General features: G+C 66.3%; 211 protein-coding genes, 1 tRNA gene and 1 pseudogene (2 of these 213 cut by a window edge). 106 read left to right on the forward strand and 107 right to left on the reverse strand.

Annotated features, from left to right (window positions below; translation table 11 throughout):
* The 6 genes from LH19_RS18045 to LH19_RS18070 all read left to right on the forward strand — a co-directional run.
* A protein-coding gene (locus LH19_RS18045) for a thermonuclease family protein (RefSeq protein ID WP_054731040.1) crosses the window boundary here: on the forward strand, window positions 1-365 show its 3' portion. Its footprint begins 223 nt before the window's first position; the window shows 365 of its 588 coding nt (coding positions 224-588); the start codon falls outside the window, past its left edge; its stop codon occupies window positions 363-365.
* Window positions 366-456: 91 nt separating this feature from the next.
* Window positions 457-837, forward strand: coding sequence for a fluoride efflux transporter CrcB (gene crcB, locus LH19_RS18050; protein WP_054731042.1), 381 nt, complete (start codon window positions 457-459; stop codon window positions 835-837).
* Window positions 834-2,042, forward strand: a complete 1,209-nt coding sequence (locus LH19_RS18055) for an RluA family pseudouridine synthase (protein WP_054731043.1) — start codon at window positions 834-836, stop codon at window positions 2,040-2,042. Before crcB ends, LH19_RS18055 begins: the two co-directional genes overlap by 4 nt.
* Window positions 2,042-2,662, forward strand: a complete 621-nt coding sequence (locus LH19_RS18060; protein WP_054731045.1) for an FMN-binding negative transcriptional regulator — start codon at window positions 2,042-2,044, stop codon at window positions 2,660-2,662. The genes LH19_RS18055 and LH19_RS18060 overlap by 1 nt, the downstream gene beginning before the upstream one ends.
* Window positions 2,659-2,895 (forward strand): hypothetical protein, encoded by a 237-nt coding sequence (locus LH19_RS18065; protein ID WP_054731046.1) that lies wholly within the window; start codon window positions 2,659-2,661, stop codon window positions 2,893-2,895. Before LH19_RS18060 ends, LH19_RS18065 begins: the two co-directional genes overlap by 4 nt.
* On the forward strand, window positions 2,892-3,581 hold the full coding sequence (locus LH19_RS18070) for an ATP12 family chaperone protein (RefSeq protein WP_054731048.1): 690 nt from the start codon (window positions 2,892-2,894) through the stop codon (window positions 3,579-3,581). The genes LH19_RS18065 and LH19_RS18070 overlap by 4 nt, the downstream gene beginning before the upstream one ends.
* Before the next feature lie 93 nt (window positions 3,582-3,674).
* Here LH19_RS18070 and LH19_RS18075 read toward each other — a convergent pair whose 3' ends face one another.
* The 4 genes from LH19_RS18075 to LH19_RS29505 all read right to left on the reverse strand — a co-directional run bounded on the left by LH19_RS18075 (window position 3,675) and on the right by LH19_RS29505 (window position 7,419).
* Entirely contained in the window at window positions 3,675-4,478 is an 804-nt protein-coding gene (locus LH19_RS18075) for a crotonase/enoyl-CoA hydratase family protein (protein WP_054731050.1), read from the reverse strand.
* Between the two features lie 13 nt (window positions 4,479-4,491).
* On the reverse strand, window positions 4,492-5,100 hold the full coding sequence (locus LH19_RS18080; RefSeq protein WP_054731052.1) for a 2-hydroxychromene-2-carboxylate isomerase: 609 nt from the start codon (window positions 5,098-5,100) through the stop codon (window positions 4,492-4,494).
* 4 nt (window positions 5,101-5,104) lie between these two features.
* Window positions 5,105-6,637: an acyl-CoA synthetase gene (locus tag LH19_RS18085; protein ID WP_054731054.1), complete on the reverse strand. Its 1,533-nt coding sequence runs from the start codon at window positions 6,635-6,637 to the stop codon at window positions 5,105-5,107.
* Window positions 6,638-6,744: 107 nt separating this feature from the next.
* Window positions 6,745-7,419, reverse strand: a complete 675-nt coding sequence (locus tag LH19_RS29505) for a response regulator transcription factor (protein WP_054731056.1) — start codon at window positions 7,417-7,419, stop codon at window positions 6,745-6,747.
* Between the two features lie 126 nt (window positions 7,420-7,545).
* On the opposite strand from LH19_RS29505, the gene LH19_RS18095 reads away from it, so the two are divergent.
* A complete protein-coding gene (locus tag LH19_RS18095) occupies window positions 7,546-9,090 on the forward strand; it encodes a class I adenylate-forming enzyme family protein (RefSeq protein WP_054731057.1) in 1,545 nt (514 codons plus the stop codon).
* Here the strand turns inward: LH19_RS18095 and LH19_RS18100 are convergent.
* From LH19_RS18100 to crtY, 6 genes are read right to left on the reverse strand one after another with little or no spacing between them, the layout of a single operon-like run.
* Window positions 9,066-10,037, reverse strand: coding sequence for an AAA family ATPase (locus LH19_RS18100; protein WP_054731059.1), 972 nt, complete (start codon window positions 10,035-10,037; stop codon window positions 9,066-9,068). The two genes, LH19_RS18095 and LH19_RS18100, sit on opposite strands and share 25 nt — an antisense overlap.
* Entirely contained in the window at window positions 10,034-10,603 is a 570-nt protein-coding gene (gene pnuC / locus LH19_RS18105) for a nicotinamide riboside transporter PnuC (RefSeq protein ID WP_054733810.1), read from the reverse strand. Before pnuC ends, LH19_RS18100 begins: the two co-directional genes overlap by 4 nt.
* Window positions 10,600-11,559: a phytoene/squalene synthase family protein gene (locus LH19_RS18110; RefSeq protein ID WP_054731061.1), complete on the reverse strand. Its 960-nt coding sequence runs from the start codon at window positions 11,557-11,559 to the stop codon at window positions 10,600-10,602. The genes pnuC and LH19_RS18110 overlap by 4 nt, the downstream gene beginning before the upstream one ends.
* Complete coding sequence (locus LH19_RS18115; protein WP_054731063.1) at window positions 11,559-12,140, reverse strand: LOG family protein; 582 nt, start codon at window positions 12,138-12,140, stop codon at window positions 11,559-11,561. The genes LH19_RS18110 and LH19_RS18115 overlap by 1 nt, the downstream gene beginning before the upstream one ends.
* Complete coding sequence (locus tag LH19_RS18120) at window positions 12,137-13,615, reverse strand: phytoene desaturase (protein WP_054731065.1); 1,479 nt, start codon at window positions 13,613-13,615, stop codon at window positions 12,137-12,139. The genes LH19_RS18115 and LH19_RS18120 overlap by 4 nt, the downstream gene beginning before the upstream one ends.
* A complete protein-coding gene (gene crtY / locus LH19_RS18125; protein ID WP_054731067.1) occupies window positions 13,612-14,769 on the reverse strand; it encodes a lycopene beta-cyclase CrtY in 1,158 nt (385 codons plus the stop codon). Before crtY ends, LH19_RS18120 begins: the two co-directional genes overlap by 4 nt.
* 110 nt (window positions 14,770-14,879) lie before the next feature.
* On the opposite strand from crtY, the gene LH19_RS18130 reads away from it, so the two are divergent.
* Together LH19_RS18130 and LH19_RS18135 are read left to right on the forward strand one after the other, a co-directional pair.
* Window positions 14,880-15,614, forward strand: coding sequence for a sterol desaturase family protein (locus tag LH19_RS18130; RefSeq protein ID WP_054733813.1), 735 nt, complete (start codon window positions 14,880-14,882; stop codon window positions 15,612-15,614).
* Entirely contained in the window at window positions 15,571-15,969 is a 399-nt protein-coding gene (locus tag LH19_RS18135; protein WP_054731069.1) for a DUF2141 domain-containing protein, read from the forward strand. The genes LH19_RS18130 and LH19_RS18135 overlap by 44 nt, the downstream gene beginning before the upstream one ends.
* A 41-nt stretch (window positions 15,970-16,010) precedes the next feature.
* Here the strand turns inward: LH19_RS18135 and LH19_RS18140 are convergent, their stop codons facing one another.
* Entirely contained in the window at window positions 16,011-17,324 is a 1,314-nt protein-coding gene (locus LH19_RS18140; RefSeq protein WP_082395882.1) for a spinster family MFS transporter, read from the reverse strand.
* Window positions 17,325-17,682: 358 nt separating this feature from the next.
* Between LH19_RS18140 and LH19_RS18145 the strand changes: the two genes are divergently transcribed.
* Complete coding sequence (locus tag LH19_RS18145; RefSeq protein WP_054731071.1) at window positions 17,683-19,503, forward strand: gamma-glutamyltransferase; 1,821 nt, start codon at window positions 17,683-17,685, stop codon at window positions 19,501-19,503.
* A gap of 121 nt (window positions 19,504-19,624) precedes the next feature.
* Window positions 19,625-21,889, forward strand: a complete 2,265-nt coding sequence (locus LH19_RS18150) for a TonB-dependent receptor (RefSeq protein WP_054731073.1) — start codon at window positions 19,625-19,627, stop codon at window positions 21,887-21,889.
* A gap of 68 nt (window positions 21,890-21,957) precedes the next feature.
* Here LH19_RS18150 and LH19_RS18155 read toward each other — a convergent pair whose 3' ends face one another.
* Complete coding sequence (locus tag LH19_RS18155) at window positions 21,958-23,223, reverse strand: DUF3422 family protein (protein WP_054731076.1); 1,266 nt, start codon at window positions 23,221-23,223, stop codon at window positions 21,958-21,960.
* A gap of 383 nt (window positions 23,224-23,606) precedes the next feature.
* Here LH19_RS18155 and LH19_RS18165 point away from each other — a divergent pair, with 383 nt between their 5' ends.
* On the forward strand, window positions 23,607-24,224 hold the full coding sequence (locus LH19_RS18165) for a TetR/AcrR family transcriptional regulator (protein WP_054731080.1): 618 nt from the start codon (window positions 23,607-23,609) through the stop codon (window positions 24,222-24,224).
* Between the two features lie 176 nt (window positions 24,225-24,400).
* Here LH19_RS18165 and LH19_RS18170 read toward each other — a convergent pair whose 3' ends face one another.
* Both LH19_RS18170 and LH19_RS18175 read right to left on the reverse strand, forming a co-directional pair.
* Entirely contained in the window at window positions 24,401-25,810 is a 1,410-nt protein-coding gene (locus LH19_RS18170) for a M20/M25/M40 family metallo-hydrolase (protein WP_054731082.1), read from the reverse strand.
* Between the two features lie 37 nt (window positions 25,811-25,847).
* Window positions 25,848-27,443, reverse strand: coding sequence for an ABC-F family ATP-binding cassette domain-containing protein (locus tag LH19_RS18175; RefSeq protein ID WP_234715961.1), 1,596 nt, complete (start codon window positions 27,441-27,443; stop codon window positions 25,848-25,850).
* 159 nt (window positions 27,444-27,602) lie between these two features.
* Between LH19_RS18175 and LH19_RS18180 the strand changes: the two genes are divergently transcribed.
* Together LH19_RS18180 and LH19_RS18185 are read left to right on the forward strand one after the other, a co-directional pair.
* Window positions 27,603-28,028, forward strand: a complete 426-nt coding sequence (locus LH19_RS18180; RefSeq protein ID WP_054731088.1) for a GFA family protein — start codon at window positions 27,603-27,605, stop codon at window positions 28,026-28,028.
* Between the two features lie 8 nt (window positions 28,029-28,036).
* On the forward strand, window positions 28,037-28,591 hold the full coding sequence (locus tag LH19_RS18185; protein WP_054731090.1) for a septal ring lytic transglycosylase RlpA family protein: 555 nt from the start codon (window positions 28,037-28,039) through the stop codon (window positions 28,589-28,591).
* On the opposite strand, the gene LH19_RS18190 is transcribed toward LH19_RS18185, so the two are convergent.
* The 5 genes from LH19_RS18190 to LH19_RS18210 all read right to left on the reverse strand — a co-directional run bounded on the left by LH19_RS18190 (window position 28,588) and on the right by LH19_RS18210 (window position 36,475).
* A complete protein-coding gene (locus LH19_RS18190; RefSeq protein WP_054731092.1) occupies window positions 28,588-29,559 on the reverse strand; it encodes a magnesium and cobalt transport protein CorA in 972 nt (323 codons plus the stop codon). The genes LH19_RS18185 and LH19_RS18190 overlap by 4 nt on opposite strands.
* 66 nt (window positions 29,560-29,625) lie before the next feature.
* On the reverse strand, window positions 29,626-33,162 hold the full coding sequence (locus LH19_RS18195) for a CHAT domain-containing tetratricopeptide repeat protein (protein WP_158514452.1): 3,537 nt from the start codon (window positions 33,160-33,162) through the stop codon (window positions 29,626-29,628).
* 159 nt (window positions 33,163-33,321) lie between these two features.
* The gene (locus LH19_RS18200) at window positions 33,322-34,911 is read right to left on the reverse strand and encodes an MDR family MFS transporter (protein ID WP_054731096.1); all 1,590 of its coding nucleotides are present in this window, start codon (window positions 34,909-34,911) and stop codon (window positions 33,322-33,324) included.
* Between the two features lie 2 nt (window positions 34,912-34,913).
* Window positions 34,914-36,026: an HlyD family secretion protein gene (locus LH19_RS18205; protein ID WP_082395888.1), complete on the reverse strand. Its 1,113-nt coding sequence runs from the start codon at window positions 36,024-36,026 to the stop codon at window positions 34,914-34,916.
* On the reverse strand, window positions 36,026-36,475 hold the full coding sequence (locus tag LH19_RS18210) for a MarR family winged helix-turn-helix transcriptional regulator (RefSeq protein ID WP_054731098.1): 450 nt from the start codon (window positions 36,473-36,475) through the stop codon (window positions 36,026-36,028). The genes LH19_RS18205 and LH19_RS18210 overlap by 1 nt, the downstream gene beginning before the upstream one ends.
* Before the next feature lie 127 nt (window positions 36,476-36,602).
* On the opposite strand from LH19_RS18210, the gene LH19_RS18215 reads away from it, so the two are divergent.
* The 4 genes from LH19_RS18215 (at window position 36,603) to LH19_RS18230 (ending at window position 40,385) form a co-directional block, all read left to right on the forward strand.
* Window positions 36,603-37,250, forward strand: a complete 648-nt coding sequence (locus LH19_RS18215) for a 2-hydroxychromene-2-carboxylate isomerase (RefSeq protein ID WP_054733824.1) — start codon at window positions 36,603-36,605, stop codon at window positions 37,248-37,250.
* Window positions 37,247-37,690: a GFA family protein gene (locus tag LH19_RS18220; RefSeq protein ID WP_054731100.1), complete on the forward strand. Its 444-nt coding sequence runs from the start codon at window positions 37,247-37,249 to the stop codon at window positions 37,688-37,690. Before LH19_RS18215 ends, LH19_RS18220 begins: the two co-directional genes overlap by 4 nt.
* On the forward strand, window positions 37,687-38,463 hold the full coding sequence (locus LH19_RS18225; protein ID WP_054731101.1) for an alpha/beta fold hydrolase: 777 nt from the start codon (window positions 37,687-37,689) through the stop codon (window positions 38,461-38,463). Before LH19_RS18220 ends, LH19_RS18225 begins: the two co-directional genes overlap by 4 nt.
* A 74-nt stretch (window positions 38,464-38,537) precedes the next feature.
* Window positions 38,538-40,385 (forward strand): M2 family metallopeptidase, encoded by a 1,848-nt coding sequence (locus LH19_RS18230; protein ID WP_054586653.1) that lies wholly within the window; start codon window positions 38,538-38,540, stop codon window positions 40,383-40,385.
* A 51-nt stretch (window positions 40,386-40,436) separates the two neighbouring features.
* Here LH19_RS18230 and LH19_RS18235 read toward each other — a convergent pair whose 3' ends face one another.
* Window positions 40,437-40,763, reverse strand: a complete 327-nt coding sequence (locus tag LH19_RS18235) for an ArsR/SmtB family transcription factor (protein WP_054731103.1) — start codon at window positions 40,761-40,763, stop codon at window positions 40,437-40,439.
* Between the two features lie 49 nt (window positions 40,764-40,812).
* Here LH19_RS18235 and LH19_RS18240 point away from each other — a divergent pair, with 49 nt between their 5' ends.
* The 3 genes from LH19_RS18240 to LH19_RS18250 all read left to right on the forward strand — a co-directional run bounded on the left by LH19_RS18240 (window position 40,813) and on the right by LH19_RS18250 (window position 42,994).
* Window positions 40,813-41,295, forward strand: coding sequence for an SRPBCC family protein (locus LH19_RS18240; RefSeq protein WP_054731105.1), 483 nt, complete (start codon window positions 40,813-40,815; stop codon window positions 41,293-41,295).
* Window positions 41,296-41,409: 114 nt separating this feature from the next.
* The gene (locus LH19_RS18245; protein WP_054731107.1) at window positions 41,410-42,024 is read left to right on the forward strand and encodes a TetR/AcrR family transcriptional regulator; all 615 of its coding nucleotides are present in this window, start codon (window positions 41,410-41,412) and stop codon (window positions 42,022-42,024) included.
* Window positions 42,025-42,100: 76 nt separating this feature from the next.
* The gene (locus LH19_RS18250) at window positions 42,101-42,994 is read left to right on the forward strand and encodes an SDR family NAD(P)-dependent oxidoreductase (protein ID WP_054731108.1); all 894 of its coding nucleotides are present in this window, start codon (window positions 42,101-42,103) and stop codon (window positions 42,992-42,994) included.
* 57 nt (window positions 42,995-43,051) lie between these two features.
* Here the strand turns inward: LH19_RS18250 and LH19_RS18255 are convergent, their stop codons facing one another.
* The 4 genes from LH19_RS18255 to LH19_RS18270 form a co-directional block, all read right to left on the reverse strand.
* On the reverse strand, window positions 43,052-43,978 hold the full coding sequence (locus tag LH19_RS18255; protein ID WP_054731111.1) for an OmpA family protein: 927 nt from the start codon (window positions 43,976-43,978) through the stop codon (window positions 43,052-43,054).
* A gap of 197 nt (window positions 43,979-44,175) precedes the next feature.
* Window positions 44,176-44,949 (reverse strand): SDR family NAD(P)-dependent oxidoreductase, encoded by a 774-nt coding sequence (locus LH19_RS18260; RefSeq protein ID WP_054731113.1) that lies wholly within the window; start codon window positions 44,947-44,949, stop codon window positions 44,176-44,178.
* On the reverse strand, window positions 44,946-46,430 hold the full coding sequence (locus LH19_RS18265) for an AMP nucleosidase (protein ID WP_054731115.1): 1,485 nt from the start codon (window positions 46,428-46,430) through the stop codon (window positions 44,946-44,948). The genes LH19_RS18260 and LH19_RS18265 overlap by 4 nt, the downstream gene beginning before the upstream one ends.
* Window positions 46,431-46,541: 111 nt before the next feature.
* A complete protein-coding gene (locus LH19_RS18270) occupies window positions 46,542-47,024 on the reverse strand; it encodes a peroxiredoxin (RefSeq protein WP_054731116.1) in 483 nt (160 codons plus the stop codon).
* Between the two features lie 162 nt (window positions 47,025-47,186).
* On the opposite strand from LH19_RS18270, the gene LH19_RS18275 reads away from it, so the two are divergent.
* Window positions 47,187-47,753, forward strand: a complete 567-nt coding sequence (locus LH19_RS18275) for a YqgE/AlgH family protein (protein WP_054731118.1) — start codon at window positions 47,187-47,189, stop codon at window positions 47,751-47,753.
* Here LH19_RS18275 and LH19_RS18280 read toward each other — a convergent pair.
* Window positions 47,750-48,148, reverse strand: a complete 399-nt coding sequence (locus LH19_RS18280; RefSeq protein WP_054731120.1) for a hypothetical protein — start codon at window positions 48,146-48,148, stop codon at window positions 47,750-47,752. The two genes, LH19_RS18275 and LH19_RS18280, sit on opposite strands and share 4 nt — an antisense overlap.
* Window positions 48,149-48,551: 403 nt before the next feature.
* On the opposite strand from LH19_RS18280, the gene ahcY reads away from it, so the two are divergent.
* From ahcY to trxA, 8 genes are all read left to right on the forward strand, one after another.
* The gene (gene ahcY, locus LH19_RS18285) at window positions 48,552-49,967 is read left to right on the forward strand and encodes an adenosylhomocysteinase (RefSeq protein ID WP_054731122.1); all 1,416 of its coding nucleotides are present in this window, start codon (window positions 48,552-48,554) and stop codon (window positions 49,965-49,967) included.
* Between the two features lie 305 nt (window positions 49,968-50,272).
* Window positions 50,273-52,636 carry a PAS domain-containing sensor histidine kinase gene (locus LH19_RS18290; RefSeq protein WP_054731124.1) on the forward strand — a complete coding sequence of 788 codons (2,364 nt, stop codon included), beginning with the start codon at window positions 50,273-50,275 and terminating at the stop codon, window positions 52,634-52,636.
* Window positions 52,633-53,085 carry a tRNA (adenosine(37)-N6)-threonylcarbamoyltransferase complex ATPase subunit type 1 TsaE gene (tsaE, locus tag LH19_RS18295; protein WP_054731127.1) on the forward strand — a complete coding sequence of 151 codons (453 nt, stop codon included), beginning with the start codon at window positions 52,633-52,635 and terminating at the stop codon, window positions 53,083-53,085. Before LH19_RS18290 ends, tsaE begins: the two co-directional genes overlap by 4 nt.
* Window positions 53,082-54,053: an aminoglycoside phosphotransferase family protein gene (locus LH19_RS18300; RefSeq protein WP_054733827.1), complete on the forward strand. Its 972-nt coding sequence runs from the start codon at window positions 53,082-53,084 to the stop codon at window positions 54,051-54,053. Before tsaE ends, LH19_RS18300 begins: the two co-directional genes overlap by 4 nt.
* Window positions 54,050-54,769, forward strand: coding sequence for a nucleotidyltransferase family protein (locus LH19_RS18305; protein WP_234715962.1), 720 nt, complete (start codon window positions 54,050-54,052; stop codon window positions 54,767-54,769). Before LH19_RS18300 ends, LH19_RS18305 begins: the two co-directional genes overlap by 4 nt.
* Window positions 54,762-57,731, forward strand: coding sequence for a double-strand break repair protein AddB (gene addB, locus LH19_RS18310; protein ID WP_054731131.1), 2,970 nt, complete (start codon window positions 54,762-54,764; stop codon window positions 57,729-57,731). The genes LH19_RS18305 and addB overlap by 8 nt, the downstream gene beginning before the upstream one ends.
* Complete coding sequence (addA, locus tag LH19_RS18315) at window positions 57,731-61,198, forward strand: double-strand break repair helicase AddA (protein WP_054733831.1); 3,468 nt, start codon at window positions 57,731-57,733, stop codon at window positions 61,196-61,198. Before addB ends, addA begins: the two co-directional genes overlap by 1 nt.
* A 34-nt stretch (window positions 61,199-61,232) precedes the next feature.
* Window positions 61,233-61,553 carry a thioredoxin TrxA gene (gene trxA, locus LH19_RS18320; RefSeq protein ID WP_054589003.1) on the forward strand — a complete coding sequence of 107 codons (321 nt, stop codon included), beginning with the start codon at window positions 61,233-61,235 and terminating at the stop codon, window positions 61,551-61,553.
* A gap of 101 nt (window positions 61,554-61,654) precedes the next feature.
* Here trxA and argJ read toward each other — a convergent pair whose 3' ends face one another.
* The 4 genes from argJ to LH19_RS18340 form a co-directional block, all read right to left on the reverse strand.
* Window positions 61,655-62,881, reverse strand: a complete 1,227-nt coding sequence (gene argJ, locus LH19_RS18325) for a bifunctional glutamate N-acetyltransferase/amino-acid acetyltransferase ArgJ (protein WP_054731133.1) — start codon at window positions 62,879-62,881, stop codon at window positions 61,655-61,657.
* Window positions 62,882-63,076: 195 nt separating this feature from the next.
* Complete coding sequence (locus tag LH19_RS18330) at window positions 63,077-64,516, reverse strand: aldehyde dehydrogenase family protein (protein WP_054731134.1); 1,440 nt, start codon at window positions 64,514-64,516, stop codon at window positions 63,077-63,079.
* Window positions 64,517-64,607: 91 nt separating this feature from the next.
* On the reverse strand, window positions 64,608-65,915 hold the full coding sequence (locus LH19_RS18335; protein WP_407696668.1) for a M20/M25/M40 family metallo-hydrolase: 1,308 nt from the start codon (window positions 65,913-65,915) through the stop codon (window positions 64,608-64,610).
* 58 nt (window positions 65,916-65,973) lie between these two features.
* On the reverse strand, window positions 65,974-66,585 hold the full coding sequence (locus LH19_RS18340) for a flavodoxin family protein (RefSeq protein ID WP_054731138.1): 612 nt from the start codon (window positions 66,583-66,585) through the stop codon (window positions 65,974-65,976).
* 144 nt (window positions 66,586-66,729) lie between these two features.
* Between LH19_RS18340 and LH19_RS18345 the strand changes: the two genes are divergently transcribed.
* On the forward strand, window positions 66,730-66,936 hold the full coding sequence (locus tag LH19_RS18345; protein WP_054731140.1) for a helix-turn-helix transcriptional regulator: 207 nt from the start codon (window positions 66,730-66,732) through the stop codon (window positions 66,934-66,936).
* Window position 66,937: 1 nt separating this feature from the next.
* Entirely contained in the window at window positions 66,938-67,591 is a 654-nt protein-coding gene (locus LH19_RS18350) for a hypothetical protein (RefSeq protein WP_054731142.1), read from the forward strand.
* 60 nt (window positions 67,592-67,651) lie between these two features.
* On the opposite strand, the gene glnA is transcribed toward LH19_RS18350, so the two are convergent.
* The 13 genes from glnA to LH19_RS18415 all read right to left on the reverse strand — a co-directional run bounded on the left by glnA (window position 67,652) and on the right by LH19_RS18415 (window position 81,631).
* Window positions 67,652-69,064 carry a type I glutamate--ammonia ligase gene (gene glnA, locus LH19_RS18355; protein WP_054731144.1) on the reverse strand — a complete coding sequence of 471 codons (1,413 nt, stop codon included), beginning with the start codon at window positions 69,062-69,064 and terminating at the stop codon, window positions 67,652-67,654.
* Between the two features lie 71 nt (window positions 69,065-69,135).
* Entirely contained in the window at window positions 69,136-69,474 is a 339-nt protein-coding gene (locus tag LH19_RS18360) for a P-II family nitrogen regulator (protein ID WP_037518110.1), read from the reverse strand.
* Window positions 69,475-69,702: 228 nt separating this feature from the next.
* Window positions 69,703-71,889, reverse strand: a complete 2,187-nt coding sequence (locus LH19_RS18365) for a PQQ-dependent dehydrogenase, methanol/ethanol family (protein ID WP_054731146.1) — start codon at window positions 71,887-71,889, stop codon at window positions 69,703-69,705.
* Window positions 71,890-72,097: 208 nt separating this feature from the next.
* The gene (gene map / locus LH19_RS18370) at window positions 72,098-72,937 is read right to left on the reverse strand and encodes a type I methionyl aminopeptidase (RefSeq protein ID WP_054731148.1); all 840 of its coding nucleotides are present in this window, start codon (window positions 72,935-72,937) and stop codon (window positions 72,098-72,100) included.
* 175 nt (window positions 72,938-73,112) lie between these two features.
* Window positions 73,113-75,449, reverse strand: a complete 2,337-nt coding sequence (clpA, locus tag LH19_RS18375) for an ATP-dependent Clp protease ATP-binding subunit ClpA (protein ID WP_054731150.1) — start codon at window positions 75,447-75,449, stop codon at window positions 73,113-73,115.
* A gap of 279 nt (window positions 75,450-75,728) precedes the next feature.
* Complete coding sequence (locus LH19_RS18380) at window positions 75,729-76,346, reverse strand: hypothetical protein (RefSeq protein WP_145923515.1); 618 nt, start codon at window positions 76,344-76,346, stop codon at window positions 75,729-75,731.
* A 2-nt stretch (window positions 76,347-76,348) separates the two neighbouring features.
* Window positions 76,349-76,966 (reverse strand): DUF2238 domain-containing protein, encoded by a 618-nt coding sequence (locus tag LH19_RS18385; protein ID WP_234715963.1) that lies wholly within the window; start codon window positions 76,964-76,966, stop codon window positions 76,349-76,351.
* The gene (locus LH19_RS18390; protein WP_054731156.1) at window positions 76,963-77,742 is read right to left on the reverse strand and encodes an arginine deiminase family protein; all 780 of its coding nucleotides are present in this window, start codon (window positions 77,740-77,742) and stop codon (window positions 76,963-76,965) included. Before LH19_RS18390 ends, LH19_RS18385 begins: the two co-directional genes overlap by 4 nt.
* A gap of 59 nt (window positions 77,743-77,801) precedes the next feature.
* Entirely contained in the window at window positions 77,802-78,827 is a 1,026-nt protein-coding gene (locus tag LH19_RS18395) for an aspartate-semialdehyde dehydrogenase (RefSeq protein ID WP_054731158.1), read from the reverse strand.
* A gap of 47 nt (window positions 78,828-78,874) precedes the next feature.
* Window positions 78,875-79,498: a DUF1287 domain-containing protein gene (locus LH19_RS18400; RefSeq protein ID WP_201258377.1), complete on the reverse strand. Its 624-nt coding sequence runs from the start codon at window positions 79,496-79,498 to the stop codon at window positions 78,875-78,877.
* A 95-nt stretch (window positions 79,499-79,593) separates the two neighbouring features.
* Entirely contained in the window at window positions 79,594-79,971 is a 378-nt protein-coding gene (rplS, locus tag LH19_RS18405; protein ID WP_054589016.1) for a 50S ribosomal protein L19, read from the reverse strand.
* Between the two features lie 5 nt (window positions 79,972-79,976).
* Window positions 79,977-80,714 carry a tRNA (guanosine(37)-N1)-methyltransferase TrmD gene (gene trmD, locus LH19_RS18410; RefSeq protein ID WP_054733839.1) on the reverse strand — a complete coding sequence of 246 codons (738 nt, stop codon included), beginning with the start codon at window positions 80,712-80,714 and terminating at the stop codon, window positions 79,977-79,979.
* On the reverse strand, window positions 80,711-81,631 hold the full coding sequence (locus tag LH19_RS18415) for a LysR substrate-binding domain-containing protein (protein WP_054731160.1): 921 nt from the start codon (window positions 81,629-81,631) through the stop codon (window positions 80,711-80,713). Before LH19_RS18415 ends, trmD begins: the two co-directional genes overlap by 4 nt.
* A gap of 104 nt (window positions 81,632-81,735) precedes the next feature.
* On the opposite strand from LH19_RS18415, the gene LH19_RS18420 reads away from it, so the two are divergent.
* On the forward strand, window positions 81,736-81,888 hold the full coding sequence (locus tag LH19_RS18420; RefSeq protein ID WP_156344050.1) for a hypothetical protein: 153 nt from the start codon (window positions 81,736-81,738) through the stop codon (window positions 81,886-81,888).
* A 93-nt stretch (window positions 81,889-81,981) separates the two neighbouring features.
* On the forward strand, window positions 81,982-83,232 hold the full coding sequence (locus LH19_RS18425) for a sensor domain-containing diguanylate cyclase (RefSeq protein ID WP_082395890.1): 1,251 nt from the start codon (window positions 81,982-81,984) through the stop codon (window positions 83,230-83,232).
* A gap of 8 nt (window positions 83,233-83,240) precedes the next feature.
* Here LH19_RS18425 and LH19_RS18430 read toward each other — a convergent pair whose 3' ends face one another.
* From LH19_RS18430 to ffh, 4 genes and pseudogenes are all read right to left on the reverse strand, one after another.
* Entirely contained in the window at window positions 83,241-84,758 is a 1,518-nt protein-coding gene (locus LH19_RS18430; RefSeq protein ID WP_054733842.1) for a serine hydrolase domain-containing protein, read from the reverse strand.
* Window positions 84,759-84,816: 58 nt separating this feature from the next.
* Entirely contained in the window at window positions 84,817-85,326 is a 510-nt protein-coding gene (rimM, locus tag LH19_RS18435; protein WP_054731166.1) for a ribosome maturation factor RimM, read from the reverse strand.
* Window positions 85,327-85,554: 228 nt separating this feature from the next.
* A pseudogene (rpsP, locus tag LH19_RS18440) lies at window positions 85,555-86,031 on the reverse strand (30S ribosomal protein S16); the annotation flags it as partial.
* Between the two features lie 47 nt (window positions 86,032-86,078).
* Complete coding sequence (ffh, locus tag LH19_RS18445; RefSeq protein WP_054731168.1) at window positions 86,079-87,536, reverse strand: signal recognition particle protein; 1,458 nt, start codon at window positions 87,534-87,536, stop codon at window positions 86,079-86,081.
* Between the two features lie 251 nt (window positions 87,537-87,787).
* Here ffh and LH19_RS18450 point away from each other — a divergent pair, with 251 nt between their 5' ends.
* The 6 genes from LH19_RS18450 (at window position 87,788) to LH19_RS18475 (ending at window position 93,781) form a co-directional block, all read left to right on the forward strand.
* Window positions 87,788-89,416: a putative bifunctional diguanylate cyclase/phosphodiesterase gene (locus tag LH19_RS18450; protein ID WP_054731170.1), complete on the forward strand. Its 1,629-nt coding sequence runs from the start codon at window positions 87,788-87,790 to the stop codon at window positions 89,414-89,416.
* An 80-nt stretch (window positions 89,417-89,496) separates the two neighbouring features.
* A complete protein-coding gene (gene dapF, locus LH19_RS18455) occupies window positions 89,497-90,303 on the forward strand; it encodes a diaminopimelate epimerase (RefSeq protein WP_054731172.1) in 807 nt (268 codons plus the stop codon).
* Entirely contained in the window at window positions 90,300-91,535 is a 1,236-nt protein-coding gene (locus tag LH19_RS18460; protein ID WP_145923516.1) for a MiaB/RimO family radical SAM methylthiotransferase, read from the forward strand. The genes dapF and LH19_RS18460 overlap by 4 nt, the downstream gene beginning before the upstream one ends.
* A complete protein-coding gene (ftsY, locus tag LH19_RS18465) occupies window positions 91,532-92,458 on the forward strand; it encodes a signal recognition particle-docking protein FtsY (protein WP_054589027.1) in 927 nt (308 codons plus the stop codon). Before LH19_RS18460 ends, ftsY begins: the two co-directional genes overlap by 4 nt.
* Complete coding sequence (locus tag LH19_RS18470; protein WP_054731173.1) at window positions 92,455-93,129, forward strand: inner membrane-spanning protein YciB; 675 nt, start codon at window positions 92,455-92,457, stop codon at window positions 93,127-93,129. The genes ftsY and LH19_RS18470 overlap by 4 nt, the downstream gene beginning before the upstream one ends.
* Window positions 93,130-93,208: 79 nt before the next feature.
* A complete protein-coding gene (locus LH19_RS18475; protein WP_054731175.1) occupies window positions 93,209-93,781 on the forward strand; it encodes a urate hydroxylase PuuD in 573 nt (190 codons plus the stop codon).
* 64 nt (window positions 93,782-93,845) lie between these two features.
* On the opposite strand, the gene LH19_RS18480 is transcribed toward LH19_RS18475, so the two are convergent.
* Genes LH19_RS18480 through LH19_RS18495 form a run of 4 tightly spaced genes read right to left on the reverse strand, consistent with a single transcriptional unit; the run spans window position 93,846 to window position 99,258 of the window.
* Window positions 93,846-94,400, reverse strand: a complete 555-nt coding sequence (locus LH19_RS18480) for a gamma carbonic anhydrase family protein (protein WP_054731178.1) — start codon at window positions 94,398-94,400, stop codon at window positions 93,846-93,848.
* Window positions 94,397-96,658, reverse strand: a complete 2,262-nt coding sequence (locus LH19_RS18485; protein WP_054731180.1) for a fused MFS/spermidine synthase — start codon at window positions 96,656-96,658, stop codon at window positions 94,397-94,399. The genes LH19_RS18480 and LH19_RS18485 overlap by 4 nt, the downstream gene beginning before the upstream one ends.
* Window positions 96,655-97,653 (reverse strand): porphobilinogen synthase, encoded by a 999-nt coding sequence (hemB, locus tag LH19_RS18490; protein ID WP_054731182.1) that lies wholly within the window; start codon window positions 97,651-97,653, stop codon window positions 96,655-96,657. Before hemB ends, LH19_RS18485 begins: the two co-directional genes overlap by 4 nt.
* A gap of 60 nt (window positions 97,654-97,713) precedes the next feature.
* On the reverse strand, window positions 97,714-99,258 hold the full coding sequence (locus LH19_RS18495; RefSeq protein WP_054731184.1) for a M23 family metallopeptidase: 1,545 nt from the start codon (window positions 99,256-99,258) through the stop codon (window positions 97,714-97,716).
* Between the two features lie 280 nt (window positions 99,259-99,538).
* Here LH19_RS18495 and LH19_RS18500 point away from each other — a divergent pair, with 280 nt between their 5' ends.
* From LH19_RS18500 to LH19_RS18530, 7 genes are all read left to right on the forward strand, one after another.
* A complete protein-coding gene (locus LH19_RS18500; protein WP_054733849.1) occupies window positions 99,539-102,313 on the forward strand; it encodes a helicase-related protein in 2,775 nt (924 codons plus the stop codon).
* A 265-nt stretch (window positions 102,314-102,578) separates the two neighbouring features.
* On the forward strand, window positions 102,579-102,938 hold the full coding sequence (locus LH19_RS18505; RefSeq protein WP_054731187.1) for an RNA-binding S4 domain-containing protein: 360 nt from the start codon (window positions 102,579-102,581) through the stop codon (window positions 102,936-102,938).
* Window positions 102,939-103,049: 111 nt separating this feature from the next.
* Entirely contained in the window at window positions 103,050-103,388 is a 339-nt protein-coding gene (fdxA, locus tag LH19_RS18510) for a ferredoxin FdxA (RefSeq protein ID WP_054589035.1), read from the forward strand.
* Window positions 103,389-103,535: 147 nt separating this feature from the next.
* Window positions 103,536-104,186, forward strand: coding sequence for an ATP-dependent Clp protease proteolytic subunit (locus LH19_RS18515; protein ID WP_054731189.1), 651 nt, complete (start codon window positions 103,536-103,538; stop codon window positions 104,184-104,186).
* Window positions 104,187-104,446: 260 nt separating this feature from the next.
* The gene (gene clpX / locus LH19_RS18520) at window positions 104,447-105,715 is read left to right on the forward strand and encodes an ATP-dependent Clp protease ATP-binding subunit ClpX (RefSeq protein WP_054589037.1); all 1,269 of its coding nucleotides are present in this window, start codon (window positions 104,447-104,449) and stop codon (window positions 105,713-105,715) included.
* Entirely contained in the window at window positions 105,715-106,296 is a 582-nt protein-coding gene (locus LH19_RS18525) for a hypothetical protein (RefSeq protein WP_054731190.1), read from the forward strand. Before clpX ends, LH19_RS18525 begins: the two co-directional genes overlap by 1 nt.
* A 276-nt stretch (window positions 106,297-106,572) precedes the next feature.
* Window positions 106,573-110,001, forward strand: coding sequence for a TonB-dependent receptor (locus LH19_RS18530; protein ID WP_054731192.1), 3,429 nt, complete (start codon window positions 106,573-106,575; stop codon window positions 109,999-110,001).
* A gap of 74 nt (window positions 110,002-110,075) precedes the next feature.
* On the opposite strand, the gene LH19_RS18535 is transcribed toward LH19_RS18530, so the two are convergent.
* From LH19_RS18535 to LH19_RS29665, 10 genes are all read right to left on the reverse strand, one after another.
* Entirely contained in the window at window positions 110,076-110,486 is a 411-nt protein-coding gene (locus LH19_RS18535; protein WP_054731194.1) for a SufE family protein, read from the reverse strand.
* A 93-nt stretch (window positions 110,487-110,579) separates the two neighbouring features.
* Window positions 110,580-110,837 (reverse strand): hypothetical protein, encoded by a 258-nt coding sequence (locus tag LH19_RS18540; RefSeq protein ID WP_054589041.1) that lies wholly within the window; start codon window positions 110,835-110,837, stop codon window positions 110,580-110,582.
* Window positions 110,838-110,863: 26 nt separating this feature from the next.
* A complete protein-coding gene (locus LH19_RS18545; RefSeq protein WP_054589042.1) occupies window positions 110,864-111,133 on the reverse strand; it encodes a hypothetical protein in 270 nt (89 codons plus the stop codon).
* Between the two features lie 39 nt (window positions 111,134-111,172).
* The gene (locus LH19_RS18550) at window positions 111,173-111,421 is read right to left on the reverse strand and encodes a hypothetical protein (RefSeq protein WP_054589043.1); all 249 of its coding nucleotides are present in this window, start codon (window positions 111,419-111,421) and stop codon (window positions 111,173-111,175) included.
* A 14-nt stretch (window positions 111,422-111,435) separates the two neighbouring features.
* Window positions 111,436-111,753, reverse strand: coding sequence for a hypothetical protein (locus tag LH19_RS18555; RefSeq protein ID WP_054731196.1), 318 nt, complete (start codon window positions 111,751-111,753; stop codon window positions 111,436-111,438).
* A 12-nt stretch (window positions 111,754-111,765) separates the two neighbouring features.
* Window positions 111,766-112,065 (reverse strand): hypothetical protein, encoded by a 300-nt coding sequence (locus LH19_RS18560; RefSeq protein ID WP_054589045.1) that lies wholly within the window; start codon window positions 112,063-112,065, stop codon window positions 111,766-111,768.
* Between the two features lie 50 nt (window positions 112,066-112,115).
* Entirely contained in the window at window positions 112,116-112,496 is a 381-nt protein-coding gene (gene pspC / locus LH19_RS18565) for an envelope stress response membrane protein PspC (protein ID WP_054731198.1), read from the reverse strand.
* Between the two features lies 1 nt (window position 112,497).
* The gene (pspB, locus tag LH19_RS18570) at window positions 112,498-112,773 is read right to left on the reverse strand and encodes an envelope stress response membrane protein PspB (protein WP_054589047.1); all 276 of its coding nucleotides are present in this window, start codon (window positions 112,771-112,773) and stop codon (window positions 112,498-112,500) included.
* 12 nt (window positions 112,774-112,785) lie between these two features.
* Window positions 112,786-113,448: a phage shock protein PspA gene (pspA, locus tag LH19_RS18575; RefSeq protein WP_054731200.1), complete on the reverse strand. Its 663-nt coding sequence runs from the start codon at window positions 113,446-113,448 to the stop codon at window positions 112,786-112,788.
* A gap of 105 nt (window positions 113,449-113,553) precedes the next feature.
* A complete protein-coding gene (locus LH19_RS29665; protein ID WP_257720436.1) occupies window positions 113,554-113,685 on the reverse strand; it encodes a hypothetical protein in 132 nt (43 codons plus the stop codon).
* 177 nt (window positions 113,686-113,862) lie between these two features.
* Here LH19_RS29665 and pspF point away from each other — a divergent pair, with 177 nt between their 5' ends.
* Window positions 113,863-114,888 (forward strand): phage shock protein operon transcriptional activator, encoded by a 1,026-nt coding sequence (gene pspF, locus LH19_RS18580; protein ID WP_054731202.1) that lies wholly within the window; start codon window positions 113,863-113,865, stop codon window positions 114,886-114,888.
* A gap of 114 nt (window positions 114,889-115,002) precedes the next feature.
* On the opposite strand, the gene LH19_RS18585 is transcribed toward pspF, so the two are convergent.
* The gene (locus LH19_RS18585) at window positions 115,003-115,524 is read right to left on the reverse strand and encodes a hypothetical protein (protein ID WP_054731204.1); all 522 of its coding nucleotides are present in this window, start codon (window positions 115,522-115,524) and stop codon (window positions 115,003-115,005) included.
* Between the two features lie 227 nt (window positions 115,525-115,751).
* Here LH19_RS18585 and rplU point away from each other — a divergent pair, with 227 nt between their 5' ends.
* The 3 genes from rplU (at window position 115,752) to LH19_RS18600 (ending at window position 117,388) form a co-directional block, all read left to right on the forward strand.
* A complete protein-coding gene (gene rplU, locus LH19_RS18590; RefSeq protein ID WP_054731206.1) occupies window positions 115,752-116,237 on the forward strand; it encodes a 50S ribosomal protein L21 in 486 nt (161 codons plus the stop codon).
* A gap of 46 nt (window positions 116,238-116,283) precedes the next feature.
* Window positions 116,284-116,553 carry a 50S ribosomal protein L27 gene (gene rpmA / locus LH19_RS18595; protein WP_054589052.1) on the forward strand — a complete coding sequence of 90 codons (270 nt, stop codon included), beginning with the start codon at window positions 116,284-116,286 and terminating at the stop codon, window positions 116,551-116,553.
* Window positions 116,554-116,791: 238 nt separating this feature from the next.
* The gene (locus LH19_RS18600; RefSeq protein ID WP_054731208.1) at window positions 116,792-117,388 is read left to right on the forward strand and encodes a GNAT family N-acetyltransferase; all 597 of its coding nucleotides are present in this window, start codon (window positions 116,792-116,794) and stop codon (window positions 117,386-117,388) included.
* A gap of 32 nt (window positions 117,389-117,420) precedes the next feature.
* Here LH19_RS18600 and LH19_RS18605 read toward each other — a convergent pair whose 3' ends face one another.
* Entirely contained in the window at window positions 117,421-118,011 is a 591-nt protein-coding gene (locus LH19_RS18605; RefSeq protein ID WP_054731210.1) for a DUF937 domain-containing protein, read from the reverse strand.
* 177 nt (window positions 118,012-118,188) lie between these two features.
* On the opposite strand from LH19_RS18605, the gene LH19_RS18610 reads away from it, so the two are divergent.
* The 3 genes from LH19_RS18610 to LH19_RS18620 all read left to right on the forward strand — a co-directional run bounded on the left by LH19_RS18610 (window position 118,189) and on the right by LH19_RS18620 (window position 121,501).
* Entirely contained in the window at window positions 118,189-118,608 is a 420-nt protein-coding gene (locus LH19_RS18610; RefSeq protein WP_054731212.1) for a DUF3597 domain-containing protein, read from the forward strand.
* A gap of 203 nt (window positions 118,609-118,811) precedes the next feature.
* Complete coding sequence (locus tag LH19_RS18615) at window positions 118,812-120,587, forward strand: DUF885 domain-containing protein (protein WP_407696743.1); 1,776 nt, start codon at window positions 118,812-118,814, stop codon at window positions 120,585-120,587.
* A complete protein-coding gene (locus LH19_RS18620) occupies window positions 120,584-121,501 on the forward strand; it encodes a DUF2268 domain-containing putative Zn-dependent protease (protein WP_082395895.1) in 918 nt (305 codons plus the stop codon). Before LH19_RS18615 ends, LH19_RS18620 begins: the two co-directional genes overlap by 4 nt.
* On the opposite strand, the gene LH19_RS18625 is transcribed toward LH19_RS18620, so the two are convergent.
* Together LH19_RS18625 and LH19_RS18630 are read right to left on the reverse strand one after the other, a co-directional pair.
* On the reverse strand, window positions 121,498-121,947 hold the full coding sequence (locus LH19_RS18625; RefSeq protein ID WP_054731214.1) for a hypothetical protein: 450 nt from the start codon (window positions 121,945-121,947) through the stop codon (window positions 121,498-121,500). The genes LH19_RS18620 and LH19_RS18625 overlap by 4 nt on opposite strands.
* 49 nt (window positions 121,948-121,996) lie before the next feature.
* On the reverse strand, window positions 121,997-123,598 hold the full coding sequence (locus LH19_RS18630) for a phosphoenolpyruvate carboxykinase (RefSeq protein WP_054731216.1): 1,602 nt from the start codon (window positions 123,596-123,598) through the stop codon (window positions 121,997-121,999).
* Window positions 123,599-123,865: 267 nt separating this feature from the next.
* Between LH19_RS18630 and LH19_RS18635 the strand changes: the two genes are divergently transcribed.
* The 8 genes from LH19_RS18635 to LH19_RS18670 are packed head-to-tail and all read left to right on the forward strand — an operon-like array spanning window position 123,866 to window position 129,894.
* Window positions 123,866-124,576: a response regulator transcription factor gene (locus tag LH19_RS18635; protein WP_054589059.1), complete on the forward strand. Its 711-nt coding sequence runs from the start codon at window positions 123,866-123,868 to the stop codon at window positions 124,574-124,576.
* Entirely contained in the window at window positions 124,566-126,152 is a 1,587-nt protein-coding gene (locus LH19_RS18640; RefSeq protein WP_054731217.1) for a sensor histidine kinase, read from the forward strand. Before LH19_RS18635 ends, LH19_RS18640 begins: the two co-directional genes overlap by 11 nt.
* A gap of 53 nt (window positions 126,153-126,205) precedes the next feature.
* Window positions 126,206-126,649, forward strand: a complete 444-nt coding sequence (locus LH19_RS18645) for an HPr kinase/phosphorylase (protein ID WP_054731219.1) — start codon at window positions 126,206-126,208, stop codon at window positions 126,647-126,649.
* Window positions 126,646-127,587, forward strand: coding sequence for an RNase adapter RapZ (rapZ, locus tag LH19_RS18650; protein WP_054731221.1), 942 nt, complete (start codon window positions 126,646-126,648; stop codon window positions 127,585-127,587). The genes LH19_RS18645 and rapZ overlap by 4 nt, the downstream gene beginning before the upstream one ends.
* A 38-nt stretch (window positions 127,588-127,625) precedes the next feature.
* Entirely contained in the window at window positions 127,626-128,027 is a 402-nt protein-coding gene (locus LH19_RS18655; protein WP_054590355.1) for a PTS sugar transporter subunit IIA, read from the forward strand.
* Window positions 128,027-128,305, forward strand: a complete 279-nt coding sequence (locus LH19_RS18660; RefSeq protein WP_054731222.1) for an HPr family phosphocarrier protein — start codon at window positions 128,027-128,029, stop codon at window positions 128,303-128,305. Before LH19_RS18655 ends, LH19_RS18660 begins: the two co-directional genes overlap by 1 nt.
* Window positions 128,306-128,309: 4 nt before the next feature.
* Window positions 128,310-129,131 (forward strand): TrmH family RNA methyltransferase, encoded by an 822-nt coding sequence (locus LH19_RS18665; protein WP_054731224.1) that lies wholly within the window; start codon window positions 128,310-128,312, stop codon window positions 129,129-129,131.
* A gap of 52 nt (window positions 129,132-129,183) precedes the next feature.
* Window positions 129,184-129,894, forward strand: a complete 711-nt coding sequence (locus LH19_RS18670) for an META domain-containing protein (RefSeq protein WP_054731226.1) — start codon at window positions 129,184-129,186, stop codon at window positions 129,892-129,894.
* On the opposite strand, the gene LH19_RS18675 is transcribed toward LH19_RS18670, so the two are convergent.
* The 3 genes from LH19_RS18675 to LH19_RS18685 all read right to left on the reverse strand — a co-directional run bounded on the left by LH19_RS18675 (window position 129,891) and on the right by LH19_RS18685 (window position 132,454).
* Window positions 129,891-131,234, reverse strand: a complete 1,344-nt coding sequence (locus LH19_RS18675) for a DNA recombination protein RmuC (RefSeq protein WP_054731227.1) — start codon at window positions 131,232-131,234, stop codon at window positions 129,891-129,893. The genes LH19_RS18670 and LH19_RS18675 overlap by 4 nt on opposite strands.
* A 44-nt stretch (window positions 131,235-131,278) precedes the next feature.
* A complete protein-coding gene (locus tag LH19_RS18680) occupies window positions 131,279-131,761 on the reverse strand; it encodes a hypothetical protein (RefSeq protein WP_054731230.1) in 483 nt (160 codons plus the stop codon).
* 129 nt (window positions 131,762-131,890) lie between these two features.
* Entirely contained in the window at window positions 131,891-132,454 is a 564-nt protein-coding gene (locus LH19_RS18685) for a copper chaperone PCu(A)C (protein ID WP_054731231.1), read from the reverse strand.
* A 156-nt stretch (window positions 132,455-132,610) separates the two neighbouring features.
* Between LH19_RS18685 and dnaK the strand changes: the two genes are divergently transcribed.
* Both dnaK and dnaJ read left to right on the forward strand, forming a co-directional pair.
* Window positions 132,611-134,515, forward strand: coding sequence for a molecular chaperone DnaK (gene dnaK / locus LH19_RS18690; protein WP_054731232.1), 1,905 nt, complete (start codon window positions 132,611-132,613; stop codon window positions 134,513-134,515).
* Between the two features lie 56 nt (window positions 134,516-134,571).
* Entirely contained in the window at window positions 134,572-135,702 is a 1,131-nt protein-coding gene (gene dnaJ, locus LH19_RS18695; RefSeq protein ID WP_054731234.1) for a molecular chaperone DnaJ, read from the forward strand.
* 119 nt (window positions 135,703-135,821) lie between these two features.
* Here the strand turns inward: dnaJ and LH19_RS18700 are convergent, their stop codons facing one another.
* A complete protein-coding gene (locus LH19_RS18700; protein WP_054731236.1) occupies window positions 135,822-138,134 on the reverse strand; it encodes a patatin-like protein in 2,313 nt (770 codons plus the stop codon).
* Window positions 138,135-138,265: 131 nt separating this feature from the next.
* Between LH19_RS18700 and LH19_RS18705 the strand changes: the two genes are divergently transcribed.
* The 5 genes from LH19_RS18705 to LH19_RS18725 all read left to right on the forward strand — a co-directional run bounded on the left by LH19_RS18705 (window position 138,266) and on the right by LH19_RS18725 (window position 147,265).
* Complete coding sequence (locus LH19_RS18705) at window positions 138,266-140,485, forward strand: TonB-dependent receptor (protein WP_054731238.1); 2,220 nt, start codon at window positions 138,266-138,268, stop codon at window positions 140,483-140,485.
* Window positions 140,486-140,619: 134 nt separating this feature from the next.
* Window positions 140,620-141,705 (forward strand): PepSY-associated TM helix domain-containing protein, encoded by a 1,086-nt coding sequence (locus LH19_RS18710; protein WP_054731240.1) that lies wholly within the window; start codon window positions 140,620-140,622, stop codon window positions 141,703-141,705.
* A 142-nt stretch (window positions 141,706-141,847) separates the two neighbouring features.
* Window positions 141,848-144,016 carry a primosomal protein N' gene (locus LH19_RS18715; protein WP_054731242.1) on the forward strand — a complete coding sequence of 723 codons (2,169 nt, stop codon included), beginning with the start codon at window positions 141,848-141,850 and terminating at the stop codon, window positions 144,014-144,016.
* Window positions 144,017-144,103: 87 nt separating this feature from the next.
* On the forward strand, window positions 144,104-145,690 hold the full coding sequence (locus LH19_RS18720) for a tetratricopeptide repeat protein (RefSeq protein WP_145923518.1): 1,587 nt from the start codon (window positions 144,104-144,106) through the stop codon (window positions 145,688-145,690).
* Between the two features lie 33 nt (window positions 145,691-145,723).
* A complete protein-coding gene (locus LH19_RS18725; RefSeq protein ID WP_054731246.1) occupies window positions 145,724-147,265 on the forward strand; it encodes a tetratricopeptide repeat protein in 1,542 nt (513 codons plus the stop codon).
* Window positions 147,266-147,278: 13 nt separating this feature from the next.
* Here LH19_RS18725 and LH19_RS18730 read toward each other — a convergent pair whose 3' ends face one another.
* Genes LH19_RS18730 through LH19_RS18740 form a run of 3 tightly spaced genes read right to left on the reverse strand, consistent with a single transcriptional unit; the run spans window position 147,279 to window position 149,541 of the window.
* Entirely contained in the window at window positions 147,279-148,037 is a 759-nt protein-coding gene (locus tag LH19_RS18730) for an isocitrate lyase/PEP mutase family protein (RefSeq protein WP_054731248.1), read from the reverse strand.
* Window positions 148,034-149,074, reverse strand: a complete 1,041-nt coding sequence (gene ada, locus LH19_RS18735; RefSeq protein ID WP_054731250.1) for a bifunctional DNA-binding transcriptional regulator/O6-methylguanine-DNA methyltransferase Ada — start codon at window positions 149,072-149,074, stop codon at window positions 148,034-148,036. The genes LH19_RS18730 and ada overlap by 4 nt, the downstream gene beginning before the upstream one ends.
* Window positions 149,071-149,541 carry a DUF1203 domain-containing protein gene (locus LH19_RS18740; RefSeq protein WP_054731251.1) on the reverse strand — a complete coding sequence of 157 codons (471 nt, stop codon included), beginning with the start codon at window positions 149,539-149,541 and terminating at the stop codon, window positions 149,071-149,073. The genes ada and LH19_RS18740 overlap by 4 nt, the downstream gene beginning before the upstream one ends.
* 163 nt (window positions 149,542-149,704) lie before the next feature.
* Here LH19_RS18740 and LH19_RS18745 point away from each other — a divergent pair, with 163 nt between their 5' ends.
* Window positions 149,705-150,526: a DUF2306 domain-containing protein gene (locus tag LH19_RS18745; RefSeq protein ID WP_054731253.1), complete on the forward strand. Its 822-nt coding sequence runs from the start codon at window positions 149,705-149,707 to the stop codon at window positions 150,524-150,526.
* Between the two features lie 41 nt (window positions 150,527-150,567).
* Window positions 150,568-152,133 carry a S1C family serine protease gene (locus LH19_RS18750; protein ID WP_054731255.1) on the forward strand — a complete coding sequence of 522 codons (1,566 nt, stop codon included), beginning with the start codon at window positions 150,568-150,570 and terminating at the stop codon, window positions 152,131-152,133.
* A gap of 10 nt (window positions 152,134-152,143) precedes the next feature.
* On the opposite strand, the gene LH19_RS18755 is transcribed toward LH19_RS18750, so the two are convergent.
* Window positions 152,144-152,821, reverse strand: a complete 678-nt coding sequence (locus LH19_RS18755) for a dienelactone hydrolase family protein (RefSeq protein WP_054733859.1) — start codon at window positions 152,819-152,821, stop codon at window positions 152,144-152,146.
* A 52-nt stretch (window positions 152,822-152,873) separates the two neighbouring features.
* On the opposite strand from LH19_RS18755, the gene LH19_RS18760 reads away from it, so the two are divergent.
* From LH19_RS18760 to trmB, 10 genes are all read left to right on the forward strand, one after another.
* The gene (locus LH19_RS18760) at window positions 152,874-153,377 is read left to right on the forward strand and encodes a hypothetical protein (protein ID WP_054731257.1); all 504 of its coding nucleotides are present in this window, start codon (window positions 152,874-152,876) and stop codon (window positions 153,375-153,377) included.
* A 135-nt stretch (window positions 153,378-153,512) separates the two neighbouring features.
* Window positions 153,513-154,079: a F0F1 ATP synthase subunit delta gene (locus LH19_RS18765; protein ID WP_054731259.1), complete on the forward strand. Its 567-nt coding sequence runs from the start codon at window positions 153,513-153,515 to the stop codon at window positions 154,077-154,079.
* A gap of 40 nt (window positions 154,080-154,119) precedes the next feature.
* Complete coding sequence (gene atpA, locus LH19_RS18770; protein ID WP_054731261.1) at window positions 154,120-155,649, forward strand: F0F1 ATP synthase subunit alpha; 1,530 nt, start codon at window positions 154,120-154,122, stop codon at window positions 155,647-155,649.
* Window positions 155,650-155,705: 56 nt separating this feature from the next.
* Window positions 155,706-156,581: a F0F1 ATP synthase subunit gamma gene (locus LH19_RS18775; RefSeq protein WP_054731264.1), complete on the forward strand. Its 876-nt coding sequence runs from the start codon at window positions 155,706-155,708 to the stop codon at window positions 156,579-156,581.
* Between the two features lie 24 nt (window positions 156,582-156,605).
* Window positions 156,606-158,147 carry a F0F1 ATP synthase subunit beta gene (gene atpD, locus LH19_RS18780; RefSeq protein WP_082395896.1) on the forward strand — a complete coding sequence of 514 codons (1,542 nt, stop codon included), beginning with the start codon at window positions 156,606-156,608 and terminating at the stop codon, window positions 158,145-158,147.
* 48 nt (window positions 158,148-158,195) lie between these two features.
* Complete coding sequence (locus LH19_RS18785) at window positions 158,196-158,453, forward strand: ATP synthase F1 subunit epsilon (protein ID WP_054589084.1); 258 nt, start codon at window positions 158,196-158,198, stop codon at window positions 158,451-158,453.
* A 151-nt stretch (window positions 158,454-158,604) separates the two neighbouring features.
* A complete protein-coding gene (lnt, locus tag LH19_RS18790; RefSeq protein ID WP_082395897.1) occupies window positions 158,605-160,194 on the forward strand; it encodes an apolipoprotein N-acyltransferase in 1,590 nt (529 codons plus the stop codon).
* Between the two features lie 50 nt (window positions 160,195-160,244).
* A complete protein-coding gene (gene metK, locus LH19_RS18795; protein WP_054731266.1) occupies window positions 160,245-161,465 on the forward strand; it encodes a methionine adenosyltransferase in 1,221 nt (406 codons plus the stop codon).
* A gap of 61 nt (window positions 161,466-161,526) precedes the next feature.
* The gene (locus LH19_RS18800) at window positions 161,527-162,510 is read left to right on the forward strand and encodes a hypothetical protein (protein ID WP_145923519.1); all 984 of its coding nucleotides are present in this window, start codon (window positions 161,527-161,529) and stop codon (window positions 162,508-162,510) included.
* Window positions 162,511-162,572: 62 nt separating this feature from the next.
* Window positions 162,573-163,298: a tRNA (guanine(46)-N(7))-methyltransferase TrmB gene (trmB, locus tag LH19_RS18805; protein WP_054731270.1), complete on the forward strand. Its 726-nt coding sequence runs from the start codon at window positions 162,573-162,575 to the stop codon at window positions 163,296-163,298.
* A gap of 16 nt (window positions 163,299-163,314) precedes the next feature.
* Here trmB and LH19_RS18810 read toward each other — a convergent pair whose 3' ends face one another.
* Complete coding sequence (locus LH19_RS18810) at window positions 163,315-165,129, reverse strand: DUF885 domain-containing protein (protein ID WP_054731272.1); 1,815 nt, start codon at window positions 165,127-165,129, stop codon at window positions 163,315-163,317.
* Window positions 165,130-165,329: 200 nt separating this feature from the next.
* On the opposite strand from LH19_RS18810, the gene LH19_RS18815 reads away from it, so the two are divergent.
* Together LH19_RS18815 and LH19_RS18820 are read left to right on the forward strand one after the other, a co-directional pair.
* Window positions 165,330-166,577 (forward strand): metal-dependent hydrolase family protein, encoded by a 1,248-nt coding sequence (locus tag LH19_RS18815; RefSeq protein ID WP_054733866.1) that lies wholly within the window; start codon window positions 165,330-165,332, stop codon window positions 166,575-166,577.
* Window positions 166,578-166,812: 235 nt separating this feature from the next.
* Complete coding sequence (locus LH19_RS18820) at window positions 166,813-167,607, forward strand: ABC transporter ATP-binding protein (RefSeq protein WP_054731274.1); 795 nt, start codon at window positions 166,813-166,815, stop codon at window positions 167,605-167,607.
* Window positions 167,608-167,634: 27 nt separating this feature from the next.
* On the opposite strand, the gene LH19_RS18825 is transcribed toward LH19_RS18820, so the two are convergent.
* Entirely contained in the window at window positions 167,635-168,138 is a 504-nt protein-coding gene (locus tag LH19_RS18825) for a hypothetical protein (RefSeq protein ID WP_054731276.1), read from the reverse strand.
* 190 nt (window positions 168,139-168,328) lie between these two features.
* Between LH19_RS18825 and LH19_RS18830 the strand changes: the two genes are divergently transcribed.
* The 4 genes from LH19_RS18830 to LH19_RS18845 all read left to right on the forward strand — a co-directional run bounded on the left by LH19_RS18830 (window position 168,329) and on the right by LH19_RS18845 (window position 171,587).
* Complete coding sequence (locus LH19_RS18830) at window positions 168,329-169,318, forward strand: DUF4189 domain-containing protein (protein ID WP_054731278.1); 990 nt, start codon at window positions 168,329-168,331, stop codon at window positions 169,316-169,318.
* Between the two features lie 23 nt (window positions 169,319-169,341).
* Entirely contained in the window at window positions 169,342-169,803 is a 462-nt protein-coding gene (locus tag LH19_RS18835; protein WP_145923520.1) for a hypothetical protein, read from the forward strand.
* Between the two features lie 137 nt (window positions 169,804-169,940).
* Window positions 169,941-171,152, forward strand: a complete 1,212-nt coding sequence (locus tag LH19_RS18840) for a cell wall hydrolase (protein WP_234715964.1) — start codon at window positions 169,941-169,943, stop codon at window positions 171,150-171,152.
* Window positions 171,153-171,200: 48 nt separating this feature from the next.
* Window positions 171,201-171,587, forward strand: a complete 387-nt coding sequence (locus tag LH19_RS18845) for a VOC family protein (RefSeq protein ID WP_054731282.1) — start codon at window positions 171,201-171,203, stop codon at window positions 171,585-171,587.
* Between the two features lie 49 nt (window positions 171,588-171,636).
* Here LH19_RS18845 and LH19_RS18850 read toward each other — a convergent pair whose 3' ends face one another.
* From LH19_RS18850 to LH19_RS18870, 5 genes are all read right to left on the reverse strand, one after another.
* Window positions 171,637-173,358: an ATP-binding protein gene (locus LH19_RS18850; RefSeq protein ID WP_145923521.1), complete on the reverse strand. Its 1,722-nt coding sequence runs from the start codon at window positions 173,356-173,358 to the stop codon at window positions 171,637-171,639.
* 93 nt (window positions 173,359-173,451) lie between these two features.
* A complete protein-coding gene (locus LH19_RS18855; RefSeq protein WP_054731284.1) occupies window positions 173,452-174,228 on the reverse strand; it encodes a TIGR02186 family protein in 777 nt (258 codons plus the stop codon).
* A complete protein-coding gene (locus LH19_RS18860; RefSeq protein ID WP_054589090.1) occupies window positions 174,225-175,133 on the reverse strand; it encodes a sulfite exporter TauE/SafE family protein in 909 nt (302 codons plus the stop codon). The genes LH19_RS18855 and LH19_RS18860 overlap by 4 nt, the downstream gene beginning before the upstream one ends.
* A gap of 106 nt (window positions 175,134-175,239) precedes the next feature.
* The gene (locus tag LH19_RS18865) at window positions 175,240-175,989 is read right to left on the reverse strand and encodes a hypothetical protein (RefSeq protein ID WP_054731286.1); all 750 of its coding nucleotides are present in this window, start codon (window positions 175,987-175,989) and stop codon (window positions 175,240-175,242) included.
* Window positions 175,990-176,405: 416 nt separating this feature from the next.
* Window positions 176,406-177,812, reverse strand: coding sequence for a glycosyl transferase family protein (locus LH19_RS18870; protein ID WP_054731288.1), 1,407 nt, complete (start codon window positions 177,810-177,812; stop codon window positions 176,406-176,408).
* A gap of 149 nt (window positions 177,813-177,961) precedes the next feature.
* On the opposite strand from LH19_RS18870, the gene nhaA reads away from it, so the two are divergent.
* The gene (nhaA, locus tag LH19_RS18875; RefSeq protein WP_054731290.1) at window positions 177,962-179,248 is read left to right on the forward strand and encodes a Na+/H+ antiporter NhaA; all 1,287 of its coding nucleotides are present in this window, start codon (window positions 177,962-177,964) and stop codon (window positions 179,246-179,248) included.
* On the forward strand, window positions 179,245-180,852 hold the full coding sequence (locus LH19_RS18880) for a hypothetical protein (protein ID WP_234715966.1): 1,608 nt from the start codon (window positions 179,245-179,247) through the stop codon (window positions 180,850-180,852). The genes nhaA and LH19_RS18880 overlap by 4 nt, the downstream gene beginning before the upstream one ends.
* Before the next feature lie 13 nt (window positions 180,853-180,865).
* On the opposite strand, the gene LH19_RS18885 is transcribed toward LH19_RS18880, so the two are convergent.
* Window positions 180,866-182,605 carry an N-acyl-D-amino-acid deacylase family protein gene (locus LH19_RS18885; RefSeq protein ID WP_054731292.1) on the reverse strand — a complete coding sequence of 580 codons (1,740 nt, stop codon included), beginning with the start codon at window positions 182,603-182,605 and terminating at the stop codon, window positions 180,866-180,868.
* 126 nt (window positions 182,606-182,731) lie between these two features.
* On the opposite strand from LH19_RS18885, the gene LH19_RS18890 reads away from it, so the two are divergent.
* The 3 genes from LH19_RS18890 to LH19_RS18900 are packed head-to-tail and all read left to right on the forward strand — an operon-like array spanning window position 182,732 to window position 184,134.
* Complete coding sequence (locus LH19_RS18890) at window positions 182,732-183,478, forward strand: class I SAM-dependent methyltransferase (protein WP_054731294.1); 747 nt, start codon at window positions 182,732-182,734, stop codon at window positions 183,476-183,478.
* Between the two features lie 2 nt (window positions 183,479-183,480).
* Window positions 183,481-183,792, forward strand: a complete 312-nt coding sequence (locus LH19_RS18895; RefSeq protein WP_054731296.1) for an alkylphosphonate utilization protein — start codon at window positions 183,481-183,483, stop codon at window positions 183,790-183,792.
* Window positions 183,793-183,804: 12 nt separating this feature from the next.
* On the forward strand, window positions 183,805-184,134 hold the full coding sequence (locus LH19_RS18900) for a DMT family transporter (RefSeq protein ID WP_054731298.1): 330 nt from the start codon (window positions 183,805-183,807) through the stop codon (window positions 184,132-184,134).
* A 19-nt stretch (window positions 184,135-184,153) separates the two neighbouring features.
* Here the strand turns inward: LH19_RS18900 and LH19_RS18905 are convergent, their stop codons facing one another.
* The 17 genes from LH19_RS18905 to LH19_RS18990 form a co-directional block, all read right to left on the reverse strand.
* Window positions 184,154-185,443, reverse strand: coding sequence for an acyl-CoA dehydrogenase family protein (locus LH19_RS18905; protein ID WP_054731300.1), 1,290 nt, complete (start codon window positions 185,441-185,443; stop codon window positions 184,154-184,156).
* A gap of 18 nt (window positions 185,444-185,461) precedes the next feature.
* Window positions 185,462-186,811 carry a phosphotransferase family protein gene (locus LH19_RS18910; RefSeq protein ID WP_054731302.1) on the reverse strand — a complete coding sequence of 450 codons (1,350 nt, stop codon included), beginning with the start codon at window positions 186,809-186,811 and terminating at the stop codon, window positions 185,462-185,464.
* A gap of 71 nt (window positions 186,812-186,882) precedes the next feature.
* Complete coding sequence (locus LH19_RS18915; protein WP_054731304.1) at window positions 186,883-187,665, reverse strand: enoyl-CoA hydratase; 783 nt, start codon at window positions 187,663-187,665, stop codon at window positions 186,883-186,885.
* Window positions 187,666-187,741: 76 nt separating this feature from the next.
* On the reverse strand, window positions 187,742-188,887 hold the full coding sequence (locus tag LH19_RS18920; protein WP_201258378.1) for a slipin family protein: 1,146 nt from the start codon (window positions 188,885-188,887) through the stop codon (window positions 187,742-187,744).
* 424 nt (window positions 188,888-189,311) lie between these two features.
* Window positions 189,312-189,387: transfer RNA gene (locus LH19_RS18930), tRNA-Cys, on the reverse strand.
* 192 nt (window positions 189,388-189,579) lie between these two features.
* Entirely contained in the window at window positions 189,580-190,569 is a 990-nt protein-coding gene (locus LH19_RS18935) for a cupin-like domain-containing protein (RefSeq protein ID WP_054731305.1), read from the reverse strand.
* A gap of 55 nt (window positions 190,570-190,624) precedes the next feature.
* Window positions 190,625-191,905, reverse strand: coding sequence for a serine hydrolase domain-containing protein (locus tag LH19_RS18940; RefSeq protein WP_054731307.1), 1,281 nt, complete (start codon window positions 191,903-191,905; stop codon window positions 190,625-190,627).
* A 94-nt stretch (window positions 191,906-191,999) separates the two neighbouring features.
* Complete coding sequence (locus tag LH19_RS18945; protein WP_054731309.1) at window positions 192,000-193,337, reverse strand: DUF389 domain-containing protein; 1,338 nt, start codon at window positions 193,335-193,337, stop codon at window positions 192,000-192,002.
* A 10-nt stretch (window positions 193,338-193,347) separates the two neighbouring features.
* On the reverse strand, window positions 193,348-194,277 hold the full coding sequence (locus LH19_RS18950) for an electron transfer flavoprotein subunit alpha/FixB family protein (protein WP_054731311.1): 930 nt from the start codon (window positions 194,275-194,277) through the stop codon (window positions 193,348-193,350).
* A complete protein-coding gene (locus LH19_RS18955) occupies window positions 194,274-195,023 on the reverse strand; it encodes an electron transfer flavoprotein subunit beta/FixA family protein (RefSeq protein ID WP_054731312.1) in 750 nt (249 codons plus the stop codon). The genes LH19_RS18950 and LH19_RS18955 overlap by 4 nt, the downstream gene beginning before the upstream one ends.
* Before the next feature lie 111 nt (window positions 195,024-195,134).
* Window positions 195,135-196,343, reverse strand: a complete 1,209-nt coding sequence (sucC, locus tag LH19_RS18960) for an ADP-forming succinate--CoA ligase subunit beta (protein WP_054731314.1) — start codon at window positions 196,341-196,343, stop codon at window positions 195,135-195,137.
* 104 nt (window positions 196,344-196,447) lie between these two features.
* On the reverse strand, window positions 196,448-196,762 hold the full coding sequence (locus LH19_RS18965; protein WP_054731315.1) for a hypothetical protein: 315 nt from the start codon (window positions 196,760-196,762) through the stop codon (window positions 196,448-196,450).
* 76 nt (window positions 196,763-196,838) lie between these two features.
* Complete coding sequence (locus LH19_RS18970; protein WP_054731317.1) at window positions 196,839-198,002, reverse strand: serine hydrolase; 1,164 nt, start codon at window positions 198,000-198,002, stop codon at window positions 196,839-196,841.
* A 148-nt stretch (window positions 198,003-198,150) separates the two neighbouring features.
* Window positions 198,151-198,840 (reverse strand): peptide-methionine (S)-S-oxide reductase MsrA, encoded by a 690-nt coding sequence (msrA, locus tag LH19_RS18975; protein WP_054731319.1) that lies wholly within the window; start codon window positions 198,838-198,840, stop codon window positions 198,151-198,153.
* A gap of 329 nt (window positions 198,841-199,169) precedes the next feature.
* Window positions 199,170-201,119, reverse strand: coding sequence for a CocE/NonD family hydrolase (locus LH19_RS18980; protein ID WP_234715967.1), 1,950 nt, complete (start codon window positions 201,117-201,119; stop codon window positions 199,170-199,172).
* Between the two features lie 58 nt (window positions 201,120-201,177).
* Window positions 201,178-203,481, reverse strand: coding sequence for a TonB-dependent receptor (locus tag LH19_RS18985; RefSeq protein WP_054731322.1), 2,304 nt, complete (start codon window positions 203,479-203,481; stop codon window positions 201,178-201,180).
* 220 nt (window positions 203,482-203,701) lie between these two features.
* Complete coding sequence (locus LH19_RS18990; protein WP_054731325.1) at window positions 203,702-204,913, reverse strand: pyridoxal phosphate-dependent aminotransferase; 1,212 nt, start codon at window positions 204,911-204,913, stop codon at window positions 203,702-203,704.
* Window positions 204,914-205,106: 193 nt separating this feature from the next.
* On the opposite strand from LH19_RS18990, the gene LH19_RS18995 reads away from it, so the two are divergent.
* Window positions 205,107-205,298 carry a hypothetical protein gene (locus LH19_RS18995; protein ID WP_145923522.1) on the forward strand — a complete coding sequence of 64 codons (192 nt, stop codon included), beginning with the start codon at window positions 205,107-205,109 and terminating at the stop codon, window positions 205,296-205,298.
* Here LH19_RS18995 and pabB read toward each other — a convergent pair.
* Together pabB and LH19_RS19005 are read right to left on the reverse strand one after the other, a co-directional pair.
* Complete coding sequence (gene pabB / locus LH19_RS19000) at window positions 205,295-207,115, reverse strand: aminodeoxychorismate synthase component I (protein ID WP_201258379.1); 1,821 nt, start codon at window positions 207,113-207,115, stop codon at window positions 205,295-205,297. The genes LH19_RS18995 and pabB overlap by 4 nt on opposite strands.
* Window positions 207,116-207,147: 32 nt before the next feature.
* Entirely contained in the window at window positions 207,148-207,696 is a 549-nt protein-coding gene (locus LH19_RS19005) for a hypothetical protein (RefSeq protein WP_145923523.1), read from the reverse strand.
* 126 nt (window positions 207,697-207,822) lie between these two features.
* Here LH19_RS19005 and LH19_RS19010 point away from each other — a divergent pair, with 126 nt between their 5' ends.
* Window positions 207,823-209,490 (forward strand): long-chain-fatty-acid--CoA ligase, encoded by a 1,668-nt coding sequence (locus LH19_RS19010; protein WP_054731331.1) that lies wholly within the window; start codon window positions 207,823-207,825, stop codon window positions 209,488-209,490.
* A 2-nt stretch (window positions 209,491-209,492) separates the two neighbouring features.
* Here LH19_RS19010 and LH19_RS19015 read toward each other — a convergent pair whose 3' ends face one another.
* On the reverse strand, window positions 209,493-210,026 hold the full coding sequence (locus tag LH19_RS19015) for a hypothetical protein (RefSeq protein WP_054731334.1): 534 nt from the start codon (window positions 210,024-210,026) through the stop codon (window positions 209,493-209,495).
* 150 nt (window positions 210,027-210,176) lie between these two features.
* Here LH19_RS19015 and LH19_RS19020 point away from each other — a divergent pair, with 150 nt between their 5' ends.
* The 9 genes from LH19_RS19020 to LH19_RS19060 all read left to right on the forward strand — a co-directional run bounded on the left by LH19_RS19020 (window position 210,177) and on the right by LH19_RS19060 (window position 218,496).
* The gene (locus LH19_RS19020; RefSeq protein WP_082395905.1) at window positions 210,177-210,611 is read left to right on the forward strand and encodes a MerC domain-containing protein; all 435 of its coding nucleotides are present in this window, start codon (window positions 210,177-210,179) and stop codon (window positions 210,609-210,611) included.
* Window positions 210,612-210,739: 128 nt separating this feature from the next.
* Entirely contained in the window at window positions 210,740-211,204 is a 465-nt protein-coding gene (locus LH19_RS19025) for a Fur family transcriptional regulator (RefSeq protein WP_054731335.1), read from the forward strand.
* A gap of 34 nt (window positions 211,205-211,238) precedes the next feature.
* Window positions 211,239-212,102, forward strand: coding sequence for a hypothetical protein (locus tag LH19_RS19030; protein WP_201258380.1), 864 nt, complete (start codon window positions 211,239-211,241; stop codon window positions 212,100-212,102).
* A 72-nt stretch (window positions 212,103-212,174) separates the two neighbouring features.
* On the forward strand, window positions 212,175-213,698 hold the full coding sequence (locus LH19_RS19035) for a fumarate hydratase (protein WP_054731337.1): 1,524 nt from the start codon (window positions 212,175-212,177) through the stop codon (window positions 213,696-213,698).
* A 3-nt stretch (window positions 213,699-213,701) separates the two neighbouring features.
* The gene (locus LH19_RS19040) at window positions 213,702-214,178 is read left to right on the forward strand and encodes a hypothetical protein (protein ID WP_145923524.1); all 477 of its coding nucleotides are present in this window, start codon (window positions 213,702-213,704) and stop codon (window positions 214,176-214,178) included.
* A 111-nt stretch (window positions 214,179-214,289) separates the two neighbouring features.
* Window positions 214,290-215,825, forward strand: coding sequence for a M20/M25/M40 family metallo-hydrolase (locus LH19_RS19045; RefSeq protein ID WP_054731340.1), 1,536 nt, complete (start codon window positions 214,290-214,292; stop codon window positions 215,823-215,825).
* Window positions 215,826-215,909: 84 nt separating this feature from the next.
* Complete coding sequence (locus LH19_RS19050; RefSeq protein ID WP_054731342.1) at window positions 215,910-216,395, forward strand: hypothetical protein; 486 nt, start codon at window positions 215,910-215,912, stop codon at window positions 216,393-216,395.
* Between the two features lie 93 nt (window positions 216,396-216,488).
* On the forward strand, window positions 216,489-218,027 hold the full coding sequence (locus LH19_RS19055; protein WP_054731344.1) for a M20/M25/M40 family metallo-hydrolase: 1,539 nt from the start codon (window positions 216,489-216,491) through the stop codon (window positions 218,025-218,027).
* A 10-nt stretch (window positions 218,028-218,037) separates the two neighbouring features.
* Window positions 218,038-218,496 (forward strand): VOC family protein, encoded by a 459-nt coding sequence (locus LH19_RS19060; RefSeq protein ID WP_054731346.1) that lies wholly within the window; start codon window positions 218,038-218,040, stop codon window positions 218,494-218,496.
* On the opposite strand, the gene LH19_RS19065 is transcribed toward LH19_RS19060, so the two are convergent.
* Window positions 218,493-219,677, reverse strand: a complete 1,185-nt coding sequence (locus LH19_RS19065; protein ID WP_234715968.1) for a DUF481 domain-containing protein — start codon at window positions 219,675-219,677, stop codon at window positions 218,493-218,495. The genes LH19_RS19060 and LH19_RS19065 overlap by 4 nt on opposite strands.
* A 126-nt stretch (window positions 219,678-219,803) precedes the next feature.
* On the opposite strand from LH19_RS19065, the gene LH19_RS19070 reads away from it, so the two are divergent.
* Entirely contained in the window at window positions 219,804-220,079 is a 276-nt protein-coding gene (locus tag LH19_RS19070) for a hypothetical protein (protein WP_054731348.1), read from the forward strand.
* On the opposite strand, the gene LH19_RS19075 is transcribed toward LH19_RS19070, so the two are convergent.
* From LH19_RS19075 to LH19_RS19085, 3 genes are read right to left on the reverse strand one after another with little or no spacing between them, the layout of a single operon-like run.
* Window positions 220,051-221,025, reverse strand: a complete 975-nt coding sequence (locus LH19_RS19075; protein WP_234715969.1) for a TraB/GumN family protein — start codon at window positions 221,023-221,025, stop codon at window positions 220,051-220,053. The genes LH19_RS19070 and LH19_RS19075 overlap by 29 nt on opposite strands.
* Window positions 221,022-222,161, reverse strand: a complete 1,140-nt coding sequence (locus tag LH19_RS19080) for an MBL fold metallo-hydrolase (protein WP_054731350.1) — start codon at window positions 222,159-222,161, stop codon at window positions 221,022-221,024. Before LH19_RS19080 ends, LH19_RS19075 begins: the two co-directional genes overlap by 4 nt.
* 3 nt (window positions 222,162-222,164) lie before the next feature.
* Window positions 222,165-222,824 carry a DUF1013 domain-containing protein gene (locus tag LH19_RS19085; protein ID WP_234715612.1) on the reverse strand — a complete coding sequence of 220 codons (660 nt, stop codon included), beginning with the start codon at window positions 222,822-222,824 and terminating at the stop codon, window positions 222,165-222,167.
* Between the two features lie 212 nt (window positions 222,825-223,036).
* Between LH19_RS19085 and LH19_RS19090 the strand changes: the two genes are divergently transcribed.
* Window positions 223,037-224,170 (forward strand): dipeptidase, encoded by a 1,134-nt coding sequence (locus LH19_RS19090; protein ID WP_054731352.1) that lies wholly within the window; start codon window positions 223,037-223,039, stop codon window positions 224,168-224,170.
* Window positions 224,171-224,177: 7 nt separating this feature from the next.
* Here LH19_RS19090 and LH19_RS19095 read toward each other — a convergent pair whose 3' ends face one another.
* Complete coding sequence (locus LH19_RS19095; RefSeq protein ID WP_082395907.1) at window positions 224,178-225,176, reverse strand: NAD(P)H-quinone oxidoreductase; 999 nt, start codon at window positions 225,174-225,176, stop codon at window positions 224,178-224,180.
* Window positions 225,177-225,315: 139 nt separating this feature from the next.
* On the opposite strand from LH19_RS19095, the gene LH19_RS19100 reads away from it, so the two are divergent.
* A complete protein-coding gene (locus LH19_RS19100; protein WP_054731356.1) occupies window positions 225,316-225,513 on the forward strand; it encodes a DUF1192 domain-containing protein in 198 nt (65 codons plus the stop codon).
* A gap of 177 nt (window positions 225,514-225,690) precedes the next feature.
* Here LH19_RS19100 and LH19_RS19105 read toward each other — a convergent pair whose 3' ends face one another.
* Both LH19_RS19105 and LH19_RS19110 read right to left on the reverse strand, forming a co-directional pair.
* Window positions 225,691-228,585 carry a M16 family metallopeptidase gene (locus LH19_RS19105; RefSeq protein WP_054731359.1) on the reverse strand — a complete coding sequence of 965 codons (2,895 nt, stop codon included), beginning with the start codon at window positions 228,583-228,585 and terminating at the stop codon, window positions 225,691-225,693.
* 41 nt (window positions 228,586-228,626) lie between these two features.
* On the reverse strand, window positions 228,627-228,893 hold the final stretch of the coding sequence (locus LH19_RS19110) for a GGDEF domain-containing protein (protein WP_234715970.1). 879 nt of this gene lie beyond the right edge of the window; 267 of the gene's 1,146 nt are visible here — the last part of the coding sequence; its start codon lies off the right edge, out of view; the stop codon is at window positions 228,627-228,629.

Here is a 228,893-nt window from a genome sequence, read left to right on the forward strand (position 1 = left end):
AATACCGGCAGGACTGCCCACGCGCCGACGGCAGCCGCTGGGCCTGCGGCCGCGATGCCCGCACCGCGCTCGAAAGGCTGGCGGGGCCGGGACCGCTGCATTGCGACCTCGCCGCCAGGGATGTCTATCGCCGCACGCTCGCCACATGCCGCACCCTCCCCTTTCCCGACGGCATCGACCTTGGCGCCGAAATGGTCCGGCAGGGCTGGGCGGTCGCGACGGACGACGCCTATCCGGTCGAGGAAGCCGAAGCGCAGGCGAAGCGACGTGGGATATGGCAGGGCGATTTCGTCCGGCCCGCCGACTGGCGCGCGATGCACGAGCGACCGGCCACAGCGCTCTCCGCCCCGCACCCCGACGAATGAGGCCACCCTGCGCCGCCGCAATTCGCGGGGCTTAGCCCTGCCGCATTTTGCGGCGCTATGCCTTGCCGCATTTTGCGGCTAGGGCGAGCGCATGAACGGCCTGTTTCCAGTCATGATCGGCGGCGCGATCGGCGCCGGCTGCCGCCACTTGGTCGGGCAGGTCATGCTCGCGCGGCTCGGCCCCGGCTTTCCGTGGTGGACGCTCTCGATCAATATCGCCGGCAGCCTGTTGATGGGCCTGCTGATCGGCTGGCTGGCGCGGAGCAGCGACGGCGGCGAGACCGCGCGGCTGTTCGTCGGCGTCGGCGTGCTTGGTGGCTTCACCACCTTCTCGTCCTTCAGCCTCGAGTTCTGGCTGCTGTTCGAACGCGGTCAGACCGGGCAGGCGGCTGCTTATGTCCTCGCGTCGGTGATCGGCGCGGTCCTCGCCTGCGGCATCGGCCTGTTCATCGTGCGGCAGGTGCCGGCATGAGCGAGCCCAAGACAAAACTCGACGGCGCGACGATCGCCGAAGAAGATGACGGCATCCGCCTCGACCGCTGGTTCAAACGGCACCGGCCGGGAACGCCGCACGCGCTGCTCGCGCGCTGGGCGCGTTCGGGGCAGTTGACGCTCGACGGCAAGAAGGCCGATGTGTCGGACCGCATCGAGACGGGACAGAAGCTCGTCATGCCGACCCCGCCGGTGGAGGCCGAGGCACGCCCGGCACGCAAGGGCCGCCCGCTGACCGATGCCGACATCGAGCTGGCGACCGGCATGGTGATTCACCGCGACGCGAGCGCGATCGTGCTCAACAAGCTGCCGGGGCTCGCCACCCAGGGAGGCACCAAGACCGAACAGCATGTCGACGGGCTCCTCGACGCGCTCAAGTTCGATGCGCCCGTGCGGCCGAAGCTCGTCCACCGGCTCGACAAGGATACGTCGGGCGCGCTGCTGGTCGCACGCACCCCGCGCGCCGCGGCCTATTTCGCCAAGAGCTTTTCGAACCGCAGCGCGCGAAAGACCTATTGGGCGATCATCGTCGGCGTCCCCGACATCGCGCAGGGCGAAATCGACCTGCCGCTCGCCAAGCAGCCCGGCTCGGGCGGCGAAAAGATGCATGTCCACGACAGCGGCCTCGCCTCGAAAACGCGCTACCGCGTCATCGAGCGCGCCGGCAACAGCGCGGCGTGGGTCGAACTGCAACCGCTCACCGGCCGCACGCACCAGCTTCGCGTTCATATGGCGGCGATCGGCCACCCGATCGTCGGCGACGGCAAATATGGCGGCAAGGGCGCCTTCCTGACCGGCTCGATCAGCCGGAAGATGCACCTGCACAGCCGCCGCCTGCGCATCGACCATCCCGACGGGGGCGCAATCGATATCAGCGCGGAAGTACCCGAGCATTTCGCCGCGAGCCTCGACGCGCTCGGTTTCGACCTGCTGCTCGGCGAGGTCGGGATCGACGATATCGTCAAGGGCCCGCCCTCCAAAGCGGCCGAAAAGGCTGCGGCGAAGGCGCACAGCAAGCAGATTCGCAAGGCACGGCGCGGCGAAAGGCGCGGGCGCACCTCGACGAGCAAACCGACCGACCATGTCGGCAAGCCCAAACCCAAGCCCAAGGCAAAAACCGGCAAGCCGGCGGGCAGGAAACCGGCCGCCAAAAAGCCTTCGCCGCGTCCGGCACGGCCACGCTGATGCATCCCAACAGCGCCTTTCGTCCGAAACAGGACGATCTCGCCGAACTGCTCGTCCGCGAGATCGGCTTTGCCGCCATCTTCGCGGGCACCCCCGACGGGCCGCGCGTCGCGCATACGCCGGTGGTGCTGAGCGACGACCGGGCGACGCTGCGATTCCACCTCGCGCGCGGCAACGCGCTGACCCGCCACCTCGACGGGACAACGGCGCTCGCGGTGGTGCAGGGCCCCGACGCCTATGTCAGCGCAAGCTGGTATGCCGAGGCCGATCAGGTACCGACCTGGAATTATGTCGCGATCGAGATGGAAGGCGCCGTGCGCCGGATCGACGACAACGCGCTGGTCGCGCTGCTCGACACGCTGTCGGCCGACCATGAAGCGCGTGCCGGCGCCAATCCGCCGTGGACGCGCGCCAAGATGAACCCGGCGCTGTTCGGCAGGATGACCGGCGCGATCACCGGCTTCGAGATGCGCATCGCCGCATGGCGGCCGACGATCAAGCTGTCGCAGAACAAGCCCGCCGACGAACGCGAAAGGGTCGCCGCGGGCGTCGAGGCGACCGGTCACGGCGCGCTCGCACAGTTGATGCGTCACCTCGGCGGCGATAGGGGGAATGCATGACTCCTGCCGACGACGCCCTCGCCAAAAAGCGCTTCTTTGCCATCGCCGCGATGCGCGTCATGGGCGCGATCTTCGTGCTCGCGGGCTTCGTGCTGATCCGCGGCGGGTTCGAGCTGACGGGACAGCCCACCGACCGCTGGATCGGGGTCGCCGTCGTCCTGCTCGGCGCCTTCGATTTCGCGGTGATGCCGATGCTGCTCGCGCGGCGCTGGCGCTCGCCCAAAGAGCTGTGAAGCGGTTCTGGAAAGAGGCCGCCGCCGTTCGCGAGGATGGCGGCTGGGGCATCGCGCTCGACGGCCGGCGGGTGCGGACGCCGCAGCGCGCACCGCTGGTGGTCGCGAGCGCCACGCTTGCCGAAGCAATCGCGGCCGAATGGCAGGCGGTCGGCGAAACGATCGATCCCGCCGCAATGCCGATGACCGGCCTCGCCAACGCCTCGATCGACCTTGCATCACCCGATCCCGCTGCCTTTGCCGAAACTGTTGCCGCCTACGCCGCGACCGACCTTTTCTGCTACCGCGACGACCGCGACACGGCCTTGCAGGCCGAACAGGCGGCGGCGTGGAACCCGCTGCTCGCCTGGGCCGAGGAACGGCTGTGCGTCGAGTTCGCGTTGACGCAAGGTATATTGCCGGTCGACCAACCGGCGGAAACGGTCGCCGCGCTGCGCACGGCGGTGTTCGCGCTCGATCCATGGCGGATGACGGCGCTGACCCCCCTGGTGACGATCGGCGGATCACTCGTCGCGGGGCTAGCGCTTGCCGAAGCCGCGTTCGATCCCGACCTGCTGTGGCAGGCGGTCAGCCTCGACGAACTCTATCAGGAACGCCACTGGGGCGCCGACAGCGAAGCGCAGGCACAACGCGCGGCGCACAAGCGCGACTGGGACAATGCCGTGCGATTTCTGGGCCTCCTGTAAACTTCTTACCTTCGTCATTGCGAGCGAAGCGAAGCAATCCAGAGTCGCGTAAACCGCCCTGGATTGCTTCGCTTCGCTCGCAATGACGATAATCTAGTCGGTAAAATTCGGCCGGCGCTTTTCCATCCCGGCCATCACCGCCTCGATCTGGTTCGGGGTCCGGATGACCTTCACCTGCTCGTCGCTCTCGGCCTGCAGGATTTCGGCGTCGCTCGCATCGCCCAGCATGTTGCACAGCCGCTTGGCGCCGCGGATCGCGTGCGGGTTCTTGTCGGCGATCACCGCCGCCAGCTCCATCGCCCGCGCCAGCGGATCGTCGGAAACATGCGTCGCAAAGCCCAGCAGCTTCGCTTCCGATCCGTTGAATTTGCGGTTGGTATAGATGAGCTCGCGCAGCACATCGTCGGCGACCTGCGTCCGCCACAGCGCCATGCCGGCAACGTCGGGGACCAACCCCCAGCGCATTTCCATGATCGCGATGCGCGTGTCGGGATGGACGATACGGATGTCGGCGGCCGCCATGATCTGGCTGCCCGCGCCGAACGCGACGCCGTGCACTGCCGCGATCACCGGCACCGGCAGCTCGCGCCAGCCCCATGCCGCATATTGCGCATTGTTCGAAATGCCCTTGGTGCGATCGGCCAGCGTGCCGCCCGCGCTGCTCGCTCCCGGGTCGCGCTCGTTGCTGAGGCTCGACAGATCGAGTCCGGCGCAGAAAGCGCGCCCCTCACCCGACAGCACGACGACGCGCAGCCCCGCCTGGGCTTTCAGCGTGTCGATCGCTTCGACAAGCGCTGCCCACATCGCGGGGTCGAGCGCATTCATCTTGTCGCTGCGGATCAGCCGGACGTCGGCGATGCCGCCATCAAGCATGGTGATCGAAATACGGTCTTTCACGCGGGAGTCCCTTTCAGCGTTTCAACGCGGCTTCGACGAGCGGAAGCTGGTCGTTGCCGAAATACATGTCGGTCCGGTCGACGAAGATCGTCGGCGAGCCATAGCCGCCGCGCGCGACGACCTCTTCGGTGTTGGCGCGCAGCCGTGCCTTGACCGCGTCGCTCCCGGCCGCTCCGGCAAGCGCCGTTCCGTCGAGCCCTTCGGCATCGGCGACCGCGGCGAGCACCGCCGGGTCGTCGAGATTTTCCTGCCGGCCGAAATAGCTCGCAAACGCCCCGCGCGCAAAACGGACGAGCGCCGCCTGATCGTCTTCGAGCGCCGCGGCGAAACGCATCGCATGGACGCTCTTCGCCGGATGCCATTGTGACGGAAAGTTCATCGGCACGCCCGCAAGCCTGGCCCAGTCCTGCAGCACCTTCCAGCTATGCTGGAGCCGCCGGTTGTCGGCCTGTTCGCGCGCCGCATAGACGGCGGGGTTCACGGCATTGAACACCCCGCCGACTAGGATCGGCCGATAGATCGCCGCGGCCCCCGTCCGTTCGAGCACGCCCGGCAGGTTATGAAAGGCGAGGCAGGTCCACGGGCTCGACAGGTCGAAGAAGAATTCGACGCGCGCGGTCATGGCCTCAAGCTTCCGTCTTTGTCTTGGCCCAATATTGGTCGCGCAGCAGGCGCTTGTAGAGCTTGCCCGTATCGTGGCGCGGCAGCGCTTCCATGAAATCGATGCGGCGCGGGATCTTCACGCCCGACAATTTCTCGCGCGCATAGGCGCAGAGTTCGTCGCGGAAGGCGTCGGTCGCATCGGCCATATCGGCGGGCTGGACGACCGCGATCACCTCCTCGCCCATTTCGTCGTGCGGCCCGCCGACCACCGCGACGTCGGCCACCTTCGGATGGGTGACGAGATGATTTTCAATCTCCTGCGGGTAGATATTCACCCCGCCCGAGATGATCATGAAGCTTTTGCGATCGGTAAGATAGAGGAAGCCCTCCGCGTCGAGCTTGCCGACATCGCCCAGCGTCGACCAGCCCTTGCTGTTCCGGCTCGAGGCGGTTTTTTCGCTGTCGCCGTGATATTCGAAGACATTGTCGCTTTCGAAAAAGACGCAGCCTTCCTCGCCCGTGCCGAGCTCGGTTTCATTGTCCTCGCCGACGATGTGCACCGCGCCGAGGATCGGCCGGCCGACCGATCCCTTGTGGGTCAGCCAGTCCTGGCTCGAGATGAAGGTCATGCCATTGCCTTCGGACCCGGCATAATATTCGAACAGGACCGGCCCCCACCAGTCGATCATTGCCTGCTTGACCGGCACCGGGCACGGCGCCGCGGCATGGATCGCGACCTTCAGCGTGCTGTGGTCGTAACGCGCGCGCACCGCCTCGGGCAGCTTGAGCATGCGGACGAAATGCGTCGGCACCCACTGGCTCGCGTTGACGCGATATGTCTCGATATGGGCAAGCGCGGCCTCCTCGTCGAATTTCTTCATCAGCACGACGGTGCCGCCGAGACGATGGATCGTCATCGACCAGCGCAGCGGCGCGGCGTGATACAGCGGCGCCGGCGACAGATAGATGCTGTTTTCGTCGATCTGGAACACTGCGGAGGCGAGCATGACGAGGCTGTTCGTCGCCTCAATCGCCGGATCTTCGGGCAGCGGCACGCGGACGCCCTTCGGCCGGCCGGTAGTTCCCGACGAATAGAGCATGTCGACCCCGGCGCGCTCGTCCGCAACCGGAGTGGCGGGCATGGCGGCGACGGCATCTTCCCAGCTTTCATAGCCGGCTATCGTGCCGCCCATGGCAAAGCGCTTGATCCCCGTCGTCAATTGCTGTGCGGCGGCGGCAAGGCTCGCCGATACGACCAGAATCTGCGCCCCCGAATTTTCGAGAATATAATCGGTTTCGTCCTGCGTCAGCCGCGACGAGATGCAGACATAGCGCAGCCCCGAACGCTGCGCCCCCCACGTCAGCCCGTAATAATGCGGCGTGTTGTCGAGCATGAAGGCGACGACATCCTCATGTCCCAGCCCGTGCGCGCGGAACAATTGCGCGGCGCGATTCGATGCGGCGTCGAGCTCGCCATAGCTGATCGCCTCGCCCGTCTCGGCGACGATGATCGCGGGCTTGTCGGGGTTGTTTCGGGCATGGACGAAAGGGTGCATCTGGCCATCATCTCCGGAATCGCTGGTTTCTTTATGTCGGAGATCAGTAGCAACCTGAAACTTTCGGTCAAGCAAGCTGGCAGCGCCGACCGGCCAGTTTCTTTCGTCTATTCGGGCCGCGAACGCAGCGCATAGCCCATGCCCTTCACGGTATGCAGCATCGGCCAGTCGAATCCGCGATCGACCTTGGCGCGAAGCCGCGACATATGCACCTCGACCCGGTTGGTGCCGGGATCGAAATCGATGCGCCAGACCGCGCGCAAAAGCGCGTCGCGCGATACCGGATGGTCGGGCACGCGCGCGAGATTGGTCAGCAGGTCATATTCGCGCAGCGGCAGGCGAATGAGCCGCCCCGCGCGCTCGACGCGCCGGTCGATCAGATCGATACGCAGTTCGCCCTCCCCGAGCTGTCCCGCCGCGATCCGGCTGCGGCGCAGCAGGCCGGCGACCCGCGCCACCACTTCGGGCAGATTGTCGGTCCAGCCGACCGCGTCGGCGGCACCGGCGTCGAGCGCCACCATCCGCTCGTCGAGCGAATCGCGATCCGAGACGACGATCAGCGGCCGCCGCCCGACGATCGACACCGCCAGTCGGACGAAATCGAACGGCTCCTGCCAGTCGAGGAACGGGTTGATCAGCAACAGGTCGAAACAACTGTCGATCCACGGACGGAGGTCGTTCGTGTGCGGCGGCAAGAGCTGCGCTGCCATGCCCGCGGCCTCGACCGCGTCGCCGAGCGCCGCCGCCCGCTTTGCCTGCGGATGATAGATGGCGACAAGCAACTTTCTGTCGCACCTATCCACAATATCCGATGATGCCATCCGCATCCCCCGTCGTCGACGCAACAATTTGTTGCCCCGCCGCCCCACCGGCATTGCACCGCCTTTCGGCTGTGCTACCCCATAGTCATGACCAGTATCGAAATGCTTGACGGCGACTTCGCCACCCTGCCCGACCTCGTCCGTGCCCATGCCGCGGAACGTCCCGATGCCGTAGCGGCTGCCGACCCGTCGCGGCGGCTGAGCTGGTCCGAACTGGATCAATTGACCGACCGAGTCGCCGCGCGGCTGCAGCAGGACGGCTTTGCGAAGGGCGACCGCACCGCGATCGCCGGGCTCAACAGCGTCGAACAGATGGCGGTGATCCTCGGCACGCTCCGCGCCGGCGGCGTCGCGGGGCTCGTCACCAACAGCGCGACGGGCGAGCAGATGGCGGCGATGATCGCCGACACCGGCGCGCGCCATCTGTTCCTCGACAGCGCGGCGGCGGCCAGCCTCGAAGGGCAGGTCGTGACCGCGAGCGACCGCATCGCGATGGACGGCAGCGATGCGGGCACACCGCTCGACGCCTGGCTGGCGCTCGCCGGCGCAAAGCCGGTGCACGTCGAAATACTGCCCGAAGACGGCTTCAACATCATCTATTCGTCGGGCACCACCGGCACCCCCAAAGGCATTGTGCACAGCCACGCGATGCGCTGGCAGCATATCGTCCGCGGCGCTCCGGCCTATGGCCCGCACGCGGTGACGATCCTCTCGACCCCGCTCTATTCGAACACGACGATGGCGAGTTTCATGCCGACGGTCGGCTCGGGCGGGCAGGTCGTGCTGATGAAGAAATTCGACGCGCGCGGGTTCCTCGAACTCGCCGAGCGTGAGCGCGCAACCAATACGATGCTGGTGCCGGTGCAGTACCGCCGCATCATGGCGCTCGAGGATTTCGGCCGCTTCGACCTCACCAGCTTCATCATGAAATATTGCACCTCGGCACCGTTTCCGGCGTCGCTCAAAGCCGACGTGCTGAAGCGCTGGCCGGGCGGTCTCGTCGAAATCTATGGCATGACCGAGGGCGGCGCGGCGTTCATCCTCGAGGCGCACCAGTTCCCCGACAAGCTCCACACCGTCGGCCGCCCGGCGCCGGGCCATGTCGCGAAGGTGATCGACGAGGAGGGCAACGAGCTGCCGCAAGGATCGGTCGGCGAAGTCGTCGGCCGCTCGCCCGCGATGATGACCGGCTACAACAACCGCCCCGACGCCACCAAGGCGATGCACTGGCACGATGCCGACGGTAACCTCTTCTATCGCCACGGCGACATCGGCCGCATCGACGAAGAGGGCTTCCTGACGCTGATGGACCGCGCCAAGGACATGATCATCTCCGGCGGTTTCAACATCTTCCCGAGCGACCTCGAAGGCATTTTGCTCGCCGACGACCGCGTCGTCGAAGCGGCGGTGGTCGGAATGCCGAGCGAAGAGTGGGGCGAAACGCCGGTCGCCTTCGTCGTGCTCAAGGAAGGCGCCGAGGCCGAGGCGGTGCGCGCCGACTGCAACGCGAAGGTCGGCAAGACCCAGCGGCTGAGCGGCATTACCGTGCTCGAAGAATTGCCGCGCAGCCCGATCGGCAAGGTCCTGAAGCGCGAACTCCGCGACGCTTATTCGGTCAGCCCGGCCGTCTGAATCGCCGCGAGCGCGCTGTCGAGCCGCGCATCGCCTTCGCCCTCGACCCGCGCCCAGCGAAGCCGGCGCCGTTCGAGCTCGCCGATCGCGACATCCATGAACTGCCGCCGCGCGACATCGTTGCCGAACAGCCGCGTGCCGTCATCCTTCCACGGCAGGTCGAGTGCGGGGACGAGGTAAAGGTCGGCGACATCGGCCCATGCGTCGATTTCGGGCAGGCGCGCGCCGAGCAGCATGATCGCCCACGCCTGCGTCATCAGCGGGTCGGTGTCGGCAATCATCAGCGGGCCGGCGTGGCGGCGCAGCGCGGCGTCCATCGCGATATGGCCGGCAAAGATACGGCGGAGGTCGTCGGCGTCGAGCGCGGTTCCGAACGCCTCGCAATAGGTGCGGCCATATTCGGGCATCAGCACGGTGTCGAAATGGCGCGCGAGCCGGCTACCGAGGCTCGACTTGCCGACGCTTTCGGGGCCGTGGAGGACGATACGGCGGCGATAATGGGCGCGCACGGGCTCGGCGAGCCAGCGCCACCCGGTGGCGGGATCGCCCCGCACCGCCGTGCCCGACACAGGGATCGCGGTACGGTCGATGTCGACCGGCACGAAGCGTGCGCCGACCTGCGCAGCGAGTTCCTCGCCATAGGGTTCGGAAGCGAAGACCAGATCGATCGGGTCGGGATGCGCGGCGCGGACGATATCGGCCCAGATCACCCAGAAATCGGGATGCTCGGCGGGCTCCTGCGGCACGATGGCGCTATGGCCGACGACATCGCAGTCTGGATAAAGGTCGCGCACCCATTGCAGCCGCAGGTTGCCGGCAACGGGATCGTCGGGCAGCGAGCAGACGAGGATCGTCAGCCGGTCGACCATCGGGCGCGCGGTCTCGATGAGCAACTGGTGCCCCGCGTGAAGCGGCAGGAATTTGCCGAGGAGGAAGCCCGTGGTCATATTGCCACACGCTCGTCAGCCGCCGCCCGGCGCCACTGGATCAGGCCGACGATCGACATCAGCAGGAACAGGCCATAGAGCCCGGCAGTGAGCGTCAGCCCGCGCGAGGCGAAGAGCGGGATGGCGAGCAGGTCGACCCCGATCCACAGCCACCAATTTTCGACCATCCGCCGCGCCATCAGGATTTGCGCCGCGACACTCATCATCGCGATGGCGCCGTCGACCCACGGCGCGGCGGCGTCGGTGAAGCGCGCCATACCCGCGCTCCACACCAGCCATGCCGCGGCGATCCCCGCGGCCCATACCAGCCGGCTTTTGGGCGCCATCCAGCGCACCGGTACCTGCGCCGCGGCGCTCGCCGCGCGCCAAGCGATCCAACCGTAAATCTGCACGACGAAGAAAAAGAGCTGGAGCAGCGCATCGCTGTAAAGCTTGGTTTCATAGAAGATCAGTGCGTAGAGGCAGACCATCGCGAGCCCGAAGGGATAGTTCCAGACGTTGCGCGCGGCGACAAGCGCGACGTTGAAAAGCCCGAACACGACCGCCAGCCATTCGAGTTCGCTCATGCCGCCACGCCGCGCCGCGGCCGCGTCCACAGCCCGTCGCGACTGATCCGCCGCTGCGGCGGACGGCGGAGCACCGACCAGCCGGCGCGCGCGACCCAGCCGAGCTTGGCAAACAGCGAACTGGCGGCGCGATGGTCCCACGCATGGTCGCCCCGCGCGCGCACCTCGCGCGCGATGTCGCCATAGATGCCCGCCGCGGCGAGCACCGCCCAGCGGCTGCGCGGCGGCAGCTTGCGCGCACCCCAGCGCGCCGATGCCTCATATTCCTCGGCCATTTCGGCGAGCCATTTCGCCATCACCGACAGCCGCGGACGAAAGGCCGGGTGCATATGCTGGCCGGGCGGGATGTCGAGTTCGACCATCCACTCGACGGGCAGGTAGCAGCGGTCGGCCGCGGCATCCTCGGCGACGTCGCGCGCGATATTCGCAAGCTGGAACGCGATACCGAGGTCGGACGCCCGGTCGAGCGTCGTTTCGTCGCCGGGCCCCACCCCCATCACCAGCGCCATCGCGACCCCGACCGCGCCCGCGACATGATAGCTGTAGCGGAGCAGGTCGCTCTCGCTGCGCGGACGCCAGTCCTTCGCATCGAGTTCGAAGCCGGCGATAATATCGTGGATCACCGCGCGCGGGATATCGACTTCGGTCAGCAACAGGCCGAGCGCATCGAAGGCGGCTTCGCCCGTCGGCTCGCCGGCAAAGGCCCGGTCGGTCTGCGCGCGGATATGCGCGACCGCCGCCGCCGGATCGTGGTTCGGCTTCATTGCGCCGCCGTGATCCTGCCCGTCGGTCAGGTCGTCGGCGGCGCGGCACCAGGCATAGAGCAGCCACACCCGCTCGCGCGTTTCGCGGTCGAAGAGCTGGCTGGCGAGCGCGAAACTTTTCGATCCGCGCGCGATGCTGTCGTGCGCGAAACCGTGGAGGGCGTGCGCGTCATAGGCCCCCGCTTCAGCCATTAAAGATCGTCGGCCTTCATCGCAAAGATCGGCGCATGCGGTTCATAAGCCGCCATCTTGGCGAGCAGCTCGTCGAGCCCCGCATCGACGATCATGATCCCGGCGTGCGCCGCGCGGACGAAGCCGACATCGATCATCTTGCGGTTGAAGGCGATGAGGTCGTTATAGAAACCTGCGGTGTTGAGCAGCCCGACCGGCTTGTTGTGATAACCGAGCTGCGCCCAGCTGATCGCTTCCCACAATTCGTCCATCGTCCCGACCCCGCCGGGAATGGTCAGGAAACCGTCGCTGAGGTCGGTGAACATCCGCTTGCGCTCGTGCATCCCCGAAACGACATGCAGTTCGGTGCAGCCGCGATGCGCGACCTCGGCACCGACGAGCGCGTCGGGGATGATGCCGATCACCTCGCCGCCTGCCTCCAGGGCACTATCGGCGACCGCGCCCATCAGGCCTAGCCGGCCGCCGCCATAGACGACGCCGATCCCCCGCTCGGCAAGCGTCCGGCCGACGTGGCGCGCGGTCTGGAGATAGACGGGATCCTCGGGGCTCGCGGATCCGCAATAAACGGCAAGGCGTTTCATGATTCTTCCAACATCAATTGGGCGGTCGCCTTGGCGCTGCCGACGACCCCCGGGATACCCGCGCCCGGATGCGTCCCCGCGCCGACGAAGTAAAGGTTCGAAATATCGTCGTCGCGGTTGTGGGCGCGAAACCAGGCGCTCTGCCACAGCAGCGGTTCGAGGCTGAACGCGCTCCCCAGATGCGCCGACAGGTCGCGGCCGAAATCGGCGGGGGTGTAGTGGAAGCGGGTGACGAGATTGGCGCGTAGTCCCGGCAACACGCGCCGCTCGACCTCCGCGAGGATCGCGTCGGCAAAGCGCTCACCGAACGCACCGTCCCAGTCCGCCGCCGCCTTGCCGAGATGCGCGACCGGCGCGAGCGCATAGAAGGTCGCGTGCCCCGGCGGCGCCATGCCGTGGTCGGTAATGCTCGGATGGTGGAGATAGAGCGAGAAGTCGTCGGGAATAACGCCGCCCCGATAGATGTCGTCGAGCAGCCCCTTGTAGCGCGGGCCGAACAATATGCTGTGATGCGCGATATCGGGATATTCGCCTTTCACCCCGAAATGGACGACGAACAACGACGGCGACCAGCGCTTGCGCGACAGGCCGCGCGCGACCTTGGCGCCGCGCGGATGGTCGAGCAGATCGCGGTAGCTGTGCATCAGGTCGCCGTTGCACGCGATCATATCGGCCTCGCCGTGCCAGCCGCTTTGCGTCGTGACGCCCGTCGCGCGGTCGCCCGCGGTTGCAATCTTCACGACCGCGTCGCCGAGCCGCAATGTCCCGCCCAGCCGCTCGAACAACCGCACCATGCCGCCGACCAGCGCATTGGTGCCGCCGCGCGCGAACCACACGCCGCCCTGCTTCTCGATCGTGTGGATCAGCGCATAGATCGCGCTCGTCGTCATCGGATTGCCGCCGACGAGCAGCGTGTGGAACGACAGCGCCTGCCGCAGCCGCTCGTCCTCCACATAAGAAGACACCGTCGCATAGACGCTGCGCCACGCCCGATATTTCATCAGCGCCGGTGCCGCCCTGATCATCGACGCGAAGTCGAGGAACGCGACCGCGCCGAGCTTGACATAACCCTGCTCGTACACGCCGCGCGAATAATCGAGGAAGCGGTCATAGCCGGCGACGTCGGCAGGGCAGAGCTTCGCGATCTCGGCGCGGAGCGCCGCCTCGTCGTTCGAATAATCGAAATTCGTCCCGTCGGGCCAGTTCAGCCGGTAAAAGGGCATCACGGGGACAAGGTCGACATCGGCCGCCATATCCTGTCCCGAGAGCGCCCACAGTTCACGAAGGCACGGCGGGTCGGTGACCACCGTCGGCCCCGCATCGAAGGTAAAGCCGTCCTTCACCCAGTGATACGCCCGGCCGCCGGGCTTGTCGCGCGCCTCGACCACCGTGGTTGCGACTCCCGCCGATTGCAGCCGGATCGCGAGCGCGAGCCCGCCGAACCCGGCGCCGATGACGATGGCGCGGCGCGTCATTTCCAGTCGAAACGCCGCAGCGCCGTCAGCGCGCGGCCGACCGGCACCGGCGGCTTGCCCGACAGGATGCGCAGCTTGTCCGCAGTTCGCGATTGCCCAGCATAGAAGCGCGCGACGAGGCCCGCCGGCAAACGGTAGAAGCGCTGGAATATCCGGTAGCGCTCGTCGGGTTCGGCGGCCCGGAACAGCATCGCGCCGAGCATGCGATAGAAGCGCTGGCGCCGCCACGATGCGGCAGCGCGTGCGCGCAGCGCCGCAGCCAGATCGCGGCGGTCGGCAAGTTCGGGCAACGCCGCCGCCGTCCGCACCGCGTCAGGCAGCGAATAGCCGGTCGTCGCATGGAAGGTCCCGGCGCGCACGCCGATCCGCGCGGTGCGGTCGGATGCCGGCCACAGGCGATCGAAATCGCCGCCGATCACCACTGGCAGCACGCCCGTCTCCTCGCGGGTCACCGCCGCCACCTCCCATTGCCGCGCTTCGGCATAGGCGGCGATGCGGTCGCGGATCGCCGCGACGTCGAGCTCGGCGCCGTCGCTGTAATAAGTATCCTCGACGAACAAGGTTTCGGCATCGAAGGGCAAGAGATAGACGAAGCGATAGCCATCCACCTGTTCGACGCTGGCATCCATGACGACGGGCCGGTCGACGCCGTGCCCGCCCGCGATCGTCAGCGCCTGTCCGACGAATTTCTGCCAGCCGCACTCGATCGCCGGGTTTTTCACCGCACCGCGCGCATCGATGACATGGCGGGCCGACAATCGCCCGCCGCGCGCCAGCAGCACATGGTCGGGTGCGACATGCTTTGCCTTTTCGGCGATGATGCGATCCTCGGGCAACGTCGCCGCGACCGCCTCGGCCAGCGCCTCGCCGGTGATGCTCTTATATCCCATCCGCAACGTGCGGCGATGCGCCGGAAAGCAGACGCCATATTTTTCCCAATGGTAACGCACCAGCGGCGCGACCAGCCAGCGGTCCTTTTTCGCAATGTCGCTGTCGAAGAAGGACCAGACGTGGTTGCCGCCGATCGGACCCGGCTCGACCAGCCGGACGTCGAGGTCGGGACGCTTCGCCGCGAGCGCCAGCGCCGCGAGCCCGCCGGCGAGCCCGCCGCCGACGATCGCGATGTCGCATTTGCCGAGATCCCTCGCCGCCATGCCACAGCCCTAGCCGTCCTGTTGCCCGCACGCAAAGCCATTGCAACGCGCCGTGGAGCGGCTAGCCTTCCGTCGTGACCGGTTGGCCGATCCTTTATTCCGCCTTGGCGATGACGGCGATCGTCGGCGTCCGCTATCTGATCAGCAGCGGCGGCTTCGCGCTCGCGACGCGGCTGAAGCATCCCGGCCTCTATCGCGGGCTCGAAGGACAGATGCGGCGCGAGATCGGCTGGAGCCTCGCCAGCGCCGCCATCTACGGCATTCCTGCCGGTATCGTCGCCTGGGGCTGGCAGGCGCATGGCTGGACGCGCATCTACAGCGACTGGAACGCCCTGCCGCTCTGGTATCTGCCCGTCAGCCTCTTCGCCTATCTGCTTATCCACGACACATGGTTCTACTGGACGCATCGCTGGATGCACCGTCCCGCCCTGTTCCGCCTCGCGCACAGCGTCCATCACGACAGCCGCCCGCCGACCGCATGGGCGGCGATGAGCTTTCACCCGCTCGAGGCGATCACCGGCGCGGTCGTCATCCCGGCGCTCGTCTTCCTGATCCCGATCCATGTCGCCATGCTGGGCCTCGTCCTTGCGCTCATGACATTGATGGGGGTGGGCAATCATATGGGGTGGGAGATGTTCCCGCGCGCGCTTGTCCATGGACCCGCGGGCCGCTGGCTGATAACCGCGACGCACCACGAACGGCATCACGCCGCCTACCGGGGGAATTATGGTCTCTATTTCCGTTTCTGGGACAAGGCGTGCGGCACGGATATCGGGTTGGGCGACTTTGGGGGCAGCCTTGATGCTGCTCACCGCCGCCGCAAGCGCGCCGCCGCCGAAGGTTGAGGTCAGCGTCACCGGCCTGCGCAGCATGAAAGGGCAGCTCCTCGTCTGCCTGACCACCAACCCCAAGGCCTTTCCCGATTGCAGCAAGGACAAGACGTCGGTGCGCATGGCGGTGAAGGCGGCCGACGCGGACGACTTCGTCGTCCACGCGCCCGCCACTGGCACCTATGCGATTGCCGTCGTCCATGACGAAAACAGCAACAACAAGATGGATGTCGCGATCTTCCTGCCCAAGGAAGGCTTCGGCTTTTCGCGCAACCCGACGATTACCGTCGGCCCGCCGAGCTTCAGATCGGCGAGCTTCGCGGTCGCGGGCGACATCCGCCAGTCGATCAAGATGAAATATATGCTGTAAGCGCACAGCGGCGCCGGAGACTCCTGTGACGTAGTTTTACGTCACAGCGTTCCGGCGCGCGCGAGGTCGCCGGGGAGCGACTTGATCGCCATCCAGAAATGAAGCGCGGCCCAGATCCCGGTCAGCCCCGCAAAGGCGAGCGCGATACGCAGCGACTGCGCGGGATCGGCGATATGCGGCGCGATCAGGTCCGACGCGATGCCGATCAACTGCGGCGCGATCGCGAGGTTGGCGATGTTCGCCGTGAACAGCACCACCGCGACGGTAACACCGCGCATGTCGGGGCGCACCAGATTCTGGAGCAAGGCCAGCATCGGGCCGACATAGACGTTGGTGAACGGGATGAAGAGCCACAGCAGCCAAAGCGCCATATTCTTGTCGCTCACGCTGTGCGCGAGCACGCCCGGGATAGTGATCAGAAGCGTGACCCAGGCGAGAAAATGGCATTGCCATTTCGGCGCCATGCGGGCGAGCTTGAAGGTCACCAGCGTCGCGGCGACCAGCGCCGCGGCGCCGCCGACGCCGCTCATCATCCCGACCTCGAACCCCGCCTCGCCGACGCTGAAGCCGTGCGAGCGCGCGAGGAAGGCGGGCGTCCACCAGACGAGGCCCATGCCCGAGAAGGTGGCGATCGTCGCGCCGGCGATGACGTGGACGAGCGCGCGCTGCGAACGAATGAAGGCGATCGTCTCACCGATCCCCGGGGCCTTGGCGGCGGTCGCGGCGACATCGCTCGCACCGCGCTGCGGCTCGCGGACGGTCAGCAGGAGAAGGAGCACGGGAATACTCGCGAACGCGAAGACGATCAGGCCGTGCCGCCATCCGAAGCGCTCGGCGAGCAGGCCGCCGCCGATCCCGCCGATCCCCGACCCGATCGCGATGCCGAGCGCGAACACCGACATGGCGACGATCCGTTCCGACGGCCGGAAATAATCGGCAAGGATCGAATGCGACGGCGGCGTGCCGCCCGCCTCGCCGACCCCGACGCCGATGCGCGCGAGCAGCAATTGCCAGAAATTCTGCGCCATGCCGCAGGCGGCGGTGAACAGCGACCAGATCGAAAGCGCCCACATGATCATGTTGCGCCGGTTGACGCGGTCGGCAAGCGCGCCGAGCGGCAGCCCTGCCGCGGTATAGAATATGGCGAGCGCGACCCCGGTCAGGAAACCGACCGACGCGTCGCTGAGCTGGAATTCCGCCTTGATCGGCTCGATAAGCGTCGAGAGCACGAAGCGATCGGCGATGTTCATCGCATAGACGAGCGTGATCACCGCGAGCGCCCAATAGCGCCCCTTCACGACCGGATGCTGCGAAAGCCCTTCTTGCCGCGCCGAAACCTCGGCCTGTGTCGTCATCGATCGCCCTCCTCAACTCGTCCGGCCGGTTTCAGTCCGCCAGCTTTCCCGTGATAATGCATTTAAATGCAGATATGTCTATTGAGTATTTTGCTTCGCCGTCGCGTCCCTTGAAAAATGCCCGCGCACCCGGAGAACAACGGCATCGCCGCAGATTGGGCGTCTCCGCACTCACTGCAATCAGGATAGAGCGCTGTAAAGAAAGGATTTATCTAGCCTTCGAAAGACGCCGGCAAAATCTCGTCCGTGCCTGAAAATGAAGGATTGCATCCCCGATCATAATATAAGACAGTAATGCATATTTCGAGTCTCCCCGCTGAATCGGGCGGAGGCGGCCATCAGAGGAAGGGAGCACCATATGGACATCGACAGACGAACGGCACTCGGCGCCTTGGCAGCGACGACCGCAATGGCGACGACATCGGCGCTGGGCGTCACGGCAAAGGCCTTTGCGGCCACTTCAGGAGATGTTGATTTGTCACCGAAATCATGGCCCGCGGGCGAATATGCGCGTTACATGAAGGCGCAGGGCGTCGACAGGACAACCGCCGGTTCGGCGCAGGGAAAACAGGGCGCGGTCACCGTGGCCTATGGCGGTCTCGCCGCGCGCGCAGGCCTTGAAGCGCTGAAGCGCGGCGGCAATGCGATCGACGCCGCGATGACCACCGCGCTCGCCCAGGTCGCGCTGACCATGGGTTCGCCGATCAGCTATTTCGGCATCATGTCGCTCGTCTATTATGACGCGAAGACCGGCAAGACCCATACGATGAACGCCGAGTGGAACACGGTCGCGGGCGAAACCGACCCCAAGTCGATTCCCGGCGCGATCGATTTTTCGAGCACCGAAGCGCTGCAGGGCAAGGGCGAGCCAAGCGGGCGCACCGCGCTCGTCGGCGGCTTCATGAAGGGGGTCGAGGCGGCGCACAAGCGGTTCGGCAAGCTCCCCTTCGCCAGCCTCTTCGGCCCCGCCATCCATATTGCCGAAGAAGGCATGCCGGTCACGGCGCAGCTCGAAACGGCGTTCAAGTTCCGCGACAAGGACATCCGCCGCCTTCCCGAAACGCGCGCAACCTTCGTCAAGCCCGACGGGACGGCCTATGCCGAGGGCGATATTTTCCGCCAGCCCAAACTCGCCGCCACCCTGCGCGCCGTGGCTGAGCAGGGCGCCGACTATATGTACGGCGGCGCGTGGGGCGAGAAGCTGATCGCCGCAGTGCAGGCCGATGGCGGCAAGATGACGCTCGACGACCTCAAGAATTACCAGGTGCTGTGGGCCGATCCGCTCGTCGCCGACCTGCGCGGCGGCTATTCGCTGCAGACCAACCCGGCGCCCAATTTCGGCGGCATCGCGATCGTCGAAGCCCAGAATCTTGCCGATGCGGCGGGGCTGTGCGGCGGCGAACATTGGAGCAAATCGCCCGAGCAGCTCAAGAAGGCGATGGAAATCACCCAGCTGTTCGGCATTTCGATGTTCCCAAAGGAAGCCCGCGAGGCGATCTATCCGGGGATCGATTTCAGCGAAGCGTCGCGCGTGACCAAGCCGCACGCCGCGGCGCTGTGGCAGCAGATCGAGGCCGGCAAGACCTTCACCAAGTGGAAGCGGACGACGCCGATGCACTCGGACGACGTCGTCGCGGTCGACAGCGAAGGCAATATGGCGGCCATCACCCATTCGATCAATTGCGTGATCTGGGGCAAGACGGCGATCGTCGTCGACGGCATCACGATCGGCGATCCGGCGTCCTTCCAGCAGGCGACGATCGCGCTCGTCAAGCCGGGCGAGCGCCTGCCGGCGCCGACCGAAACCGGCATCCTGTTCAAGGACGGCGCCCCGGTCCTGGCCTTTGCCTCGATGGGCGCCGGCTTGCACCAGCGGACCTTCCAAGGGCTGCTCAACGTTACCTGCTTCGGCATGACCGTCGAAGAGGCGATCAACGCGCCCGATTTCTTCCTGCCCTCGGTCGATCCAAAGACGGGCGAGACGACGCTGGTGGTTCCGGAAGGACGCTTCGACCACACGGTGCTCGACGGCACCGGCTATGCCTGGCGCGAGATGTCGCTCGAAGAGGCGCGGCTGGGCGGCGAAGGCAAGTGGGTGGCGATCAGCCGCGATCCGAAAACGGGGCTGCTGCACGCCGCCTCGCACAACCGCAACAACAGCGACGCGGTCGCTTTCTGACCGCGCTCCGGGGCGCCCGCCACCGGCCCGGCGCCCTGGCGACACACAATAGCGAAGATGGAGCGGAGCAGCGGAGCGCCGCGAGCCTTGCCCGTGTCCGCAACAACAGAGGGGACGACCAATGACCAAAGCACAATTTTTCGCCATCACGTCGAGCATGGCAGCCATCGTCGCCGCGACGCCGGCGAGCGCGCAGGACAGCGGTGCGGCAAGCGCCGACAACGAGATCGTTGTCACCGCCAACAAGCGCGAGGAAAATCTGTTCGACGTCCCCTCTTCGGTGAGCGCCGTCAGCGACCAGTTCATCGACCGCATCCGCGCGAACAATCTCTCCGACATCGGCGCCTATGTCCCCGGCCTCAACGTCCAGCCGAGCGGCGGTGACAGCAATCGCCTGATCGTCCGCGGCCTCAGCACCGGTTCGCAGGATTTGAGCCCCACGGTCGGGGTCTATGTCGACGATGCTCCGTTCGGCGCGAGCACCGGCCTTGCGCTCGGCGCGGTGTTCAGTCCCGATCTCGACCCGTCCGACCTTGCGCGGGTCGAAGTGCTGCGCGGCCCGCAGGGCACGCTGTATGGCGCGAACACGCTCGGCGGTCTCGTGAAGTTCGTCACCAAGGCGCCCGACCTGTCGAATTTCAGCGGTCATGCCAGCATCGACCTGTCGACGACGCGGCAGCAGGGCGCCGACGATCCCTTTCGCACCGTGCTGCGCGGCGGTGTGAACCTGCCGATCGTCCAGGATGTCGCGGCGCTGCGGGTGAGCGGTTTTTACGACACGACAAACGGGACGCTCACCGACGTGCGCACCGGCCGCGATTCGCTCGGCGGCAACAGCCGCAAGGGGGTACGGGCAAAATTGCTCGTCGAGCCGGCGGACAATCTGTCGATCACCCTGAGCGGCGCCTATGCACGCAACAATTCGCCCCGCACCCTGTCCTTGACGGCCGACGCGCAGACGCTCGAACCGACATACGGTGACTATGCCGATTACGCCTATTCGGACAGCTATTCGCGGTCACGTTATTATGTCCTCCAAGGCAATATCCGCTATGAGTTCGCAAACGGCATCTCGCTGAGTTCGACGACGAGCTATTCCGATTTCAAGGTCGATCTCCAGTCGGATCTTACGACCGTTTTCCAGCCCGCATTCAGGGCATCGCCGTCGACCGCGGCCATCGCGCCCTTCCTGCAATTCTCCGGTCCGGTGCGCCCGGTCGTGAAACGCACGACGCAGGAATTGCGGCTTGCCTCGCCGTCCTCGGGCAGCTTCGAATGGCTCGTCGGCTTCTTTTACGACGACCAGGACAGCAATTATCTGAGCGGGATCAATTCGACCTTCAACTTCGGCGCGACACCGCCGCCGCCGCTGGCCCCGATCGTCGGGCTGCTTGCCGATTACCAGACGGTGACGACGATCAACCACTATAAGGAATATTCGGGCTTCGCGAACGCGAAGCTGTCGATCACCCCGACGATCGATCTGGGCGCCGGGGTCCGCTACAGCCATAACAAGCAGGCCTATACGAGCGCCCGCACCGGCTTCCTCGTGCTCGTCGGCGCGCTGCCGGCGTCGGGCGGCGGGACATCCTCCGACGATGTGTGGACGGCGTCGTTCGACGCGAGCTGGCATTTCGCCGCCGACAGCATGCTCTATGCCCGCGCTGCACGCGGTTACCGCCCCGGCGGCCCGACCGCGACGGGAACGAGCTTCGACCCCGACACCACCTGGAACTATGAAGCAGGCGTCAAATCGTCGATGATGGACGGCAAATTGCGCACCAGCCTTGCCGGCTTTTTTGTCGACTGGGACAATATCCAGGTCAATTTCTTCAACGGCACCAACACGGTCATCGGCAACGCCGGCAGCGCGCGCAGCATGGGGGCGGAATTCGAGGGCAGCTATTCGCCGGTCGACGGACTGACGCTGGGCGCCAACCTCACCTATACCGACACCAAGATCACGTCGCTGCTCGCCGGTCAGACGACCGGTGCCGCGTTCGGCGACGAATTGCCCTATGTGTCCCAATGGGCGGGTGCGCTGCGCGCCGACTATTATTTCCCGGTTGCAGGCACCGCGGGCGGCAATCTGGGTGCCAGCCTCCGCTATCGGAGCGCTTTCGACGGAAGCTTCCCGGGCGATGCGGGCTCGACCTTCTATCGCCTTCCCGAAACGGCGTTCGTCGACTTGCGCGCCGGGATCGAGCTGAACGAGGGTTTCTCGGTCAACCTGCAGGTCCTCAACGTGACCGACTCGCGCAAGCTGACCAGCGCGTCGCGGGTATTGGGGACGAGCGAAGCGAACGCCGACCTGTTCGGCCAGCCCGCATCGGTCGCCTATGCGCCGGGCCGGACCTTCACTATCTCGCTCGCCGGGAAATTCTGAGGGAAGCTTGTGTCGCCCGGCGAAGGCGTGGGCGACACACAGCCGATGCCCATCGTTTTGGCGGGGGATCATTCGTGCGCAAACTGCCGCCGGATTCGCCGCATCCCGAGCCAGGTCACCGCGAGTGCGATGGGGACGGCGATCGCCATCAGCACGCCGTGCCCCGCCTCGCCGAGCGCAAGACCCTTGCTGGCATAGCCGATCAGCCCGACCAGATAATAGCTGATCGCGACGACCGACAGCCCTTCGACCGTCTGTTGCAGCCGGAGTTGCAGGTCGGTGCGGCGATCCATCGACGCGAGCAGGTCGCGGTTCTGGCGCGACAGCGCGGTATCGACGCGCGTCCGCATCAGCGAGCTCGTCCATGCGAGCCGTTGTGACAGGTCCTCGAGGCGGGCGGAAAAGGAGATGCAGGTCCGCACCGCCGGCAGCAGGCGGCGGTCGGTGAAATCGGCCAGCGTCTGATACCCCTGCACCCGCCCGACGCGCAGGCTGGCGAGCCGGTCGTGCGAGATTTCCGAATAGGCGCGCGACGCGCTCATCCGGTACCGGGTTTCGGCGACGACGCCGGCGAGTTCGGCGCTGAGCGCCGACAGGTCGCGCAACAGTGTTTCGTCGGCGCTTTCGCCCGCCGCAATCGCCGACGACAGGGCGGCCAGCCGCGCCTCGAACCCCGACACGTCGGGCGTCAGCCGCTGCGCCATCGGCAGGCCGAGCAGCGCCATGTTGCGATAATTGCCGAGTTCCTGAAGGCGCTGGACGACGAGCGACGCCTCGGGTCCGGTCAACCCCTTGTCCGCGAGCAGCAGCCGCCCGAAGCCGTCCTTGTGGATGCGGAAATCGGACCAGATCCGGCCCGCACCGTCGGCGACGTCGCAGACGACAAGGTCTTCGGCCGAAAAATATTCGGCGGCGCGATCGGCGATCGCCGCATCGGAAAAGGCGAATTGCGTTGCCCGAACCACCTTCCCCGGCAGATCCGCAAACCAGCGGTCGGGGATCGCGGCGAAGGCATCCGGATCGAAGGGGTCGTCGAAGGCGCCCGCGCGGATGAACATATAGCTCGAAAATTCGGTGTGCCGTTCCCACACGATGCGCATGTCGGCGCGTTCGCCGAGCAGGAAATTCGCCCCGTCCTTCGCCTCCGCAGCATCGAATGCGAACAACTCGGCAAGCTTGTGCCGTTCGAGCGCGATGTCGCCGCGGTCGCCGGACAGCACGACCTGCATCATGCGTGTCGGGGCGGCCATCGGAGGCAGCTTGCGGACATGCATCTCGCTCGACAGCGCCGCCCGCAGCGGATGATCTTCGAGGCCAAAATCGCTGTGCCGCATGTCGCCCCCGAATGCTCGCCCGAACCATCACCTTGAGCCGGCAGTCGGGCCGCCTGCCCGCTCCGCCGTTCCCGGCCGCATCACCTATCGAAAATGCGGCCGGGCGCAAGCGATGGCAGCACCGCCGGGGAGAGAAATCGGCCGGCCGCATCCGGATCGCGACGAGGGACCGCCGCATCTTGCTCGCAATTTAATTCATAAATGCATTTAACTTTCAAGGCGCGCCCGAACGGCCCTCGCCAGTGCGTTGGCATTTCGCGATGGCCTGCGAAATTATCATGCATCGATGCACGCCGGCTTTGTTGTTTCGCGAAAATATGACATGGGGGAAGTGCGATGTCCGATTGCCCGGACAGCGGGCGCAACGGGGAATATGAAAACCTATGGCTGGACGCACGCCGAAAAATACGGTGCAGGACTGGATCGAGGCCGCGCAGCGAACGCTGGTCGACGAAGGCATCGCCGGGCTGAAGGTCGATCGCCTCGCCAACCGGCTTGGCGTGACGCGCGGCGGATTCTATCATAATTTCAAGGATCGCGACGAATTCTTCGAACAGATCATCCGGCATTGGGAGAATAGCTGCCGCTTTCTCCCCGACGATCCGCCGCCGCCGCGCCCGGGCGATGCCATCGAATGGCTCGATCGCACGATCGGCAGGCTGATCGAATCCGACGGTTATGATTACCGGTTCGACCTTGCCGTGCGCGAATGGGCCCGCGCCGACAAGCGTGCCGAATGGGCGGTCGAACGCGCCGACCGCGAGCGGCTCGATACGCTGCAGAAATTCTTCGAGGCGATCGGCTGCGACAAGGAGCATGCGGCGATCCGCGCCCGCGTCTTCTATTACCACCAGATCGGCTATTATGCGATCGGGGTCCGGCAGAGCATCGCCGAACGCCGCCGCAACGCCGAACTCTATATGGACATATTGTGCGGCGAAGAGGAACTGAAAGCCGCGCGCGCCGCCGCCGCAAAGGGACGCAAGGCCCGCGCCGCCTGAGGGCGCTACGAAGCTACCACTTCACTTTCGTCATCCCGGACTTGATCCGGGATCCACTGCGGCGTCGAAGTCATGGACCCCGGATCAAGTCCGGGGTGACGAGGATGGACGGGTCCGCTCCAGATTGGAAACCCGCTATTTGCCGGGTGAGTATAATTGACACAACACACTAATCATCAAGGCTTATCGGCGTAGGCCTTCACAAGGTCGAACATATAATCGCGCCCGACATAGACCGCTTTCACCTCGACGCGTTCGTTGAGACCGTGGACGCCGTTGCCGTCGGGGTCGCCCCAGATTCCCGGGATGCCATAGGTCGGAATGCCGACCGCACCGAGGAAGGTCGCGTCGGTATAGCCGTTGGCCATCGACGGGATAACCTTCAGCCCCGGCCAATATTGGGCGACGAGCTTTTCCATCGGGCCGATGATCTTCGGGTCGAGCGGCGGTGCCGGCGGCGCGGGGCGCTTGGGCGGTAGCTGGGTGACGGCGACCCCGGGATCGCCGATCACCTTTTCCAGCTCGGCCTTGATCGATTCGATGCTGTGGCCGGGGAAGATGCGGCAATTGATGTTCGCCCCCGCGCGCTGCGGCAGCGCGTTGGGCGCGTGCCCGCCGTCGAGCAACGTCGCGACGCACGTGGTGCGGATATTGCCGTGGAGGAAACGGTCCTTGTCGACGATCGCCAGCGCCGCCTTGTCGGCGGGGTTCTTCGCCAGCGCCGCCATTGCATTTCCCGTCTCGTCGCCGCGCGCCGCGCCCGCTTCGGCAAAGAAGCGCCGCGTCACGTCGGTCATTTCGACGGGAAATTCATATTCGTCGATCTTGGTCAGCGCGCGCGATAGCTGATAGATCGCATTGTCGCGCACCGGTACCGAACTGTGCCCGCCCGGGTTACGCGTTTCGAGGCGGAAATTGGCGAAGGTCTTTTCGCCGACCTGCACCGACTGGCCGAGCACCTTGCCCTTCCCGTCGCTGTCGCCGCCCCCACCCTCGTTGAGCGCGAATTCGGCGTCGATCAGGTCGCGCTTGTTCGCGGCGAGCCATTCGACGCCGTTGAACGCGCCGTTCGTTTCTTCGCCGCAGGTCAGCGCCAGCTTGACCGTGCGTTTGGGCTTATGGCCTTGCTGTTTGAAGCGGATCAGCGTGTCGACCCACACCGCCGCCTGCGCCTTGTCGTCGAGCGTGCCGCGGCCGTAGAAATAGCCGCCTTCCTCGATCAGCTTGAACGGATCGCGCTCCCAATCCTCACGCTTCGCCTCGACGACGTCGATATGCGCAACGAGCAGGATCGGTTTCGCCGCCTTGGCGGTGCCGGGATAGACGGCGACGAGACCGCCCTCCTTCGGATGCTCGGGCGTCGCGAACAAGGTCAACCGGTCGTCGGCAAAACCCGCCGCCTTGAGCCGCGCCGCCATCCGTTCGGACGCGAGCGTGCAACTGCCCGACGACAGCGTCGTGTTGGTTTCGACAAGCTCCCGGTAAAGCTCGCGGAAGGCCAGTTGATCGGGGCGGGGATCGGCGGCCTGGGCAACCGCGGGCGCGAGCACAGCAAGCAGGGCCGCGGCGGAGATCAGTTTCTTCATGCCACTGGTGTAGCGCGGCGAAACCGGCTGTCATCCCTTAATCGCGGCCGTGCGGCATCATCACCTCGCGCGTGATTCCGATCGCATCGAGGAAGGCGGCGTCGTGACTGACGACGAGCAGCGCGCCGTCATAGGCGGCGAGCCCCGTCTCGACCGCCGTCAGCGAATCGAGATCGAGATGGTTCGCGGGCTCGTCGAGGACCAGCAGTTGCGGCGGCACCGGCGCGCCGAGGACGCAGGCGAGCCCGGCGCGCAGCATCTGGCCCCCGCTCAATGTCCCCGCGATGCGGTCGGCGGCATCGGCACGAAAGCGGAAACGCGCCAGCGCGGCGCGGCACGCATTGTTCGTCGTCCCCGGATTGCGAGCGAGGAAATTGTCGGCGATCGACAGCGCCGGGTCGAGCAGGCTGACGCGCTGGTCGAACAGCGCGAAGGGCACGGGCACATGGACGCGGCCGCTCCACGGCGCGAGCGTTCCGGCGACCAGCGCCAGCAAAGTCGACTTGCCCGATCCGTTCGGGCCGGTGATCGCGACGCGTTCGGGGCCGGCGATGGTCAGCGACACGTCGTCGATGACCGGACGCCCCGCGACATAGCCCGCGCTGACATGGTCGAGCGACAGCACGGTGCGCGACGAGGGCAGCCCGGTCGAGGGCAGGCCGACCGACAGCGGGTCGACAACCTCGACCTTCGCGCGCGCGGCCGAAAGCTGTTCCTCGGCCTCGCCGCGCTGGCGTTCGGCGAGGCGGCGGTTGGCGCCGACGCTTTCCTCGGCGCGGCGCTTCAGCGTGCCGAGCAGGATCGCGGGCTCGTCGCCGCGCGCCGCCTTGCGCCGCCCGCCGGCATCGCGGCGCGCCTGCCGTTCGGCGGTGACCTGCGCCTGGCGCCGGACCCGGCCGAGTTCCTTTTCGGCGCCGGCCAGTTCAGCCTCGGCGGCCGCAGCCTCGATATCCTTGCGCGCGCGATAGTCGCTCCAGCCGCCGCCGTAGCGCGCGCCGCCAAGCGTCGTGAGCTCTATGATCGCGTCCATGCCCTCGAGCAGCTCGCGATCATGGCTGACGACGAGCGCGCCGCCGCGCCAGCCGGCGAGCAGCGCCCGCACCGCATCGCGGCCCTCGCGATCGAGATTGTTGGTCGGTTCGTCGAGGAGCAGGAAATCGGGACCCGCGAACATCGCCCCTGCGAGCGCGGCGCGGGTGCGCTGGCCGCCCGACAGCGACGCCAGCGGCGTGTCGGGCGCGACGGGCAGGCCGACATTCGCCAGCGCTTCGTCGAGCCGCGCCTCGAGTGTCCAGTCGGCGTCGGCGATCTCGTCGGCGCTCACCCTGCCCGCCTCGGCCTTGCGCAGCAGGGCAAGCCCGGCGCGCGCGCCGAACAGGTCGGCCACCTGCTCGTCCGCCGCGACCTGTACCGTCTGGCGCAGCATCGCCACGCTGCCGTCAATCGCGATATGGCCGGCGGACGGCGCGAGTTCGCCGGTCAGCAGGCGCAGCAGCGTCGATTTGCCGACGCCGTTGCGGCCGACGATGCCGACGCGTTCGGGCTGGAACTGGAGGTCGAGGTCCGAAAGGACGGCGCGGCCGTCAGGCGTGGACCAGCTGAGACGGGAAACGGTGATCGATGGCATGGACATGGGCTTTCCTGGCGGCAAGGCGGGGCTGCGTTGCGGTCAGGTTCCGGTCCATGACGAAGTCTCCAATCGATGAGGCCCTGAATTTAGGGTGTCCGGCGGACAAGTGCAAGAACCGCCACGCTTTGTTTGCCGGGCAAGGGATGATATCGGCGACAGTCGATGGAACGAGACGCCTCCTGCCACTGCGGCAAACTGCAGCTTCGATGCACCGGCGAGCCGTCGAAAGTCTCGCTCTGCCATTGCCGCGATTGCCAGCGGCGTACCGGCTCGCTGTTCAGCGTCGCCGCCTTTTTCCCGCGCGAAGCGGTCGGCGTCGCGGCGGGCGAGGCCAGGACCTTCCGACGCCCGTCGGCGAGCGGGTTCAATGTTTCCTTCCACTTCTGCCCCGAATGCGGTTCGACTTTGTGGTGGGAACCCGAACGCATGCCGCATCTCGTCGGCGTCGCTGCAGGCAGCTTCGCCGACCCGGATTTCCCGATGCCGGCGCAAGCGGTGTGGGCCGAGGACAGGCATCGCTGGCTGGAACTGCCGCCCGAAATGCCCGCCCATGCCCGCAACCCGGTCAAGACGGCGACACCCGAATGAGGCCTTCGATGCTGTACCGTCCGGCAGGTTTGGCAGCCGCCATGCTGATGCTCTCGGCCTGCGCGGGCGGCAATTTCCGGCCGGTGAGCGACACGCCGGTGCGGATCGGCAAGCCCTATGCGGTGCGCGGCATCACCTATGTCCCCGCCGCCGCGCCAACCTATGACATGGTCGGTTATGCAAGCTGGTACGGCAGCGAGTCGGGCAACCGCACCGCCAACGGCGAACAATTCCGTCCCGGCTGGATTACCGCCGCGCACACGACGCTGCCCCTCCCCACCTATGTCGAAGTGACCGCGCTCGATACCGGACGCCGCATCATCGTGCGGGTCAACGATCGCGGGCCCTTTGCCGCCGGCCGGATCATCGATCTGTCGCGCGGCGCCGCCGAAGAACTGGGTATGAAGGCGCAGGGTCATGCGGCGGTGCGGGTGCGGCGGGTCGAACCGTCCGAGAAGGACCGCAAGCGCCTGCGCAAGGGAAAGGCGGCGGCGGCGCTGTCCCCGGTGCCGCAGCGCGAACTCGAAAAATTGCGCCAGCGGCTTCCCGCAAAGGCCCGCTAGAGCCAGCCGATGCTCTTGAACCGCCAGTACAGCCCGGCGCAGATCGTTGCCATCGCGCCGACGATCAGCGGGTAGCCGAAGGTCCAGCCGAGCTCGGGCATATGCTCGAAATTCATCCCGTAGATCCCGGCGATCGCGGTCGGCACCGCAAGGATCGCGGCCCAGGCGGCGAGCTGGCGGGTGATCACGCCCTGCCGCTGCTGTTCGAGCATGCCGTTGGTCTCGATCACCGAGGCGGCGATATCGCGGAGCCCGCTCAGGCGGAATTCGGCGCGCTGGACATGGTCCCAGATGTCGCGAAAGAAGGGGCGGACCGCCGCATCGATATTGGGCAGGTCGTCGTCGGTCGCGAGGCTGTTCGCGACCTCCTTCATCATCCCGACGAAACGCTGGAACCGGATGATCTCGTGCCGCTGGGCATAGAGGTGCCGGATTTCGGCGGCGTCGAGCGGCGTGTCCATCACGCTGTCCTCGACCAGTAGCAACCGGTCCTCGATCGCATCGATCACCGGGAAATAGCCGTCGACGATGAAATCGAGGATCGCATAGAGGACATAGTCGGGCCCGTGCGCGAGCTTGGCCGGTAGCGTTTCGAGCCGCGCCCGCACGTCGGTGTGCGTGCGCGCCGACCCGTGGCGGACGCTGACGAAGAAATGCGGGCCGAGGAAGAAGGCGGTCTCGCCGGGCTGGATCGTGTCGCCGTCGAGATTGGCGGTGCGGGTGATGACGAAAAGCTGGTCGCCATAGGCCTCGACCTTCGGCAACTGGTTCGCCTTCAGCGCATCCTCGACCGCGAGCGGATGGAGGCCGAAACGCTTGGCGATCGCAGCCAGCTCGCCCGGCGTCGGTTCGTAAAGGCCGAGCCAGAAGAAATCGCCCTCGTCGCAATCCTCCGGGATCGCCTCGTCCGCGCCAAGTTCGCGGACGAGCTTGCCGTCATGATAGACGCGGGCGGCCTTGATCGGCATCGGCGGAACTCCGTTGGGCAGGCGCCGCTATAATCGGCGCAGCGTCGAAGGCAAATGCCCCGCTGCTCAATCGTCGCGGTTGGCGATGTTGGTGAACGGCGCCCAGGCGGCGGGGTGCGCCCAGCCCGGCCTCCAGCCCGTGATCGCAGTGCCGTCGGCGCGCTTGCCGGTGCGTACCGATTTCATCCCCGCCTGCAGCGCCTGCGCGCGCGACATGTCGGGATTCGCCTGCCGCGCCATCAGCGTTTCGACGGTGAGCACCGCGGTCGCTTCGTCCGAAACGCGCCAGTGGCTCGCGAGCAGCGCGTCGGCACCGGCGTAAAGAAACCCGCGCGCGAGCGCCGACAGGCTGTCGACGCCGCCCGAATTTTCCGCCGATGCGGTGTTGCACGCCGACAGGATCACCCAGTCGGCCGATAGCGACAGCCGTGCCGCCTCGGTCGCCGTCAGCAGGCCGTCGTCGAGGTCGCTCGCTTCATTGGGCGGGGTCAGGACGAGACCGGGTTCGCTGAGCCCGAGCGCCGGATCGGGGAGCAGGCCGTGCGTCGCGATCGCGATCACGCGGCTCGTCGCCAGCAACGGGTCCTGCCGCAGCGCGGCCTCGGTGGCGCCGCGGTCAGTCGTCAGGCTGTCCTTCGGCGCGTCGAAGAGGCTGGCCATCGCCGCGAGTTCGACCTTCGTGCCGGGCAGCGGCGCCAGTTTGCGAAGCGCGTCGGGATCGGCGAGCGGCGATCCCGATGCGGAGACGCCGTCGAACACGCCGACACCCGTGGCGGCGCGCGAGCCGGTGTCGCCGCCGAGCAGCACCGGGGCGCCATAGCCGCGGAAATGATTGCCGCGCTTGCCAGCGCGCGCTTCGCCGGCCAGCGTCAGCGCCGCGACCGACGGCAGGCTGGTGAAGGCGTAGCGATCGGCAAGCCAGCCCGCGCGCGCCAGCACATCGGGGTCGGCAGGGTCGGCCCCGTCGGGCAATGCGGTCGACGAGAGCATCGCGAGCGGCAGGTCGCCAAGCTTGCCCGAGCTGGTCACATAGAGGCGCGTGGTGCCCTGGAGCAGCGGTTCGACCGGTTCGATCAACAGCTTGTACAGCGCATTCGCGGTGTCGAGATCGAAGCGCTGGTTGCCCTCGAGTTCCTTCGCCGAGGTCGGCAACTGGTCGAGTTCGGCCCGGCGCGCCGCCGAGCAGGTCGCATAGTCGACGTCGCAGCGCAGGTCCGCAATCTGTTTCAGGATGACGTCGATGTCCTTGCCCGGCCGGCTCCAGCCGACCGCGGTCGGGGTAACGACGAACAAGTGGAAGGTGTTCGCCGCCTCGGTCATCAGAAGCAAGGCTTCACCGGGGCGCAGCGCCTTTTGCGCGTCGGCAAGCGCGATCGGGCGCGGCGAGACGAGCTGGCGATAGGCGGGATATTTCCTGTCGATCAGCGCGCTGACGTCGGCAAGTTGCGCGCGAATGGCGTCGAGTTCGCCGCGCAGCCGGGTCGCCTCGACCGGCTTGCGGTCGCCGAGCGCGCGGAGCAGATTCTTGTCGATCAGGTTCGCCCGCGCCGCCAGATCCTGTTCCTGCCGGACGGCCTCGGCCATCTCCGGCGTCTTGGCGGCACTCCGCGCCGCCGTCTGGAGCACCGCGCGTCCCGATGCCGAACTGATCGCGTCCTGCGCAGCGCGGAACGCGCGGTCCTGCAGGCGCGACTGACCGGCAGCGTCGGGCGTGTCGCTCATCAGTCCGAACGCGACGTTCATGTAACTGGTGAAGGTGGCGCGGTTGGGATTGGCCTGCTGGCGGTCGAGCGCCGAAAGCGCAACCGCATTGCCGCCGGCCGCACTCCGTTCGTCAAGGCCGCGAACGATCGCCACCGCCTTGTCCGCCTCCTGCTCGGCCTCCACCGTCTTGCCCTGCCGCATCAGGCTGAGCGCGAGGTTTTCATGCGCGCGCGCGGTGTCGATATGCGCTTCGCCGACGCTCTGCCGAAGGATCGCGAGCGACTGGCGGTAATAGGGTTCGGCCGCCTTGTCGCCCGCGCCTTCGAGCCCACCGCGGCGGACGAGTGCCGCCGCGACGCTGTTATAGGCGACCGCGGTCAGCGGATGATTTTCTCCGAGCAGGCGCCGCCGGATTTCGAGCGCCTTGATCGTCATGTCGGCGCCTTCGGCATGCTGGCCGAGCGACCCGAGCAGCGATCCGAGGCTGGTATAGGCCCAGGCGGTTTCGGGATTGTCGTCGCCGAACTTGGCCTGAAAGATCCCGAGCGCCTGCCGCATCAGCGGCTCGGCGCGTTCCGGATGGCCGTCCTCGTCGAAATTATAGGCGAGATTGATCAGCAGCGTCGCATAGGAAGGATGGTTCGGCCCCGCGACACCTTGCTGGATGTCGAGCGCGCGGCGGTACATCGGCTCGGCCTCGGTATAGCGGCCCTGCTGGTTCAGATTGTGCGCGATATTGCCGTACATCGTCGCGGTGCGTTCGCTGCTTTCGCCGAGCGACGAGCGGGTGATGTCGAGCGCCTTGCGGAGCAGCGGCTCGATGGTGCTCGGCGGCATGCCGCTGCTTTCCATGTTGAGCGCGAGATTATTGTAGGCCTCGCCGGTCAGCGGATGCGTCGCGCCGAGCGCCTTTTCGCGGATCGCCAGCGCCTTGCGATAATTGGCGTCGGCGTCGGCGAACCGTCCCGCCAGATTCTGGCTATAGGCGACCGCGGTGTAGCCGAGCGCCGCCTGCGGGCTGTCGTCGCCCTTCACCGCACGCCAGATTTCGAGCGCCTTGTTCGCCGCCGTATCGGCATCGGCATAGCGCCCCATGTCGCCGAAATTGACCGCGCTGTTATAGTGGCGCAGCGCCACATCGTCGCTGTTCGCGCCCGCCAGCCCCTCATCGATCGCGCGTGCCTTTTCGAGCATCGGCGCCGCTTCGTCGAAGCGCCCGAGGCTGCGCAGCACGACCGCGAGATTGCCGTAGCCCGACGCGGTTTCGCGGTGGTTTTCACCATGAACAACGAGGCTGGTATCGAGCGCCTTGCGATAGAGCGCCTCGGCTTCCTTCATGTCGCCGAGTTCGGACACGACCGACGCGAGATTGCTTGTCGCGACGATGGTCTTGGCATCATTCTCGCCCTTGTTCGCGATCCGTGCGGCGAGGATCGAGCGACGCAGCGGCAAGGCCTCGGCCGGCCGGCCCTGCTTGATGTAGTTGGACGAAAGGAAGGCGGCGATGGTCAATGTCTCGTCATCGCTGTCGCCGAGTGCCGCGCGGTCGAGTTCGAGCAGGCGCGCCCACAACTCCTCGGCCTCTTTCAGCCGGTTCTGCTCCTCCAGATTACCGGCAAGCACGCGGTAGCCAAGGCCGGTGATCAGCCCGTCGGCGCCATAGCGCTTCGTCGCTTCGCCGATCCAGCGCCGGTAGACCTTCTCGGCATCGGGATATTTGCCGGCGCGGTCGAGGTCCATGCCCTGATTGATGAGGTCGAGCATCTTCTGCTGGTCGCCGTCGAGTTCGCCCGATGCGGTATCCGCGACCGGCGTTTCCTGTGCGAACGCCGCCGGTGCGGCGGTCCACAATGGCGCGGCAAGCACAAGCGCCAGCAACTGGCGTCGACGGTTCGGCATGATCGGCATTCCCCTGTTTCGACCCAACATACAGAATAGATTGGGATATTGTCACCTCCGATCGGGTTAGGCCAGATGCGGGGGCGACGATGTGACAGGGGTCACTGGATACAAGCATTCCGGCATTAGACGACGGAATGGAACGATCGGGCGGGCGCCTCAATGCCCCATATCGGCGGCCGACGCCGCCTGCGCCCCCGGCCGCGGCGGGCGCAGCAGGATCACCAGCGGCACCGACGCCAGCGTGATCCACATCATCAGCCAGAAATCGTCGATATAGGCGACCATCGCAGCCTGCCGGTTGATTTCGGCATTGACCATCGCGAGCGCTGTATCGCCGACGATCCCGAAGCGATCGGCGGTCGACGGGTCGAGCAGGCTGACCGAACTGTTGGTGATATGCGCGGCGAGGTCCTCGTGGCTCGTCTGGGTGTTCGCGCCGAGCAAGGTCGTGACGACCGAAATGCCGACCGAGGCGCCGACGCTGCGGAACAGGTTGAGCAGGCTCGATCCGTCGGTACGATATTGCGGCGGGATCGTCGCGAACGCCATGGTGTTGAGCGGGATGAAGATCAGGCCCATGCCGACCCCTTGCACCAGCCCGCTGACGATCACCGGCCAGCTTCCCATCATCAGCGACCAGTGGCTCATCTGCCACAAGGAATAAGCGGCGATGAACAGCCCCGTGCCGACCATCCAGCGCGCATCGACCTTGCCGAGCAACTGGCCCGCGACCCACATGCTCATCAGGATACCGACGCCGCGGACGGCGAGGACAAGCCCCGTATCGATCACCGGCCAGTCGAACAGCCGCTGCAGCATCGGCGGCAGCAGCGCCATCGAGGAGAACATCACGACGCCGATCACGACCATGAAGCCCATCGCGGTGACGAGGTTGCGATCGGCGAGCATCGCGCGGTTGAACAGCGGCGACCGTGCGGTCAGCAGGTGGATAGTGAACATCCAGAGACAGGCGACGCTGACGCCGAGTTCGATCCAGATTTCGGTGCTGTTGAACCAGTCCTGGTTCGCGCCGCGGTCGAGCATCAGTTGCAGCGCCGCGAGCCCCAGCGCGAGCATCGAAAAGCCGAACAGGTCGAAGCGGCGGCTGGTCGTCTTCGTGGCGGGGAGGAGCGCCCACATCATCGCGAGGGTCAAGAGGCCGACGGGCAGGTTGACGTAAAAGACCCAGCGCCAGTTCGCCTGTTCGGTCAGCCAGCCGCCCAATATCGGACCGAGAATGGGTCCGACCATGATCCCCATGCCCCAGATCGACATCGCGCGCGCATGGCGTTCGGGCGGATTGATATCGAGCATCACCGATTGCGACAGCGGCCCGATGAAGGCGGCGCTGATCCCCTGCAGGAAGCGGAACGCCACCATCTCCTCGAGATTCTGCGCGGCGCCGCACGCCATCGAGGCGACGATGAACCCCGCGACCGCGGCGAGGAACAACTGGCGGCGCCCGATGCGGTCGGCGAGCCAGCCGGTGATCGGCATCGCGACGGCCGACGCGATGATATAGCTGGTGAGCACCCAGTTCACCGTCTCGCTCGTCGCGCCGAGCGACGACTGCATATGCGGGATGGCGACGTTGGCGATCGTCGTGTCGAGGATCTGCATCACCGACGCGCCCATCACGGCAACGGTCAGCAGGCCGCGATAGCGCACCCGTTCGTGCAAGGGCACGTTGTCGTCGACCGGCAGCGCCGCCGCGGCCGACCGACGTGGGGATGCTCGAGTGGTCATGGTTATTTGGTGAAGACCCGCACTTCCGCCGACAGCCCCGCGATCATCTCGCGCGACGGTTTTTCGTCGAAGGCAATGCGTACCGGCACGCGCTGCGTCACCTTGACCCAGTTGCCGGTGGCGTTCTGCGCCGGCAGCACCGAAAATTCGCTGCCGGTGCCGGCGCCGATCGTCAGAACATGGCCGCGCACCTTCAGCCCGGGATAGGCGTCGAAGCTGATTTCGGCGCGCTGGCCGATGCGCATGTCGGCGAGGTCGGTTTCCTTGAAATTGGCCTCGACCCACGGATGCGCGGTGTCGACCAATGTCACCGCAGGCAGGCCCTGGACCATCATCTGGCCGATCTGCAGCCGGTCCGATTGAGCGACGCGCCCGGCGCTCGGCGCGCGAACTTCGGTGCGACCGAGGTTGACCTCGGCCTGCGCGCGCTGGACGCGCGCCGCCTCGACCTGCGGGTTGATGCCGCTGGCGGGCCCGGCGGCGAGCTTGGTGCGCGCCTCGGCCGCGGCGGCCTCGGCCTGCCGCACCTGCTCGCGCGCCAGCGTCACCGCGTGGCGCGACGCGTCATAGGCGGCTTTGGTGGTAAAGCCCTTTTCCATCAGCGCTGCTTGACGCGCGAAGTTCACCTCGGCGAATTTGACGTCCTCGCGCGCCGCGGCGATGTCGACGCTCGAGGTGTTGGCGCTCGCCGACAGGTTGCCGACCTCGACCTCGGCCGCATCGATAGCGGCGGTCGCCTGCGCGACGGTCAGCGCATAGGGTTCGCGATCGATGCGGAACAGCAGTTGGCCGGCCTTGACGATCTGGCCGTCGCGCACCGCGACCTCCGTGATCCGCCCGCCGACTTCGGCGGCGACCGAAACCTTGTCCATCTGGACATAGGCGTTGTCGGTTGACACCGACCCGCCGCTCGTCAGCCAGTACCAGCCGCCCGCCGCGATCAGCACCAGCGGCACGCTGAACATGAGTAGACGGCTCCGCCATTTCGGCGTGTCCTTGACCACCGGTTCGGGGGCGACGGCCGTTTGCGCCGGCGGGACCGGGTCGGCCTTCGGTGCGGGCTTGGGCGGCTTGGCTTCCTCGGCGGCTGGGCGGGCGGGAGAAATCTGGTCCATCAAGCGGTCTCTTTTTGGTCTTTTTGGCAAATGCGGCGCGACAGGTTGGCGCGGACGCGCTCGACGAGCCGGGTCAGCTCGTCGCGTTCGGCATCGCTCAGCCCCTCGGTGGCTTCGGCAACGACGTCGCGTGCCGTCTCGCGGAGCGTGTCGAGCAGGGGTTCGGCCGATGCGGTCAGGTGGAGCTGCCACGCCCGCCGGTCGGTGGGGTCGGCGCGACGCTCGACGAGGCTCGATTCCTCGAGCCGGTCGATCATCCGCGACAGCGTGATCGGCTCGACCTCGATCAGTTCGGCGAGCGGCCCCTGACGGATGCCCGGATAACGCGCCAGATAGGACAGCACGCGCGATTGTAGCGCCGTAATCCCGCTATCGCGCGTGCGCGCATTGTACGCGCGGCGGAACATCCGCGCCGTGTCATTCAGCAGGAACCCGATCGTCTCGCTCATGGCAGTCGATATAATAGCAGTAGCTATTATAAGCAATGAAATTGGTGCAATGCAAAAACATCCGCCGCGGCGCAAAATGTCCCGGCAGCGCTTGCGCGTCATCGCCCTTTCCGGGCAGGATGCGCCCATGAGTCTTGCCGCAGACCTGTTCTGGTCCTTTCGTTCGCCCTACTCCTATCTCGCGATCGGCCGCTATCGCGCGCTCGCGGCAAGCCACGACATCGTCATCAACCTGCGCCCGGTCTATCCGCTGGCGATTCGCCAGCCCGATTTCTTCGAGCGCAGCCACCCGAACTGGCTGAGCTATACGATGCGCGACATGATCCGCGTCGCGCAGTTCCATGGCATTCCGTTCGGGCCGCCGCGCCCCGATCCCATCGTTCAGGACGTCGCGACCCGCGCGATCGCGGCCGACCAGCCCTATATCTATCGCCTCACCCGGCTGGGGCAGGCAGCGGCGCGGCGCGGCAAGGGGCTTGCGTTCGCCGACGAAGCCGCGCAGCTCATCTGGGGCGGGGCGCAGGACTGGCATAGCGGCGATCATCTGGCGGGCGCCGCGCGGCGCGCGGGTCTCGACCTTGCCGAACTCGACGCCGAGGCGGCGGCCGACGCCGAAGCGCTCGACACCGAAATTGCCGCGAACCAAGTCGCGCTTGAGATTGCGGGCCACTGGGGCGTTCCGACGCTGGTTTTCGACGGCGAGCCGTTTTTCGGGCAGGATCGCATCGAAATGGCGCGCTGGCGGATGGAGCAAAAAGGCTTGCAGGCGCGATGAGCGACGCGCTGACCGGCGGTTGCCAATGCGGCGCCATCCGTTTTTCGGCGACGCATGCGGATCGCGACGCCTATTGGTGCCATTGCCGCATGTGCCAGCAGGCGCTGGGCAATGTCGCGGCCGCGTTCTGGAACGTCGCGAAGGACGGCGTCGAATGGACCGGGCGCGAGCGCGCGACCTATATGTCCTCGCCGTTCGGCCGCCGCGGCTTTTGCGGCGAGTGCGGCACGCCGCTGAGCTTCGACTATCCCGACAGCCCGAATATCGACCTGACCGTCGGGGCGCTCGACGATCCGGCGGCGGTGCGGCTGGCGAGCCATTTCGGCGTCGAAAGCCGCGTCCACGGCTGGACCGCGGGCGAAGGCCTGCCCGAGATGCGCAGCGAGGATCATGCGCCGTTGCAGGACCGCTGGGCCCGGGCGCGCGGCGAAGGGGAATGACGATCGAACCGCAATTTTTCGAGGCGCGCGACGGCGTGCAGCTGGCGTGGCGCGAGATGGGACCGGCAACGGGCCCCGAAACCGACGACGCCCGCCCACTGATCCTCCTCCACGGCCTGTTTTCGAGTGCCGAGGTCAACTGGATCAAATTCGGCACCGCGGCCCGCATTGCCGAAGCGGGCTTCCGTGTGATCATGCCCGACCTGCGCGTCCACGGGTCGAGCGAGGCGCCGCACGAGCCCGAAAACTATCCGCCCGACGTGCTGGTACACGACCTTCAGGACCTGATCGCGCATCTGGGGCTGGGCGATTTCGACCTCGGCGGCTTTTCGCTCGGCGCGCGGACCAGCGTCCGCGCCGTCGTCGCGGGAATGACGCCGCGCCGGCTGATCCTCGGCGGGATGGGGCTGGCGGGGCTCGCCGGGTGGCAGCGGCGCGGGCAGTTCTTCAAGCGCGTGATCGCCGAATATGAGACGGCGAAGCGCGGTGACGACACCTGGCTGTCGATCCAGTTCATGAAGACGATGAAGATCGACCGCGTCGCCGCGGCGCTGTTGCTCGACAGCTTTACCGATACTTCGCCCGACATGCTGGCGGCGCTGACGATGCCGGTGCTGCTGGTCTGCGGCGAGCAGGACCAGGACAATGGATCGGCCGAGGACCTGGCCGCCGCGCTGCCCGACGCGCGGCTCGTCACCATCCCCGGCACGCATATGTCGAGCGTCACCGAGCCCGCGATGGGCGAAGCGATTGTTGCATTTGTGACCGCTTGACCCGGCCGCGGCGGCGGTTCAGATTGCGGCCATCGCGCCGCCGAGCGCCTGACAAAATATCCGAGGACGCACCCATGAAAGCCATGATTTCAACGCTGTCGCTTGCCCTTTCGCTCGCGCTCGCCGGCCCCGCCGTCGCCGCCCAGAAGCAGAAGGACGCACCGGCCGCCAAAGCAGCGAAGCCGACCGCCGCCGACGCCGACGCCTTCATCGCCGCCGCCGAAAAGGATTTGTTCGACTATACGGTCGAGGGCAGCCAGGTGAACTGGGTCAACGCGACCTACATCACCGAAGACACCGATGCGATGGCGGCACGGATCAACGCCGTCGGCACCGAGAAGGCGGTCAAATATGCGCTCGAGGCGGCGAAATATGCCGGCGTCGAGGGCCTCAGCCCCGACACGAAGCGCAAGCTCGACATCCTGCGCACCGGCCTGGTCCTCCCCGCCCCGACCAAGCCCGGCGCCGCGACCGAGCTCAACAATATCGCGACCGACCTGCAGTCGCAGTACGGCAAAGGGCGCGGGACGCTGAACGGCAAGGAAATCTCGGGATCGGACATCGAGGCCGAGATGGGCAATCTCAAGAACACGCCGGCGCAATTCGCCGAAATGTGGACGAGCTGGCACGACAAGGTCGGCGCGCCGATGAAGGACGATTATGCGAAGATGGTTGGCATCGCCAACGAGGGCGCGAAGGAGCTCGGCTTCGCCAACACCGGCGCGATGTGGCGGTCGGGATACGACATGTCGCCCGAGGAATTCGCGCAGACGACCGAGCGGTTGTGGCAGGAGGTGAAGCCGCTCTATCTGGCGCTCCACACCTATGTGCGCTGGAAACTCAACGAGAAATATGGCGACGCGGTGCAGCCCAAGACGGGGCCGATCCGCGCCGACCTGCTCGGCAATATGTGGGCGCAGGAATGGGGCAATATCTACCCGCTCGTCGCGCCCGCGGGCGCCGGCGACCTTGGCTATGACATCGGCGACCTGCTCCAGGAAAAGGGCAAGGGGCCGCTCGACATGGTCAAGGCGGGCGAGAATTTCTATTCGTCGCTCGGCTTCGCGCCGCTGCCCGAGACCTTCTGGAAGCGCAGCCAGTTCACCAAGCCCGCCGACCGCGAGGTCATCTGCCACGCCTCGGCGTGGGATATCGACAACAAGGACGATATTCGCATCAAGATGTGCATCAAGGTGAATGCCGACGATTTCGTCACCATCCACCACGAGCTCGGCCATAATTATTACCAGCGCGCCTATAACAAGCAGCCGTTCCTGTACCTCAACGGCGCCAACGACGGCTTCCACGAAGCGATCGGCGATTTCGTCGCGCTGTCGATCACGCCGCAATATCTGGTCGACATCGGCCTGCTCGACAAGGCGAAGGTGCCGAGCGCCGACAAGGATATCGGCCTCTTGCTGCGGCAGGCGATGGACAAGGTTGCCTTCCTGCCCTTCGGCCTGCTCGTCGACCGCTGGCGCTGGGGCGTCTTCGACGGCACGATCAAGCCCGCCGGCTACAATCAGGCGTGGACGCAGCTTCGCCTGCAATATCAGGGCATCACCCCGCCGGGCGAGCGTCCGGCCGATGCGTTCGACGCCGGCGCGAAATTCCATATTCCGGGCAACACGCCCTACACGCGCTATTTCCTCGCGCGCATCCTGCAGTTCCAGTTCTACGAAGCGGCGTGCAAGCAGGCGGGCTGGACCGGGCCGCTCCATCGCTGTTCCTTCTATGGCAACAAGGAGGTCGGCGCGAAGCTCGGCGAAATGCTCGAAATGGGCGCGTCGAAGCCGTGGCCCGACGCGCTCGAAGCGTTCACCGGCAGCCGCGAAATGTCGGGCAAGGCGATGGCCGACTATTTCGCGCCGCTGAAAGCGTGGCTCGACGAGCAGAACAAGGGCAAGCCGTCGGGGTGGTAAGTGACAACTCTGCGAAAACAGGATGGCCGGGAAGCTTGCTTCCCGGCCATTTCATTTGGCTTCCACGGTTCGCTTGAACCGGGCCAGCCGTTCGGCCGCCGCGGCGGCGTGGGGGCCGATCCAGCGGTCGTGAATGTCCTGGATCGGCATTGCGTCGAGGTGGTTCCAGCGTTCGCGGCCGCGCCGTTCGGCGATCACCAGCCCCGCCTCCTCCAGCACCTTCAGATGCTGCATCACCGTGCAGCGGTCGATGTCGGGAAAATGGCCACACAGCGCGCCCGTGGTCAGCGGCTGGTCCTTGAGGTCGTCGAGGATCTGGCGGCGAACATGCGACGCCAGCGCCTTGAAAACCCGGTCATAATCTTCGTGGATTGACATGTTATAAATTTATAACATAAAATCGCACCGACTCAAGCGGAGAATGGTCATGGAACTGAAATTCAGGGTCGCGGCGCGGATCGCCAAGCCGGTGCACGAGGTGTTCGAGGCCGTCGCCGATCCCGCCAAGCTGTCGCATTATTTCACCACCGGCGGCGCCGAGGGGCGGCTCGAAACCGGCGCGACGGTGACGTGGGATTTCCACGACTTTCCGGGCGCCTTCCCCGTCTATGTGATCGAGGTGGTCCCCGACGAGAAGATCGTCCTCGAATGGCAGGCAAGCGAGGGCGAGGCGCACAATATCGAAGGCAGCGAGCCTAAGGATGCGGACTATCGCACGCGCGTGACGATGAATTTCAAGGGCCTCGACGACGGGCGCACGCTGGTCGAGATTGCCGAAGAGGGCTGGCGCGAGAATCAGGGCGCGCTCGGCGCCTCCTATGGCAATTGCCAGGGCTGGTCGCAGATGCTCTGCGCGCTGAAAGTGTGGATCGAGCACGGGATCAATTTGCGCGACGGGATGTATAAATAAGCGGCTGCGGGTGACGGCGCTTCGTCCGCGGCGGGGCATTGGGCCGGTTGCGGCCGATTGCGGACATAAGGAAATAACGTCGCCCCCTTGCACAGCTTGCCCAAGGCGGCCGCCATGGCCTATCGCGCTGCCATGGCAGCGAAGAACGGCAGCGAGGGACAGGGCACGCGCGACAAGCTGATCGACGCGGCGTTTCGCGCCGTCGCGCGCGACGGGCTTGCCGATACGAACGTCAAGTCGATCGCCGCCGAGGCCGGGGTCAACCCGGGACTGCTCCACTATCATTTCGCGAGCAAGGACGCCCTGCTCGAAGCGGCGATCGAAAGCGCGTCGGCGCGCTATATGGCAGAAATCGATGCACTGATCGCCACGACGCCGCGCGCGCGGCTGTTCGACGCCTATGTCGCCTTCGCCGCGGCGACGCTCGACGCCAATCGCGACCTGTTCCGCGTCCGGCTGGCGCTCGGCGCGCGCGCGATGAACGACGCCCGGCTGGCCGCGCGGCTGGAAATAGGCAACGCAGCGGTGCGCGAGCGGCTGGCGACGGTCTTTGCCGCCGGTGCCGGCCGCAGCGTACCCGACGACCGCGACCGACTGCGCGCCCGCGCGACCAAGGCGGCGTTCGAGGGCATGATGCTGTCGTGGCTGACCAACCCCGACTTTCCGATGCGCGCCGTGCTCGGCGAATGGGCCGAGGGGATGCGCGCGGTCCTTCACAAGCCGGGCTGATCCCGTCTCCCGGCGGCGCCCCCTTGTACGCTATCCCGTCCGATGCTATTTGGTTGGTCAACCAACCTACTCGGAGATGGCGGCGATGCATATGGTGATGACGGGTGCGACATCGGGTTTCGGCGCCGATGCGGCGGGACGGCTGGCGGCGGCGGGGCACCGGCTGACGATCGGGGCGCGTCGCCCGGATGCGGTCGACGGGGGCTGGGGCGCCGCAGCGCTGCCGCTCGACCTCGACGATTTCGCGTCGGTCGACCGCTTTGCCGAGGCGATCGCGAAGGGGCCCGCGATCGATGCACTGATACTCAACGCGGGGTTGCAGACGTCGAAGCTGGAGGTCGGCGCGGACGGTTTCGAGCGGACCTTTGCGGTCAACCAGCTCGCGCATTTCCGGCTGCTCCACCGGCTGCTGCCGCACCTCGCGCCCGGGACGCGGGTGATCCTGACCGGCAGCGGCACGCACGATCCCGAGGAAAAGACGCTGGTGACCCCGCCCGCGCACGCCAATGCCGAATGGCTGGCGTACCCCGATCGCGACCCGACGCTGCCGAAGAAGGATCAGGCGCAGGCGTTCCGCGCCTATAGCGCGTCGAAGCTCGCCAATATCATGACCGCGTGCGAACTGGCGCACCGCCGCCCCGACCTCGCCGCGATGAGCTTCGATCCCGGCTATGTACCATGGACCGGGCTGGCGCGGTCGAGCGGGAAGATCATATCGTCGCTGGTCAGCCTGATCCTGCCGCTGACGATGAAGCGCGACCGCAAGAGTACGATCGCGCTGTCGGGCCAATATCTCGCGGCGCTGGCCGCGGACCCGGCCTATGCCGAAGCGCGGGGCGATTACTGGTCGGTGCGCAATCCCGCGCTGGTGCGGATCGCGCCGTCGGCGCTGGCGCGCGACGATGCCGCCTGCGCGAAGCTGTGGGACGATTGCGAGTATCTGCTGGGGCTGGCGCAGACCGCTCAATAAAAATCCCCCCATCGCCGGGCGATGGGGGGATTGCAGGACGGAGCGGACTCCGCCCGCTTAAATGCCGTCGACAGCCTTGCTGACGAGGATGTTCACCGCGACGCGGCGGTTCTGCGCCTTGCCTTCGGGCGTCGAATTGTCGGCCGCCGGATCGGCTTCCGCCATGCCGGTCGGGGTCAGCATGCGATAAGGCTTCCAGCCGCACGCCTGCTGGAGATAGTTGACGACGCGGCTGGCGCGCTTTTCGCTGAGTTCCTGGTTGAACTCCTGGCTGCCGGTCGAATCGGTGTAGCCGACAACGAGCAGCAGGGCGTTGTCCATTCCCTGCGCCTGGCTTGCCGCGGCGCACAGGTCCGACTGCGCCTGCGCCGACAGGACAGCCTTGCCGGTGTCGAAATTCACGTTCGTCGTGCCCTTGACATTATACTGGTCGATGTCGCCGACGCGGCCGCGCAGCGCCTCGGTCGCCGCCGTCTGTTCGGCGAAGCGCTGGTCGGTGCCGGTGCGGATCATCGACGCGGTGCGCAGATCCTTGTTCTTGAGCGCGATCTGGTTGGCGACAAGGAGGCCGTTCCACTGCAACGTATCGACGGCAACGGGCAGCCCGTTGAGCAGCGAGTCCGCCGCCAGCTTGTCGCGGTCGAGGCCGAGGAAGCCGCCGCTGCTCTTGATCTTCGTATAGTCGGCGATGGCGATCACCGTGTTGTTGCCGTCGGCAGTCGTCACCTGCATCCGGCCGTCGCTGCGCGCCGAGATGATGCCTTCGACCTTGGGGCCCTTGGTCATTTCTTCGGGCGAGGGCAGCGTGCCATAGACGGTCGCCATCGGTTCGCCAGCGGAGGTGTCCTGCGGCTGTGCCTCCTGCGCCGACATGTCCTGCGGCTGCGTCTCGTCCGGCTGCTGCGCGGTGACGCTGATCGTTGTGGTCCCTGCCAGCATCGCTGCCAGCAGCAGGATTTTCCCACTCTTTGAAACGGCCTTCATATATTGCTCCTCCAAATAGACGGGCTATCCGCGCGGATGCCCGTAATCGTCGCGTCAACCTTTGCCCCGAACGAAAAGTTCCGGTGAGGCGGTCGCGGAGCGGGGCGATACGAGCCCATCTTGCGGCAAACCGATGCAACCGGCACCGCCGTGGGGGATTCTGAGGAGTTGGACCAAGCTGCGGCCGGCGGCGCAGTTCAGGCGTTGCGCGCCGTCAAACCTCCATCGACGGGGATCACCGCGCCGGTGATATAGCTTGCGGCGGGGAGGACGAGGCTGAGCGTCATATGCGCGACTTCCTCGGGGTCGCCATAGCGGCGGAGCGCGGTGCGCCGCCGCGCGAACACCGCCTTGTCCTCTTCGGGCACCTTGTCGGTCATGCCGGTATGGATCGGGCCTGGGCAGATGCAGTTGACCGTAATGGCTTCCTTGCCGAGATCGACCGCGAGGCCGCGCGTCAGGCCGGTAACCCCGGTCTTCGCGGCGACATAAGGCGTATCGCCCGGCGTCGCGCCGAGCCCTTCGGTCGAGGCAATGTTGACGATGCGCCCTGCATCGCTTTTGCGCAAATGGGGCAATGCGGCGCGGACCATCCGCTGGTGCGCGGTCAGCATCACCGCGATCGCACGGTGCCAGATCGCCTCATATTCGTCGCCGGCGTCGAGCGGCGCGAAGCTCGAGACCCCGGCATTATTGATCAGGATGTCGATGCCGCCGAAATGCGCGGCGATGTCGGCGACGGTGCGTTTGATCGCCTCGCCGTCGGCAACGTCGAGCGCGAAGGCTTTCGCATCGCCGCCGGCCTCGGCCGCGACCGCTTCGCAGGTGGCAAGATCGAGATCGGTGACCGCGACCTTCGCACCTTCGCTGGCGAGGAGGAGCGCGGTGGCGCGACCCATACCGCTCGCCGCGCCGGTGACGATCGCGACGCGGCCCGCGATGGAGCGCGAGAGGATCGGTCGGCCGCTCACCGGAAGGGCGGCTCGTTGAAGGCCCGGAGCTTGCGGCTGTGGAGTTTGGCACCCTCGTCGCGCAGCATCTCGCAGGTGCGGATACCGATCTGCAGGTGCGCGGCAATCGCTTCCTCGTAGAAGCGGTTCGCCTGCCCCGGCAGCTTGAGTTCGCCGTGCAGCGGCTTGTCGCTGACGCAGAGCAGGGTGCCGTAGGGGACGCGGAAACGATAGCCCTGCGCCGCGATGGTGGCGCTTTCCATGTCGATGCCGATCGCGCGCGATTGCGAGAAACGCAGCGCGCTGTCGGTGTAGCGCAGTTCCCAGTTGCGGTCGTCGGTGGTGACGACGGTGCCGGTGCGCATCCGCTTCTTGAGGTCGGCGCCGCTGGTGCCCGAGACCGCCTCGGCGGCGGCGGCAAGCGCGACCTGCACTTCGGCGATCGGCGGGATCGGAATTTCGACGGGCAGCACAGCGTCGAGAATATGGTCGTCACGCAGATAGGCGTGCGCGAGGACATAGTCGCCGATCCGCTGGCTGGGGCGCAGCCCGCCGCAATGACCGATCATCAGCCACGCCTCCGGACGAAGCACCGCGAGATGGTCACAGATCGTCTTGGCGTTCGACGGTCCGACGCCGATGTTGACCAGCGTGATACCGCCGCCGTCGGGGGCGATCAGGTGATAGGCGGGCATCTGGTGCCGCCGCCAGGCGCTGTCGGCGACGAGCGCGCTCGCATTGACCCCCGACTGGTCGACATAGAGCCCCGCCGCCCCGGCGAGCGCGGTATAGAGCCCCTGCCCGACCTGCGCCCCCGCCCAGGCGACGAATTCGTCGACATAGCGGTGATAGTTGGTGAACAGGATGTAGCGCTGGAAATGCTCGGGCGCGGTGCCGGTATAGTGGCGAAGGCGCGCGAGGCTGAAATCGGTGCGCAGCGCGTCGAACAGCGCGAGCGGCTGCGGCGCCGCCGGATCGAGCCCGAAGAGTCCGTCGGCCAGCTCGTCGCCGATATCGGCAAGTTCGGTGGTCGGGAAATGGCGCGCAAGTTCGAGCGGGGTGACCCGGCCCATGTCGGACCCGTCGCTCGCATCGAGCACATAGGGGAACGGAATCTGCTGCCCCGTGCGCGTCACCTCGACGCGGATGTCATAGTGGCGGAGAAGCAGGAGGAGCTGGTCGCGAAGATAGTCGGCAAAGAGATCGGGCCGCGTCACGGTGGTGACAAACTCGCCGGCACGTTCGATACGACCGAAGGCAAGGTTGTGCCCCTCCTGCCCTTCGCGCCGCTCGCCCGTCGTGATCAGGCGCAGCGCCGGATAGTCGAACAGCCCGGTCGCCGCGGCGTCGGCGGGCGGCAGGGTACCGTGCTGGACATAGGCAGCGATGGCGGATTTGAGAGCGGCAACCGACGCAGCGAAGCGGTCCTGCAGTTCGGCGATGACGGCTTCGACAAGCGTTTCGGGGTCGGCGGTTTCACGGGGTTGCGATGATGATGTCATCGCGTCGCTGTTGCACGAAATTGTGACAAAAGGGAAGAGTGGGCGCTTTGCCCCGCCCTCTCGTACAAAGAAAACGGCGGCACGATCACCGCGCCGCCGTTTTCATATCGATCAAAGCTGTTCGAGCATATGGTCGGCGCTGGACACCTTGAATTCGCCCGGCGCTTCGACGTTGAGCTGCTCGATGACGCCGTCGTTGACGATCATCGAGAAACGCTGGCCGCGCTTGCCCATGCCGAAGGCGGTACCGTCCATCGTCAGGCCCACGGCTTCGGCGAAGGCGCCATTGCCGTCGGCGAGCATGGTGACGCTGTCGCCGGCATTGGCATTCTTGCCCCATGCGCCCATGACGAAGGCGTCGTTGACCGCGGTGCAGACGATCTCGTCGACGCCCTTGGCCTTGAGATCGGCGGCCTTGTCGACGAAGCCCGGCAGGTGCTTGGCCGAACAGGTCGGAGTGAAGGCGCCCGGAACCGAAAAGAGCGCGACCTTGCGGCCCTTGAAATAATCGGCGGTGCTGACCTGTTCGGGACCGTTTTCGGTCACCTTGACCAGCGTCGTTTCGGGCAGCTTGTCTCCGGTCTGGATTGTCATCTCGGCATCCTTTTCATTGAGGGGATTTGGTCGCGGCAGACATTGGGGCGCGCGGCGCGCGAGTCAAGGACAGGAAGCCGACCGGGAAAATTATCGCCGTGCAGCGGGCCGGGCGCCGCAAAGGCGCTGGACCCTTTGCACGCCGCCGGGCATTGTAACATCATGGAGAGTGCCCCCCCCTGGTTCACCGGCCAGTTGCTGTTGGCCCTGCCCGGCATCGGCGATCCGCGTTTCGAACATTCGGTGATCGCGATGATCAGCCATGACGAGGAGGGCGCGATGGGGATAGGTATCGCCGACCCGATCGGCGGCATGACCGTCGGCGCGGTGCTCGACCAGCTCGAGATCGCGCATGACGCCGACCCGCTCGACCAGCCGGTCTTCCTTGGCGGCCCGGTCGAACCGTCGCGCGGTTTCGTGCTGCACAGCCGCGATTGGGGCGGCGAAGGCGCGGTGCAGGTCGGCGACCGGTTCATGGTGTCGAGTTCGCACGACATATTGCGCGCGATCGGCGAAGGGCGCGGCCCGTCGCGCTGGCTGGTGGCGCTGGGCTATGCCGGCTGGTCGCCGGGACAGCTCGAGGAGGAAATGGTCCGCCACGGCTGGCACCTGACCCCGGGCAGCGACCATCTGTTATTTGAAACGCCGCCTGCTGAAAGGTGGCAGGCGGCGTTTGCGGAAGCCGGGGTGGACGCCCGGCTCCTGACGACGGAAGGCGGCGAGGCTTAGCGCGCGAGCGCGAGCAGCGGCTTGCCCTGAGCGAGGTTGGCGCGCGCGGTGCGGGCGGCCCAGCGCGAATCCACATAGCGGCCGCTGGCGAGTTCGACATCGTAACGGATCGGACTGTCGATCGCGGCGTCATAGGCGGCCGCCGCATCGGCAGTGCGGCCGAGGCGCGCATAGGCGGTGCCGAGATTGATCAGCCGCGACGGGTCGCGCGCGTCGAGCGTCGTTTCGCCCGTGAGCTTGGCGACCGCAGCCTGATTTTCGCCGGCCTTGAGTTCGGAATAGGCGACCGGCAGGACCTGCGAATCGGCTTGCGGCCCGGTGACGACGATGATCGACTGGGCGGCGGCAGGGCTCGCGAAGGCCAGTGCGATGAGCGGCAGCATGATTTTTTTCATTCTTTGTATCTCCCCGAAAACTTGGGGTGATTTTCACGCTGGGACCATAAAAAGTCAATGTTTTCTGCGGCTTGTAACATTGTTGTCACAAAAGCCGATTATGCTATTCGCAAGGCGCATTATAAGTCAGGATTTTCATAATCTTGGGCTTTGCGACTCGCTGTCACAAAAGTGCGGCGGCGATTGTCACAATCGGACCCGGCGAAATTTTTTTCGCTGCCGGGCGGTTTTTTGCGTCGGCGATTCGCCCCCGGAAGATTCGGGGCCGCGAGCCGGGTTCGGGATATAAAGAAAAGTTTATATTTGATACCGGACGCGCTTTGCGCTAGGGCGCCAGGCATAATTGCTCGACAATTCGGGGCCGCTCGCCTGCGGCCGCAATTCACCTACAGGAGTCTCTACCGTGGCCACTCTCGCCGCCGACAGCCGTGACTATGTGATCGCCGACATCGGCCTTGCCGATTTCGGGCGCAAGGAAATCAACATCGCCGAAACCGAAATGCCGGGCCTGATGGCGCTGCGCAGCGAGTTCGGCGCCGCGCAGCCGCTGAAGGGCGCGCGCATCACCGGGTCGCTGCACATGACGATCCAGACCGCGGTGCTCATCGAGACGCTGACCGCGCTCGGCGCCGAAGTGCGCTGGGCGACGTGCAACATCTTCTCGACGCAGGACCATGCCGCCGCCGCGATCGCCGCGTCGGGAGTCCCCGTCTTCGCCGTGAAGGGTGAAAGCCTTGCCGATTATTGGGACTATGTCGGCCGCATCTTCGACTGGGGCGTCGAAGATGGCACGACCTGCAACCTGATCCTCGACGACGGCGGCGACGCCACGATGTTCGCGCTGTGGGGCGCCAAGCTCGAAGCCGGCGAGACGATGCCAGCGCCCGAGAATGAAGAAGAGATCGAGATGCAGCGCGCGCTGAAGACGTTCGTTGCTGCCAACCCCGGCTACCTCACCAAGACCGTCAAAGCGATCAAGGGCGTGTCGGAAGAGACGACGACCGGCGTCCACCGCCTGTACCACATCGCCAAGAAGGGCGAGCTGCCCTTCCCCGCGATCAACGTCAACGACAGCGTCACCAAGTCGAAGTTCGACAATCTCTATGGCTGTAAAGAGTCGCTCGTCGACGCGATCCGCCGCGGCACCGACGTGATGCTGGCGGGCAAGGTCGCGACGGTTGCCGGCTTCGGCGACGTCGGCAAGGGCTCGGCGCAGTCGCTCCGCAATGGCGGCGCACGCGTCCTCGTCACCGAAATCGACCCAATCTGCGCGCTGCAGGCGGCGATGGAAGGGTTCGAGGTCGTGTCGATGGACGAAGCCGTGAAGCGTTCGGACATCTTCGTCACCGCGACGGGCAACGCCGACGTCATCACCGCCGAGCATATGGCGGCGATGAAGAATATGGCGATCGTCTGCAACATCGGCCACTTCGACAGCGAGATCCAGATCGCGGCGCTCGCCAACTACAAGTGGACCGAAGTCAAGCCGCAGGTCGACCTGGTCGAATTCCCCGACGGCAAGCAGATCATCATCCTGTCGAAGGGCCGCCTCGTGAACCTCGGCAATGCCACCGGCCATCCGAGCTTCGTGATGTCGGCGAGCTTCACCAACCAGACGCTCGCGCAGATCGAACTCTGGACGCGGAGCGATCAGTACAAGAACGACGTCTATGTTCTGCCCAAGCATCTCGACGAAAAGGTCGCGGCGCTGCACCTCGAGAAACTGGGCGTGCATCTGTCGAAGCTGACCCAGAAGCAGGCCGATTATATCGGCGTGCCGGTCGAGGGTCCGTTCAAGCCCGATCATTATCGGTACTAAGCGATCCGTCATCCCGGCCCTTCGACTGCCTTGGCAGGCGCTCAGGATAAACTTCGGCCTTTGGCCGAAGGCCGGGATCTCGACATATCATCATCACGCACCGGTGAGATCCCGGCCTTCGCCGGGATGACGATGTTGGGGACGGCAGCTCCATTTCTTTGAACGAAACTGTGGACGGCGCGCCCATCGGACGATGCGGCGCGCCGATCCGCGATGACATGCGATTGAAACATGACTCCATCGTCTTTAGGGCAGACGGTCATGATCGCGGCGCGGGCACCAGAAAAGCGAAGGCATAGGGCGGGATGAGCGGATCGCTTTCCCCGACCCTGTTGTTCGCGCTCGGGCTGTTCGCGGCGCTGTGGCTGCTCGCCGGACTGTGGGCGGTCGGGCGCGGCATCGCGATGCAGCGCCGCTCCGCCTTCGTCGCCGGACAGACCGAGCGGCTGGCGAGCCTCGTCGAGGCATCGCCCTACCTCCCCGTCATCGTCCGCAGCGACTGGCGCATCGAGGCGAGCGAGCGGCTGGGCCGCTGGCTCGGCATCAGCCAGGGTCCGCGCAATTTCGACGAATTGCGCGGCCTCGATTCCGGGCTCGATCCCGAGGGGCATGACGCGCTGCGGCAGGCGATCCTCGGCGCGCAGCGCGGCGCCAAGCCGTTCATGCTGAGCCTGAAGCCGCAGGGCGGCAGCCGGACGATCGTCATTCACGGCGCCGCGGCGCCGCAGGCGGTCGGCGGTCCGGGCAGCGTCCTCTTGTGGTTGAGCGATGCGACCGACGGGCAGCAGGCGCTGGCGCAGGCACGCAGCGAACGCGACGAGGCGATGGGCGCCTTCGAGGCGTTGTCGGGGCTGATCGAGGCGGCGCCCTTCCCGATGTGGTTCCGCGACACCAGCCTCGGCCTCGCGCTGGTCAACCGCGCCTATGTGCGCGCGGTCGAGGCGAAGAGCGCGGCCGCGGTGATCGAGGCCGGGATCGAATTGTGCGAACCCGTTGCCGGGGTCAGCGCCGGCGAAGCCGCCGAGCAGGCCCGCCTCGCCGGAGCGGCGCAGATGCGGACGATCCCGGTGACCATCGAGGGCGAACGGCGCATCATGCGCGTCGTCGACGTGCCGCTGGCGCCCGAAGGCGGCCGCGTCATCGGCATCGCCGGCTATGCGATCGACGTCCAGGAACTGGAAAGCGAACGCGGCGCGCACCGCCGCTTCGCCGACACCCAGCGCGAACTGCTCGACCGATTGTCGGCGGCGGTCGCGCAATTCGGCCCCGATCAGGGCCTTGTCTTCGCCAACCAGCCCTTCCGCCGCCTGTTCGCGCTCGAAGCCGAAGATGTGAGCGAAGCCCGGCCCCTCGCGCGCCTGCTCGACGCGTGGCGCGAAAGCGGGCGCACCCCCGAAGTGCGCGATTTTCCCGAATGGCGGCAGGCGCACGTCGACTGGTTCGCCAGCACGGGCGCTGTCGAAGAGGACTGGCTGCTGCGCGACGGGACGCACCTGCATGTCGTCGCGCAGCCGACCCCCGACGGCGGGCTGCTGCTGATCGCCGAGGATCGCACCGAACAGGTGCAGCTCGCCTCGACGCGCGATACGCTGCTGCGCGTGCGCACCGCGACCTTCGACAATCTGTTCGAGGCGATCGCGGTGTTCGCGCCCGACGGCCGCCTCCATCTGTGGAACCAGCGCTTCCGCCGCCTGTGGGGGGTCGACGAGCCGACCCTCGCCGCGCATCCACGCGTCGACGTGCTGATGGGCGGGCTCGCCGACCGGCTGTCCAAGCCGAACCAGATCAGCATCGTGCAGGAGGTGATCCGCGCCGCGACCCTCGAAAGGACGCAGCGCGCCGGCGAGATCCGCTTTGCCGACGGCCGCCATTTCGACTTCGCCTCGATCCCGCTGCCCGACGGCAACGCGCTGCTCATCATGCTCGACGTCAGCGACAGCCGCCGCATGGAAAGCGCGCTGCGCGAACGCAACGAGGCGCTGGAGGCGGCCGACAAGGTCAAGACCGCCTTCCTGTCGCGGATGAGTTACGAGCTGCGGACGCCGCTGACCTCGATCGGCGGCTTCGGCGAAATGCTGCAGGCGGGCTACGCCGGCAAGCTCGCCGACCAGCAGCAGGTCTATGTCGACGCGATCATGGATTCGGTCGCGGTGCTCGGCCGCCAGATCGACAATGTGCTCGATCTTGCGCAGGGCGAAGCGGGCACGCTGGCGATCGAACGCGCGCCGGTCGATGTGCGCGCGCTGCTCGATCAGGCGCTGGCCGACGTCAAACCGCTCGCCGACAGCGAGAAGATCGAGCTGGTCGGCAATATGTCGGCGAACCTCGGCAGCATCGACGGCGACGCGCCGCGGCTGGCGCGGCTGGTCGCGGGGCTGCTCGACAATGCGGTGCGCTTTACTGCACCGGCGCGCAAGACGGGCGGGCGCGTGCTGCTTCATGCCGATGGCGACGCGCGCGGCGTCGATATCATCGTCTCCGACAACGGCCCCGGCATGCCCGAAGCCGCCGCGGCGGTCGCCAAGGGCGAGCAGGCGGGGACCGCAACCGGCGGCATCGGCCTCGCGCTCGCGCGCCAGCTCGTCGCCGCGCACGGCGGGACGATGGAGGTGCTGAGCGAAAAGGGTCAGGGCACGATGGTGCGGATCAGCCTGCCGCGCGGCGCATGACCGTCCATCGTTACGGCTACACCCTCGCCGACGCCGAACGCATCGGCGCCGCGATCGGCGCGGCGCTGCAGCCGGGCGATGTCGTGGCGCTGGAGGGCGACCTTGGCGCCGGAAAGACGACGCTGGCGCGCGCGATGCTGAAGGCGCGCGGCCTCGCGGGCGAAGCGCCGAGCCCGACCTTTGCGATCGTCCAGCCCTATGCCCCGCCCGAGGTCGACCTCGCCATCGCGCACGTCGACCTTTATCGCATCGAGGACGAAAGCGAGCTGATCGAACTCGGGCTCGACGATTATCTGGTCGACGGCGCGCTGCTCATCGAATGGCCCGAGCGGCTGGGCACGGGCGGCTGGCCCGATACGCTGACGCTGACGATTTCGGGCAGCGGCGACGCGCGCGTCTTGACAGCTTCCCTGCCGCCCGCTTGGGAAGCGCGATGGCCGCTTCGATGATTCCGCCCGCCCATGCCCCGGCTTTCCTCGCCGCGCATGGCTGGGGCGACGCCCGGATTTTGCCGCTTGCCGGCGACGCTTCCTTCCGCCGCTATTTCCGGGTCGTGGGCGAAGGCCGGCAGGCGGTGCTGATGGATGCGCCGCCGCCGCAGGAGGATCCGCGCCCCTTTATCGCGATCGCCGAATATCTGTGCGAACTGGGCCTCAACGCGCCGACGATCATCGCCCGCGACCTTGCGCAAGGCCTGCTGCTGATCGAGGATTTCGGCGATGTCCGCCTGCGCGAAACGGTCGATGCCGAACTTCACAAGGAAGCCGGCTATTATGCCGGGGTCACCGACCTGCTCGTCCATCTCCATGCGCAGCCGCCGATGGACGGTCTGCCGGTGCACGGGCTCGATCAATGGCTGGACGAGGTGATGCTGTTCACCGACTGGTACTGCCCTGCCCTCGATATCGACGTCGACCGCGATGCGTTTCGCGCCGCGTGGGAAGAAGCCTTGACCCCGGTCGAACGCGACGGCCTGCCGCGCGTCACAGTGCTGCGCGATTTCCATGCCGAAAATATCATGCTGGTCGCGGGGCAGAACGGCATCGCCCATTACGGACTGCTCGATTTCCAGGACGCGCTGGTCGGCCATCCCGCCTATGACCTTGCCTCGGTGCTCGAGGATGCGCGGCGCGACGTGACCCCGGCGATCGAGGCCGAGATGCTCGCGCGGTATCAGGCGGCGACCGGACAGAATATCGGACACGCCTATTGGGCGCTCGCGGCGCAGCGCAACACGCGCATCCTCGGCGTCTTCGTGCGGCTGTGGAAGCGCGACAACAAGCCGCATTACCGGAGTTTCCAGCCGCGCATGTGGGGACTGCTCGAACGCGATCTGGCGCATCCGGCGCTTGTCGCCGTCCGGCAATGGTTCGACGCCAATGTCCCCGCTTCCAAACGGGCGGAGGCGTGGAAGTGACGGCGAAAATCGAAAGCGCGATGGTGATGGCGGCGGGGATCGGCAAGCGGATGCGGCCGCTGACCGCCACCCGGCCGAAGCCGCTGGTGCGCGTCGCGGGCAAGGCGCTGATCGACCACAGCCTCGACCGGATCGCGGCGGCGGGCATCGGCCATGTCGTGGTCAACGTCCATTATCTCGCCGACGCGCTGGAGGCGCATCTCGCGGCGCAGAAGCGGCCGTTCAGCATCGCGATTTCGGACGAGCGCGCCGAGTTGCTCGAAACCGGCGGCGGGATGGTCAAGGCGCTGCCACAGCTCAGCGGCGACCCGATCCTGATCGTCAACAGCGACAATATCTGGACCGACGGGCCCGAGGACAGCATCCGCCACCTCGCGCGCCACTGGGATGGCGACCGGATGGACGCGCTGTTGCTGGTGATCCGGCAGGCCAGCGCCAGCGGGCATGGCGGCCGCGGCGATTTCCACATGGACCCGGCGGGCCGGCTGTCGCGGCGCAAGCCTGGGCATGTCGCGCCCTTCGTCTATACCGGCATCCAGCTCGTTTCGCCGCGCCTCCTCGAAGGCGCGCCCGATGGGCCGTTTTCGACCAATATCCTGTGGGACCGCGCGATCGCGGCGGGGCGGCTGTTCGGCCTGTCGCATATGGGGCAATGGTTCGACGTCGGCACCCCGGCGAGCATCGCGCCGACCGAAGCCGCGCTGACGGATGGTTGACGCCAAACCCGACGTCTTCTCTATCCCGGTCCATCGGGCCTTCGCCGACGCGCTTGTCGCCGGGCTGATCGCGCGCTTTGCCGATGGCGCGCTGGGGCTCGCCGAGGGGCTCATCCTGCTGCCGAGCAACCGCGCCAAGAGCGCGGTGCAGGCGGCGTTTGTCCGCGCCGGCGGCGCCGGGCTGCTGATGCCGCGGCTGGCGGTGATCGGCGACGCCGACCTCGACGAATCGATCGGGATCGCGCTCGATGCGATCGACGCCGCCGAGCCGATCGCGCCGGCGATCGATACGCTGCGCCGCCGCCTGCTCCTCGCCGATTTGATCGAGCGGCATACGCCCACGGGCGAAGCGCCGATCCGCGGCGCGGCGGCGTTCCAGCTCGCCGATGGGCTGGCGCGCGCGATCGACCAGCTCCATTATGAGGAGGTGCCGGTATCGGCGCTCGTCGACCTCGACCTCGGCGCCTTCGCCGGTCACTGGCAGGCGTCGCTCGCCCGGCTGCGTATCCTTGTCGACCATTGGCCCGCGGTGCTCGCGGCGACCGGCCATATCGACCGCGCGGCGCGGCGCAACCGGTTGCTCGAAAGGGTGACGGCGGCGTGGCGCACCGCGCCGCCCGCGCCCTTCGTGATCGCGGCGGGGATCACCACCGCCGCGCCCGCGATCGCACGGTTGCTGCGCACCGTCGCCGATCTGGAGCGCGGGATGGTCGTGCTGCCCGGCGTCGATTGCGGCATGGCGGCGGCGGAATGGGACGCGCTGGGCCCGACGCGGCTGGACCCCGGCGATCCGGCGCGCCCGATCGAGACGCACCCGCAATATCATCTGAAGCTGCTGCTCGACCGGATGGGGGTGGCGCGCGAGGAGGTCCTGGCGTGGGACGCGGGGTCGGATTTCGACGGGCCCGCGGCGCGCGCGGCGTTCGTCTCGCTGTTGTTCGCTCCCGCCGATTTCACCGGCCAGTGGCAGACGGCGGGCGACCTGTCGGCGGCGACCGCCGGGATCGCGGGGGCCGTCTTCGCCGACGACGGGCAGGAGGCGCAGGGGATAGCGCTGCTGATGCGCGAGGCGGTCGAGACGCCGGGGCGCACCGCGGCGCTGGTGACCCCCGACCGCGGGCTGGCCGAACGCGTCGCGGCGGCGCTCTCGCGCTGGGATATAAACGTCGACGACAGCGCCGGGCAGCCGCTATCGCGCACCCCGCCGGGGGCGCTGTTGCTGCTGCTTGCCGAACTCGCCGCAGGCTTCGACCCGGTGGCGCTGATCGCGCTGCTCGGCCACCCGCTGGTGCGCAAGGGCGAAGGGCGGACGGCGTGGCTCGATCAGGTGCGGCGGCTCGACCTGGTCCTGCGCGAGCCCGGGCTGGCGCCGGGTTGGGACGGGGTGTCGGCGCGGATCGCGGCGCGCGCCGCCGATCCGAAAGCGCGCGGGCACGCGCTGGCGGCAGAGCTGGCGCCGTGGTGGGACGAATTGTCCGCGCTCGGCGCGGCGCTGGCGCCGTTCGCGGCGGGGCCGACGCCCCCCGCGACCTTGCTCGCCGCGCTGCAGGACGCGCTCGAATGGCTGAGCGGCGACGCGGTCTGGACGGGGCCGGCCGGACGGACGCTCGCCGAGCTGTTCGACCAGTGGACGCTCGCGCGCGGCGACGGTCCCGCGCTGGTCGATCCCGCCGAGTTTCCCGCGATGCTGGAGCAGCTTCTGACGCAGGCGAGCGTGCGGCCGCCCTACGGGGGGCATCCGCGCCTGTTCATCTGGGGGCTGCTCGAGGCGCGGTTGCAGCGCGCCGACCTGATGATCCTCGGCGGGCTCGACGAGGGGCGCTGGCCCGCCGCGACGCAGCCCGACCCGTGGCTCGCGCCCGGTATCCGCCGCCTGCTCGGCCTGCCCGCGCCCGAACGGCATCAGGGAATGGCCGCGCACGACTTCGCCGGGGCGCTCGGCGCGCGCGAGATCGTCGTGACGCGCGCGGCGCGGAGCGGCGGCGATCCGGTCGTTGCGTCACGCTTCTGGCTGCGGCTGTCGGCGCTCGCCGGCGACCTGCCCGAACCGGCGCCGGGCGGGGTGCCGCTGACCCGCCTCGCCGCGATGCTCGACGTGCCACCCGGCGATGCGCGCCCGGCCACCAGACCCGCGCCGCGTCCCCCGGCGGACGCGCGGCCGCGGCGGATCAGCGTCACCGGAGTCGACCGGCTCGCGCGCGATCCCTTCGCATTCTATGCCGACCGCATGCTCGGCCTGTCGGCGCTCGACCCGCTGAGCGCCGCGCCCGACCCGCGCTGGCGCGGGACGCGCGTCCATAAATTGTTCGAGGATTGGGTGCGCGGCGGCGCGACGCGCGACGGCTTCGAGGCCGAACTCGCCGCGCTCGGCGCCGACCCGGCGCTCGACGAGATCGCGCGCGCCTTCTGGCTGCCGCGCATCGAGCCCGCGCTGCGCTGGGCGGCCGCACAGGTCTGGAACGCCGAAGGACGCGCGCCGCTGGCGGTCGAGGCGTCGGGCGAGATCGTCGTCGACGGCCTCACCCTGCACGGCAAGGCCGACCGCATCGACCGGACGGACAGCGGCGCCCTTGCGATCGTCGATTATAAATCGGGCGGTGCGCCGAGCGCGAAAGCGGCGTTCGACAAGCTCGACAGCCAGCTTGGCCTGCTCGGCCTGATCGCGCAGCGCGGCGGCATAAAGGATATTGCCGCAGCATCGGTCGATGCCCTCGAATATTGGAGCCTGCGTCCCGACCGCCGCGCCGGCGGCGCCGGGAAAATCTCTAACACCTATGGTTCGCGGAGCGACCTCAAGAGCGCCGAGCAGGCGATCGACCATGCGAGCGACGCGCTCGCCGAACTTGCGGCGCTCTATCTGTTCGGCGACGCGCCCTTCGTGCCGGGCGATATGCGCGGCTATGGCGATTACGACCAGTTGATGCGCCGCGACGAATGGTTCGGCCGGGGCGAGGCGGACTGATGGCGAAACCCTCCGGCCTCGCCGAACTCGACCCGCGGCAGGGCGCCGCCGCCGACCCCGAAAGCCACGTATGGCTGGGCGCGTCGGCGGGCACGGGCAAGACGCAGGTGCTGTCGGCGCGGGTGCTGCGGCTGATGCTTGACGGCGTGTCGCCCGAGGCGATCCTCTGCATCACCTTCACCAAGGCGGGCGCGGCCGAGATGGCGCACCGCATCCACGAACGGATCGCGGCGTGGGTGCGGATGGACGATGGCGACCTGCGGCTCGACCTTCGGGCGCTGGGGCTCGACTGGGACCGGCCGGGGTTGATGAAGCGGGCGCGATCGCTGTTCGCCACGGTGATCGACAGCCCCGGCGGCGCAATCCGGGTCCAGACGATCCACGCCTTCTGCCAGACCCTGCTCGCGAGCTTCCCGCTCGAAGCGAAGCTGCTGCCGGGCTTCCGCGCGATCGAGGAGGATGAAGCGGCGGCGCTGCAGCGGCAGGTGCTCGGCGAACTGCTGCGGGGCGACGAAGCGGAATTGCGCGACGTGGCGGCGATGCTGTCGCGGCGGCTGGGGCAGGATGCGGCGCTGTCCTTCCTGTCGAGCTGTGCCGCGGCGTTCGGCGGGCCGCGCGCGATGCTGCCGCCCGCCGCGCATGATTTGCGGGCGGCGTTCGACCTGCCGGGCGGCGACCCCGATGCGTGGGTCGCGGGCGAGATCGCCGCAGGGGCGATCGGCGACGAAGATATCAAGGCGGTCGCGACAAGCGGCGCGGCGTGGGGAACGAAGACGGGCGAGGCCTGTTCGGACTTCATGGTCGGCTGGCTGATCGCCGACACCGCCGGTCGCGCCGCGATGCTGCCTGAACTACTCGGCCGTTTTCTGACCGGCAAGGGCGAGCTGCGCGCCGACTTCGCGGGCGACAAGGGCAAGATGACCGATTGCGTCGACAGCGCGGTGCGCATCGTCGATGCGGCGCAGGCGCTGCTCGCGACCGCGACGGCGATGCGCGTCGCCGACGAGCTGGCAGCGGCGTGGAAGCTGGGCAGCCGTTTCGCCGAAGCCTATGCACTTGCCAAGCGCGAGGCGGGGCTCGCCGATTTCGACGACCTGATCACGCTGGCAGGAAGTTTGCTGCGGATCAGCAGCTTCGGCGAATGGGTGCGCTTCAAGCTCGACCAGCGCACCGACCATATCCTGGTCGACGAGGCGCAGGACACCAATATGCGCCAGTGGGGCATCGTGCTGTCGATGGCCGAGGAATTTTTCGCCGGCGTCGGCGCGAAGGACGAGCGCATCCGGACGCTGTTCACCGTCGGCGACCGCAAGCAGGCGATCTTCGGTTTCCAGGGCACCGAGCCCAAGGCGTTCGCGACCGCGCGCGACATGTTCCACGCGATGGGCGAGATCGGCGGCCAGCCGTTCCAGCAGGTCGATCTCGTCTCCAACTATCGTTCGACCCCGGCCGTGCTCGCGGTCGCCGATGCTTGGCTCGCGGCGGGCGGCGCGGCGGCGATGGGGCTCGACGGCGACGAGCCGCCGCACCATCCGTTCCGGTCGAGCCACGCCGGGCAGGTCGAGCTGTGGGCGCCGCTGCCGGTCGGCAAGGCGCTCGATGCCGAAGCCGAAGAAGCAGAGGGCGACGAGGGCGGCGCCGACAGCGGCACCCCCGCGTCGGACCCTGCCTCGATGCGGCTCGCGCGCGCGATCGCCGGGGAGGTGCAGGACTGGATCGCCAATGGCAAGGACGGGCGCCCCGTCTCGCCCGGCGACATCATGATCCTCGTCCGTCGCCGCCGCGACCTCGCGGCGCGGATCGTCGCGCGGTTGCAGGCGCTGCATGTGCCGGTGGCGGGCGTCGACCGCTTCACGCTGACCCAGCCGCTGGCGGTACAGGATTTGCTCGCGGCGATGCGCTTTGCCGTGCAGCCGCTCGACAACCTCAATCTCGCGGCGCTGCTCGTCTCGCCGCTGATCGGCTGGACGCAGGACGAGCTTTACGCGCATACGCACGGACGCGGCCGCGCGGCGCTGTGGGAACATCTGCGCGCCACCGAGGGCGATATTCCGGCGGCGACGATGGCGGCGCTGCGCCACCTGCTCGGCATGGCCGATCTCACCACGCCGTTCCGGTTCCTTGAGACGATCCTGTCGGGGCCGATCGACGGGCGGCGGAAGCTGTATGCGCGGCTGGGGCGCGAAGCACGCGACCCGGTCGACGAACTGCTGGGTCAGGCGCTCTCGTTCGAGCAGCGCGAAACGGTATCGCTGCTCGGCTTCCTGACCGCGGTCGAAAGCAGCGGCGCCGACATCAAGCGTCAGACCGAGGCGCGCAGCGACGTCGTGCGGGTGATGACGGTGCACGGATCGAAAGGCTTGCAGGCACCCATCGTCATCCTTGCCGATGCGACCGACGACCCGGGGATCGGACACCGCCCCTTTACCGTCGACGTCGCAGCGTGGGAGAAACTTCCGGTCTTCGCAGTACCGGACGACGAGCGCCACGGCGCGCTGGCCAAGGCTTATCAGGATGCCGCCGACGCGGCGTCGCAGGAACATTGGCGGCTGTTCTATGTCGCGATGACGCGTGCCGAGGAAATCCTGGTCGTCGCGGGCACGACGAAAAAGCCCGACCGGAGCATCCCCGAGGCGAGCTGGCACGGCGCGGTCGAAGCGGTGCTGTCGGACATGGGCAGCGCGTGGGAGGAAGCGGGGCCCGTCTGGGGCCAGCGCCGCGTCCACCGCGCCAATGCGGGGAAATGGGCGAAAAAGGAAAAGACCGCGAAGGCCGCACCGCCGCCGCTCGTCCTGCCCGAATGGGCGCATCGCCCCGCGCCCGAAGAGGCCCGCCCGCCGCGCCCGCTCGCCCCGTCGGCGCTCGGCGAAGACGATGTCGCGGTGGCGCCGCAGGGCGTCGCGCGCGCCGCGGCCGCCGAGCGCGGGGTGTGGCTCCACGCGCTGTTCGAGCGGCTGCCGCCGGTGGCGGCAGACCGGCGGCGCGATGCGGCGCGCCGCTGGCTTGCCGCGCAGGCACCGGGCCTCGACGACACGCAGCGGGCGGCGATGGCCGACGAGGTGCTCGCGGTGATCGAGGACCCGGCGCACGCCGCTCTGTTCGGACCCGGCAGCCTCGCCGAAGTGCCCTTATCTGCGGTCGTCGACGGCATGGTGGTGGCGGGGATCGTCGACCGGCTGCTGGTGACGGCGGATGCGGTGACGGTGATCGATTACAAGACCGGCCGCCGCCTGCCGGACAGCGCCGAAGCTGTCGCACCGGCCTATCTGCGCCAGATGGCGGCGTATCGCGATGCGCTGCGCGCGATCTTTCCCGGCCGGCGCGTCGATGCTGCCTTGCTTTACACCGCCGCGCCGCGGCTGATTGCGCTCGACGACGCGCTGCTCGATGCACACAAGCCGGGCTTGGCGGCAACCAAGGCGAATTTGCCGGGTTCGACCCTTGAGCCCGGGGCGCCGACGCCTTAGCTTGGGTGCAACGGATTTTCAGGAGTTTGAGACTATGGGTACCAAGGCAATCAGCGACGACAGCTTTCAGGCCGATGTCCTCGACAGCGACACCCCCGTACTCGTCGATTTCTGGGCCGAATGGTGCGGCCCGTGCAAGATGATCGGCCCGGCGCTCGAAGAGATTTCGGACGAACTCGGCGGCAAGGTGGTCATCGCCAAGCTCAACATCGACGATCATCCCAACGCCCCCGCCAAATATGGCGTGCGCGGCATCCCGACGATGATTCTGTTCAAGAATGGCGAGATCGCCGACACCAAGGTCGGCGCGGCGCCGAAGAGCGCGCTCAAGGGCTGGCTCGAAGGCGCGCTATAATCCCTTTTTCGTCATCCCGGACTTGATCCGGGATCCACGCTGACATCACTGAGGTGGCTATGGACCCCGGATCAAGTCCGGGGTGACGATTCTATTGGGGATCAGCTCCGGTAATCGGCGTTGATGCTGATATAACCGTGCGTCAGATCGCACGTCCACACCGTCGCACGGCCTTCGCCGAGGCCGAGGTCGGCGCCGACGCGGATATCCTGTCCCTTGAGATGCGCCGCGACGGGCGCCTCGTCATAACCGTCGACCGGCAGCCCGTCCTTCGCCACCCAATGATCGCCGAAGCGGATCGCGAGCCGGTCGCGGTCGGCGGGTTCGCCCGCCTTGCCCACCGCCATCACGACGCGGCCCCAGTTGGCGTCCTCGCCCGCGATCGCGGTCTTGACCAGCGGCGAATTGGCGATGGCGAGCGCGATCCGTTTCGCGCTGTCGTCGCTGGTCGCGCCGCTCACCTGCACCTCGATGAATTTCGACGCACCCTCGCCGTCGCGCACCACCTGTTGCGCGAGATCGAGCGCGACTTCGCGGATCGCCGCGTAGAGCGCGTCGGCGCCGCCATCGTCCCATGATGCCAGAAGCGGGTTGCCCGCCTGCCCCGTCGCGAAGAGCAGTACCGTGTCGCTGGTCGAGGTGTCGCTGTCGACGGTGATGCTGTTGAAGCTGCCGCCGGTCGCCTCGCTGAGCATCGCCTGCAGCAGCGCCGGCGCGACGGCCGCGTCGGTGAAGATATAGCCGAGCATCGTCGCCATGTCGGGAGCGATCATCCCCGATCCCTTGACGATCCCCGCGACATGGACGGTGCGGTCGCCGACGATCGCGCTGGCGCCCGACCCCTTGGCGAAGGTGTCGGTGGTGCAGATCGTCTCGGCGGCGGCTTCCCACGAGCAGGGCGCGGCGGTGAGAGCCGCCGCAACCCCGGCGCGCGCCTTGTCCTTGGGCAAGGGCACACCGATGACGCCGGTCGAACTGACGAACACCTCGTTCGCATCGCAGCCGAGATGGCCGGCGACCTGTTCCATGATCTGCTCGACCGCCTCGCGCCCGCGATAGCCGGTGAAGGCATTGCTGTTGCCGGCATTGACGATCAGCGCGCGGCCGGCGCCGCCCTTCACCTGCTCGCGGCCGAGTTCGACCTCGGACGAGCAGCAGACGTTGCGCGTGAACACGCCCGCAACCGTCGTGCCGGGCGTGAGCTCGACATAGGTCAGGTCGCAGCGGTCCCAATTCTTGTAGCGCGCCCGCGCGACGCGGCGCGTCACCCCGGCGATGTCGGGGAGGGCCGGAAACGAGTCGGGGGCGAGCGGCGAGCGGGTGGTCATCGGGGGCGCATAATCGCTATCCGCCCAAAGCAAAACCCCTCCCGCAAGCGGGAGGGGCCTGATCCTCCCTGTCGCGAAGCGATGGGAGGTGGCAGCGCAGAGCACTGACGGAGGGGCTTTGACGCCATAGCCCCTCCACCACCGCTTTGCGGCGGTCCCCCTCCCCACGGCTTCGCCGCAGGGAGGATCCAGACGTCAGGCCGGAATGCCGCTGATCGCCTTCACTTCCATGAAGTCCTTGAGGCCGAACAGGCCGCCTTCGCGGCCGTTGCCCGACGCCTTGTACCCGCCGAAGGGCGCGCCCGGGCCCGGGCCCCAGGCGTTGACCGCGACCATACCGGCGCGCAGCTTGGGGGCGACGTCCGCCGCCTGCGCCGGGTCGCCGGAGATCACCGCCGACAGGCCATATTCGGTGTCATTGGCGATATCGACCGCCTGATCGAGATCGTCATAGGCCATGACGGTCGCGACGGGGCCGAAGATTTCCTCGTTGGCGATGCGCATGTCGCGGGTGACGCCCGAGAAGACGGTCGGCTTGATATAATAGCCGCGGTTGACGTTCGACGGCAGGCCGGTGCCGCCGGTTTCGAGCGTCGCGCCTTCGTCGATCGCCGACTGGATCAGCCCCTGGATCTTGTCGAACTGCGCCTTGTTGACGACGGGGCCGATATGCGCGCCCTCCGCCTGCGGGTCGCCGACGCTCGTCCCGTCGAACATCGCCTTGATCACGCCGACGGCCGCCTCCGCTTCGTCCTTCTGGACGAGAATGCGGGTCGGGGCGATGCAGCTCTGGCCCGTGTTGACGAGCACGCCCGACACCGTCGGCGGCAGCACCGCGGCTAGATCGGCGCCCGGCAGGACGATGTTCGGCGACTTGCCGCCGAGTTCCTGATGGACGCGCTTCACGGTGTCGGCGGCCGCCTTGGCGACGAGGATACCGGCGCGGGTCGAGCCGGTGAAGCTCACCATCTCGATACCCGGGTGCGACGAGATTGCATTGCCGACGGTCGGACCGTCGCCCTGGACGAGGTTGAACACGCCCGCCGGAACGCCCGCCGCTTCGAGGATTTCGGCGAAGATCACGGCGTTGCCCGGACATTCTTCGGAAGGCTTCAGCACCATCGTATTGCCGCCGGCGAGCGCCGGTGCGACCTTTAATGCGATCTGGTTGAGCGGCCAGTTCCACGGCGTGATCATGCCGACGACGCCGATCGGCTCGTACACGACCTTGTTCGCGCCATGCTGTTCGGTGAACTGGAAATCCTTGAGCGCGGCAATGGTGCCGAGGAAGCCGCCGATGCCGGCACCGACCTGCGCCGTGCCCGCGAAGCTGACCGGGGCGCCCATTTCGCTCGCCATCGATTTGGCGAGATCGGCGCCGCGCTTCTTATATTCCTCGACGATGCGGTTCAGCAGGTCGAGCCGTTCCTCGCGCGTCGTCTGCGAGAAGGTCTTGAACGCTTCCTTTGCCGCGGCGACGGCATCGTCGACATCGGCCGCGGTGCCGAGCACGACGGTCGACGCCGCTTCCTCGGTCGCGGGATTGATGACGTCGTGGAGCTTGCCGCCCTTGCTGTCGACCCAGCGGCCGCCGATGTAATTTTGTTTCAGGTGTGTTTCGGTATCGCTCATCATCTGTCTCCCATCGGCGTAAAATTACGTCTTGGATTGCTACCTAGTCGCTTCGGCGAATGAATCAAGCCGAGCGAAATTGAAAATTATATGATCATCGATTTTCGGTAGCGAGCCGCGACATCAGGATCGCGGCGCGCGTCGCCTGCCGCGCGATGCTCGGGATGTCGACGGCTTCGCCCGGCGCATGGTCGCCGGTCGAATAGGGCCCGAGCCCCGCAAGCCCGTCGACGTCGGCGGCGACGAAGCTGATGTCGCCGGCGCCGCGCTTGAGCGGATCGAGCGGCGCCATTTCGGCGAGGCCGAGGTCGCGGTTGACGGTGTTGAGCTTCGCCAGCAGCGCGCGATTGCCGTCGGTCGGCGCCATCGACGGATAGCCGCCGGGGTCGAAAGCGATCTTGGCATCGGTACCCGGGGCGTGGTCGGCGACGATCGTCGTCATCTTCGCTTTCACCCGCTCGATCTGTTCGGGCGACAGCGCGCGCAGGTCGCCGCGCGCGATCGCGATCGGCGCGATGATGTTGGTCTTGCCGTTCGCGGTGGCGCGAATGCCGCCCGCATCGAGCGTCGCTTCCTGCCCGCCCGCGATCAGCCCGACGTTGAAGGTCAGGTTCGGCTCGGGCAATTCCGTGCGAAAACGATGGATGATCCGCGTGAGTTCGTAGATCGCACCGTCCCCCGCCGCGGCGCTGAAGATGCCCGAGCTGTGCGCGCTCTTGCCGGTCGCGGTGACGGTCCAGCTGTCCGACGAGCGGCGCGCGATCGAGCCCATGTCGGCGCCATTATCGCGCACGAGCCCTTCGAAATCGAGCGCGACGTCGCTGCGCCGGCCCGCGGCGACCAGATCGGCGCGCGCCTTTTCGATCGGCAAGCCCGCATCCTCTTCGTCGCCGGTCATGTGAAATTCGATATTGGCGCCCTTCAGCGTCCCCGCCGCGTGCATCGCGCGCAGCGCCGCGACGACGACGACCATCCCACCCTTGTCGTCGCCCGCGCCCGGCCCCTCGCCCATATCGCCCTTGCGGATGAATTTCTGGAACGGCGAGTCGGGTTCGAAAACCGTGTCGAGATGCGCGATCAGCAGCAGGCGCTTGCCGTCCGGCTTGCCGGTGTGCGTCGCGATCAGGTGGCCGGCGCGGCCGGTATCGGCCATCGGTTTCCATGTCACCCTGAAACCGAGCGGTTCGAGTTCGGCGCGCATCATCTGCCCGACCTTTTCGACGCCCGCGAGATTCTGCGAGCCGCTGTTCTGGTTCACCAGTTTTTCGAGCAGCGCGAGGCTGCGGTCCTGTTCGGCGGCGACCGTCTTTGCCATCTTCGCCTCGGCGGGGCTCAGCTTCGCCTGCACCGGCGGAACGAGGGCGAGCAAAGCGGCAAGGGCAGCGAGCGTCATGAATTTCATCGGGGAGACTCCTGTAGGCGCTCCCTTTGTGGCCCGGCGCTGCGGCCGGAGCAAGCCGTCAACCGGGATAGGGCCGGTCTTTGAGCAGGCGCGCGAGATGCGCGGCGTTGGCGGCGACCATCTTCGCGGTCTGGGTGACCTTGCGCGGACGGTGATCGAGATCCTTGAAGTCAACCGATCCCATCGCCTCGCCGACCCAGTAGCAGGCGGCGACGGCGGGGATCGTCCAGCCGACATCGTTCAGCGCCTGAAATATCTGTGACGACACATTATGCGCACCGTCCTCGTTGCCGACAATCGCGGCGACCGCGACCTTCGAATAGCTCGGCATCCGTCCCTGGTCGTCGGTTTCATTGAGGAAGGCATCCATCCGTTCCATGACAAGCTTTGCGATGCTCGACGCCTGCCCCATCCAGATCGGCGTCCCGAAGATCAAGATGTCCGACGCGAGAATCGCCTTGCGGATCGCGGGCCATTCGTCTCCCGCCCCCTCATCCGACGTCACGCCCCATTTGACGTTGTGCGCGGCGACGCGGATCGGGTCGCCGACCTCCACGCCCTGCCCGGCGAAATGTTCGGCCAGCACACCGAGCATCGCGTCGGTCGAGCTGGCGCGGCCCTTGGCAACGAGCGAGCAATTGATGGCGGTGGCGGTCAGGGGAGCGGTCATCGATGCGTCCTTGCGGCTGCCCCCTCGGGTCAAGAATGAGCGATCGCACCGCAAGTTCCGCAGCGCATGGCAGATCTGTAAAGAATGTTTGACAGGAAAAATGCGGACCCTGTAAAGAGCTCTTTACAGGCAAAGGAACGGCGGGTGGAAAATCGGGTGCGCGAGTTTCGGGAAGGCGCCGGGTGGAGCCAGGGCGAACTGGCGCGCCGCCTCGGCGTCTCGCGGCAGACGATCAACGCGGTCGAGACCGACAAATACGACCCCAGCCTGCCGCTGGCGCTGCGCATGGCCGGGCTGTTCGGGCTCGAGGTGCGCGAGCTGTTTATCGACCATTGGGTAGCGGAGACATGACATGACGACAGAGGTCCCTGCCGCATCGTGGCGCAAGCTGGCGCTGCAATCGCTGTTCGGCGCACTCGCCGGGGCGGGTGCCATGATCGCCGCGATGACCCTGCTCGAAGGGGAGCTGCCGGTCTGGCAGAAATCGCAGATCATACTGGTCGGCGTCGGGATGATCTACGTCCTGATGGGCCTGTTCGTCGGGCTGGGCGTCCTCGCGCCGCGGCTGCTCGGCCAGCGGATGCTGAACGTCGCCGACGCGGAAGAAATCGTCGAGGAGCGGGGAAATCTGGGCGCAAGCGCGCTGAGTTGCACCGCGATCGGCGCGGCACTGGTATTGCTCGCCTATGCGACGGTCGAGGGCGCGAATGCCCCGGTGACGGCTTCGACGGCCTATTGGATCCTGCTGGCGCTGCTGGTCGCCGGCACCGCGATCATGCTGCCGATGTGGCGCAATTTCGACGAGCTGTGGCGGCAACTGGCGGTCGATGCGTCGGCGCTCGCGGGCAATATCCTGATGACGATGTGCTTCGCCTGGGGCGGCGCGGCCGCGGCGGGGCTCGTTGCCGCGCCCCATCCGCTCGACCTGGTATCGGCGGCGTTCGGTATCTTCCTGCTCGCGACCTTCATCGCGGTCGGACGGCGCGGCATGATGATGCCGTCATAGAAACGAAAGGGGCGCCCGGTTCCCCCCGAACCGGACGCCCCCCTACAAAGCCCCCAAAGGTCAGGCGCTGTAGTACATGTCGAATTCGACCGGGCTCGGGGTCTGCTCGAAGCGATAGACTTCGTCCCACTTCAGCTCGACATAAGCTTCGATCTGGTCCTTGCTGAACACGTCGCCCTTGAGCAGGAAGTCGTGGTCGGCGAGCAAGCTGTCGAGCGCTTCGCGCAGCGAACCGCAGACGGTCGGCACTTCCTTCAGCTCTTCGGGCGGCAGATCGTAGAGATTCTTGTCCATCGCGTCACCGGGGTGGATCTTGTTCTGGATGCCGTCGAGACCCGCCATCAGCAGCGCCGAATAGCAGAGATAGGGGTTGGCCATCGCGTCGGGGAAGCGGAATTCGACGCGCTTCGCCTTGGCGCCGGTGCCATAGGGGATGCGGCACGAAGCCGAACGGTTGCGCGACGAATAAGCGAGCAGCACCGGCGCCTCGAAACCCGGGACGAGACGCTTGTAGCTGTTCGTCGTCGGGTTGGTGAAGGCGTTCAATGCCTTGGCATGCTTGATGACGCCGCCGATGAAATAGAGGCACATGTCCGAAAGGCCGGCATAGCCGTTGCCGGCAAAGAGTGGCTTGCCCTTTTCCCAGATCGAGATGTGGGTGTGCATGCCGCTGCCGTTGTCGTCCTTGATCGGCTTCGGCATGAAGGTTGCGGTCTTGCCATAGGCATGCGCGACCTGGTGCACGACATATTTGTAGATCTGCATGCGGTCGGCGGTTTCGGTGAGCGTGCCGAAGGTCAGGCCGAGTTCGTGCTGCGCGGCGGCGACTTCATGGTGATGCTTGTCGCACGGCAGGCCGAGTTCGAGCATGGTCGAGACCATCTCGGCGCGGATGTCGACGGCGCTGTCGACCGGCGCGACGGGGAAATAGCCACCCTTGGCGCGCGGACGGTGGGCGAGGTTGCCGCCCTCATAGCTGCGGCCGGTGTTGGTCGGCAGCTCGATATCGTCGATTTCGAAACCCGACTTGTTGTAGCCGGTTTCGAAGCGGACGTCGTCGAACATGAAGAATTCGGCTTCGGGGCCGACATAGACGGTGTCGCCGATGCCGGTCGAGGCGACATAGGCCTCGGCGCGCTTCGCGGTCGTGCGCGGGTCGCGCGAATAGCCTTCGCCGGTCGACGGCTCGACGATGTCGCAGAAGATGACGAGCATCGGCGTCGCCGAGAAGGGATCGTCATAGACCGCCTCGAGGTCGGGCATCAGGATCATGTCGGATTCGTTGATCGCCTTCCAGCCTTCGATCGACGAACCGTCGAACATCAGCCCGTCTTCGAGTTCGTCCTCGCCGAGGACCGAGGCGACCATGGTCAGGTGCTGCCACTTGCCCTTGGGGTCGGTGAAACGCAGGTCGACCCACTCGATGTCGTTTTCCTTGATCCGCGCGATGATATCCTTGGGCTTCGTAGCCATGGTCTATGCTTCCTTCTTGCGAAATGGTCCGGCGTACCGGGGATGGTTGAGGTCTGGAAAAGTGCGAAAGATTAAAGCGCGTCCTCGTTGCGCTCGCCGGTGCGGATGCGCAGCGCCGTTTCGACCGGGATGACGAAAATCTTCCCGTCGCCGATGCGGCCGGTCTGCGCCGCGGCAGCGATCGCCTCGACGACGCGTTCGGCCATCGAATCCTCGACGATGACCTCGAGCTTCACCTTGGGTAGGAAGTCGACGACATATTCGGCACCGCGGTACAATTCGGTGTGACCCTTTTGCCGGCCGAAACCCTTTGCCTCGGTAACGGTGATCCCGCTGACACCCACTTCGTGCAGCGCTTCCTTCACCTCGTCGAGCTTGAACGGCTTGATGATCGCCTCAATCTTCTTCACGCTTCATCCCCCTTTGGGCCTTCCTCCGCCGCTCGCAGTCAAAGCCGGACCAGGCGGGCCTGATCCGGTCTTCACCCGTGAGTCGCTGCGGTGTCCCGCCATCTTGCACCAATCAAGAGCCGTGCCAATTGCCGAATCGCGGGGTTTCGCCATGAATTTTGAAGGCGAATTGCGCCGCTGCCCAAGGGGTAGGCAGCGACGCCAATCCGGTGCACATTTTTTGTGCAATCAGCGCCCGACGGGCGCCGAAGCGTCGGGCAGGTTGGCCTTGGTCCAGTTGGAGCGTTCGATGACATAGGCACGGATCGCCTCGGCATCCTGGGGGGTCAGCACGCGCGCGAAGCTGACCATCCCGCGATCCTTGAGCGCGCCGTCGAGGATCACGCCCTTCCACGCATCGGCGTTGGCGAGGGTGCCCGAGACGCGGAGGTCGGGGGTGAAGCCGTTGCCGATTGCGCTGTCGCCGTGGCAGACTTGGCAATAGCGCCCGAAGTGCGCCTTGCCCGCCGCAATCTGTTCGGGGGTGCCGATCTTTGCCGGCGGATTCCACGCGAGCGCGGTGGTCGCCGGCGGTGCCGGCAGCTTCGCGGTGCCGCCGATCTTGAGGACGACGAGGCGCGGCAGGTTGGGCAGCTTGCGCGTCACGCCGCCCGCGATCCCGGCGACGAGCGGGAAGGCGCCGCCCTTGCCGGTCTGGAAGGCGATATATTGCACCCCGCCGATGCGGAAGGTCGAGGGGGCGCTGACGATCCCCGACTGCATGTCGAGGTCGAGGAGCTGCTTGCCGGTGTCGGCGGCATAGGCGCGGAAGCGGCCGGTGCTGGTGCCCTGGAAGACAAGGTTGCCCGCCGTCGTCATCGTGCCGCCGTTCCACGCGGCGGGATAGTCGACGCCCCACGCGACCTTGCCGGTGCGCGGGTCGAAGGCGACGAGGCGCCCGGTGGTCGCGGCGACCGCGGCGCGGAAGGCCTTCTGGTCGTCGGGCAGCATCGTCTTGTTGAGCGAGGTGCCGACGTTGAAGCCGAGCACCTTCCTTTTGTCGAGCTCGTCCATGTCGGCGAGATAACCCTGCGGGATCTGCTGCGCCGGGATGTAGACGAGCCCGGTCTTCGGGTTGAAGCTCATCGGATGCCAGTTATGCGCGCCGAGCGCGCCGGGCACCGCGATGAAGGGCTTGCCTGTCTTGTAGAAACGCGCCTCGGGATTCTCGATCGGGCGGCCGGTCGCCATGTCGTAGCCGGTCGCCCAGTTGATCCCGTCGACGAAGGGCTTGGCATCGATCAGCTTGCCGCTGGTGCGGTCGATCGTGAAGAAGAAGCCGTTCTTCGGCGCGTGGTACAGCACCTTGGTCGGCGTGCCGTTCACCGCCTGCTCGGCGAGGATGATCGGCTGGGTCGCGGTATAGTCCCACGTCTCGCCCGGCGTTTCCTGATAATGCCATTTATATTTGCCGGTCGTGGCGTCGAGCGCGACGACCGAGGACAGGAACCAGTTGTCGCCCTCGCCGTTCGAGCGCGTGCCGTGGTTCCACGGATTGCCGTTGCCGACGCCGAGATAGATCTGGTCGAGGTCCTTGTCGTAGACGATGGCGTCCCAGACGGTGCCGCCGCCGCCCGAGGTCTGCCACTCGCCCGTGTCGGACCAGGTCGCGTTGGCCTTTGATGCAAAGATATCGTCGCTGGCCGCGCCGTCCTTTTCCTTCTTCGGATTGGGCGCGGTGTAGAAGCGCCAGCGCTCCTTGCCGGTGTCGGCGTCATAGGCGGTGACATAGCCGCGCACCCCGAACTCGGCGCCGCCGTTGCCGATCAGCACCATGTCCTTCACGACGCGCGGGGCGCCGGTGATCGTGTAGGGCTTCGAGGTGTCGAAGGTCTGCGTCGACCACAGCTCCTTGCCGGTCTTTTTGTCGAGCGCGATCAGCCGCCCGTCGAGCGTCGCGAAGATGACCTTGTCGCCCCAGACGGCGACGCCGCGGTTGACGACGTCGCAGCACGCGCTGACCGCGCGCTCGCCGGGCACCTTGGGATCGAAGGACCAGAGCTTCTTGCCCGTCGCGGCGTCCCACGCGTCGACCTTCGACCAGGCGTGGCTGACATAGAGAATGCCATCGACGACCACCGGGGTCGCCTCCTGCCCGCGCGCGTCTTCCAGATCGGCGAACCAGGCGATCCCGAGCTCGCCCACATTCTTGTCATTGATGTCGGTGAGCGGGCTGAAACGCTGTTCGTCGTAGCTGTAGCCGATGCCGGCCCAGTTATCGCCGTTGCCGCCGGTCTTGAGCAGGGCCTCGCTGGCCTTTTCGGCGTCGTCGAGCTGGCCGCTCCCCGAGACGCTGTCGTTCTTCGATGCGTTGCATGCTGCCAGTGCCAGTGCCGCGCAGCCCAGCAGCGCGGCCGAAAAGACCTTCTTTGCCATCCCATGCTCTCCCTACGCCTATGCTTGACGTTAACGTCAAGACTGCGCGCGAAGCCGCATGGGTGCAAGCGGGAAATTGGGGGGTGAGGAAGGGGGTTCCATAGCATTCGTCACCCCGGACTTGATCCGGGGTCCACCAAGGCCAGCGCTGTCGGGAAGCCATGGATCCCGGATCAAGTCCGGGATGACGAAATTAAACGGGTGCCGATCAGGCCCAGGGCGGTGCGTTCAGGCCCGTCGGGCTGGCCGTAAAAATCTCGCAGCCGGTTTCGGTGATCCCGATGCTATGTTCGAACTGCGCGGAGAGCGAGCGGTCGCGCGTCACCGCGGTCCAGCCGTCGCTCAGCATCTTCACCGCATATTTGCCGGTGTTGATCATCGGCTCGATCGTGAAGAACATGCCGGGACGCAGCTCGGGGCCGGTGCCCGGGCGGCCGGCGTGGACCACTTCAGGGGCGTCGTGGAACATCTGGCCGAGCCCGTGGCCGCAAAAGTCGCGGACGACCGAATAGCGGTGCTTTTCGGCGTGCGTCTGGATCGCATGCGCGACGTCGCCCATGCGGTTGCCGGGCTTCGCCTGCTCGATCCCGAGCATCAGGCATTCATAGGTGACCTCGACGAGGCGCCGCGACTTGATCGGCACGTCGCCGACCAGATACATGCGGCTGGTGTCGCCGTGCCAGCCGTCGATGATGCTGGTGACGTCGATGTTGACGATGTCGCCCTCGCGCAGCGGCTTGTCGTCGGGAATCCCGTGGCAGACGACATGATTGATGCTGGTGCAGCAGCTATGCGTGAAACCGCGATAGCCGAGCGTCGCCGGAATGCCGCCGCCGTCCAGCATCATCGTGCGGACAAGGTCGTCGATCGCATCGGTAGTCACGCCGGGCTGGACGAAGGGGACGAGCGCGTCGAGGATTTCGGCCGACAGCCGCCCCGCCTTGCGCATCCCGGCAAAGCCCGCCGCGTCGTGCAGCTTGATCGTGCCGTCGCGAACACGGGCCGGCGCAGACGTATCGTCGGCGGTTACGGAGACATAGTCGTACATGCGAATGATATAGTCGCTAGGGGCTCAAAAAGCGAGGGGCGCAAAAGAAAGCCCCTCCCGCTTGCGGGAGGGGTTTGGGGAGGGTTTGGGGCGCTACGGCCCTCCCCGCTGCGACTAGCGGGCAAGCCCGCAAGTCTCGCTGCCCCTCCCGCAAGTGGGCGGGGAGTTTTTTGCCTTACTCCGCCGCCTTCTCGGGCTTGGCTTTCGCCTTGCCCTTGCCGGCTTTCGGCGCGGCGGGGGTTATTTCGAAGGCGAGCGGATTGCCGACATGGGCATCTTCGCCGGTCTTCATCTTCACCTTGACCTCGCCGCCGTGGACCAGCTTGCCGAACAGCAGTTCCTCGGCGAGCGGCTGCTTGATCTTTTCCTGGATCAGGCGGCCCATCGGACGCGCGCCATAGAGCTTGTCATAGCCTTTGCCGGTCAGCCATTCGCGCGCCGCATCGTCGAGCTGGATGTGGACGTTGCGGTCGGCGAGCTGCAGTTCGAGTTCGAGGATGAACTTGTCGACGACGCGCGCGACCACTTCGGGCGGCAGATAACCGAAGGGCACGATCGCATCGAGGCGGTTGCGGAATTCGGGGGTGAACATGCGCTTCACCGCCTCTTCCTGCACATCCTCGCGCGTCGAGACGCCGAAGCCGATCGACTCGCGCGCCATGTCGCTGGCGCCCGCATTGGTCGTCATGATCAGGATGACGTTGCGGAAGTCGACCGTCTTGCCGTGGTGATCGGTCAGGCGGCCGTTGTCCATCACCTGCAACAGGATGTTGAACAGGTCGGGATGCGCCTTTTCGATTTCGTCGAGCAGCAGCACGCAATGCGGATTCTGGTCGATCGCATCGGTGAGCAGCCCGCCCTGATCGTAACCGACATAGCCCGGGGGGGCGCCGATCAGGCGCGACACGCTATGCCGCTCCATATATTCGGACATGTCGAAGCGCTGGAGCGGGATGCCCATGATCGACGCGAGTTGCTTCGCGACCTCGGTCTTGCCGACGCCGGTCGGGCCGCTGAACAGATAGTTGCCGATCGGTTTTTCGGGATCGCGGAGGCCCGCACGGCTCAGCTTGATCGCCGACGACAGCACCTCGATCGCGGTGTTCTGACCGAAGACGACGCGCTTGAGGTCGGTTTCGAGGCTGGCGAGCGTCGCCTTGTCGTCGGTCGAGACCGACTTGGGCGGGATGCGCGCCATCGTCGCGATGACCGCCTCGATCTCCTTGGCGGTGATCGTCTTCTTGCGCTTCGACGGCGCAACCAGCATCTGCATCGCGCCGACCTCGTCGATCACGTCGATCGCCTTGTCGGGCAATTTCCGGTCGTTGATGTAGCGCGCCGACAGGTCGACCGCGGCGTTGATCGCGTCCTGCGTGTAGCGCACCTGGTGATGCGCCTCGAACGCGCTGCGCAGCCCGGCGAGGATTTTCTTGGTATCCTCGAGCGTCGGTTCGACCACGTCGATCTTCTGGAACCGGCGCAGCAAGGCGCGATCCTTTTCGAAGTGGTTGCGGAACTCCTTGTACGTCGTCGAGCCGATGCAGCGGATGACGCCGCCCGACAAGGCGGGCTTCAGGAGGTTCGACGCATCCATCGCGCCGCCCGAAGTTGCACCGGCGCCGATCACCGTGTGAATCTCGTCGATGAACAGGATCGCGTGCGGCAGGCCTTCGAGTTCGGTTACGACCTGTTTCAGCCGTTCCTCGAAATCGCCGCGATAGCGGGTGCCCGCGAGCAGCGCACCCATGTCGAGCGAATAGATCACTGCGGGCAACAGCACCTCGGGCACGTCGCCCTCGATGATCTTGCGCGCGAGACCCTCGGCGATCGCAGTCTTGCCGACGCCGGGATCGCCGACATAGAGCGGGTTGTTCTTGCTGCGGCGGCAGAGGATCTGGATCGTGCGATCGACCTCGGCGCTGCGGCCGATCAGCGGGTCGACCTTGCCACCCTTCGCTTTCTCGTTGAGGTTGACGGTGAACTGGTCGAGCGCGGTTTCCTTCTTGTTCTTGCCTTCGCTCTTGTCCTTCGCCTCTTCCTTTTCCTCGGGCTCGGCCTGCGGCGAGGGCTTGCCGCCCTTGCCGACGCCGTGGCTGAGATAGGAGACGGCATCGAGGCGCGTCAGGTCCTGCTGCTGCAGGAAATAGACGGCATAGCTTTCGCGTTCGGAGAAGAGCGCGACGAGGACGTTGGCGCCGGTCACCTCGTCCTTGCCCGACGACTGGACGTGCAGGATCGCGCGCTGGACGACGCGCTGGAAGCCCGACGTCGGCGACGGGTCGCTGTGCCCCTCGACCTTCAGGCTGTCGAGCTCGGTGTCGAGATAGTGGACGACCGCCGATTGCAGGTCGTCGAGCGCGACGCCGCAAGCGCGCATCACTTCGGCGGCATGATCGTCGTCGATCAGCGCATAGAGCAGATGCTCGAGCGTCGCATATTCGTGGTGACGCTCGGACGCCGCCTTCAGCGCATTGTGCAGGGTCTTTTCGAGGCTTTCCGAAAAGGACGGCATGGGCTTATCTCCTTGGGGACAAGCCGGGGAGAGGCCCGCCCGCTACACACAAGGTGGCGATGCCGCCGCCCCGCCGCAAGGGAAAAGCGGAGGCAGATGTGAAATTACGATGACAGGCCTTGCATTATGGTTAACGGCGCGTTGAGGATTTGGGGTGAGTGCGGACGTTGATGTCCCTCCCTCGTCACCCCGGACTTGATCCGGGGTCCACGAAGGCCAGCACCGTCGGGAAGTCATGGATCCCGGATCAAGTCCGGGATGACGAAAAGGAAGAACCGCCTAGCGGAAAAAGCAGTTCGTTCCCGCAAACAAGGCGTCGATCTTTGCCGCATCGCCGGGTTCGGCGAACATGCCGCCGATGACATTGTCGCCGGTGCCGATGCTGAACTCCTCGCCGAGCGTGCTGTCCTCGAGGTCGACGATCGCCACCGATTCTTTCGCCTTGGCGCGCGTCGTGCCGATGCCGATGCCGCTCATCGTCGAATAGGAAGCAGCGCCATTTTCGTTGCCGAGGAACCAGCCGACGAACTTGCCGCCCTGAAAATTGAGGGTCATCGCGTCGTAGCGCGTGAACTCCATCGTCCCCGCGCCGCATTCCTCGTTCGTGCTACGGTCGTCTTCCTTGCCCGCGACATTGGCGAGCGCGGTTTCGGCCTGCGCGCGCGGGACCCCGAAGGAAAGCAAGCTCGCCTTGCCGGTCGCCTTGTCGATGAAGCGCAGGCCTTCGCCGTCGAGGCTGACCGCGAGCGTCGCCGCGGCGGGGCCGTCGGCCTTGGCTTCGGGCACCGCGGGTGCGGTCGGCACCGCCTTGTCGTCGCCATCGGCCACGGGCTTGTCGGCGGCCGGCTTGCACGCGGCAAGCGCCGCGAGGATGAAAAGGGCCACCAGTTTCCGCATGATCATCTCCTGCCTGCGCGCACGAACGGCAAGACCATTACCGCACCGAGGGTCGCGAGCGCCATATCCTTTTGCGCGTCCCAGATATCGCCCTGCTGTCCGTTATAGCGGTCGGCGGTCTCGCCCGCCGCGACAATGGTGAGCAGCCATTCGAAGATTTCATAGAGGCACGAGATTGCGAGCACCCAGCCGAGCACGGCAAGCATCGCGCCGCGCGCGCCGAGGCCGCCCCAGCGGCGCGCGACTTCGGCAACCGGCACCACCGACAGCGCGCCAAAGGCGAAATGGACGAGCCGGTCGTAATGGTTGCGCGTCCAGCCGAAGGCGTCGGACAGGCTCGTCCCGATCAGCGCGCGCAGCCAGTCGTCGTAGGGCACATTGCTGTAGGCATAGCGTCCGCCGAGCGTGTGGAACGCCATGAAGGCTATGATACAGGCGACCGAAGCGGTCGACAGCGGCCAGCGGCGGAGCAGCCACGGTGAAGCGACGATGAGCAGCATCGTGGGGATATGCTGGAGCAGCGCGATTTCGGGATAGGGCTGGTCGATCTGCGCAAGGAGCAGCAGCAGGAGGAGCGCGCCGATCAGGCGGCGCTGCGCGAGCGGGGGCGCGGCGATCACCAGCGCAGCGACATGCAACTGAGCCCGGCGTCGATATGCGCGATCTGGTCGGTCGGCAGCGGCCGGGCTTCGAGGCCGCGCGCGGCCAGCAGCGCGTGCGTCGCCGACCAGCGGTTGCCGACGAGCACGGTGTCGCGGACGCGCAGGATGTTCGCGGCGGGCTCTTCGCCCGGCGGGGTCAGGACGACCTCCAGCCCGTCGAACTCGGGACAAGCGGCGAGCGCCGGAACGGCAAGGATCGTCCGTTCGTCGATCAGGCCGCAGCCGGTCTTGAAGTGGAGGACGCCGGGCGGCGTTTCGGCGATCACGGCGCGGTAGCCGAGTTCGGCCAACAAGCCGGCGAGTTCTTCCGCCCCGGCGCGGTCGGTGCGCGCCGAAAGGCCGATGATCACCCGATCGGCAAGGCGCAGGATGTCACCGCCGTCGGCAAAACCTGGACCGGCCATTGCCAGCAGGCGCTTGTGGCGGGCGGCGAGGGGCGCGCGGATATGGTCGACTTCGCCCGCCCGGCTCGGCGCGCCGGGGCGCAGCAGGATCGCGCCCTCGGGAAAGGTCAGCGCGACATCTTCGGTGAACAAAGCGTCGGGGAAATCGTCGAGCGGGTCGAGGACGTCGACCGCGAGGCCTATGTCGCGCAATGTCGCGACATAGGCCTCATGTTCGGCGAGGAGGCCGTAGAAGTCGGGATCGGGGCCGCCATCGGCGCGGATGCCCTTGACGGCGGAGCGCGCAGGGGCGCGGCAGAGGGCGCGGGTGAAGGCATAGGGGCTGGTCATGCCCCATCCCTACCCGTTCGCACCCCGAAGTCGAGATGCGAACGGGAGAGGTTTCGGGCTCAGCCCTTCTTGAGGTGGCGACGGCCGAGCAGTTCGGCGATCTGCACCGCGTTCAGCGCCGCACCCTTGCGGAGGTTATCCGAAACGCACCAGAGGTTGAGGCCGTTTTCGACCGTCGGGTCTTCACGGACACGCGACACGAAGGTGGCGAAGTCGCCGACGCATTCGACGGGGGTGATGTAGCCGCCGTCTTCGCGCTTGTCGTGGAGCACGACGCCGGGCGCCTCGCGCAGGATGCGCTGCGCGTCCTCGGCCGACAGTTCGTCCTCCATCTCGATGTTGATCGCTTCCGAATGGCCGACGAACACCGGCACGCGGACGCAGGTCGCAGTGACCTTGATCTTCGGGTCGAGGATCTTCTTGGTTTCGACGACCATCTTCCATTCTTCCTTCGTCGAGCCGTCGTCGAGGAACTTGTCGATGTGCGGGATGACGTTGAAGGCGATCTGCTTGGTAAACTTGTTGATGTCCTTTTCGTCGCCGACGAAGATCTGGCGCGTCTGGTTCCACAGCTCGTCCATGCCCGCCTTGCCCGCGCCCGACACCGACTGATAGGTCGAGACAACGACGCGCTTGATCGTCGCCGCGTCGTGGAGCGGCTTCAGCGCGACGACCATCTGCGCGGTCGAGCAATTGGGGTTCGCGATGATGTTACGCTTCGTATAGCCGTCGATCGCGTCGGGGTTCACCTCGGGCACGATCAGCGGGACGTCGGGGTCCATACGATAGAGCGACGAGTTGTCGATCACGACGCAGCCCGCCGCGGCCGCCTTCGGCGCGTGGATCGCGGTCGCGTCACTCCCGATCGCGAAAATCGCCATGTCCCATCCCGACCAGTCGAAATTCTCGATATTCTGGCACTTCACGGTTTTGCCGGTATCGCCGATTTCGATCTCGTCGCCCTGGCTGCGCGACGAGGCGACCGCCGCCAGTTCGTCGTAGGGAAATTCGCGCTCGGCGAGAATGGCGAGCACTTCGCGCCCGACATTGCCCGTGGCTCCGGCGACAACGATACGATAACCCATTTACTCACTCCTCAAGGCAAGAAACTCAGGTAGAAATTTGCGGTAGTTCAGACTTTCCAGCGAAAATGGCCGGTCAGCGGATGGTCGAAGAGCGCGTCTTCCTCGCGCGCCCCGCGGCCGATATTATGGATGATCAGCGGGCGGCCCGCTGCGCTAGTTCGATCCGAGACGATCCCGGTGTGCGGAAAGCGGCCGCCGGTCATCGCGGTGAAGATGTCGCCCGGCCGCCAGTCGGCGGGATCGCTGGACACCGGCAGCCGCGCCCGCTGGCGCGTCCAATAGGTCGCGAGGTTCGGCACCCGGCGGTGATCGATATTGCGGTCGGGGCGCCGCAGCCCCCAGTTTTTCGGATAGGCGGAAAAGGCGCCGCGCATGTCGGCGTTGACCAGCGCCTGCAGGTCGACATCCAGCGCGTCGCGATAGGCGCGGATCAGGACGTCAGTGCACACGCCCTTGACCCGTGCGACATCGCCGCCCGGAAAGGCGAGCACCGTATAGGCGGGATCATAGGTCAGCGTGACGCCGACCTGCCCCCGCGCCGCCGCGATCAGCCGCTGCGCGGGGGTTGCCGCCTTCGCGCTGCCCGGCCAGCCCGCCGCCACGCCAAGCGCCAGCGCCGCGCCGATGAAGGCGCGCCGCGACGGCTGAACGGGGATGGACGGCTGGTTCAATTTTGCGTTGCCCAAATGAAAACGACCGGCTCTGCCTGTTGGCGGAACCGGTCGTTTTGGAAAGCTGTTTCGGCTTTTTGGTGGAGAAGTTCTCCTTAGCCTTCGCCGGCTTCCGACCGGTATTCGCGGCGCTCCGCAATACGTGCCGATTTACCAGTGCGCCCGCGCAGATAGTAAAGTTTCGCACGACGGACAGCGCCCTTGCGGACGACGGTAATCGAATCGATGTTGGGCGAGTAAAGCGGGAAGACGCGCTCGACACCCTCGCCGAACGACATTTTGCGCACGGTGAAGTTGGAGCCCATGCCCTTGTTCGAGCGTGCGATGCACACGCCTTCGAAATTCTGGACGCGGGTGCGTTCGCCTTCGACCACCTTCACGCCGACCTTCAGCGTGTCGCCGGGGCGGAATTCGGGGATCGTCTTGCCGGCCTTGGCAATTTCTTCGGCTTCGATCGTCTGGATGAGGTTCATGTCCTCTAGTCCTTTTCTTTTCGCCGCGCGCCAGAGGCAGGTCGGGCCCGAGCGCCCTCATGGCGCTCCCAAAGGTCCGGCCTGCGTAACCGTGTGTGATCTTCCGCCTGTTGTTTCCGCCAGGCCGCGATCTTCGCATGATCCCCCGATCGCAGCACTTCGGGGATCGTGCGCCCTTCCCATGTGACGGGCCGGGTATAGTGCGGATATTCGAGCAAACCGTTTTCGAACGATTCGTCGTCCCCGCTTGAAGCCGCGCCCATTACGCCGGGAAGCAGCCGAATGCAAGCGTCGAGGAGCAGCAGCGCGCCCATCTCGCCGCCCGACAATATGATGTCGCCCATCGACACCTCTTCGATGGCGCGCGCCTCGAAAATCCGTTCGTCGAATCCCTCGAAGCGGCCGCAGAGGATGATCGCGCCGGGACCTGCCGCCAGCCGGCGCACGCGCGCCTGCGTGATCGGGGTACCGCGCGGGGTCATCGCGAGGAGCGGCAGGCCCGGATGCGCCGCCACGGCGTGATCGATTGCCGCCGCCAGCACATCGGCCTTGAGCACCATCCCGGCGCCGCCGCCCGCCGGGGTGTCGTCGACGGTGCGATGCCTGTCGGTCGCGAAATCGCGGATCTGCACCGGCGCGCAGTTCCACGTCCCGCTTTCGAGCGCCCGCCCCGCCATGCTGTGCCCCAGCGGACCGGGGAACATGTCGGGATAGAGCGTCAAGGGAACGGCGGTGAAGGTCATGGCAGCGGCGTCCATAGCGGCTCGGCGAGCAGGTGGCGATCCTTCTCCAGTTCGGCACGCAGCCATTCGCGGAAACGTTCGATCTTGCGCACCCCGACGCGGTTTTCGCGGTGAACGAGATAATGGGCGGTTCCCGGTTCGTAGAGCGTCTCGAAGGGCTGGACGAGGCGTCCGGCGTCGAGTTCGGCGCGCCACAGCAGCGGTGTCATCATCGCGATGCCGAAGCCCGCCTGCACCGCGCTCGCTTCCTGAAGCTGGCTGTCGAGTTCGACGCCGCTGCGCTGCGGAGCGGGCACCGCGTCGACCCCGGCGGCGGCGAGCCAGCCGGCCCACCATGGGTCGTTGGGCGCGAGCCGCTCGACGCGCAGCAGGTCCTCGGGCCGTTCGATGCGGTTAGCGTCGCGAAAGGCCGGGGCACAGATCGGTGTGACATGGCTGCGATAGAGGAAGTCGGCGCGCAGCCTGGGCCACGGCCCGCGGCCGACGCGGATCGCGACGTCGACGTTGGTCGCGTCGAAATCGACGAGGTCGTTGTTCATCGACATGCGCACCGCAAGATCGGGATAGGCGAGCTGGAAGCCGCCGATGCGCGCCCCGAGCCAGGTGCCGCCGAAGGTCGTCATCGCGCTGATCGTCAGCACATCGGCCTCGTCGCTGCCGAGCGCGGCGAAAGCGTCGCTCATCAACGCAAAGGCATTGCTGACCGCGGGGAGCAGCCGCAGCCCGGTCTCCGACAGGCGCACCCGCCCCTTCTCGCGCACGAACAGCGCCCGACCGAGCCGGTCTTCCAATTGGCGGACCTGATAGCTGACCGCCGCCTGCGTCATCCCCAGCTCCTCGGCAGCGCGCGAGAAATTCTGTAGGCGTCCTGCCGCCTCGAAGGTCCGTATCGCGGCAAGGGGCGGCAGTTTGGGCATCGCGCTCCTATAAGCTACCCTTATGATATGGTCTACGCCTTTTGTTGGCGCGCGGCGCGGCAAAGGCGCATCTGGCAATCATTCGATCGCCAGGAGACAAGATCATGAAGGACGAACTTTGGATGCGGAACTGGAACGAAGGCCATCCGCAGTTCAGCGCCGATCTGCATCGCGGCCTCATGCAGTTGCGGACGGCATTCCGGCGGCTGGGCGAATGGATCGCGCTGCCCCGGGCGCGGCGGCGCTCGCGTGTATGACGCAGGAAGCGGCGGGCGCCATTCCGCCCGCCGTTAACCAAAAATCAGCGGCTCGTCGCCTAGCATCCCCTCGACCAACTCCGGGGGGAATTGATGAGGCGATGGGCGCGAGCGGCGGCTGCGGGCGTGGTGCTTTGGGGCACCGCGGTCCCGGCGCGCGCGCAATCCTCGTTCGCCGACGCAACGACCATGAACTGGGATGGCGCGCTGACCGGCATGTTCCTCGGGCTGCTGCTTTTCTCGCTCGCCTATAACGCCGCCTTCTTCGCGCTGCTGCGCGAACGCTTCCTGATCTGGCAGAGCGCACGCACGCTCAGCTATTTCGCCCTCGCCATCGGGCTGTCGCCGCTGGCCATGGGACCGGCGCTGGCACCCGACAGCTTTGCGCGCCAGATATGGATTTGCGTGCTATTCGACCTTGGCGTCGTCTTTTCGGGCCCCTTCCTGCGCGCCTACCTCGAGCCCGGAACGGTGCATAAGCGCCTCTATCCGCTGCTCGGCTGGCCGCCCTTTCTGATCCTCCTCACGACGCCGGCGGCGCTGATGGCAGGCCCGCCGCTCTATTTCGCAATACGCAGCGCGGTGCTGCTCGCGATGCTCGCGCTCTGCATCGCGACCGTCGTGATCGCGATCGCGCGCGGCAGCCGCACCGCGCGCTATCAGGCCGCGGCGTGGAGCGGCATCGCCGCGGTCTATGGCGTCAGCCTGTTCCACGACATCGTCCTGCACACGCCGTTCGAGTTGTTCCTGTTCGCGCTGTTTCCGGCGCTCGGGCTCGAGGTGATGCTGACCGCGTTCGGCATCCTCGACCGGCTGGTGCGGCTGCGGCAGGAACGGCAGGAGGCGCGCGCGCAGGCCGAGGCGATGCGCGTCATCGCGCACACCGACCCGCTGACCGGCCTGCCCAACCGCCGCGCGATCGAGGCGAGCTTCAACGACGATCCCCCGGTGGCGATCGCCATCGTCGATCTCGACCATTTCAAGGCGATCAACGACCATCACGGCCACGACGTCGGCGACCGGGTGATCTTCGCCGCCGGGGTTGCCTTGGGGTCGGGAAGCGCGCTCGCCGCAAGGATCGGCGGCGAGGAATTTGCGCTGCTGTTCCGCTGCGAAGCGGGCGAGGTAGCGGGCGAGGCCGAACGGCTGCGCCAGCGCGTCGGCGCCTATATCGCGCAGATGGTGCCGTCGCTGAAGCGGCCGGTGACCGCGAGCATGGGACTGGTCCATATCAGCCGCGACACAAGCTTTGGGGCGGCAATGAAATCGGCCGACATCAACCTTTATGCCGCGAAGGAAAGCGGCCGCGACCGGGTGGTGTTTATCGAAGCCGCCGCGGCCTAGATTATGATTCAGGGCTGTTCGGCCGGCACCACACGCAAGCGCAGCGCCTGCAGCGTTGCGGGCGTGGTCGGGGCGAGCAGCAGCATGCCGTCGAGCTTGCCCTTGTCGCAGTTCAGGCGAAAGGCGGTCGACATCGCCCCCATCGGCGCAAGCGGTTCGGCGGCCGGGCATTCGCCGACTTCGGTTTTCAGCCGCGCAAATTCGGCGGCCCAGTTTTCCGCCGAACGATCGAGCAGGAAATTCATCGCCAGCTTGCCGTCGAGCGGCGCGAGATTGCCCGCAGCATAAGCGCCGCGCGCCGCGGCGAACATGTCGGCCACCGACGGCGAGACGGGCACCGCGCGGTCGGGAAGCAATCCCGCCTGCTCCATCAGCACCGCGGTATCCCATGCCGGCGCCGACGGCCCCGCATAGGTGCGGTTCGACAGTGCGAAGACGCCGACGCCATGGTCGGGCATCAGCATCACATGGCTGCCGTAACCGGGATAGCCGCCGCCATGCGCCATGGTGAGGCCGAGGTCGCAATCCTGCGCGACGCGCCAGCCCATGCCATAGGCGGCGGCTTGCTTGCAGGCGGTCGCGCCGCTCGCCCCGATGCGGTTGGTGACCGAGACGAAGTTGAGCCCCTGCGCCATTTCGCGCACCGTCGCGCGCTTGACCGGGCCGGTGTCGGCGTCGTCGCGCGCCGGCCAGGCCGAGAGCAGGAAGGCGACCCATTTGGCATAGTCGCTGGCGCTGACCTGCAGCCCGCCCATGGCGTTGAAGGCGCCGTCGACCATCTCCGGCTCGGCGGACCATTTGTCATCTTCCCAGCGATAGCCGAGCGCATAGCGCGCCTTCGGCGCCCCCGGCGCATCGAAGCCGCTGCTCGTCATGCCGAGCGGGGTCAGGATCGTCTGCCGGACATAGTCGGTGTAGGCCACGCCCGACGCTCTGGCGACGATGCGGCCGAGCAGGGCATAGCCGAAGTTCGAATATTCATGTTGGCTCTGCGGTACGCGGCTGAACGGCACGCCTGCGGCGATCAGTTTCGTAAATTCGTCCTGCGGCAGCACCTGTTGCCGGTCGCCCCACGGGTCGTCGGTGACGAAACCGCCGACATGCTGGAGCAGGTCGCGGATTCGGATGCGCGGGCTGTCGGCGGTCGGATAGGTCCAGCCCTTCATTTCCGGCACATATTGCTCGGCAAGGTCGTCGAGGCGGAGCTTGCCGTCGTCGCGCAGCTTGAGGATCGACAGCGCGGTGAACGCCTTGGTCATCGACGCGATGCGAAACAGGCTGTCGGGAGTGACGGGACGCTTGTCGGCGATATTCTGGACGCCGACGCCCTTTACATAGGCGAGCTTGCCATCCTTGACGACGCCATAGACCATGCCGGGAATATGCTGTTCGGCCTGATATTTGACGAAGAGCGCGTCGATTTCGGGAGCGAGCTGGTCGAGGGTTTTGGGAGCGGGCTCCTGTGCCGTCGCAGGCGCCGCAACGCCGAGCATGAGAGCGAAAACGAAACCCGATTTCCAGCGCATGACAATCTCCCCGGCCATTTACGACGGGGCTATCAGAATGGCGGATGAGGACAATCGGCTATTCGACGAATGCCGCGTTCACGGTCAGCCCGTCTTCGCTCCACGCCGGCACCGCCTGGACGTTCATCGGCACCATGAAGCGGACGGGCTTTTTGCCGGGCTCGGCCGGCTTCTCGATTTCGAGGATGTCGCCGGCGCCAAAATTCTCGACCGCGGCGACATGGCCGATCGCGTTCCCGTCGGTCGAGATGCACGGCAGGCCGATCAGATCGTGGTGATAATATTCGCCCGGCCCAAGTGGCGGCAACGCCGAGCGCGGCACGGTGAGCACGGTGCCGCGCAGCGCCTCGGCGGCGCTGCGGTCGGCCACTTCGGCGAAAGTCGCGACGGCGCCCTGATTGGCGGGACGCACCGATTTGAGTGTGAGCGTACGCTCGCCTGCATTCAAAACGGAAAAGGCGCGGAGAGCTTCCGCGCCTTCGCCGAACAATTTGAGACGCACCTCGCCCCGCACCCCGTGCGCGCCGGCGATGGCGGCAAGGGTGACGGGGCGATGGGCGTCGGCCAAGGCTTAGCCTTCGGCCTTTTCTTCGCCGGCTTCGGCGGCAGGCGCCTCTTCGGCAGGCGCTTCTTCGGCAGCCGGAGCAGCCGGGGCTTCTTCGGCCGGGCCGCCTTCGGCAGCCTGTTCTGCCATCGCGGTCGCGTCGTCGGCGGTCGCGTCGGCGGGGGTTTCGTCGGCAACGGCTTCGGCGACAGCTTCGGCGGTCGCTTCGCTCTTCACCGAACCGGTCGCATCCGACTCAGCGGCATCGGGAGCGGCAGCCTCTTCAGCGGCGGGGGCTTCGGCAGCGGCTTCTTCGGCCGGAGCAGCTTCTTCAGCGGCTTCGGGTTCGGGCGCCGGAGCGGCGGCAGCAGCGGCTGCGGCTTCTTCGGCGTCAGCCAGCTTCTGGGCCTTTTCTTCGGCGCGTTCTTTGGCCTTTTCGCCCGGGACCGCCTTGTTGGGGTTGTTGCGGGCAGCGCGTTCCTTGATGCCGGCGGCGTCGAGGAAGCGGGCAACGCGGTCGCTCGGCTGGGCGCCGACGCTCAGCCAGTGCGCGGCGCGTTCGCCGTCGAGCTTGACGCGCTCCGGATTGTCCTTGGCGAGCAGCGGGTTGTAGCTGCCGATGCGCTCGATGAAGCGACCGTCGCGCGGGCTGCGCGAGTCGGCGACGACGATCTTGTAATAGGGACGCTTTTTCGAACCGCCGCGCGAAAGGCGAATGGAGGTAGCCATGATGTAAGTCCTTCTTTCTAAATCAAATTCAAAGTCGGTTGATCGGGTTATTTCTTCTTATTCATAAGATTTGCGAGTTCGGGCGGAATCGCCCCGCCGCCGAGGCCGGGAAGGCCGCCAAGGCCCCCACCGCCCATTCCGCCGCCGCCCATGCCGGGAATGCCGCCGCCCTTGCCGAACAGCGCGCCGAGCCCCTTGAGGCCGCCCATCTTGCGGATCTTCTTCATCGCGGTGGACATTTCCTGATGCATTTTCAGCACCCGGTTCACCTGCTGCACATTGGTGCCCGAACCGTTGGCGATGCGGATCTTGCGCTTCGCGGTGATGATCTCGGGCTTCGCGCGCTCTTTGGGGGTCATCGACCCCATGATCGCATCGAAATGCACGAGCATCTTGTCGTCGGTGCCGCTCTGCGCCATCGCCGCCTGCGCCTTCTTCATCCCGGGGATCATCCCGGCGAGCGCGCCGAGGCCGCCCATGCGGCGCATCTGGTTGAGCTGCGTGCGCAGGTCGTTGAGGTCGAACTGGCCCTTGGCCAGCTTCGCCGCCATCGCCTCGGCCTCTTCGGCCTGGATCGTCTCGGCGGCACGTTCGACAAGGCTGACGACGTCGCCCATGCCGAGGATGCGGCCCGCGATCCGTGACGGCTGGAAAAGTTCAAGCCCGTCGAGCTTCTCGCCGGTGCCCGCGAACTTGATCGGCTTGCCGGTGACGGCGCGCATCGACAGCGCAGCACCGCCGCGGGCGTCGCCATCCATGCGGGTCAGCACCACGCCGGTGAGCGGCACCTGATCGGTGAAGCGCTGCGCGACCTGCACCGCGTCCTGACCGGTCAGGCTGTCGACGACGAGCAGGGTTTCGGCGGGGTTCGCGGTACGCGACACCGCCTGCATCTCGTCCATCAGCTGCTGGTCGACGTGGAGACGGCCCGCGGTATCGAGCATCAGGACGTCATAGCCCTGCAGCTTCGCCGCCTGCAGCGCGCGCTGCGCGATCTCGACCGGCTGCTGACCGGCGACGATGGGCAGCGTCGCGACGTCGATCTGCTGGCCGAGGACGGCGAGCTGTTCCTGCGCGGCGGGGCGGTTGACGTCGAGCGACGCCATCAGCACCTTCTTGCGCTCCTTGTCCTTCAGCCGCTTCGCGATCTTCGCGGTCGTCGTCGTCTTGCCCGAACCCTGCAGGCCGACCATCATGATGACCGCGGGCGGGGTGACGGCAAGCTCGAGTTCGGCGGTTTCGGAGCCGAGCATCTCGGTCAGCGCGTCGCTGACGATCTTGACGACCTGCTGTCCCGGAGTGACCGAGCGCAGGACATTCTGGCCGATCGCGAGTTCGGTGACCTGATCGACGAAGCTGCGGACGACGGGCAGCGCGACGTCGGCCTCGAGCAGGGCGATTCGCACTTCGCGCATCGCGGCGCGCACGTCGGCCTCGGTCAGCGCGCCGCGGCCGCGGAGCTTCCCGAAAACATCGCCAAGCCGATTGCTCAGACTGTCGAACATGCGCCTCAAATCCTTCGTTTCGAGGCCCGCAACGCAAAAGACGCCGGTGAGCGAAACCTCGCCAACCAGCGGCTATCCGTGGACAGACTTTCCGTCGCGGACATCGATATGTCCGTGCGCAAGATGCGCGCGAACGCGGCGGCCAATACACATTTATGCGCAGGCTGGCAAGCGAGCGCCGCCGCACTCCGTTTAACGCAAATTTCACCGCTTCGGGTCCAGAACGGCGCGCGGGTGGTGGGGAAATATCTATGACAGCGATGCCAAGACCAAGGGACCGCAGCGAAGGCGCCAAACGCGACATCGTCGCGGGCGGCATCGTCGTCGCCGCCATCCTGCTGTTCGTCGGCACCGGCAGCAATGTGATGCAATCGGTGATCCGGTCGCTGATCGGCATCGGCGGCGGCCCCGATAATGTGCTCACCTCGATGCTGATCCTCAATATCGCGCTGATCCTGTTCGGCTGGCGCCGTTACGAGGATCTCAATCGCGAGATCGTCGAACGCACCGAGGCCGAACAACGCGCGCGCTATCTGGCCGACACCGACCCGCTGACGGGTTTCCTGAACCGCCGCGCGCTGATGGCGAACGGGCAGCAGTTGATCGTCGATGCGGCGCTGGAAAAGCGGCAGGTCGCCCTGTTCCTGCTCGACCTCGATCATTTCAAGACGGTCAACGACATCCACGGCCACGCCGCGGGCGACCGCGTGCTGCAGGTGGCGGCCGAGCGCATCACGGCGGTGCTGCCGCCGAGCGCGACCAAGGCGCGGCTCGGCGGCGACGAATTCGTCGCGATGCTGCCGTTCGAACCCGCGGCGCGCGACCATATCGAAGCGCTCGCGGCGCAGCTTGTCGCCGCGCTCGAGGAACCGATCTTTCACGGCGCGCAACAAATCCGCACCGGCGCTTCGCTCGGCGTCGCGCTGGCGAGCGAGGCGGGGATCACGATGGAAACGATCGTCCGCCAGGCCGACATCGCCATGTATCATTGCAAGGACGAGGGGCGGAACCGTTTCTGCTGGTTCGAGCCCGGCATGGAAATGGCGGTGCAGGTCCGCAACCAGATCGAAACCGGGATTCGCAGCGGCATGCCGCGCGGCGAATTCGTCCCCCATTTCGAGCCGCAGGTCGACATCGCGAGCGGCCGCCTGCTCGGTTTCGAGATGCTGATGCGCTGGGAATCGCCCGAATATGGCATGATCCCGCCCGAACGCTTCATTCCGGTCGCCGAGGAAAGCGGACTGATCGGCGAATTGTCGCTGCAGGTCATCGGCCGCGCGATGGAAATCGCCAAGGGCTGGGACCCGTCGATCATGCTCGCGGTCAATATCTCGCCGCAGCAGCTCAAGGATCCGTGGTTCAGCCAGAAGCTCACCAAGCTGCTCGTCGAAACGGGCTTCCCGGCCAGCCAACTCGAGGTCGAGATCACCGAAAGTTCGCTGTTCGAGAATCTGCCGCTCGTCCGCTCGATCGTCACGAGCCTCAAGAATCAGGGCGTGTCGCTGAGCCTCGACGATTTCGGCACCGGTTACAGCTCGCTGTCGCACCTCCGCGCGCTGCCCTTCGACCGGATCAAGATCGACCGCAGCTTCGTCGCCGCGATGCGCGGCAGCCCCGACGCGCAGGCGATCGTCGTCGCGATCGTCCGGCTGGGCGAAAGCCTGTCGATGCCGATCACTGCGGAGGGGGTCGAGGATGAAGCGACCGCGATCGAACTGACGCGGCTCGGCTGCGCCAAGGGTCAGGGCTGGTATTACGGACGCGCGGCTTCCGCCACCGACACCACCGCCCTGCTCGCCGAACGCGGGCTGATGCGCGCGCCGGTGGTGCCCGAAGGCGCTCCGACGCCCGACGAAGCCCCGCTGCGCAAGAGCGCGTGATTTCACCGTCGCCTTCGCGGGGACGACGGGATCCGGACGGTTAGCTAGACTTCCCGCCCCCGCGCTCCTAAATGCGGCCCATGGCGGATCGCTTCACCAAGATGCATGGCCTCGGCAACGACTTTGTCGTCATCGACGCGCGCGAGCAGAGCGTCGAGATGACGCCGGCGCGCGCGCATGCGATCGCCGACCGGCGCCACGGCATCGGCTGCGACCAGCTCATCCTGCTTGAGCCGTCGAGCAAGGCCGACGTCCGCATGCGCATCTTCAACGCCGACGGCGGCGAGGTCGAGGCGTGCGGCAATGCGACGCGCTGTGTCGCGACGCTGATCGGCCAGCCCGCGGTGATCGAAACGCTCGGCGGCATGCTCCGTGTCACGCCCGCCGACGGCGGTGCCGAGGTCGTGCTGGGTGAGCCGCAGTTCGACTGGGAGCATATCCCGCTCGCCATGCCGATGGACACGCGCGACATGCCCGTCGCGTGGGACGAGCTGGAGCATGGCGCCGCGGTCAATGTCGGCAATCCGCACATCATCTTCTTCGTCCCCGAAGCCGACGCGGTCGCGCTCGACGAGCTGGGCCCGCGGATCGAGACCGATCCGCTGTTCCCCGAACGCGTCAACGTCAATGTCGCGAGCCTCGACGGCCCCGATTGCCTGCAACTGCGCGTCTGGGAACGCGGCGTGGGGCTGACCCAGGCGTGCGGCACCGGCGCCTGTGCGACCGCCGTCGCGGCGATCCGCGCCGGCATCGTCCAGTCGCCCGTGACCGTATCGCTGCCCGGCGGCGACCTTGTCATCCGCTGGGCGCCGGGCGAACCGATCGTGATGAGCGGCGCCGCGACGCGGGTGTTCGAGGGCGAGACCGATTGGGCGCAGTTCGGATGAGTGCAGCAATCGCCGGCCGGCAAGAGGTCGTCAATTTCGGCTGCCGGTTGAACATCGCCGAGGGTGAAGCGGTGCGCGCCGCAGCGCGGGCGGCGGGCGGCCGCGACAGGATTATCTTCAATAGCTGCGCAGTGACCGACGAGGCGGTGCGGCAGGCGCGGCAGGCGGTGCGCCGGGCGCTGCGCGAGCGGCCCGGCGCCGACGTTGTGGTGACTGGCTGCGCGGCGGAGCTCGAAGCGAAGCGCTTTACCGAAATGGGCGCGCGGGTCGTCCGCAACGACGCGAAGGCGCGCGCCGAAAGCTATGGCGGCGCGGCCGTCACGCCCGGCACGCTCGCTTACGCCCCTGCCCTCTCGGGCGCCGGTCACGCCCGTGCCTTCCTTGGCGTGCAGACCGGCTGTTCGCATAGATGCACTTTTTGCGCGACGGTGCTGGCACGCGGGACGGCACGGTCGGCGAGTGCCGATGCGGTGATCGCCGCCGCGCGCACCGCGCTCGACCGCGGCCAGCGCGAGATCATCCTGACCGGTGTCGACCTGGCGAGCTACGGCGACGACAGCGAAACGACATTGGCGGCGCTGGTCGAGGCGTTGCTGGCGCTGCCGGTCGAACGCCTTCGCCTTTCGTCGCTCGACCCAGACCGGATCGACGACGCGCTCTTCGCCCTGCTGACGCAGGAAAAGCGGGTGATGCCGCATGTCCATCTGTCGCTGCAGGCCGGCGACGATATGGTGCTGACGCGCATGAAGCGCCGCCATCGCCGCGCCGATGCCGTCCGGCTGGTCGAGCGGCTGAAGACCGCGCGCGCCGACATCGCCATCGGCGCCGACCTGATCGCCGGATTCCCGACCGAGGATGCGGCGATGTTCGCGAACTCGCTGGCGCTGATCGACGATTGCGACATCGTCTTCGGCCATATCTTTCCCTACAGCCCGCGCGCCGGCACCCCCGCCGCGCGGATGCCGCAAGTCGGCCGCGCGATGGCGCGCCAGCGCGCCGCGGCGCTGCGGGAGGCCAACGGCCGCCGCCGCCACCGCTGGCTCGACGCGCAGATCGGCCGCACCGCATCGATGCTCGTCGAGCGCGACGGGGTGACCGGCCATGCGGAAAATTTCGTTGCCATCCGCCTCGCCGCCGCCGCGGCGCCGGGCACCATCATCGACGTGCGGATGACCGCGCGCGACGGAGACCGCATGATCGCCACCACTATCGAACGGGATATCGCGGCATGAGCGGGCCGAGCTGGAGCGAACGGCTGCTTGGCGGCCTCAAGCGCACATCGGAGCGGCTCGGCGAGAATCTGTCGGGGCTGACCGGCAAGTCGCGGCTCGACGACGACGATCTCGACCGCATCGAGGAAGCACTGATCACCGCCGACCTTGGCCCCGCCATGGCGGCGCGCATCCGCGACCGTCTGTCCGAACGCCGCGACGTCGCCGCGAACGGCACCGAAGAATTGCGCAAGGTCGTCGCCGAAGAGATCGCCGCAGTGCTGCGCCCTGTCGCCGAGCCGCTGGAGATCGACGCCTTCCCGCGGCCGCAGGTGATATTGGTCATCGGGGTCAACGGATCAGGCAAGACGACGACCATCGCCAAGCTGGCGCACCTGTTCCAGGAACAGGATTATGGCGTCATGCTGGTCGCGGGCGACACCTTCCGCGCCGCCGCCATCGGGCAATTGAAGGTCTGGGCCGAGCGGCTGGGCGTCCCGATCATGGCGGGCCCCGAGGGCGGCGACAGTGCGGGCATCGTCTTTGACGCGGTCAAGCAGGCGACCGCGACCGGCATCGACGTGCTGATCGTCGACACCGCCGGGCGCCTGCAGAACAAACGCGAGTTGATGGACGAGCTCGCCAAGATCAAGCGCGTGCTCGGCCGCCTCAACCCCGCCGCGCCGCACGACGTCGTGCTGGTGCTCGACGCGACGACCGGCCAGAATGCCCTGTCGCAAATCGACGTGTTCCGCGAGGTCGCCGGGGTCACCGGGCTCGTCATGACCAAGCTCGACGGCACCGCGCGCGGCGGCGTGCTGGTCGCTGCGGCCGAGCGCCACGGGCTTCCCATCCACGCGATCGGCATCGGTGAGACGATGGGCGACCTCCGTCCCTTCGACGCCGACGAGATCGCGGGCATCATTGCAGGAAATATAAGATGAGCGACGTGCTTCCCGGCGGCCCCGAGACTGCACCGGCGCCGCCGCCCGCCAAACATGGCTGGCTCAATTTCGCGATCGATTTCGGGCCTTTGCTCGTTTTCTTCCTGACCTATAAATTCACCTCCGGCGGGACGGGCGCCTTCGCCGCGACGACCGGCGCGATCAAGGGCACCGTCGCCTTCATGGTCGCGATCGTCATCGCGATGGCGGTGTCGAAGTGGAAGCTCGGCAAGATTTCGCCGATGCTGTGGATGTCGGGCGTGCTCGTCATCGGCTTTGGCGCGCTGACCATCTGGTTCCACGACGAACGCTTCATCGTGATGAAGCCGACGATCATCTACGCCGCCTTTGCGGCGTTGTTGCTCGGCGGATACTGGTTCGGGAAACCGATGCTCAAATATCTGCTGCAATCGGCGCTCGACGGGGTCACCGAGCAGGGCTGGCTGCTGCTGTCGCGCAACTGGGGCCTGTTCTTCGCCGCGCTCGGTATCGCCAACCATGTGATGTACGAGCTGATCGAGGCGAAGCGGATGAGCTTCGACCTGTGGCTGACGATCAAGGTCTGGGGGGTCACCGCCCTCTCCTTCCTCTTCACACTGAGCCAGCTTCCCGTGATGCTGAAGCACGGGCTGGCGGTTCCCGACGAAGCGGCGCTCGACAAGCAAGCTTGAGCCCATCCCCCGTCGCTGGCATAGCAATGCCGAGGGCACCGGGTCGCGCCGCGCCCCATAACAAGCGAGGGGGAATGCCATGGACAAGTTTTTCGGGAATCTTCACGCCGTGCTCGGGGCGGGCCTCGTGCTCGCGATCATCCTGATGCTGGGGCTCAACGGCCAGAATTTCGAGGATGGCGTCGCCGCGGGCAATGCGATCATGCGCTGGCTCCACACCTTCTTCGGCATTTTGTGGATCGGCCTGCTTTATTATTTCAACTTCGTCCAGATTCCGACGATGCCGAAAATCCCGGCCGAGCTGAAACCCGCCGTGGGCAAGCATATCGCGCCCGCCGCGCTGTTCTGGTTCCGCTGGGCGGCACTGATCACCGTGCTGCTCGGCCTCGCGATCGCCGGCCACGCCAAATATCTGGGGCCCGCGCTGGGGCTGCAGGATCCTTACAAGCTGATCGGCGTCGGCATGTGGCTGGGGCTGATCATGGCGTTCAACGTCTGGTTCCTGATCTGGCCGAACCAGAAGAAGGCGCTGGGGATCGTCGAGGCCGACGATGCCACGAAAGCCAAGGCCGCGAAGACTGCGATGATCTTTTCGCGGACCAACACCTTGCTGTCGATCCCGATGCTCTATGCGATGGTGAACTTCAGCTAAGCCGGTTCGCGGCGCTTACCGAAAGGGCGTTCCGGGAAACCGGAGCGCCCTTTTTTGCGGGCGATCAGCCCTCCACCGCCGCCTTGTGCATGCGGCCGTTCATCACATAATGGGCGACGCCCATCTGCATGCCCGCCGCCTGCGCGTCGCCGATCTCGCGCACGCGGCGCGCCGGCGAGCCGGCCCACAGCTCGCGATCGGGGATTTCCTTGTTCTCGGTGAGCAGCGCGCCCGCCGCGAGCATCGCATCGCTGCCGATGCGGCAGCCGTTCATCACCGTCGCCTTCAAACCGACGAACGCCCGGTCGGCGAGCGTACAGCCATGCACCATCGCGAGATGGCCGATCAGCACATCCTCGCCGATGATCGTCGGAAAGCCTTCGGGCCGGTGCGGCATCGGACCGTCGCAATGGACGACGCTGCCATCCTGGATGTTCGAACGGGCGCCGACGACGATGTGGCTGACATCGGCGCGCAGGACGCAATTATACCAGATGCTGACATCGGGGCCGATCGTCACGTCGCCGATGATCCGGCATCCCGGTGCGATGAAGGCGCTCGGGTCGATCTGCGGCGTCTTGCCGCCCACGCTGATGATGCTGATGTCGCTGCGGTTCATTCGCGGCCTCCTACGAGATGTTTCCAGAGCAGGATCGGCAGCGTCGAGGCGTAATCGTCGGTCCAGCGGGTGAAATGCGGACGCGCGGCGAGCGGCACCCACGCACCGTCGTCGAAGCGGTCCTTGCGAAGCTTTATGCCGCCCGTCAGTTCCCGCATGCGTGCGGGCGTGGCGGTCAGCGCCACCCAGTTCGATCCCGTGAGGTCGCCGAAATCGTCGCCCATCGGCCCCGGATCCATCCGGATCGCCGCCGTCCAGCCACGCGCCTTCGCCTCCGCCGCAAGCACAGGTTCGAGGTCGAAGAAGCGGTTCGAGATGTGGACCAGCAATATGCCGTCGGGCTTCAGCGCCCGCGCGTAGATGCCGATCGCTTCCTCGGTCAGCAGATGCAGCGGGATCGCGTCGGATGAAAAGGCGTCGATGACGAGGACATCGAACTTGCCCGCCGGCTGTTTCGCGATCTGCAGGCGCGCGTCGCCGATGACCACCGGCGTGTCGCCCGCGCAATCCGACAGGAAGGTGAATTTGGCGGGATCGCGCGCGATATCGACCATCACCGGATCGATTTCGAAAATCGTCCATTGCTGTCCCGGCTTGCGGTAGCAGGCGAGCGTCCCCGCCCCCAGCCCGACGATACCGACCGCCGCATCGGGTCCGGCGAGCGCCTCTGCCTTGTCGAGCGTCAGCCCGACCCCCGACTGGTGCCCGTAATAGGTCGTCGGTTCGAGCCGTCCCCCGCTATCGGTCCGCTGCAGCCCGTGCAGAGTCGTGCCATGGGCGAGGCGGCGCTGGTGACGATAGCCGTCGTCGGTGACGGTATAGACGCCGAAATAGCTGCGCACGCGCATCCCGGTGAAGCTTTCCTCCATCGTGTCCCAGCCGCCCACGCCGACCATCAGCAACGCGAGCGCGGAGACATAGGCCCAGCGCCAGCCGATCACGAGCAGGCCGATGACGAAGATGGCGAGACCCCAGATCGCCGTCGCCCCGGCGAGAGAACCCGTCCAGCCGCCGACCATTTGCCAGCAGGCAAAAGCGGCGAACCCGACGAGCAGCGCCGCGACGGCGCGCGCTTTCGCCGCCGGCAGCTTCAGCCACTGGTCCCACGGCAGCAGCGCGGGCAGTGGCAGCAGCGCCGCGGCGGCAAGGACGAGCAACGGATGTTCATAGACCCAGTCGAAGAGGAGCGGTGCGAACAGCGCCGCGAACAGCCCGCCGAGCACCCCGCCCGCCGACATGATGAGATAAAAAAGCGTCAGATGCTGCGCCGCGGGGCGGAGGTGATAGAGATAGCCGTGCAACGCCACCGCGACGACGAACAGCATCCCGAGGCTCGCGAGCGCAACCATCATCGACCCGCCGCCCGAACTCAGCAGCGCGAGCCCGCCGACCGAAAGCAGGACCGCAGGCGCGGTGAAGGTGATGATCTGCGTCAGCCGCGTCGCGGTCGAAAAGGCGATCACGAAACTGAGCAGATAGAGGCCGAGCGGCAATACCCACAGCAACGGCATCGCGACGATGTCGGTGGTGAGGTGCGTCGTCGTCGACAGCATCAGCCCCGACGGCACCGCCGCGATCAGCAGCCAGTGAAGCTGGCGCCGCAGCGCGGGGCGCGGCTCTTCGTCCGCCGCCGCCCCGTCGTCATGCACCGTGCCGCGCTGCCAGCGCGCGGCCGCGCTCGCCGCGACGAGCAGCACGAGCAGCGCATAACCCGCGGTCCAGCCCCAGCTTTGCGCCGCGAGCGGCAAGCTCGGCTCGACGAGCGCCGGATAGCTGAGCAGCCCGGCAAAGCTGCCGAGGTTCGATGCGGCGTAGAGATAATAAGGGTCGCCCGCGCGCGCATCGGCGGCGAACCAGCGTTGCATCAGCGGTGCCTGCGCCGAGACCACGAAGAACACCGGGCCGATCGACGCGAGCAGCAGCAGCGGCACCCACAGCACTTCCTGTCCGGGCGCGGGCGGCGCGATCGCGGCGATGCCGATGGGAAGCCATAGCGCGGCGACCAGAAACAGCCCGAGATGGATCGCCGCCTGCCGCCGGATCGTGAACCGTCCGAGCCAGTGCGCATAGGCATAGCCGCCGAGCAACAGCGCCTGATAGACGAGCATCGCGCTGTTCCACACCGCCGGTGCGCCGCCCAATTTGGGCAGCACCATCCGCGCCACCATCGGCTGGACGAGGAAGAGCAGGAAACTGCCGACGAGGATCGTCAGCACGAACAGCCAGCGGCGCGGCGATGCGGGTACGGAAAGGGTCACGCGGTCAGCAACCGGGCCGCATGAAGCGCATGATAGCTGAGCACGCCCGACGCGCCGGCGCGCCGGAAAGCGAGCAGCGTTTCGAGGACGAGCGCATCGCGGTCGCCCGCACCCGCGGCCGCCGCAGCCTCGATCATCGCATATTCGCCCGACACCTGATAGGCGTAGACGGGCACCGCGAAATTGTCCTTCACCGCGCGCACGATGTCGAGATAGGGCAGCCCGGGCTTGACCATCACGCTGTCGGCGCCCTCGGCAAGGTCCTGCGCGACTTCACGCAGCGCCTCTTCGCTGTTCGCGGGGTCCATCTGATAGGTCTTCTTGTTGCCCTTCAGCAGCCCGCGCGACCCGACCGCGTCGCGGAACGGGCCGTAGAAGGCCGAGGCATATTTGGCCGCATAGCTCATGATCTGGACGTGGCCGAAGCCTTCGCTTTCCAGCGCCTGCCGGATCGCACCGATACGGCCGTCCATCATGTCGGAGGGCGCGATGATATCGGCGCCGGCACGCGCCTGATTGAGCGCCTGCCCCACCAGCACCCCGACCGTGTCGTCATTGAGCACATAGCCCGTATCGTCGATCAGCCCGTCCTGCCCGTGGCTGGTGTAGGGATCGAGCGCCACGTCGGTGAGCACGCCGATGTCGTCGCCGAGCGCCTGCTTGATCGCCGCGACCGCGCGGCACATCAGATTGTCGGGATTGAGCGCCTCGGCGCCGTCCGCGCTGCGCCGGTCCGCCTGCGTATAGGGAAACAGCGCGAGGCAGGGGATGCCCGCCGCGACCGCGTCGCGGGCCCGTTCGACGAGCAGCTCAACCGACCAGCGCGACACGCCGGGCAGGCTGCCGATCGGCTCCTCGGTACCCGACCCGTCGCAGACGAACAGCGGCCAGATGAGGTTGGCGGGCGAAAGCTGCGTCTCGCGCACCATCGCGCGGCTCCAGCCGGTGCGGCGGGTACGGCGGAGGCGGAGGTCGGGGAAAGCGGCTTGGGTCATGCGGCGTGCATAGCGGCGCCGCGCTGCCGGGCAAATGGATATTGCCACTTTTATGTGGGACTAGATCCCGTCGCCGGCGCGTTTCGAGGCCACATCGGCGAGCGACCCCAGCTTCGGCCCTTCGGCCTGTTTCGCCGCGATCGGGGTCAGTGCGGCGCCGGGCGCGACCGCGGTCAGGGTGCGAATGCGGGCGCGGAAGTCGGCGAGCGCCTTGCCCTCGAGCAGCGCGCGCGTGACGAAGGTGACCGACGCCGGGTTCACCGCATGGCCGTTGCGATAGAGCTCGTAGTGAAGGTGCGGGCCGGTCGAGAGGCCGGTCGAGCCGATATAGCCGATCACCTGCCCGCGATTGACGTGCTGCCCCGGCCGCACGGCGATGCGGCTCATATGGCCATAGCCAGTGCCGAGCCCGTTACCGTGATTGAGCTTCACATAATTGCCGAAGCCGCCGGTGCGCCCGGCGACCGTGACGATGCCGTCGGTCACCGCATAGATGGGCGCGCCGTAACCGCCGCCGAAATCCATCCCGCTGTGCATCCGCCGGTAGCCAAGGATCGGATGGCGCCGCATCCCGAAGGTCGAGGTGACGCGGCCGTTGGTCGGGCGAGCCATGCCGCCGCGCTGTTCGCCGACGCCCGACGCCTCGTACCATTGACTGCGCCCATCGACGGTCCATTCGAGCATCGACAGCTTCGGCTTGCCACCGCGGATCAGCCCCGCATAAAGCAGCTTGCCGGTCTCGCTCTCGCCCGTCTCGGCGCGGCGATGGTCGACGATGATGTCATATTCGTCGGCGGAGCGGATATCGCTGCCGACCGAAATCTGTTTGCCGATGACGCGCAGATAGGCCTGGATCGCCTCTGGCGGTGCCCCGGCGGCGCGCGCCGAGCGGTAGAGGCTGTCGCCGACGCGGCCGCGGATGCGCAGCGGCGTCGCGTCGACCGCAATCGGGATGCGGCGCATGACGAGCCGGCCGTCGATACGTTCCATCTCGATGCGGAGGTCGAAGCGCGCACGCATCGCCAGCGCTTCGACCGGCCGCGGCATGGTGCGCGCAGCGCGGCGGCCGAGGATCAGGTCGATCCGCGTGCCCGGCGCGATATCGGCGAGCGGCACCGCGCCCGCGACCTGGCTCGCGAGCGCCTGTGCCTCGCTGCCGCCGACGCCCGAGCGTTCGAGCAGGCGCGCAAAGCTGTCGCCGCTGCCGAGGGTGGCGGTGAGTTCGATCTGCGGCCGTTCGGGGGTCTGGGTCAGCGGGCGCACCGCATCGGTCGCCGCCATATGCCGCCCGGTATCGCCGCCGAGCGCGAGCGGGACGATCATCTGCGCGCGCGCCTCGTTGAAATCGGCCGCATCGAGCGCGGGCGTGCCCGCGGTCTGGAGCGGCTGGATGCCGGGGAAGGTCGCGATCGCGGTGCCGCAGAGCAGGGTTAATGTCGCAAGGCCGCGCCACCATTCGGCCGAACCGATATTGTCGCCAAGATCGGGAACTAGGTCGAGCTGCGCCAGCCGGTCGCGCCACGTCGCATGCGGTTCGGCCTCGGCGGGCGCCCGGCGCAGCGAAACCGCCTGCGACATGGTGAGCGCAGCCGCGTTGCCGGACATCCCCGCAATGGGTTCGTGACGCTGAAACAAAGTTTTGCAACCCCCGCTCGCCGGCATTGCCCCCCGAAAAGGCGCCGTCGATGATGTTTCCGTACCAATGTCTGTAAACAAAGGGCGTTAAAGTCAATTTAATGGACGGTTCGCCGATTTGGCTTGCGGCGGGCCGTGGCGTGACCGCGTTATGGCGTGAGCGAGCGAAGAAAATGGCGGCCCGGCCCCCGCTTCCATCGATCGCCTGTTGCGCGCGGACGCGCCGCATGCCAGCGTGAGAATCAAGACAATGACGTCATCCTCTTCCCACCCGGTCAAGGCTGTCCTTGGCCCCACCAACACCGGCAAAACCCATTTGGCGGTCGAGCGTCTGACCGCCCGGTCGAGCGGCATGATCGGCTTTCCGCTGCGCCTGCTCGCGCGCGAGGTTTACGACCGCGTCGTCGCGATCAAGGGCGCGGCACAAGTCGCCCTCATCACCGGCGAAGAGCGGATCATGCCGCCCGAGGCACGCTATCTGCTCGGCACGATGGAAGCGCTGCCGGTCGAGCGCGATGTGGCCTTCGTCGGCATCGACGAGGCGCAGCTCGGCGCCGATCCCGAACGCGGCCATGTCTTCACCGACCGACTGCTCCGCGCCCGCGGCCGCGAGGAAACGATGATCCTCGGTTCGGCGAGCATCAAGGGGCTGGTCAAGGGGCTCGTCCCCGAGGCCGAAATCATCACCCGCCCGCGGTTCTCGACGCTGAGCTATGCCGGATCGTCGAAGCTGTCGCGGCTGCCCAAGCGATCGGCCATCGTCGCTTTCTCGGCCGAAGAGGTTTATGCGATCGCCGAGATGCTGCGTCGTTTCTCGGGCGGCGCGGCGGTGGTCATGGGGGCATTGAGCCCGCGGACGCGCAATGCCCAGGTCGCGATGTTCGAGGCGGGCGAGGTCGATTATCTTGTCGCGACCGATGCGATCGGCATGGGGCTCAACCTCGACGTCCAGCATGTCGCCTTTGCGAGCCTCCAGAAATTCGACGGGCGCCGGCTGCGGCGGCTGACGATCGCCGAAATGGCGCAGATCGCCGGCCGCGCCGGGCGCCACCAGCAGGACGGCAGTTTCGGCACCATCGGGCTGCCGCAGGGCGGTTTCACGCCCGAGGAAATCGCCGCGATCGAGGGGCATCATTTCCCGCCGCTCGCCAGCCTGTTCTGGCGCGAGCCCAATCCCGGCTTCGGCTCGCTCGAACAATTGCTCGCCGATCTCGCACGCCCGCCGTCGGACCCGTTGCTGCGCGCCGCGCCCGAAGCGGTCGACATCGCGGTGCTCAAGCATCTGGCGGGCGACATGGAAGTGCGCGCGCGCGGCGGCGATTTCGATGCCGTCCAGCGGCTGTGGGACGTCTGCGGCCTCCCCGATTTCGAACAGCTCGGCGCCGAACATCACAGCCGCACGGTGTTCAAGCTGTGGCAGTGGCGGATGCAGGGCGACGGGATGATCGACCCCGACTGGTTCGCACGCCGCCTTGCGCGGCTCGACGATGTCGAGGGCGACATCGACCAGCTCGCGAGCCGGATTGCCGCGGTGCGGACCCTGTGCTTCATCGCGCAGCGCGGCGACTGGCTCGCCGGTGCCGCCGGCTGGACCGAACAGACGCAATTGCTCGAATCGCGATTGTCCGACGCGCTCCATGCCGCGCTGGCCCAGCGCTTCGTCGACCGCCGGCTCGCGCTGCTGCTCCGCGACGCCGGACAGCGGAACGCCGCCCTGCCCGTCGCGGTCGCCGCCGACGGCACCGTCGCGGTCGACGGCGAGGCGATCGGGACGCTGAAAGGCTTTCAGTTCAAGGTCGACCCGGTGGCGCGGGCGAGCGACCACAAGATGCTGCTGGCCGCCGCCGAGAAACATCTGCGCGCCGAACTTGCCCGCCGTGCAACCGCGCTCGCCGAGGGCGACGACGGCGCACTGGCGCTCGTCGCCGAACCCGGCGCGCCGCCGCGCCTTGCCTGGCACGGCCATGTGGTCGCGTCGCTCGCCAAGGGACCGACACTGGTGCAGCCGTCGATCCAGATCGAGCCCGCGCTCCGTCGGCTCGAACCCGCGCAGGTGCAGGCGATCATCGAGCGGCTCCAGAAATATGTCGCGCAGCAGCTCGCGCGCCACGCGGGACCGCTCGCCGCGATGGGCGCCGCCGCGGGCGACCTGTTCACCCCGCCGCGCGTGCGCGCGTTGCTCGCGGCGATGACCGACGGCAGCGGGCTGATCGCCCGCGCTGCGGTCGACGAACAGCTCGCGGCGATCAGCGCCGACGAGCGGCCGCAGCTCCGCAAGCTTGGGCTCACCATCGGCTCGCTCGACATCTTCCATCCGCAATTGCTGAAACCCGAAGCGGTGCGCTGGCGCGCCGCGCTGATCGCAGCGCAGCAGGGCACGCCCGTCCCCGCGCTGCCCCCGCACGGCGCGGTCTGGCAAAAGGATGGCGCGGCCACCGGGCTCGGCATCGCGGGTTTTCGCCGTTGCGGCACCGGGTGGCTGCGCATCGACATGGCCGAACGGCTCGCGCGCCAGGCGCATGCCGCACGGCTGCAGGCGGCCGCGCCGCCAACCGCGCCGATCGCCGGGGGCAGCGAAGAACATGGCGAGGATCACCATGGCGAGGATGCCGGGGAAGGCGCCTCGGCCGTCGTGGCGCCCGGCTTTGCGATCGACGCCGCGCTGGCGACCTCGCTCGGTCTCGACGGCGAAGCGCGGCGCGCACTCCTGCAAAGCGTCGGCTTCCGCCCGATCGGCGACCCGGCGCTCGAACGCTGGCGCTGGTCGGGGCTGAAAAGTGCCGAGAAGCGCGGGCGCGGCAAGCATCGTCCGTCGCGGCACAAGGGCGGTGCGCCCGCACGCACCGGCAATGAGGCCCCGCGTCCACCCGTCAAGCATGGCAAGGGATCGCGGCCGCAACCCGGCAAACCGCCGAAAAACGGTCACCGGCCGCCGCAGGGCAGCCCGCCCCAGCGCCGTGGCCCCTCGCCGAACAGCCCGTTCGCGGGGCTTGCCGCGCTCCTCGCCGGCGCGCGCGAGGATTAGGGCCTGTGCTCCCACACCACACCGTCGAGGCGCCCAAATGGCGAACAGATCGAGCCGAAAGACGCGCAGGAAAGGCTGGTTGCCTTTCCAAGCGGCTTTCGGGTCGAGATGGAAGCCATTTGGGCGTCCCGCAGGGATTTGATCAAAATGGCCCATTGCTTCGTCGAGAAGTCTCGAAATATCGACATATGTCTTCGCCTTCTCTCCTCGCACTGAGCCATTTTGCTTCAAACCTCGACGGTTTGGTGTGGGAGCACAGGCCCTAATGGCGAGCCCTGGCGCCGCGGGCAGCATCCGGCTCGACAAGCTGCTCTGGTACCTGCGCTTCGCGCGTTCGCGCAGCCTTGCCCAGGCGATCGTCGCGGCGGGGCATATCCGGCTCGACGGACGGCGGGTGACGCGCTCGTCGTGCGCGGTCCATGTCGGCCAGACGCTCGTCCTGCCTGTCGGCGAGCGGATCGAGGTGATCCGGCTGCTGTCGCTGCCCACCCGCCGCGGTCCGGCGAGCGAGGCGCAGGCTTGCTATCGCAAGCTCGACGCCGACGCCCCGGCGGCTGCCACTCCGGCTATCAGCGACGATGGAAATACTGTCCTCGCAAACCGCTCCGGCAGCCCTATCGAGTGAGAGTGATTCGCAACTGTCGCTTAGCGTTGACGCGCCGCACTCGCGCGGCATAGAGGCAGCCGATATGAGAGCCTGACGGTCCGATTGCCGTCATCTGAGGGAGCCGAACCCATGACCTATGTCGTCACCGATGCCTGCGTCCGTTGCAAATATATGGACTGCGTCGAGGTCTGTCCGGTCGACTGTTTCTATGAGGGCGAGAATATGCTCGTCATCAATCCCAACGAGTGCATCGACTGCGGCGTGTGCGAACCCGAATGCCCCGCCGAGGCGATCCTGCCGGACACCGAAAGCGGCCTCGAAAAATGGCTGGAAGTGAACACCAAGTTCAGCGCCGAATGGCCGAACATCACGGTCAAGAAGGACAGCCCGGCGGACGCCGACGAGTTCAAGGGCGTCGATGACAAGTTCGACAAATATTTCTCGCCCGAACCGGGCGAAGGCGACTGATCGAGACCGGATCGAGACCAGGGCGGGAGTTTCCCGCCCTTTTTTTGCCCCCTTGAAACCGTCCGGCTTGGCGCCGATGTAGGATGGCGGAGGGGCAGCCCGCCGGTCCTCGGCAGGGCAACCCGAACAACGAAGGACGAATTCCCAATGATCGACCCGCTCGCCGCCCTTGTTCCCGTCGTCGTCGAACAGACGAGCCGCGGCGAACGCAGCTTCGACATTTTCTCCCGCCTGCTGCGCGAACGGATCATCTTCGTCACCGGCGAGGTCGAAGACAATATGGCGTCGCTGATCACGGCGCAGCTGCTGTTCCTCGAATCGGAAAATCCGAAGAAGGACATCTTCATGTACATCAATTCGCCGGGCGGCGTCGTCACGGCGGGCATGGCGATCCACGACACGATGCAATATATCCGGCCGCGTGTTGGCACCTTCTGTATCGGTCAGGCGGCGTCGATGGGCAGCTTCCTGCTCGCGGCGGGCGAGCCCGGCATGCGCGTCGCGCTGCCCAACGCCCGCGTCATGATCCACCAGCCGTCGGGCGGTGCGCGCGGCATGGCGTCGGATATCGAGATCCAGGCCCGCGAAATCCTGCGCATCCGCAAGCGGATGAACGACCTGTACGTCAAATACACCGGCAAGCCGCTGAAAGAGATCGAAAAGGCGATGGACCGCGACACCTTCCTCGAAGCCGAGGAAGCCAAGGAATTCGGCCTCGTCGATCACGTCTTCGGCTCGCGTCCGGCGGTCGACGGCGAGACCGGCGCCGCGACCCAAAGCGAGGGCCCGACGCCCTGATTCACCAACCGGGCGGCACCGGCCCGCTCCCCCACCCGGCGTCCCATTTCAGGATACGCTGTTGGGAGGCCGGGTGGGGGAGCGGGCCGGTGCCGAACCCAGCAAAGAAACGCTAACCGCGTTTCTTGACGCCCCTTTTGCCGCACCATGCTATTGGGTGACATTGAAGCCATGTCACCCAATTGCCATATTGTAATCGGGTGGCGGCGGACTAGGATAAAGACGGCAACGCCCTTTTGGCGTCTGCCAGAGGACAATATATGACCAAATTGAGCGGCTCGGACAGCAAGAGCACTCTTTACTGCTCCTTCTGCGGCAAGTCGCAGCACGAAGTCCGCAAGCTGATTGCCGGGCCGACCGTGTTCATCTGCGACGAATGCGTCGAGCTGTGCAACGACATCATCCGCGAAGAGATCAAGGGCGGGGTCGCCGCACGCAAGGACGGCGCGGTGCCGACGCCGCTGGAAATCTGCCAGCATCTCGACGCCTATGTGATCGGCCAGAACAAGGCCAAGCGCGTCCTGTCGGTCGCTGTCCACAACCATTACAAGCGTCTCGCCAATTCGGGCCGCGGCGAAGACGTCGAACTGGCGAAGTCGAACATCCTGCTCGTCGGCCCGACCGGCAGCGGCAAGACGCTGCTCGCCCAGACGCTCGCGCGCTTCCTCGACGTGCCCTTCACGATGGCCGACGCAACGACGCTGACCGAAGCGGGCTATGTCGGCGAAGATGTCGAGAACATCATCCTGAAGCTGCTGCAGGCCAGCGACTATAATGTCGAAAAGGCGCAGCGCGGCATCGTCTATATCGACGAGATCGATAAAATTTCGCGCAAGGCCGAAAACCCGTCGATCACCCGCGACGTGTCGGGCGAAGGCGTGCAGCAGGCGCTGCTCAAGCTGATGGAAGGCACGACCGCGAGCGTTCCGCCGCAGGGCGGCCGCAAGCACCCGCAGCAGGAATTCCTGCAGGTCGACACGACCAACATCCTCTTCATCGCGGGCGGCGCCTTCGCCGGCCTCGAAAAGATCATCGGCGACCGCCTGCAGGGCAAGTCGATCGGTTTCGGCGCGCATGTCGCCGGCCCCGACGAGCGCCGCGCCGGCGAGACGCTGAAACAGATCGAGCCCGAGGATCTGCTCAAGTTCGGCCTGATCCCCGAATTCGTCGGCCGCCTGCCGGTCATCGCGACGCTCGAGGACCTCGACGTCGACGCGCTGGTCAAGATTCTCGGCGAGCCCAAGAATGCGCTCGTGAAGCAGTATAAGAAGCTGTTCGACCTTGAAGAGGTCGCGCTGACCTTTACCGACGACGCACTGGTCGCGGTCGCCAAAAAGGCGATCGAACGCAAGACCGGCGCGCGCGGGCTGCGCTCGATCGTCGAGGCGATCCTGCTCGACACGATGTTCGACCTGCCCGACCTCACCGACGTGGTCGAGATCGTCGTCGACAAGGATGTCGTCGAGGGCCGCAAGGACCCGGTGCGCGTCTATGCCGACAAGGCGAAGGAAGCCGGCGACGCCGCCTGATGTTGCGCGCGGCGCGTCTGGCGCTCGCCGCAGCGACCCTTGTCGCGGCGGCGCCCGTCCGCGCCGAACCGGTCAGCATCCCGATCGCCGAGGTCGCCGATTCGGCGGAGGTCCGGCGCGAAGGCGATGCGATACGCCACCTTGCCTCGCAATATCTGTTTCCCGCGCAACTGGGGCAGATGCCGGCGCGCAAGCTGGTCGTCTACGCGCCGGGCAATATCTCCGTCCAATATACGTTGCGCGGCGGCGCGAACGGCGACGGCTGGATCGATCTTTTCGTTTACCGGCCCGATGAAGCCACGCTGGCGGACGAGGCGCAATCGCTCGAAGCCCGGCAGATTGAACGCTTTCGCAGCACGCCGCGCCCAACCCCGCAAGGCTTCACCGATCCCGGCGCGCCGGTGATGAGCGGATGGTACGACACCCAGATCGGCGACACACCCTATCTCACATATTACCAACTCGCCCGGCACGGCGACTGGGCCGTGAAAATACGGTTCAGCATGCCGCGCGATGCGGCGGACGACGTGCGGTCGCGCGCGGCAGAAGCGCTTGCCGATGCGCCGACGCGCTGGCGCTGAGGCGCCACGAACGGTCCTCGTCGAGTCGTCACCGAGGCATGTTGCAACGCAGCAACAGTAGCTGAAAAAAACGCATGAGCGTTTCCCGATATTAACCACGTCCGGACGCAAACCCCGTGGTTTTCCCGCCTGCGGCAGAACGGGTCGTCGCACCTCGCTTGCCCCGTCAGAACCGCTGTAACAGCCGTGCCACATGCGGGCTTCAGGGGCGCTCGCAGGTGAAGCGCATCCCCCCATATTTGCGCGCCTGCCCAATGCAATAAGGGACATTGTGACATGAAACTCCGTTATTCGATCGCCGCGAGCCTGATGGCGATCGGCGCCGCGACCGCGCTTGCCGCCCCCGCCCAGGCCCAGCAGATCACGACCGGCATCCAGGGCCAGGTCAGCGACGACAGCGGCGCCGCGATCGGCGGTGCGACCGTCGTCGTCACCGACACCCGCACGGGTGCCGCACGTACGCTGACGACCGGCGCCGACGGCCGCTTCAACACCTCCGGCCTGACGACGGGCGGTCCCTACACGGTGTCGGTCACCGCCGAAGCGTTCGAGGGCCAGACCCTCCAGAACATCTACACCACGCTGCAGGGCAGCACCGACCTTGCCTTCTCGCTCACCTCGGGCGGCGGCGAGATCGTCGTCACCGGCAGCCGCGTCCGCGTCACGCAGCTCGAGGTCGGTCCCGGCACCAGCTTCTCGACCGAGATCCTGACCGCAGCACCGTCCTTCAATCGCGACGTCCGCGACATCATCCGCCTCGACCCGCGCGTCAGCCTCGACCGCGACGACGGCGGCTCGGGCGTCGACCGCATCTCGTGCCTCGGCGGCAACGACCGCGGCAACGCCTTCACCGTCGACGGCATCAGCCAGGGCGACATCTACGGCCTCAACGACACGGGTTTCTCGTCGCGCAGTTCGACCCCCATCCCCTATGACGCGGTGCGCGAAACGCAGGTCCAGTTCGCCCCGTTCGACGTCGATTACGGCGCCTTCACCGGCTGCGCGATCAACGTCGTCACCAAATCGGGCACCAACGATTATCATTTCGGGGGCTTTTTCGAATATGCCGACAACGGCATGCGCGGCGACAAGGTCAAGGGCGAACCCGTCGCGCCGATCGAAGCCGAAAAGCGCTGGGGTGCCTGGCTGAGCGGCCCGATCATCAAGGATCGCCTGTTCTTCTTCGGCGCCTATGAGCATCAGGAAGCGGGTCAGTCGCAGGACGACGGTCCGGCCGGCGCGGGCTATCCCAACGAGCTGGCGGGTGTGCCGGTCGATGCCTTCAACGAAATTTCGGACGTTCTGAGCAGCGTTTACGGTATCGAGACCGGCCCGCTGGTCCGCAGCCGCCCCTATGAGAACGACCGCTATTTCGGCCGCCTCGACTGGCAGGTCAACGACGACCACCGCCTCGAACTGACCTATCAGCGGCTCGAGGAAGCCACGACGCGCGCCGACGATTTCAGCACCACGGCGAGCAACCCCCGCGTCACCGGCCTCAACACCTTCTACCTAAGCGGCACCAAGTCGGACTATTATTCGGCGCGCCTCTATTCGCAGTGGTCGGACGAATTCTCGACCGAATTGCGCTATTCGCATTCGAAGGTCACCGACCGCCAAGACCCGATCGGCGGCGGCGAAGCGCAGTCGGACAACCCGATCCCGCGCATCATCGTCGGCGTCACCCAGGGCGAAGGCGATGACGCAATCTATGGGCAGGTGCTCGCCGGTCCGGGCTTTTCGCGCGCCGCCAACGACCTGCGCACCAAGGTCGATGCCTTCCGCGCCGTCGCCAAGCTCGACAAGGGCGCGCACCAGTTGAAGGTCGGGTTCGAAATGAACCGCGCCGACCTGTTCAACCTGTTCGTCCAGAATGCGACCGGAACGCTGTACTTCCAGGATGTCGACGCGCTGCGCGAAGGGATTTTGAACGGCGGCACGCTCACCAATCCCACCGCCGAGCAGATCGGGCTCGGCGACTCGGTCGGTGCCGAGGGCAATTTCACCGCCACCGGCGACGTCCGCGACGCCGCGGCGGCGTTCAAGCGCACGACCTTCTCGATCTTCGCGCAGGACGACTGGGAAATCAGCGACCGGCTGAACGCCGTCGTCGGCGTCCGCGCCGACTGGTATTCGGGCGGCCAGCCAAGGCTCAACCCCCTGTTCCTCCAGCGCTATGACTTCCCGAACACGACCGGATTCAGCAACCTCGACCCGATCGTCATGCCGCGCTTCGCGCTGACCTATGACATGGACGATTTCGCGGTGTTCGGCCGGCCGAAGCTGACCGCCGGCGTCGGCATCTTCTCGGGCGGCGACCCGCTCGTCTGGTTCGGCAACGCCTTCCAGAACGACGGCCGCGGCTTCGCCACCGGCACGACGACCGATGCCGCCTGCGGCACCGACCCGATCGACGTCGTCACGGGCGGCCAGTTCACCGGCGTCCCCGGCTGCTTCCAGGAGTCGGCCTCGGCCAACGCCGCGGCCGGCCGCGGTGATACGCAGTCGATCAGCCCGAATATCCGGATGCCGTCGGTGCTGCGCGCCAATATCGGCTTCACGTCGGAGCTGAACTTCGCACCGTCGGGCTTCTTCAGCGGCTGGAACCTGAACCTCGACTATATCTACAGCAAATATCGCAATCCGTTCACGCTGGTCGATCTGTCGCAGACGGTGAACCCGGCGCTCGGCATCGACGGCTACACCGTCGACGGTCGCCCGATCTATCGCGCGATCGATGCCAACAACGCGGGCTGTACCGCCCAGCTGGTCGGGCTCAACCCCGCTCCGGTCTGGGAAAATGTCAACGCCGTCTGCTTCGACACCGGCCGCGACGACGAACTGCAGCTGACCAACGGCCCGGGTTTCCGCAGCCACATCGCGTCGGTGATCCTGTCGAAGACCTTCGGCGGCGGGCTGTTCACCGAAAACGGCTCGGTCGATTTCAGTCTCGGCTACAGCTACACCGACGCGCAGGATCGCCGGAGCATGTACAACTCGACGGCCGGGTCGAACTATGACCTCGTCGCCGCGTTCGACCGCCAGAACCCCGCGGCATCGCGCGGCTTCTATAGCAGCAAGCACAATATCTCGGCGAACCTCTCGTTCCGCGAGGAGTTTTTCCCGGATCTGTCGACGCGCTTCGGCATGACCTTCGTCGCGCGGTCGGGCCGCCCGTACAGCCTGACCTTCACCGGCGGCGGGGTGTTCAACGACAGCGCCTCGGGCTTCGAAAACGCGCTGCTGTATCTGCCCACGGGCATCGACGATCCGAATATCTCGGCCGCGTCGAACATGGATGCGGTGCGCGAACTGGTCGCCTTCACCAGCGGCCTCGGCTGCGCCAAGAAATATCTCGGCCGCACGATCCCGCGCAACAGCTGCTCGAACGACTGGTATTTCGATCTCGACCTCAGCTTCTCGCAGGAGCTCCCGGGGCCTGGCCGCCTGTTCGGCAAGCAGGACAAGATCAAGCTCTATGCCACGATGGACAATTTCCTGAACTTCCTCGACAGCGACTGGAACGTCCAGAAGCGCCGCAACTTCGCGGGGCTGCAGGACATCGCGACCGGGGGCGTCGATACGGCGACGGGTCAGTATATCATCAGCGGCTTCAACGGCGTCGATGCCTTTAACGACGATAACCAGATCAACGTGTCGTCGTCGGTGTGGCGCCTGAAGATCGGCGTGTCGTACGAATTCTGATCACCGCCGCTCGCGGCGCAGCATCGGGCGCGGAAGGAAACTTCCGCGCCCTTTTTGTCTGCCAAAACGGGCGATCAGCCCGCCGTGAGGCGGCGCGCGGTATCCTGAACGAGCGCAATCATATTGGGGACGCCCTGCGTGCGGTTCGACGAGAGCTGGCGCGTCAGGTCGAAGGGGGCGAGCGCGGCGGCGACATCCATCGCGGCGACCTCGGCCGCCGGCCGGTCCTGCACCGCCGCCAGCACCAGCGCGACGATACCCTTGGTGATCGCGGCATTGCTGTCGGCGAGGAAATGAAGGCGGCCGTCGTCCTGCGGCACCGGATAGACCCAGACGCTCGCCGAACAACCGCGCACCAGCGTCGCGTCGGTCTTGAGCGCGTCGGGCATCGCCTCGAGGGTGCGCCCGAGTTCGATCAGCAGGCGATAGCGGTCGTCGCCGTCGAGAAAGTCATATTCGTCGAAAATGTCGGAGAGGCTGCGCATCGCAGCGCCAGTGGCAGATTTGTCGCCGCGGCGAAAGTCCCGCGTCGCCCCAGCAAGGGAAGGGGGCGACGCGGATCGGTGCGGGGCGGACCGTTACAGGTCGACGCCGGCCGCGATGGCTTCGAGCTTGCGCAGCCGTTCCTTAAGGTCGGCGATCTCGATCCGCGACCCGGCATGCGGGACGGCGGGGTCCTGCGGCATGCTGTGACCGGCGGCGAGTTCGTCGCGCTTCAGCGCGATCCAGTCACGCCAGCCGCGCAGCGCGACGAGGCTGATGATGGTGAGCGCAGCCAGCGCGACGGTCGCGACCAGCAGGTTGGCACCGAGTTCGGAAGCGATGATGGTGGCCATGGGTCGGCTCCTTCTTCGTCACGGGATCAGGGGTGTGAACGGTCGCGCAGCCGCTCGATCTCTTCGTCGAGCGTCGCGGCGCGGTTATGGTCGGTGGCGATGCGTTCGAGCACCTGGATCCGCTCCTTCAGGGCGCGGATTTCGGCCTGCAACGCCTTGGTTTCGGCATCCTGATTCTGATTGCCGACGAAATATTCCCCGCCGCGGTGGTCGCGGCGCACGCCGTATTTCGCGCGAATGATGCTGCCGATCGTCACGATGAGGACGATGCCGATCACCATTTCAAAGGGGTTCATGGGAGGATCCTTTCCTTCTTATCGTTGTTGTCTGTCGTTTCAGTTCAGCGGCGCGTCGCGCAGCTTTTCGATCTCTTCGGCGACATCGACGCCGCGATCGGTGGCGATGCGTTCGAGCACCCGGACGCGCGCCTCCAGCCGTTCGGTCGCCGCGGCATATTGGGCCGCCTTTTCGGCGGTCGCCGCGGCCTGCACCTCGATCATCTTCTGCTGATGCTTCGACCAGAAGATGAAGCCGGCGAGCAGGAAGGGCGCAAGCGGTACGAGAATCCAGATGGTGTCACCCATGGTCTATCTCCCGATCAATTCGCGGGGCGCCGCAGCGCCTCGATCTCGCTGGCGACGCGGTGGCTTTCGTCGGTGACGATCCGTTCGACCACCGCGAGCCGGTCCTTCACCGAACCGAGTTCGGCGCGAAGCTGGGCATTTTCCTGGCTGATGAGCTTGACCCGCTCCATCGCCTCGTCGCTGGTCTTCGGATAGACGGCCTTGCCCCAGCTGTTTTCGAGCGGATAGCCGTTCTTGACGCGGAGCCAGGTGGTGAAGACCCATCCCGCCACCCCGGCCAGGCCGACGATCGCGGCGACGGGGGCAAGGACATTGAGGGCATCGAGGTTCATGATATTTCCCTTTTAGCGCAGACGGTCGATCTGGTCCGCGAGCTGCGCGGCCTGACCGTGATTTTCGGTTGCGATGCGTTCGAGCACCGAAATCCGCTCTTCGAGCCGGCCGATCTGGCTGGCGAGCTTGGCATTGTCGTCGGTCAAGAGCTTGATTTTTCGATCAGCGTCGGGGTCGGTTCGATGAACCGTGCCACCCCATTCATTCTCGACCGGATAGCCATGCTTGGCGCGGATCCAGGTGGTGAACATCCAGCCGCCGATCGACAATGCGATGATGGCGAGGACAAACCCGGTACCACCGAAATTCATCTGTCTTCTCCCTGTTGCCGCTGCCCGTCCCTGCCCGATCGGCGCCCGGATTAACGGAGCGCGTCGATCTCGTCGGCGAGGCGGCGGTTGTGGCTGGTGTAATAGAGTTCGATGTCGGCAAGCCGGCGATCGATGTCGCGGAAGCGCGAGCGGATGTCGCGGGTCGAGGCGCTGGGGTTCGAGCGAACCCCCTGCCAGAATTTCGCTTCCTCGTTCGAGCCATAGAGCGCGAAGGGCTTCGGCGTTCCCATCCAGGCGACCATCCAATAGGCGATCAGCGTCCAGGGAAAGCCGCCCATCAGCGTCAGCAGCACCGCGCCGACGCGGACCCAGAGCACGTCGATCCCGCTATAGTCCGCGATCCCGGCGCACACGCCGCTCCATTTGGCGTTCTGCTTGTCGAGATAGAATTTGGTGCGGCTGGCAGACATTTCAGTTCCTCCTGCTCATATTCTCAAGCTGCGCCAGATCCTCATCGCTGCGCACCGCGGGGCGGAAATCGGGATGGTCGGCGCTTATAATGCGTTCCACGGTATGAAGACGATTCTCGAGCCTCCGAGCCGTATCGTAAAGTTCGTCGAGGAGCTGTTCGTCTTCTCCGGTCAGCGTCTTGGCCTGTTTCCACTTGGTGATGTAGTGGAGGATCAGCCAGGGCAGACCGAGGAAGAGCGTGCCGATGACGATCGGGACGATGATGATTTCTTCCATCGGTCCGGCTCCTTAATTCTTGCCCTGCGCGGCCTTCAGCGCAGCGAGCTCGTCGGCAACCTTGTCCGCCGCCTGCAGTTCGGCGATCTCTTCGTCGAGCGACTTCTTGTAGCCGAGACCGAGCGCATCGGCGCGGCCTTCGGCTTCGTCGACGCGGCGTTCGAGAATCTCGAAGCGCGAGAAGGCGTCTTCGACGCGGTCGCCGTTGGTCATCTCGCGCAGCTTGTAGCGGTTTTCGGCGCTTTCGAGGCGGTTGACGACGCTCGACTGGCGGGCGCGGGCTTCGCTGAGCTTCTTCTGCAGCTTGGCGATGTCGGCTTCATAGCCTTTGAGCGCGTCGTCGAGGACGGCGATTTCGGCCTTCAGCTTCTCGGCCATGTCGCCGGCCTTCTGCTTTTCGACGAGCGCGGCGGTGGCGAGGTCTTCGCGGTCCTTCGACAGCGCGAGTTCGGCCTTTTCCTTCCAGCTGTCCTGCAGGCTTTCGAGCTTGGCGATGTGGCGGCGCATTTCCTTCTGGTCCGCGATCGTGCGGGCGGCGGAAGCGCGGACTTCGACGAGCGTTTCGTTCATCTCGAAGATGATCTGGCGGATCATCTTTTCGGGATCTTCGGCCCGGTCGAGCAGGTCGGTGACGTTGGCGGCAATGATGTCGCGGGTGCGTGAAAAAATACCCATCGGGAAACTCCTGTCGAAAATCTTGAGACCTTGTTGGTTGTCTGCGTAAAAAATGCCGGTGCCGGAGCGGGGCAAGGGGGGAGAGTGCCCCGGCACCGGTGCCGGTCAGGCCGTGAGGCTGACCGCCGGGGTTGTTGCAGCGGCGACCTGCGGCTGATCGATCACCCCGACGAGGATGGCCAGCGCTCCGACCGCGCTGAACGCGAAAGTGGCGGCATGGGCAAACATCATCTTCATGGTTCGATCTTCCTTGGCTCTTGCTGCACCGGTGCATGTTGCGCCGGTTCGTCATATTCTATGCAGAGGCCGTGCCAATTGGCGCGAACCGCAGAAAATAGCCGAACTTCACACTGAATTGCCCATTTTGGCGAATTTCCCTTGCCAATCAGCGGGAAATTTTGCCAATCATTGGGAATGGAGCGCGAAACGCAGTTCATCGGCCAATCGGCCGCCTTCCAGGACGCGGTCGAGCGCGCCAGCCAGGCCGCGACCCTCGACCGCCCGGTGCTGGTGATCGGCGAGCGCGGGACGGGCAAGGAACTGATCGCCGAACGTCTGCACCGGCTGTCGGCGCGATGGGATCGCCCCTATGTGATCATGAACTGCGCCGCGATGCCCGAGACGCTGATCGAATCCGAACTGTTCGGGCACGAAGCTGGCGCCTTCACCGGCGCGACGCGGACGCGCGCCGGGCGCTTCGAGGAGGCCGATGGCGGTACTTTGTTCCTCGACGAGCTGGCGACGATGTCGATGGGGGCGCAAGAGCGGCTGCTGCGCGCGGTCGAATATGGCGAGGTGACCCGCGTCGGCTCGTCGCGCCCGATCCGCGTCGACGTACGAATCGTCGCGGCGACCAATGAGCATCTGCCGGCGCTGGTCGACGAGAATCGCTTTCGCGCCGACCTGCTCGACCGGCTGTCGTTCGAGGTGATCACCCTGCCCCCCTTGCGCGCGCGCGAAGGCGATATCGAGGTGCTCGCCACTTACTTCGGCCAGCGCATGGCGGCGGTGGTCGGCTGGGAGGAATGGCCGGGCTTCGGCCCGCGCGCGCTCGCGCAGATGGAAGGGCACGACTGGCCCGGCAATGTCCGCGAACTGAGGAACGTCATCGAGCGCGCCATCTATCGCTGGCACGAGCCCGAAAAGCCTGTCGATGCGCTGAGCTTCGATCCCTTTGCCAGCCCGTGGCAGCCGGTGCATCGCGCGGCGGCGAAGGCTGCGGCCGCGCCGTCTTCGCCCGCCGAATCGCCCGCCCCTGCCGCGTCGCCGCCGTCGGGCCCGGTCAGCGATTTGCGCGGGGCGGTCGATGCCTATGAAAAGCAGATCCTGTCGGACACGATGGCGCGGTGCCGTTTCAACCAGAAGGTCGCGGCCGAAGCCTTGGGGCTCAGCTATGACCAGATTCGCCATGCGCTGAAGAAGCACGGCTTGAATCAGTAAATGCCGTCGCCCCCGCGCAGGCGGGGGCCGCTATCGGCCTCACGTGCCATGTCCCGTAAAACGCCAACGGCCCCCGCCTGCGCGGGGGCGACGTACACCTTGGCGGCCCGGCAATTACTGCCCGGGCAATGCCGCGCTCAGCGCCTGCAAGATCGCATCCTGCGCCGACTCCATTTCGGCGATGCGGTCGCGCAGCGCGTAAATGTCGGGCAAGCCGTCGACCGCTTCGTCGACGGTGCGTTCGATATAGAGCCGGTCGATGTCGGCAAGCGCTCCCGACAGCGGCGCTCGCGCCGCGGTGAGGCGCGAGATCGCCTGTTGCGCGACGACCCAGCGCTCGCTGGCGACCGGCGCACCGGCGGCGGCCGCGACGAGCGCCGCGGTCGCGTCGCGTTCGGCGGCAAAGGCCTGTTGTCCGCTGGCCGCATCGGCTTCCCAGCGCGCGAGGCGCCCGGCGAGATCGGATGGCAGCGGCCCCGGCGGCGGAATCACGATAGCCGGCGGGGCAACGTCGAACCGCCCCTCGATCGGCCGCTTGGCGAGCGACGGCGCCTGCGTCTGCTGCGCCGCGGCGCAGGCCGCGAGCGACAGCGATGCCGGCATTGCAAAAATCAGCAAAAGAAGGGCGCGCTTCATAATCGCTCCTGATATGGGCGGGCGGTCCGGGCAGCAAGGGCGAATCGCCGCGCAGCCACCGTGATCGCACCGGCCGCCGCAAAACCGCAAAAAGCGCGGAAATATGCGGTTGACAGCGGCGCACTGGGACGTTAGTGGCGCTGACTTTCCCGCATGCCGGAAAAATCGCCTGCTTCGGCGGGTGACTGGCAGCGCGGGTGTTTTAGTTTCTGATTGGATGGAAGACCATGTTCGCAATCGTGCGCACGGGCGGCAAGCAGTATCGCGTCGCCGCTGGAGACAAGATCGCCGTTGAAAAGATCGACGGCGAAGCTGGCGACACCGTGTCGCTGGGCGACGTCCTGCTGGCCGGTGACGGCGGCGAAGTGAAGGACGCCAAAGGTCTGACGGTTTCCGCCGAGATCATTGCCCAGACGCGCGGCGAAAAGGTCATCGTCTTCAAGAAGCGCCGCCGGCACAACTACCGCCGCCGCAACGGTCACCGCCAGTCGCTGACGCTGCTGCGCATCCTTGCCGTCGGCGAAGCCAAGAAGGCCGCACCGAAGAAGGAAGCCGCCCCGAAGGAAGAGGCCAAGGCCGCTCCCGCCGCGGACGCTCCGAAGACGGAAGCCGCGCCCAAGAAGGCCGCCGCCCCCAAGGCCGAAGCCGCTGAAAAGGCGCCCGCCGAAAAGAAGCCCGCCGCCAAGAAAGCGGCCCCCAAGAAGGAAGCCTGAGCGCGGCAACGCAGCTCGGCCCCAAGCGAAACAAGGAGTTTAGGTCATGGCACATAAGAAAGCAGGCGGTTCTTCGCGCAACGGTCGCGACTCAGCCGGCCGTCGCCTTGGCGTGAAGAAGTTCGGCGGTCAGGAAGTGATCGGCGGCAACATTATCGTGCGCCAGCGCGGCACCAAGGTGTACCCGGGCGTCAACGTCGGCATCGGCAAGGATCACACGCTGTTCGCCACCGCCGACGGCCGCGTCCGATTCCACGACGGCAAGCTCGGCCGCAAATATGTATCGGTCGACATGATGGCCGAAGCCGCCGAATAAGGACGATCGCTGACGGGTCGTCCATCCAAGGGATGACCCGGAGCTGTCCTTTCCGCCCAGCGGAAACAAGGTTCGAAAAGAGGGAGACGGGTCACCCCGTGCTCCCTTTTTTCTTGTCCCGGCTCTGCCGCGCCGGATTTCAGACCTGAAAACAGGGCGTTCCATCTCCCTCTCTATCGATTGTCGTCAAAGCGTCACCATCTGGCGCCAAGGCGACAGGCACTGGGAGTTTGAAAAGATGTTCGCGCGTACCGAAAGACTGTTGCTGCGGCCCGGCTGGCTGGAAGACGCCCCCGCGCTCGCAAAGGCGATCGGCGAGGAAGCGGTGGTCCGCAATCTCGCGACCGCGCCCTGGCCTTATGACGAAACGCAGGCCCGGGAATTCCTCGGCCAGCCGATCGATCCCGACCAGCCGCGGTTCCTGATCTTCGCCCGCACCGGCGGCGCCCCGCGCCTTGTCGGCGGCTGCGGCATTTCGCCGAGCGCTGAGGACGGCCTCGAAATGGGTTACTGGATCGCACGGCCCTATTGGGGGCTCGGCTTCGCGACCGAGGCCGGCCGCCAGCTCGTCCGCATCGCGCGGGCGATGAACCTGCCGAAGCTGTCGGCGGGGCATTTCGTCGACAATCCGGCCTCCGGCGCCGTGCTGCGCAAGCTTGGCTTCCGGCCGACCGGCAAGGTCGCGCAGCGCTACAGCCTGGCGCGCGGCGGCAATGCGGCATGCGCGCTGTTCGAGGAAGGCGATGGTGACGGCAGCAATGCCGTCACCCCCATGCGCGGCCGCGTCACCATCGAGGAAGATTTCCGCGAGGATATCCGGTTGATGGCGGCCTGATTATCCCCTCCCGCCAGCGGGAGGGGAGCGGCTCAACCGCGCATCTTGTTCACCATGCCCATGATGTCGTCGAGCGGGTTGCCGTCGCCATCCATGTCGAGCATTTTGCCCAGACCGCCGAGACTCCCGCCGAGGCCGCCTGCCGACGGCGCCGCGCCGCCACCGACCGCGCCGCCGAGCACATTGCCGATCAGGTCGCCGAGGCCGCCGCCGCCACCCGACTGGCCGCCCTGCTTGGCCATATAGCCCGCGACCATCATCGCGAGAATCGGCAGCATCTGCTTGAGCAGCCCCGAATCGAGCCCGGTCTGCGCCGCCGCCTGCCCGGCGACGGTGCGGCTGACGTCCTTCGACCCGAAAATCTGCCCGAGCACGTCATTGCCTTGGTCGACCGGGGTCGGCTGCGACCCCAGCACCGAGTCGAGCAGGCCGCCGCCGCCGAGCTGGCCGAGCAGGCCGCCGAGCCCCTCGATGCCGGCCGATTGCGCCTGTTTCTTGAAGCCGCCGAGGATCGCGGGGAGCAAAGCCTCGGCGCCTTGCCGCGCCATCGCGGGCGGCACGCCGAGTTCGCTGGCCATCGATTCGATGCCGCCGGCCTGCTGCAATATGTCGGTGAGGTTCATGATCGGGTCTCCCACTTTGGCACGGATCGAACCGGGCCGATGCGGGTTAGTATAGCAGCGCGCGGGCGGACGGCGAGCCGTTCATTTGGCTGTCATTTCCAGAGGCATAGTCCTAGCCTGCGGCCATACGACTCGCCCCGCCCGGGGCGGGCCGCATCATCCAGTGGGAGCAAATCGATGAGCATTTTCGGCAAGATCAAGGACGCGATTTTCGGCAAGAAGGCGCAGGCTGCCGAGCCCGCCGCCCCCGCGACGCCGGCGGCCGGTTCGGTCGGCGCGGCGCTCGACGCGGCAACGAGCGCGATGGCTTCGGCAGCGGCGGCGCCCGCCCCGATCAGCGAAGTCGATGTCGAAGCGATCCTGTCGGCGGAGGCCGCCAATGCCGGCCAGCCGCTCAACTGGCGTACTTCGATCGTCGATCTGATGAAGCTGCTCGGCATCGACCCGAGCCTCGACAACCGCAAGGCGCTCGCGCAGGAACTCGGTTATACGGGCGAACTCAACGGCAGCGCCGAGATGAACATCTGGCTGCACAAGGCGGTGATGCGCGAACTCGCGGCCAACGGCGGCCGGGTGCCCGCCGACCTCACCGACTGATCAACGGCCCATAATTTTCGACAGGGGTCGGGCAAGCCTTGCGCTTCCCGGCCCCTTTTCGTTGACCGGCGCGCGAGCGTGCCTAGACAGGTTTCAGAAGAAACAAAGTCGCAAGGGAGCGCCAGGTGTACGACAGACTTTCCACCCCGATCAGCCGCCGCCACACGCTTGCCGGCCTTGGCGCGGGCGCCGCGGGACTGGTCATGACTGGCCCGGCCGCGGCGCTGGAGACCGCCGCGCCGAAAAACGACGCCCAAAAGCTGCTCGATTCGGTGGCTGACAATCTGCTCGCCCATTCGCCCGAGGGAGCAACCTCGCTCGGCATCGACACCGGCGACCGCGCCGCGATGCGCGGGCAGCTCGGCGACCGGTCGCCCGCGGGGCAGCAGGCGCTCGCCGCGACGCTGAAGGCCGACCTCGCGCGCGTCCGCGCTATCGACACCGGCGGGCTCGACCATGCGACGCGGACCAGCCTTGCGGTCGTCGAAAGCGCCTATGGCGTCGCGCTCGACGGCTTTGCCCAGCCCTATGGCGACGTCGCGGTCGGCGGCTGGCGCAACACGCCTTATGTCGTGATCCAGAATGTCGGTGCCTATCTCGACGTGCCGAAGTTCCTCGACAGCGACCATCCGGTGAAGAGCGCCGCCGACGCCGAAGCCTATCTCGCGCGCCTCAACGCTTTTCCGGGCGTCCTCGACGGCGAGACCGAACGGCTGAAGGCCGCGGGCGGACAGGGGCTGGTCGCCCCCGCTTTCCTGATCGACAAAGCCGTGAAGCAGATGGAAGCGAGCCTCGCCGACGCGAAGGCGGGCGGGTCGATGGTCGAAAGCCTCGTTCGCCGCGCCGGCGAAGCGAAGATCGCCGGCGACTGGAACGCCCGGTCGGCAAAGATCGTCGAGGGCCCGGTCGCCGCGGCGCTCGAACGCCAGCTCGCCGAACTGAAGGCGCAGCGGCCGAAGGCGGTGATGGACGCCGGCATGTGGGCACGTCCGGGCGGCGACGAATTCTATGCCTGGGCGCTACGCGCCTCGACGACGACGCGGATGACCCCCGACGAGGTCCACGCGATGGGCCGCGCCGAACTCGCCGAGCTCCACGGGCGGATGGATCCGATCCTGAAGAAGATCGGCTATAGTGAGGGATCGGTCGGCGACCGGATGAACGCGCTCGCCAAGGACCCCAAATATAAATTCCCCGACAATGACGCGGGCCGCGCCGAGATCGTCGCCTATATCCAGACCTGGCTCGGCAAGATCCGCGCCGAACTGCCGCGCGCTTTCCGCACGCTGGGCAAGGGCAATGTCGAAGTGAAGCGGCTGCCGCTCGCCGAAGAGCCCGGCGCGCCCGCCGCCTATGGCGGCGCGGGATCGATCGACGGCAGCATTCCGGGGCGCTTCTGGATCAACCTGCGCACCACCGAACTGCACAGCAAATATTCGCTTCCCGACCTCACGATGCACGAGGCGATCCCCGGCCATGCCTGGCAGGGCGAATATGCGAACAAGATGCCGCTCATCCGCACGATGCTGGCGTTCAACGCCTATTCGGAAGGCTGGGGGCTCTATGCCGAACAGCTTGCCGACGAACTGGGCCTCTACGACGATTTCGAGGTTGGTCGCCTCGGTTATCTGCAGTCGCTGGCCTTCCGCGCCTGTCGCCTCGTCGTCGACACCGGCATCCACGCCAAGCGCTGGACGCGCGAGCAGGGTGTCGAATTCTTCGTCAGGGAGAATGGCTCGAACCCGCTCGAGGTCGCGAGCGAGGTCGATCGTTACTGCAGCTGGGTCGGACAGGCGTGCGGATACAAGGTCGGGCACAGCGAGATCGTCCGCCAGCGCGGCCGCGCGCAGACGGCGCTGGGCGCGAAATACGACCTGCGCGATTTCGACAATGTCGTCGTCGACGGCGGCAATGTGCCGCTCGACGTGCTCGCCAAAAATGTCGACGAATATATCGCGAAAGGCGGGGTGAAGGCGTGATCCGGCCGATTGCGGCCGCGCTGGCGGCGCTGCTGTCGGGCAATGCCGCCCAGGCGGCCGAAGCAGCGCCGCGCGTCGCGATCGTGACGTCGGATGTCGACCGCTTCTATACGCTCTATGACGATCCGGCGCTGGCCGCCGACCCCGACCGGCTGGCAGCGCGCTATCTCGCCGACCCTTCGCCGGGGTTGGTCGAGTTCATGGCGCTGCGCCGGATCACGCCCGAAAAGCTGGCCGCGGCGCTGCGCGACAAGCCGCAGGTCTTCAAGGACGCACGCGGATGTGCGGCGAAACTCGGCAAGGTCCGGACGCGGCTGATCGCTGCGACCGACCGGCTGGCGGAGCTCTACCCGGCGGCGAAATTCCCGCCGATCACCATCGCGATCGGGCGCGGCACAACCGCCGGGACCGCGAACGCCAAGGGGCTCTACATCGGGCTCGAAACGCTGTGCATGGCGAAGTTCATCGAGGCCGACGACGAGGACCGCTTCGTCCACATCATCGCGCACGAATATGTCCACGCCCAGCAGCCGCTCGCGCAGGTCGAAAGCGAGGACGACACTGTGCTCCACGCCGCGCTGGTCGAGGGAGCGGCCGAGTTCGTCGCCGAACAGATGACCGGATCGGTCGCCTATCCGCTGCTCCACCAATGGGCGGCGGGACGCGAGGCAGAACTCGAACCCGCCTTCCTCGCCGACAAGGATGCGAAGGCGATCGGATCGCGTTGGCTCTACAACCAGCAGGGCAGCGACGGCTGGCCGGGCGACCTTGGCTATTGGGCGGGCTATCGCGTCGCCAAAAGCTATTATGATCGGACCCCCGACAAGAAGGCGGCGATCAAGGCGATCATCGAAATGCGCGATCCCGCCGCTTTCCTTGCCGCGAGCGGGTGGCAACCCGCAGTTGCGCGCTAGGCTGGCAGCGGCGCGAGATCGGGTTCGACGAAGCCGCGCCGCGCCGCGACCGAAAAGAGCAGGTCGCGGCTGTAGAAACGCAAGGGCCAGTCGCGGCGACCGACGTCGGAGAGCAGCATCGCATTCACGCGCGCCGCCAATCCGGTCTCCGTCGTTTCGGCAAGAAACAGCCGCACCCCCGCGACATAGGCGCGGGTGATGCTGTCGTGATAGCCTTGGCGGTCGTCGTTCACGCCGCCGACGCTCTCGTTATAGCGGCCGATTACGCCCGCGATCTCGGCATCGACATCGATGTCGGGGCGTTCGCTGACGAGCCAGAGGCAGGCGCCGAGATGCGCTTCGTGCGTCCACGCCGCGCGCGGCAGGGTGCGCGCGAGCAGGCCAGTGCCGATCGCGCGGATGTCTTCGTCGCGCTCGAACAGGCGCGGGCTGCAATCGGTGGTCATTGGTCCGGTCCTTCCGGGTGAATGAGCACCCGGAAGCGATCCGGGTCAATCAGGCTGCGACGGCCGCCTGCGGGGCTGCCTGGCGGACGCCTTCGTCGACATGCTCGGCAAATTGCTCGAAATTGTCGATGAACTGGCCGACGAGCGTTTGCGCCGTGCGGTCATAGGCCGCCTTGTCGGCCCAGGCCTCGCGCGGATCGAGCAGCGCCGAATCGACGCCGGGCACCGCGACGGGAACCATGAAGCCGAAGTTCGGGTCCTTGCGGAATTCGGCATCATTGAGGCTGCCGTCGAGCGCCGCGTTGAGCAGCGCGCGGGTCGCCTTGATCGGCATGCGCTTGATGCCGTCCATCGTCGCCATGCCGCCGGTCCAGCCGGTGTTGACCAGCCAGCACTGGACGCCGCCCCTGGCAATGCGTTCCTTCAGCAGGTTACCATAGACCGACGGGTGGCGCGGCATGAAGGGTGCGCCGAAGCAGGTCGAGAAGGTCGCCTCGGGTTCGGTGACGCCGATTTCGGTGCCGGCGACGCGCGCGGTGTAGCCCGAGAGGAAGTGATACATCGCCTGGTCGGGGGTCAGCTTCGCGATCGGGGGCAGCACGCCATAGGCATCGGCGGTGAGCATGATGATGTTCTGCGGCACCGGACCCATATTCTGTTCCGAGGTGTTCGGAATGAAATCGATCGGGTAGCTGCCGCGGCTGTTCTCGGCGAGGGTCGCGTCGTCGAAGTCGAGTTCGCGCGTCTCGGCGTCCATCACGACATTTTCGAGCACCGTGCCGAAGCGCTTGGTCGTCGCGAAAATCTCGGGCTCGGCTTCCGGGGAAAGCCGGATCATCTTGGCGTAGCAGCCACCCTCGAAGTTGAAGACCGCGGTGTCCGACCAGCCATGCTCGTCGTCGCCGATCAGCGTGCGCGAGGCGTCGGCCGACAAGGTCGTCTTGCCGGTGCCGCTGAGGCCGAAGAAGACCGCCGTGTCGCCCTTGGCGCCGATATTCGCCGAGCAGTGCATCGGCATCACGCCCTTCACGGGGAGCAGATAGTTGAGGATGCCGAACACCGACTTCTTCATCTCGCCGGCGTACTGTGTGCCGCCGATCAGGATCAGTTTCTCGGTGAAGTTGACCGCGATCACCGTTTCGGTGCGCGAGCCATGCTTCGCCGGGTCAGCGCGGAAGCTCGGCAGGTCGATGATCGTATATTCGGCCGCGAACGCCGCGAGCTCCGCGTCGGTCGGACGGCAGAGCAAGGTGCGGATGAACTGGCTGTGCCAGGCAAATTCGGTGATGACCTGCACCCCGACGCGGTGCTCGGGCTGCGAGCCGCCGAAGAGCTGCTGGCGATAGAGGCGCGGGCGCTCGGCGAGGTGCGCGAAGAAATCGGCCTTCAAGGCCGCGAAATGATCGGGGGTCATCGGGACGTTGGTCTTGCCCCACCAGATGGTGTCGCGCGTCTCGTCGTCCTGGACGATGAACTTGTCCTTGGCGCTGCGGCCGGTGTGCTTGCCGGTCGCGACGACGAGCGGGCCGTCCTTGGCGAGTCGGCCTTCGCCGTTGCGGATCGCGTCTTCGACGAGCTGGGCCGTGCCCCAGTTTTCGGCGACATCCGCCTGCGTCTCGACGGCCTGATCGCCGATCACCACCTTGGTCATTTGTTTCGCCTTTCCTCTGTCCCGCGCGCACCTTTGCATAGGTATGCAGCCGATGCCAAGCCGCAGGGTCTGGGCCCGCATCGCAATGGGTGCCGACGTGACGCCGATTCCGTAAATCCCGGCCGCGTTAGCGATGATGGGGGTCGAGGTCAAAAGATTTAGGGGTACATCGGGATCGCCCGTTGGCCTCATCCGCCCACTCCCCCTGCCCGGTTGTCGCTGGGCGGCGGATGGGCTAATTGCTGCGGTCCGCCCAATGGAAAGAGCATGACGGCAACCATCGCGCTGGTCGACGACGACCGCAACATCCTGCAATCCCTGTCGATCGCGCTGCAAGCCGAAGGCTTTGTCACGCGCGTCTATTCGGACGGCGAGGCGGCGCTGAAGCCGCTGATCGACAATCCGCCCGACCTGGCCGTCTTCGACGTCAAGATGCCGCGGATGGACGGACTCGAACTGCTGCGCCGGCTCCGCGAGAAGAGCCAGCTTCCCGTCATCTTCCTGACCAGCAAGGATGACGAGATCGACGAGGCGCTGGGGCTGGCGATGGGGGCCGACGACTATATCGCCAAACCCTTTTCGCAGCGGCTGGTCATCGCGCGCATCCGGGCGATCCTGCGCCGCGTCGAACTCAATCGCGCACCGCCGAGCGAGGACGACGAGCCCGTCGCCGAGCCGATCACCCGCGGGCGGCTGCAGATGGACCCGGCGCGCCACAAGGTGCTGTGGGACGGTAAGGATGTAACGCTGACGGTCACCGAATTCCTGATCCTCGAAACGCTCGCCTCGCGTCCCGGGATCGTGCGCAGCCGCAACCAGTTGATGGACGCCGCCTATCAGGACGACGTCTATATCGACGACCGCACCATCGACAGCCACATCAAGCGGCTGCGCCGCAAGTTCCGCGAGGTCGACCCCGATTTCGACGCCATCGCGACGCTTTACGGGGCGGGATACCGCTTTTCCGATGACAGCTAAAGTATCCGCCGTCGAGCAGGAGGAAGCGCCGCTTGTCTGGTCGGCGCGCTGGTCGCTGACCGCGCGCATCCTTGCGGTCAACATCCTTGCCGTCGCGCTGCTCGCAGGCGGTTTCTATTATCTCGACACCTATCGCTCGCGGCTCGTCGACACGCGGATCGGGGTGATGGAAGAAAAGCTCGAAATGCTCGACGCAGCGCTCGAGGCGGCGCGCCCCGACCAGCGCGAGCGGCTGATCGGCGAATTCACCCGCGCCACCGAATCGCGGCTGCGCTTTTATGCCCCCGACGGGCGGCTCATCGCCGACAGTTTCCGCACCGCGCCGCCGACCTACACGCTGCGCGACCCCGACCTCCAGCCGTGGAAGCGCGATGCGGCGCGCGCGATGGACCGCGGCATCGACTGGATCGTCGGCGCGCCCTCCTATCCCGAATTCGAGGAACCGAAGATCGACCGCGCGTCGGCATGGCCCGAAGTCATCGAAACCCAGCATAGCGGGCTGGCAACGAGCCGTTTCCGCTATGCACCCGAACGCACGCCTTTGTTGAGCTCGGCGCGGATCGTCGACCTCGAAACGCCGCAGACGATGCTGATGACGCTGAACGCACGCGACATCACGCGGACGGTGCGCGCCGAACGCTTCCGCCTCGCGGTCGTCGTCGCCGTAGTATTGCTCACATCGGTGCTGCTGTCGCTGTTCCTTGCCCGCACGATCGTCCGTCCCCTGCGCAAGCTCGCACGCGCCGCAGTGCGCGTCCGGCTCGGCCGCGCGCGTGAAGTCGTCGTGCCCCGGCTGCCGAGCCGCCGCGACGAGATCGGCACGCTGGCGCGTGCGCTTTCGGACATGACGCAAGCCTTGCGCGAACGCATCGACGCGGGCGAGCATTTCGCCGCCGACGTGACGCACGAACTCAAGAACCCGATCGCCTCGGTGCGCTCGGCGATCGAGGGGCTGGGGCGGGTCCGGACCGACGAGCAGCGCGCGCAACTGCTGGCGATCGCCGACGAGGATGTGCGGCGGCTCGACCGGCTGGTGAACGACATCAGCGAGGCGAGCCGCGTCGACGCCCAACTGTCGCGCACCCTGTTCGAGCCCGTCGATGTCGGCATCATGATCGAATCGATGCTCGCCGGGCGCGCCGCGCGCGCCGGCGGGGACGCGCCGCGCATCGCCTTTGCCCGCCCGCGCAAGGACACCGCGACGGTGATGGGCGACGGCCACCGGCTCGAACGCGCGATCGACAATCTGATCGACAATGCGATCAGCTTTTCGCCGCCCGGCGGGCTGGTCTGCATCGCCGCGACCCGGCTGGGCGACGAGGTCCATGTCCGCGTCGACGACGATGGCCCGGGGATCGAACCCGCGCAGCGCGAGGCGATCTTTCGCCGCTTCCACAGCGAACGCCCCGACGGCGAGGCGTTCGGCCGCCACAGCGGCCTCGGCCTTGCGATCGCACGCACGATCATCGAAGGCCATGGCGGTACGGTAGCGGCGCGCGACCGCGACGACGGCAAGCAGGGCGCCAGCCTGCTGATCACCCTGCCCGCGCGCGAGGGCAATGCCGAAACGGGATAGGCGCAGGCGCCATCCGCCTTGCGGCCACGGGCGCACCCCGGTAAGCCAGCGCCATGCTTTCCGGCCGGACCAGCCCCCCGATATCGAATATTCATGCGAGCTGCGTCGCGGCGGGCGAGCGCGGCGTCCTGCTGCTCGGCGCGTCGGGTCAGGGCAAGTCCGATCTGGCGCTGCGCCTGATCGACCGCGGGGCGCGGCTGGTCGCCGACGACCGCTGCGACATCTGGTTCGAACGGGGCCGGCTATGGTGCCAGCCGCCCGAAAATCTGGCCGGCAAGCTGGAGGTCCGCGGCGTCGGCATCGTCGAACAGCCGTGGACCGGCCCGGTGCCCCTGGCGCTCGCAGTGCGGCTGGTCGAGCGCTACGAGCGCATGCCGCCGGCGGGGCAAGTCGAAATCGTCGCGGGGCACGCCCTGCCCTCGCTGCTCCTGTCGGCGTTCGAAACATCGGCCCCGATCAAGATCCTGCTCGCGCTCGACGCGTTGGTGGCGGGATGAGCCGGACCGCCGAACCGCGGTTGCTGCTTGTCACCGGCCTGTCGGGGGCGGGCAAGTCGACCGTGCTAAAGGTGCTCGAGGACCTTGGCTGGGAGGTCGTCGACAATCTGCCGCTGTCGCTGCTCGAAGCCCTGATCGCCGCCCCCGCGAAAGGTAGCAATGCGAGCCGCCCGCTCGCGGTCGGCATCGACAGCCGCAGCCGGGGGTTCAAGCCGAACCGGCTGGTCAAGCAGATCAAGTCGCTGCGCGAGGCCGGCGGGCGCGACGTCCAGACATTGTTCATCGACTGTGCCGGCGCCGAGCTGGAGCGGCGTTTTTCCGAAACCCGCCGCCGCCATCCGCTCGCCGAGGACCGGCCGGCGGCCGACGGCATCGCGCGCGAGCGCGAAATGATGGAATCACTGCGCCGCTGGGCCGAGCATGTCATCGACACGACCAATTACAGCAGCAACGATTTGCAGCAGGAGGTGCGCCAGCGCTTCGGCGATACCGGTCAGGACGAACCGGTGCTCAATATCATGAGCTTCGGCTTCGCGCGCGGGTTGCCGCGCAATGCCGACCTGGTGTTCGACATGCGGTACCTTCGCAATCCGCATTGGGATGCCAAGCTGCGTCCGGGGACCGGGCTCGATGCCGACGTATCGGCCTATATCGCTGCCGATCCGGCCTATGAAACGACGGTTGCGCAGATCGAGGCGCTGCTCATCGCGCTGCTGCCGCGCTATCGCGCCGAGGGCAAATCCTATGTCACTGTCGCCTTCGGATGCACCGGCGGGCGCCACCGCTCGGTGCATGTCGCCGAACGTGTGGCCAAAAGGCTGCGCGAGGCGGGCCATGCGCTGACGGTGATCCACCGCAATCTTGACTCCGCCCCGCAAGATGGGCTTGAGGGCAGGCCCCCGTCAGCGCCTTCCGCGCCCGGCGGCGGAAAAGCATGAGGGTCTCGCACTAAATGCCCACCGATAAAGCCTTGCCGCTGCTGGGAATGGTCCTTGTGACCCACGGCCGACTCGCCGAGGAAATGGTCACCGCGATGGAACATGTCGTCGGCCCGCAACGCGCGATCGCGACGGTGTGCATCGGCCCCAACGACAATATGGAAATGCGGCGCAAGGAAATCGCCGACGCGATCCGCACCGTCGACGAGGGCCGCGGCGTGATCATGCTGACCGACCTGTTCGGGGGCACGCCCTCGAACCTTGCGATCAGCCTGCTCGAAAGCGGGCGGACCGAGGTGATCGCCGGGGTCAACCTGCCAATGCTGATCCGGCTGGAAAGCGCGCGCAAAACGATGGAATTGCGCGCCGCGGTGATCGCGGCAAAGGAAGCGGGCCAGAAATATATATCGGTCGCATCCGAAATGCTGGGGGTGGGATGATGGCGGAAGTCTCCGAGACGGTCGAAATCACCAACCAGCGCGGCCTGCACGCGCGCGCGAGCGCCAAGTTCGTGACCTTCGTCAGCCGCCTGCCCGAAAGCGTGTCGGTCGAGGTCGAAAAGGGCGGATCGCGCGTCAACGGCACCTCGATCATGGGGCTGATGATGCTCGGCGCCGCGAAGGGCGATTCGATCACCATCCATACGAAGGGCGACGGCGCCGACGCCGCGCTGCTCAAGCTCGTCGGGCTGGTCAAGGACAGCTTCGGCGAGGATTGACGGGATGACCAGCGCCGGCCGCCGGTCCCGCATCGAAAGCCTGTCGAACCCGCTGGTCAAGCGGATGCGGTTGCTGCGCGAGAAACGCCATCGCCGCGCCGAGGGCCTGTTCCTTGCCGAAGGGCTGCGCATCGCGACCGAAGCGCGCGAAGCCGGGGTGCTGCCGCAATGGCTGTTTCTGGCCGACGACGGCGCCGCGCATCCGCTTGCCAGGGCGCTCGTCGACGCAACGCTCGCGGCGGGCGGCGAGGTGATCGACACCACGCCTGCGATCCTCTCCAAACTGTCGGGCAAGGACAATGCCCAGACGATCGTCGGCATCTATGCCGAGCCGCAGACGGTGCTCGCCGACCTCGACCGCGACGCCGCGCCGATCTGGCTGGTCGCCGAGCGGCTGCGCGATCCCGGCAATCTCGGCACGATGCTGCGCACCGGCGACGCGGTCGGCGCCGGCGGGCTCATCCTGCTCGGCGAGAGCACCGATCCCTATTCGGTCGAAGCGGTGCGCGCGAGCATGGGGGCGATCTTCACCCAGCGCCTCGTGCAGGCGGAATGGGACGAATTCCTCGGCTGGTTGCGCGCCGGGCGCGGCGAACTGGTCGCGACCTGGCTCGGCGACGACACGAAGGATTATCAGGCGGTGCGTTATGCCGCGCCGACCTTCATCCTGATCGGCAATGAATCGCAGGGGATGCCGGCAGACTATGCCGCCGCCGCCGACGTGCGGGTGAAAATGCCGATGATGGGCAAGGCCGACAGCCTGAATGCCGCGGTGGCGGCGGCGGTGATGGCCTATGAGGTGCTGAACCAGCAGCGGAACCGATAGCGCGCCGCGCCGTTCATCCAGCGATCAGTCCTCCCGGCTTAGGAGACGTCATATGACAAGGATCGCCCTGCCCGCTCTCGTTTCGCTCTTCGCGCTGTCGGCGTGCGTCCCTGCCGCCGAACCGCCGCAATCGCCCGGCGACGGCGCGGGCTCCTATATGGCGCTCGGCACCGAGCCCGGCTGGACGCTCGAGATCACGCCCGGCCTGCTCAATTACGACGGCGATTATGGCGACACCAAGATCGTGGTTGCCAATCCCGGCGCACGGCCGAGCTTCAATGGCGAGCGCTATGTCACCCCGCGGCTAAGCGTCGATATCACCCACGGCGAATGCAGCGACGGAATGAGCGACCGCCGCTATCGCGACACGGTGACGGTGACCGCCGACGGCCAGACGGTGAAGGGCTGCGGCGGCGGCATATTGCCCCCGGCCGAGCTTGCCGGAACGAGCTGGACCTTCGTATCGATCGGCGGCGTCGAGGTGGCGCCCGACCGACCGACCTCGCTGCAGTTCGAGGGCGAGCGGCTGAGCGGCAGCGCGGGCTGCAACCGCTTTTCGGGAAGCTACAGCCACGCCGACCTGACGCTGACCGCGGGGCCGCTGATGGCGACCGAAATGGCGTGCCCCGGCGCGGGCATGGCGCAGGAAAACGCCTTCTTCGCGCTGATGCGCGGGCCGGTGAGCACGAGCTTTCCGACCAACGGGACGCTGATCCTGACCGGGGCCGACGGCAAGACGGCGGTGCTGAAGCGGGCGATCTAGTCGTTCGCGCCGTTGGCGCCCGACAATTTGGCCAGCGGCCGCGCCGCCTGTTCGGCGACGGGCAGCGCCGGAATTTCGCGGTCGCCCGTCTCGACATCGAGCGCCTCGAAGCGTTTCGCCTGCGTCAGCACCTGCGATTCGAAGCTGCCGACGAAGGCGTTATACGCCCCCGTCGCCTGATCGAGATTCTTGCCGACGCGCGCGATGTGCGATCCCATCACCGACATGCGCGCGTAGAGTTCCTTGCCCAACGCCGCGATCTCGCGCGCCTGCCCGGCGAGCTTTTCCTGACGCCACACCGCGGCGACGGTGCGCGCGATCGCGATGAGGTTGGTCGGGGTCGCGAGCAGCACCTTGCGTTCGAAGGCATAATCCCAGAGCTCATGATCCTGATCGAGTGCGGCGGCGAGGAAATGCTCGCCGGGGACGAACATCACGACGAAATCAGGGGTGTCGTCGAACTGGTTCCAGTATGATTTGGCGCCGAGCGTGTTCACATGCGCCTTCATCGCCGCGGCGTGCGCGGCGAGATGCACCGCCTTTTCGCCCTCGTCGACCGCGCCGAAGGCGTCCTGATAGGCGTTGAGCGACACCTTGGCGTCGATAACGAGGCTTTGTCCGCCCGGCACCTTGACGACGACGTCGGGGCGGAGCCGCCCGCCGTCACCGCCGTCGACGCTGACCTCGGTCTGGAAATCGGCATGCTCGGAAAGCCCGCAGCTTTCGAGGACGTTCCTCAGTTGCTGTTCGCCCCAGCGTCCGCGCGCTTTTGGGGCGTTGCGCAGCGCGTTGACGAGCTTCGCCGCTTCGCTCGACACGCGTTCGGTCCCCTCGCGCATCGCCGCGATCTGCCCGTGCAGCAGGCCGAAAGCGTCGCGCCGCTCAGCCTCGACCTTCGCCACCGCCGCTTCATATTTTTCGAGCCGGTCGTGGACCGGATGGAGCAGCGCCTTCAGATTCTGCCCGGCGGTCGCCTCGCTCTCCTTGAAGCGTGCTTCGGCGCGTTCGAGAAACGCCTTTTGCGCCCCGTCGAGCATCGCCTGCCCGACTTCGCGAAACTGCGCCGTCAGCGCCGCCTGCGCGTCCTTGAGCTGGGCGATCTGCGCATCATGCGCCGCGTCGCGCGCCCGTTGTTCGGCGAGCAGCGCCGCAAGCTGGCGATCCGCCGCCTGCCGTGCCTCGCTTTCGCTGGCAAGATCGGCGACTGCCGCCTTGAAACGTTCCGAGAAGCCGTCGCGCTCAGCCTTCAGCCCGCCCGCCTGCCGCCCGGCGAACAGCCAGCCGATCAGGGTGCCGATAGCGAGGGCGATAAAGGCGATAGCGAGTGACAGTCCATCCATGGCAGGAACATAGATCGAACACCGCCCCTGTGGCTAGTCGCTAATTACACCTGCGGGGCGAACGGCAGGATCGCGCGATACGCCTCTACCCCCGGTGCGCCGCCGATCGTGACGCCCTGGGTGAGCAGCCAGTAATGGCGCACGATCTCCGCCTGTTGTTCGAGGCCGTAGCGATGCAGCGGCCAGCCGGGTTTGAGGCTGTAATTATAGGTCGCGAAGGGGTGGCGCATCAGGACGAGGTACCAGCGTCCGCGGGTCTGCGCCTGCCACACGTGCGTCATTTCGTGGATGAACAGCCCCTTGGCGCGCATGGCGCCGTCGGCGGGGCAGGAAAAATCGTCGCAATAGCTGTCGCCGCGCGGGTGGAAATGGAGATGCCCCATCGGCGCCATGACGATGCGGCGCGGCTGGAAGAAAATCCATTTGCGATGCCGCACCCGCACCTCGGCATAGCGGATCGCATCGCCGAAGACGCTGCGCGCCAGCGCGACCTCCCCCTCGGTCAGCGGGCGCCCGTCGCGCTCCATCATTTCACCCCGGTCATTGCGAGCGAAGCGAAGCAATCTCCAGCCATCGAGCCTGAATGACGGCTGCACGCTGGAGATTGCTTCGTCGCTTCGCTCCTCGCAATGACGGCGTGGGGAAGGGTCACAGGCTTACTTCTTGGCCGCGTCCGGGGCCGCCTTTTCAGCCGAAGGTCCCGCCGGCGGGCTGTGATCCATCGCGCCATGGTCCATCGCGCCGTCGCCGCCCATCGCGGTCGACGCCTGCTTGATCGGCAGGTCGAAGAGGATGCGTTCATTATTGTTGTTGGTGAAGACGAACTGCATCGGCAGCTTGCCCGCGCGCACCGCGGCGCCGTTGATGTTCCAGATCATCAGATGCTTGCCGCCCTGCTTGAACACCAGTTCGCCCTTTGCCGGCACGTCGGCGCGGGTCAGCGGCTTCATCGTCACCATGCCGTTTTCGCGCACGCTTTCATGCATTTCGACGCGCTGCGCGAGATCGGCGGTCACCGCAACGAGCTGCGCGTCGCGCGGACCGCCGGTGACGCGGAAATAGCCGACCGCGGGCCGGTCGGGGGTGGCGCCCATCTCGATATAGCCGCTCACCACATTGAGCTGCGGCCCGGCGCCGAGATTTTCCTTGCACGCGGTCAGCGACAGCGCGGCGGCGGCAACGGCGGCCAGAGTGAGCGAGCGGCGGGCGAAAGACTTCATGATGGCTGGGACTCCCGAAATGCGTCAATTTTCCTGTTCCAGATAAGCCGTCAAAGCCCTTGTGCCAAGGATTAGCGCACCTATATCGCCCCCATTGAAAACCATGGACGGCGTGCCTTTTCAGGGCGCCGGAGAAGCAACAAGGACGGAATATCAATGGCCAAAGTGATCGGGATCGACCTCGGCACCACCAATAGCTGTGTGGCGGTGATGGAAGGCGGCAAGCCCAAGGTTATCGAAAATGTCGAAGGCACGCGCACCACGCCCTCGATCGTCGCCTTCGCCAAGGACGGCGAGCGGCTGATCGGCCAGCCGGCGAAGCGCCAGGCGGTCACCAATCCCGAAAACACCATCTTTGCGGTGAAGCGCCTGATCGGCCGCCGCTTCGACGATCCCATGACCAAGAAGGACATGGAGCTCGTCCCCTATACCATCGCCAAGGGCTCGAACGGCGACGCCTGGGTCAAGGCGGGCGGCGAGGATTATTCGCCGTCGCAGATCAGCGCCTATATCCTCCAGAAGATGAAGGAAACCGCCGAAGCCTATCTGGGCGAAAAGGTCGAGCAGGCGGTGATCACCGTTCCCGCCTACTTCAACGACGCCCAGCGCCAGGCGACCAAGGACGCCGGCAAGATCGCCGGCCTCGAAGTGCTGCGCATCATCAACGAGCCGACCGCGGCGGCGCTCGCCTATGGCCTCGACAAGACCGAGAACAAGACGATCGCGGTCTATGACCTTGGCGGCGGCACCTTCGACATCTCGATCCTCGAGGTTGGCGACGGCGTGTTCGAGGTGAAGTCGACCAACGGCGACACCTTCCTCGGCGGCGAGGATTTCGACAGCAAGATCGTCGAATATCTCGCCGACGGCTTCAAGAAGGACGAAGGCATCGACCTGCGCGGCGACAAATTGGCCCTCCAGCGCCTGAAGGAAGCCGCCGAAAAGGCGAAGATCGAACTGTCGTCGGCCGCGACGACCGAGGTCAACCTGCCCTTCATCACCGCCGACGCCAACGGGCCGAAGCACCTCGTGAAGACGATCACCCGGTCGGACCTCGAAAAGCTGGTCGAAGAGCTGGTCAAGCGCACGCTCGAACCCTGCAAGAAGGCGATCAAGGACGCCGGCATCAGCGCCAGCGAGATCGACGAAGTCGTCCTCGTCGGCGGCATGACGCGCATGCCGCGCGTGCGTGAAGTCGTGAAGGATTTCTTCGGCAAGGAACCGCACACCGGTGTGAACCCCGACGAGGTCGTCGCGATCGGCGCCGCGATCCAGGCCGGCGTGCTGCAGGGCGACGTCAAGGACGTGCTGCTGCTCGACGTCACCCCGCTGAGCCTCGGCATCGAGACGCTGGGCGGCGTGTTCACGCGCATGATCGACCGCAACACCACCATCCCGACCAAGAAGTCGCAGGTCTATTCGACCGCCGACGACAACCAGTCGGCAGTGACGATCCGCGTCTTCCAGGGCGAGCGCGAAATGGCCGCCGACAACAAGATGCTCGGCCAGTTCGACCTCGTCGGCATTCCGCCGGCGCCGCGCGGCGTGCCGCAGATCGAGGTCACCTTCGACATCGACGCCAACGGCATCGTGTCGGTCCACGCCAAGGACAAGGGCACCGGCAAGGAACAGCAGATCAAGATCCAGGCCTCGGGCGGCCTCAGCGACGCGGACATCGACCAGATGGTCAAGGACGCCGAGCAGTTCGCCGAAGAGGACAAGAAGCGCCGTGAGGCGGCCGAGGCGAAGAACAACGCCGAAAGCCTGATCCACACGACCGAACGCCAGCTCGAAGAGCATGGCGACAAGGTCGACGCGGCGCTGAAGGGCGAGATCGAAGCGGCGGTTGCCGAAGCCAAGACCGCGGTCGAAGGCGGCGATCCGGCGGCGATGACCGAAAAGAGCCAGGCGCTCGCGCAGGTTGCGATGAAGCTCGGCCAGGCGATTTACGAGAAGGAACAGCAGGCCGCAGCATCCCCCAGCGCCGATGCCGGCGCAGCCAAGGCCGACGAAGATGTCGTCGATGCCGAATTCTCGGAAGTCGAAGACGACAAGAAGTAAGAAACTCTCCCCGCCGCGCGCAACGCGGGCGGCGGGGTTGAGGGGGCATTGAATTTATGTCGCTCGACATCGATTATTACGAACTGCTCGAAGTCGAGCGTAGCGCCGACGATGCGACGCTGAAGGCCAGCTATCGCAAGCTCGCGATGAAATATCACCCCGACAAGAATCCGGGGTGCGGCGACAGCGAAGCGCGCTTCAAGGCGATCAGCGAAGCCTATGACTGTCTGAAAGACCCGCAGAAGCGCGCCGCCTATGACCGCTTCGGCAAGGCGGGCCTCAATGGCGGCGGCTTCGGTGGCGGCGGAGGCAACGCCGATTTCGGCGATATCGGAGATATTTTCGAATCGATCTTCGGATCGGCCTTCGGCGGCGGCGGCCGGCAACAGCGCGGGCCCGCACGCGGCGCCGACCTTCGTTACGACATGGAAATCAAGCTTGAGGACGCGCACGCCGGCTGCACCCGCGAGATTCAGGTCGACGTCGCCGCACGCTGCGAAACCTGCGACGGCAGCGGCGCCAAGCCCGGCACCGCGACCAACCGCTGTTCGACCTGCGCTGGTCACGGCAAGGTGCGCGCGCAGCAGGGCTTCTTCATGGTCGAGCGCACCTGCCCGACCTGTCAGGGCGCGGGCGAGGTCATCGCCGACCCGTGCAATAGCTGCCATGGCGAAGGACGTGTCGACCGGCGCAAGACGCTGACCGTCACCATTCCCGCCGGGGTCGACGAAGGCACGCGCATCCGCCTGTCGGGCGAGGGCGAAAGCGGCGCGCGCGGCGCGGCGCCGGGCGACCTTTACATCTTCCTGCACATGGCGCGGCACAAATTGTTCGAGCGCGAGGGCACGACCTTGTTCACCCGCGCCCCGATCAGCTTCACCACCGCGGCGCTCGGCGGGTCGATCAGCATCCCCGGCCTCGACGGCAAGAAGCACGACATCAGCATCCCGGCCGGCATCCAGTCGGGCAAGCAGCTCCGCCAGCGCGGCGCCGGCATGCCGGTCCTCAACGGCCGCGGCCACGGCGACCTGGTGATCCAGATCGATGTCGAGACGCCGACGAAGCTGAATGCCAAGCAGAAAGAACTGCTGCAGGCGTTCCGCGAGACCGAAACCGGCGACGAGTGCCCCGCAAGCCAGGGCTTTTTTGGCCGCATCAAGGAAATGTGGGACGATTTGACGGATTGATCCGTCGCGCGTCCAACAACACCCCAACATCGTCATCCCCGCGAAAGCGGGGACCCAGAGCGTGCGTCGGCTTGTTCCGCACCTGGGTTCCCGCTTTCGCGGGAATGACAATGTTGGGGTTAGCCGATCTCGCTCCTGAGCTCCGCAATCAGCGCCGCGACCTTCGGCAACCGCTCTTCCTCCTCGTCGAGGATGGCGTGAAAGGCGCGTCGCTTGATCGCGGCCAGTTCGTCGGCTTTCAGCGCGCCCTCGCCGGTTGCGCTGCTCGATACGATATCGATCAGCCGGTCGGCGCCGTGGAGGCGTCCCCAGAGGTAGTCGTTCTCGCGGTAGGCGCGGCTGAAGAAAGCGCCGAAACTGTTGAATTCGATCCCCTTCAGCATCGCCGACGCGCCGCCGCTACGGATCGCGGTGGCGTCGGAGGGCGAGATGCGATCGATCTTGATCGGGTCGAACTCGTCGAACCCCTCGCCCTGCAGCAAAGGCAGCGTCGCGATGTCGTAGAAGGGATAGCCCAGATAGGCGAGCAGCAGCACGCGCCTGTCGTCCTTCGGCAGCGCGGTCAGCGCCGCAGCGATAAGCACGTCGGCCTCACCATCGACGGCCGTGAGGTCGCGCCGCGCCGCGATGGCATCGATCCACTGCCCCGGTGCGGCGTCGGCAGGCACGTCGAGTTCGGCGAGCCAGCTATCGCCCTCACGCTCCAGATAGAGGCCGAGCGCGGTGAAGATCGCGCCGCGCATGTCCTCGCACGCCGTATCGCGTCCTTCGCGGCGGCTCTCGATCACCGCGTCGAGTTCGCGCGCCATGAAGCGCAGGCGGCGGATGCGAAAGCCGAGGTCGTGGGTGCGGAAAAAGGCGATCGCGTCGCCGCTCGCCCCGGCGCCTTTCCGGCCCGAAATACGGTCGAGTCCGCGCGCCCGCACCTCGTCCCACAGTGCCTGCCGCCGGTTGCTGCGGTGGACAGCCCCCTCGGGCGGCGACAGTCGGTCGACCATGCCGACGAGTTCCTCGACCACCGCCGACAATTTGAGGTGGCCATAGGGCGCATAGGCGAAGCCGGCGCGTGCCGCCGCCTGCTCCTGCGCCTTGGCACGCCATTTCTCGAGCCGCGCCGGGGTCGGCGTGTCGAGAAAGAAGGTGGTGCCGAACAGCGCCGCGACCTGTTCCTCGACCTCGACCTTCATCGCGTCGACGATATGCTGCATGCGGCGGATGCGCCGCGACATGCCCTCGATCGCCTCGACATTCTCGCGAATCGGCTGTTCGCGCGGGATTTCGGACAGCGCGCCGAGGATCGTCGGCAGGAAACCGGGCAGGCGCGCCTCCTCGCCCGCCCCGACCTCGCCCGGCTTGCCGAAGCTGATCGAGCGAAAGTCGGGTTTGGGGTCGATATAGACGAAGCGCCGGTCGACCTCGCGCCGCGCCGGGCGCTGCTTCAGCGCCGCGATCGCCGGACGGAACGGCGCGTTGGCGAGCACCGAGCCGTCGATGAGCACCCGGTCGGCGGGGTCGCTTTCGCCCCCGGACGGGAGCTGGGCGCGGATGAACGCATCGCGCCCCGACCACTCGATGCCGCGTTTTTCGAGCACCCGGTCGAGTTCGCGCAAGGTGAAGGGCGGGAAGGCGCCCGGAAAACTCGCGGTCGCGCGCGCCGCCGCGGCGAGGCCCGGCATATCGCCGAGATCTTTCCCCGCGCGCCCGTCCTGCCGGAAATGCAGGATCAGCCGATGCTCCTGCTCGGTGACGCGCGGCGGGCTGTTGAGCGCCAATGGCATACTGTGCCCGGCGAAATCGGTGACCGAAACGAACAGGTCGACGGGCTGCCCCGCCGGCACCAGCACCGGTCCCTTGGGCCCGGCATCCATCGCGTCGAAGGCGTCGAGCAGCAGGTTGGAGAAGGTTTCGCCGCCGAAGGGTGGTTCGAACCAGCGCGCGCGGACGAAGCGCGACAGCTTGGCGCGCACCTCGTCCTGCGCGCCTTCGCCCACTGTGCGATCGATGACGTTGCCGCGGCGCTTCATCGCCCAGCCGGCGATCGGCACCGCCCAGAATTTGGTTGCCGCCGACAGCGGCCGCGCATCGGGGTCGAGCAGGCTATCGACATCGGCGCCGCCCAGCCACAATTCGGTCAGCGGGTCGAGCGACTGGCCCGTCGCCAGCGCCCGCGCGAGAAAAATACCGTTGATCCCGCCCGCGCTCGCCCCCGCGACGATATCGGCGAGCACCCGCAGCCGGACACTGCTGCGTGCGGCGATCCCGGCGAGCAAATCCCGATAGACCGCGCCCGAACCCGCCGGCTCGCCGCCGTCGTGCCAGGCGCGCGATGCGGCGGCGAGGCGCCATATTTCCTTGGTGATACCGTGCATATAGACGGCCAGGCTGATGCCGCCGTAGCAAATCAGGGCAAACCGCAGTTCCTTTTCGCGCATGCGCCGGCTGATAGCGCGGTTTCGCGACTGTGGCGAATTTTCAACGTCGCCGGCGGAAGCGTCCCAATCCCGGCTTTCTTCTTGCATATGCGAATTCTTCGCATTAGCCGCGCCGCGAACAGGAGATGAGAATGAATCGCAAATTTGCCCTCGCCGCGCTCGCCTGCACGGCGCTTTCCTCGCCCGCTGTTGCGCAAGACAGCGTGCCGGTCGCCGATGGCGACGAAAGCGAGGGCACGATCATCGTCACCGCTGCGCGCACGACCCTGCCGCCCAACGCCCTGCCGCTGACGATCGATGTGATCGGCAAGGACAGCCTTGACCAGCAGATCGCGATTTCGGGCTCGGTTACCGACGCGGTATCAAACCTCACCCCCAGCTTTTCACCGACGCGCCAGAAGCTCTCGGGCGCGGGCGAAACGCTGCGCGGCCGCTCGCCGCTCTATGCGATCAACGGCATTCCGCAATCGACCCCGATGCGCGACGGCAGCCGCGACGGCTTCACGATCGACGGCTTCTTCGTCGATCGCGTCGAACTGATCTATGGCTCGAACGCCTTGCAGGGTATCGGCGGTACCGGCGGCATCGTCAACCAGGTCACCGTCGGCGCACCGAAGGAAGAAGGGCTGGGCGGGCGCATCCTGCTTCAGGGCACCGCCGACGATGGCTTCAGCAAGGACGGCCTTGGCGGCAAGGTCGCAGGTCTTGTCCAGTACAAGGCCGGTCGCTTCGACGCGACCTTCGGCGCGGCATGGGAAAAGCGCGGCGCCTTTTACGACGCCAAGGGCCGCCGCATCGGCATCAACCTGACGCAGGGTGAGACGCAGGATTCGCAGACGCTCTCGCTGTTTGCGCGGCTCGGCTACGAGCTCTCTCCCTCGGCGCGGCTCGACCTGATCGCGAGCCGCTTCGAGCTGAAGGGTGACGGCGACTATATCGCGCTTCCCGGCAACCGCCTGACCGGCGTCCCGACCAGCGCGGTGCGCGGTACCCCGCCCGGTGAATCGGCGCAGAATCGTACCGAAAGCATCGCGCTGTCGCTGACCGACACCGACCTTGGCGGCGGCAATTTCGTCAGCCAGATTTTCTTCAACCGCAGCCGCGATACCTTCGGCGGCGAGGTCGCGACGCAAGCGACCTTTCAGGATCCCGCCCTCGCCCCCGTCGGCACGCTGTTCGACCAGTCGCAGAACCGCTCGCGCAAGCTGGGTGCCAAGCTCAGCTATGAACGCGCCGTGCCGGGATTCGAGGATCTGACGCTGACGGTCGGCTTCGACGCGCTGGTCGACAAGACCGAACAGGCGCTGATCGCCACTGGCCGCGTCTGGGTGCCGCCGAGCGATTTCCGCAGCCTCGCGCCCTTCGGGCAGGCGAACCTCAAGCTGTTCGACGGGATTGTCCGCCTCGCCGGCGGGGTGCGCTGGGAAAATGTGAAGATCAAGATCGACGATTATCACACGCTCGCGTCGACCACCTTCGTCGCGTGCACCACCCCGCCCGCCGCCGCCGTCACACCGTGCGGCGTGTCGACCTATGGCGGCGTCGACGTCGCGGGCGGCAAACCGAAATTCAAGGACCTGCTGGTCAACGGCGGCGTGATCGTCGAACCGTGGGACGGCATCCGGGCCTATGCAAGCTATGCCGAGGGTTTCACCGTCCCCGACATCGGCCGCATCACGCGCGCAGTGAACCGCACCGGGGTCGACCTCGACAGCTTCCTCGACATCTCGCCGATCGTGTCGAACAACCGCGAGATCGGCGTCGAGGTGAAGCGCGGACCGCTCGACGCCAGCGCGACCTATTTCTGGTCGTCGAGCGACAAGGGGCAACTCCTCATCGCACGCCCCGACCGCATCTTTGATGTTCAGCGCCAGCGCGTCGAGATAGAGGGACTCGAGGTCAATTTGCGCGTCCAGATGCCGGTTGACGGGCTGAAGCTCGGCGTCGGCTATGCCCATATCCAGGGCAAATATGACAGCGACAGCGCGAACCCCGACGGGATCGTCGACACCGACCTCGACGGCACGAACATTTCGCCCGACCGTGTGAACCTCAATGCAAGCTATAACAAGGGGCCGGTCTCGGCGCTGATCCAGACGCAGTTCTTCCTCGACCGCACCTTCCACGGCAAGGCGAACCCCGACCAGCGCAACAGTTTTGGCGGCTACAACATCACCGACGCGAGCATCCGTTACCAGACCGGCCTCGGCGGGCTGAGCCTGTCGGTCCAGAACCTGTTCGATAAATTCTATATCGACTATTCGAGCGACACGCGGTTGCCTACCGACAATCTTGCCTTTTTCGCGGGGCGTGGCCGGACCTTCACGCTCGGATGGGATTACCGGTTCTAAACCATGCTCAACCTTTCCTATTTCGTCATTGCGAGCGAAGCGAAGCAATCCAGGGGCAGCCTTACGCAGCTCTGGATTGCCGCGTCGCCTTCGGCTCCTCGCAATGACGATGATTTTGAAATGATGGCGTCGTGATGAAACTGCTCGACACGCTGCACCGCTGGACCGGTGGCCTGATCGGTCTCGTGCTTGGCCTGCTTGGTCTGTCGGGCACGATCCTGCTCTATGAGCATCTGTGGATCGGGGTGCCGGGTGCGGGTGACGCGTGGCGCGGCGACCTTCCGACCATCACCGCAGCGACCGAGCGGCTAATGGCGATGCCGGGCACCCAAGGCATCATCTATGCGGACGAAAACTTCGGGCTGCATCAAACCCGCTTCGGCGAAGGCGCCGGTGCCTATGCCAACCAGTCGGGCGAGGTCGTGGCGCGCTGGGCGAGCCAGTGGGAGCGGCCCGAGCTGTGGATTTTCGACTTCCACCATCATCTCTTCACGGGCGACAGCGGCGAGTGGGTGATCGGGATCGCGGGATTGTGCGGCCTGTTCTTCGTGATCAGCGGCGCGATCCTGTGGTGGCGGACGCGGCGGACCTTCCAGCTCCGTCTGTGGCCCAAGCGGATGAGCCGTCCGTCGATCGTGTGGCACCACCGCGACCTCGGCATCGTCGCCGCGCCGCTGCTGCTGATCTCGATCGTCACCGGGACGATGATGATCTTTCGCCCCTTCGCGATGGTGATGGTCGCGCCTTTCGGCTCGCCGGCGGCCGCGGCGAAGGCGCTCGACCCGCCGAAATACAAGGGCGGGCTGCTCGCAGAAAAGCCCGATTATGCGGCAATGCTGGCCGAGGGGCGACGACGCTTTCCCGACGCCGAGTTCCGTATCCTGAGCCTGCCGCGGGGGCCCGGCGACCCGATCAGCCTGCGTATGAAACAGCCCGCCGAATGGCTGCCCAACGGCCGCACGACGATCGCCTTCGACGCCGCGACCGGCGACGTGCTCGCCGCGCGCGATGCGCTCGCGCTGCCGGGCGGGGCGCAGGCGTTCAACATGGCCTTTCCGATCCACGCGTCGAAGGTCGGCGGCTGGACATGGCGCATCCTGCTGACGATCTCGGGCCTCGCGATGACGATGCTCGGCAGCTTCGCGGTGTGGACCTTCTGGTTCAGGCGGCCGAAGCCGGTGAAGAGTCCGGCGAAAAAGGCGACGCTGGCCTCCACCTGATCTCGTCACCCCGGACTTGATCCGGGGTCCATGACTTCGCCGCGGCCGTGGATCCCGGATCAAGTCCGGGATGACGAAAGAATGGGGATGCTGTCTGCCACGCTTTCCTATTTTGCGGGCAGCCCTATATCCTGCCCGATCCATGACCCGCGCCCGCGTCCTCCTTTTGACCGCCGCCCTCGGCCCGCTCGATTACCGGGTGCCTTACGGCAGCGACGCGCCGCTCGGCAGCGTCGTCGTCGTGCCGCTCGGCCCGCGCCGGATGGGCGGCGTCGTGTGGGAGGACGAAAGTTTCGGCGCGCCCGAGCCGGTCGGCGACAATCGCCTGCGCAACCTGTTCGAGGTCGTGGCGGTGCCGCCGGTCCCCGCCCCGCTGCGCAAGCTCGTCGAATGGACGAGCGACTATTATCTCGCACCGCCGGGATCGGTGCTGCGCATGGTGCTGCCCGGTGCCGCCTTTGCCGATGCACGGCGTCCGATCGTCGAATATCGCGCCACCGGCGAGCTCCCGGCGCGGATGACGCCGCAACGCACCGTCGCGCTCGAAAAGATCGGCGCGCGGCAGGGGATCGTACGCGAACTCGCGGCGATGGCCGAGGTCAGCGAGGCGGTGATCCGCGGGCTCGTCCAGACGGGCGGGCTCGAAGCGGTGAGCGTGTCGGCCGACCAGCCCTATCCGCAGCCCGATCCGGCCTTTGCGCCGCCCGACCTGTCCGACGAACAATCCGCTGCCGCAGAGCAGCTTCGCGAGGCGGTCGATGCCGCCAAGTTCGAGACGTTGCTGCTCGATGGCGTCACCGGGTCGGGCAAGACCGAAGTCTATATGGAGGCGATCGCCGCCGCGATCGACGCGGGCAAGCAGGCGCTCGTCCTGCTTCCCGAAATCGCGCTGACCGAACCGATGCTGACGCGCTTTGCCGCGCGTTTCGGCTGCGAACCGGTCGCCTGGCATTCGGGCCTCCGCTCGACCGAACGCCGCCGCGCCTGGCACAGCATCGCGGCGGGCGAGGCGAAGATCGTCGTCGGCGCGCGATCGGCACTGTTCCTGCCCTATGGCAATCTCGGCGTCATCGTCGTCGACGAGGCGCATGAGACGAGCTTCAAGCAGGAGGACGGCGTCCATTATCACGCGCGCGACGTCGCGGTGATGCGCGGGCATTTCGAGGGGCTGCCGGTCATCCTCGCGAGCGCGACCCCGGCGCTCGAAAGCCTCGCAATGGTCGAGGCGGGGCGCTATCGTCATATCGTCCTGCCCGCGCGCTTCGGCGGCGCGACCTTGCCCGATCTCGCGGCGATCGACATGCGGCAGGATCCGCCCGACCGCGGAAGCTGGCTCGCCCCGCCGCTCGTCGAGGCGCTCGCCGACCGATTGCACAAGGGCGAGCAGAGCCTGCTGTTCCTCAACCGCCGCGGCTTTGCGCCGCTGACGCTGTGCCGCACCTGCGGCCACCGCATCCAGTGCCCGAACTGCACCGCATGGATGGTCGAGCACCGGCTCGTCCACCGCCTCGCCTGCCATCATTGCGGCCATGTCATGCCGCCGCCGCGGCTCTGCCCCGAATGCGAGGACGAGGACAGCCTCGTCGCGTGCGGCCCCGGCGTCGAGCGTGTTGCCGACGAGGTCGCGCTGCGGTTCCCGGAGGCGCGCGTCGCGATCGTCACCTCGGACACGCTCTGGTCGCCGGCGAAGGCGGCGGAGTTCGTCGACAATGTCGAGGGCGGCCTTATCGACATCATCATCGGCACCCAGCTCGTCACCAAGGGCTATCATTTCCCGAACCTGACGCTCGTCGGCGTGGTCGATGCCGACCTCGGTCTCGACGGCGGCGACCTGCGCGCCTCCGAACGCACTTTCCAGCAGATCGCGCAGGTCGCGGGACGCGCCGGGCGCGGGGTGAAGCCGGGCGCAGTGCTGATCCAGACCCGCGTTCCCGACGCGCCGGTGATGGCGGCGCTCGTCGCCAACGACCGCGACGGTTTCTATGCGGCGGAGGCCGCGGCGCGCAAATTCGCCGGCGCGCCGCCCTATGGCCGCTTCGCCGCGCTCGTCATTTCGTCGGAGGATATCGAGGTCGCGCGCGGGCAGGCGCAGCGGCTGGGCCAGAAAGCGCCGGTTGCGGAAGGCCTGGCGGTCTATGGCCCTGCCCCCGCGCCGCTCGCGATGCTGCGCGGCCGCCACCGCTTCCGCCTGCTCCTCCACGCGCCGCGCAGCTTCGATCTGCAGGGAACGATCCGCGAGTGGGTGAACAGCGTCGACTGGCCGTCGAAGGCGCGTCTCGCGATCGATATCGATCCTTATAGTTTCGTCTGACCGTCTTGCGACGAAGCGATCTGGATTCGCCGGATTTTCCTGTTAATCATCGATGCATTACCGGGGTTTGAGTGGGTGGAGGTTACCGTGAATATTCGCAAGATGGCCCGCGCGATCGGCGCGGGCGTGGCTTTGGCGGCGCTGACGATCAGCGGAGCGGCGCGCGCCGAATGGTGGGAAGCCGAAACGTCGCACTTCATCGTCTATTCGGAAAGCAAGAAGGAGGACGCCGAACAGTTCGCACGCCTGCTCGAACGTTATGACAACGCCTTGCGCTATTTGCAGGGCCGGCCGGTCCCCGGCCCCGACATGGGCAAGGCGAACAAGGTCAAGGTGTTCCGCAGCGGCGATACCGACGACATCGCGGCGCTCGCCGGCGCCCCCGAATCGGGCATCTACGGCTTTTACATTCCGCGGGCAGGCAGCACGGTCGCCTTCGTTCCGGCGCGCAACAAGCGCCGCGATGGCGTCGGGGTGCGCACGCTGAACGAGGTGCAACTCGATACCCAGCGCGTCCTGTTCCACGAATATACGCACCATTTCATGCTGACCAATTTCAGCACCGCCTATCCCTATTGGTACACCGAGGGTTTTGCCGAAGTGTATGGCACGATCGAGCTGAGGGACGATGGCAGTTTCCATCTGGGCAATGTCCCGCAGGCGCGCGGCGAAGCATTGCGCGTGCTGCCCGATACCCGTCTGTCCCGCATGTTCGACCACAAGGTGAAGCTGAAGGGAATGGAGCTGATGCAGTCCTATTCGGTCGGCTGGCTGCTCTCGCACTATCTGAACTTCAGTCAGGAACGCAAAGGCCAGCTTCCGGCCTATCTGAGCGCGCTCAACAAGGGCGAGGACAGCCTCGAGGCTGCAAAGCGCATCTTCGGCGACCTCGACAAGCTGCAGGCCGAATTGCGCAAATACAAGAACGGCCCCTTCCCCGGCTATGACATCAAGCCGGCCTCCTACGTCGAACCGGTGGTGACGATGCGCGCGCTGGCACCGGTCGAGGAAAGCCTGATGTCGTCCTATATCCGCTCGCAGCGCGGCGTCGACCAGAAGCAGGCCAAGGATGTCGCCCGCGACGTCGCGGGCAAGGATGCGGCCAATCCCGACAGCCTGTTCGCGCAGCTTGTCGTTGCCGAGGCGCAGCTCGACGCGAAGAATTACGACGCCGCCGAGGCCGCGGCCAAACGCGCGATCGCCATCGCGCCCGCTTCGTCGCTGGCCCATTTCATGATGGGCGGCGTCTTCATGGCGCGCGGCGAGGCCGACAAGGCGCAATATGCCGCGGCACGGCCGTGGTTCGAGAAGGCGCACCAACTCGACCTCAAGGACCCGCGGCCGATGATCGGGCTCTATATGTCCTATTTCGAAGCGGGCGAGGCCATTCCCGAAGCGGCGCTCATCACGCTCGAGGATGCATGGGATTATGCGTCCTACGATACCGGTTACCGCCTGATCCTCGCGCGGCAATTGCTGAATGAGAACAAGGGCAAGCTCGCCAAGGACGTGCTGTCGCCGATCGCCTATTCGGCGCACGGATCGGACAAGGAAAACAAGATTCTCGCGACGGTCGAATTTATCGAGCAGGACAAGCTCGACGACGCGCGCGCAAAAATCGCCGAAATCTTCCAGGAGCAGAAGGACGAGGCCGCGGGCAAGAAGAAGGGCTGACGCCGGGGCGGCGCAGACCCGAACGGGGGACATATGCGACACTGGATTGCGGCAGTACTTGCCGTCCTGCTCACCGCCGCGCTGGCCACCCCGGCCAGCGCGCGCTGGCTGCGCGCCGACACGAACAATTTCATCATCTACAGCGAGGGCAGCGAAAAATCGCTGCGCAGCTTTGCCGAGAATCTGCAGCGCTTCGACGCGACGCTGCGCCATCGTTTCAACGTGCCGGGCGGGGCCGAGCCCAACCGGCTGACCATCTACCTCGTCGAGCGCGCCGACGAGGCCGGGCGGCTGGCGTCGGGGAAAAGCGGCTCATCGATCGCGGGCTTCTATCTCGCGGGCTCGGACGGCGCGTTCGCCGTATCGAACCGCGAGAATGACGAAGGGCGCGGCACGCCGGCGGCGCAGCAGACGCTGTTCCACGAATATGCCCATCATTTCATGAAGCGCTATGTCCCCGCCGCCTTCCCGGCCTGGTTCATCGAAGGCTTCGCCGAATATGTGTCGACCGTAGACTTTTCGCGCGAGGGCAAGGCCTCGATCGGCAAACCCGTCTATCGCCGCGCCTACGGATTACTCGAAATGCCGAAGATTCCGGTCGAGCAGCTGATCACCCAGCGCCCCGACGCGATGCGCAGCAGCGGGATGGCCGACGCCTATTATGGCCGGTCATGGCTGCTGACCCACATGCTCTACAGCGATCCGAACCGGCAGGGCCAGTTGCTCGCCTATATGCAGGCGATCAATCGCGGTGAGGAAGCCGTCGAGGCGGCGCGCAAGACCTTTGGCGACCTTGGCCAGCTCGACAAGGATCTCAATCGCTACCTCAATCGCTCGCTCGCCTATGTCGCGCTTCACGAACCGATGAAGGTCGAGGGGACGATCGCCATCGCGCCGCTCGCCGCCGCCGAAGATGCGCTGATCCCGCTTCGCCTCGAACGGTTGAGCGCCCAATATTCCCCCGAGCGGATGGCCGCCGTCCGCCCCGCGCTGCAAAAGCTAACCGTCGCCCAGCCGGGCGATGCCGGCACCTGGTACGAACTCGCCGCGGCCGAATGGGGCATGGACAAGGACAAGCGCGACCTCGCCGCAGCGCGCGCGGCGGTCGACAAGGCGATCGCGCTGCAGCCCGATCATGTCCGCGCCAACGTCCTGCTCGGGCGGCTGATCGCGATCGGATTCGACGAGAAAGGCGATTACAGCGCCGGGGCATGGAGCGCGGTGCGCAAGCCGATCATGCTCGCCAACCGCACCAACCCTGACGATCCGATCCCGCTCTACGCCTATTTCCAGACGTTCGGCGATCAGGGCTTCCCTCCGACCGGCATGGCTTTGCAGGGGCTGGAAAAGGCGTTCGTTCTGGAGCCCGAGAATGTCAGCATCCGGATCAGCCAGGCCTTCGCGCTCGCCAATCAGGGCCGTTTCAACGAAGCGATCGGGCTGGCCGAAAGCGTCGCGTTCGATCCGCACGATCGCGGTCAGGGACAATCGCTGCTCGACCAGCTCGAAGCAATGCGCGCCAATCGCGAAAAGACGTTCATACGTACCGAGGGAACCGAAGGCGTAACCGACTGATCGGCGCTTGGCGTCAATAATCGGGTTCTTCGCCGCCCAGCACCTGCCCAGCCTGCGCCGTCAGCCACGTCATCGCCGCGGCCCATGGCTGATGGCCGTGACTGATCCGCGCGACACCGAGACCCGCGAGCTCCCTGTGCGTCGGTCCGCCCTTGCCGCGCAGGATGTTGACGGGCAGCGGCGACGCCTCGCAGATCGCGCCGATGCATTTCGGATCGAGCAGGAAGGGCACGAACAGCGATCCCGCGCCGGCATCGGCATAGGCCCGCGCGCGTTCGAGCGTCGCGGCGACGAGCGCATCGCCGTCCTTCGCGATATCCTGCCCGCGGAAGGTGTCGCAGCGCGCATTGACGAAAATGCCGGTGTCGGCAGCGGCGCGATAACGGTCTTGCGCCTCGCCGATCGCAAGCAGCTCGGCAACGCCCGGCAGCCGGTCTTCCATATTGATCCCCGCCGCGCCCGCAGCTTTCGCGCGCCCGACCGAGGCGCCGACCGCCTCGGCATCGGCGCCATAGCCCGATTCCATGTCGATGGTGACGGGCAGGTCGGTGACCGACAGGATGCGCGCCAGATTTTCGAAGACGTCTTCGAGCGGAAAATCCTCGCCGTCGGCGCGCCCCTGCGCTCCCGCGACGCCATAGCTGCCGGTCGCGATCGCCTTTGCCCCCGCGGCCGCGACGGCCTTCGCGCTCCCGGCGTCCCAGATGTTGACGAGGATCAGCGGGTCGCCGGGAACGTGCAGCGCGCGAAACTGCGCAATCTTGTCGGTCACTTGATTGTCTCCCTCTTGAGCAATTCTTCCTTGATCGGCAGGCCATAGGCATAGCCGCCGAGCGTGCCGTCGCTGCGGACCACGCGGTGGCACGGGATCAGCACGGCGACATTGTTCGCGCCGTTCGCGCTGCCCGCGGCGCGCACCGCGCCCGGCTTGCCGACCGCGGCGGCGATATCGGCATAGCTGCGCGTTTCGCCCGCCGGAATCTTCCTGAGTTCGCGCCACACCGCCTCCTGGAACGCGGTGCCTTTGACGTCGATCGGGATATGGTCGAAGCCTTGGGTCGGCGCCTCGACCGCAGCGACGACCTGTTCGAGCAGCGCGGAAAACTCGCCGCCGCCCTCGATCAGTTCGGCGGCCGGAAAGCGTTCCTCGAGCGCCTCGCGCCCTTCGGCGAACGACAGGCGGCAGACGCCCTTGTCGGTCGCGGCGACAAGCATGTCGCCAAGGCTGGTCGGGACGACCGCCCAGTGGATCGTCACCCCCTTACCGCCATTCACCCACGCCGACGCCGTCATCCCCATGCGTCCTTCCATATTTTCGTAGAAGCGCGACGGCCCCGAAAAGCCCGCATCGTAAATGGCGTCGGTGACGCGGCCGCCCTCGCTCAGCGCCTGCCGCGCCCGTTCCTCGCGCAAGGCGCGCGCATAGGCGGCGGGCGACAGCCCGGTGTGGCGGGTGAAGACGCGCTGGAAATGCGTCGGCGAATAGCCGGTGCGGTCCGCAAGATCCGCAAGCGCCAGCGGTTCCTCGCTCTGCTTGATCGCCGCGATCGCGGCGAGCACCGCGCCTTCGTCGCGCGCGACCTCGTCGGGCAGGCAGCGCTTGCACGCGCGCAGTCCGGTTTCACGCGCCGCGGCGCCATCCTCGAAGAAGCGGACATTCTCCCGCTTGGGATGGCGCGCGGCGCAGCTCGGCCGGCAATAGATGCCGGTGGTGAGCACGCCGGTGACGAAACGCCCGTCGAGCGCCCGGTCGCGGCGCAGCACCGCCGCCCAGCGATCGTCGTCGGTCATGGTCTCGGCGGCGCTCATTGCCCGTCCCTTTCGATCCGCGCGGCAAAGCAGCCGTGCGCGGCGTTGTGCGCATCGATATAGGCGATGCGATCGTCCGCAAACAGGTCCCGGATCGCGCCATCGGCCTCGCCCGGCCCCGCAAGCCGCGCGTCCCGCAGCATGCCGTCGCGATCGAAGGCGCGCAGCGCCAGCGGGCGCCCCTCGAACACCGGCGGCGGCGCATCGCGATATGTCGCCGCGGCGACACCCGGCCGGACATAGATCGCATAGGCGCTGCGATAGGGCGTTTCGACATCGTGGCTGGTGTGGTGGAGCAGGATCAGCGCCTCGCCGGCGCGCGCATCCTCGAGGCTGATACGGCAGGGAAAGCCCCGATCGGCGGTCGCGATGACACGGCGGGCGTTGCAGGCGGCGAGCGCGGCATCGTCCATCGCGAACAGCGGCGCAAAGCGGTCGGGGTCGAGTCCGGTAATCGAATAGGCCATCGGATCATCCTTTCTTTGGGCGCGATCATCTTTGCCATACCGCTTCGCGGGCCGCGTCCCGGGGCTTGCGTTCAAAGCTTCCCCTTGGTGTGTTACTGTATTATATCATTGACTCACCAGCATATCCGGGCCAATCTGCCGCTTCAGACCGGGAGTTGGCGATATGGCGACCATCGACGCATCTTTCGCGCCCGCACGCAAGCGACGCCGCGCCGACTGGCTGGGGCGCGCGGCGACCCTCTGCTATCTCGCCATCGCCGCGGGGCAGCTACTCTTCGTCGCCTTCATCCTGCTCTTTTATTATCCCCCAACGCTGACCGGCAATTTCGCGGCGTGGAACGACAAGCCGCTGATCACCGGCCATGTCGCGGGCGACACCGCGGGCAACCTGTTCTTCGCCGTCCATGTCCTGATGGCGGCGGTCATCACGCTCGGCGGACTGGTCCAGCTTGTCCCGGCGATCCGGTCCCGCTGGCCTGCGGTCCATCGCTGGAACGGCCGGCTTTACCTGCTCTCGGCGCTCGCGCTTGCGTTCGGCGGGCTGTGGCTGACGTGGATTCGCGGCACATGGCTGGCGCTGGGCGGCGCGATCGGCATCACGCTCGACGCGCTGCTGATCCTCGCATTTGCGGGGCTGGCGTGGCGAGCGGCGCATGTGCGGCGTTTCGCCGACCACCGCCGCTGGGCGATCCGGCTGTTCGCGGTCGCGAGCGCGGTGTGGTTCATGCGCGTCGGCTATATGGTATGGGGTCTCGCGACCGGCGGCGCGGGCATCGGCAAGGCGATGGACGGGCCGTTCGACCTGTTCCTCGCCTTTGCCAATTCCCTGCTGCCGCTTGCCGTCGCCGAATTGTATCTGCGCGCGGGCGCAAGCGGCACCCCGGCGGCGCGCAAGGCGGTCGCGGGGCTGCTCGGACTTTGCGCCCTCGTCATCCTTGCCGGCAGCGCCGGGGCATGGATGGTCATGTGGGGCCCCTATATCTAGCACCGCTTGCCTTCGCATCCGCGGCGGCTAGTCTGCGCGCCATGACCCGCCTCCTCACGCTGCTGCTCGCCCTCTTCGCCCTTGCCCTGACCCCGTCGCTTCCGGCGCATGCCGCGGACGATATCAGCGCCGCGTCGCGCAGCGTCGTGCGCGTCGTCACCGTGGCGATGGTCGACGGCGAGGTTGTCGGCTTCGGCCACGGCAGCGGCATCGCCATTTCCCCGACACGCATCGTCACCAACGCACATGTCGTCGAATCGGCGGTCAAATATCCCGGCAATGTCGCCTTAGGGGTCGTCCCCTCGGAAGGGCAGAAAAGCTATGCCGGCAAGCTGATCGCGATCGACACGACGCGCGACCTCGCACTGATCGAGATCACCGAAGGCCGGCTGCCCGCCGCCGCAGTCTATACCGGCCCGCTCGAATCGGGTACCGACGTCGTGGCGCTCGGCTATCCGGGCAATGTCGACCTCGCGACCGCGCGCAGTGCCGCCGATTATATCACCCCGCGCACCCCGACGCGCAGCGAAGGCAATCTGTCGAACACGCAGGCCGTCGACGGGGTAGCGATGCTGGTCCACACCGCCAAGATTTCGCGCGGCAATTCGGGTGGCCCGCTGGTCGACGGCTGCGGCCGCATCACCGGTATCAACACCGCGATCACCCGCGCCGACGACGGCGATTCGCCCTTCGCCTTCGCCATCTCGACGCGCGAACTGGCGCGCTTCCTTGCCGATGCCGACCAGCAATATGCCGGCATCGGCACGCCCTGCCTGTCGATGGCCGAAGCCGACGCGCGCGATCGCGCCGCGCTCGACGCCGAAAGCCGCGCGAGCGCCGAGGCCAATGCCGCGAAGGAAGCCGCCGCCAAGCTCGACCGCGAACTCAAGCAGGCGCGCGCCGAGGAGGCGGCGCTGGCGTCGCGCGAGAACCGCATCGCGCTCGCCGGGGTGCTGTTCGTGATCGGCGCGCTCGCCGCCGGCGCCGGCCTGCTCTTCTACAGCCAGAAGAACATCCGCAATGCCAAGATCGCGGGCGGTGCCGGCGCGGTGCTGGTGCTGGGCGCCGCGGTGCTGTTCGTGACGCGCCCCGACGCGCATGCCGAGCTGGCCGACACGCCCGCGCCGGGCGCCGCGACCGGCACCGCTACGGCTGCGCTGGCCGAGGGGCAGTATCTCTGCACCATCCAGCCCGAACGCAGCCGCGTGACGGTGTCGGCGACGACAGACGTACCGGTAAAAATCCACGGCGGCGGCTGCGTCAACGACCGCACCCAATATGCGCAAGGGTCGGACGGGCGCTGGCAGCGCATCCTCGTGCCGAACGAGGAAGCGACGGTCACCGTCGCGTCGATCGATCAGGCGGGGAAGGAATATCGCGTCGACCGCTATCTGCTCGATGCCGAGACGATGGCAAAGGCGCGCGAGATTCGCGCCGGCACGACGCTCAAGGGCTGCACCACCGACGCGGGTGCGCTCGCCGCGCTCGCGACGCAGCAGGAAGCGATCCGCAGCGCGCTGCCGCCGAGCCCGAACGAACGGCTCGTCTATCGCTGCCAGAAATCGACCGCCGCTGCCGCAGCGGCGGCGGGATCGAACGGCGGCTGAACCGCGGGGGTTACCCGCCGCACGCCTTGAACAGCATCAGCGTGCGTTCGCGCGCCTGTTCGCTGCTCGGTTCGTGATAATCCTTGCGCCGGTCGCTGTTGAAACCATGCCCGGCCTCATAGACGAAAATCTGGGCGGTCGGATGATCCCGGGCAATCAACGCCTCGACGCCTTCCATCGGGATACCGCCGTCGAAGCGGCCGAAGTGCGCGATCGTTGCGCACATCGGCGATTCGTCGGCGAACTGCGTCGGGACGAGGCTGCCATAATAGGATGACGCCGCGGCAAGGTCGGGACTGATTTGCGCCATCCGCCACGCGACCGAGCCGCCGTAGCAATAGCCGGTGATGAAGACGGGACCTTTGCCCTTCAGCGCATCGATGCAGGTCTGTGCATCCTTGAGGCTCTGTTCGAACGGATGGAGCTGGCGCGCGAGTTCGACCGCACGCTCGAACTGCGGCCCCGAATAGTCGCTCTCGAAGCCCGGATGCTCGCGATCGAACAGGGCGGGCGCCAGCACCTCGTAACCGTCGGCGGCATATTCGTCGCACAGCTCGCGGATATGGTCGGTGACCCCGAAGATTTCCTGGACCAGGACGAGCCCGCCGCGGCGTTCGCCTTCGGGCAGGGCATGATAGACCGCAATGTCCGCGCCGTCGTCCATCGTCATCCGGATCATCTCGCCCATCGCCATCTCCCATGTTAGTTCGTCGACGTCGGTTTATGGGAGGGAAGCGGGAATGCAAGCAATGCCACGCTTCAGGCTGGGCATCACCGCCGTGGCGGCGATCTTCATATCCGGTTGCGGCGACTCCAAACAGGCGTCACCGGCGAAGGTCTTCAGCAAGGCCGAAGCCACGAAACGGTTTACCGAGATCGACAGGCTGCATGATCAATCCTGCCTCTGCAAACTGGCGGGGAGAAATAGCGATGCGATCGATCAGCGGCTGTCGATCGCAACCGCAGGACTGGAAGTCGGGGGATTCGACGCGCCGGCGATACCCGTGCGGGGTTTCAACGACTGCTACCCCCAATTGGGCCGGTCAGCCTGCGTCACCACCTATTCGCTTCATAGCTCGGTCGGCGGCGGCGAAGTCTGCACCGAGGCGCAATGGCGCGAGATAGAGGATGTATTCGACGAGCGTGGGGGCAGCGGAGAAAGAGCAACCAGGGCCGTCCAAAAGACGTTGGACAAAATGCGTGAGGCGGCTGCAAAGGCGATTCCGCAATCTGCTTGCAACTAGCGCCCAACCCCCGCCTTGCATTGCAGCAAAATCGTTGCTAGGCGCGCCGCGACTTCGCGCGGGGGGCATTCGTCGAATCCCCCACAAAAGCGCGCGACCCATCCCCCACGGGATCGTAGCAAAGGACTTTCGCGCGTGGAGAATTCCGGCGGCATTCAGGGCAACATCACGGCGGGCCTCGCGGGCCGTTATGCGGTCGCGCTGTTCGATCTGGCCCGCGAATCGAATCAGATCGATGCGGTCGCCAAGAGCCTTGCGACGCTGAAAGCCGGCCTTGCCGATTCGGCCGACCTCACGGCATTGACCCAGAGCCCCGTCGTCGGCCGCGCCGACGCCGCGAAGGCCGTCGCGGCGGTGGCCAAGACGCTGAAGCTCGATTCGCTGACCGCCAAGTTCCTCGGCGTGCTTGCCGAGAACCGCCGTCTCGCCGACCTCGGCGGCATGATCGGCGCCTATGAAGCGATCGTCGCCCAGCATCGCGGCGAAGTGACGGCGCAAGTCACCAGCGCGCATCCGCTGACGGCCGAGCAGCTCAAGACGCTGACCGCCAATCTCAAATCCCGTGTCGGACGCGACGTCACCGTCGCGACGACCGTCGACCCCGCCATTCTCGGCGGTCTCGTCGTCCAGCTGGGCAGCCAGCTGATCGACGGCAGCATCCGTACCCGTCTCAACAGTTTCGCCCAGGCGATGAAGGGCTGAAAAGCCCGTACGCCAAATTTGCCCGATGAAAGGCTAAACAATGGAAATCCGCGCCGCTGAAATCAGCAAGGTCATCAAGGACCAGATCGCCAATTTCGGGACCGACGCCACGGTCAGCGAAATCGGCCAGGTTCTGTCGGTCGGCGACGGCATCGCCCGCGTCCACGGCCTCGACAACGTCCAGGCCGGTGAAATGGTCGAATTCGCCAACGGCGTGAAGGGCATGGCGCTCAACCTCGAAGCCGACAACGTCGGTATCGTGATCTTCGGCTCGGACAGCGAGATCAAGGAAGGCGACACCGTCAAGCGCACCGGCACGATCGTCGACGTTCCCGTCGGCAAGGGCCTGCTCGGCCGCGTCGTCGATGGTCTCGGCAATCCGATCGACGGCAAGGGCCCGATCAAGGCCGACAAGCGCATGCGCGTCGAAGTCAAGGCGCCGGGCATCATCCCGCGCACCTCGGTGCACGAACCCGTCCAGACCGGCCTCAAGGCGCTCGACGCGCTCGTCCCCGTCGGCCGCGGCCAGCGCGAACTGATCATCGGCGACCGCCAGACCGGCAAGACCGCCGTCGCGATCGACACCTTCATCAACCAGAAGGAGGTCAACGCGGGCGACGATGAGAGCAAGAAGCTCTATTGCATCTACGTCGCCGTCGGCCAGAAGCGCTCGACCGTCGCGCAGATCGTCCGCCAGCTCGAAGAAAATGGCGCGATGGAATATTCGATCGTCGTCGCCGCGACCGCGTCGGAACCGGCACCGCTGCAGTATCTCGCACCGTACGCCGGTGTGACGATGGGCGAATTCTTCCGCGACAACGGCATGCACGCCGTGATCGTGTACGACGACTTGTCGAAGCAGGCCGTCGCCTATCGCCAGATGTCGCTGCTGCTGCGCCGCCCGCCGGGCCGCGAAGCTTACCCCGGCGACGTTTTCTATCTGCACAGCCGCCTGCTCGAGCGCGCCGCGAAGATGAACAGCGACAATGGCTCGGGTTCGCTCACCGCGCTGCCGATCATCGAAACGCAGGCGGGCGACGTTTCGGCGTATATCCCGACCAACGTGATTTCGATCACCGACGGCCAGATCTTCCTCGAAACCAACCTGTTCAACGCCGGTATCCGCCCCGCGATCAACGTCGGTCTGTCGGTGAGCCGCGTCGGCTCGGCCGCGCAGACCAAGGCGATGAAGAAGGTGTCGGGCTCGATCAAGCTCGAACTCGCGCAGTATCGCGAAATGGAAGCCTTTGCGCAGTTCGGTTCGGACCTCGACGCGTCGACGCAGAAGCTGCTGAACCGCGGCGCGCGTCTGACGCAGCTGCTGAAGCAGCCGCAGTTCCAGCCGATGCCGTTCGAAGAGCAGACCGCGTCGATCTTCGCCGGCACCAACGGCTATCTCGACAATGTCGCGACGACCGACGTGTCGCGTTACGAACAGGCAATGCTCGCCTATCTGCGCAGCGACCATGCCGATGTGCTGAAGACGATCCGCGACACCAAGGACCTTGGCGACGACGCCAAAAAGGGTCTGGTCGCGGCGCTCGAAGCGTTCGGCAAGATTTTCGCGTAAGCCAAGTTACCGTGAGCCCGGCCTTCGCGCCGGGCTGACGAACAAGAGGGGCCGTAATGGCATCGCTTAAGGAACTCAAAGGGCGGATCGTCTCGGTCAAGTCGACCCAGAAGATCACCAAGGCCAAGAAGATGGTCGCCGCCGCGAAGCTGCGCAAGGCACAGGCCGCGGCCGAAGCCGCGCGTCCTTACGCCGAGCGGCTCGAAGGCGTCGTCGCCAGCCTCGCGTCGAAGGTCGGCGCGTCGGATTCGGCGCCGAAGCTGCTGTCGGGCACCGGCAAGAGCGACACGCACCTGCTCGTCGTGCTCAACAGCGACCGCGGCCTCGCCGGCGCGTTCAACTCGAACATCGTCAAGGCGGCGCGCGACAAGGCGCTCGAACTGCAGGCGCAGGGCAAGAAGGTTCTCTTCTATCTCGTCGGCCGCAAGGGCCGCCCGGTGATCGCCCGCCTCTTCCCCGGCCAGATCATCGAGAATTACGAAACCACCGGCATCCGCGACATCGGCTTCGAACAGGCGAGCGACATCTCGGCGAAAGTGATGGAGCTTTACGAAGCCGGCGCCTTCGACGTCGCGCATCTCTTCTACTCGAAGTTCCGCTCGGCGCTGCTCCAGATCGCCACCGGCCAGCAGATGATCCCGGTTCCGCCGCCGGCCGACGTCCCGACGTCGAGCGGCGCCGCCGTCGAATATGAGCCCGACGAGGAAGCGATCCTCGCCGACCTCTTGCCGCGCAACGTCACGATCCAGATCTTCAAGGGCCTGCTGGAAAATGCCGCATCCGAACAGGGTGCGTCGATGACCGCGATGGACAATGCGACGCGCAACGCGGGCGACCTGATCAACAAGCTGACCATCGTTTACAACCGCACGCGTCAGGCGGCGATCACGACCGAACTCATCGAGATTATTGCTGGCGCGGAAGCGCTCTAAGCTATTCAAGCAAGGAAGAAAGTAATGGCTACCGCTCCCGCTGAAAAGAAGGCTCCCGCCAAGAAGGCCGCTGCGCCCAAGGCTGCTGCGCCGAAGAAGGCTGCCGCTCCCAAGGCCGCCGCAACCGCCGGCACCGCAACGGGCCGCGTCGCGCAGGTCATCGGCGCCGTCGTCGACGTCCAGTTCACCGGCACCCTGCCGGCCATTTTGAACGCGCTCGAAACCGACAACAACGGCAACCGCCTTGTCCTCGAAGTCGCGCAGCACCTCGGCGAAAACACCGTCCGCACCATCGCGATGGACGCGACCGACGGCCTGACCCGCGGCCAGCCGGTGACCGACACCGGCGCCCAGATCTCGGTTCCGGTCGGCCCGCAGACGCTCGGCCGCATTCTCAACGTCATTGGCGACCCGATCGACGAACGCGGTCCGGTGAACGCCGGCATGTCGGCGCCGATCCATGCCAAGGCTCCCGAATTCGTCGACCAGTCGACCGAAGCCGCGATCCTCGTCACCGGCATCAAGGTCATCGACCTGATCGCGCCCTACGCAAAGGGCGGCAAGATCGGCCTGTTCGGCGGCGCCGGCGTCGGCAAGACGGTTCTCATCCAGGAACTGATCAACAACATCGCCAAGGGCCACGGCGGCGTGTCGGTGTTCGCGGGCGTCGGTGAACGCACCCGCGAAGGCAACGACCTGTATCACGAATTCCTCGACGCCGGCGTTATCGCCAAGGACGCCGACGGCAACCCGACCCCCGACGGGTCGAAGGTGGCGCTGGTGTTCGGCCAGATGAACGAACCCCCGGGCGCCCGCGCCCGCGTCGCGCTGTCGGGTCTGACGATGGCCGAATATTTCCGCGACGAAGAAGGTCAGGACGTGCTGTTCTTCGTCGACAACATCTTCCGCTTCACGCAGGCGGGTTCGGAAGTGTCGGCGCTGCTCGGCCGTATTCCTTCGGCGGTGGGTTACCAGCCGACCCTGTCGACCGACATGGGCGCGCTGCAGGAACGCATCACCTCGACCACCAAGGGCTCGATCACCTCGGTGCAGGCCATTTACGTCCCCGCGGACGATCTTACCGACCCTGCTCCCGCAACCTCGTTCGCCCACTTGGACGCAACGACGACGCTGAGCCGCGCGATTTCGGAACTCGGCATCTATCCCGCGGTCGACCCGCTCGACTCGACCTCGCGCGTGCTGACCGCCGCGACCGTCGGGCAGGAGCATTATGAGACCGCCCGCCGCGTTCAGGAAACGCTGCAGAAGTACAAGTCGCTGCAGGACATCATCGCGATCCTCGGCATGGACGAGCTGTCGGAAGAAGATAAGCTGGTCGTCGCCCGCGCGCGCAAGATCCAGCGCTTCCTGTCGCAGCCGTTCCACGTCGCCGAAGTCTTCACCGGCATCCCCGGCAAGTTCGTGGCGATCGAAGACACGGTGAAGTCGTTCAAGGCCGTTGTCGACGGCGAATATGACCACCTCCCCGAAGCGGCCTTCTACATGGTCGGCGGTATCGAGGAAGCGGTCGCCAAGGCCGCCAAGCTGGCCGCCGACGCCGCATAATAGACCTATCACCCCTCCCCGCGCGGGGAGGGGGCCAAGGATTTGAAAATGGCCCTGAAGTTCGAACTCGTCACCCCCGCCCGCCTCGAACGGTCGAGCGACGTCTATATGGTCACCGTACCGGGCAGCGAAGGCGATTTCTCGGTGCTCGAAGGCCATGCCCCGTTCATGGCGACGCTGCGCAACGGCCCGCTGACGATCTATGCGACCAACGGCGCGGCGCCCGAAACGATCGAGGTCGAAGGCGGCTTTGCCGAGGTCAACGAAGCCGGGCTGACCGTGCTGGCCGAGCATATCGCGGGCTGATCATCTTCTTATCATCAGCAAAAGGCCCGCATTCGAAGCGAATGCGGGCCTTTTTGTTGGCTGACCGCTTTCGGTCGGGTCAGGAGGACTAGAGCGCGGAAGCCGCGCAAGTGTCATTGTCGCCGCCCCCGCGCGCGGCTAAAGCAGCGCCGTGACCGCGACTTCCTCCCGCATCGCCGCTTTCGCCGACCGCTGGCCAAAGCTTGTCGCCCTGCTCCTCGGTGCCGTTTCGGCGACGGGATTTGCGCCGCTGAACTTCTGGCCGCTGACCCTGCTCGCTTTCGCCGGATGGATGGCGCTCGTCGCGCAAAGCCCGCGCGGCCGGCATGCCTTCGGAACCGGCTGGGCGTTCGGGGTCGGCCATTTCGCGCTCGGCCTCAACTGGATCGCGACCGCTTTCACCTATCAGGCGGCGATGCCCGCCTGGCTCGGATGGGTCGCGGTGGTGCTGCTGTCGCTCTATCTCGCGGTCTATCCGGCACTGGCGGCCTGGGCGGCGTGGTTGCTGCGACCCAAGGCCGATTCGCATTTTGCGGCGCCATCCTATCTGCTCGCCTTCGCCGGGCTTTGGGCGCTGACCGAATGGTTTCGTAGCTGGATTTTCACGGGCTTCGCATGGAATCCGCTGGGAGTGGTCGCCGTCCCGCATGTCGCGGCACCGGCTCGCTGGATCGGCACCTATGGCATGAGTGCGATCGTCTGCCTGTTAGCGGCGGTGCTGATTCTGGCGTGGTTTCGCCGCCGTGTGGCAGCCTCTGCCCTTTCCGCCAGCTTGCTCGTCTTGTGGGGCGCCGCATTTCTGACGCAGGCGGGCGCCGCCACCGATGCGGTGGTCCGGTCGAAAGGGATGAAGCGCATCCCCATCACCGTCGTCCAGCCCAATGTCGGCCAGCAGGACAAATGGGAAGGCAGCAAGGCCGATGCCAATTTCGCCAAGCTGGCGCGGCTGACGGCGCCGAAGGACGACCGGCCGCGGCTGATCCTGTGGCCCGAAGCGGCGATCCCGGACTATCTCGAAACCGGATACCCCTCCTATTATTACGACCGCGCCCCGGCGGCGGCGCGCGGACGGCTGACGAACCTGATGAACCCCGGCGATCTGATGCTGCTCGGCGCGCTGAAGCTCGAGTTCGACAAGGCGGGCGATGCCGTCGGCGCCCGCAACGCAGTAATGACCGTCCACGCCGACGGCACCCTCGGACCGCGCTACGACAAGGCGCACCTCGTCCCCTATGGCGAATATCTCCCGATGCGCCCGATCCTTTCGGCAATCGGTCTGTCGCGCCTCGCCCCGGGCGATATCGACTTCTGGCCGGGACCGGGGCCGCATACGCTCGACCTCGGCGCCTTCGGCAAGGCCGGTCTGCAAATCTGCTATGAGATCATCTTCTCGGGGCAGGTCGTCGACCGCGCCCACCGTCCCGACTTCATCTTCAACCCGTCGAACGACGCATGGTTCGGCGCATGGGGTCCCCCCCAGCATCTGGCGCAGGCTCGGCTGCGCGCGATCGAGGAAGGGCTGCCCGTCGTGCGCGCAACACCGACCGGGATCAGCGCGGTGATCGACGCCGACGGTCGTATCCTCGCATCGATTCCGATGCACAGGCCGGGGCGGATCGATACCACGCTTCCGCCGCCGCACGCACCGACCCTATTCGCCCGCTTCGGTAACATTCTGCCGGTCGGGTTCGCCCTGCTGCTCCTCGCGGCCGCCATTGCTTTTCGGCGGCGCGGACGCTAACAGCTCCACACATAAAGCATCCTTTATATTCGCTCCCAAAGAAGGCTCTCATGCGCAACAGCTTCCTCTTCACCTCCGAAAGCGTGTCCGAAGGACATCCCGACAAGGTGGCCGACCAGATCAGCGATTCGATCGTCGACCTGTTCCTGTCGAAGGATCCCGAGGCCCGCGTCGCGTGCGAAACGCTGACCACGACCCAGCTTGTCGTGCTCGCGGGCGAAATACGCTGCAAGGGCGTATTCGAGAATGGGGAATGGGCCCCTGGCGCGCTCGATGAGATCGAGGCCACCGTCCGCCGGACGGTCAAGGAGATCGGTTACGAACAGGACGGCTTCCATTGGGAAAGCTTTCGCTTCGAAAACAACCTGCACGCCCAGTCGGCACATATCGCGCAGGGCGTCGACGAAGCGGCCGACAAGGATGAGGGCGCGGGCGATCAGGGAATCATGTTCGGCTATGCGTCGGATGAAACCCCCGACCTGATGCCCGCGACGCTCGATTACAGCCACAAGATCCTCGAGCGCATGGCGGCCGACCGCAAGGCGGGCATCGCCCCCTTCCTCGAACCCGACGCGAAGAGCCAGGTCACGCTGCGCTATGCCAACGAACGGCCAGTCGAAGCGACCGCAATCGTCGTGTCGACCCAGCATGCCCCGGGCTATTTCTTCCACAACGGCGAGGGCGACGAAGCGAAATATACCGAGCTGCGCAAATATGTGCTCGGCGTGATCGCCGACGTGCTGCCTGCCGAACTGCTGACCGCGAACACCGTCTATCATATCAACCCGACGGGGCGTTTCGAGATCGGCGGCCCCGACGGCGACGCCGGCCTCACCGGCCGCAAGATCATCGTCGACACCTATGGCGGCGCCAGCCCGCACGGCGGCGGCGCGTTCAGCGGCAAGGACCCGACCAAGGTCGACCGTTCGGCGGCGTACATCACCCGCTACCTCGCCAAGAACATCGTTGCCGCGGGCCTCGCGCGTCGCTGCACGATCCAATTGAGCTATGCGATCGGCGTCGCCGAACCGCTGTCGATCTATGTCGACCTGCACGGCACCGGCACCGTCGAGGAAAGCCGCATCGAGGCGGTGATTCCCGAACTCGTTCGCCTGACGCCGAAGGGTATCCGTACCCACCTCGGGCTCAACAAGCCGATCTATCGGCAGACCGCGGCCTATGGCCATTTCGGCCGCCAGTCGGACGGCAATGCCTTTCCGTGGGAACGCACCGATCTCGTCGACAAGCTGAAGGCCGCACTCGCCCGCTGACGCAGGGCCGCTTGCTATCGCCAACCCGATCTGACAGCTAATGCGGCTGGATCGGGGAGGAATGGCTATGCCAAAAACCAGCCTTGTCATGAGCCTGTTCGCCGCCGCGCTGGCCATGGCTTTGCCCGGTGCAGCGTCGGCCCAGCAGCCGCTACCGGTCAACGCTGGGGCAGCATGGGCCCATGCCCATAGCGGCATCGTCATCCCGGCAACGCTCGGCGGCCTCGCGCGCATGCGCGCGACGAGCTTCGCCGACCCTGAACTCGACATCAGCCAGAATTTCGGGTCGAGCGACGGCAACCAGCAACTGACCGTCTATATTTTCCGCAATACCAACGGGACCGTGCCGATCTGGTTTGCGCAGGCGCAGCGCGCGATCAGCCTGCGCGAGGATCTGAAAAACCCGGGGCTGGCCATCGGGCCGGCCGCCTTCACCCCGCCCGGGCAGGCTACGGCGAGCGGCCTCAAGGCGGTGTTCGCACCCGCAGGGGTCGAGGGCATTCGCAGCACCGGCGTGGCGTTGTTCGCCGTCGGCGATTGGTATGTGAAGATGCGCGCAACCTCGGCGACGCAATCGCCCGGCGAGCTGTCGGCATCGATGGAGGATGCCCTCTCGGAAATCCGCTTGCCACAGACCGGGGCCGCCGTCGCGGCAGAACCGATCGCCGATTGCGCGGCCAAGCTCGCCTTTACCGGGAACGCCGCCGATTCGGCGCTCCCTGTGAAGACGCTGACGGCCGGGGTGCAGACGCCGGCGCCGCGCATAACCGCATCCCGCTGGTGCATCGACGGCATCGTCGGTGGCAATCGCGCGGTCTATCGCCCCGAGGGGACAGCCGACCGCTATCTGCTGGCAATCGGCGACAACGGCAAGGCGGTCGCGGTCCAGCCGCACGCGGCGGGATATTATTCCGCCAATTTCATCGTCGCGGCGCAGATCGTCGCGCTTGTCGCGCAGGACCGCCTGCCCACGCCGCAGCGCGCACTCGACCTTGTTGAAAAGAAACGCGCCGCCGGAACGACGGTGACATGGCCGCCGCGCTGAGCCCGCCGCATCGAGCCGGGGCGCGTTGACCGGAACGCCACCGCTCGGCTAGGGCGCGCGGCATGACCGCTTACAAACCCGGCGATCCGACCACGATCAACCGCCTCTATGGCCGCGCCAAGGGCAAGCCGCTGCGCGCGGGACAGCAGGACCTTGTCGACAAGCTGCTGCCGCAGATTGCCGTTCCCGCGGAAGGCGAAGTCACCGCGGCGCGGCTGTTCGGCGACGCCGAGGGACAGGGGCGCCCCTTGCACTTCGAGATCGGTTTCGGTGGCGGCGAACATATGGCCGGGCGCGCCGACATGCTGCCCGACCATGGCTTCATCGGCGCCGAGCCCTTCGTCAACGGCGTCGCGCAGGCGCTGGTGCACGTGTCGGGCGATCACGGCGAACGCCTGCCGCTCGCCAATGTCCGCATCCATCACGGCGACGCGCTCGAGGTGCTGCGCCGCATTCCCGACGGCGCCCTGAGCTTCGCCTATCTGCTCCACCCCGACCCTTGGCCGAAGGCGCGCCACGCCAAGCGGCGGATGATGAACGACGGTCCGGTCGACCTGATCGCCGCGAAGCTGAAACCCGGCGGCGAATTTCGCTTCGGCACCGATCACCCCGTCTATCTCGCCCACGCGCTGATGATCATGCGCCGCCATCGCCACCAGTTCGAATGGCTGGCGCAGGCGTCAGGCGACTTCCTCGTCCGGCCGGGCGGCTGGCCCGAAACCCGCTACGAAGCGAAGGCGCGCGCGCAAGGGCACGAAGTCTGGTACTTTCGCTACCGGCGCCGATAGCCCCGGCGCCGCTGCATCACTTCTGCTTCGCCGCGATGTACCGTGCAACCTGCTCATCGAGCAGGTCCAGCGGCAATGCACCTTCACTCAGCACCGCCTCGTGGAACTCGCGGATGTCGAAACGCGGCCCCAGTTCGCGCTCGGCGCGCTTGCGCAGCTCGGCGATGCGAAGCTGGCCGACCATGTAGCTGGTCGCCTGCCCCGGCCAGTTGAAATAGCGGTCGACCTCGCGCGCGATATCGGTGTCCGAGACCGAGCTGTTGGCCCGGAAATAGGCGATCGCCTGATCGCGCGTCCACCGTTTCGAATGGATGCCGGTGTCGAGGACGAGGCGGATCGCCCGCCACACCTGGAGCGACAGCATGCCGAAGCGGTCATAGGGGGTCTTATATACCCCCATCTCGTCCGCCAATCGCTCCGAATAGAGGCCCCACCCTTCCATATAGGCGCCATAGCCGCCGAACTTGCGGAACTTGGGAAGCCCTTCGAGTTCCTGCTGGCGCGCAATCTGGAAGTGGTGCCCGGGCGCGCCTTCGTGCGCGGCGATGCCCGCCACCTGCACCTTTTGCGTCTGGTTCATGTCGACGAGGTTGACGTAGTAAATGCCGGGCCGCGACCCGTCGGCCGACGGCTGGTTATAGAAGGCGGTGGGTGCCGTTCCCTCGCGCCATTTCTCCACCGCGCGCACCTCCAGCGCCGCCTTCGGCAACACGCTGAAATAGCGCGGCGCTGCCTCCATTACCGAAGCGACCACGGCCCGCGCATCGCGCAGATATTCCTCGCGGCCGGCCTCGGTATTCGCATATTTGAACTGCGGGTCGGTGCGGATATGATCGAAAAACTGCTCGAGCGTGCCCTCGAAGCCGACCTCGCGCTTGATCGCTTCCATCTCGCCGCGAATCTTCGCCACCTGTTCGAGACCGAGCGCGTGGATCTGATCGGCGGTCAGGCTGGTGCTCGTCGCGCTTTTCAGCTGATCGGCATAATAGGCCGCGCCGTCGGGCAGGTTCCAGACGCCGAAATTACCCTTCGATTGCGGTTCGATTTCGTCCAGCACGGCAAAGAGCGTTTCGTAACCGTGCCGGAACGGCCCCTGCAACGCGTCGCGCGCGTCGGCGAGCAGCTTGTCCTTCGCCGCAGCCGGCGCGTCGAGCGCGGCCACCTTTTTGCGGAAATCCGCCATCAGCGTCGAATCGGGGCCGTCGTCGAACGGCGCACCCGTTACCACCCGGCGCGCGTCGGCGCGGGCCGGCGCGAAATTGACCTTGTTGGGCACGATTCCCGCCGCCGCCTGTTCGCGCATCAGCGCCGCGACCTCGCGCATCACGCGATCGGTATCGCGCAGGCGGGCGATATAGGCCTCGGCGTCGGCGACGGTGTCGATCTTGTGGTTGTTGATGAGCAGGACGGGAATCTCGCCCGCGGGACTGCCGTTCGTCGTCACCGGAAAGCGCAGTTTCCGGAACCGCGTCGATTCGCGGCTGCGTTCGACTTCATATTCGAAGAGGCGGTAGCTGACGCGCGCGCGTTCGCCCAATCGATCGGGACGGAACCGCGCGTGCATGTCCTTGAGCTGCCGCTCGGCGAGCGCCTGCTCGCGCAAGGCAAAGGCGTCCGTATAATCGTCGAGCCGGTCGTAATCGGTCTTGAACCCGAGCACGGTCTGGGTTTCGGGACGCAAGGCCACCTGTTCGTCGTAAGCCCGATCGAGAAATTCGAGCAGCGCCGCATCCTCCGCCCCCGACTGCACCGTCTGCGCGAACGCGGGCGTATCGAACGGGACCAGCGGCAGCGCCGGCAACAGCATCAGGGCAAAAGCAAAGCGCATCATATTCTCCTGTCGCATCATCGACTTCCCGCCCCGTCCTCTCACGGCAGGCCGGAGCCGTCCAACGCAAAATCGGGTGCAAGGCAACAGCGCCTTTTCGCCAAGACATTCAAACCCTGTTGCATCGCCGGCAATTTATGACACTTATGTATGAAATATAGCAATGCCCCTGCGGGAAGAGCTTGCCCAACACGGAGATGACCATGACGATCACGATCCTTGAAAACGCCCGCCTGTTCGACGGCACCAACGCCGATTGCCCGACGGGCATGTCGGTTGCCATCGAAAGCGGCACGATCAAGGAGGTTTCCGACCGTCCCATCACCGCTGCGACGGCACGGCGGATCGACGTTGGCGGCCGCACGCTGATGCCGGGGCTGATCGATCTGCATATCCATGCCTATATCTCCGATGTAAATATCCAGCGCGTCGATGCGATGGGGCCTGCCCACCGCACCGCCCATGCCGTGCGCATGCTCGGCCATGCGCTCGACTGCGGCTTCACCACGGTGCGCGATATCGGCGGCGGCGACTGGTCGCTCTGGCGCTCGATCGAGGAAGGCCTCATTCGCGCGCCCCGCTTTCTCTATGCCGGGCGCATCGTGTCGATGACCGGCGGCCACGGCGATATGCGGCCGATGAGCAATGACGGTCACGGCCATGACCGCAGTTTTTGCCAATGCGGTCAGGTCAACAGCCTGACGGTGATCGCCGACGGCGTCGACGCGTGCATCGCGGCGGTCCGCGAGGAATATCGGCGCGGGGCGCATACGATCAAGATCATGGGGTCGGGCGGCGTCGCTTCGCCCACCGACCCGATCTGGATGAACCAGTATCGAGAGGACGAGGTCCGGGCGATCGTCAACGAATGCGTCGAACGGCGCAGCTATGCCTCGGCGCATTGCCATCCGACGAGCGCGATCCGGCGCTGCGTCGAATTCGGCGTCCGCTGCATCGAGCATGGCACGCTCATCGACAACGAAACCGCCGCTTTCGTCGCCGAGCGCGGCGCGTTCATCGTGCCGACGATGGCGATCATCTTCGCGCTGCGCGAGCTTGGTCCCGCGATGGGCTTTCCACCCGAAAATCAGGCGAAGCTCGACGAGGTTTTCGACGAAGCCCTCTCGGGCATGGACCGGATGCGGCAGGCGGGCGTCAAGATCGGGTTCGGAACCGACCTGCTCGGCGACACCTATACGCGCCAGTGCACCGAATTCTCGATCCGCAGCGAAGTTTTCTCGCCGATCGAGATATTGCGGCAGGCCACGTCGATCGGCGCCGAAGTGCTACAGATGCAAGGCAAGCTCGGCTGCGTCGCTGCGGGCGCGCACGCCGACCTGATCGTCGTCGATGGCGACCCCTTGTCCGATATCGGCCTGCTCGCGCGAAATGGCGAGGCGCTGCCGCTGATCATGCGCGCCGGCGAGATCGTCAAGAACCGGCTGGACTAAAGGCCGGCTTCGTTGCGGCCGTTTAGGCCAACCTCCGGCCGTTCGCATCGAGCAAAGTCGAGATGCCCTTCGGCTAGGCGCAACCTCGATGGGTGTCTCGACTTCGCTCGACACGAACGGAAATAGAGGATGGTCTGAAAACCACCTCATACCTGCCCTCGACTTTTTTGATTCAGCACCCTCGGCTTGCAATTCCCGCTTCCCTATCGCGCCGCGCCATGCTCATGGCGGCGCCATGTCCGACACCCCTCCCCTGCTTTCGATCGCCAATGCCCGCGTCATGGCGGACGAGACCTGTATCCTCGACCTTCCCGCGCTGACCCTCCACCCGGGCGAGAACACCGCCATTCTGGGGGCCAACGGCTCGGGGAAGTCGACGCTGGTCAAGTTGATCACGCGCCAGATCTATCCGCTCTACGGCGGGCAGGTGCGGATTTTCGGGCAGGACAACTGGAATGTCTTCGACCTCCGGAAATTGCTCGGGATCGTTTCGTCAACGATGCAGCTCGATTTCGACGCCGATCCGCCGCTCGAAGTCGTCGATTGCGTCGTCTCGGGCTTTTTCGCGGCACGCGGGCTGTGGGCGCATAACGAGGTGACGCCGGCGATGCGCGACGCGTCGCAGGCCGCGCTCGCAGACGTCGGCGCGGCGCATCTCGCCGGGCGCAGCATGGCAAGCCTGTCGACCGGCGAAGCGCGCCGCGTCCTGATCGCCCGCGCCCTCGCCCACCGGCCGCGTGCGCTGCTGCTCGACGAACCGTGCGCCGGGCTCGACCCCGCAGCGCGGCATCACTTCCTCGACATGCTGCGCGCGGTCGCGCGCGGCGGCACGACCTTGTTGCTGATCACTCACCATATCGAAGAGATATTGCCCGAAATCTCGCGGATCGTGACATTGCGCGGTGGCCGGATCGACGAAGACGGCACCAAGGACCGTCTGCTGACCAGCGCCGCGCTCACCCGCTTGTTCGGGCTGCCGATCGAGGCGTCGCCGCGCGGCGCCTGGTTCCACGCCGATATTATGGCCTGATCCGGCCGCCGGGCAGCCCTGGCCGGGTCAATCGACCACCTCGACCGCAATATGCGGCCAGGCAACAGCCAATCGCCCGGCCCAGCGCTCATAGGGCCAGGGGATGACCTCCTCGTCGAACCAGAACAGCCGGTCGCCGTCGAGATCGTAGAGGTGGACCGCATCGGCGCTGTCGTCCTGCCGGACGATACGGACCTTGCCGATCCGCGACGGATGTATCCGCCCTTCGTCGCCGCCGGTCGCGCCGATCCGGCCCTGCCACCAGACGAGATCGCCCGTCGCGGGCTCGACGAAACTTCCCCGGTTGGGGTTGGCGAGCATGTTCATCGCCGCGCCCGCCGCGACCAGCGCACCCAGCCCTTGCGCAAGCGGGACGAGCCAGGGGGCGCACTCGCCGTCTTCGCTGCAATTATCGGCGGGATCGATCACCGACCCGGCCCAGAAGAAGACGGTACCGAAAACGAGCAACAGCCACATGCGGTAATCGGTCCGCGCGCTGCGCCGATAGGAAGGGATGGACGTGCCGGCCATGGCTCCGCTCATAGAGCAAGCTGGTCAACAGCAGGATAACGCCGGATATTGTGTTCCGCGACGATCCGACGAAAGCCGTGGCGGCCAAGGAGCGAGGCAAGCGAGTCCGTCTATGGTGACGATCACAGCCCGCCGGGCTTCGACATGTGAAACGAAAGAGACTACACTGATCGAAGGAATTATCCTTTCCATGCAAACTCTTGTCTACCGCCCCCGAAAAACCGCCGTCGTTCTGGCCTTTCTCGCCGCGACGCTGCTTGCCCTGCTGCTCCCCGCCCGGCCCGCGATGGCGCAGGCCTATCCCTGCAACGGCCCCGGGCCCGGCGAGCGGATGGTCGGCATGACGCCGGGCGGCAATGGCGTCGCAGGGGTGCCGCTGTGCGTGCGCGACGAAGCGGCGGCGCCGGTGCCGCAGGGGCCGCCGACGCAATGGGTGAACAGCTATTATGTCGCGGCATGGCACCCCGAAGCGTCGGATGTCTGGACCGCCGCGGGCTATCGCAGCGCCGACGCCGCGGGCGAAGCCGCGCTCGCCGCCTGCGCCGCGGCGATGGGCCCCGGCTGCACACTGACGCCGGCCGCCGCCAACGGCTCGATCGCCATCGCGCGCGACGGCCTCGGCACCCTGTGGGCCGCCACGGGAGCGAGCGACGGCAAGGCGAGGAAGGAGGTCGAGAAACTGTGCGTGAAGGAGCAGCAGGCGATCTGCGAGGTCATCAACACGACCAACTCGCCGTCGTGGATCGAGGAGATCGGCTATCCGGTCAGCCAGGCGATCGTCTTTCCGCCGAAGGGCAATTTCCATCGCATCTATGCATCGACGGCCTGGGTCGACAGCGGCAGCGCCGACGGCGACTGGGGCGCGAAAGTCTGGGTCAATTCGGGCTATACGAGCGGCAAGGATGCCGAAACCGCTGCGGTAACCCAGTGCGAACGCGACAGCGGTGCGAAGTGCAAGGCGGTGCGGACGATTTCCGACGCCTTTCTGACCATCGCGGTCGATGCGAGCCGGTCGATCCGGGTCGGGTCGAGCCCCGATTACAAAAATGCCCGGAAACATGCCGAGCAACGCTGCAAGGACACGGGGACCAAATGCACCGTAACCGCGACCTTCGATGCGACGCAGAAGGGCGCGTTCGTCCACGATGCCTATCAGGCACTCGCCGAAATGAAGAAATAGCCGATTTGACGAAGGAGGCCGCCTTGAAATTCCTTTCCTGCACCCTGTTTGCATCGGCGGCGCTGATGGCCGCGCAAGCACAGGCGCAAGACGCCGATCCCGACGAAGGCCTGGGCTATGTCGCCGAATATGGCGCGACGATCGGCGAGCCCGACCGGATCGACAGCGATGGCGCGGCGCTCACCGATCCCGCTGCGATCCTCGCGCAGGACCGGTTCAATGTCGACGTGCGCGGTATCCTCCAGCCGGGCGACAGCCCCGACGAATATTTTGCCGATGAGGCGCAGCGGGAGGAAATCGCCGGGGCCGACATCCGATTTCAGGACGATCGGGCGGCGGCCGAACTTGCGGATGGCACGCCCTCGCTGTTCGTGACGGTGATGCGCCGGCCGGACGACGGGCGACTGGTCATCTTCCTCGCGACCTCCGACGGCGAGCCCGCGGACGATCCCGATTCGGTCGACGATTCCACGCCAACGGCCTGAAGCGACGCATTTGCGCCATTATCCCGCCACCGATCGCTTGCCAGAGCAGTGGAACCGCTTAACCGGCACCGGCGCGCCTGTACCCCTGCGGGACATGCGATCGAGAATGAAACATTTTATTGGCGTTTCAGGGCATAATGCAGGCTGACCCGCCTCCACGCGAATCGGTCGCGCGGCGGCGGGATGGGAATTTCGACACGCGGATGAAGCCCGAACTCAACCTCACGGCCCGCTCGGCGTGGCTCGACCCGGTGGCGCCGAAGCCCGCCGGACCCGACCGCCCGTTCTGGACCGCGCTGGCGGCCGCGGTGATCGTCGCGTGCCTCGGCCTCGCGCTCGCGAGCGGGCGGCTGCGCGACTATACGCCGTTCGGACCATACAGCGTCACCGTGCCGCTGAGTTTCAAAACCTATGACCCTGCACGCTGGGCGGTGATGAACGCCGAGGACTATGAGGCGGCGCTGAAGATCGACCCGACGCTGCCCGACCCGAACAGCGTCGGCTATGCCGATGCGACCGCCCTGCCCCCCGCCGACCCGGCGGCGCTGCGCGACGAAGCCTTTGTCGGGCCGCCGGCCAAAAGCTATGTCTTTCGCGGCGTTACGGCGCTCGACCGCGAACGCGCCCATTATTGCCTGACCTCGGCGATCTATTATGAGGCCGCGTCCGAAACCGACGACGGCATGCGCGGCGTCGCGCAGGTGATTATCAACCGCGCCCGTCACCCGAGCTTCCCCAACACCATCTGCGGCGTCGTCTTCCAGGGGTCGCAGCGCGCGGGCGTGTGCCAGTTCACCTTCAGCTGCGACGGCGCGATGGCGCGCGCGCCGAGCAAGCCCAACTGGCTCCGCGCGAGCCGCATCGCGTCGGCGGCGCTCGGCGGCTATGTCTTCCCGAAGGTCGGCCTCGCGACCCATTATCACACGACGGCGATCTGGCCGCGCTGGGGCAAGAGCCTGGTGATGACGAATATCGTCGGCGCGCATATCTTCCATCGCTGGCGCGGCCGCTGGGGCATGCCCGACGCCTTCCGCGCGCCCTATCTCGGCCGCGAGCCCGTGCCGGGCCCCTATCTGCCCGTCGCGCAGCAACTCGCGATCCTGAAAGGACAGGGGATCGCACCCGGCGCCGGACCGCTGCCGGCGATCACCGGCCCCGCCGCTGCGGCGCCGCTGCCCGATGTAGCAGCGGCCCCGCTGCCGAGCACGATGGCGCAGCAGGGCCGCGATATCGGCACGCCGACCGCGCCCGCCCCCGCTACCCCGCCGGTGACCTACAGCGATCCGCGGCTCAACCAGTCGGGGCAGATTAGGCAAGAGTTCCAGAAAAGCGGAGAGTGGATTCGCTGACCGAAGCCGCCTAGTCTCGTCGCATCATCACCATCAGGGAGGATGGCCATGGGACATGTCAAAGGCATCGGCGGACTGTTTTTCCGGGCGCGCGATCCCGCCGCGCTCAACGCCTGGTACCGCGAGCGGCTCGGCGTCGGCGGCGGCTGCAGTGCCGACGAGAGCGTCCCGCCGAACGAATGGGTGTGGAACGTCACCGCCGGCCCGCTCGTCTTTTCGCCCTTCAAGGCGGATACCGATTATTTTGCGGCCGACCGCCAATATATGATCAACCTGCGCGTCGATGATCTCGATGCGGTGCTGGCGCCGTTCCGCGCTGCGGGCGATGAGATCATCACCAAGCAGGAGTGGGACGACCCATCGGTCGGTCGGTTCGCACGCGTCCACGATCCCGAAGGCAATCCGATCGAATTGTGGGAGCCGCCGAAGGGTTGAGTTTCTTGTCCGGCTGACGCCAGACGCGGCACCGGCCAGGCGAAGAGAATTACCGCCCCTGGCTGCGCCAGCGCTTGACGACGCGTTCGAGAATTTCGGCTTCGCCGCCGGTCTCGCGCCACAGCTTCGAGAACAGCGGATCGCTCGACGCGGGCCGTTTTTCCTCTTCGAGCGTATCGAGATAGACGCGGATCGGGATCGACACGCCCTCGCCGCAGACGATGCACTCCCGATTTCTGAGCGCCGGGATCGAATCGATAAAACCGCGCGCGCCCTCGGGCATCGCCGCCTTGACGAAATGCTGGTCGCGCTCGTTGTTGAGGCGCATCGAGATGATCGTGCCGCACTGCGACAGCACGCCTTCGGCAAGGTCCGACGGACGCTGGGTGATCAGGCCCAGCGACACGCCATATTTACGGCCTTCCTTGGCGATCCGTTCGAGGATCTTGCGCACCGCCTGCCCCTGCCCGACGTCCTTCGCCGGGATGTAGCGGTGCGCCTCTTCGCAGACGAGCAGGATCGGGCGCTGCGGTTCGCCGCGCGACCAGATCGCATAGTCGAAGGTCAGGCGCGACAGGACCGCGACGACGACGCTGGTGATGTCGGAAGGCACCCCCGACACGTCGATGATCGAGATCGGCCGGCCGTCGGACGGCAGGCGGAAGATCTTGCCGATGAAACTAGCCATCGTGTCGGCGACGAGCATGCCCGAGAACATGAAATTATAGCGCGGGTCGGCGCGCATTTCCTCGATCTTGCCCTTGATCCGCATGAACGGCGCGCTCGACGTCGCCTTGTCGAGGCGACCCATCTCGTTGCTGAGAATGCTGAGGAGATCGGAGAGCAGATAGGGAATCGGCGAATCGACGGTGATCTTGTTCATCCCCTCGGCGAGCCGGTTCTTCTGCCGCGCCTGCAACAGGCATTTGGCGAGCACGTCGCAGTCGCCCTGCCGGTCACGGCCCTCGCTGGTGACGAACACTTCGCAATGTTCCTCGAAATTCATCAGCCAATAGGGCATCGCGAGATTGTCGACGTCGAACAGCGCGCCGGTGCCCTTGAACGCCGCCGAATATTCGCCGTGCGGGTCGATCATCACGATATGACCCTGCGGCGCGAGTTCGCAGATCTTGTGGAGGATCAGCGCGGCGCTCGTCGACTTGCCGGTACCGGTCGAACCGAGGAGCGCGAAATGCTTGCCGAGCATCGCATCGACATAGAGCGAACCGCGAATATCCTTGGTCGGATAGACGGTCCCGATCTCGACATGCGCGCGTTCGTCGGCGGCATAGATTTGCTTGAGATCGGCGCTGGTCGCCGCATAGACCTTGCCGCCCGGCACCGGGTAGCGCGTAACACCGCGGCGGAAATTATGGATGCGGCCGGTGATCTTTTCCTCGTCGCCTTCGCCGAGGAAGTCGATCGACGCGACGATCACGCCCTGCCCTTTTTCGTGGAGCTGCTGGTCGCGGATGCTCGCGACGAGCCAGACGTTGCCGACGCGGACCTTGACCTGCGCGCCGACCTGTCCCGCCATCGCGACCGCCATGTCGGTCGACGACGACAATTGGCCGATCGTCTCGGAATCGATCAGGATACGCGACGCCGAACCCGAAATATCGATCACTTCGCCGATCAGCAGGTCGTCGCGATGATGCGCCGTCACTGGCGCAACGGGCGCAGCAGGAGCGACGGTGCCGCCGCCGGCGAGCCGGACGTGCTGTGCCGCCGTCATGTCCCCGGCGCCGATCGCGCCGCCCTGGCTGTCCATTCCGTTGCCCCGCCTCAAATTGGTCCCGGACAACATATCGCACCAGTTGGTAAATAAAGCGCTTATGATCGCCTGCAGCGCCCCAGGTTCGCCCTAACGGCGGCGGAAAATAGCCGACGCACCCCATCCGAGGACGAGCGACAGCAGCACCGCCGCGAGGCCATAGAGAAAGCCGTGACGCTGTGCCGCGAGCGCGACGAAGCGTTCGAAGCCTGCCTTGCGGATCTGGACGTCGCGCGATGCTACCGCGAGCACGCGGCCGCGGCTGATCAGATAGGTTTCGGCGCGATAGGTGCCGACCGGGACGCGCGCCGGCACCGGGATACGCGCCCGGTAGAGCACGCCTTCGCTGATTTCGACCGCCGCCGGATTTTCATAGAAAAGCCCGAGGCGGCGATAAAGGTCGATCAGCCCGCCCTCGAAACGCTCGAGCTTCTTCGCCTCCGAAAAGCCGCTCGGCGACATCGACAGGTTGTTGAGCCCCAGTTCGAAGATCGCGGCGGTGCGTTCGTCGACCAGCTTGTCGATCGGGCGCGACGAGCCGATGGCATAAAAGCCCGGCGAGGTGCGCAGGCGGATGCTGTTGGCGTTGACCCAGATACCCGCGACGCGGCGCTTTTCGCGCAGCACGATCGGGCGCACCGGTCCCTTCAACACCACGACGATATCGGCGCGGTCGTCGGGCAGCCGCTGTCCCGGATAGAGGATCGCGCCGAACAGCAACAGTTCCTCGCCGGTAAAGCTGTACTGGATATCGATGGCGCGGCTCGACACGTCGGGGACCAGCCGCGGATCGCTCCCCTGCGCCGCAGCCGGGGCCGGGAGCAGCAGCGCCGCGCACGCCAGGGCCAAGGCGCACGCGTTTCTCATTGCACCGTATAGATTTCTTCGGGGCGGATGAAGAGATCGACCGCCATGCGCAGTGCGACGAGCAACACGATCGCCGCGAGCGCCATGCGCAGATATTCGGGCTTCACCTTCTGCGCGAAGCGTGCGCCGAACTGCGCGCCGGTGACGCTGCCGAGCAGCAGCAGCCCCGCCAGCACGATGTCGACCGCGCCGGTCGTCATCGCATGGACCATCGTCGTCGCGATCGTCACGAACAATATCTGGAACAGCGAGGTGCCGACGACGACCTGCGTCCCCATGCCGAGCAGGTAGAGCATCGCCGGGACCATGATGAAACCGCCGCCGACGCCGAGCAGCATGGTCAGGATGCCGACCGCCATGCCGAGCAGCAGCGGCGCGAGCGGCGAGATGTAGAGGCCCGAGCGATAGAAACGCCAGCGCAGCGGCAGGTTCGCGACCATCGGGTGGTGGCGCCGCTTGCGCGCCGGGGCCGGAAGCCCCGCCTGCGCCGCGCGGTACGAACCCCATGCCTCGCGCCCCATGAAACTGCCGACGGTACCGAGCAGCGCGACGTACAGGATGTTGATCGTCGTATCGATTTGGCCCCAGGCGGTAAGCAATTCGAACAGCCCGGCGCCGATCAGCGAGCCGAGGAGGCCGCCCGCCACGAGCACCGCGCCCATGCGCAGGTCGACGCCGTCGCGCTCGAGATGCGCCATCACGCCCGACACGCTGGCGCCCGTCACCTGCGTCGCTGCGGATGCCGCCGCGACCGTCGGGGGGATGCCGTAGAAGATCAGCAGCGGTGTGGTCAGGAAGCCGCCGCCGACCCCGAACATGCCCGACAGGAACCCCACGCCGCCGCCGAGCAGGATGATGACCAACGCATTGACCGACAGATTGGCGACGGGAAGGTAAAGGTCCATGGGCCCCGAGATAGTTTCACGGCGCTGAAACCGCGCCGGTTCCGGCGATCCTAGACCATTTTTCGGGGGCGGGGAATCCGCACCATCGCCTAAATTTTCCGCAAGTTCAGAAGTCGGCGGCGAGGGTCAGCGCGAGGCCGCTTTCGGGCGCCGCATCGCCGGCGACACGTTGCCGCCAGTCGAGCGCGATCCGGCTGCCCTCGCCCACCTTTGGGAGGCGCAAGGTCAGCCGCGGACCGACATCGACGCGTGCCGCGCCGGGCTGGGCCGCCCCCGCCGCGAGCGCGCCGAGCCGCAGCGGCGCATCCTCGTCGGGCCCCAGTCGCCGGTCGACCACCACCGCGCCGTCGACGAAGCCGTCGCGGCGACGCACGCCGACGAGCCCCGCCTGCCCATAGGCGTCGAGGCGGAAACCGCCGGGCAGCGCCGCTCCGCTCACCCCGCCGCTGACCATCGCGGCCAGCGCCGTGCGGCCCTCCGGGCCGACGGCCAGCCGCTGTTCGATCGCGATGTCGACGGGCCAGCGCGCAACCGGCGCAAAAGCAAAACCCAGCGCGATTTCGCGCTGCCGCGGGCGCTCGACGGCCATCGTCGCGCGCGCATAAGCACGGGAGCGGCCGGTTTCGTCGAGGCCATGGGCAATCCGCAGCCCAGCTTGGCTCCCGCCTAGCTGACCTGGCCCGGCGATCCCGCCGGGCGCGTCGCCGCTCCCCTGACGCAAATAGAGCCAGCCGCCGAGCGACCATCCGGCCAGTTGCCGCTGCATCCAGAAGGGCTTCGCTCGTCCCGGTTCGGCGCGCGCCGCGTCGGGCGCCGGCCACCACGCGCCGCCGCCGGCCGGCAGCGCCGTTCGCATATTCCCTCCCAACGGAGCAGGTAGAAGCCTCGCCATAAGTGCAAGGCGAAGGCTGTGGCGGTCAGCGCCGAGATGATCTGTTAGGCCGGCCTTTTCCTCCACCACCGTGAGCGGCAACGGATCGTCACCGGGACGCGCAGCTCGGAGGAACGGCGGCGAGGCAAGCGGCCTGGTCCACGATGACACAACCGGCCGCATCGCAAGATCGCCTGTCTGGCCTAGGCCAATTGGCGGCAGCGTGGCTGCGGCAAAGGGCGACGGCGCCGCCCACGGTGGAGTAACCGCCGGGGGCACCGGCACCGCTGGATTCCACAGCGCCCCGACGCGAACCGCCACCCACGCGCCGAGAAACAGCACCAGGAAACGCAACGCGGGCGCATCGCGCAGCGGCCGCAGCCCCGATCGGCGCGCGGCCGTCACCGCACGGTCACCGGCGCGGCCTCGCATCCCGCTTCGCGATGCTCGGTCTTTTCCCACACGACCTGTCCCGAGCGAAGAATCCGCCAATAGGCGACGATGGCCCGGCGCGCCGCGAGGATCGCGATGATGTTGGCGACCAGCGCACGCGGAAAAGAAAAGACGCCCTGCCGCCAGCCATAGCATCGCGCCGTGAAATAGCCACGCATGCCGAGCCGCCACATCAGCAGCATCGCATTGAGCCCGAGGAGCAGGTCCATCGCCGCATCGGAGGTTACGGGACGCCAGCCGAGCAGGACTTCGCCGGTGAAGCCGACCGTGACGAGCACGAAGGCGGCATAGGCGGCGAGCAGGATGGTCGCGGTGAGCGGCGCGCGCCGGTCGCGCCACAGCATCCAGCGGATCAACCATGTCCGGCTCGCCGGCTCGTCCGGCGCAGCGGACCTGAGCCACCCGAGATGCTCCCAGCCGGCGAGCGCGATCCCGGTGATCCAGCGCGACTTCTGCTTCACCGATTTTTCCCATTCGTCGGGGAATTCGCCCTGCGACACGATCCGCCCGCCGCAGGTGCCGGGTGCATCGACGAAACGCGCGGCAAGACCATAGCCCGCGATCAGCATGCCGACCTCATAATCCTCGGTCAGGCTATCGGCGCGAAAGGGTTCGCCGCCGCGGTCGAGCGCCAAGAGACCCAGCGCATTGCGCGTGAGAGCGCAGCCCACCCCCGCCGACGGGATCGGCAGGCCGAGCCGTGAACGCAGCACCAACTCCTTGCCATGCGCTTCGGCAAATTCGTCGCCATAATGGCCGGCGACCCATTGCGGGCCGCGGCCGACGATCGGCACCACCGGAATCTGCACCATCGCATAAGCGCCGAGATGGCGGCGATAGAGGTCGAGTTCCTCCGGATGGACATGATCCTCGGCATCGTGGAGCGCGATCGCGGCAAAGCGCCGCCCTTCCGCGCGCTCGTCTTCGCCGAGCGCCGCCCACATCCGGTTGAGATTGTCGCCCTTGGTGGTCGGCCCGTCCCCGCCGCCGATCACCAGACGCAACCGGGGATCGCGGGCGATCAGCGGCGATACCGCAAAAAGCGTTGCCGCATCGTTGGGATAGCAGCCGACGTAGAGCCTGAAATCCTCGCCGTCCCATGCCGCGAGCGTCCGCCGGAGGGTAGCGGCGAGCACGGCGTCTTCCTTCCACGCCGGCAGGAATATCGCGATGGTCCCGTCGAGCCGCGACGGCACGGAGCGAGGGACCGGTGCCGCGCGCCGGCTCGCGATCCACAGCGCATCGAAAAGCAGGTCGTCGAGCCCGATCAGCAGGATGCCGACCGATGCGAACAGCATCAGTTCATGCCCGGCGGCATGCACCAGCCACTCCAGTCCTGCGGTCGACAGCTCCACCCTGCTGGCCCCACCCCCAATCGACGGCGCCTCGCCATCGACCCGTCTTGGGTAATGGCGCGAGGTTTTTTGTAAAGGGTGACGCTGGCGGGTCCCCGCGCTAGGAGAATTTGCGATACCCCTGTCCCGAAAGGCCCTCCACGCCCGTTATGCCCAGCAAATCCGCCCCCCGCTCCGCCTTGCGCGATTTTCTCGAAAGCGAGAGCGCCGGCGGCATGTTGCTGATTTTTGCAGCCATATTGGCGATGATTGTCGCCAACTCGGCTTTCGGCGAAACCTATCTCCATTTCATCCATGCCGAGACGGGGCCGGTGCTCACCGACAAGCTTGGCCCGATGACCGTCCATCTCTGGATCAACGACGGGTTGATGGCGGTTTTCTTCCTGCTCGTCGGGCTGGAGATCAAGCGCGAGTTCGTCGACGGGCGGCTGGCGAGCTGGGACCGACGGCGCCTTCCCTTCATCGCCGCTGCCGCAGGGATGGCGGTGCCCGCCGCGCTCTATATGCTCTTCGCAGGCGGAACGCCGGGGCTCGCGCAAGGCTGGGCGATTCCTGCCGCCACCGATATCGCCTTTGCCATCGGCGTGCTGGCGTTGCTCGGCAAGCGCGCGCCGACGTCGCTGAAGCTGTTCCTCGTCACCGTCGCCATCGTCGACGACATGGGCGCGGTCGCGATCATCGCGCTGTTCTACACCGCCAAGATCAATGTCGCGGCGCTTGCCGCGGCGGCCGCGATCGTCGGCGCGATGTTCGCCTGCAATCGCCTCGGCGTTCGCAGCCTGATCGTCTATCTGCTGATGTTCGTCCTGCTCTGGTACGCGATGCTCCTGTCGGGCGTGCACGCGACGATCGCCGGTGTGCTCGCGGCGATGACCATTCCTTTCGATCGAACGCCGGGCGCCCCCGACAGTGCGACCTCGCCGCTCCACCGGCTCGAACATGGGCTGCATCCATGGGTGGCCTTCGCGATCGTGCCGCTGTTCGGCTTTGCCAATGCCGGGGTCGACATGAGCGGGCTGACCGCCGATCAGATCTTCGCGCCGCTCCCCCTCGGCATTGCCGCGGGGCTGTTCCTCGGCAAGCAGATCGGTATTTTCGGCAGCGTCTGGCTGTCGGTCAAATTCGGCATCGCGGGCAAATTGCGCGGTGCGACCTGGCCGCAAATCTATGGCGTTTCGCTGCTCTGCGGCATCGGTTTCACGATGAGCCTGTTCATCGGCGGGCTCGCCTTCCCGGGCGACGCGACGCTGATCGAGGAAGCCAAGATCGGCATATTGATGGGATCGCTGGTCGCAGCGCTGGCCGGTTTCGCGGTGCTGCGCTTCACCCCGCTCCATCCCGAGCATGACCGGATCGAAACCGAGTCCGACGTCGAAATCGCGAGCGACGGCGACGTTAACGACACATGCGAACCCGAAGGGAGAATGAACGCATGACATCCCGCTGGCGAAAGGCGATGGCGCTGTCGTTGACCGCCGCCGTCGCTCTCTCGGGCTGCTATTCGCTCGACCCCGAGATGAAGCGCACGGTCGCGCAGCGCAAGGCGCAGCAGCGCGCGGCGCAGGGTAGCACGCAACCGGCCCCGCCCGCCGCAACGCCGGCTGCGCCGTCCGGCGAAGCGCCCGCGCCCGCGCTGAGCACCCGGGCGGCGAAGGACATTCCGACAATCGACGTCCGGCGGCTCGAAGTCGTTTCGGGCGCCAGCCAGCTACCGGCGCCCGACCCCGCATCCGCGCTTCCTGCGCTGGCCGACCGCGCCGACTGGCCCGCCCCGGCAAGCCCCGCCGATCCCGCCGCCGCCATGTTCGCGACGCAGACGATCGACGCCGTCGCGACCGCCTATGTGCTGCTCAGCCTCGAGATCGGCACGCATGAAAAGGGCTATATCGACGCCTATTACGGCCCGCCGAGCCTGCTCGACGCGGCGATCGCCTCGCCACGCGACAAGGCGGCATTGCTCGCGACGGCGCGGCAGCTGATGGCAAAGCTCGACGGCATCGCCCCCGACCTGTCGGACCCGATCGAGAAACGGCGCAGCGCCTTCCTGCGCGCCCAGCTTCGCGCCGCCGAAACGCGGCTGATGATGATGGACGGCACGCGCTTTCCCTTTGCCGAAGAGGCCGAGCGGCTGTTCGGGGTGCGCCCCGACCTCAAGCCGCTGGCGAGTTACGACGCGCAGCTCGCGGCGATCGACGCGCTGGTGCCGGGCCCCGGCGACCTCGCGACCCGCGTCGAGGCCTATCTCGACCGCTTCACTATCCCCAAGGAGCGGTTGCAGAAGGTGTTCGACGCCGCGATCGCCCGCTGCCGCGGCCGCACCGCCACGCATGTCGCGATGCCCGAGGGCGAGAGCTTCGATCTGCAGTTTGTTACCGGCAAGAGCTGGAGCGGCTATAATTATTACCAGGGCGGCTACCACAGTATTATCCAGGTCAACACCGACCTGCCGATCCGCCTGTCGCGCGCGCTCGACCTCGGCTGCCACGAAGGCTATCCAGGCCATCATCTGCTCAACATGAAGATCGAGGAGCAATTGGTGAAGGGCCGCGGCTGGGCCGAGTATAGCGTCTATCCGCTCTATAGCCCGCAAAGCCTGATCGCCGAAGGCACCGCCAATTACGGTATCGACCTTGCCTTCCCCGACCGCACCCGCCCCGACACCGAACGCGACGTGCTGATGCCGCTGGCCGAGATCGCGCCGCCGAGCGACGACCGTTACTGGCAGCTTCTCGATGCGATGAAGCTGTTGCAGGGGGCGCGGCTGACCATCGCACAGCAATATCTCGACGGCCAGATCGACCGGCCGACCGCGCTCGCGCTGACGCAGAAATATCTGCTTTTCTCGCCCCAGCGCGCCGAACAGTCGGTCACCTTCACCGACCAGTATCGCAGCTATGTGATCAACTATGGCATCGGCGAGGAGATGGTGCGCGCCTTCATCGAGCGCGGTAATCCCGACCGCGACGAGATCTGGCGGCGCATGGCGCTGATCCTCGGCGAACCGACGCTGCCGGCGGACCTCCTCGCGCCGCCGGAGTGACGGCGGCGGGCGGTTACTCCGCCGCCATCGCCATTTCGACGCGCTGCGGGCCGCGGATCACGCCGCCCGGGGTCGGTCCCTGCATCGCGCCGTCGCGGAAGGTCACCACCCCCGATTTCACTGTCGCGACATAGCCGTCGGCCTTTTGCAGCAGGCGCTTGCCGCCCGCGGGCAGGTCGAAGGCGAGCCACGGCTTGCCGAGCTTGATCGCGTCCATGTCGATGACGTTGAGGTCGGCGAGATAGCCCGGCGCGAGCACGCCGCGATCTTCGAGCCCATAGAGCAGCGCCGTATCGCGGCATTGGCGCTGGATCGCATGTTCGAGCGCGATGCGCTTGCCCGCCCGGTCGCGCACCCAGTGCTGGAGCATGAAGGTCGGCGACGCGGCGTCGCAGATCGTCCCGCAATGCGCGCCGCCGTCCGACAGGCTGTTCACCGTATCGTTCGCGGCCTGCAGATCCTCGAGGAAGTTGAGGTTGCCGTCGCGGTAATTGAGGATCGGGAAATAGATGAAGCCCTTGCCGTCGTCCTTCATGAGGAGGTCGTAGGCATATTCGGCCGGCGAGACGCCCGCCGCCACAGCGCGGCCGGCGATGCTTTCGTCCATCTTCGGCTCATAGTTGAAATCGGGGTCCATCTCGAAATGGACGGGCCAGCCCTCGGCGACGATCTTCAGGAAGTCGAGGATGTCGCTTTCGGGCCAGACATTCGCCTCTTCGACCATGCGCTTGCGGAACGCCGGGTCCTTCAGATGCGCAAGCTGCTGCTCCCACGGCAGGTCGATGATCTCGTTCCACGCCGGCTTGAAGCGGAACGGATGCACCGTCCCCTGCCAGGCCATGATCACGCCGTTGCCGCGGAGCGCGATCTGCGCGACGATATTCGCGCCGGTCGCATTCTGCTGGCGCATCTCGGCAATCTGTTCTTCGAGCGGCAATTCCTTGGCGATCGACTGGAGCGCGGCGAACGTCACCGGCAGCCCAGTCTCGCGGCTGAGATCGCCCATCCACTGGAACTCGTTCCATTCGCGCTTCATGTCGCTCGCCATTTCGAACACGCCGTAGCCGACACGGCCCATCGCGCGGCCGATCGCGATCAGCTCCTCGGCGGTCGCGGTGGTGCCGGGGACGAGTTCGCCGTCGACCGACTTGTGGAGCACGGTGCGGCTGGTCGAGAAACCGAGCGCGCCCGCGCGCACGCCTTCCTCGACGATCCGCGACATCTCCGCGATGTCCGCATCGGTCGGGATCGCCCCGGGCTTTTCGCGATCGCCGAGCACATAGGCGCGCACCGCGCCGTGCGGGACGTGGCACGCGACGTCGACGGTGCGCGGCAGTTTTTCGAGCGCGTCCATATATTCGGGAAAGGTTTCCCAGTCCCACGACATGCCTTCGGCGAGCGCGGTGCCGGGGATATCCTCGACGCCTTCCATCAGCGAAATCAGCCAGTCGTGGCGGTCGGGCTTGGCGGGGGCGAAGCCGACGCCGCAATTGCCCATCACGACGGTGGTGACGCCGTGCCAGCTCGACGGCGCCATCTCGGCATCCCATGTCGCCTGCCCGTCATAATGGGTGTGGACATCGACGAAGCCGGGGGTGACGATCTTGCCGCTGGCGTCGATCTCCTCGCGCCCGGCGCCGAGATTTTCGCCGACCGCGACGATGCGATCACCATCGACGGCGACGTCCGCGACAAAGGGCGCCCCGCCCAACCCATCGACGACGGTGCCGCCGCGAATCACCAGATCATGCATGTCCGCTCTCCCGAATCTTTTGGTAAGATTTTTTCGTTTCGAGGTGAAACCTATCATGGATTCGCGAGATGCCAAGAGCCCTCGGGCCCGCTATGCTGGGGCAATCAAGCAACAGGAGTCACCGTCATGATCCGCTCGCTTACATGCGCCCTCTTCCTCGCGGTCTCCGCACCGTCGCTCGCGGCGCCGCCGACCGCTACCCCCGATTACAGCGCCGCGCTCGCCGATCCGGCACGCCCGGCCGCCGACCGCGAACGCGACACTGCGCGCAAACCCGGCGAATTGCTCGCGTTCGCAGAGATAACGCCCGGCGAACAGGTCGGCGATTTCGTGATGGGCGGCGGTTATGTCACCCGCCTGCTCGCCGCTGCGGTCGGCCCGGCGGGGCGCGTCTATGCCTTCCAGCCCGCCGAATTCATTGCCTTCAAGAAACAATATGGCGACGATCAGGCTGCGGTCGATGCCGCCTATGCCAATGTCGATGCGGTCGCCGGGCCGTTCGCCGCCCCGGCCTTTCCGGTGCCGCTCGACACGATCATCACGGTGCAGAATTTCCACGACCTGTATCTGAAGCCTTTCCCCGAGGGCACGGGCGACAAGGCGAGCGCGGCGCTGTTCGCGGCGCTCAAGCCCGGCGGGACGCTGATCGTCGTCGACCACAGCGCCGCCGACGGCACGGGAACGACGCTGTCCGACAGCCTGCACCGCATCGACAAGGCGGCGGTGGTCGCGGCACTAACCAAGGCAGGCTTTACGCTCGACGCCGAGAGCGACCTTTACAAACACGCCGACGACCCGCGCACCGCGAATGTGTTCGACGCCGCGATCCGCGGCAAGACCGACCAGTTCGCGCTGCGTTTCCGGAAACCGTGACGATGACGAACGACGACGAGGATTATGTCTATGACGAGGCGAGCGGCGAATGGCTGTCCGCCGCCGATGCGCGCGAACGCGCCGCAGCCGCTGCGGCGGGGCCCGAGGTGCGCGACGCCGTGGGCAACCTGCTCGCCGACGGCGATTCGGTGGTGCTGGTCAAGGACCTGACCGTCAAAGGCGCCGGCCAGACGCTGAAGGTCGGCACGGTGATCAAATCGATCCGCCTTACCGGCGACGATCAGGAAATCGACTGCCGCCACGATGGCATCAAGGGGCTGGTACTGCGCGCCGAATTCGTCCGCAAGCGCTAGAGGGGCTCGACCTTGCAATATCTCTATCTCGGCATCGCGATCGTCGCCGAAGTGATCGCGACCTCTTTTCTCAAGCAGTCGGACGGCTTTCGCCATATCGGCCCGACGCTGATCATGGCGGCGGGTTATATCGTCGCCTTTTATTTCCTGTCGCTGGCGCTGCGCGATATTCCGACCGGGGTCGCCTATGCGATCTGGTCCGGCGTCGGGATCGTGCTGATCGCGACCGTCGCGTGGGTGTTTCAGGGTCAGCGCCTCGACGCGCCCGCGATGATCGGCATGGCGCTGATCGTCGCGGGCGTCGCGGTGATGAACATCTGGTCGAAGACGGCCGCCCACTGACGGGCGGCCGCTTCAATTCTCAGGAAAACAGGGCCTTGCGCGGCCCCAGATAGCCGAACAGATAGGCACCGACCTTGCGCATCTGGATTTCCTCGGCGCCCTCGGTGATCCGGTAGCGGCGGTGGTGGCGGTAGATATGCTCGAACGGCTTGTGCCGTGAATAACCGATGCCGCCGTGGACCTGCATCGCGCGGTCGGCGGCTTCGCAGCACAGGCGGTTCGCCCAGTAATTGCACATGCTGACCTTGTCGGACAGGTTCCGCTCAATCTCTTTGTGCGGCATATTATCCATGTCCCACGCGGTCTTGCGGATCAGCAGGCGCAGCATTTCGGCCTGCGTCGCGAGTTCGACGAGCGGGAACTGGATCGCCTGATTCTTCGCCAGCGCCTCGCCGAACGGCTTGCGCTCGCGCGCGTATTTCACGCTTTCCTCGATGCAGAAGACTGCCGCGCCGAGCGATGACGCCGCTTGCCGGATGCGGTTCTGGTGAACGAAGCTCTGCGCGATCGACAGGCCGCCGCCGACCGGGCCCAATCGCGCACTATCCGGCACCCAGACGTCGGTGAAGGTCATGCGCGGATGGTCGGTCGGCATATTGAAGGTCCACATATATTCGTCGACCGTCATCCCCGGCGTGCCCGTCGGAACGAGCAGGCAGGAAATGCCCTTGGCATCGCCGTCGTTGCCGCTGGTGCGACAGAAGGTTGCGCAGTGGCTCGCGACATGCATGCCGGTGATCCACATCTTGCGGCCGTTGATCAGCCAGCCGTCAACGCCGTCGCGCGTTTCGCGCACCGCGCGCGTTTCCATATGCGTCGCGTCGCTGCCATGATCGGGTTCGGTCAGGCCGAAGGCGGTCCGCCGCTTGCCCTCGAAGCCGCCGAGGATGAACTCCTGTTTCTGCTCCTCGCTGGTCGCGAACTGTTCGAACATCTCGACGAAGGGGAAATTGCCGACGATGCTATGCTCGTTTTGCAGGTCGTTATGGAGGCCGAGGCCCTTGGCGGCGAAATGCTCGCGGATCACCGCCATCCATAGGTTCGACCCGTCCTTGCCACCATATTTTTTCGGCGCCGAAAAACGCCAGTGGCCCGCGGCGTCGGCCAGCCTCGTCGCCTGTTTGAGCAATTCCTCCCAATCGTGGCGCGGCAGCCCCTGATTGTCCCAGTCGGTGCGGCTGTGCTCGCGGCGATGGTCGAAGAAGCGGATATTGTCGTCGGCCAGCTCGAGCGGCCTGATCTCCGCCGCGATGAACGCATCGAGTTCGTCCAGATACGCCTGCAAGTCGGCGGGCATCGCAAAATCCATCTTTTCTTCTCCCTTATTCTATTCCTGCCCGCCCCAGAGCGACCGCGCGCGCGCCAGCGCGGCATATTTGGGACTGTCGACGGCGAGTTTGTCGAGCGCGGCGCGGCGTAGCGCCGCAAGCAGGCCGGGCTCGGCGAGCGTCCGGGCGCCCGCCAGCAGTGCGCCGGCCAGCGCGGCCTCTTCGGCGCACACCCCGGCATCGAGGTCGCGCATCACGATGCCGAGCGCGTTCATCGCCACCGCGACCTCGAACTTGTCATGGCCTTCGGCCCTGGGCTTGATCGCCTGTTCGAGCCAGTCGCGCACCGCCTGGACCATTTCGCGATTGACCGGTTCGCCCACCGGCCCGGGCGCGGCGGGCGGCGACGCGGGAAGCGTGCGAAGGCGTTCGACTTCGGGTGCTTCGGCTTCGAGCAGCAGCAGCAGGTCGAGTTCCTGCTCGGCGGTGCGGCGCCCGACGACGACGCGTTCGACGGTCGTGTCGGCGCCGCTGCGCCACGCCTGTCCCATCTGCAGGCAGCCGAGCGCCCACCACAGGGTGCGATAGACGAGCCAGAAATGAAAGCGGTCGCGGTCGACCGGCGCTCCGCCCGCCGCCTCATAGGCTGCGAAAAAATCGTCGAGCCCGCCGACGCCGAACGCCGGCTGGTCGAGGCGGCCGAAACGCCACACGGTCATGCAGCCATAGGCGAGATCCTCATGCGCGTCGCCCAGATGCGCGAGTTCCCAGTCGAGCACGACCGCAAGGCCGCCCGTCTCTTTGCCGACATCGACCATGATATTGCCCATGCGATAGTCGCCGTGGACAAGCACAGGATCGGCCGGTGCCGGCAGATGATCCTCGCACCATTTGATCGCGAGCGCGATCAGCGGGCGGTCGCCGCCGTAGGCCATGAACCGCGCCTTGAGTTCGGCGAGTGCCGCGGCGGTGTCCATCGTCGGGATCGCAGCGGGGATCGTCGCGCGCGGAAGCGCGTGCGTCCGCGCCAGTTCGCGCGCGAGATCGTCGAGCAGCGACGGCGGCGGGGCCGCCAATATCTTTGCCGGCGCGACTTCGGCGACGACGCGGTCCATGACATAGCCGGTGCCCATGCCGTCGCCGTCGCCCAGCACGCCGACCACCTCGGGCGCCCGCACGCCGCCCGCATGCGCCGCCATTACCAGCGCCGCCTCGTCGGCGTGGCCATAGGGGCGCCCCTCCATATATTCGGCCGACGGGGCGCGGCGCAGGACATAGCCCTTGCCGGCCCAATCGAATGCCCAGCTTTCCATATTGGCGCCGCCCGACAGGCGCATGAGCCGCTCGAGATTGCCGGGGCCGGCGACGCGGGTCATGAAGGCGGAGAGAGGTACACCGAGATCGTTCATTACTTAACCTTGCTAAGTATTTTTGCGGACCGCAAGCCGCAATCGCACCCGCTCCGACGCGGAGGGCCGGATCAGCCGGCGTGCGTTCGTCCGCGCTCCATCACGGCTTGCCGCCGCATTTCGACTTCCTCGGCGCGGACGCTGCGGTTCGCCGCCGAAGACCGTTCATGCTCCAGCGCCATGGCATCGCCGAACGGCAGCGCATGGCCATCGTCGATCAGCTTCTTGTAAGCGCGCACCATTGCCGGATCGGCGCTGGCGATATCGCGGGCCAGCGCCTGCGCCGCGGGCAGCAGCTCGCCCGGCGCGACGACGCGATTGACCAGTCCCCAGTCGCGCGCCGTACCGGCGTCGAGGAAATTGCCGGTCAGCGACAGTTCCTTGGCGCGAGAGATACCGATCAGCCGCGACAATTTCTGCGACAGCCCCCAGCCGGGCATCACGCCGACGCGGGCGTGGGTGTCGGCAAAGCGCGCGTCGGTCGATGCGATCAATATGTCGCACGCCAGCGCGACCTCGAACCCGCCGGTGATCGCGACCCCGTTGATGGCGCCGATCACCGGCTGCGGGCAGAGTTCGATCGCCTTGACCGGATTTTCGTCGGCACCGGTGGCGTTGGCGGCGCCGAGGTTGCTCGTATCGGTACCGAGTTCCTTGAGGTCGAGCCCGGCGGTGAAGGCGCGGGTGCCGGCACCGGTCAGCACGATCGCACGGACACTGTCGTCGGCGGCGAGCGTCCGCATCGTGCCGGCGAGCTCGGCGCGGAGCGCACGCGACAAGGCGTTCATCGCGTCGGGACGGTTGAGGGTGACGGTGGCGACAGCATCGTCGCGCGTGACGAGAACAAGGGTCATGCCGCCTTGTTGCCTGCGGCGCCGCAAAAGAAAAGGGGCCGGCGTTCACCGGCCCCTTCCCACTTTCGCGCGAAGATCAATCGCGCAGGCGCACCAGGTCGTTGAGCAGCCCTTCGGTGCCGCCCAACACCGTCAGCCGCTCGACCTTGCCCGCGATGCTTTCCAGCGCCTCGAGCTCCTTCAGGCGGAGCATGACCGGGTTTTCGGCCATAACCTTCGCCGTGTTGAGCAGCGAGCGCGTGGCGTTCGTTTCCTCACGCCGGCGGATGACATTCGCCTCCGCCTCCTTCTGCACCGCGACGACCTGGTTCAGGATTTCGCGCATCTCGCCCGGCAGGATCACGTCCTTGAGCGCGATGTCCGAAACCTCGACCCCGATCAGCGCCATGTCGGCACGGACCTTGTCCGCCGCCCCGGCGTCGACCGTCACCTTGTTTTCAAGGATCTGGTCGAGCGTCAGCGCGCCGAGCGTCTTGCGGAAGGCCAGCTGCAGCGCCCGGTAGAGCGCGTCGGCGAAATCCTTCACGCTCGTCACCGCGAGCAGCGGATCGGCAACGCGGTATTCCGCGCTGATGTTGATCCGCAGCGTCACGCGGTCGCGGGTCAGCATTTCCTGCCCGGTGACGTCGAGCGACTGGCGGGTCAGGTCGACCAGCTTGACGCCGATCTTCCGCCCCGGGTTCCAGTAACCGTAGACGCCCGGTTCGAGCCGGTCGGTCATGCGGCCGTCGATGCTGACGAGCGCGGTCTTGCCCTCGCCAACCTCGACCACCGTCACGAACTGCATCCGGTCCGTCTTCTGCAGACGCTGGAGCAGCTTCGGTTCGACCCGCACATTATCGACGATGTCGACGAGGCTCGCCTTCCACGGGCCCGCGTCGCTCCATACGATCAGCTTGGCGTCCGGACCGAGAATGGTGTTGATGATTCCATCGCGTTCGATGACAGCAATCTCGTTCTCGGCCGTACGGACCACCGTCAGATGCGTCGCCACATCCGCCGGCAGCTTGTCGAGTACCGCCTGTTCATAGGCCGATGCGAACATCATCCGGGCAAGCGGCTGGCGCTCGATGCGCAGCGAACCATCGCGGTTCTTCAGCACATGTTCGCCGGCACCCAGGATGCCGCGGACCTCGCCCTTGTAGAGCCAGACCGCCCGTTCGGTTTCATCGATGAGCACGCGCTTGCGGCCCATCAGGCTATCGATCAGTTGCTTCATCATTTCATTCACCATTCTTAATCCGCGTTACGTCACGCCGATTTCCTTTCTTGCTTGCGGTTGCACATTCCCCGTCAGCCCAAAGGGTCCGGGGACCGGCGGCATGGCGGCGGGCGGACAAGGCGCGAGCGAGCCTTGCAGCGCGCGGCACGGGGACGAACCGTTCGAAAACGGCGCGTCCCGGTCCCGGCGCAGCGCAGCCATCACCGCCTGTCGAGCCTTCCGGCATGGCGTCCGGACGAAGCCGTCCCGTTCACCGCCCAAAGGCGGCGAACAGGCGCAGCGCCCTTTCGCAAGCCGATCCCCGAAGCCCCAAGTTAAGGACCAGAACCTAAATCTGGCGGTCTTTGAAGGACCGTGTGGAGAGGGAGTCGAACCCTCGACACCTAGATTACAAGTCTAGTGCTCTACCCGCTGAGCTATCCATTGGGTCTTTTGACGGGAATCGAACCCGCGACCTCCGGTCTTGCGGACCGGCGCTCTCACCACTGAGCTACAAAAGTCGTCCAACCGACCAAACGTGGCGGCATCCGTACAGCGAACCGGCAGCGCCGGTCGATGCGGGCGGGCTTCGCGAAACCCCGATCCGTCGATGTCCGCCCCGCCGACTGGCCGGGGGACGGCGCCGTTAGGCTCGCCCGAAATAGAGCGCAAGTAAAAAATCGCACATAAGGAATATTTTATATCGGGATCGACTAGAGTGCGCCCCAGGAACGATAGTCTTCGACATGCGCATTGGGCCTGCGAAAACTGGTAAAACTCATGCTGGCCGACAGGTCTAGCGCTTCGACCTGATGCCACCATCCGACCGGCAAAAATATGGCTTCGCCGGGCTGGATGACTGTTTCGAGTATCGGCGGCACCGCCGAATCGCCGTTACCCGCTGGCAGCGCTTCATTGCCCCAGTCGGAGAAGCAATGGCGGCTGTTGCGCATCCGCGCATATGCCCATGGCGGCGCCATTCGCACGCGCTTGCGGCCCATGACCTGGACGAGCAGGTTGTTGGTGAGGTCGTGGTGCCAGGGGGTGAGCGTTCCCTTCGGCCCCAGCCAGAAAAAGCCGTCGCGCTCGCGCCGCGCGAGCAGCGTGATCGGCGCCATATCCTCCCAGAGCGGCGCGAGCGCCGCGGCATTGGCGCCACTGTTATAGGCGGTGAGATAGATGTCGTTGCTCGCCTCGTCGTTGCGCAACCAGTCGACCAGTTCGGCGAAGCGTATGAGGCGGCGGTGGTCGTCCTTCGCGAGCTCATAATCGGGATCGCGTTCGCGTTCGACCTGCGCCTCGACGACCGCGTCGCCCGCAACCGCCGCGAAATGATCGAGCGACCAGCGCGCGAGCGCTGGCCAATGATCGATCAGGCCGGTCAGCTTTGCGGGCCGGTTCGCCTCATAATAATGACGGTAGAAATGATCGGGCGCAGGCGCATCGAGCATATCGAGCATGAAGCCGCCGTCGGCCTCGCGCGCGAGCCGCTCCTGATTGGCGAGCAGCCAGCCCTGCTTCGCCATCCTCGCAGCCTGCCGCCGCAGCATCGCGGCCATCGGGTCCTTCGCCAGCCGGTCGATCTCGTACTTCGCCGCGGCCGCCGACACGCCCGCCGCCGCCAGCCGGGCGTGGAGCGCAGCATCGTCCTCGCCGGCCGCGAGGCCTTCGGCGAGCAGGGTTCGTTTATCGGGCTGGGGCATCGAACACTCCTCGGCTGCGCTCAAAGGACATTGCGATGACAAAAGGATGACAGCGTTAGTCGCCCGCGGGGCCCTGATAGTCCCGCCCATAGACCGCCGCGCGAAAGTCGTGGTGAAGAGTCCCGTCATAGGGGATGGTCTGAACGAAAAAGACCGCGGTCAGCCGGTTCGCGGGATCGACCCAGAACAGCGTCGATGCCATGCCGTCCCAGAAAAACTCGCCAGTCGCGCCGCGATTTTCCTGCGGTGTCTGCGGCGGCGCCTTGCGAACCGCGACATCGAGGCCGAAGCCGACCGCGCCCTTGCCGGGCAGCCACGCGCGTTCGGCAATCGCGGGATCGAGCTGGTCGGTCGCCATCAACCGCACCGTCGATGGTTTCAGGATGCGGGCGCCATCGAGCACCCCCTCGTTCAGCAACATGCGCGCGAAACGCTGATAATCGTCGAGCGTCGAGGCGAGCCCGAAACCGCCCGGGGTCAGTGCATGATCGACGAAGTTCAGCGTCCGCGCCGTTGCCGCGTCCTGCTGGACGAGTTTTCCGTCCTTTTTCACGTTCATCGCCGCGAAGCGCGGCAGCCGGTCGTCAGGCTGGCGCCATGCCGTCTCGGTCATCTTGAGCGGCGCGAAGATATGCGTGTTCACATAGGCGGCGAAGGGCTCGCCCGACAGTTTCTCGACCAGCGCCGCCTGCACGTCGACAGCGGCGCTATATTCCCACTGCTTGCCCGGATGGAATAGCAACGGCACGCTCGCGAGCCGGCGGCTCGCTTCGGCGAGCCGTATCGTCAGCGCCAGCGGATCGGCGGCAACATAAGCAGTGTGGACAGGGGTCGGCCCGCTGCCATAGGCGAAACCCGCCGTGTGACGCAGGATATCGCGGACGGTGATCGGCCGCTCGGCGGGTACGTAGCGCGGCTGGCCCGTCGCATCGACCCCGGCATAGACACGCATGTCGGCATATTCGGGGAGATATTTAGACAGCGGGTCGTCGAGCCGGAACCTGCCCTGTTCCCAGAGCTGCATCAGCGCGACCCCGGTCACCGGCTTGGTCATCGAATAGATTTGCGCGATCGTATCGCGGCGCATCGGCCGCTTCGCCTCTCGGTCCGCCATGCCCGCCGCGCCGAAGTAAACTTCGCGCCCGGCCTGCCAGATCAGCGCGGATGTCCCGGCGGCGCGGCCGTCGGCGACCATCGCGGCGAGCGCGGCGTCGATGCGCGCCTTGTCGATCGTCACCGTTTCCGCCGGGGCGGTTTGAGCCTGCGCCGCCGGAATCAACGCCGTGAACAGGGCGCTCGCCGTGACCATCGCCAGTGCCATTCGTCTGCCGCGCATGCGATCTCTCCCCGTCCCGGCGGTTCGCCGCGGTTCGGGACGCAGCAGATGGGATCGCGGGCGCGCGGTCAACCCGAATAGGTCTGCAATGCGTCTATTCGCCGGGGGCGCCTGCGGCCGGGGGCGCTTCGGCTGCGGTCAGGCTGCCATTCTGTACCAGCCACTGCGGATAACGCGCCTGCACCGACGCCATGATCCGGTCGACCGCGGCGGCGACCTCGGCGCCTTCTTCCTCGCGATCGCGCTGGACGACCACCCGCCTTGCCTGCGCGTCGAGCAGCACCCGGTCGCGCGGCACGAGATCGCCGACGGTCAGCCCGGCGAGAATCGCGCGGCTTTCGTCCTCGCGCTGTTCGAGCGCCGCGAGGCGCTGGTTCAGCCGTTCCTCGAACTGCGCGGCGGCGTTGGTCTGCTGCCGCAACTGGACGATGCTGACGCGCACGTCGCGGCGCGCCTTGTCGCGGACCGCGCGGGCCAGATTGGCGTTGAGCTGCGACGCATAGCGATCGACGAGCACCACGCCGTCGATCGCGATCTCGTCATTCTCGATCCGCACGTTCAGGCTGTCGACGCGGTCGTCCTTGCCGAGCAGCGCGGCAAGTTCAGACTGCACCGTCGTGCGCGCCCCGATTTCGCGGACGATGTTGTTGAGCGACAGCGCCAGCGGGATCGACAGGACACCGAGCGTCGCGACGATGCCGACCACCTGCATCGCGGTGTGCTGCCGCGTCAGCGACGGCCCGAAATGGTTGAGCCGCGCAACAATCGTCGCGGCGAAGGCGATGGCGAGCGTGTTGGTGAGGAAGAGCAGCGCGGCGCCGAGCGCGAAGTCCATCCGCCCCGTGACCAGCCCGAAACCGACGGTCGACAGCGGCGGGACGAGCGCGGTTGCAATTGCGACGCCAACCATCACGCCCGACAGCTTGCGCATGATCGCATAGACGCCGGCGATGCCGCCGACCACCGCGACGCCAAGGTCGAGCAGGGTCGGCTGGGTGCGCGCGCGCAGTTCGGGGGTAACGTCCTTGATCGGCGACAGCCAGATGATCAGCATCGCGACGAGAATCGCGACCGCCATCCCGGCGGCGAGCGTCACGAGCGAACGGCGGATCAAATTGCTTTCGATCGTCGCCAGCCCGAAGCCGATCCCCATGATCGGCCCCATCAGCGGCGACACCAGCATCGCGCCGATCACCACCGCAGCCGACCCTTGCAACAGGCCGAGCGTCGCGATGGCGGCGGCGAGGATGATCAGCAGCAGGAATTTGCGGTCGAGCCGCGCGTCGCGCGCGACGCTCGCCAGAATCAACGAGCGACCGTGGGCATCGCCCCCGGCCGCTTCGTCATGTTCGTCGTTCCGCGCCGCCCGGCGACCGCCGGCATTGAACGGCGCGTCGCCCAGTCCGGGCACCCCGGGATGATCGCCGGTCACGGGCGACCGCTTAGATTTTCCCGGTCAGTTCGGGAACGGCATTGAAGAGATCGGCGACGAGGCCGAAGTCGGCGACCTGGAAGATCGGGGCGTCCTCGTCCTTGTTGATCGCGACGATGGTCTTCGAATCCTTCATGCCGGCGAGATGCTGGATCGCGCCCGAGATGCCGATCGCGAAATAGACTTCCGGCGCGACGATCTTGCCGGTCTGGCCGACCTGATAGTCGTTGGGGACATAGCCCGCATCGACCGCAGCGCGCGAAGCGCCGAGCGCGGCGCCGAGCTTGTCGGCGAGCGGAACGATCACTTCCTCATACTTCTCGCTCGAACCGAGCGCACGGCCGCCCGAAACGATGATCTTGGCCGAGGTCAGTTCGGGACGCTCCGACTTGGCGATCTCGGCGCCGACAAAGCTCGACAGGCCGGCGTCGCCGCCTGCGCTGACCGCTTCGACTGCACCCGATCCGCCGCTCGTGGCTGCCTTTTCAAAAGCGGTGCCGCGGACGGTCAGGACGAGCTTCGCGTCCGAGCTTTCGACGGTCGCGATCGCGTTGCCGGCGTAGATCGGACGCGTGAAGGTCTTGGGACCTTCGACCGACAGGATTTCCGAAATCTGCATGACATCGAGCAGCGCGGCGACGCGCGGCGCGATATTCTTGCCGGTGGTCGTCGCGGGTGCGAGGAACGCATCATGCGAACCCATCAGGTCAGCGACGAGCGGCGCGATGTTTTCGGGAAGGTTGTTCGCAAAGGCGGCGTTATCAGCGACATGCACCTTGCCGACACCAGCGATGCCGGCGGCTTCCTTGGCGACTGCATCGACGCCCGAACCGGCGACGAGCAGATGGACTTCGCCGAGCTTCGCGGCGGCGGTGACCACCGCAAGCGTAGCGTCCTTGACGGCCCTGCCGTCATGTTCGACCCAAACCAGAGTTTTCATGAGTGCACTCCCAGAGCCTTGAGCTTGGCAACCAGTTCATCGACATCGGCGACCTTGATGCCGGCCGAGCGCGCGGCGGGTTCGCTGACCTTGACGGTCTTGACGCGCGGCGTGGTGTCGACGCCGTAATCGGCAGGCGACTTGGTATCGAGCGGCTTCGACTTCGCCTTCATGATGTTCGGCAGCGAAGCATAGCGCGGTTCGTTCAGGCGAAGATCGGTGGTGACGATCGCGGGAAGCTTGAGCTTCACCGTCTCGAGACCGCCGTCGACTTCGCGTGTCACATTGACGCTGTCGCCGTCGACATTCACCGCGCTGGCGAAGGTGCCTTGCGCCCAGCCGGTCAGCGCCGCGAGCATCTGGCCGGTCTGGTTGTTGTCGTCATCGATCGCCTGCTTGCCGAGAATGACAAGGCCGGGCTGTTCGGCGTCGGCGATCGCCTTGAAAATCTTCGCGAGTGCCAGCGGCTCAACCGCATCGTCGGTCTGCACGAGGATCGCGCGGTCGGCGCCCATCGCGAGCGCGGTGCGCAGCGTTTCCTGCGCCTTCGCCGGGCCGACAGACACGGCGACGATCTCGGTCGCGACGCCCTTTTCCTTCAGGCGAATCGCTTCTTCGACGCCGATCTCGTCGAACGGGTTCATCGACATCTTCACATTGGCGAGATCAACGCCGGTGCCGTCGGATTTGACCCGCGGCTTCACGTTGTAATCGAGCACCCGCTTCACGGGGACGAGGATTTTCATGGCTTTTAAAGCTCCTCTCGAAAAATTGTGCACTGCGCCATAGTTGCGCTTTACGTAAACGTCAACCAGCAGTCCCGCGCGCGCTCCCGGACGAGGAGCGCGCGTCTCTTATCATGCGACCGCGCGAACTTCCGCGACGATCTTCTTTGCCGCGTCGCCGAGATCGTTGGCCGCAACGATCGGCAGTCCCGAGTTGGCGAGGATGTCCTTGCCCTGCTGGACGTTGGTGCCCTCGAGGCGAACGACGAGCGGAACCGAGAGGTTCACTTCCTTCGCCGCCGCGACGATGCCGTCGGCGATGATGTCGCACTTCATGATGCCGCCGAAGATATTGACGAGGATGCCCTTCACGGCGGGATCCTTGAGAATGATCTTGAACGCCGCAGTGACCTTTTCCTTCGAAGCGCCGCCGCCGACGTCGAGGAAGTTGGCGGGGAATTCGCCGTTCAGCTTGATGATGTCCATCGTCGACATCGCGAGGCCGGCGCCGTTGACCATGCAGCCGATGTTGCCGTCGAGCTTGATGTAGGCGAGGTCATATTCCGACGCCTCGACCTCGGCCGGGTCTTCTTCGGTCAGGTCGCGCAATTCGGCGAGGTCCTTGTGACGGAACATCGCGTTGCCGTCGAACCCGACCTTGGCGTCGAGCACGAGCAGTTCGTCACCATCCTTGCCTGCACACACGGCGAGCGGGTTGATTTCGATCTGTTCGGCGTCGGTGCCGAGGAACGCTGCATAAAGCCCAGCGAGAACCTTGGCGGCCTGCTTGGCGAGGTCGCCTTCCAGCCCGAGAGCCGCGGCGACGCTGCGGCCATGGTGCGGCTGGAGGCCCGTGGCTGGATCGATGGTGATCGTGTGGATCTTTTCCGGCGTGTCGTGCGCGACGGTTTCGATGTCCATGCCACCCTCGGTCGAGGCGACGACCGCGATACGGCTGCTGGCGCGGTCGACGAGCAGCGCGAGGTAGAATTCCTGCTTAATGTCGGCGCCGTCGGTGATGTAGAGCCGGTTGACCTGCTTGCCGGCTTCGCCGGTCTGGATCGTCACCAGCGTGTTGCCGAGCATGTCCTTGGCGTGCGCTTCGACCTCTTCGATCGTCTTGGCGAGGCGGACACCGCCCTTTGCGTCGGGGCCGAGCTCCTTGAACTTGCCCTTGCCGCGCCCGCCCGCGTGGATCTGCGACTTGACGACATAGAGCGGCCCGGGGAGCTGCTTCGCCGCGGCGACGGCTTCCTCGACGCTCATCGCGGCAATGCCCTTGGGCACGGCGACGCCAAATTTCGCGAGCAGTTCTTTCGCCTGATATTCGTGGATGTTCATGAGGTCTGCCGGGCCTTTCGACTCTGGGAGCGGGAGATACGCGCGCCGCCTAAGCACAAGTTTGGCGGCAACGCTACCCCTGAGACCCCGACAGTAATTCTTGCCTAGCTGAAAGCGCAGACCGCCGCCGAACTGGTGGTGACCGTCAAAATCTCTGGGTCTTTGAGCGCGCGGACCTTGTGAAGGAACTGGTTGAACGACAGGTCGCTCATCCTTTTATCCTTGAGACTGCCGAGCGATCCGAGGCGGCGGAGCTGGACGAGCGACAGCCGGTCGACCATCCGGTCGGCCATGCAGGCGGCGATCGCTTGCGACAGTCCGGCATTGACGAGGCCAGTGCGCAGCCGCGTTTCGGGCGTCGCGCATGCCGAGAGCGCGAGGGCCGCGATCATGGGAAGGAGAAGAAGGCGTTCCATCATCGTCGCCTTTAGCCGGTCAGACGGAGAAGCCAAAGGCTGTTTGTTCTTCCCCAGGACAAATGAATTGAAGCGTTGCTCAGCGCCCGTGAAATTCGGCGACCGCGCCCGACACCGCCTGCATCAGCGACATACGCGCCGGGATCGGCGAGGTCGTGTTGCCGAGCATGACGACGATGGCATAGCGCGTCCCGTCAGGGGCGGTCGCGATGCCGATGTCGTTATAACCCGCAGTCATGCCCTTGTAATCCTGTCCGGTCCCCGTCTTGTGCAGGAACTGCCAGCCGGGCGGCAGACCGCCCTTGAGCCGTCGCGGCCCGCTCTTGGTCCGGCTCATCACGCCGAGCAGATATTCGGTCGATTCGGGCGACAGCAAGGTACCGCGGGCGAGGCGTGTCAGGGCGCTGGCGATGGCCGACGGACTCGCACCGTCGACCGGGTTGGCGAGATAATTGTCCATCGCCGCCTTGCGCGTCGCGTCGGGCAGCGCGGCGCGCGCGGCCTGGAAATTGCGGCCGCGCGAATAGCTTTGCTGCCAGGTCAGGCCCGCGGTGCCGCTCTGCAGCAGCCGCTCGCCGGGACCGAAGCGGATCGACCCCAGACCCTTGTTCGCGATAAAACGGCGCACTGCATCGGGGCCGCCGACGGTGCGCAGCAGGCTGTCGTTGGCAAGATTGTCGCTGTGCGTGATCGCGGTCTCGATAAGGTCGCGGACGCTCATCGTCACCGACCCTTCGGCGAGGACGCGCGCGGCGAGCGGCTGGTGGAAGACCGCGAGGTCGTCGGGGCCGATGCGCACCATCTGGTCGAGGCGGAGGCGGCCCTGATCGACCGCGTCGAGCACCGCCATCGTCACCCACAGCTTCGACACGCTCTGTTGCGGAAACAGGTCGCCGCCGCGCTCGGAAAATTCCCATTCGCCGTCGATGCGCTGGATCGCGATGCCAGTCTTGCCGGGAAAGGCGCGCCACAAGCCGTTGATGCGGTCGGAGAGCCCGGCAGGCGGACGGCGGAAGCCGGGGTCGAGCGTGCCGCGCGGCGCCGGAAGCTCTGACCGCACCGGCTGGCCGATCGGCACCGTCACCGATCCGGTCGAACTGCGCACGGGTTGTTGCTGTTGTTGCGGCGGCGGTGCATGCGGCGCGCGCGGTTGCGGGACGATTGCGGAGCTGGCGCAGCCCGCGAGCACCGCGGCACTCGTCAGCGCGGCGAGCAGCGGCTTGCCGGTAAACTCGAACTTCATTCAGACCCCGCGCTTGCGACCATTATCATCTTGTTTTGTTCCCGACCCCCATCGGTCAGGCCGTTCGTCCCGCAGCCATGCGAAGCGGACCAGCGATTTGCGACGAATGATTCTTCTGCCGCGATGAGCGGCGCATCGGGCGACGCGTTCAGGGTGCCGGGGTACCGCGGACGAGCGCCGGATAGAGCCGCTTCAACGCCGCCAGCTTCGGCGCGTCCCAGCGGACGATGTAGGAGTTGGCCGGATTGCGGCGCATGAAATCTTGGTGATTCGGCTCGGCGCGATAGAAGCGCTTGTAGCTTTCGACCGGCACGACGACCGGCCGCGCGAAATATTTGCCCTTGCCGATCTGCGCCAGATAGGCGGTCGCCACCTGCCGCTGCACCGCGTCCATCGGCACGATCGCGGCGCGATATTGGGTGCCGACGTCGGGGCCCTGCCGGTTCTTCAGCGTCGGATCGGCAACGACCGAAAAGAGGATGCGCAGCAAGGTGCCGTAGCTGACCTGCGTGGGGTCATAGACGATGCGCACCGCCTCGGCATGGCCCGAGGTGCCGTCGTGCGTCAGTTCGTACCGGGCGGTCGCGGCGCCGCCGCCATGATAGCCCGATTCGACCGAGATCACGCCCTTGACGTTGGAAAAGACGCCCTCGACGCCCCAGAAACAGCCGCCCGCAAGCACAGCGGTGGCGCGCTTCGCCGTGACGGCAGGGTCGAGCGTGGCGGCAGGAAGCCGGACGACGCTTTCGGCCTTTGCAGGCGCGCATCCGGCGAGCAGCGCTCCGGCGACGAGCGCCGTCAGCGCATGGGAAAGAAAATGGCGGCGCCGCGCCGTCACAGCGGCAGGGCGACCGCCGGCTGATTGGCGATGATGTACGTTGCGCCGATGGCAAAGCCGGCGAGCATCGTCAGGAACCAGTCGGAGCGGAGCATGGCAATCATGGAGAGCCTCTTTTTTCTATCTTCGGTTGGGCGGACGGTGCCGCGCTGGTTACACCGATGATATGGCACGCCCCGGACCAGTCACGCAGTGATGGCGATCACCTTAGCCGACCAGACTTACCATATGGTGAACCGGACGCTTAACCGCCGTTCATCTGCCAATTGGGATGGCGCCCGGCCCATTTCAAGACCGGCCGGTATAAAATATCGCGGCGGGGTATCCCCTTATCGCTTGCCGGCGCGCGGCGGCTCGCCGGGCGGCAGCACCGGCAGCCAGACCCGGCTGCCCTCGCTGCCGCCGCGCTCCAGCGTGATCGTGGCGGCGCGATAGTCCTGTTTCTTCGCCCGGAAGATATTCGGCACGAAGGTCTGCGGGTTGCGGTCATAGAGCGGAAACAGCGACGAGTGTATCTGCACCATGATGCGATGCCCCGGCCGGAACACATGATTGACCACCGGCATCCGGAATCGATAGCGCTGCACCACATTCGCCGGAATCGCGCTTGGCCTTGAGGGATCGTCGCGATAGCGCCCGCGCAATATCTCGATGCTGATCGGAAGCTGGTAGCCGCCCATCGGCGGATCGTTGGCATTTTCCGGCGGCAAGACGTCGATCAGCTTGACGACAAAGTCGCCGTCGGTTCCGGTGGTGCGCGCGAACAGTTCGGCGATCGGTACGCCCGAAACGCGCACCGGAGCGGTCAGCGGTTCGGTCTCATAGGTCATCACGTCGGGCCGCTTGTCGACGTGGCGCTGGTCCGAAAGGCGCCACGTGGTCCATGGCTCGGCGAACTCGTCCATGTCATAGGGCCGCGGCATGAAGGGCACCGGCTTGGCCGGGTCCGAGACATAGCTGTCTTCGCCCCGCGCGCCTGGCGCGAAGCTCAGCCCGCCCTCGCCCGCCAGATTCAGCGGCGTCAGGGGCGCCGGGCAATCGCGCTCACAGGCCAGCGGCCAGCGCGCGAACCGTTCCCAGCGATCCTCGGCGGTGTTGTAGAGGATCGCCGACGGCAGGTTCGCCTTCGGCCCGTCTTCCAGCCGTTCGCGGAACAACGGCATCACCATCTCGTCCCAATATTGCCGTACCGTGTCGCCGTTCCACGCGAAGGCACCGGTCCGGCGCCCTTCGCGATTGACCTGGCTGTGCCGCCACGGCCCCAGAACCAGGTGGTTGTTGCCGACCTTGCCCGCGGCTTTCAGCGCTTCCCACGCCAGCACCGCGCCGTGGATCTCTTCCTGATCCCAGAGCCCGGCTTCCCAGATCGTCGGCACGTCGGAAGGGTTGGCCGCCAGCAACCGGTCGAGCGCCTGTCCCCGCCAGAGTTCGTCATAGGCGGGGTGTTCCTCGAGCCGCTTGTAGACGGGCATCTGGTCCAGCCCGTGTTTTACGGCCCAGTCGTGCGTCGATCCGGCGCGCAGGAAATTGTCATAGTCGTCATAACCATGGTGCGGCGGCCGCGGGAGCGCGCCCTTCGCGCCGGTCTGCATCGCAAAATAGTCGAGGTAGATGTTGTGGAAGGCGCCGTTGTGAAACCAGTCGTCGCGCCACTGGTCGATCATCGGACTCTCGGCAGCGGCAACCTTCAGCGCCGGGTGCGGGCGGAGCAGCGCCATCGCCACCGTATGCCCCTCATAGGACGAACCGACCATGCCGACGCGGCCGTTGCTTTCGGGCAGCTTCGCCTTGTCCGCCAGCCAGGCGATCGTGTCATAGGCGTCGGTGGCGTTGTCGACCCCGCTGTCGTTGAGCGGCCCCACCGGGGGGCGCATCATCACATATTCGCCCTCCGACTTATATTTGCCGCGGACGTCCTGCCAGACGCGAATATAGCCGGCGCGCACGAACTGTTCTTCGCTGCGCTGGCTTGCGTTGATCAGCTTGCGGCTCTGCGACCGCATCGCCCGGGCGGTCGCATCATAAGGGGTGCGGGTCAGGACGATCGGGGCGTTGGCGGCGCCCCTGGGGATCATCATGACGGTATAGAGCTTCACCCCGTCGCGCATCGGGATCATCGCTTCACGGCGGATATAGTCGGCCGGGACGGTGGGCGGCGCCAGTGTCGCCATATCGCCGCCCGGCACCACGATGGAGCGCACCGATTGCGCCGTCACCGGAAATTGCGCCAGCATCGCCAGTGCAACAAGTGCCGTTACCCGTCCGACCATTACGCCCATGATCCTCGCTCCCGCCAGCGCCGCACCGGTCACCGGGCGGCGCCGGCGGGGTCCGATGCTAGAAATCGAACCCGACATTGACCCCGACGGTGCGCGGGCGGAGGCGATAGGCGCGGCCGCCGCCCAGGAGATTGTCGACCCAGGTGAAGTCATCGCGATTGGTCAGATTCTTGGCGAAAACGCCCAACTTGATCCTGTCGATCGTGATCCCCGCATTGAGGCCGAACTGATGATAGTCGCCCACCTTGCCGGTCTCGTTGAGGTTGCTGTAGTAGCTGGAGACATAGGTCCAGTCGCCGCGGATGAAGGCTTCATTGCCTTCGATGTCGAAGCGCTTTTCCAGTGAGGCATAGGCATTGTGGTTGGGCGATCCCGGGAGCTGGGCGTTCCTGATGCCGCCGGACAGCGCCAGCGAATCCGCGTCGTTGCCCAATGTCGCCTTGGACCAGGACATCGAGAATTGGGCATGCCAGTTGCCGGGCAAACGGCCTGACATTTCGAATTCCACGCCCTTAACCTTGGCGCTGCCGGCGTTGAAATAGAATCCGGCGCGGCGCGGGAAGGTGAGGAGGATGACCGGAATGCCCTTCCAGTCGGTATAATAGCCGGTCAGCGAGCCGCGGAGGTTGCCGCTCGGCGACTGGAATTTGAAGCCGCCTTCATAGGTGTCGACCTTGTCCGGGTCGAGCAGGCCGGGCGGGATGGTACGCTGGGTCCCGTCGACGAAGTCCACGATACCGTCGCCATTGGGATCGTCGAGCGGATCCAGCAGATTCTGGACCTGCGGCTGGCGGAAACCCTGTGCCCATTGGCCATAGATGAAAATCTCGTCGTTCGGCTTGTAGGCGAGGTTCACTTTCCAGTTCACGCCGTCGACGCTGCTCTTGAAGCCCTGCAAGCCATTCACGATCACCGGATCGACATATTGATCGCGGAAGATCGGATAAGAGGTATTGAACCGGTAATAGCGCGCGCCGACCGTCAGCGTCAGCGGATCCCAGGGCGTGAACGCCGCTTCGCCGAATGCCGCAAACTGCTTGGTGACCAGTTCGCGCTCCGGCCCTTCGCCAAGGCTCACCGCGATATCGTCATAGACGGGTCCGGTGGTTACCGTGCCGCTGTAGCGAATATTTGCGAAAATATGCTCCGAGCGGTCTTCGTAATAAATCCCGCTCACGAGCTGCAACGGACCTTCCCAGCCCGACGTAAAGCGCGTCTCGTTCACGAAGACCTTGTTATATTTGCGGCCGGCGGAATAGGTGCCCGCCAGACTGGCCGGATCGACATAGCCCAGGGAAAAGTGGCTTTTCGCCCGATGATCGACATAGGAGGTGGAGTTGATCAACGTCCCCCAGTCCCAGCTATATTCGGCGATGAAATTGGAGAGGTTGAGAGTGGTATTGGTGAACTCGTCCGCCGAGCTGTCGGGACCGGTGCGCGGCGTCGCCTGGAGATAGTCGGTCGCCGATACGTTGGTGTCGATATAGCCGAAGCCGTCCTGTTCGATCCGCTGATAGAGATGCATCGCTTCGAACGACAGACCGTCGGCCGGCTCCCAGCGGATGCTGCCGCGAAAGCCGGTGGTTTTCGACGCCCCGACATTGTCGCGATCGCGCGCTTGCACGCCAAGGCCCGCCGCATAATCGATGGCGGCTGTCGGCTGACTGGCGGCGACATTGTCGATATAGCCGTTCTCGAAAACCCGATAGCCGACCAGACGAACGGCCAGCCGATCGCGTACGATCGGCAGGTTGACCATGGCGTTCACCGTGTAGTTGGCGGCACCGCGCCCCGCGGTGTTGGAATATTCTGCACTGACGCGGCCTTCGACTTCCGTCAGTTTCGGCGAGTTGGGAATGACGCGAACCGCGCCGCCGAGCGCGCCCGATCCGAACAGCGTGCCTTGCGGCCCGCGCAGAACTTCGACGCGTTCGATATCGAACATCTTGGGATCGGAGTTGCCGGCCTGGTTGCCGTTGATCTGCGTCCCCATGCCCGTCACCGGAACTTCGCCGAAATAGCTGCCGGTCGGGGTGTTGGTGGAAATCTGGCTGCCGGTGCTGATGCCGCGAATGGTGATCGTGTTCTGGCCGTTGCCGCGTTCCTGAAAGCTGACGCCGGGCACGGACTGGAGATAGTCGTTCATTCCGACCAGATTGCGCTTCAGGATCTGCTCCTCGCCGATGGCGCTGACGGCGCCCGGCGTGTCCTGCAAGGTGGTCTCGCGGCGGGTCGCGGTAACGATGATTTCGTCGTCGCCCTGCCCGGCCTGTTGCCTGCCGCTAGCATCGCGATCCTGCGCCAAGGCCGGCGCCGTCCACACCAGGGCGAGAGCGCAGCCGGTTACAAATTTGCTTTTCATTACAATCCCCTTTTGCGACGGGGATGTTGGCTATGATCGTTTTATGCCCGTCGGGGGAATTAACCCTCCCCCGCTCTGCCGGCGCAAATGATTAATCCTGAGGCCTAGATTGAATTATTCTTACGCTAACGCCGGGGATACCGTTATAAAAACGCCAGCAGGCAGCCCGCCGGAACTGCTGGCAATGGCAGCCTCGGGTTCGCGGGGGCAGCGGTCGCGATCAGCTCAGCGCGGCGCAGGCCTGCTGGATGCGGACGCACGCTTCCTTGAGCACCGCTTCCGACGTCGCATAGGAAACGCGGAAGGCCGGCGACAGGCCGAAGGCGCCGCCGTGGACCGCGGCAACGCGCGCCGAATCGAGGAAATAGTCGATCAGCGCTTCGTCGGTGTCGATGACGTGACCCGAGGGGGTCTTCTTGCCGATACAGCCGCTGGCATCGGGATAGACATAGAAGGCGCCGTCGGGGGTCGGGCAATTGAGCCCCGGCGCGTCGTTGAGCATCGCGACGACCATGTCGCGGCGTTTGCGGAACGCGGCGTTGCGGTCGTCGAGGAACTGCTGCGGCCCGCCGAGCGCGGCGGCGGCAGCGGCCTGCGCGATCGAGCAGGGGTTCGAGGTCGACTGCGACTGGAGCTTGCCCATCGCCTTGATGATCCACGCGGGGCCGCCCGCATAGCCGATGCGCCAGCCGGTCATCGCATAGGCCTTCGAACAGCCGTTCACGGTCAGGATGCGGTCGGTGAGGTCGGGGCAGCGCTGCGCGAGCGTCGAAAATTCGAAATCGGCGTACCAGACATGCTCGTACATATCGTCGCACATCACCATGACGTGCGGATGGCGCCGCACGACTTCGCCGATCGCGTCGAGCTCTTGCGGAGAATAGGCGGCGCCCGACGGGTTCGACGGCGAGTTGAAGATGATCCAGCGCGTCTTCTTCGTGATCGCCTTGTCGAGCTGCGCCGGGGTGATCTTGTAATTCTGCGCCGCCGACGCCTCGATGACGACGGGCGTGCCGCCGCAGAAGGCGACGATGTCGGGATAGCTGACCCAATAGGGCGCAGGGATGATCACCTCGTCGCCCGCATCGACGGTCGCGACCAGCGCGTTAAACAGCGTGTGCTTGCCGCCGACGTTGACGCTGATCTGGTCGAGCCCGTAGTCGAGCCCGTTGTCGCGGCGGAACTTGCCGCGGATCGCTTCCTTGAGCGCGATCGTGCCGTCGACCAGCGTATATTTGGTCTGGCCGCTCCGGATCGCCTCGATCGCCGCTTCCTTGACGAAATCGGGGGTATCGAAATCGGGTTCGCCGGCGCTGAGGCCGATCACGTCGACCCCGTCGGCTTTCAGCTTGGTCACGCGCGCGGTCATCGCGAGCGTTGCCGAAGGCTGGATGCGACCGAGGGCGGCGGAGGTATGCGGCTTCAGCGACATGGAGGAAGATTCCTTCGCGGGCATAGAGGCGGGAAATTGCGCGGGGCCGCGCCTAGAGAATCCGCCCGCAATTCGCAAGCGCGCTGGTTGATAATTTACCTATGCAGGACGAGGGTTAGGGTCCGTACTCGATTTCCACGCCGTCGAGGTTTGAAGCAAAATGGCTCAGTGCGAGGAGAGAAGGCGAAGGAATATGTCGATATTTCAAGGCTTCTCGACGAAGCAATGGGCCATTTTGATCAAATCCCTGCGGGACGCCCAAATGGCTTCCATCTCGGCCCGAAAGCCGCTTGGAAAGGCCGCCAGCCTTCCCAGCGCGTCTTTCGGCCCGATCTGTTCGCCATTTGGGCGCCTCGACGGCGTGGAAATCGAGTACGGACCCTAAACTTGCCCGTCCGCCAGCCGCGCCGGAATCAGGCCGCGCAGCGAATTGCCGATGAAGAAACCGTCGGCGAGGTCGGCGGTCCGCAGGTGCGATTCGACCGCGCGCCCCTTTTCGATCAGCTCGCCGCGCAGCACGCCCGGCAGCAGGCCGAGCGCCAGCGGCGGAGTGAGCAGCAAGCCGTCGCGCTCGACGAAGACGTTGCTCCAGCTCCCCTCGGTGACGAAACCCGGTTCGTCGACGAAGATCACCTCGGCGGTGCCGCTCTCGTGCCGCGCCGCGTCATAGGCGGCGCGCAGGCTCGTCTTGTGGGCAAGGCGGAAATCGTCGGCGGTCATCGGCGACGGCCGCACCGCGACCGGGACCGGCAATTCGGCAAGCCGTGGCAGCGGCGACACCTCGACCGCCAGCGCGCCCGACGGCGCCAGCCGCATCCGCACCCGCGCCGCGCTGCGCAGCCGGAAGGTCGCCGATTGCAGGCTGTTGCGGGCGCCGTGCCGGTCGAAGGCGAAACCGAGCGCATCGGCGCTCGCCTTCATCCGTGCGAGATGCCCCTCGAGCCGCTGGACACCGTCGACCGGATCGAAAAGCATGGTTTCCAGAAGATCGAAGCTTTCGCCCGCCCTGCTCACAAATTCCCCCTTGGCCAGACATTCGCGCCATTCCTCGCCCGGCACGCTGTCGGCGACAATTCCCGATCCCAATCCCAGCGTGGCCCGATTTGCGCCATCCCGCAAGCCATTGTGTGGAAAGACCAATGTCCGGATGGCGACATTGAACGCCGCATCGCCCCCGGGTTCGATGAAACCGATCGATCCCGTATAGAGCCCGCGCGGATCCGCCTCCAGCTCGTCGATGATCTCCATCGCGCGCACCTTGGGTGCGCCGGTGATCGATCCGCAGGGAAAGGCGGCGCGCAGCACGTCGACCGCGCCTGTGCCCTCGGGGAGCCGCGCGGCGACGTCGGACACCAGCTGGTGGATCGTTGGAAAGCTTTCGACACGAAAGAGATCGGGGACCGCGACCGACCCCGGCGCTGCGACGCGCGACAGGTCGTTGCGGATCAGGTCGACGATCATCAGATTTTCGGCGCGCTGCTTGGGATCGCCCGCGAGTTCGGCCGCGGCCTGCGCATCGGCGTCGGGATCGGCGAGCCGCGCCGCCGTCCCCTTCATCGGCCGCGCCATCACCTCGCCGCCGCGCAGCGCGAAGAAAAGCTCGGGCGAATGCGAGACGATCGCCTGGCTACCGGTCCAGAGAACCCCGCCATAGCCCGCGCGCGCCGTCCGCCGCAGCCGCGCGTGGATGGCCAGCGGATTGCCGGCGACGGGAACGTCGGCGCGAAAGGTCAGGTTCGCCTGATAGATGTCGCCGGCACGGATAAGGTCGAGCACGCGGCGGACCGCCGCCTCATAATCGGCGCGCGCGATCCGCGGCGCCGCCTTGCCGACCCACGCGCCGGCGGGATCGGGGAGCAGCGCCGCGATGGCGTCGGCGTCGATCCGCTCGACCCGCTCGAACAGGCCGAACCAGCCGAGCGGCGTCGCCTCGCCGGCGCCATCGCGCGCCGGCCCGCGCCACGCCGGCGCCAGCCCCTTGCCCGCTTCGTAGGCCAGATAGCCCGCAGCATAGAGGCCGCGGCGCTGCGCCGCTTCGAGTGCGACGAAGAGATCGGCGATTTCGGATGCGTGCCGCGCCGTCAGCACCTCGACTGGATCGCGGAACAGCCGCGCCGGCACCGCGCCCACAGCCCGCGCGTCGTCGAGCAGGATGAAGGGCGGGCAATCGGGCCCGGGCGGGGATTGCAATAGGTCGATCATCGCCTGCCGCGCGCTTCCCGCCGATCCGCGGGTCAGCGCTCGCGTTTCACGCGAATACGCTTCTGCCCGCCGATCTCGGCGAAATAGCTGCCCATCACGCCGGGATAGATCGACACCTTGTCGCCCGTTTTCGGGTCGCGCGGCAGGATCGTCTGGTCGGTCTGCGCCCAGACGGCCCCGTCTTCGATCTCGAAGCGGATCTTGTCGTAATCATAGCGGCGCGCCCAGGCGACGGTGGTTTCGAGGCGCTGGATCTGTTCCTTGTCGTCGTCGCCGCCGCCAAAGAAGGGCAGGTCGCGCAGCGTGAAACCGAACAGGCCGCGCCGCGCCTTTTGCGCCGATGCGCGGTCGAAGAAATTGACGTCGCGCGCGACCTCGGCCTGTTGCAGCGCCGCGACCTGCCGGTCGAAACATGCCAGTCGCGCCGTGGTGTCGGAGATGGCGCGGCAGTCATAGACTTGCTGGACCTGCGCCGGGGTCGGCGGCGGCTCCTTCTCCTTGGCGAAGGCGGGGGACACGCCCAGCGCAATCAGGGCGCATGCACCCGCGAGCATCGCCGAAACCGGTCGCTGCATTGCCATCTGCCCATTCCCCTTGCCGATATCCGCCATGGACTAGCCGCCTCGCCGCCGCGCCGCAAGATTGCGATATGCCGCAACGCTGCTTAGAGTGATGTCAGTAACGAAAAGCCGAGGACAAAACGCCCAATGGACAGCCCTTATGACTGGTCGACCAATTACCGCCATCCGACGGCTTGGGATCAGGAGTTTGCGCCGCTGTCGCTTCCCGACATGCTGGCCGCCAGCGTCGCGCGGCGCGGCGATGCGCCGATGCTCGACTTCCTCGGCCGCCGCTTCGGCTATGCCGAGGTCGCGAGCGGTGCCGCCCGCGTCGCGCGCGGCTTGCAGCAGCGCGGGATCGGCAAGGGCAGCCGCGTCGGCCTGTTCCTCCCCAACGTCCCGCACTATGTCGCCGCTTATTATGGCGCGCTCGCCGCCGGCGCGACGGTGGTCAATTTCTCGCCGCTCTACACCGTCGCCGAACTCGAAGCGCAGGTCGAGGATTCGGGCACCGACATCCTGTTCACGATCAGCGCCGCGGCATTACTGCCGACCGCGCTCGCGGTGCTCGACGGATCGAGCCTGCGCCACCTTGTCGTCGGTTCGGTCGCCGGCGGGCTGCCCGCCGCCAAGTCGATGCTTTATCGCCTGTTCAAACGCAAGGAGACCGCGCCGCTTCCCGACGACCCGCGCATCACGCGTTTTTCGGCGCTGGTCGCCAATGACGGCCGCCCCGATCCGGTGGCGATCGATCCCGCAACCGATATCGCGCTGATCCAGTATACCGGCGGCACCACCGGCACGCCGAAGGGCGCCAAGCTGACGCACCAGAATCTGACCGCCAACGCGCGGCAGGTGAATGCGATCGATCCCGACCATGACGCCGACGACCGCATCCTCGGCGTCCTCCCCTTCTTCCATGTCTTCGCCAACACCTGCGTCCTCAACCGCACCGTCCTCAATGGCGGGACGATCACGATGCTGCCCCGCTTCGACGCGAAACAGGCGCTGGAAGCGATCACGCGGACGAAAACGACCGCGCTGCCCGGCGTGCCAACGATGTACCAAGCGCTGCTCGACCATCCCGATCTCGCGAAGACCGATTTCTCCAGCCTGCGCGTCTGCATCTCGGGCGGCGCGCCGATGCCCGCCGAACTCCGCGAAAAATTCGTCGCCGCCACCGGGGCGTCGCTGGTCGAAGGCTATGGCCTCACCGAAAGCTCGGGCGTCGTCGCGACCAATCCCTATGACGGACCGGTCAAGCCCGGCACGATCGGCCAGCCGCTGCCGGCAACGTACCTGCGCCTTGTCGACAAGGAAGACCCGATGCGGGCGGCGCCGGCGGGCGAGCCCGGCGAGCTGGTGGTCAAGGGGCCGCAGATCATGCAGGGCTATTGGAACCGCCCCGACGCCGACAAGGACAGCTTCACCGAAGACGGCTGGCTGCGCACCGGCGACGTCGCGACGATCGACGCCGATGGCTATGTCCGCATCGTCGACCGGCTGAAGGACATGATCGCGGTCGGCGGCTTCAAGGTCTATCCGAGCGTGATCGAGGCGCATCTTCACGAACATCCGGCGGTGAAGGAAGCGATCGTGCTCGGCGTCCCCGATGCCTATCGCGGCGAGGTGCCGAAGGCGTTCGTGACGCTCGAAGACGGGTTCAGCGCCACCGGCGAGGAACTCGCCGCATGGCTCAACCGGCAGCTCGGCAAGCACGAACGGGTCAGCGCGGTCGAGGTGCGGCTGAACCTGCCCAAGACGATGATCGGCAAGCTCGACCGCAAGGCGCTGCGGGCGGAAGCGGAGGGCTGAAATTACCGGATTGCGGTTCGATCAAATGTCAAACCACCGACCACCGCGTCCAATATCGCGCGAAGCTCCGTCTCGGATTTGCTCGCCGATTCGACATAGATGCTGATGACCGCCTTCGTTGTGACGATTCCGGAATAATTGAACTGACGCCCCAGATTGTCCTCACCCCGATAGGCGATCGCATGCCCCCAAGGCCGCTCAACCACCACCGGCTCGGTCACGGTTATGTGCCTCCCCACCGCAGCAGCAACCTCCCCCTCAGCCTTGAGCCTAAACTCGGCCATCTTATTGGCGATCATCTCGGTCTGATCAGCGCGCGCGTTTATCCCCATCGCCGACGAAACCAGTCGGGTATCGAGCGACGCCGATGAAAAACTGTGCTGCTCAGGATCCTCCTGCTCGTCGCGAACCCAATCCCCAGTCAGCTCGATCGAATAATTTGGGTCGATAACCTTGGTCGGCAGCGCCCCCGAGCCTTGTACCGGCACAGAGCAAGCCGAAGAGACGCAGAGCAGCAACGCAAACCATTTCCACATTTAGAACACCCCCTCGGCGGCGCATCGCCAGCGCCGAAACGGATAGAGCGGGACGATGTCCCGGCAAAGGTGATTTGTTCGGATGAGATGTTGTAACCTTTGTCATGTTATGCCATATCGAGGCTGAGTTTTTTTAATGGAGAGAATCGGGTGACGCACGTCGCCAGCCACGCCCCTGCCCTGACGCGCCTCGGCGCGATCGTTCGGGCTGCGCGCGATTCGCGGCCACTGACCTCGCTCAACGGCGATCAGCTCGCGATGGGACTGTCGGGCCTGTGCCTCGTCCACTGCCTCGCGACGACGATCTTCTTCGCCTCGATCGCGTCGGTCGGCGGGGTGTTCCTCGAAAATCATCTGTTCCACGAAATCGGCCTGATCATCGCGATCGGCTTCGCGCTGGTGACGCTCGTCTCGGGCGTGCTCAGCCACGGCTATATGATGCCGTTCGCGGTCGGCAGCTTCGGGCTCGGCATGATGGCCGGCGCGCTGTCGCGGCCACATGACGGCAGCGAGGTTCTGGCGACGATGGTGGGCGTCGCCGTCGTCGCGCTCGGCCACGACCTCAACCGCCGCGCCAGCCACTGATCCGCCGCCGGAACGGACCGTCCGCAGCTTGCGGGCGCCCCCCAAACAGCCTACATTGTCTCCATCAGGGATAGATCGGCGCCGCGCGACATTTCGCGGCATCATCGGGGGCGACATAGGAAAACGCCATGGGCAAACATGATCATCCGCACGTCGAGGCCAGTGGCGCCTCGCTCGCCAAGGCTGCGCAAAGCGCGCTCGAGGACGCCGGCGAAGCGTGGACCGACATGCGCGCCCAGATTTTCGATGCCGTCGCCGAAATCGGCAAGCCGGCGAGCGCCTATGAAATCGCCGACATCGTGTCGCAAAAGCGCGGCAAGCGTGTCGCGCCGAACAGCGTCTATCGCATCCTCGACCTGTTCGTCGCCAACAACCTTGTCCGCCGCGTCGAAAGCGCCAACGCCTTTGTCGCCAACAGCCACCCCGGCTGCCTGCACGACTGCATCTTCCTGATCTGCGACAGTTGCGGCAGCGCCGTGCATGTTGACGACGACAAGCTATCGGGCGGCGTCCGTGCCGCCGCCGAAAAGACCGGTTTCGCCGCCGAACGCCCGGTCATCGAGGTGCGCGGCAAATGCGCCGAGTGCCAATAAGGTGAGCGTCGCCGCTCCGCCGGACATCTAGACGATGGTCGGGGGGCTCCATCACTGGTTCGACGCGCAGCGCATGCGCGAGCCCGCGCCGACGCGATGGTGGGCACTCACCGCGCTGCTCGGCGTCGCGACGACGGTCTTCGGCCTGTCGCTGACGCAGGTCTTCCCGCCATCGGGCCCGGCGATCGCTGCCGGTTATGGTTCGCCGGTGATCGCGTTCGAATTCGCGCGCAGCCAGGCCGACCTGCTCGGCATCTTCGGGCCCGACAGCGACCCGCTGCAGGTCTCGCGCCTCGCCGCGATGCGCAGCGGCAACGAGCAGGATTATGTCTACATGCTGCTCTACGCGGGCTTCCTCGCCAGCGGCTGCATCGCGCTGTGGCGCGAAATCAGGGCGCGCCACCTGCTCGCGGCGGCCGCCCTGCCCGTCCTTGCGGCGCTTTGCGACGCATGGGAGAACTGGCTGCTCCTCGACATCCAGGCCGCCTTCACGATCGGCGACTATTCGCCCGCTATGGCCAGCCTGCCCTGGCCGGTCGGCGCAAAATTCCTGCTGCTCGCGATCACCAATGTCGTGATCGGGCATGCGATGACACAGATGGGGCGCTGGTGGCAGTTCGCGGGAACGCTGGTGATCGGCGCGACGCTGCCGGTGGCGATGGCGCTCGTGGCTCCGCCCGATTTCGCCTGGACGTTGGTCGCATCGATCGGCGGCGGCTGGATCGTGCTGCTCGGCATGGCGACGATCGGCAGCTGGCGCGCGCTCGTCCGCAAGCGTCCGCTCGTCGATTTCGAGCGCCGGTCGACAATTCGCCGCGCCGCCGACCGCGGCGAGGCCGAGCCGGCCTTCCGCTCTGCGCCGCGCCGCCGCTTCGGCCGCCGCAAATCGGATCGCTAACCCCCTTTCCGTCGCCCTTCGCTGGGTCTAGGGAGACCCGAATCCTGAAACAGGGCAAAGGGGGCTGCACCCATGAACACCGTCATCATCCGCGAAGACGACCTCGTCGAAACGATCGCCGACGCGCTTCAGTACATCAGCTATTTCCACCCGATGGACTATATCCGTGCGCTGGCCGCGGCGTACGAACGCGAAGTGTCGCCCGCCGCGAAGGACGCGATGGCGCAGATATTGTCGAACAGCCGCATGTGCGCCGAGGGGCATCGCCCGATCTGCCAGGATACCGGCATCGTCACCGTGTTCATCAAATGGGGCATGGACTGCCGCCTCGATAGCCCGCGCAGCCTGCAGCAGGTCGTCGACGAGGGGGTGCGCCGCGCCTATCTCCACCCCGACAACAAGCTCCGCGCCTCGATCCTCGCCGATCCGGCGTTCAGCCGCGTCAACACCAAGGACAACACGCCCTCGGTGCTCAATGTCGAAATGGTCCCCGGCGCCAGGGTCGTGATCGACGTCGCCGCGAAGGGCGGCGGCAGCGAGAACAAGTCGAAGTTCAAGATGATGAATCCGTCGGATTCGATCGTCGACTGGGTGCTCGAAATGGTGCCGCAGATGGGCGCCGGCTGGTGCCCGCCGGGCATGCTCGGCATCGGTATCGGCGGCACCGCCGAAAAGGCGATGTTGCTAGCGAAACAGTCGCTGATGGACCCGATCGACATGACCGAGCTGCTCACGCGCGGCCCGTCGAACCCGACCGAGGAGCTGCGCATCGAGCTTTATGAAAAGGTCAACGCGCTCGGCATCGGCGCGCAAGGGCTCGGCGGCCTCGCCACCGTGCTCGACGTCAAGATCGCCGACTGGCCGACGCACGCCGCGTCGAAGCCCGTTGCGATGATCCCGAACTGCGCCGCAACAAGACATGCCCATGTGACGCTCGACGGCAGCGGCCCCGCCTATCTCGAAAAGCCGGTGCTCGCCGATTATCCGCAGATCGACTGGAAGCCCGATCAGGCGGCGATCCGCGTCGACCTCGACGCGCTGACCCCGGAGGTCGTCGCGAGCTGGAAGCAGGGCGACCGGCTGCTGCTCAACGGCAAGATGCTCACCGGCCGCGACGCCGCGCACAAGCGCATCGCCGACATGCTCGCGAAGGGCGAGGAACTGCCCGTCGAGTTCAAAGGCCGCGTCATCTATTATGTCGGCCCGGTCGATCCGGTCGGCGAAGAAATCGTCGGCCCCGCGGGCCCGACCACCGCGACGCGCATGGACAAGTTCATGGACATGATGCTCGAACAGGGCCTGCTCGCCTGCGTCGGCAAGGCCGAACGCGGCCCCGCCGCGACGCAGGCGATTGCGAAGCACAAGAGCGCCTATCTGATGGCGGTCGGCGGCGCTGCATATTTGGTCGCGCGTGCAATCAAGGGCAGCAAGGTCGTCGGTTTCGCCGACCTCGGCATGGAAGCAATCTACGAGTTCGAGGTGCAGGACTTCCCGGTGACCGTCGCGGTCGACAGCGAAGGCCAGAATGTCCACGTCAACGCGCCGGCGCTGTGGCAAAAGCGGATTAAGGACGAGGGGCTGCTGGAGAAGGCCTAGAATATGGCCTTCCGGCCGTTTGGATTTGCGTTTGCAATGAAGACGTCGCTCGACCTGGTCGAAAGCAAACGCCGTATCAGGGAATGCAAACTGGTCTGGTATAGCCCCGACAATGGTCCCCGCGGCTTTATTTTGGGACGCTTCATCTGTCTCTGGAACAGCCTGTTCCAGAGCAACGGTCCGATGCTGATTGGCTGGATGCGCCAAGATCACGCCGGTTGCAGCATCTCCGGGCGGGCCGGTTCGGACTTGAACGGCATCCTCTATCTGACACTCTGCGGACTGATGATGCCTATCCTTGCATTTTTGGCCTTTCAGGACGGCATCCGTGACATGTCCTTTTTCGTGGTCATCATCCTGACGGTTTTGGCATTCGGGCTGCTGCTCTTGCTCGCGAGCAACGATCGTCGCGAAGCGGTTCCGCTCGTGGATTTTCTGGAATTGGCGACCGGCGGCGGCGCACGACACGAATATAGCTAGCGCCCGCCGCGCCAGACAAACTCAGCCTCAGACATAGGCATTGTCGCCTTGCCTTCCGCGCCCGCGCGTTCGAAAACGCCCCCCAATTCCATATCATAAGGGGGACGCCAGATGGACTTCCGCGATTTCGATCGACTGAACCGCCGCGACATCATTCGCGGCACCGCGATGCTCGGGGCGGGCGCCGCTTTCCTGCAGCCGCTGCCGCTTTTCGCGCAGGCGGGATCGCTCGCCGATATTCGCAAGGCCGCCGCGGCCGGCAAGGAAGCCTCGATCAAGCGCATCCGCGACTGGGTCGCGCTGCCCTCGATCGCCGCCGAAGATCGCAACATGCCCGAGGGCGCGGCCTATTTCGCCGAACTCGCGAAGGACGCGGGCTTTACCCATGTCGAAGTCGTCCCGACCGACGGCCACCCGGGCGTCTTTGCGACGCTCGATGTCGGCGCGCCGCGCACGCTCGGCCTCTATCTGATGTACGACGTCAAGCAGTACGACCCCGCCGAATGGTCGTCGCCCCCGCTCGAAGGCAAGATGGTCGAACGCAAGAACCTCGGCATGACGATGGTCGGGCGCGGCAGCGCCAACCACAAGGGGCCCGAGGGTACGTTCCTCGCCGCGATGCACGCGATCCGCGCCGCCGGCCGCAAGCTGCCGGTCAACCTCGTCCTGATCTGCGAAGGCGAGGAGGAGATCGGCTCGCCGCATTTCCGCCAGCTCGTCACCAAGCCGCATATTCTGGCCGCGCTGCAGAAGTGCGACGGCGTCTTCATGCCGACCGCGATGCAGGACATGGAAGGCGGCGCGACGATCGAGCTCGGCGCCAAAGGCATCATCGAACTCGAACTCGTCGCGAGCGGCGAGAAATGGGGCCGCGGACCGAAGAAGGATGTGCACAGCAGCCTGAAGGCGATGCTCGATTCGCCGGCCTGGCGGCTGGTGCAGGCGCTCCAGACGCTCGTCACGCCGGACGGCAACACCCCGGCGATCGACGGTTGGTTCGAAAATGTCCGCAAGCTTTCGGATCGCGAAAAGGCGATGATCCGCGACGCGATCAAGCATACCAACGAAGCGCAGATGAAGGACGATCTGGGCGTCACCCGCTGGATCGACGATCTGTCGCTCGAAGATGCGATGGTCCGCCTGATGCAGGAGCCGACGGTCAATATCGAGGGGCTCGTCGCGGGCTATACCGGCCCCGGCGGCAAGACGATCCTCCCCGGCCGCGCCGTCGCCAAGCTCGACCTCCGCCTCGTTCCCAACCAGACGCGCGCCGAGGCGACGCAAAAGCTGCGCGCGCATCTCGACAAGCGTGGTTTCAACGATGTCGAGGTGAATATCTCGGGCGGCTATGACCCGACCGAGACCGACGAGAACAGCGCGCTGATCCGCGCCGAGGTCGCGACCTACAAGAAACTCGGCGTGCGGCCCAACCTCAGCGTCCGCCTCGCGGGAAGCTGGCCCGGCGGCACCTTCACCCAGCCGCCGGTATCGGTACCGGTCGGCCGCTTCGGGCTCAGCACCGGCGGCAACGCCCACGCCCCCGACGAATATTATCTGATCGATTCGACCAATCCCAAGGTCGCCGGGCTCGTCGATTCGACGATGGGCTACGTCGAATTCCTCTACACGCTCGCGGCGATCAAATAGCGTAGCGGCGCCCCTTCGGGGGCTTGCACCGGCCGGGCTTTCGTTCATTCTCCGGGTCCCCGACCCGGAGAATGATGCCGGCCCATGCAAGAAGCCATCGACCTTTATTCGCCCCATTCGCCCGAACAGATCGCGCGCACGCTGAAGCGGATCATGGACGATCCGATGCCGGGTGCGAAGGCGCGCGTTTACGGCAAGGGCAGCGAACGCGACATGGTGCTGCGCTATCGCCAGCGCAATTCGCGCACCAATATGGAACCCGTGCTCGACGCGGTGATGGATTCGTACCGGGGCGGCACGCGGATCACCGGCACTTTCGGCACGCCGCCCGGCGCGCGCTACTTCCCCTATATCTGGGTCGGTTTCCTGTCCCTGTTCGTCATCGGCGGCATCCTCGCCTTTCTCTATATCCCCGGCGCCGGCCTGTTCGCGACCATCTTTGCCGGCATTCCGCTGCTGATGATCTTCGCCGGCCTCGCTGCCTTCCGTGCCCAGCCGGAGCCCGCCGAAGACAAGGCGAAAATTCTCGACTTCCTGGCCCGCGAAATCGACGCCCGGCCGATCGCGTAACGGCGGCGTCACAGGTAAATCCCCGACACGCGCTTGCGTTTCGGTGCGGGATCGGCACATTGCTTCGCATACGAACCAGAGAGGGGACGCATGATGGATTTCCGTGAGCTCGACCGCCTGAATCGCCGTGACCTGCTGCGCGGCACCGCGATGCTGGGGGCCGGCGCCGCCTTCATGCAGCCGCTGCCGCTGCTCGCGCAGGCGGGGTCGATGAGCGACGTCCGCAAGGCGGTCGAGGCCGGCAAGGATGCGTCGATCAAGCGGCTGCGCGACTGGATCGCCCTTCCCTCGATCGCCGCCGAGAACCGCAATATGACCGAGGGCGCGGCCTATATGGCCGAACTCGCCAAGGATGCAGGCTTCACCAATGTCGAGATCGTGCCAACCGATGGGCATCCCGGGGTGTTCGGGACGATCGACGTCGGGGCGAAGCGCACGCTCGGCATCTATTTCATGTACGACGTCAAGCAATATGACCCCGCCGAATGGTCGTCGCCGCCGCTCGAAGGCAAGATGGTCGACCGCCCCGGCTTCGGCCAGTCGATCATGGGCCGCGGCGCGGTGAACCAGAAGGGTCCCGAGGCGACCTTCCTCGCCGCGCTGCACGCGATCCGCGCCGCCGGACGCAAGCTGCCGGTCAACATCGTCCTCGTCTGCGAAGGCGAGGAGGAAATCGGATCGCCGCACTTCCGGCAGATCGCAACCAAGCCCAACATCCTGGCCGCGCTCAAGAAATGCGAGGGCATCTTCATTCCGATGCCGGGACAGGACAGCAGCGGCAATGTCGCGGTCAACCTGGGGTCGAAGGGGATCATCGAACTCGAACTGGTGGCGAGCGGGGAGAAATGGGGCCGCGGGCCGAAGAAGGATGTGCATTCGAGCCTGAAGGCGATGGTCGATTCGCCGGCCTGGCGGCTGGTGCAGGCGCTGCAGACGCTCGTCACCAAGGACGGCAACACCCCGGCGATCGAGGGCTGGTTCGAGAATGTCCGCCCGCTGACCGAACGCGAGAAGACGCTGATCCGCGAGGCGGCCAAGGCCGACAATGACGAAGCGCAGATGAAGCAGGCGCTCGGCGTCACCCACTGGATCGACAATCTGTCCTATGACGACGCGCTGATCCGCCTTGCGCAGGAACCGACGGTCAATATCGAGGGGCTGGTCGCGGGCTATACCGGCCCGGGCGGCAAGACCGTGCTGCCCGGCCGCGCGGTCGCCAAGCTCGACCTGCGTCTCGTGCCCAACCAGACGCGCGCCGAGGCGGAGAAGAAGCTGCGCGCGCATCTCGACAAACATGGCTTCACCGACGTCGAGGTGAACGTCTCGGGCGGTTATGACCCGACCGAGGTCGACGAGAAGAGCAGCCTGATCCGCAGCGAGCTGGCGACCTATAAGAAGCTCGGCGTGAATGCGAGCCTCAACGCGCGCATGGCGGGAAGCTGGCCCGGCGCGACCTTCACCGCGCCGCCGGTATCGATCCCGGCCGGCCATTTCGGCATCGGCCATGGCTCGGGCGCGCATGCTCCCGACGAATATTATCTGATCGATTCGACCAATCCCAAGGTCGCGGGGCTGGTCGATGCGACGATGGGCTATGCCGAGTTCCTCTACACGCTCGCGGCGATCAAATAGGGGCGAAGCCGTGGCGGGAGATCTCAACGGCGTCGCGCACGTCATCCTGACGGCGGGCGACTTCGCGCGCTCGACCGCCTTCTGGCGCGCGATGATCGCCTATCTGGACCTCAAGCTGGTGCTCGACAGCGAGCATATGCTTTATGGTGTCGGCGGGCGTACGGCGATCGGCATCCGCACGCCTAGCCCCGAGAACGCCGGCAAACGTTTCGATCAGGGCGCGCCCGGACTGCACCATGCCTGCTTCCGGATGCGCGACCGCGCCGCGATCGACGCCGTCCATGCCTTTCTGAGCGCGCGCGACGATATCCACATCGTCCACGCGCCGCAGGAGGAGCCGTGGGCGCCGGGCTATTATTCGGTGCTCTTCGAGGACCCCGACGGCATCCGCATCGAATTCAACCATGTCCCCGGCGTCGGCCTGCTTGCCGATGGCGAGCAGATCGGCGGCGCCGAGGCGTTCGATTAGAAGCCGTAGACCAAGGTAAAGCGCGTCAGCGTATCGAGCTTTTCGATTCCTAGCGGGGGATTGGTGTCGAGTTCGGCCGAATAGGCGAGCCGCGCCGACAGCGCGCCGGTGAGCTTGGCGTTGAGCGCGGTCAGCGAACTCACCGCGACGTTGCGCTCACCGAAAATCGTCGAGGCGACCTGCGTGACGCGGATGGTCGGCGACAATTGCCAGCCGAAATCGAGACCCGCGAGCCCCGTCAGTTCGCTGTCGGTGAGCCCCGTGATATAGTCGGTATGCCGCCAAGTCGGGCCGCCCTTCAGGCTCAGCGACAGCTCCTTCTTGTCGACCACCTTGTAACCGAGCCCGGCCGACACATTCCAGCGCGTGTCGTAGCCGAGGATGCGATCCTGTTCCCAGCGACCGAGGCCATAGGCGAAAGCGCGGTCGCTGACCCGATATTGCGGTTCGAGTTCGGCAAGGAAGCGTTCGACGGAGGTCCGGCCATTGCTGCGCTGGTAATCGGCCTGGGCGCGAAACTTGTAGTTCCAGTCGAGCCCCTTGCGGGCGAGCGCGATGCCGGCGCTGAGCCCCTTCGAACTGGTGTTGCCGGTGCTCAGCGTCGCGCCGATCTGCCCCTCGCCTTTCCAGTTCTGCCAGATTTTGGCGCTCGCGAGCTTGGCCCGCGCTGCTGCCGCCGCCTCGTCCCTCACCCGCTTGCGTTCGGCGCGATAGGCGACGAGCTCTGCATCGATCCTCGCCGCCTCGTCGGGATAGGTGGCCTTCGCCAGCTTTCCCACCGCCTCGACATCGGCATCCTTGCCGCCCGCGATCGCCGCGGCGAGCATTTCGCCCGCCGGGTCGGGCGGGAGCACCGGCGGATAGATGCCCCGATACTCCGCCAGCATCGCGTCGATTTCGGCAATGTTGCGCGGATTGGCGATTCGCGCGGCCTTGACCACCGCTTCGACATCGGCGTCCGCACCGCTGGCCATCGCGGCCTCGATCATCGCGCGCGCCGCATCGGGCAATGCCGGCGGACGCACGATGATTTCGGGTACCGGAACCGGGTTGGCGAGCACCGGGTCGGCGAGCGCGGGATTCGGTTGCGGCGGGTCGACGGGCTCCTGCGCCGCCAGTGCGGGGGAGGCAAGCATGGTCAGCGGCAGGCAAAGCAGTGCCAGTCGGGGGAGGGCTGTCACCGAAGGTCCTTCTCTGGGGGCAGAAGCCGGGTTCGTTCGATCATGGGCGCGGCCGGCGCGCGTCGATGCATCCCTATAACCGTAAAGACGCTGGCATTTCCACCCCGCCTGCCCCATTCCAAAACCATGTGGATCGCGATCATCGCCATTTTCTGCGCCGGCGTCGGCAATTTCGCGATGCATCGCGCCTTCATGGAAAGCGACGATCCGCTCGTGCAGCAAATGCTGAAACCGATGACCGACAAGGTCGGGCCCAATATCACCTATGTCTTCGAATTCCTGCTGCTGGTCGGCGCGATGGCGATTGCGACGCGTAACTGGTTCACCGCGCTGATGGTCTATGGCCTTTACACGATCTTCAACGCGATGGCGTTCAGTTGGGTGATGCACCGGCCGAAGTGACGTCGCCGCGCCACACGGGTCCGCTGATCCTGAGGCCCTGCTTCGCAAGCCTGTCGAGCACGCCGTCCGGCTCGGCCAGCACGCGCAGCGGCACGACCGCCAGCGTCACGCCGGGCTGCGCGGCCGCGTCGTTGATCGCGCCAACCCATTGCTGGCGGATCTCCGAACCGAAACCGTCGTTCGTCCACGGCCAGCAGCGCCCGAGCGCTTCCTCCAATGGATTGGCCATCACCGCGGGCACGTCAAACTCGGTCCACGCGCGGCCGCGGTCGGTCACGATATCGCCGCCGGCCTCGGTCGCGGCCATCGCCGCGTCGAGGCAGGCGATGTGCGTTTCGGGCGGTGCGGCGAAGAGGTTGTCGAGCATGTCCTCGCCGCGCACCTCGCCGACGGGCTGCGTCGGAATTTTCGACTGGCGCGCCGCCTTGCGGACGACGTCGGACGCGTCGTCGGCGGTATCCTTGTTGAACGACAGGCGCTTCGACAGCAGGTCGAACGCCGTCATCAGGAAGTTCGAGCGCGCATAATCCTGATCGAAGCGGGTTTCGAGTGCCCGCAGCCGCTGCATCTGGCGCGCGTCGAGATAGTCGGCGGCGACGCGCCCCTTGGGCAATTTGGTGAGCGCGCCGCCCTTGAAGATCAGCCGCAAGATGTCGCCCGGCGACACCTTCGCTTTGGTACCGAGAATGACGCGCTGCGCGCGGTCGGTCGCGCCTTCCAGCCGCTCGGGCCGCCACGGCGTTGCCTTAGGAACCGCGGCGATCTCGCCAACGAGGATGATCACGCCGGCGGAAGTGTCGATCGTCCACATCGGCGCGCCCGAACGGCGCGCGGTGACGACGATCTCGTCATCGGAGTCCGTCGCGGGGGCCTGTGTCTCGGGCGCGGCAGCGGGCGGGACCGCTACCGTCGCGGCGGCAAGCAGCAGGGCATGAGCAAGGCTCATGCGACCCCGTGATACCACCAGACGCCGTCGCGATCCTCGCGGCCCACCCGCCCCTCGACCTCCAGCCGCTGGAGATGCGCGAGCGCTTCGCCGGTCGCCATGCCCAATTGCTCGGGGCCGATCGGCCGGTTGAAGAGCAGGGGGAAGCTGTCGACCGCGCGCATCGGTTCCTTCGCGATCGCTTCGGCCAGATTATAGAGCCGCATGCGATGCTCGTCGCGGAGCGCCATCAGGCGGACGTGCAGCCCCTTGAACGGTTCGCCATGCGCCGGGCAGACGATGACGTCGCCGGGCACCGTCGCGATCAGCTTGTCGATCGACGCCAGCCATTCGCCGAGCGGGTCGGCGTCAGGTTCGGTGATGTTGATCGAAACGTTCGAACTGATCCGCGGCAGCACCTGGTCACCCGACACCAGCACCCCCGCGCGTTCGTTCCACAGGCAGGCATGTTCGGGGCTGTGTCCCGACCCGACGACGACACGCCATTGATGCGCGCCCATGTCGAGCAGGTCGCCGTCCTTGATCCGCCGGTAGCTGCGCGGCAGCGGGTAGGTCACGAGGCCGAAGCGGCCCCAGCCGCCGTTTTTCTGCGCCTCGATCTGTTCGTCGTCCCAGCCCGCGGCGCGCGACTGGACCAGCGCCTCGTCGGGAACCGTCTCGCTGGTATCGCCGACGATCATCCGCGCGGTGAGCATCTCGCCGCGCGTCATCCAGAGCTGGACGTCCTGCTTTTTCGCGATCCAGCCGGCGAGCCCGATATGGTCGGGGTGGAGGTGCGTGCCGATGACGCGCGTGATACGCTTTTCCTTCAGCGCGCCGGCATAGAGCGCCTTCCACGCATCCGAACAGATGGTCAGGCAGACGCCGGTGTCGACGACCGCAACGCCCTCTCCCCCGTCAGCGGTAACGTCGTCGAGCAGCCAACTGTTGATATGGCCGAGCGAGCCCGGCATCGGGATGCGCGCCCAGCTGATCCCGTCGGCGATGCGGATCGTCTCGCCCGCCCCCGGCGCGGCGTCGCCCCACGGATAGGTCAGCCCGGCGCGGCTCGTCGCGGTAAAACTGTCGTCCTGCGTCAGCGAGGCGTCCGGCGAGCCGCTGACCGCCGGGATGTCGTCCTCGTCGCCGCCCGCCATGCGTCAGGCCTGTTCTTCGCCGGCTTCCTCGGCGGCGCGCGCTTCGTTGGCCGCGGTGCGCTCGGCGCGCAGTTCCTCGAGCAGCGCTTCGCGGTCGCCTTCGAAACGGCTGTCCTCGGGCGCCTTGATCCCGGCCTTCTTCGCCGCCTTGGCCACGAGCGCGTCGAGTTCGCGCTGCGAGCAGAGGCCGAGCGTCACCGGGTCCTTGGGCACGATATTGGCGCTGTTCCAGTGGCTGCGGTCGCGGATCGCGCCGATCGTGTTGCGCGTCGTGCCGATCAGCTTGCCGATCGCGCCGTCCGACACCTCGGGGTGGTTCTTCAGGATCCACGCGATGCCGTCGGGCTTGTCCTGGCGCTTGCTGACCGGGGTGTAGCGCGGGCCGCGGGTGCGGCGGATCGTGTCCTGTGCCTGCACGCTCATCTTGAGCTTGTAATTCGGGTCCTGCTGGCCCTTCTCGATTTCGTCCATCGACAGCTCGTGCGCGCGGACCGGATCGCGGCCGGTATATTTGGTCGCCGCGGTCTCGTCGGCGATCGCCTGCACTTCGAGAATGTGGATGCCGCAATATTCGGCGATCTGCGCGAAAGTGAGACCGGTGTTGTCGACCAGCCAGGCGGCGGTCGCGTGCGGCATCAACGGGGTCGGGTTGGCATTGGCCATGACGAAATCTCCAGGCGGAAATAATAAGGGCCGCCCCTCGCGGGGCGGCCGGACATTGAGACGGGCCTTATACCGGATCGGCGATGGCGGCAAGGCCCTGCGCGGCGCGCGTATCGGGTCACTTAGCCCTAGGCAATCGACAGAATATCGTATACTAAATTCGATATCAAGATGGCCGGCAAGGCGGGTCGCAACAGGGAAGGACAGCGAAGATGACGATCAGCAGGCGCGATATCATCCGGGGTGGCGGCGCACTGGCGGCCTTCGCCTGGGCGGCCCCGGCACTGGGCAAGGCGGCGGACATCGCGCCGCTGATGAAGGATGCCGACGCGCTCTATAACGAGTCGATCATCATCGACATGCTGTGCGACGAATTTCGCGACGCGAGCGGGCTGGAACAGATCAAGCTGAGCGGCCTCACCACGATGAGCACGACGCTCGGCGTGCGACGTCCCGAGAGCCCGCGCGGCAGTTACATGATGAACGGCTTCACGCGCGACAACGGCATCGCCGATTGCGTCGCGTGGAACAAGTTCATCGCGGAAAACAACACGATCATCGCGCCGGCGCGCTCGGCCGCCGACATCCGCAGCGCGAAGGCGGCGGGCAAGACGTCGGTGATGCTCAATTTCCAGAACGCGCCGATCGACGGCGAACTCGACAATATCGACATGTTCCACGGCCTCGGCATCCGGGTGATGCAGGTGACCTACAACGAACGCAATCTGCTCGGCGACGGGTCGACCGAGCGCACCAATGCCGGGCTCAGCGACTTCGGCATCGCCGCGGTGCACCGGATGAACGAGGTCGGCATCCTCGTCGATTCGTCGCACTCGGGCGCCCAGACGACGATGGACGCGATCACCTTTTCGAAGCGCCCGCCGATCATCTCGCATTCCAACTGCGCGGCGCTCAACGAGCATCCGCGCACCAAGTCGGACGAGATCATCCGCGCGCTCGCCAAGAAGGGCGGCGTGATGGGGCTGACCACGGTCAACACGATGGTGAAGCGCGATTTCCCGGTGACGATGGAACATTGGCTCGATCACGTCGATCATATCGTCAAGCTGGTCGGCGTCGATCATGTCGGTTTCGGCACCGACACGCTGATCCGCGGCTGGCCGACCGATCCCAAGCAGAAACAGGAATTCCTCGACGCCTATGGCGAACCCTATTTCAAGTCGAGCTACCGCTTCCGCTATCCGTTCGGTACCGAGGGTATGAACGACGCGAAGAAGTGGCGCTTCGCGACGGCCGGCCTGATCAAGCGCGGCTACAAGGAAGCCGATATCGTCAAGATCCTCGGCGGCAACTGGCTGCGCATCATCGCCGACGTCGTCGGCTGACGGTCTTTCAGACCGTCAGGACGATCTTGCCGACATGCTCGCCCGCCTGCATGCGGGCGTGCGCGGCACCGGCTTCGGCGAGCGGGAAGCTGCGGTCCATCGCCGGCTTCCACGCTCCGTCCGAAAGGCGCGGCCAGACGGTGCGGTGAATCTCGTCGGCGAGCGCCGCCTTGAAGTCGGCGCTGCGCGCCCGCAGCGTCGACCCGGTCATCGTCAGGCGCCGCCGCATCAACTGCGAAATGTCGATCTCTGCCTTCGCGCCGCGCTGGAAGGCAATGGTGACGTGGCGCCCGTCTTCGGCAAGGCAGGCAAGGTTGCGCGGCACATAGTCGCCGCCGACCATGTCGAGCACCGCATCGACGCCGCGTCCGCCGGTAAAAGCCTTCACTGCCTCGACATAGTCCTCGGTGGAATAGTCGATGGCGAGATCGGCGCCGAGCGCGCGCGCCGCATCGCATTTCGCGGCGCTGCCGCAAGTGACGATCACCTTGATATCGAACAGCCCGCACAGCCCGATCGCGGTCGTCCCGATGCCGCTGGTGCCGCCATGGACGAGTACCGTATCACCCTCCTGCACCCACGCGCGTTCGAACAGATTGTGCCAGACCGTAAAAATGGTTTCGGGGAGCGCCGCGGCCTCGGCCATCGAAAAGCCCTGCGGCACCGGCAGGCAGCTTCCCGCCGGCGCGGTGCAATATTCGGCATAGCCGCCACCGGCGACAAGCGCGCACACCGCCTGCCCCAGATGCTCGGGATCGCCGCCCGGTCCGACCGCGACGATCGTGCCCGCGACCTCAAGCCCCGGCAGGTCCGACGCGCCCGGCGGCGGCGGGTAGAAACCCATGCGCTGCAGCACGTCGGGACGGTTGACCCCCGCGGCGGCGACGCGGATCAGCACCTCGCCCGGCCCCGGCTGCGGCACGGGGCGTTCCACCGGCTGCAACGTCTCGGGCCCGCCCGGCTCGCTGATCGCGATGGCGGTCATGCTTGTCGGCACGCTGGTCACGCTAAATCCCCCACTTTCCACGCCAAAGTCTGGCCCGGATCCCTCGGCCCGCCTTATTGACAGTGCGAGGCCGCGGGTCAACAGTCGCGCACCTTCAATCAGGGCCAGGACCGGACCGACTGGCGAGAAAGGAAACGCCATGGACGATGACGACCTTCCCCGCCGCCGCGACGATGTGCTCGCGGCGTTGACGCGGCAGCCGCTCGATCCGCTGTCGGTCGACGAACTCGACGAGCGCGTCGCGTTGCTCGAAGCCGAGATCGAGCGTGTGAAAGCGCACAAGGCTGTCGCGACGAGCCACAAGGCGGTGGCCGAGGCGCTGTTCAAGAAGGGGTGACGGCGGGTTTCGGGCGAAACGCGAAACGGGTGTAAACCACGTCCGTCACCCCGGGCTTGACCCGGGGCCTGCCTTTTTCTTTGACCCGGCATCAAAAGAAGGAAGGCGGGTCCCGGGTCAAGCCCGGGATGACGACTTAACGAGCGGCAGTTCTTCACCCCGTACCGTTCGCCGGTTCTATTTCCCTGCCTTGTCGCTCACGGCCTTGATCACCAGCGCCTTGTCGTCGACCAGATAGCGCCGGGCGAGCGCCTGAAGCTGGGCCGGCGTCGCGGCCGCGACTTCGGCGATCCCGCCCCGGCTGCGATCGAGGCGGGCGGTGTGCGTCGCCGCTTCGGTGACGTAAGGAAGCCAATAGGCGTTTTCGCGCCGCGCCTTGGTCATCGCCTCGACGAGCGGACGCCGCGCGCGATCAAGAAGGTCGGCATCGACCGGGGCGTCGCGCAGTTCCTTCGCGATACCGAAGATCGCCGCGCGTGTCGTCGCGAGGTCCTTGTAATCGATGTTGCTGGCGGCAAGCAGGAAGCCATAGCCCGGATAGTCGCTCGACAGGCTCGCCGCGGCGCCGGGGCTGTAGCTTTCGCCGAGCTTCTCGCGCAGTTCCTCGGTCAGCTTCAACTGCATCACCCGCGACAGCAGGTTGAGCTGCATCGCCTCGGCGAGGTCGCTGTCATCGCGCGCCGGCCAGTATACGCGCAGTTCGGCCTGCTCGGCCGGCCCCTTGTGGACCAGTGTGCGTTCGCTCAGGTCAGCGGGATATTGGCGAACCCGCGCGTCGGTGCGCGGGTCGAAGGCAGCGCGGCGTTCGGGGAGCGCGCCGAAGGTCGCGGCGATCGCGTCGATCGCCGCCTGTTCGTCGATGTCGCCGACGACGCCGATCTCGATCGCGCCATGCGCGAGGCTGTCGCCCATCGCCGCCTTGAGCCCGGCCCAGTCGAGCGCCATCACCTTGGCGAGCGGCGGCGTCACCTCGCGCGGATCATCGTTCGCAAGGATACCCCCCGCGTCGCGCGCGATCACCGCCGACGGCGTCGCATCGTTCGCGGCATATTGCTGCGGCAGGAAGCGGCGGATCAAGGCGAGCCCGTCGGCGCGATAGCCAGGATGGGTGACGAACGCCGCCATCAGCTTCGCCTGCAGCGCGAAATCGTCGGGCGAGGTCAGCGCGCTGCCCCCGAAGGCGTCGGTATCGCTGCCGAAGGCGGGGCTCACCGTCTTGCCGGCGAGGATCGTACGCAGTTCGTCGACACTGTGCGCCTCGAGCCCGCCGAGGCTGATCGATCCCGCCAGCGCGACCTTGGTCGGATCGTCCTTCGTCGCCAGCAGTTCGCCGCCATCGACGCGCAGCGACAGATAGACCTTGTCCTTCTGGAAGTCGGTCTTCTTGATGTTGAGCATCACATTGTTGGCGAAGCGGACGCGGCGGATGCCGAGGTCGTCGATCCGGTCGTCGGCGACGACCTTTCCGGGCGTACCGAAATCGTCATAGGCGAAGGCGCTGCTTGCCGATTCGGCCGGCGCCGCGACGGCGACCTGCTGCGACGCCCGCAATTCGGCGAGGATCGCGGGGGTGCCGCCCTCGATGGGCTTTTTCGATGTCACATGCGCGAGCGGCGCGCTCAGCCCTTCGACGCGCTTGCGGAAGGCGGCGCTGACCGCCGCGGCGTCGAGCGACGGCGCGGTCGCGTCGAACAGCGCCTGCGTCGTTTCGGGGCGGACGACCACGAAATCGCCCTCGGCGGCGGACAGGAGGACGTCGGCCATCGTCTCGCTGCGCCGGGTCGTCACCCCCGCGACCGCATTCTTGAGCGCGGTGCGGCGGATGGCGAGTTGTTCGTCGACCTCGGCCTGTGTGAAGCCATGCTCCACGGCGCGGCGCAATTCCTGTTCGACGAGCGCGAGCGCTTCCTTCCACGCGCCTTCCTTGGCGACCGCGCCGACGGTGACCTGATCGAAGACCTTCCAACCCGCCGCTTCGCTGAAATAGCCGGCAAGGATCGGCGAATCCTCGTTCAGCGCGATCTTCGCGAGGCGGCGGCTGACGATCGCCTCGCCCACCTCCTCGGCCAGATTCTTCGCGCGCTTCGCCTTGGTGTCTGGCTCCTGCACCCACGGCTTGAATGCGGTGACGGTCACCGCGTCCTGGATCGCGGGATCGACGAAATCGTCGGCCGCCGACGGCCGCTTATAATCGACCGTGCCGATATCGGGGTCCGGCCCGGCGGGGCCGCGGCCTTTCCAGTCCGAGAAGCGCGCCTTGATCTTCGCTTCGACCGCCGCCGGGTCGAAATCGCCGACCATGACCAGCGTCGCGCGCTCGGGGCGGTAATAGCGGTCGTAAATGTCGCGGATGCGCGCCGCGGGGGCGGTCCTGATCACCTCTTCGGTGCCCACCGGGATACGGCTTGCGACACGCATGCCTTCCATCTGGAAACCGAGCTGGTCGATCAGACTGCGCAGTTGATAGGTATCGCGCGCGCGGCGTTCGGACAGGATGATCCCGCGCTCGCGGTCGACCGCGGCGGGATCGATCGTCACCTCGCTCGCCGTCTCACGCATCAGCATCAGCCCGGTGTCGATCAGGTCGTCGGTCGCATTGGGCAGGTCGAGCTTGTAGACGGTATCGTCGAAGCCGGTCACGGCGTTGGTGTCGGCCCCAAAGGCCAGCCCCTTGCGTTCGAGCAGCTTGACCATCTCGCCCTCGGGGACGTTGGTCGACCCGTTGAACACCATATGCTCGAGGAAATGGGCGAGCCCGCGCTGGTCGTCGGCCTCGGCGAAGCTGCCGACGTCGAAGCGCATGCGCAGGACGACACTGTCCTTCGGCGTGCTGTTCTTCAGCAGCGCATATTTCATCCCGTTGGGCAGCACGCCGAAGACGATGTTCGGATCGACCGGCACATCGCTGGCGGCAAAATTCCATGCCTTTGCGGCGTCGGTCTGGGGATTGACCGCCGCTGGCGCCGGGACGGTCGCGACGGGCTGCCATGCGAGCGCGGCGGGCGCGGAAACGGCAAGGAGGACGAGGGGCGACAGGGCGGTCGAGGCGCGCCGGACGAAGGACGATGTCATGCCCCTGTGTGACCACGCCGCGTCGGGCGGTCAAGCGATGGTCAGGCGATGTGCTGGACGCTTTCGACAGACGACATGGGATCGTGATCGGCCGCCTTGGCCGCGTAAAGCGCGCGGTCGGCGACCTCGAACAATTTCTTCGCGGTCGCGCCGTCGCCCGGCCAGGCGGCGACGCCGATGCTCGCGCCGACGCGGATCGCCTGACCCTCGATATGATAGGGCGCGGCGAGCGCCGCGAGGATATGGTCGGCGATCGATGTGTTCATGAGCAGCGACCCCGCCGGGACGAGGATGGCGAACTCGTCGCC

The organism is Sphingopyxis macrogoltabida (genome assembly GCF_001314325.1).
Taxonomy (GTDB): domain Bacteria; phylum Pseudomonadota; class Alphaproteobacteria; order Sphingomonadales; family Sphingomonadaceae; genus Sphingopyxis; species Sphingopyxis macrogoltabida.

Bases quoted from the DNA above. Each gene is read 5' to 3' on its own strand.
- crcB (WP_054731042.1), top strand. From the start codon at position 457: ATGAACGGCCTGTTTCCAGTCATGATCGGCGGCGCGATCGGCGCCGGC.
- LH19_RS18055 (WP_054731043.1), top strand. From the start codon at position 834: ATGAGCGAGCCCAAGACAAAACTCGACGGCGCGACGATCGCCGAAGAA.
- LH19_RS18060 (WP_054731045.1), top strand. From the start codon at position 2,042: ATGCATCCCAACAGCGCCTTTCGTCCGAAACAGGACGATCTCGCCGAA.
- LH19_RS18065 (WP_054731046.1), top strand. From the start codon at position 2,659: ATGACTCCTGCCGACGACGCCCTCGCCAAAAAGCGCTTCTTTGCCATC.
- LH19_RS18080 (WP_054731052.1), bottom strand. From the start codon at position 5,100: ATGACCGCGCGCGTCGAATTCTTCTTCGACCTGTCGAGCCCGTGGACC.
- LH19_RS18085 (WP_054731054.1), bottom strand. From the start codon at position 6,637: ATGCACCCTTTCGTCCATGCCCGAAACAACCCCGACAAGCCCGCGATC.
- LH19_RS18095 (WP_054731057.1), top strand. From the start codon at position 7,546: ATGACCAGTATCGAAATGCTTGACGGCGACTTCGCCACCCTGCCCGAC.
- LH19_RS18100 (WP_054731059.1), bottom strand. From the start codon at position 10,037: ATGACCACGGGCTTCCTCCTCGGCAAATTCCTGCCGCTTCACGCGGGG.
- pnuC (WP_054733810.1), bottom strand. From the start codon at position 10,603: ATGAGCGAACTCGAATGGCTGGCGGTCGTGTTCGGGCTTTTCAACGTC.
- LH19_RS18110 (WP_054731061.1), bottom strand. From the start codon at position 11,559: ATGGCTGAAGCGGGGGCCTATGACGCGCACGCCCTCCACGGTTTCGCG.
- LH19_RS18115 (WP_054731063.1), bottom strand. From the start codon at position 12,140: ATGAAACGCCTTGCCGTTTATTGCGGATCCGCGAGCCCCGAGGATCCC.
- LH19_RS18120 (WP_054731065.1), bottom strand. From the start codon at position 13,615: ATGACGCGCCGCGCCATCGTCATCGGCGCCGGGTTCGGCGGGCTCGCG.
- crtY (WP_054731067.1), bottom strand. From the start codon at position 14,769: ATGGCGGCGAGGGATCTCGGCAAATGCGACATCGCGATCGTCGGCGGC.
- LH19_RS18130 (WP_054733813.1), top strand. From the start codon at position 14,880: ATGACGGCGATCGTCGGCGTCCGCTATCTGATCAGCAGCGGCGGCTTC.
- LH19_RS18135 (WP_054731069.1), top strand. From the start codon at position 15,571: ATGCTGCTCACCGCCGCCGCAAGCGCGCCGCCGCCGAAGGTTGAGGTC.
- LH19_RS18140 (WP_082395882.1), bottom strand. From the start codon at position 17,324: ATGACGACACAGGCCGAGGTTTCGGCGCGGCAAGAAGGGCTTTCGCAG.
- LH19_RS18145 (WP_054731071.1), top strand. From the start codon at position 17,683: ATGGACATCGACAGACGAACGGCACTCGGCGCCTTGGCAGCGACGACC.
- LH19_RS18150 (WP_054731073.1), top strand. From the start codon at position 19,625: ATGACCAAAGCACAATTTTTCGCCATCACGTCGAGCATGGCAGCCATC.
- LH19_RS18155 (WP_054731076.1), bottom strand. From the start codon at position 23,223: ATGCGGCACAGCGATTTTGGCCTCGAAGATCATCCGCTGCGGGCGGCG.
- LH19_RS18165 (WP_054731080.1), top strand. From the start codon at position 23,607: ATGGCTGGACGCACGCCGAAAAATACGGTGCAGGACTGGATCGAGGCC.
- LH19_RS18170 (WP_054731082.1), bottom strand. From the start codon at position 25,810: ATGAAGAAACTGATCTCCGCCGCGGCCCTGCTTGCTGTGCTCGCGCCC.
- LH19_RS18175 (WP_234715961.1), bottom strand. From the start codon at position 27,443: ATGTCCATGCCATCGATCACCGTTTCCCGTCTCAGCTGGTCCACGCCT.
- LH19_RS18180 (WP_054731088.1), top strand. From the start codon at position 27,603: ATGGAACGAGACGCCTCCTGCCACTGCGGCAAACTGCAGCTTCGATGC.
- LH19_RS18185 (WP_054731090.1), top strand. From the start codon at position 28,037: ATGCTGTACCGTCCGGCAGGTTTGGCAGCCGCCATGCTGATGCTCTCG.
- LH19_RS18190 (WP_054731092.1), bottom strand. From the start codon at position 29,559: ATGCCGATCAAGGCCGCCCGCGTCTATCATGACGGCAAGCTCGTCCGC.
- LH19_RS18195 (WP_158514452.1), bottom strand. From the start codon at position 33,162: ATGCCGAACCGTCGACGCCAGTTGCTGGCGCTTGTGCTTGCCGCGCCA.
- LH19_RS18200 (WP_054731096.1), bottom strand. From the start codon at position 34,911: ATGACCACTCGAGCATCCCCACGTCGGTCGGCCGCGGCGGCGCTGCCG.
- LH19_RS18205 (WP_082395888.1), bottom strand. From the start codon at position 36,026: ATGGACCAGATTTCTCCCGCCCGCCCAGCCGCCGAGGAAGCCAAGCCG.
- LH19_RS18210 (WP_054731098.1), bottom strand. From the start codon at position 36,475: ATGAGCGAGACGATCGGGTTCCTGCTGAATGACACGGCGCGGATGTTC.
- LH19_RS18215 (WP_054733824.1), top strand. From the start codon at position 36,603: ATGAGTCTTGCCGCAGACCTGTTCTGGTCCTTTCGTTCGCCCTACTCC.
- LH19_RS18220 (WP_054731100.1), top strand. From the start codon at position 37,247: ATGAGCGACGCGCTGACCGGCGGTTGCCAATGCGGCGCCATCCGTTTT.
- LH19_RS18225 (WP_054731101.1), top strand. From the start codon at position 37,687: ATGACGATCGAACCGCAATTTTTCGAGGCGCGCGACGGCGTGCAGCTG.
- LH19_RS18230 (WP_054586653.1), top strand. From the start codon at position 38,538: ATGAAAGCCATGATTTCAACGCTGTCGCTTGCCCTTTCGCTCGCGCTC.
- LH19_RS18235 (WP_054731103.1), bottom strand. From the start codon at position 40,763: ATGTCAATCCACGAAGATTATGACCGGGTTTTCAAGGCGCTGGCGTCG.
- LH19_RS18240 (WP_054731105.1), top strand. From the start codon at position 40,813: ATGGAACTGAAATTCAGGGTCGCGGCGCGGATCGCCAAGCCGGTGCAC.
- LH19_RS18245 (WP_054731107.1), top strand. From the start codon at position 41,410: ATGGCCTATCGCGCTGCCATGGCAGCGAAGAACGGCAGCGAGGGACAG.
- LH19_RS18250 (WP_054731108.1), top strand. From the start codon at position 42,101: ATGGCGGCGATGCATATGGTGATGACGGGTGCGACATCGGGTTTCGGC.
- LH19_RS18255 (WP_054731111.1), bottom strand. From the start codon at position 43,978: ATGAAGGCCGTTTCAAAGAGTGGGAAAATCCTGCTGCTGGCAGCGATG.
- LH19_RS18265 (WP_054731115.1), bottom strand. From the start codon at position 46,430: ATGACATCATCATCGCAACCCCGTGAAACCGCCGACCCCGAAACGCTT.
- LH19_RS18270 (WP_054731116.1), bottom strand. From the start codon at position 47,024: ATGACAATCCAGACCGGAGACAAGCTGCCCGAAACGACGCTGGTCAAG.
- LH19_RS18275 (WP_054731118.1), top strand. From the start codon at position 47,187: ATGGAGAGTGCCCCCCCCTGGTTCACCGGCCAGTTGCTGTTGGCCCTG.
- LH19_RS18280 (WP_054731120.1), bottom strand. From the start codon at position 48,148: ATGAAAAAAATCATGCTGCCGCTCATCGCACTGGCCTTCGCGAGCCCT.
- LH19_RS18290 (WP_054731124.1), top strand. From the start codon at position 50,273: ATGAGCGGATCGCTTTCCCCGACCCTGTTGTTCGCGCTCGGGCTGTTC.
- tsaE (WP_054731127.1), top strand. From the start codon at position 52,633: ATGACCGTCCATCGTTACGGCTACACCCTCGCCGACGCCGAACGCATC.
- LH19_RS18300 (WP_054733827.1), top strand. From the start codon at position 53,082: ATGATTCCGCCCGCCCATGCCCCGGCTTTCCTCGCCGCGCATGGCTGG.
- addB (WP_054731131.1), top strand. From the start codon at position 54,762: ATGGTTGACGCCAAACCCGACGTCTTCTCTATCCCGGTCCATCGGGCC.
- addA (WP_054733831.1), top strand. From the start codon at position 57,731: ATGGCGAAACCCTCCGGCCTCGCCGAACTCGACCCGCGGCAGGGCGCC.
- trxA (WP_054589003.1), top strand. From the start codon at position 61,233: ATGGGTACCAAGGCAATCAGCGACGACAGCTTTCAGGCCGATGTCCTC.
- argJ (WP_054731133.1), bottom strand. From the start codon at position 62,881: ATGACCACCCGCTCGCCGCTCGCCCCCGACTCGTTTCCGGCCCTCCCC.
- LH19_RS18330 (WP_054731134.1), bottom strand. From the start codon at position 64,516: ATGATGAGCGATACCGAAACACACCTGAAACAAAATTACATCGGCGGC.
- LH19_RS18335 (WP_407696668.1), bottom strand. From the start codon at position 65,915: ATGAAATTCATGACGCTCGCTGCCCTTGCCGCTTTGCTCGCCCTCGTT.
- LH19_RS18340 (WP_054731138.1), bottom strand. From the start codon at position 66,585: ATGACCGCTCCCCTGACCGCCACCGCCATCAATTGCTCGCTCGTTGCC.
- LH19_RS18350 (WP_054731142.1), top strand. From the start codon at position 66,938: ATGACGACAGAGGTCCCTGCCGCATCGTGGCGCAAGCTGGCGCTGCAA.
- glnA (WP_054731144.1), bottom strand. From the start codon at position 69,064: ATGGCTACGAAGCCCAAGGATATCATCGCGCGGATCAAGGAAAACGAC.
- LH19_RS18365 (WP_054731146.1), bottom strand. From the start codon at position 71,889: ATGGCAAAGAAGGTCTTTTCGGCCGCGCTGCTGGGCTGCGCGGCACTG.
- map (WP_054731148.1), bottom strand. From the start codon at position 72,937: ATGTACGACTATGTCTCCGTAACCGCCGACGATACGTCTGCGCCGGCC.
- clpA (WP_054731150.1), bottom strand. From the start codon at position 75,449: ATGCCGTCCTTTTCGGAAAGCCTCGAAAAGACCCTGCACAATGCGCTG.
- LH19_RS18380 (WP_145923515.1), bottom strand. From the start codon at position 76,346: ATGCGGAAACTGGTGGCCCTTTTCATCCTCGCGGCGCTTGCCGCGTGC.
- LH19_RS18390 (WP_054731156.1), bottom strand. From the start codon at position 77,742: ATGACCAGCCCCTATGCCTTCACCCGCGCCCTCTGCCGCGCCCCTGCG.
- LH19_RS18395 (WP_054731158.1), bottom strand. From the start codon at position 78,827: ATGGGTTATCGTATCGTTGTCGCCGGAGCCACGGGCAATGTCGGGCGC.
- rplS (WP_054589016.1), bottom strand. From the start codon at position 79,971: ATGAACCTCATCCAGACGATCGAAGCCGAAGAAATTGCCAAGGCCGGC.
- trmD (WP_054733839.1), bottom strand. From the start codon at position 80,714: ATGACCTTCACCGCCGTTCCCTTGACGCTCTATCCCGACATGTTCCCC.
- LH19_RS18415 (WP_054731160.1), bottom strand. From the start codon at position 81,631: ATGCCCAAACTGCCGCCCCTTGCCGCGATACGGACCTTCGAGGCGGCA.
- LH19_RS18420 (WP_156344050.1), top strand. From the start codon at position 81,736: ATGAAGGACGAACTTTGGATGCGGAACTGGAACGAAGGCCATCCGCAG.
- LH19_RS18425 (WP_082395890.1), top strand. From the start codon at position 81,982: ATGAGGCGATGGGCGCGAGCGGCGGCTGCGGGCGTGGTGCTTTGGGGC.
- LH19_RS18430 (WP_054733842.1), bottom strand. From the start codon at position 84,758: ATGCGCTGGAAATCGGGTTTCGTTTTCGCTCTCATGCTCGGCGTTGCG.
- ffh (WP_054731168.1), bottom strand. From the start codon at position 87,536: ATGTTCGACAGTCTGAGCAATCGGCTTGGCGATGTTTTCGGGAAGCTC.
- LH19_RS18450 (WP_054731170.1), top strand. From the start codon at position 87,788: ATGACAGCGATGCCAAGACCAAGGGACCGCAGCGAAGGCGCCAAACGC.
- dapF (WP_054731172.1), top strand. From the start codon at position 89,497: ATGGCGGATCGCTTCACCAAGATGCATGGCCTCGGCAACGACTTTGTC.
- LH19_RS18460 (WP_145923516.1), top strand. From the start codon at position 90,300: ATGAGTGCAGCAATCGCCGGCCGGCAAGAGGTCGTCAATTTCGGCTGC.
- ftsY (WP_054589027.1), top strand. From the start codon at position 91,532: ATGAGCGGGCCGAGCTGGAGCGAACGGCTGCTTGGCGGCCTCAAGCGC.
- LH19_RS18470 (WP_054731173.1), top strand. From the start codon at position 92,455: ATGAGCGACGTGCTTCCCGGCGGCCCCGAGACTGCACCGGCGCCGCCG.
- LH19_RS18475 (WP_054731175.1), top strand. From the start codon at position 93,209: ATGGACAAGTTTTTCGGGAATCTTCACGCCGTGCTCGGGGCGGGCCTC.
- LH19_RS18480 (WP_054731178.1), bottom strand. From the start codon at position 94,400: ATGAACCGCAGCGACATCAGCATCATCAGCGTGGGCGGCAAGACGCCG.
- hemB (WP_054731182.1), bottom strand. From the start codon at position 97,653: ATGACCCAAGCCGCTTTCCCCGACCTCCGCCTCCGCCGTACCCGCCGC.
- LH19_RS18495 (WP_054731184.1), bottom strand. From the start codon at position 99,258: ATGTCCGGCAACGCGGCTGCGCTCACCATGTCGCAGGCGGTTTCGCTG.
- LH19_RS18500 (WP_054733849.1), top strand. From the start codon at position 99,539: ATGACGTCATCCTCTTCCCACCCGGTCAAGGCTGTCCTTGGCCCCACC.
- LH19_RS18505 (WP_054731187.1), top strand. From the start codon at position 102,579: ATGGCGAGCCCTGGCGCCGCGGGCAGCATCCGGCTCGACAAGCTGCTC.
- fdxA (WP_054589035.1), top strand. From the start codon at position 103,050: ATGACCTATGTCGTCACCGATGCCTGCGTCCGTTGCAAATATATGGAC.
- LH19_RS18515 (WP_054731189.1), top strand. From the start codon at position 103,536: ATGATCGACCCGCTCGCCGCCCTTGTTCCCGTCGTCGTCGAACAGACG.
- clpX (WP_054589037.1), top strand. From the start codon at position 104,447: ATGACCAAATTGAGCGGCTCGGACAGCAAGAGCACTCTTTACTGCTCC.
- LH19_RS18525 (WP_054731190.1), top strand. From the start codon at position 105,715: ATGTTGCGCGCGGCGCGTCTGGCGCTCGCCGCAGCGACCCTTGTCGCG.
- LH19_RS18530 (WP_054731192.1), top strand. From the start codon at position 106,573: ATGAAACTCCGTTATTCGATCGCCGCGAGCCTGATGGCGATCGGCGCC.
- LH19_RS18535 (WP_054731194.1), bottom strand. From the start codon at position 110,486: ATGCGCAGCCTCTCCGACATTTTCGACGAATATGACTTTCTCGACGGC.
- LH19_RS18540 (WP_054589041.1), bottom strand. From the start codon at position 110,837: ATGGCCACCATCATCGCTTCCGAACTCGGTGCCAACCTGCTGGTCGCG.
- LH19_RS18545 (WP_054589042.1), bottom strand. From the start codon at position 111,133: ATGAACCCCTTTGAAATGGTGATCGGCATCGTCCTCATCGTGACGATC.
- LH19_RS18550 (WP_054589043.1), bottom strand. From the start codon at position 111,421: ATGGGTGACACCATCTGGATTCTCGTACCGCTTGCGCCCTTCCTGCTC.
- LH19_RS18555 (WP_054731196.1), bottom strand. From the start codon at position 111,753: ATGAACCTCGATGCCCTCAATGTCCTTGCCCCCGTCGCCGCGATCGTC.
- LH19_RS18560 (WP_054589045.1), bottom strand. From the start codon at position 112,065: ATGAATTTCGGTGGTACCGGGTTTGTCCTCGCCATCATCGCATTGTCG.
- pspC (WP_054731198.1), bottom strand. From the start codon at position 112,496: ATGTCTGCCAGCCGCACCAAATTCTATCTCGACAAGCAGAACGCCAAA.
- pspB (WP_054589047.1), bottom strand. From the start codon at position 112,773: ATGGAAGAAATCATCATCGTCCCGATCGTCATCGGCACGCTCTTCCTC.
- pspA (WP_054731200.1), bottom strand. From the start codon at position 113,448: ATGGGTATTTTTTCACGCACCCGCGACATCATTGCCGCCAACGTCACC.
- LH19_RS29665 (WP_257720436.1), bottom strand. From the start codon at position 113,685: ATGAAGATGATGTTTGCCCATGCCGCCACTTTCGCGTTCAGCGCGGTC.
- pspF (WP_054731202.1), top strand. From the start codon at position 113,863: ATGGAGCGCGAAACGCAGTTCATCGGCCAATCGGCCGCCTTCCAGGAC.
- LH19_RS18585 (WP_054731204.1), bottom strand. From the start codon at position 115,524: ATGAAGCGCGCCCTTCTTTTGCTGATTTTTGCAATGCCGGCATCGCTG.
- rplU (WP_054731206.1), top strand. From the start codon at position 115,752: ATGTTCGCAATCGTGCGCACGGGCGGCAAGCAGTATCGCGTCGCCGCT.
- rpmA (WP_054589052.1), top strand. From the start codon at position 116,284: ATGGCACATAAGAAAGCAGGCGGTTCTTCGCGCAACGGTCGCGACTCA.
- LH19_RS18600 (WP_054731208.1), top strand. From the start codon at position 116,792: ATGTTCGCGCGTACCGAAAGACTGTTGCTGCGGCCCGGCTGGCTGGAA.
- LH19_RS18605 (WP_054731210.1), bottom strand. From the start codon at position 118,011: ATGAACCTCACCGACATATTGCAGCAGGCCGGCGGCATCGAATCGATG.
- LH19_RS18610 (WP_054731212.1), top strand. From the start codon at position 118,189: ATGAGCATTTTCGGCAAGATCAAGGACGCGATTTTCGGCAAGAAGGCG.
- LH19_RS18615 (WP_407696743.1), top strand. From the start codon at position 118,812: ATGACTGGCCCGGCCGCGGCGCTGGAGACCGCCGCGCCGAAAAACGAC.
- LH19_RS18625 (WP_054731214.1), bottom strand. From the start codon at position 121,947: ATGACCACCGATTGCAGCCCGCGCCTGTTCGAGCGCGACGAAGACATC.
- LH19_RS18630 (WP_054731216.1), bottom strand. From the start codon at position 123,598: ATGACCAAGGTGGTGATCGGCGATCAGGCCGTCGAGACGCAGGCGGAT.
- LH19_RS18635 (WP_054589059.1), top strand. From the start codon at position 123,866: ATGACGGCAACCATCGCGCTGGTCGACGACGACCGCAACATCCTGCAA.
- LH19_RS18640 (WP_054731217.1), top strand. From the start codon at position 124,566: ATGACAGCTAAAGTATCCGCCGTCGAGCAGGAGGAAGCGCCGCTTGTC.
- LH19_RS18645 (WP_054731219.1), top strand. From the start codon at position 126,206: ATGCTTTCCGGCCGGACCAGCCCCCCGATATCGAATATTCATGCGAGC.
- rapZ (WP_054731221.1), top strand. From the start codon at position 126,646: ATGAGCCGGACCGCCGAACCGCGGTTGCTGCTTGTCACCGGCCTGTCG.
- LH19_RS18660 (WP_054731222.1), top strand. From the start codon at position 128,027: ATGGCGGAAGTCTCCGAGACGGTCGAAATCACCAACCAGCGCGGCCTG.
- LH19_RS18665 (WP_054731224.1), top strand. From the start codon at position 128,310: ATGACCAGCGCCGGCCGCCGGTCCCGCATCGAAAGCCTGTCGAACCCG.
- LH19_RS18670 (WP_054731226.1), top strand. From the start codon at position 129,184: ATGACAAGGATCGCCCTGCCCGCTCTCGTTTCGCTCTTCGCGCTGTCG.
- LH19_RS18675 (WP_054731227.1), bottom strand. From the start codon at position 131,234: ATGGATGGACTGTCACTCGCTATCGCCTTTATCGCCCTCGCTATCGGC.
- LH19_RS18680 (WP_054731230.1), bottom strand. From the start codon at position 131,761: ATGGAGCGCGACGGGCGCCCGCTGACCGAGGGGGAGGTCGCGCTGGCG.
- LH19_RS18685 (WP_054731231.1), bottom strand. From the start codon at position 132,454: ATGAAGTCTTTCGCCCGCCGCTCGCTCACTCTGGCCGCCGTTGCCGCC.
- dnaK (WP_054731232.1), top strand. From the start codon at position 132,611: ATGGCCAAAGTGATCGGGATCGACCTCGGCACCACCAATAGCTGTGTG.
- dnaJ (WP_054731234.1), top strand. From the start codon at position 134,572: ATGTCGCTCGACATCGATTATTACGAACTGCTCGAAGTCGAGCGTAGC.
- LH19_RS18700 (WP_054731236.1), bottom strand. From the start codon at position 138,134: ATGCGCGAAAAGGAACTGCGGTTTGCCCTGATTTGCTACGGCGGCATC.
- LH19_RS18705 (WP_054731238.1), top strand. From the start codon at position 138,266: ATGAATCGCAAATTTGCCCTCGCCGCGCTCGCCTGCACGGCGCTTTCC.
- LH19_RS18710 (WP_054731240.1), top strand. From the start codon at position 140,620: ATGAAACTGCTCGACACGCTGCACCGCTGGACCGGTGGCCTGATCGGT.
- LH19_RS18715 (WP_054731242.1), top strand. From the start codon at position 141,848: ATGACCCGCGCCCGCGTCCTCCTTTTGACCGCCGCCCTCGGCCCGCTC.
- LH19_RS18725 (WP_054731246.1), top strand. From the start codon at position 145,724: ATGCGACACTGGATTGCGGCAGTACTTGCCGTCCTGCTCACCGCCGCG.
- ada (WP_054731250.1), bottom strand. From the start codon at position 149,074: ATGAGCGCCGCCGAGACCATGACCGACGACGATCGCTGGGCGGCGGTG.
- LH19_RS18740 (WP_054731251.1), bottom strand. From the start codon at position 149,541: ATGGCCTATTCGATTACCGGACTCGACCCCGACCGCTTTGCGCCGCTG.
- LH19_RS18745 (WP_054731253.1), top strand. From the start codon at position 149,705: ATGGCGACCATCGACGCATCTTTCGCGCCCGCACGCAAGCGACGCCGC.
- LH19_RS18750 (WP_054731255.1), top strand. From the start codon at position 150,568: ATGACCCGCCTCCTCACGCTGCTGCTCGCCCTCTTCGCCCTTGCCCTG.
- LH19_RS18755 (WP_054733859.1), bottom strand. From the start codon at position 152,821: ATGGGCGAGATGATCCGGATGACGATGGACGACGGCGCGGACATTGCG.
- LH19_RS18760 (WP_054731257.1), top strand. From the start codon at position 152,874: ATGCAAGCAATGCCACGCTTCAGGCTGGGCATCACCGCCGTGGCGGCG.
- atpA (WP_054731261.1), top strand. From the start codon at position 154,120: ATGGAAATCCGCGCCGCTGAAATCAGCAAGGTCATCAAGGACCAGATC.
- LH19_RS18775 (WP_054731264.1), top strand. From the start codon at position 155,706: ATGGCATCGCTTAAGGAACTCAAAGGGCGGATCGTCTCGGTCAAGTCG.
- atpD (WP_082395896.1), top strand. From the start codon at position 156,606: ATGGCTACCGCTCCCGCTGAAAAGAAGGCTCCCGCCAAGAAGGCCGCT.
- LH19_RS18785 (WP_054589084.1), top strand. From the start codon at position 158,196: ATGGCCCTGAAGTTCGAACTCGTCACCCCCGCCCGCCTCGAACGGTCG.
- metK (WP_054731266.1), top strand. From the start codon at position 160,245: ATGCGCAACAGCTTCCTCTTCACCTCCGAAAGCGTGTCCGAAGGACAT.
- LH19_RS18800 (WP_145923519.1), top strand. From the start codon at position 161,527: ATGGCTATGCCAAAAACCAGCCTTGTCATGAGCCTGTTCGCCGCCGCG.
- trmB (WP_054731270.1), top strand. From the start codon at position 162,573: ATGACCGCTTACAAACCCGGCGATCCGACCACGATCAACCGCCTCTAT.
- LH19_RS18810 (WP_054731272.1), bottom strand. From the start codon at position 165,129: ATGATGCGCTTTGCTTTTGCCCTGATGCTGTTGCCGGCGCTGCCGCTG.
- LH19_RS18815 (WP_054733866.1), top strand. From the start codon at position 165,330: ATGACGATCACGATCCTTGAAAACGCCCGCCTGTTCGACGGCACCAAC.
- LH19_RS18820 (WP_054731274.1), top strand. From the start codon at position 166,813: ATGTCCGACACCCCTCCCCTGCTTTCGATCGCCAATGCCCGCGTCATG.
- LH19_RS18825 (WP_054731276.1), bottom strand. From the start codon at position 168,138: ATGGCCGGCACGTCCATCCCTTCCTATCGGCGCAGCGCGCGGACCGAT.
- LH19_RS18830 (WP_054731278.1), top strand. From the start codon at position 168,329: ATGCAAACTCTTGTCTACCGCCCCCGAAAAACCGCCGTCGTTCTGGCC.
- LH19_RS18840 (WP_234715964.1), top strand. From the start codon at position 169,941: ATGCAGGCTGACCCGCCTCCACGCGAATCGGTCGCGCGGCGGCGGGAT.
- LH19_RS18845 (WP_054731282.1), top strand. From the start codon at position 171,201: ATGGGACATGTCAAAGGCATCGGCGGACTGTTTTTCCGGGCGCGCGAT.
- LH19_RS18850 (WP_145923521.1), bottom strand. From the start codon at position 173,358: ATGGACAGCCAGGGCGGCGCGATCGGCGCCGGGGACATGACGGCGGCA.
- LH19_RS18855 (WP_054731284.1), bottom strand. From the start codon at position 174,228: ATGAGAAACGCGTGCGCCTTGGCCCTGGCGTGCGCGGCGCTGCTGCTC.
- LH19_RS18860 (WP_054589090.1), bottom strand. From the start codon at position 175,133: ATGGACCTTTACCTTCCCGTCGCCAATCTGTCGGTCAATGCGTTGGTC.
- LH19_RS18865 (WP_054731286.1), bottom strand. From the start codon at position 175,989: ATGCGAACGGCGCTGCCGGCCGGCGGCGGCGCGTGGTGGCCGGCGCCC.
- nhaA (WP_054731290.1), top strand. From the start codon at position 177,962: ATGCCCAGCAAATCCGCCCCCCGCTCCGCCTTGCGCGATTTTCTCGAA.
- LH19_RS18880 (WP_234715966.1), top strand. From the start codon at position 179,245: ATGACATCCCGCTGGCGAAAGGCGATGGCGCTGTCGTTGACCGCCGCC.
- LH19_RS18885 (WP_054731292.1), bottom strand. From the start codon at position 182,605: ATGCATGATCTGGTGATTCGCGGCGGCACCGTCGTCGATGGGTTGGGC.
- LH19_RS18890 (WP_054731294.1), top strand. From the start codon at position 182,732: ATGATCCGCTCGCTTACATGCGCCCTCTTCCTCGCGGTCTCCGCACCG.
- LH19_RS18895 (WP_054731296.1), top strand. From the start codon at position 183,481: ATGACGAACGACGACGAGGATTATGTCTATGACGAGGCGAGCGGCGAA.
- LH19_RS18905 (WP_054731300.1), bottom strand. From the start codon at position 185,443: ATGGATTTTGCGATGCCCGCCGACTTGCAGGCGTATCTGGACGAACTC.
- LH19_RS18910 (WP_054731302.1), bottom strand. From the start codon at position 186,811: ATGAACGATCTCGGTGTACCTCTCTCCGCCTTCATGACCCGCGTCGCC.
- LH19_RS18915 (WP_054731304.1), bottom strand. From the start codon at position 187,665: ATGACCCTTGTTCTCGTCACGCGCGACGATGCTGTCGCCACCGTCACC.
- LH19_RS18920 (WP_201258378.1), bottom strand. From the start codon at position 188,887: ATGATGAAGCAACTGATCGATAGCCTGATGGGCCGCAAGCGCGTGCTC.
- LH19_RS18935 (WP_054731305.1), bottom strand. From the start codon at position 190,569: ATGCCCCAGCCCGATAAACGAACCCTGCTCGCCGAAGGCCTCGCGGCC.
- LH19_RS18940 (WP_054731307.1), bottom strand. From the start codon at position 191,905: ATGCGCGGCAGACGAATGGCACTGGCGATGGTCACGGCGAGCGCCCTG.
- LH19_RS18950 (WP_054731311.1), bottom strand. From the start codon at position 194,277: ATGAAAACTCTGGTTTGGGTCGAACATGACGGCAGGGCCGTCAAGGAC.
- LH19_RS18955 (WP_054731312.1), bottom strand. From the start codon at position 195,023: ATGAAAATCCTCGTCCCCGTGAAGCGGGTGCTCGATTACAACGTGAAG.
- sucC (WP_054731314.1), bottom strand. From the start codon at position 196,343: ATGAACATCCACGAATATCAGGCGAAAGAACTGCTCGCGAAATTTGGC.
- LH19_RS18965 (WP_054731315.1), bottom strand. From the start codon at position 196,762: ATGATGGAACGCCTTCTTCTCCTTCCCATGATCGCGGCCCTCGCGCTC.
- LH19_RS18970 (WP_054731317.1), bottom strand. From the start codon at position 198,002: ATGAAGTTCGAGTTTACCGGCAAGCCGCTGCTCGCCGCGCTGACGAGT.
- LH19_RS18980 (WP_234715967.1), bottom strand. From the start codon at position 201,119: ATGGGCGTAATGGTCGGACGGGTAACGGCACTTGTTGCACTGGCGATG.
- LH19_RS18985 (WP_054731322.1), bottom strand. From the start codon at position 203,481: ATGAAAAGCAAATTTGTAACCGGCTGCGCTCTCGCCCTGGTGTGGACG.
- LH19_RS18990 (WP_054731325.1), bottom strand. From the start codon at position 204,913: ATGTCGCTGAAGCCGCATACCTCCGCCGCCCTCGGTCGCATCCAGCCT.
- LH19_RS18995 (WP_145923522.1), top strand. From the start codon at position 205,107: ATGTCGATATTTCAAGGCTTCTCGACGAAGCAATGGGCCATTTTGATC.
- pabB (WP_201258379.1), bottom strand. From the start codon at position 207,115: ATGATCGACCTATTGCAATCCCCGCCCGGGCCCGATTGCCCGCCCTTC.
- LH19_RS19005 (WP_145923523.1), bottom strand. From the start codon at position 207,696: ATGGCAATGCAGCGACCGGTTTCGGCGATGCTCGCGGGTGCATGCGCC.
- LH19_RS19010 (WP_054731331.1), top strand. From the start codon at position 207,823: ATGGACAGCCCTTATGACTGGTCGACCAATTACCGCCATCCGACGGCT.
- LH19_RS19015 (WP_054731334.1), bottom strand. From the start codon at position 210,026: ATGTGGAAATGGTTTGCGTTGCTGCTCTGCGTCTCTTCGGCTTGCTCT.
- LH19_RS19025 (WP_054731335.1), top strand. From the start codon at position 210,740: ATGGGCAAACATGATCATCCGCACGTCGAGGCCAGTGGCGCCTCGCTC.
- LH19_RS19030 (WP_201258380.1), top strand. From the start codon at position 211,239: ATGGTCGGGGGGCTCCATCACTGGTTCGACGCGCAGCGCATGCGCGAG.
- LH19_RS19035 (WP_054731337.1), top strand. From the start codon at position 212,175: ATGAACACCGTCATCATCCGCGAAGACGACCTCGTCGAAACGATCGCC.
- LH19_RS19040 (WP_145923524.1), top strand. From the start codon at position 213,702: ATGGCCTTCCGGCCGTTTGGATTTGCGTTTGCAATGAAGACGTCGCTC.
- LH19_RS19045 (WP_054731340.1), top strand. From the start codon at position 214,290: ATGGACTTCCGCGATTTCGATCGACTGAACCGCCGCGACATCATTCGC.
- LH19_RS19050 (WP_054731342.1), top strand. From the start codon at position 215,910: ATGCAAGAAGCCATCGACCTTTATTCGCCCCATTCGCCCGAACAGATC.
- LH19_RS19055 (WP_054731344.1), top strand. From the start codon at position 216,489: ATGGATTTCCGTGAGCTCGACCGCCTGAATCGCCGTGACCTGCTGCGC.
- LH19_RS19070 (WP_054731348.1), top strand. From the start codon at position 219,804: ATGTGGATCGCGATCATCGCCATTTTCTGCGCCGGCGTCGGCAATTTC.
- LH19_RS19075 (WP_234715969.1), bottom strand. From the start codon at position 221,025: ATGAGCCTTGCTCATGCCCTGCTGCTTGCCGCCGCGACGGTAGCGGTC.
- LH19_RS19080 (WP_054731350.1), bottom strand. From the start codon at position 222,161: ATGGCGGGCGGCGACGAGGACGACATCCCGGCGGTCAGCGGCTCGCCG.
- LH19_RS19085 (WP_234715612.1), bottom strand. From the start codon at position 222,824: ATGGCCAATGCCAACCCGACCCCGTTGATGCCGCACGCGACCGCCGCC.
- LH19_RS19090 (WP_054731352.1), top strand. From the start codon at position 223,037: ATGACGATCAGCAGGCGCGATATCATCCGGGGTGGCGGCGCACTGGCG.
- LH19_RS19100 (WP_054731356.1), top strand. From the start codon at position 225,316: ATGGACGATGACGACCTTCCCCGCCGCCGCGACGATGTGCTCGCGGCG.
- LH19_RS19105 (WP_054731359.1), bottom strand. From the start codon at position 228,585: ATGACATCGTCCTTCGTCCGGCGCGCCTCGACCGCCCTGTCGCCCCTC.